A 230,686-nucleotide genomic window follows, 5' to 3' on the forward strand; every position below is an offset into this window, starting at 1 on the left:
ACCTGTTTGGCGGTAGCTACTTCCACAGTAGTGGGCATGCCGGTCAGCTCTTTGGCTTTCTGCAGCCAGGGGAGGCCTTTGGGACCAATCCCTTCGAAGGAGCCCGGACGGGTGCGGGGTTTCCAGATACCGGCGCGCAGCACATCCACTTTACCGGTTTTTGCCAGGGCCAGCGCAGTGGCCAATACCTGTTCTTCGGTTTCTGCAGAGCAGGGTCCGGAGATGATCAGCGGCTTTTTGTCTGAAGCCGGATCGGCGAATTTCGTTTTTGCTAAGATCTGTTCCATTGTAATATGACGTGTTAATAATGTGACTGTTTATTTTAAGATTTTCCTGATTTTATTGCTCTTCTGGATGAGTTTGTAGAACGTTTCGTAATCTTCATCCTGGAGGAGTTTTTTCATCTGCTCGAGCTGGTTGATGTGTTCTTCCAGTACGTCGAGCACGTTGTTGCGGTTGTGCTTGAAAATGGGCACCCAGGTGTCCGGCGAGCTTTTGGCGAGGCGCACGGTGGATTCGAAACCGCCGCTGGCCAGCTCGAAAATGCGGCCCTGCTCCTTTTCCTTTTTCAGCACCGTCAAAGCCAGCGCGAAAGAAGTGATGTGGGAGATGTGCGATACATAGGCGGTGTGCAGGTCGTGCTCCTCCGCGTTCATGTACACGGTGCGCATGCTCAGCTTGTCCACCATCGATTCGATCATTTCCACCGCATCCTCATCGCTGTTCTTCACGTCGCACAGCACCATCGTTTTCTGTGCGAACAGGTTGCGCACGGCCGCATCGGGCCCGGAGTACTCGGTACCGGCCATCGGGTGGGCGGCTACAAAGCGGCCCCGTTTGGAATGACCGGTCACGAGCTGTAATAATTTCTGTTTGGTGGAGCCCACATCCATGATCACATGCTGTGGCCCGACCTTGTCTAAAATGGAGGTAAGGGTCTGGAGGAGCGCATCCACCGGGATGGCCAGGATGATCAGCTGGCTGCGGCTCATGGCATCTTCAAGATTGGAACCTTCGTCGATGATATTCAGTTCCTGCGCTCTTTTCAGGTTCTCTTCGTTGTAATCCACGCCGATGATCCAGTTGGCCACCCCCTTTTCCTTGAGGCTGATGGCCAGCGAACCGCCTATTAATCCTACTCCTACTACTGTTGCAATCATATATTGACCGTTTGGGATACCTGAATGGATTGTTTCACCCGTTCAATCGCTTCTTCAAACACCTGCTCGCTGCGGCAGAGGCTCACACGGATGTACCCTTTGCCGTTTTCGCCGAAAATACCGCCGGGTGTGATGAATACTTTGGCTTTGTACAGCACTTCATCGCTCACGGCAAACCCGTCTGCATATCCTGCGGGGATTTCCGCCCACACAAACATGCCTGTCTGGTTGGTGTCGTATCTGGCGCCGAGCAGGTTGAGCAGCTCGAATACTTTTTTACGGCGGCCGGCGTAAATGCCGTTCAGTTCCGCGTACCATTCCGGCCCCAGTTCCAGTGCGGCCACGGCGGCCATCTGCACGGGCTGGAACATGCCGCTGTCCATATTGCTTTTAAAGCGCAGCACATCGTTGAGGAATTCCGCTTTGCCTACCAGCATCCCTACACGCCAGCCGGCCATGTTGCCGCTTTTGCTCAGGGAGTTCAGTTCGAGGGCCACTTCCATGGCGCCGGGCGTGGCCAGGAGGCTGGCCGGCCGGTCGTTCAGGATGAAGCTGTACGGATTGTCGTGGCACAGCAGGATGTTATGTTTTTTGGCGAAAGCCACCAGTTTTTCGAAAGTATCGGCTTTGGCCTGCGCGCCGGTGGGCATATGCGGGTAGTTGACCCACATGAGCTTCACCTTGCCGAGGTCGCTTTTTTCGAGGGCCTCGAGGTCCGGCTGCCAGCCATTGGCCGCGCTCAGGGCGTACGTCACCGGTGTGGCGCCGCTGAGCTGTACGGCGGAGCGGTAAGTGGGATACCCCGGGTCCGGGATGAGCGCTTCGTCGCCTTCCTGCAGAAAGGTCATGCAGATGTGCATGATACCTTCTTTAGAGCCGATGAGGGGCAGCACTTCTTTCTCAGCATCCAGCGTTACGCCGTAGAAGCGGCCGTACCAACCGGCCATGGCCTGCCGCAGGGCAGGAATGCCTTTGTAGCCCTGGTAAGCATGGGTGCCGGGTTTGGCGGCATGCTCATTCAATGCCGCTACCACGGAAGGGTGCGGAGGAAGGTCGGGACTCCCGATACCGAGGTTGATCACATTCGCACCCCCTTTGTTCATATCGTCGATCTCCCGCAGCTTGCGGGAAAAGTAATACTCTTCGGTGTGTTGTAATCTTTTAGCTACAGTTGGTTGCATGGGTTTATGATTAGTTGTGCGTTTTGCCTTTTTTGTAAATGCCCAGTACCGTCAGATGTTCGGTAAGCGGGGTGATTTTTTTCAGGGCCTGCTGGAAATGAGCCAGGGTGTCAAATTCCATGTCCGCATGAAAATAATAATGCCACTCTTTCGCCGGTATGGGAAAACTCTGGATTTTGCTCAGGTTGATGCCTTCGGCGGCGATTTTGGTGAGCACTTTGGCCAGACTTCCGCTTTCATTGGAAGTCTGGAAATATACGGAAGATTTGTTGGCATCTGCCGGTGCTTCCACACCATTTCTGGAAATGGCCAGAAAACGGGTATAGTTGTTTTTGGCGGTATGGATGTTGGGCGCGATGATATCGAGCTCAAAAATCTCCGCCGCCAGCTGTCCTGCGATGGCCGCGGTGGATTTCAGCTTTTTCTGGCGCACATGTTTGGCGCTGAGGGCGGTATCTTCCGTTTCCACGAGTTTGATGTGGGGGTATTTGGCGAGGAAGTCCATGCACTGCAGCAAAGCCATCGGGTGCGAATGCACTTCGCGGATGTCTTCGATGCTTTGGCCGGGCAGCACCATGAGCTGCTGGTTGATCTGCAGGTACAACTCTCCCGTGATGTGGAGGCCTGAATTTTTGAGCAGGCTGTAATTGGGCAGGATGCTGCCGGCGATGGAGTTTTCGATGGCCATCATGCCGCCGTCCACACCCGCTTCACCGTTTTTGACCTTACGCACGAGCTCCGGGAAAGAAGCGCAGGCTTCAATGGTATTTTGTTTGCCGAAGTACTTCTGTACGGCTATCTGGTGAAAACTTCCTTCAAATCCCTGGATGGCTATGTGCATAAAAATTGAGTTCGTATATGAAAATAAAAAAGGGCCCCGTGAGCCGGGACCCTTCATTTGTTCGTTTTATGATAAACTGTTGTTACAAAGGAGTCCCGTTTTTTTCCCGGTAAAAGAAAAAGTAAAAGAAATACAGGCTAAAGCTCTTTTGTGACATATGATGATTTGTTTATCAGAATTCATTGTAAAAAAGGAAAGGCCCCCTTTTTCAGGAGGCCCGTTATATTTTTAAGCGATTTTAGCAAAAACGAACCTCCTATTCCTGGAACCAGAAAAAGTAACCGTAAAAATAACCGAAGGTGCGTTGTTGCATTGCTTGTTCTGCTTTATTGTTTGATAGAACAAAAGTAAGGCAGGATTCCAATTTTTCAAACAGGGGATGGAAAATATATAATTCTTCCAACAAAACAGCTTTTTACGTAGAATTTATCTAACAACTATCCCCTGATGGCCGGGAATCGATCACCGGAGGGGCCGATTGCCTGCTATAGCAAATATTTTGCGCGGGGCTGGCGGGGAAGCGAGTAAGGGCTTTGGGGTGCAGAGCCGTTTTCAACGAAGCTACAACGAAGCTTCCCTGGGGGATGAACGAAGGATCACCGGAAAGTTGATCCTTCGTTGGAGGTTCGTTGGTCCTTCGTTGAAGGTTCGTTGAACACCCATCAAATGCCCGCCTGGCGTGGGGCGTTTTTCTGATTATTAGGCTGGTGGCAGGTTTGAAGTCGATATTTTGGATTGAACCGGCATTGCGATATAGACAGCCGGGCTGCCTTTAAGGGGAGAGAGCGCCAATAGGGTAACGGCAGTTCGCTGCCGGGGCGGCCGGAAATAAAAAAGGGCCGTTTCATAAGAAACGGCCCCGGATTAATATCCTTGATTGCTTGCCTATAATTAGTGTTTAGCAGAATCAGCAGCAGGAGCGGTAGTTGAGTCTGTAGCCAGAGAATCAACGGGAGCTACAACTGAAGAATCAGCAGGAACTGAAGAATTTACAGAGCTGTCGATTTTAGTGGTGTCGCCGGTGTTAGAGGTAGAAGCGCTGTTACAAGCTGCAACGAAAAGACCGAGTGCGAGAGCCAAGAATGCTACTTTTTTCATTTTAAATGCTTTTAAGGTTTTTGAAATGAGATTTATACTTTATACCCATATCAGCGAAAAGGTAACCCATCGTTTCAGAAAAATTTTTTTTGGTTACTTTGGGTTACAAAAAGGCGTTAATCGTATTAATAAGTGAATAATCTTTTGCAAATAGAACGGGATAAGGAATTGCTGCTGGGCCTGGCGGCAAACGATGACAAATCGTTGGAAACCATCTATTTAGAGAATTTCCCAGCAGTTGCCAGGATGATTTTACAGCATAACGGGTCGGAAGACGACGCGAGGGATGTGTTCCAGGAGGCGATGATCGTGTTGTATGAAAAGGTGCAGGAGGGCAATTTTATCCTTTCCAGCCGGTTAAAAACCTTTTTATATGCCGTTTGCCGGCGGATATGGCTGAAAAAGCTGCAGGCCTCTTCCTTACAGGGCCCCATTTACGAGGAACTGGAGGAAACGGCCGCTGCGGAGGAAGCTCTGGAGGCCGCCGTCGAAAAGGATCAGCAGTTCACCCAGATGGAGGCCGCCATGGCCAGAATGGGCGAGCCCTGCAAAACCATCCTGGAAGATTATTATATACACGGCAGGAACATGCAGGAGATTGCGGAGCGTTTTGGCTATACCAATGCGGAAAATGCCAAAAACCAGAAGTACAAGTGCCTGATGCGGTTGAAAAAGTTATTTTTTGCTTCATAAATAAACAAGTGCCTGAGGAGGCTGTGAAATGAACGATATACATTTAATACAGGAAATAGAGCGCTACCTCGATGGCGAAATGAGTGTCCCGGAAAGGGAGGCTTTCGACGCCCTCCGCCGTAACGACCCGGCTATCGACCGGCAGGTGACCGAGCACCGGTTACTGCTGCAGCAGCTGCGGGCCAACGGCGCGCGGAAAGAGCTGCTCCGCCGCATGGAGGCCATCCATGCCAGAGCGGACGTGCCCGTGGTAGCCAAACCTTCCGCTCCCGTCATCAATATGCGCAGCCGCCGCACCTGGCTCAACCTGGCCGCCGCTGCCTGCATCGCGCTGGTAACTTCGCTGGCCACCATGGCCATCATGCAGAAAGCGGTGAAAAATTCCTCCACCGCCCAGTATGAGGACGTAAGAAGGGTGCTCAGCAATATGCAGCGCTCCCAGAACGCCCTCATCCGCGACATCAAAAGCAACAACAAAGCTCCCCTGAATCCCGGCACCTATGGCGGCACCTGCTTCGCCATTTCCCGGAATGGTTACATGGTCACCAATTACCATGTGATCGCAGGGGCTGACTCCATCTATATCCAGAACAACAAAGGCGAAGCCTTCAAAGCGGTGAGCATTTTTGAAGATGTTTCCAGCGACCTGGCGGTGCTGCGCATTGCAGACTCCACCTTCCGCTCCGCTCCCCTGCCCTACGCCCTCAAACACCAGCCCAGCCGTTCCGGCGAGGAAGTGTTCAGCATGGGCTTCCCCCGCGACGAGATTGTGTACGGCAAAGGATATATCAGCGCACAGACCGGCTTTAACGGCGATACCCTGGCCTACCAGGTATCCATCCCCGTAGACCCCGGCAACAGCGGCGCTCCCCTCCTGGATGCGACCGGCGAAGTAGTCGGCATCATCACCGGTAAACAGGCCTCCTCCGACGGAATTGCCTTCGCGGTAAAAGCGGGCCACCTCAAACGCCTGCTGGATGAACTGCCGAAAGACAAATTCTCCCGGAAAGACATCCGGCAAAAAAGCCAGCTGGTAGGCCTGAACCGCGTAGATCAGCTGAAAAAACTGGAAGATTTCGTGTACATGGTGAAAGTATACAACTGAACGAACGATTAGGAATGAAAAATAAAAGCAGAAGGCCGGAGGTTATACTCCGGCTTTTTCTTTTCCGGGACATCTGAAGGAGGGTATTGGACAGAAGCCCGGCGATACTCCGGGTGTTCCTTTTCAAGGACATCTGAAAGAGAAGACTGGACAGAAACCCGGAGATACTCCGGCTTTTTCTTTTCCGGGATATCTGAAGGAGGGTATTGGACAGAAGCCCGGCGATACTCCGGGGTTTCCTTTCACGACATTTAAAACGGTCATATTAGCCGGGATGCTCCCGGGTTCCGCTTTTCCCCGGACATTTTAAACGGGAATATCGCAGTTGAAGGCTGATCCCTTCCCCTGTTTTTTTAACAGGAATAACATGACAGGAGGCTAACAAGCCGCGGTATCTCCTTCCGGGACAAGGAAAAGGGGAATGCTCCGAGAGCATTCCCCTTTTCCTTTTATTCAGGTAAAACGAAGAATCATTGATCGGGGCGCAGGGTGACGTTCGGATCTTTCCGCCACTGCTTCGCCCTTTCGGAAATCCAGAAAATGAGCGTTTCATTGTTCATGTTCCGCAGCATTTCGTACGGAGGCTGGTATTTCTGCGTGAACCGCAGCAGCGAATCGCCGCTCAGGCCGGTTACCCGGCTGACGAACGATTTGGAATAACGGTAATCGATATAAGCCTGCTTTTCGTGGTCCTCATATAAGCGTTTGAATTTGCGCAGGTCTTTTTCTTTTTTGGAGCCGCGGGTAAAAGGGCTGATCACGATGCCGAACCCGCCGGTGCTTCGTTTGGACGTATCCACCAGCGCGCGGTTGGGCGTTTCGAGGAAAGGCCGGAACTCTTCATACCGCGCGATGGAATCGAGCTGGTAGGGATTCCATTTGCCGGACACTTCCACCTCATGCAGGAAACTTTCCCGCAGCTTCATCCGCACATCGTGCACTTCCGTCCCGGCCATGCTCACCACTTTAAAACTGTCGGGCAGGTAACCGATGAAGGAAATGAGGATCTCGTCGCCCATGCGGGCGTTGATGCGGTAGTAGCCCCCGTTGTCGGAAAACACGCGGGTGCCGGAAGTTTTGTTCCGGATAGTGGCGGGGTATAATACCAGCTTTTTGGAAGTATCGGTGATCTGGCCCCTGACGAGCACCGGGGCATCGAATTGCGCCCGGGCCTTACTGAATGTACCGCCTGCCAGTGCGCAGGCCAATGCTGGAACTAAAAACAATCTGCTGAAATTCATCCCTTCATATTTAGTGTTGATGGTCTGATGAAGGCGTACAGACAGATTTCCTCGTGTAAAAAAGACCAGGTGCCGCACGGCTTCATATAACTAATAACAAATATGCACCAAAATAGTTAAGCGGGCGCGTCCCGCCTATTGCCGCATGTTAAATCTATCCTAAAAAAAAGCCGTTCCCGGCGCGTCCCTCGGGGGAGGCTGCCGGAAACGGCCATGGCTGTACATTTTTCTGCTTTAGAGCGACCGGATAAGGGATATCACTTCGTCCCTGCTTTTGCCCAGCTTGATCTGGATCTGACCAATCAACCTGTCGTCTTTCCCTTGCTCGTACCGGAGATCGGTGTCCGTCAAATCCGCGAACATATTTTTCAGCTTCTCTCTGATTTCATACCACCGGTCCTTAATCATCAGGATGTCCATAACATCTGCGTTTAATTATGAATAAATGAGGGGTTCGGGCTATGAAATTCAAAGTTTGTGCCAAAACGGCTGTTACCCCCTCACACGCAGGGTGGTGGCGAATTGTACGCTTTCCCCGGCGGCCAGCTTCACGAGGCCCAGGCCGTTATTGAAGGCGTTGGGCGCGCCGGTGAGGTTTTCCACGGCGATGCTGTTGCGGTGCGGGGGAATGTATATCTGCAGGATGGGATACGCCGTGGAAGGATAAAATTCGATGCTGACGTGCTTCTTCGGGTCGCGCAGGATGCATAACGGCGAAGGTTGATCAAAATCAACGATGAACGAGTTATCCAGCTCCACCCCGCGAAGACTTTTAGCCTGGTTAAACGATGTATAGGGCAGCAGTTTGCCGGTAGGTATCAGTTTATCGTCGAATTCCACGATTTCTTTCGACCGGAATTCCAGTTCCAGTTCGTCTACCGGCGTACCGGTGCTGAAATAGGGATGCCAGCCGTCCATCAGGGGAATGGATTCGCTGTGATGATTGAGGATGGACGTGGTGATTTCGAGGGTGTTCTGCGCGAGCAAACGGTACCGCACGTTGCAGGTGTACGGGAACGGGTAACCGGGGTCCCAGCCGCTATAGTGGTACTCCAGGTCCACCACCGCATCCTGGCTGCCGGTTTCTTCGAGGATCACGGCAAAAGCCTGGTCGTACAGCAAACCGTGAATGGGCGATTTCTGCACCTGGCGTTTCACGCCGTTCCATTCGTAAGCCGCGTCTTTGATGCGGCAGGCAAAGGGGCTGAGCTTTACGCTTTTGAAACTGCTGACCACGCCGGCGTCGTACTCGGCGCGGCTGGCATAACTGTCTATCACGTTCAGCGTTCCGTTTTTATGCGGAATGGTGAAGGCATGCAACAGTGCGCCCAGCGCAGGTATCACCTGCACGGAAGCGCCCTCGTCGTCTGTCAGTTCAATCACGTCGAACCCGTTTTGCTGTAAATGCTGTATGAAGAAGGCCATGCTTTTTTTTGCAAAATACAAAAATGGGGATTGGGCGGGAAGGAAATAAAAAAGGGCCGCACGGTGATGTGCGGCCCATTCTATAAATGATTGACAAAAGATCAGATGTATTGATTCACCAGGTTCTCCAGCCATTCCTGGCGGCCGCTGATCTGTTTAGGCTCGCCGTTGGCCAGTGCGAAGGCGCGCAGGTCTTCCAGCGTGAGTTTGCCGCTTTCGAATTCCTGTCCTTTCCCGCTGTCGAAAGACGCGTAGCGCTCCGCGCGGAATTTTTTATAGGGCGATTCGCGGAGTATGCGGTCTGCAATGAAAGCAGCGCGGGCGAAGGCGTCCATGCCGCCGATGTGTGCGTGGAAGATATCTTCCAGGTCGGTGGAGTTACGGCGCGCTTTGGCGTCGAAGTTCACCCCGCCGCCGGCGAGGCCGCCGGCTTCCAGGATAACGAGCATCGTTTCGGTCAGCTCGTTGAGGTTCATGGGGAACTGGTCGGTATCCCAGCCGTTCTGGTAATCGCCGCGGTTGGCGTCGATGCTGCCCAGCATGCCAGCATCCGCTGCTGTCTGCAGCTCGTGCTGGAAGGTATGGCCGGCCAGTGTGGCGTGGTTCACTTCTATATTCAGTTTAAAATCCTTGTCGAGGCCGTACTCCCGCAGGAAGCCGATCACCGTGGCGCTATCGTAGTCGTACTGGTGCTTGGTGGGCTCGCAGGGTTTCGGTTCGATGAAGAACGTGCCCTTGAAACCCTGTTTGCGCGCGTAATCGCGGGCCATGCCGAGGAAGCGGCCGAGGTGGTCGAGCTCCCTTTTCATGTTGGTGTTGAGCAGGGTCATATACCCTTCGCGGCCGCCCCAGAACACGTAGTTCTCTCCGCCCAGCGCGATGGTGGCGTCGAGCGCATTTTTCACCTGGGTGCCGGCATAAGCCACCACGGCGAAGTCCGGGTTGGTGGACGCGCCGTTCATGTAACGCGGATTGCTGAATACGTTGGCCGTGCCCCAGAGCAGCTTCACGCCGCTGGCCTTCTGTTTTTCCTTCGCATAGTCAACGATCTGCTGCAGGTGCTGCTCGTATTGGGCGAGGCTGCTGCCTTCGTCTACCAGGTCAATGTCGTGGAAACAATAATACGGCACGCCGAGTTTGGTGATGAATTCAAACGCCGCGTCCATCTTATCTTTCGCCTGCTGCACGGGATCGTTGGCCGTGAGCCAGGGGAACGCCTTCGTGCCGGGGCCGAAAGGATCGCCGCCGGTGCCGCAGAAGGTATGCCAGTAGCTCACCGCGAATTTGAAGAGTTCGCGGAGCGTTTTGCCATTGATGGTTTTGGTTTCGTCGTACCACTTGTAGGCCATCGGGTTGTCTGATTTCGGGCCTTCGTACTGGATTTTCCCTACCGTGGGGAAATAGGTCTTGTCGCCTGTAATGATATTCATGATCACTGTTTTATTGCGTGGATAAAATCTGTTGTAAACGGTCGTTCCATTTCGTGTACGCCTCACCGTACGCCTGTTCCTTTTCTGTCTCGGGCGTAACCGTGGTCAGGCATTCCATACCCGTAAAGGCGGCCTTCATATCGCGGTAATACCCGGAGCCCACTCCCGCCGCACGCGCCGCACCCAGCGCGCCGTCCGTATTGTACAGCTCGATGGTAACGCCGGCCGTGTTGGCGAATGCTTCGCGGAACAGCGGGCTGAGGAACATATTCGCTTTGCCCGCCCGTACACGGTTGATCTGCAGGCCCATGCCGCGCATGATGTTCACACCGTAGGTAAGGGCGTTCACGATGCCTTCCTGCCCCGCCCGCAGCAGGTGCGCCTGCTGATGCACACCGAAGGCCAGCCCTTCGATGGCCGCGCCCGGAAGGCGGTTAGCCAGTATCCTCTCCGCGCCGTTGCCGAACGGGAATACCTGCAAACCTTCCGCCCCGATGGGCGCTCCGGCCGCTATCTCGTTCATGCGGTTGTAGTCCATCCCGCCGGCAATGCCGCGCAGCCAGCTGTTTAAAATGCCGGTGCCGTTGAGGCACATCAGCACGCCGTTGCGGGTATTTTCTTTCGTATGATTGACGTGTATGAAAGTGTTCACCCGGCTTTGCGCATCGTACGCCGGTTTGTCGTGCACGGCATACACCACCCCGGAAGTACCGGCGGTGGTAGCGGCCTCGCCCGGCTCCAGCACGTTGAGTGAAAATGCGTTATTGGGCTGGTCGCCGGCGCGGTAGGTCACGGGGATGCCCGCGCGCAGCTTCAACAGCTCCGCGGCCTTCGCCGTTACGCGCCCCTGTTCGCCGAAAGTAGGCACGATGGGCGATAACAGCCCCGGATCGATGCCGTACAATGCCAGCAAAGGCGCCGATACGCGCTGCTCCGCAAAGTCCCAGAAAATGCCTTCAGACAGGCCCGACAGTGTGGTGGCCGGCTGGCCGGTGAGGCGCAGGGCGATAAAATCACCCGGCAGCATAATATGTTTGATACGGGCGTACACATCCGGTTCGTGCTGCTGCACCCACCGGAGTTTGGATGCCGTGAAGTTCCCGGGGGAATTGAGCAGGTGCGGCAGCGTGTAGGGTTCGCCCAGTTCCACCGCGGCTTTATCGCCGATGGCCACCGCCCGGCTGTCGCACCAGATAATGGAAGGCCGCAATACCTGGTGGTTTTCGTCGACGCACACGAGGCCGTGCATCTGGTAAGCGATGCCGATGGCGTTCACGGCGGTGGGGTCGAAGGGATGCTGCAGCTGCAGGGCATGCGTGGCTTTCACCACTTCCTGCCACCACATCTCCGGATCCTGTTCCGCCCAGCCGGCGCGCGGCACTTTGATGACAAACTCCTCCGTGGAACCGGTGGCCGCAGCGAGGCAGCGGCCGGTAGCGGCATCCAGCAGCGTAGCTTTAATAGACGAAGAACCGATATCGTAGCCGATCAGGTATGCAGACATGGAAGTAATAAGTTTTTATGATGTATGCCGGGCGTAATGGTTACACCCGGCATGACGGGTTACCAGAATACTGTATATAAAGCCGCGAGCACACCGCAGATGATGATCGCGCCTATGGAAAAAGCGGTATTGAGTTTGAACATGGACGCATCCACTTCGAGCCCTTTCGGATTGTCTTTGCTCTTCGGATCGAGGATGCTCATGATGCCCATGATCACCACGATGATGATGAACACCCAGCCCATCCGGTTAATGAAAGGCAGTTCGGGCATGCCGAACTTCAGGGCCACCGATAACGGAATGGCGAGGATAGCGCCTACCAGTGCGGCGTTGGCCGTGGTGCGCTTCCAGAAAAAGCCCATGATGAATATCGCGAACACGCCCGGAGAAATGAAGCCGGTGTATTCCTGGATGTACTGGAAACCCTGGTCGAGGCTTTTCAGCGCCGGGGCTACCAGCGCACCGATGATGATGGCCACCACGATGGTGTAACGGCCTACCTTCACCTGGTCCTGTTCCGTAGCGTCTTTCTTGAAGAAGTGTTTGTAAATATCGAGTGTGAAAATGGTGGCGATACTGTTGGCTTTTCCGGCCAGGGAAGCTACGATGGCAGCGGTCAGCGCGGCGAACGACAAACCTTTCAGGCCGGCCGGCAGCAGGTTGAGCAATACGGGGTAAGCATGGTCGGGTTTCACGGTGCCGGCGGCATCCAGCATCTCCTGCTGGAACATGCCGTTTTTATACAGCACATAAGCGGCAATACCCGGCAGCACTACGATCACCGGCATCAGCAGTTTCAGGAAACCGGCGAACAGGAGGCCGTTGCGCGCGGTTTTGAGATCCGCGCCCAGTGCGCGTTGCGTAATGTACTGGTTGCATCCCCAGTAGTTGAGGTTCACGATCCACATACCGCCGATCAGCACCGCCAGGCCCGGCAGGTCTTTATAGTGCTCGCTTTCCGGGGAGAAGATCATGTGGAAATGCTCCGGCGCTTTCTGGCGCAGCAGTCCTACCCCATCCCACATGCCCGAACCGCCGAAGTGGTCGGATACCAGGTTGAGTGCAAGATAAGTGGTGGCCAAACCGCCGAGTATCAGGAAAAACACCTGGATCACATCCGTATAACCGATCACCTTCATACCGCCCAGCGTGATAAAAATCGCGAACACAGACAGCGCCATCACGCAGGTCCAGAACGGAATGCCCGAAATGGTCTGAATGGCCAGTGCGCCGAGGTACAGGATGGAAGTGAGGTTTACGAACACGTAGAGCAACAGCCAGAACACGGCCATCACGGTGCTCACGCGCCCGTCGTACCGTTGCAGCAGGAACTGCGGCATCGTGTAAATCTTGTTCTTGAGGTAGATGGGCAGGAAAAATATCGCCACTACCAGCAGGGTGGCAGCCGCCATCCATTCATACGTGGAAATGGCCAGCCCCATTTTAAAACCGGAACCGGACATGCCGATGAATTGTTCCGCGGAAATGTTGGACGCAATCAACGAAGCCCCGATGGCCCACCAGGTAAGGGAACCCTCTGCAAGGAAAAAGTCTTTCGTATCAGCGGAGGCCTTCCTCTTTCTTTGATAGATATAATAACCGTAACCGGCTACGATAACAAAGTAAAATGCGAAAACCAGGTAATCGAGTGGCAGCAGCCCTGTGTTGTTCATATTTGATCAGTATAACGTGATAACGTGAGAATCATATATCCCGTCAAGATAGCAAACAATTTTTAATTGTAAAATCAACAGTTAAAAAAAAAGGCATAAAAAAGGGGCCTTTTGAGGGCCCCCTTTAAAGTGTTCAGTATCAACTAAATGGTCTGTGTGATCTTGAATGCGAAAGCGTGGCGGCAGGGTACTTCCTGTACGGACAACTTCGGCACGGTGACCTCGATGCCCTCTTTGACCTTTTTGAACGCCAGCTTGCGGGGCAGGCCCAGCAGCTGCACGGTGGTACCGGCGGAAGGATTCACGTCGCGGATGAGGAACCTGCCTTCGGGCAGCCTGGGAGCAATCGCATATACGGTGCTGCCATTGGCCGTGAAAAAGATTTCCTTCGCCGCGTATCCCGGTTCGGGCTGTACGGTCTGTTTGAGCATGGCCTCGCCGCTCACCATGCCGTGGGGCGGCTTCCAGTCGCGGCGCCCGGCCGACCACTGCACTTTGTTTTTCCAGCTGCGGGTGTTGTAAATGGCCTCGCCGTTCACTTTCAGCCACTCCCCTATTTCGAGAAGGCGCTCCTGCATGATCGGCGGTATTTTGCCGTGGCCGTCGGGCCCGATGTCGAGCAGCAGGTTACCGCCGCTGCTCACGATGTCGGTGAGCAGGTAGATGAGGGACTGCGTGCTGTTGTAATCCTCGATGTCTTCATTACGGTTATACCCGAACGAAAAGCCCATCCCCCGGCATTCCTCCCAGGGCCGGCTAAAGGTGGCGCCTACCTCATATTCGGTGGTGTAGTAGCCGCCGTGGTTTTTGCGGATACCTTTCCCCCAGCGGTCGTTCACCGCTACCTTGTCTTTCACCGGCGATTCATTGAAGAGCCAGGTCAGGAATTCGCGCGACTGCCAGAGGGTATCGCTCTGGTCCCATTCACCGTCCGGCCAGATGATGTCCGGTTCATAACGGTTCACCAGGTCGCGGAGCTGCGGCAGCATGTGCTCATTGACGTACTCCTTGTATTTTTTATCGCGGTAGAGCGGGTTGTACCATTCGTAGAGGGAATAATAGAATCCCATCTTCACGCTTGTTTTTTTAACGGCGGTGGTGAGGTCGCCGAGGAGGTCGCGTTTTGCCGCACCGTCCACTGCATTCCAGGGGCGGCCGAAGGCTTTGGTGGCTTCTTTGCTGGGCCAGAGCGCAAACCCGTCGTGGTGTTTGGAGGTGAGCACGATGTATTTCGCGCCGGATTTTTCGAACAGCTTCGCCCAGGCTTCCGGGTCGTAGTCTTCCGCTTTAAAATAATCCGCGAACTGGTAGTACGAAAAATCCTTGCCGTATACTTTGTTGTGATGATCCACCACGGCGGTGGGCGAAGGGTTGTTGTTGCCGAATACCTTGCCGCTTTGCAGCCAGTACTGGTACCATTCCGAATAGACGCCCTTGGGCGCCCAGGCGGGCACGGAATAAACGCCCCAGTGAATGAAGATGCCGAATTTGGCGTTCTCGAACCATGCCGGCACGGGCCGGCTGTCTAACGATTCCCAGGTGGGCTTATACTGTGCCTTTATCGTAATGGGCAACAGCAGGGCAAGCCAAACAAGATGTCTGAATAACTGCATGTATCAGGTGGTTTATAATAATTGATGTACCGGCACTACTACTTCTTTTCCTTTTTCGATGGAAAGAGGCAGCAGGTGCTGGCGGTATTTCAGTACGATGTTGCGGCCGGTGGTGGAGCGCAGCACGAGGCCGGAGAGCACGCCATCTTTCCAGCTGATGTCTAGCTCAAACCCACCGCGGGCGCAAAGCCCCGTAACGCTCCCGTTCGCCCAGGCTGCGGGCAGTGTGGGCAATACTTCCACATAATCGCCATGGCTTTGCAGCAGCGCTTCCGCGATGCCGGCCGTTCCGCCGAAGTTACCGTCGATCTGGAACGGCGGGTGGTTATCGAACAGGTTGGGCAGCGTGGACTTGGCCAGCAGCGCCTGCAGGTGGTTGCGCACACTGTCTGCCTGTTTGAGGCGGGCGTAAAAATTGATGATCCAGGCCCTGCTCCACCCGGTATGCCCGCCGCCTTTGCTGAGGCGGCCGGTGAGGGTTTTCAGTGCGCCTTCGAACAAGGAGGGCGACTGCTCCGTGATCTGCGTGCCGGGGTGCAGGCCGAAGAGATGGGAGATGTGCCGGTGACCGGGCTCCGCTTCTTCATATTCGTGTATCCATTCCAGTATGCGGCCGTCTTTCCCCGTCCGGGTGGGCGGCAGCTGCGTTATGATCTGTTGCCAGCGCGCCGCGTCCGCCGAATCGGTCCTCAGCAGGTTGGCGGCGGCGATACATTTGGAAAGGAACTCGCGGAGTATCTGGCTGTCCATCGTAGGCCCGTAAGTAAGGCCAGCAGGTTTGCCCGTCACCGGGTGCACGAACCTGTTTTCCGGCGAGCTGCCCGGAGAAGAGACGAGGTAGCCTTCGGGACTTTTCACGAGAAAGTCCTCCACGAACAGGGCATGTTCTTTCATGATGGGATACGCCCTTGTTTTGAGGAAATTATAATCCAGCGTAAACGCATAATGTTCCCAGAAGTGGAGGCACATCCAGCTGGCGGCCATTGGAAAGGTACCCCATGCGGCACTGGCCTGCACGCCTGTTTTCCCGAAAGCGTCGGTGCAGTGATGCACCACCCATCCGCGGGCGTTGTACATTTTTTTGGCGGTGATGCGGCCCTGTGGGCGGATGTAATCCATAAAGTCGAACAGCGGCGCGGTGGTTTGGGAAAGATTGGTGACTTCCGCCGGCCAGTAGTTCATCTGGAGGTTGATGTTGGTATGAAAGTCCGCATTCCACGGTGCGTCGAGGTGCTGGTTCCAGATGCCCTGCAGGTTAGCCGGCAGTACGCCCGGGCGGCGGGAGCTGGAGAGCAGCAGGTAACGGCCGTACTGGAAGTACAGGGCTACGAGGTGCGGATCTTCATGCCCTTTTTTCACCTGCTGCAAGCGTTCATCGGTTGGCGTTGCGTCTTCCGCCACCTCCCCGATCTGCAGTTTCACTTTTTTCATGACCGCCTCAAAATCCTTTACATGCGCGGCCTGTATCTGTGCGTAGCTGCGCAGGGCGGCCTGCTGGAGCAATTGTTTGCATTTGTTGAGGGCGATGCTGGCGCCGGGGTCCACATCCTGTTTGACGGCATTGTAATTGGTAGCGCCCTGGATGTATAAAGTAACGGCGTTGGCGTTCTTCACCTGTAGCCCACCCTCTTTTGCCTGAATGGCGCCGCCGGTGGGGGTGGCCTGCAGCATACCCGCAAAGCGCATATGCAGGCCCGCGGGGCCCCGTTTCTCTTTGCCTTCCAGGTCGTTGATCTGCCCGTTCAGCACCAGCTGGTTATTGCCCGCTGCGGTCACTTTGCAATCGATGCACCGGGAGCTGGTATCCCTGGGCGCCGGCCGGTCGAGCGAAATGAAAGCATCGATGGAAGCAGGCTTTGAAGCCGTGATCCGTACCACGATGACGTTGTTCGGCGCCGATGCGAGCACTTCCTGTTTATATTCCACACCGTTCACGGTGAAGCGGGTGGTACTGATGCCGTTTTCTATATTCAGTTCGCGGTGGTATCCCGTATAATCCGTAAACCCGTACCGGATGTTAACGTTCATGAGGGTCTGGTTGGAACGGAAGTTACGCGCGATCTGGGTGGAGTTCTCTCCGTCCACCGCCACGAAATTCGGTTGCGCGATGGCCAGCGCCTCGTCGTTTTTGTTCGCAAAAAGCAACCGGCGGATGGTGTCGAGCACCTTGTAGGCGTTAGGGTTGGCATCGTTGAACTTGTTGCCCGCCCATACGCTTTCCTCGTTGATCTGTAAGATTTCGTTGCCGGGCCTGCCGTACACCATGGCGCCCAGGCGGCCGTTGCCAACGGGCAGGGCTTCCTCCCATCTGGCGGCAGGTTGCTGATACCAAAGGCGAAGGGGCTGCTGGGCATATACGACATTGCCAAGCAGCAGAAACAGGATAAGGATCTTTTTCATAACTGTACGACGATGATAAAATAAATATAATCATTGCCCGTGGCCGTTACAAGCAACGGGTAATTCACTATCAGCAATTGCGATTATTCTTTATTCATGCATCAGCGCGGCGAGGGAGCGGCCAACTTCCGAACCGATGGCGATGCCCATTCCGCCCATCCGCACAGCGAGCCAGATGCGTTTTGAATAAGCCTTCACAATGGGCTGCTTGTTCTGGCCGAAAGCCATAATGCCCGCCCAGCGGTCTTCTATAACAAACGGATGATGGGGCAGGATGAGGGTACGGAGTTTGTCTTCCAGGTCTTGTTGTATGCGTGCGCTCAAAGCGATATCGGTTGTCGTTTCTCCGCCAAAATCCAGGTTGCGGCCACCGCCGAAAAGCACGCGGCCGTTCAGTTCCCGAAAGTAATAATATCCTTCGTCGAAATGAAATATTCCTTTGAAGGGAAGATCTTTCACGGGTCCGGTGATGAGCACCTGCCCGCGGCCGGGGGTGATGTCGAGCTCGGGCAGGAAGTCGCCGGTAAAGGCGTTGGTGCAGATGGCAAGCTGTTCCGCGCTGAACTGCAGGCTGTTGTTGACGGTTACTTTCACCTGCTGTGCGTCTTCTTCAAAGGAGGTGACTTCGCAGCCCGTTTTGATTTCGATGCCGCGCTCGAAGGCGAGGTCGATGAGGGTGCGCATCATCATGCCGGTATGCAGCTCTCCCTCGAAGTTATTTTTAACGAGATGTCTGACGTGCGACCTGGCAAAACCGAAGGCGTCGATCTTATCGTCGGCCATGGAAAAGGCGGGGCCGGGCAGGATGTCGAACAGCATGGCGTTGACGGCTTCCATTTGTTGCAGCGCCGGTAATTCGGCTTCGCCGATAAGCTCGTAACTGCCGTTTTCACGATACTGCATCCGGTCGTCGCCGATGCGGGAGCGCAGCAGTTGCAGGCCTTTTTTACGCATCTGCACGAGGGCCACTACTTCTTTGGCAGGCATACGGCGCAGGTCGTCGAGGATTTCGGTGAGGCTGCCGATGCAGGCGAAGCCCGCGTTACGCGTAGATGCGCCGGAAGGCAGCAAACCCCGCTCGAGCACAAGGATGCGTTTGCGGGGGAATCGTTCTTTGATGCTGATAGCGGCCGACAGGCCCACGATGCCGCTTCCCAGGAGGATGCAGTCGTAATGAAGGAGACTTTGTTTTTCCCAGTAACTGAGCATAGCAGCAATTTAGGTAAAATTTGGGAGAACGAAGTGTAAAGTGTAACTTTACGCTTTACACGTTGTGACCGGTCATACTCAGGTGATCTTTGACTACCGGGAAAGCTGTTATTTCCTTAGGAAATTCAGCATTATCTCTTGAAAACCCGGTAATATATCAAGCCTTCACCCTTTTCCTTGTAGTTGATCTATTATGGATAAATAACAACAAGGATGATCAAACACTTCAAAAGCAAGGCGCTGAGAGCTTTCTGGGAACACGATAAAAAGTCAGGCCTGCCGGCACAACATACCGGGAAGATAAGACGGATCCTGTATGTACTGGATATTGCCGCGATGCCGGAAGATATGCAGGCTGAAGCGAGCTGGAAAGCCCACCCGTTGAAAGGTCCCATGCAAGGTTACTGGAGCATATGGGTAAGCGGGAATTACAGGATAGTATTTTTATTTAAAGACGGCCATGCTTACGAGGTTGATTATATTGACTACCATTAATAAACCGAACATATGAAGCGAAAAATGAAATTTGAGCACCCGGGTATTTTGCTGAAAGAAGAGCTTTTTGACTACCAGGGCCTTACTATTACGGAAGCTGCAAAATTGTTGAAAGTAACCCGCCCGGCATTATCGAAAGTGGCCAACGGGAGGGCGGTTATTTCCGTGGACATGAGCCTCCGGATCGCCGCAGTATTTGGCGGAACGGCCGAAATCTGGCAGCGGATGCAGACAGCCTACGACCTCCAGGAAGCCAAACCCAGAATTGACAAGCTCAAGCTGAAGCGGTACCAGCCCAAAGCGCAACAAAAAACAGCGGCAACCGGCAAGGCTGAAAGCACCGGCATGACCGGCAGGCAAACGCAGGCACGCATTCCTCTGGCTGCCCGGCAGTTCAACGATTGATGCCCGGCGATAAAAAAAGCCCCATCCGTACGAACGAGGCTTTACACCACTACTATAGGTTGAACCAATACTAAACCAGCAATAGAATTCACCCGCTACACCAGGTAACCGAACAGGTTATCGTCCTTGTTCAGCTCCGTGTAATGCACATTGTATTTGCGCATGTTGGCGATCAGCAGGTCATAATCCTCCCGGTTCTTCAGCTCTATGCCCACCAGGGCGGGGCCTGTTTCCTTGTTATGTTTCTGAATGAATTCGAAACGGGTAATGTCGTCGCCGGGGCCGAGCACATGGTTCACAAAATCCCGCAGGGCGCCGGGGCGCTGTGCGAAACGCACGATAAAATAGTGCTTCAGGCCTTCGTACAGCAGGGACCGTTCCTTGATTTCCTGCATGCGGTCGATGTCGTTATTGCTGCCGCTCACCACACACACCACCTTTTTGCCGCTGATGTCGGCCGCGTAATCGTCCAGCGCGGCGATCGACAGTGCGCCTGCCGGTTCCACCACAATCGCATCCTCGTTGTACAACTTCAGGATGGTGGAGCAGATGCGGCCTTCGGGCACGAGGCTCATTTTGTTCAGGGCGTCTTTACAGATCTGATAGGTCAGCTCTCCTACCCGCTTTACCGCCGCTCCGTCCACAAACCGGTCTATTTCCGGCAAGGTAACGGGGCCGCCGTTTTCGAGAGCGCGCTGCATGGAGGGAGCGCCTTCGGGCTCTACGCCTACGATGGTCGTAGCAGGGCTGTATGTGCGGAAGTAAGCGCCTACGCCTGAGGCCAGGCCACCGCCGCCTACCGGCATGAACAAATAATCCACGTCCTGCAGCTCTTCCAGTATTTCCACGCCTACCGTGCCTTGCCCTTCAATGATACGGGCATCGTCGAACGGCGGTATGAAGGTCATGCTGTGCTCGCGGGTATAGGCCTGGGCTTCGGCCGCACAATCGTCGAACGTGTCGCCTATGAGCCGGATCTCTATACTGTCGCCGCCAAACATCTTCACCTGGTTCACTTTCTGTTTCGGTGTAATGATGGGCATGAATACCACGCCTTTTACGTTCAGCTTTTTGCAGGAATAGGCAAATCCCTGTGCATGGTTCCCTGCGCTGGCGCAGGTGAGACCGTTGGCAAGCAGCTCCGCATCGAGGCTGCTCATCATATTGTATGCGCCTCTCAGTTTATAAGAGCGCACCACCTGCATATCTTCTCTTTTCAGATAAACATCGCAGTTGTACCGGCGCGAGAGGTTGGCGTTGTACATTAAAGGGGTACGGACCACCACGGGCTGCAGCCTTTCGGCAGCTTCCTTTATCCGCCGGGTATCGATCGTATTGAGCACTTCAGACATTGTTGTAACCAGTTAAAAGTAAAAGAAAAAGGGAAATGAAAGTCCGGAAACACTCATCGAATGTAACACACTCCTCCGCATCCAATACCGTTCAATCTGTTGCTGTTGTTCATCCGTTCATGATTGATTTTCCAATTGCCGGACGGAACCTCGCATGAGAGATGCTTCTTTATGGGAAGAGGCTCTCATGCTCGGTTTCATTTCCCTTTTTTTATTACTTGAAAACCGGATTACTTACCGGGGCGCAGTTTCCTTACGGCGGCGCCTGCCTGCCACATTTCGCTGTTGCGCAGCTCTTCGAGCTCTGCGTTCAGTTTTTCGCGGTAATCGGCCTGGCTGTTCAGGTTGATGGAACGGGCGGCTTCTTTACCGGCGGCAACGCTGGCGTACAGTTCGTCGAATACGGGCTGGGTAGCGTCTTTGAATTTCTTCCACCAGTCGAGCGCACCGCGCTGTGCAGTGGTAGAGCAGTTGGCGTACATCCAGTCCATACCGTTTTCAGCTACCAGCGGCATCAGCGACTGCGTCAGTTCTTCAACGGTTTCGTTGAAAGCTTCGGACGGAGAGTGGCCGTTGCTGCGCAGGGTCTGGTACTGGGCTGCGAAGATACCCTGGATGGCGCCCATCAGGGAACCACGTTCGCCGGTGAGGTCGGAGAATACTTCTTTTTTGAAGTCTGTTTCGAACAGGTAGCCGGAACCTACGCCGATACCCAGTGCGATCACTCTTTCTTTCGCGCGGCCGGTTGCATCCTGGAAGATGGCGTAGCTGGAGTTCAGCCCCTGGCCTGCGAGGAACAGCCTGCGCAGGGAAGTGCCGGAACCTTTGGGGGCTACCAGGATCACGTCTACGTCTGCAGGCGGTATGATGTTGGTTTGATCTTTATAAGTGATGCCGAAACCGTGAGAGAAATACAGGGCTTTACCTTTGGTGAGGAAAGGTTTCAGCGTAGGCCACAGGGTGATCTGGCCGGCATCAGACAGCAGGTACTGGATGATGGTGCCTTTCTGGGCGGCTTCTTCGATCTCGAACAGTGTTTCGCCGGGTACCCAGCCGTCTGCCACGGCTTTGTCCCAGGTTTTGGAATTTTTACGCTGACCAATGATCACGTTAAAGCCATTGTCCTTCAGATTCAGCGCCTGGCCGGGACCTTGAACGCCATAACCAATGATAGCAATAGTTTCGTTCTTCAGAACTTCTCTTGCTTTTTCCATGGGGAATTCTTCTCTGGTTACTACTTCTTCCAGTACTCCGCCAAAATTGATGGTTGCCATGTTTTGATAGTGTTTGTTTAAAAAGTTGTTAAAAGTCTAGTTTTCAGTTTGCGCCGTTATCAGTCTTTCAGATTATCCGCTTCGATCAGCGAAAGATCTTTCAGATGTTCGTGGAAGCGGCGGCTCCATTTCACGATCGCTACGCGACCGCTTTTGGAATATTCTATGAGGCCGTATGGTTCCAGTTTCTGGAGCATGGCAATCAGCTCCTGCTGGTGGCCCGTTTTTTCGATCACGAAATAATCCGGCGTAATGGTCAGGATGCGGGCGTTATTGTCCCGGATGATCTTCTCGATATCGCCCGTGTGCAGGCTCTTCGTAGAGATCTTGTACAGGGCCAGTTCCTGGTATACCACTTCATCTTCATCGTGCACGAAGGCGCGGTGGATCTCGATGAGCTTTTCGATCTGGCCCACTACTTTTTCCAGCCGTTCCCTTTCGGACAGCACGGTGATGATGAATTTGTATACACCGGGTATTTCAGTTTCAGCTGTGGTCAAGCTGGTGATATTGATGCCCCGGCGGGTGAAGATCACGGAAATGCGGTTGGTGATCCCTATCCTGTCTTCCGTGTACACCGTTACGGTATATTCTTTTTGCATGACGTTAATTCAATTAATGATAAAGAACTGCTACTCGAGGCGGATGGTTGAAATCGGCGCGCCGGCGGGCACCATGGGGAACACGTTGTCTTCCTGTTCCACCACGCATTCCAGCAGGTATGCGCCTTTTGTTTCCAGCATTTCCTTCACGGCGCCTTCGAGCTCGGAGCGTTCCGTGATTTTGCGGCCCGGTACGAAAAAGCCTTTCGCGATCTGAACGAAGTCCGGATTGATCATCACCGTGGAAGAGTAGCGTTTGTCGAAAAACAGCTGCTGCCACTGTCGTACCATGCCGAGGAAGTTATTGTTGAGGATCACGATTTTTACGCCGATTTCGGACTGGTAGATGGTACCCAGTTCCTGCAGGGTCATCTGGAAACATCCGTCGCCGATGATGGCTACCACTTCCCTTTCGGGAGCGCCTACCTTGGCGCCCATGGCTGCCGGCAGGGAGAAGCCCATCGTACCCATACCACCGCTGGTGATATTGGTGTTGGGATCCTTGAAGCGGTAGTAGCGGGAAGCGATCATCTGGTGCTGGCCCACGTCGGTTACGAGGATGGCTTTCCCCTCCGTCTGTTCTGATATCACGCGGATAACTTCCGCCATTTTCAGCTGCCCTTCGGTAGGGTACAGCTCGCGGTGCCTTACTTTTTCGTCTTCTTTTTTGTCTGCTTCCTTGAACAGCTGGAGCCATTCGGGATGGCTGGCCTTGTTCACCAACGGCAGCAGGGCCTGCAGCGCTTCTTTGGCATCTGCATGTATCGCCACGTCGGCCGTGATGATTTTATTGATCTCCGCTTTATCGATTTCGATGTGGATCACTTTGGCCTGGCGGGCGTAAGTGCTCACATCGCCGGTGATGCGGTCGTCGAAGCGCATGCCCACGGCAATGAGCACATCGCATTCGTTGGTGTTGATGTTGGGGCCGTAGTTACCGTGCATGCCGGTGTAGCCCACATAGTTGGGATGGTCTACCGGTACGGCAGAGAGGCCCAGCAAGGTGGAAGCAACGGCGATATCGGCTTTTTCGGCCAGTGCGATCAGTTCTTTTTCCGCTCCTGAGATCAGTACGCCATGGCCGCACAGGATGTAGGGCCTTTTGGCGCTGTTGATCAGGTCGGCGGCGGCTTTCACGGCATCCTCCTTTAATACGGGATGCGGGTGATAGCTGCGGATGTGCTCGCAGGCTTTATACTGGAAGTCGAGCTTGGCGACCTGCGCATTTTTGGTGATATCCACCAGCACCGGGCCGGGGCGGCCGCTGCGGGCGATATAGAATGCTTTGGCGATGGCGCCCGGGATATCTTCCGGGCGTGTTACCTGTATGTTCCATTTGGTGATGGGCATGGTGATGCCGATCACATCCGTTTCCTGGAAAGCGTCGGTACCCAGCAGGGCTGCCGCTACCTGGCCGGTGATGCAGACCATCGGGGTAGAGTCCATATGCGCATCGGCGAGGCCGGTTACGAGGTTGGTGGCGCCGGGGCCGGAGGTGGCGAATACCACGCCTACCCGCCCGTTTGCACGTGCGTAACCCTGAGCAGCGTGCGTGGCACCCTGCTCGTGACGGACCAGTATATGATGGACTTTATCCTGAAAATCGTACAGGGCATCGTAAATGGGCATAATGGCGCCTCCGGGATAACCGAAAATGGTTTCCACGCCTTCTGCAATCAGTGAACGGATCACTGCTTCGGCACCGGTAATGATCTCGGCGGCGGGAGCCGTGGCCCGCTTGTCAGACTCCTCAGTCTTCATCGGTAACACATCCTTCTGTTGCATTTTTTACATGTTTTGCGTATTTGAATAATATTCCTTTCTCCGCCTTCAAAGCCGGCTGTTTCCACGCCGCCTTGCGGGCTTTCAGTTCATCCTCGCTTACATTCACTCTGATGATGTTGTTCACCGCATCGATCTCGATCTCGTCGTTATCTTTCACCAATGCAATGGTACCGCCCTCGTACGCTTCGGGGGTAATGTGGCCCACCACGAAACCGTGGGTGCCGCCGGAAAAGCGGCCGTCGGTGATCAGGGCCACACTTTTGCCCAGGCCCACGCCCATGATGGCGGAAGTGGGCTTCAGCATTTCAGGCATACCCGGGCCGCCTTTGGGGCCCACGTAGCGGATAACCACCACGTCGCCGGCTTTTACGCGGCCAGACTGGATGCCTGCGATCAGTTCGAATTCGCCGTCGAACACGCGGGCGGGACCGGTGAATTTTTCACCTTCCTTGCCGGTGATCTTGGCTACCGAGCCCTGCTCTGCCAGGTTACCATACAGTATCTGGATGTGGCCGGTGGTTTTGAGCGGTTGTTCCAGGGGAACTATGATGTGTTGTTCGGAAAAATCAATGTCGGGTACGGAAGCCAGGTTTTCCTCGATGGTTTTACCTGTTACCGTGAGGCAGTCGCCGTGCAGCATTCCTTTTTTCAGGAGGTATTTCATCACCAGGGGAACGCCGCCGATGTTGTGGAGGTCTTCCATCAGGTATTTGCCGCTGGGTTTCAGGTCGGCGATCAGCGGGGTTTTATCGCTCAGGCGCTGAAAATCTTCCATGCCGAATTTCACGCCTACGGATTTGGCGATGGCGATGAAGTGGAGTACCGCGTTGGTACTGCCGCCGAGGGCCATGATCACGGTAATCGCATTTTCAAATGCTTTGTAGGTCATGATGTCCTTCGGCTTGATATCTTTTTCCAGCAGCAGGCGGATGGCTTTGCCCGCCGCCAGGCATTCCTCCTTCTTTTCCTTGCTCAGGGCAGGATTGGAGGAGCTGTAAGGAAGGCTCATACCCAGGGCTTCGATACCGGAGCTCATGGTATTGGCCGTGTACATACCGCCGCAGGCGCCGGCGCCGGGGCATGAGTTCTGTACGATGCCTTTGAAGTCGCCCTCGTCGAGGTTGCCCGCCATTTTCTGGCCGAGCGCTTCAAAAGCGGAGATGATATTGAGATCCTGTCCTTTATATTTACCGGGCGCTATCGTGCCGCCGTATACCATGATGGCGGGGCGGTTGAGGCGGCCCATGGCCATCAGGGAGCCGGGCATATTTTTGTCGCAGCCCGGAACGGTGATCAGCGCATCATAATACTGGGCGCCACAAACAGTTTCAATCGAGTCCGCAATCAGGTCGCGGCTGACGAGCGAGAAACGCATGCCGTCGGTACCGTTACTGATACCATCGCTCACACCGATGGTGTGAAACATGAGGCCCACCAGGTCGTTGGCCCATACGCCTTTCTTCACTTCTTTCGCCAGATCGTTCAGGTGCATGTTGCAGGTATTGCCATCGTAGCCCATGCTCACGATGCCCACCTGTGCCTTTTTCAGATCTTCCTCCGTTAACCCTATCCCGTACAGCATGGCTTGTGCGGCAGGCTGTGTGGGATCTTGCGTAATCGTTTTACTGTATTTGTTTAACTCCATATAATTCAATCAGTTAAATTCCGGGTGCTGGTTAGCTTAATTTCTAATTATCGTACAAGTTATTGCCGGGCCATTTCATATTCAAACCTATAATTTGCCTGTTCCCGGTCTTCAAGAGGTGGCCTTTACAGCCGAAACCCTCTGTGAGTGGGGGTTTGGGGAAAAAGCGTTTACGCCATTCAAAACTAAAAAAAGGGTGGCGGACCCGCTCATAGCCTGGCCCGCCACCCTGCTATTCGTATACACTAGGCCGGAATGGCTTCGCGTTTGAATTCTTTTTCCAGCACTTTCGCTTTGTAAGCCTGCTGAATGACTTTGCCGAGGGAAGAAGCCCAGGGCTTGGTAAAGCCCTGTCCGTCGAGGGAGTCCCATCCGACGATTTCCGCCGCGGTACCGCAGTAGAATACGCTTTCCGCCTGCTTCAGCTCTTCCACGGTGATCTGCTTTTCGATCAGGGGAATACCCAGCTCGCCGCAGATCTCGATCACGGTAGCACGGGTGATGCCGGGCAGGATGTTACCGGGGGCCGGGGTGTAGATCTTACCGTCTTTCTCGTAAAAGAGGTTGGAACCGGGGCCTTCCGCTACAAAACCGTTGATGTCGAGCAGCAGGGCTTCGTCGTATCCTTTTTCCTTGGCTTCCTGGGAGGCGAGGATGGAGTTTACGTACAGACCGGCTGTTTTAGACTCGATCTTGAATGCTTTCGGGTTCGGGCGCTGGTAGGACGACACCATTACACGCAGGAGCTTCTCACCGAGGTAAGCACCCCATTCCCAGGCGCAGATCAGCACGTGGGTGTCCGTAGCGGCTTTGAGGGTCATGTTGGGAGGACAGAAGATCAGGGGGCGGATGTACGCCTCTTCCATATTGTTCAGTTCCAACACTTTATAGCAGGCGGCGATCAGTTCGTCGTTGTTATATTTATAAGGTATGTGTATCAATTCGCAGGAGCGCTTGAAACGGTCGAAGTGCTCTTTGGGTTTAAAGATCTTCACCTCCCCGCTGGCTGTTTTATAAGCGCGGATTCCTTCAAATACTGCGTATCCATAGTGGAGCGACTGACCATACAGGTCAATTTTGGCTTCTGTGGCTTTCTGGTAAGCCCCGTCAAAGTAAAGAATCGTGTTTTCGTTGTAATAGCTATACATATATTTGGAATTTGCACATAAAAAAAGCCTTCCTGGTGGAGGAAGGCGTTTTATTTTCAGTTGTAATTATACACGCTTTTTTATCCTCCAATTGGCTGGCGGGTAATAATGACAACGACGATCACGACGAGCGTAATAGCCCAATTGAGCTGCGGCACGATGTGACTGATTTTGTTATTGTCTTTGTTTACCCACATGGAGGTACAGTTGATTTGTTTATCTCTACAAATGTATTAGTGAATAAAGTAAAAAACAACACAGGGGCCAATATTTTGAGAAAAATCAACCCAGCCCTCGTTTTTTAAAAATATCGAAAACAGAAGGCGATTCATTGAATAAAAATCAAGAAAGTGCTATTTCGGGGGTATACTATCAAATATGAAAGAACCAACCGACCGGGAACAAAAAAGGCCGCAACACCTGGTTGCGGCCCCTATCGATAGATTTAACGCTATACTTATTGTTGCAGGCATTCGTTGATCACCTGCTGCAGCTTCTCCTCTTTCTCCACCAGCCGTTCCAGCAGCGTGAGCTGGTTCATGGCCCGGTTGTAGTTATGCTCCGGGTATTTGATCGGGTAATACACGTCGCCATTGAGGTAATCCGTCAGGAAGCGGATGCCCTGCATATAGATCATGAACTTGCCGGCGTAGAACAGGTGGGCCCGCTCGGTGGCAGACAGCGTGCTGCCTACTTCGGACAGATACCCCTTCATCAGCGCCTCGAAATATTCGTCGCGCACCTCGATGCGGCTGAAATCGCGCTCTTCTTCGGACACGGGGCTCACATAGGTGCGCACCATGTCTCCCAGGTCGGAGATGATCTTGCCGGGCATCAGCGTATCCAGGTCGCACACGCAGATGCCTTCGAAAGTGTCTTTCTGCAGCAGTACGTTATTGATCTTGGTATCGTGGTGCATCAGGCGGTCGCTGAAAGCCGGGTCGGTTTTGAGCGATTCGAACGTGATGGCGATGTCGGAATAGCGCAGGAACTGCTCGATCAGCTTTTCCGCGAACTGCTTCCGCTCGGGTTTCGCCTGGCGGATGGCCTCCTGGAAAGCCGCGTAGCGCAGCGTGAGATTGTGAAAGTTGGGAATGCTGGCCCTGAACTCGTGCAGGTCGATACCATGCAGCAGCCGCGCCATCTTCCCGAACTGCCGCGCCGCTTCGTACGCCTGCTTCGGCGTGTCTGCCTGGTCTACCGACATGGAATCGGGGATGAAGGGGATCATCCGCCAGTACTCTCCGTCGTGCACATACAGCTCTTCCCCTGTGGTGGTGGGGATGGGTGTGATGAAAAGATAGTCCGGGTGGTGTTCCGCCAGGTAATCGGCTGCCAGCCGCTGGTTGCGGGCTATTACGTCCGGCTCCCTGAACACATACGTGTTGATTTTCTGCAGGATGTACTGGCCCTGCGTGCCGCTCAGCAGAAAGGTATTGTTAATGTGGCCGCTGCCGAACTTTTTTACTTCAAAGGCTTCAGGATCCAGTCCGAATGCACTGATAATACTGCCGCTCACCATTACTTCCAGAGATTATCAGGGTATTCGCCATTGTTAACGAGGGCGGAAAGGCTGGCCTGTACGCCCGGTGCGTCTTCTTTATAAGTTACGCCGAACCATTGCGAGCTGGTGGGGATCACCTTCACTTCTCCCATGCCGCCTGCGATGAACTGGTCCACCACGATGGGGATGAAGAATTCGGATTTCGGGTTGGCGATGTTATCGGTCAGGAACTGGTCGAACATCTTTTCGCTGATCGGGAATACGGAGGGAGCGAAACCCCAGAAGTTCATAGACACGGGGGTTTTAGCACCCAGTTCCACTTTTTTATCGCCTTCTTCGTACACGATCTTGCCGTTATCGAGATAGATCTTTGTTCTTTCGGTGATGCCGGCCAGGTTGCCTGTCCCGTTCACCTCGCATACGCCGCGGGATACGGAGCCGTGCTCGCTGATGGTTTTACCCAGCTCATACCCTACCACGCTGTATTTATCGGCTTTGCACTCTTCTTTCAGGAACGCGGCCATTTTCTCAAAGGCGTCGCGGCCGTAGAAGTCGTCTGCGTTGATCACCGCAAAAGGCTCGTTAATGGCGTCTTTCGCGCACAATACCGCGTGGGCGGTGCCCCAGGGCTTGGTACGGTCGGCCGGCACGGCGTGACCGTTCACAAATGCGTCCATATTCTGGAACACATAGTCCGTTTCTACTTTCCCCTTCAGTTTGGGCTCGAATATTTCCTTGAACTCTGCCGCGAAATTCTCGCGTATAATGAATACGATCTTGCCAAAACCCGCGCGGATAGCGTCGTAGATAGAATAATCGATAATCGTTTCTCCGCTGGGGCCAAACTGCTGGATCTGTTTCAGACTTCCATAGCGGCTCGCCATACCGGCCGCAAGAATCAATAATGTCGGTTGCATTTGTTGATATTAGTTTATATTTTTCACTCGAATTAATATCGGGGGCTAAATTTAATCATTAAATTTTTCCCGGAGTTTTTATTTTTTCGTTATTGTTGCGGCGGACTACCATAAACAGACAGTGAACAAAAGCAGATGATAAGCGCCTGAAGGGGTAAAGGTGGCGGTTTTCACCGGCACAAAAAATACTTCTTTCAGTACTTTATTTTTTGCTTCCTATTGATAATAAGGCAGACAAGATGATGGAACAGCGGGCAAATGCCTTTGTGAAAGTTTCGTCTGACCATTAAAAAACAAACTTTACAGATGAAAAGAATCGTAGTGGCGGGAGCCATGGCATTGAGCTTTATCATGCCGGTACAAGCGCAGCAAAAAACCAATCCCGAGGAGATCAAACAAAAAATGCAATGGTTTGCAGACGCCAAACTGGGCATTTTTATCCACTGGGGCATTTATGCGGTGAAGGGGATCGACGAGAGCTGGAGCTTTCACAACAAAAAAATTTCTCATGCAGACTACATGGCGCAGATGAAGGGCTTCACCGCCTCCAAATACGACCCGCAGGCCTGGGCCGCCCTGGTAAAGGAATCCGGTGCGAGATACGCCGTGATCACCACCAAACATCACGACGGTGTAGCGCTGTGGGACACCAAATTCAATAAACTCAGCACCGCCCGCGGCACACCGGCCAAAAGGGATGTGCTCACCCCCTTCTTCGACGCCCTGCGCAAAGAAAACATCAAAGCAGGCGCATATTTCTCGCTGCTCGACTGGACCTACCCGGATTATCCCGGTTTCCTGAAAGACAGCACCCGTTACAAAATCAGCGAACAGCCGAAGCGCTGGGCCAAATTCCAGCAGTTCTACCAGGGCCAGATGGCCGAAGTGATGACCCGCTTCAACCCCGACCTCTGGTGGTTCGACGGCGACTGGGAACACAGCGCGGACGAGTGGCAGGCTACCAAAGTGCGCAAAATGCTCACCGACCACAATCCCAACACCATCATCAACGGCCGCCTCACCGGGTATGGCGATTACGATACGCCCGAACAGAACTTTCCCGTGCAACGCCCCCAGTTCCACTGGTGGGAACTGTGCATGACCATCAATAACAACTGGGGCTACCAGCCGCAGGACACCAACTGGAAAACGCCCTACGAAGTGATCACCATCTTCGCAGACGCCATCAGCAACGGCGGCAACATGCTGCTCGACATCGGCCCGAAAGAAGACGGCACCATCCCGGAGCCCCAGGTGCATGTGCTCAAAGAGCTCGGCAAATGGAACAAAAAACACGACAAGGCGATCTTCGGCACCGTGGGCGGTATTCCCCAGGGCCATTTCTACGGGCCCACCACCCTGTCGAAAGATTCCACCACCCTGTACCTCTTCCTGCCCGGCAACGTCAGCGGGAAAGTGATGGTCAAAGGACTCGACAACAAGATAGAGGATATCACCGTAGTAGGGAACGGCGCCAAACTGTCGCACAAAATAGTCGGCAAAATTTCGTGGAGCCCTGTGCCCGGCCTCGTTTACATCACCGTGCCCGCCAACGTGCAGGATGAATATATGACCGTGCTGGAGCTGAAGCTGGACAAGCCGGTGAAGCTCTACCGGGGCAAGGGTGGCCTGAATGGATAAAACACCAAGTATTAACAACTGATATGAAAAAAACACTTCTTTCCGCTTTCGCTGCGCTGGCCTTCTTTACGGGAACGGCGCAGCAAAAGCAACCCTTGCTGTCCCTGATTCCCGAACCGCAATCCGTACAAACATTGCAGGGCCAGGTGTTCATCACGCCCCAGATGAAATACTTCACGAACGGCGCCGGCGCTGAAAAGGCCGCTACCCTGTTCAACCTTTTCCTGAAAGCCAACTACGGCTACTCCCTCGAAAAAGGCACCATGCAAAACAGCACGCTGATTTTTTCCGAAGACGAAGCCCTGCCCGAAGAGGGCTACCAGCTGACGGCGGCAAAGAACAAGATCGTGCTGCAGGGCCGCGCGGCAGGCCTGTTTTACGGCGTGCAAACACTGGAACAAATGCTGCCGGACGCTGTCAAAAACAGGATCGCCGTGCCGTCCGTAACCATCAAAGACGAGCCGCGGTTCGCCTACCGCGGGCTGATGCTCGATGTGGGGCGTTATTTCTACCCGGTAGCGTACGTGAAGCAGTTCATCGACGTGATGGCCCATTACAAACTCAACCGCTTTCACTGGCACCTCACGGAAGACCAGGGTTGGCGCATCGAGATCAAAAAGTATCCCCTGCTGCAGAGCGTAGCGTCCAAACGGAAGGAAACCAGCAAAGGTCACCTGCGCGAAGGCAAGTTCGACGGCAAACCGTACGGCGGGTATTATACGCAGGAAGAAGTGAAAGATATCGTGCAATATGCGGCTGACCGTTTCATTACGGTAGTGCCGGAAATCGAAATGCCCGGTCACGCACAGGCCGCGCTGGCCGCGTATCCCGAGCTGGGCTGCACCGGCGGGCCTTATGAAGTGTCTACCAAATGGGGCGTGCATAAGGAAGTGTTCTGCGCCGGCAACGACAAGGTATTTACTTTCCTGGAAGATGTGCTCACGGAAGTGCTGCCCCTTTTCCCCGGCAAGTATGTGCACATCGGCGGCGACGAATGCCCGAAAGACCGCTGGAAAGCCTGTCCCAAATGCCAGGCGCGCATCAAGGCGCTCGGCCTGAAAGACGAACACGAGCTGCAGAGTTATTTCATCCAGCGCATGGAAAAATTCCTCAACAGCAAAGGCCGCAAGATCATCGGCTGGGATGAAATCCTCGAAGGCGGCCTCGCGCCGGATGCCACCGTGATGAGCTGGCGCGGCGAAGCCGGTGGTATCGCTGCGGCACAGCAGAAGCACGATGTGATCATGACGCCGAACACCTATCTCTACCTCGACTACCTGCAGGGCAGTTCCGCTACCGAGCCCCTGGGCATCGGCGGCTTCCTGCCGCTGGAGCGGGTGTACAGCTATGAGCCCTATCCCGCCTCGCTCAGCGCATCCGAAAAACAATACATCAAAGGCGTACAGGGTAACGTATGGAGCGAGTATATCCCCGACGGTAAAACGGCGGATTATTTCACCTACCCGCGCGCCCTGGCACTGGCGGAAATATCCTGGAGCCCGGCGGACAAGAAGAATTATTCGCGCTTCACCGGCGCACTGCCGCAGCGTCTGGCTGCATTGCAGGCACGCGGCGTCAGCTTCCGCATCCCTGAATCGCCCGGTGAAGACGTGCAGGTACTGGCCGACAACGGCAGCGTAACGGCAGACCTTACGCCCGCAGTAGCCGGCGCCAAAGTGTATTACACCACCGACGGCACTATTCCTTCCACCGGCAGCGCCCTGTTCACCAAAGCCCTTACCATCAGCCAGCCCATGACACTGAAATACGTGGTGGTATTGGCGGATGGGAGAAGCAGCGCCGTATACACCAGAACATATATCCGCAAGCGTTATAAAAACGCGCAGCCGGTGAATGCCGTCAACAAAGGCATCCGCTTCAACGCTTATTACAGGACCTTCAACCAGGCGAAAAACACGGGCGGCAAAGCTGATTCCACCGGCATATTGCCGACGATCGACATCCGCCCCTTTATCGCAAAGGTGACCTTCGGCGTTACGTACGAAGGATATGTAAAGGTGGATACGGACGGCGTGTATGAGTTCAAAACCAATTCAGACGACGGTTCCCTGCTGTACATCGATGATGAGCTGGTGGTGGACAACGACGGGGAACACGCGCCCACCGAAAAAACAGGGCTGATCCCCCTCCGCACGGGCATGCACAAGATACGCGTGCAGTATTTCGATGCCGGCGGCGATCAGCAGCTGCAGGTGAGCTTTGGGCTGAAAGGCAAACAAAGCGTTAATTTGCGGAATGCACTTTTCTACTGAGAACATACTGCAACCTTTTCATACCACATGGCTGCCTGCGGAAACTCAGGCAGCCATGTTGCGTTTGGACCGGTTGCACCCGGTAGTTTCGGGCAATAAGTGGTTCAAGCTGAAATACAACCTGCTGGCGGCCACAGGCAGGCCCGTTGTTACGTTCGGCGGCGCTTACTCCAACCACCTGGTAGCCACCGCTGCGGCCTGTCGTGAACAGGGCATTGCCTGCACCGGCGTGGTACGCGGCGAACAACCCGCTGTGCCCGGCCACACGCTGCAGCAGGCCGGAGAAATGGGGATGCAGCTGGTGTTTGTGAGCCGCGACGATTACCGGCGGCTGACGCAGCAGGGAGATGCATCAGCCGTATACCGTATCACCGGCGCCCGCGATGCATACGTGATACCAGAAGGCGGCCATAACGCGCTCGGCGTGAAAGGCTGTGAAGAAATATTGCCGCTGGCCGGCGGGGCAAGCTTCACACACGTGATCTGCGCCGTAGGCACCGGCACCACGCTGGCGGGCCTCATCAACTCCGCCACCTCGCAACAGGTAACAGGCATCTCTGTGCTGAAAGGCGCATTTTCACTGAACAACAGTACTGCAGAACTGATACATCCCGGAAATCGTACATCCTGGCAGCTACTACACGATTTTCACGAAGGCGGTTATGGTAAAATCAGCGAACGGCTGATCGGTGATATGAATGATTTTTACCGGCAAACAACTATTCAGACAGACCGGGTATATACCGGAAAACTGGTACTGGCCGTGCGGTTGTTGCTCGCCGAAAATTTTTTCCCGCCCGGCAGCCGCTTGCTGCTCATTCATTCCGGTGGCCTGCAGGGCAATGAATCGCTGGCCCCCGGCGTTCTATGTTACTAAATAAAAACGGGTGCCGTATATTTGGGCATCAGAATTGTATTTTTGCCAACTTAAGCATTTTGGATGTACTGTATGAAGCAGACTGTTAGAAGTATCATAGCCATCGTGATTTTTATAGGTACCATTACCACTGCAAGGGCTCAACAAGCACCCACCGTTCCCGTTCTGCCTAATTTCCAGGCGTTGATCAAGCCGGGAAAGATCCAGCTGGACTGGATTTCCGGCTTTCCGAACACCGCGCAGATCGGTATCCAGCGCTCGCTCGACAGTGTGCTGAACTTCACCACCATCGGTTATGCCAGCTATCCTACAGAAAGCCGGAATGCTTACCTCGACAACAAACCTTTACCTGGCAAAAGCTACTACCGTCTGTTCATCCTCTTTAAAGACAACCGTTTCATGTACAGTAAAACGGTGCTGGCCGTACCGGATTCCACCATTTCGGGAACCACCATACTGGGGGCCGGCGACATCACCAATGCCACGCCCGGGGCTACCGGCACACAGTCCGCCGTTCCCTGGAAACCTTCTCCTTACATCTACACCACGGCCGACGGCAATGTGAACATCCGCCTGCCACAGGCGCCGCAAAAAAAATACAGCATTAAATTCTTCGAGCCCACCGGTACCTTCCTGTTCGAAGTGGAACAGGTAACCGAGCCCTTCCTCATCCTGGAAAAGGCCACCTTCATGCATGCCGGCTGGTTTAATTTCGAGATTTACGAAGACGGGAAACTGTTCGAAAAGTGGAGTGTGTTCATTCCGCTGAACTACAGGAATTAATGGCGTTCAAACGCTGTTGCATGCCCATACAGGAGCATATGCAAACAATGAGGCTGACCACTGCATTGCAACCGTTGGTAACCGCCGGGGAACAAGTAAATGCAAATTAGTTTGTATCGAGAGGGGCCTCCATGCCTCAATGCACCACCTCTACTGGCAACAGTTCCGCTTCAAACACTTCCGCGAAATAACGGGTGATTTTTTCTTTTACTGCTTCCATCGGCACGGTGCGGCCGATCTCTTTATGGAGCGAGGTCACCTGCTTGCCTACAATGCCGCAGGCGATGATATTGTTGAAATAATCCAGGTTGGTATTGATGTTGACGGCGAAGCCGTGCATGGTTACCCAGCGGCTGCAGCGCACGCCCATGGCGCAGATCTTGCGTGCCCGCCCGGGAATGTCGGCGTCTATCCAGACGCCCGTTTCGCCTTTGGAGCGGCCCGCGGTGATGCCATAATCAGCCAGCATGCGGATGATCACCTCTTCCAGCAGGCGGAGATATTTGCCGATATCGGTAAAGAACAGTTCCAGGTCGATGATGGGGTAGCCCACTACCTGCCCTTCTCCGTGGAAGGTGATGTCGCCCCCGCGGTTGGTCTGTACGAATTCGATGCCTTTTTCCTGTAACTGGGTATTGCTAATGAGGAGGTGCTCCATGTGCCCGCTTTTACCAATGGTATATACGGGAGGATGTTCGCAAAACAACAAATGGTGTTGCGTTACGGCATTGGTTTCCAGTCCGTTGCGCAAATCTGCCTTCACCTGCACATTTTCCTGCAACAGCCGCTCCTGGTAGTCCCAGGCGGCCTGGTAGGGCATCCGCCCCAGATCTTTCACCCTTATCTGCTGTTTCATCCGCTTATGATTCGCCTGCAAAGATAACTATAAGCTATCTTTGCAAAAATTTTTAGTCAATGAGCGATCAAATGCAGGAGTTGCTGGAAGACGAACTGGAGAACGGCGAAGGCAGCGAGGAAATATACGAGCGGGTGAACCTTGTGGTAGACAAGGGCCAGGAGCCCCTGCGGATCGACAAATTCATCCAGAACCGCATCGAGGGCGCCACCCGCAGCAAAGTGCAGCAGGCCATCGAGGCCGGCATGGTGCTGGTGAACGACAAACCGGTGAAATCCAACTACAAGGTGCGGCCACTCGACCGGCTGATCGTGTATTCCACCAAAAACCCGGAAAGCACGGAAGTAAAACCGGAAAACATCCCGCTGAACATCGTGTTCGAAGACGACGATATCCTCATCATCAATAAACCGCCCGGCATGGTGGTGCACCCCGGCTGCGGCAACTATACCGGCACCCTGGTGAACGCCCTCGCCTATTACCTCGGCGACGATAAAGTGAATGCCACGGAGCCGGTCATCCCCCGCTTCGGGCTGGTGCACCGCATCGACAAAAACACCAGCGGCCTGCTGGTAGTGGCCAAGTCAGAAAAAGCCATGACCGACCTGGCCAAACAGTTTTTCGACCATACGGTGCAGCGCCGGTACCTGGCGCTGGTTTGGGGCGATTTTGAAGAAGATAAAGGCACGGTGGTCGCCCATGTGGGCCGGCACCAGCGTTTCCGGAAGATCATGGACGCCTACCCGGACGGTGAATACGGCAAGGAAGCCATCACCCACTATGAAGTACTGGAGCGCTTCAACTATGTGAGCCTCATTGCCTGCCGGCTCGAAACCGGCCGCACGCACCAGATCCGTGTGCATATGCAGCATATCGGCCATTCCCTGTTCAACGACGATACCTACGGCGGCGACCGTATCGTGAAAGGCACCATTTTCGCCAAATACAAACAGTTCGTGGAAAACTGCTTCGAGATCATGCCCCGCCATGCCCTCCATGCGCAGACGCTGGGCTTCATTCACCCCCGCACCCGGAAACCCGTGTTGTTCGAAAGCGAACTGCCTGCCGATTTTGCCGGCGTACTGGAAAAGTGGAGAAGATACCGGCGGAAGGACGACGAATGATTATTCGTAAATCCTCTGAATCTCAAGGAAAACGCTTCCCGTGGATACTTTTTTATCGCCGTTACCAGTAACAGAATCAGGAAATGTGTTTTCATGTTAAAGATTCCAGGTCATGATTTCGGATGATACCCGCTGTTTTTGATCAACCTCCGGCAAAGTGATACCGGGGTGTACTAAATACTTCTCTTCAGGCGTTCCTGAATTGGAAAAAGTTACACGAGGATCATGAAAAGTTGCTGTTCACCCCTCGCCCCAAGCTTAATTCAGGCTTACCTATTTTATTAAAAACATTCTACATATCAATATTTCTACTAATTTAGAGGCGCAATGGTTCCGACGAAAAACCTCCTGATAATTATCCTGACTATCCTGCTGGCGGCCCCGTTTACCGCTCGCTCAGGCGCCCCGTCCCTGCTGACCAATTTCACCTACAATACTACCTGTACGGGCGAAGAGGTGGAGTTCACCATCACCGACCCGGTCAACGATATCGATTCCGTTAAATGGTATTTCGTGAGCCCGCCGCTGTTGCCGACGGACTCGTCCGATCTGATCACCGGGGCCACCCATATTTACCCGGCCCCCGGCACCTACACCGTTACATTGAAAGTTTACAGGAACGGGGTGGAAGATATCACCACCGTTCCGATCACCATTGTAGATCGCCGCGGCGTAGACCTCGGGCCCGTGAACCTGACGCTTTGCGAAAACGCCACGCACGACCTGGTGGTGCCTTACGACGCCGCCGCCGTGTATACCTGGTATTTTGCGGAAGATACCGTGGTGGGCACCAACGTGTTCACCGTCACCGAGCCGGGCACGTATTACGTGGCGTACAACGGCTGTCGTGAACTGGATTCCATCAACATTTTTCATTCCCTCATCCCGGACATTGACCTGGGCCCCGACCGGGTCCTCTGCAATAACGAACTGCTGACGCTCGACGCTACGGCGCAAAACGCCACGTACCTGTGGAGCACCGGCGAAACCACCCCCACGATCATCGCCAATTCCAGCAACGTCACCACCACCTACAGTGTGTCTGTAGACGTGGCGGGATGCGGCACCTACACCGACCAGGTGACCCTCACTTTCCAGGGAACGCCCTACCCTTTCAGTCTCGGCGCCGATACGCTGCTGTGCGCAGGTGAAACGGTAACCCTGAACGCCACCCGCCCCGAAGCTACTTCCTACCGGTGGAACACCGGTTCGCGCAACCCGCAGATTACGGTGAACCGCGGCGGCGCGTATTCGGTGTTTGTGACCATCAACGGGTTCTGCGACGTGGTGGACACCATGGAAGTGCGATACAGCCGGCTACGGCCCTTCAGCCTGGGTAACGACACCACCATGTGTTATGGCAACTTCCTTGTGCTCACCGCCGACCACGGCACCGGCAATTATCTCTGGCAGGACGGTTCCGACCAGGCGACCTATCACGTGGACAGCTCGGGCTACTATTACGTGACGGTACAGATCGGCCGGTGCGTGGAAAAAGACACCATCCGCGTAGACTTCCAGGACAGCCTGCGGGTAACGCTGGGAGAAGACACTACGCTGTGCATCGGTGAAACCCTGCGCCTGGTACCGAGGGGAGCCGGTGATAATTACAAATGGCAGGACAGTACCTCCGTAGCCAACTTCCTGGTAACGCAGCCCGGCATCTACGCCATCGTGGCGCAGAATGTGTGTAACCGCGCCACTGATTCGGTGACCGTTTATTACCAGGACTGTGACTGCACCGTGTTTTTACCCAACGCCTTCACACCCAATGGCGACGGGCGCAACGATTATTTCAGACCCGTATACCGCTGCCAGATAGGGCAATACAAACTGAGCATTTACAACCGCTGGGGTGAGTTTATCTTCCATACCACAGACCCGAGGGTAGGCTGGAACGGCCTGTACAACGGCTCTCCCGCCGCCATGAACACATACGTGTGGGTGCTGGAATATGTAGACGAGCTGAATTTGAAGAAGTATAACAAAACAGGGACGATCACCCTGATACGATAAGATGGATAGGCGGAGGAGCACAAAACCGGACAATCATCCTGATACGATCATATTGGGTGCCGGCATATGTGGATGAGCTGAATTCAGGAAAATAACAAAACGGGCATTATCACCCCCGATGCGATAAAAGAAAAAATCCCTCCCCGGGCGAGTACCTTGGGAGGGATTTTGCTTTTACGGTTGATATCTGATTCTCCGACGCCCTTCGGCAACGGATGCTACTTCTCAAACGCCGAGAACTTCGCTGTAAACACGGCCGTTTCGCGCTTTTTAAAAGGCACGTTCCAGGTGCCGTTGTAGGTGATGAGCGCGGGCAGCAGCAGGTCGCCCATTTTCGTCATCTGCACGTTCATCTTCACATTAAAATCGAACACAAGGGTTCTGTACGACAGGGAATACCTGCGCCCCACGATTTCCATGGTTTCCTTGTTGAAATAGGTGATCAGCTCGTCATATACTATTTCCGCGCGGTCCATGGCGCTCATATTCTTGCGCATCACGGCGCTGAACACGTAACATTCCGCACCGGCGTAGGTAGCTGCTTTGATGGAAAAATCATAATAGCGCATGAGGGCCGGATCGAACACGGCCACTTTGCTGCCCACTACAGGCACGCCGGAAATGGGTTTACCGGGATTGAAAATCAGTTGTTTAAGCTGTGATTTATGCCGGGCCAGGCTGCCTTTGGCGGAGCCGCCTTCCTCATTGCACACCGTGCCTTTGGTGAAAAACAGGTTGGCGTAGAGCTCGGCGGTGTAGTAGTTGTAATCGCCTTTGCGGTTATAGAAATCTCCGGTGGTCTGTTCGTCGAGCACGTCCATTTTGCGGCAGTTGCCGGTCATGACCTGGCGGGTATGCGATTTGAGGGAGGCGATGGTTTTACCGCCGGCCTTGTCGGTGATGCGGATGTCATTATCGGCCGTAAACCCTACGATGCGGAGATTTTTGAACGCGCGGTAAAAGGTGGTATCGTCTTCCACACGTTTGATGAAACCGTTTACGTCGAAGCCTATACGCTTTGCATTGATCACCACCTCGTCGAGGTTAATCGTCATGCCTTTATAAATAGCTGTGTCCTGGGCTTTTGAATGGATGCACGGCAACAATAATAACAGTAGCAGGAATCTTTGCATCTGGCAAATGTAAGAAATTTTTGCAGCGCGGAATTTGCGCGGAGGGCTGATGCAGGCAATCAGGTGCCTACTTTACCGGCTACGTACATAGCGGTGAGTGTGGGGGTGGGACTGCCGCCTTTCTTTTCGAGGGTAACGGCATATAATTGTGCGCCAGGCACAAATTTCACTTTCTGGAATCCTTTCGCGGCCTCGCCCATTTCGAACACGCCGGCATCCACCGGCACGTTGTTCACGATGCCCCAGAGCTGGTACTGCTGGTCGGCAGGCGGTTCCGGCAGGTTGCTGATGGTCAGGTAAGCGTCTGCGGATTTCGGATTGATGTAAACGGTGGCGAGTAAGTTCGGGCGGGATTTGGAAGCGGTGTACATGCGCACCATTTTCATATCGGCCTGGCGCAGGCGGTCGAGCATTTCTTCGGCCTGCTGCACTTTGGTCTGGTACACGCCTTTATCGGCCACCATTTTTTCCTGGTCGAACAGCAGCGCCTGGTATTTATTTTTCCATTCGGCTACGCTGTTGTAGTAATTGAAGTTGAAATAAACGCTGGCGATCAGGCCGATAATAGCGGCGGCGGCCACGTATTGCCATGCGGCGCTGACGAGGCGTTTTTCCTTCACCGGCTCTTCTTCGGCAGCGGCATAGCTGTAGGTTTCTTCCGAACCACCGCTTACGGGCACGATGGTGTCTGCCCCTTCGCCTGTCAGCCGCTGGAAGATGCGGTCTTTCACCGGTTCGGGCGGCGCGATGGAAAACAGTTGCACGTACTTCTCCATATCAAGCTGGGCGGCATCCACCGCAGCTTTTATGTCCGGGCTCTGGGCCATCGCAGCCTGCAGCTCCCTGACCTCCTGGTCGGTAGCCAAGCCAACTACGTAGCTTTCGATGATACCGGATGATATGTAACGTTGTACGTCCACTTTGCTATACCTGTTTTAGTATATTCCTCAATTGAATAATGGCATTCCTCATTCTGGTCTTTACGGTACCCAAAGGAATGTCCAGCACCCGGGCAATTTCTTCCTGGGTACATCCCTTGTAGTATGCTAGGTCAATAATAGTCCGCTGTTCTTTGTTGAGCTTTTCAATCACCTTGGCGAGCCCGAGGTGGTCCACAGAAGGATGAACTGTTAACTGACTTGTATGTGCATATACGTCATTCCCCAGCTCCTGGATTTTCTGATCCAGCTTGTGCGCTTTTGAGCGAAGCGCATCAATGGCAGTATTGCGGGCGATATTGAGCATCCAGGTAAAAAGACGCCCTTTTTCCGCATCATATTTTTCGATTCCGCGCCAGATCTTCAGGAAAACTTCCTGGAGCACGTCGCTGGCCGCATTTTCATCGTTGAGGACTTTGAGAACAACGCCGTATAAGGCTGGAGAATAATGATCATACAGATAGCCGAATATCGTTTGGTCATGGTTCCGAAGCCCCTGTACCAGTTCAAGTTCAGTATATGTATTAGAAGTTCCCAAATGATATAGATCAGAAATATTGGCACTAAAATAATGAAAAATATTACAATATGAAATTCTTAGGCATAAATATTTTTTATAATTGTTAATGAAAGGTCAAACGTGCCCGGAAACATACCCGCATAAAAAAAGGCCCTTCGCAAGGCCTCTTTTTCGTTACCTGGGGAAAGTCATTTTGTAATCCACTTTGATCTTCCCTTTTGAAATATCATCCAGCTTGCCTTTCAGCAGGCGTTTTTTGAGCGGTTTGAGGTAGTCGATGAAGAGTTTGCCCTCGATGTGATCGTACTCATGAAAAATAACGCGGGCGGTGATGCCATGGAACGTGCGTTCGTGCTGCTTGAAATTTTCATCCATGTACCGGATCTTCACCTTTTCGGGGCGGCTCACGTCTTCCCTGATTTTGGGAATGCTGAGGCAGCCTTCCTGGTACGCCCATTCGTCTCCTTCGGTATCAACGATCTTTGCGTTGATGAATACCTGTTTGATGCCGTGATCGCCGGGATAGGCATTGGTTTCATCTTCTTCGAGATTATTGATGATCTGCTCACTGTCCACTACGAACAGGCGGATGGGCTTGTTGACCTGCGGGGCGGCGAGGCCTACCCCGTTGGAAGCATACATGGTTTCCCACATATTGTCGATGAGCTTCTGCAAATCCGGGTATTCCGGCGTAATGTCCTGGCTGACCTCTCTTAAAACCGGGGCGCCGTAGGCTACTATTGGTAATATCATGTTAAATCGAAATCGTACAAGAAAATGCAAAAATAGGAATTTTCACCTTACCCGGCATGGTATTGCAGGTACTCCTGCAGGATGATGGTGGCGCTGATCTCGTCCACGAGACCTTTCTGCTGCCGGTCCTTTTTCTTCAGGCCGCTGTCGATCATGCTCTGGAAGGCCATTTTGGAAGTGAAGCGCTCATCTACCTGTTTAATGGGCATCTGCGGAAAATGTTTCTGCAGGATGCGCACACATTCCTGCACCAGGGCAGTGGCATCGGTAGCACTGCCGTCGAGGTTGCGGGGCATGCCGATGAGAATGAGCTCTACCGCCTCGGCCGCGAAATATTTTTTCAGGTAAGGCACCAGCTCGTGCGAAGGAATGGTGCCGAGCCCGCTGGCGATGATCTTCAGCGGATCGGTAACGGCCAGGCCCGTGCGTTTTTTCCCGTAATCTATCGCCAGTATTCTGGGCATGCGTCGTCGTTTTTATGGGTTTAGCCAGCCGGTGCCATGCTCCGGGGCGGCGTTTGAATGTAAATAAATTTTCAGGACACGGGGCTCAGCCTAAAATCAGCATGTCGGCAATCGCGAACACGGCATACACCACGCTGGCAACGCCGTTGGTGGTCATAAACGCGAGGTTCACGCGCGAAAGGTCGTTGGGCTTCACCAGCCGGTGCTGCATCAGCAGCATCAGCACGAACACCCCGGCGCCAATCCAGTACAGCCAATGAAACCCGCCCAGTAAACCGATGGTGACCGCCAGCGCCGCGGCTACAAGGTGCAGCGCCTCCGAAAAACGCAGGCCGCCCGCTTTTCCCAGCCAGGCCGGGATGGAATGCAGCTGCTGCGATCTATCGAACTCTTCGTCCTGCAAGGCATAAATGATATCGAAACCCGATACCCAGCAGAGCACCATCACGCTCAGCAGCACCGGCAGCAGGGCAAAGTACCCTGTTACCGCCAGGAAAGCGCCAATGGGCGCCAGCGACAGACCTACGCCCAATACGAGATGGCAGAGGGCGGTGAAACGTTTGGTATAACTATATCCCAGCACCACGAGCAATGCTACGGGTGAAAGCAGGAAACAGATCAGGTTGATGAACCAGGTGGTGGCGATAAACAGCAGCGCATTGCCGATCACAAAATACAGGGCATTGCCGGAAGATATGACGCCGGCGGGAATTTCGCGCTGCGCCGTACGGGGGTTCTTTTTATCGAACTCCGCATCCAGCCAGCGGTTGAAGGCCATCGCCGCACTACGGGCAAATACCATGCACAGCACTACCAGCAGCAGCTTGGTCCAGTCGAACGAATGCCCCGCCCACGATACCGCCATAAAAAAGCCGGTCAGCGCGAAAGGCATGGCAAAAATGGTGTGACTGAATTTCACCAGGGAGAGATAGTGCTTGATGGTGGTGGACATGGTACGAATTTACTTTTTTAATTTACAGAACAGGTCCCATACTACAATGCCGGCGCTCACGGAAATGTTCAGCGAATGTTTCATGCCGAGCTGGGGGATTTCGATGCAGCCGTCCGCCTGTTTGATCACCTCCGCGTCTACCCCGCTCACTTCGTTGCCGAACACCAGGGCCAGCGGCGCGGCCGGTGGCTGGAAACCGTCGAGCATCACGCTACTGGAGGCCTGTTCGATGGCCATGATGGCGTATCCTTCCTGCCGCAGGGCCTGCACGGCTTCGAGGGTGGTGGGATAATACTGCCACTCCACCGTTTCGGTGGCCCCCAGGGCCGTTTTCTGGATGTCGCGGTGCGGCGGCACCGGGGTGTAGCCGCATAAAATAATACCCTGTAAAAGGAACGCGTCTGCCGTTCTGAAAACGGAGCCCACGTTATGCATACTCCGCACATTGTCGAGCACGAGCACCAACGGCGTTTTGTCGGCCGCCTTGAATTCGGCCACCGTTTTCCGCCCCAGTTCCTCCATATTTAACTTGCGCATGCCTGCAAAGATAATTTTAATTACCGAACGGAGCCGCCGGCTTCTTATATTTGCCGCATGGCTAAAAGTAAATCGGAAGAAACACCCTTAATGCAGCAGCACAAGGCCATCAAGGCGAAATACCCTGATGCGGTACTGCTTTTCCGGGTGGGCGACTTTTATGAAACATTCAACGAAGATGCGGTGATCGCCTCCAGGGTACTGGGCATCGTGCTCACCAAAAGGGCGAACGGCAGCGCCGCATTCATCGACCTGGCAGGATTTCCCCATCATTCGCTCGACACATACCTCCACAAACTGGTGAAAGCCGGCCATCGCGTAGCCATTTGCGACCAGCTGGAAGATCCCAAAACCGTCAAAGGCATCGTGAAACGCGGCGTCACCGAAATGGTGACCCCGGGCGTGGCAGTCAACGACAAACTACTCGAAAACAGCAATAACAACTTCCTGGCCGCCGTACATTTCGGTGCGGACGCCACCGGCGCGGCTTTTCTCGACATCAGCACCGGAGAATATTTTGTGGCCCAGGGCAGCCTCGAGTACATCGACAAACTGCTCCAGAGTTTCCGGCCCGCCGAGGTGATCTTCGCCAAGCAGCAGCAGAAACATTTCCGGCAGACCTTCGGCAGCCGGTTCTACACCTACACGCTGGAAGAATGGATTTTCACCAATACCTATGCGCGGGAAATCCTCCACAAACACTTTGAAACACATTCGCTCAAAGGTTTCGGGGTGGAAGACATGACGGAGGCCGTCATAGCCGCCGGCGCCACCATGCATTACCTGAAAGATACCGAGCATCCCAACCTGCAGCATATCTCCAATATGCAGCGGATAGACCAGGACGATTTCCTGTGGATGGACCGGTTCACCATCCGCAACCTGGAGTTGCTGCAAAGCACCGTGGAGCAGGGCAAAACCCTGCTGGGCACGCTCGATCATACGCTTACGCCCATGGGTGCGCGGCTGCTGAAACGCTGGATAGTGTTCCCTTTGCGTGATATTGTACAGATCAATGAGCGGCTGGATGCGGTGGAAGACCTCATCCGCGAAGCAGACCGCAGCATCAGCATACAGCAGCACCTCAAATCCGTGGGCGACCTGGAAAGGGTGGTGTCCAAAATCCCCCTGAAAAAAATCAATCCCCGCGAGGTGATGCAGCTGGCCCGCGCGCTGCAACAGGTGTGCGAGATCCAGCGACTGCTGAACGATACCGCCAATCCCCTGCTGCGTCATTTACAGGAACAGCTCGATCCCTGCGACAGTATCCTGCAGCGCATCCTGGCCGAAGTGTCCGACAACCCGCCGGTACTCGCCAATAAGGGCGGCGTTATCCGCGAAGGCGTGAGCAAGGAGCTCGACGACCTGCGCGCCATCGCCAGCTCCGGCAAAGAATACCTGCTCCGCATCCAGCAGCAGGAATCCGAAGCCACCGGCATCCCCTCGCTGAAAGTAGCCTTCAATAACGTGTTCGGCTATTACCTCGAGGTGACCAACACCCATAAGAATAAAGTGCCCGCCAACTGGATACGCAAACAGACGCTGGCCAACGCGGAAAGATATATCACGCCCGAGCTGAAGGAATACGAAGAAAAGATCACCGGCGCCGAAGAAAAAATACTGGCGCTCGAAATGCAGCTGTACGATGCGCTGCTGGCCACGCTGCAGGATTTCATCCAGCCGGTGCAGCGCAATGCGCAGGCCCTGGCGCGGCTCGACTGCCTGTTGTGTTTCGCGCACAACGCCGTGCAGTTCAAATACCGCCGCCCGCAGGTAACGGAGGCATATCATATCGATATCAAAGACGGCCGCCATCCCGTGATCGAACAGGGGCTGCCGCCAGGCGAAAGTTATGTGGCTAACGACATCCTGCTGCACCAGGACGAGCAGCAGGTGATCATTCTCACCGGGCCGAACATGAGCGGTAAATCGGCGCTGCTGCGCCAGACCGCCCTCATCACCCTGATGGCCCACATGGGCAGTTTCGTGCCCGCTGCGGCGGCGGAAATCGGTCTCACAGACAAGATATTCACCCGCGTAGGCGCGTCAGACAACCTGAGCGGCGGCGAAAGTACGTTCATGGTGGAGATGAATGAAACCGCCAGCATCATCAACAACATCACGCCCCGCAGCCTCATCATCCTCGACGAGATCGGCCGCGGCACCAGCACCTACGACGGTATTTCCATTGCCTGGAGCATCGTGGAATATCTGCACGACATGACGCCGCACCGCCCGAAAACCCTGTTCGCCACGCACTATCATGAGCTGAACGAACTGGAGAACACGCACAACCGCGTAAAGAACTTCCACATCACCAACAAGGAAGTGGGCAATAAAATCATTTTCCTGCGCAAACTGGCGCAGGGCGGCAGCCGCCACAGCTTTGGTATCCATGTGGCCAAAATCGCGGGCATGCCGCCGCAGCTCATCAACCGCGCCAACGAAATCCTCAGCCAGCTCGAAAGCCAGCACATCGAAGCGCCCATGCAACAGATCGCTGCGCCCACGCACAAAGTGCAGCTGAGCATTTTCGATGCCCACAGCGATACGTTTCAGTCGATTCGGGACAAACTCACTTCGGTGGACATCAACCGGTTAACGCCGGTGGAAGCGCTGCTGAAGCTGAGCGAGATCAAAGATCTGCTGCAGTGATGCTGAGGGAAATAGGCGAAGCTGGCAGCGTACATGGGCCATATAGGAAACAGTGTAAGGATGCGCCCGGTGATGAATACAGGATAACCGGAAGAATCAATAAGTCCGAAAAACCGGCAGCTGACAACGGAACATTTTTACTGTAGTATCCAAGTCAATAAACAGAAAGCCCGTGCAAAAACTGCACGGGCTTTCTTATGCGCCCTCCTGCCGGCGATGCGGATGGCCGGGAAGGCGCCCGGTTCTGCGATACCCGTGATGCCGCCGGTGTTGAGAGCCCAGGCCCTGACGGAACCGAAAAAAGAAGGGCGGCCTTTCAGCCACCCTTCACATCAGCACAAATTCAATGTTCTACTGTTTGTCCCACCAAACGCGGCCCGTCAGGTCGTTCGGGCTGCCATATTCTCCTGTTGTCGCCATTTCGGAAAGGGCGTTGTTGTAATTGGTCATGTTGGAAGAGTGCGGGATGGGCAGCATCCAGCGGCGGGGCACCACTGCTTCCGCGCCACCGATCATTACCGGCTCGAGGGAAAGGATACCGCCTTTTTTCGGGTAGCCTGTTCTTCTCCACTGGTTCCACGCTTCGTGGGGTGCTTTGAAGAAGTTCAGGAATGCCTGGATGCCGATTTTTTCCAGTTTCTCTTCGGTGCTGCCGGTGAGGGCAATCTCCGGTTTCTGCAGGTATGCAGTGATTGCAGCTGCGTCTACCGGTGCATAATCCACGATGCCGGCCAGTTTGCCCATCGCGTCGTATGCCTGTACGGAAGCGGTAACGCCTTTGTTGTACCAGGTGGCTGCATCGGCTGTGATGAGGCCGCGCACTGCCAGTTCAGCCAGCAGGAAACACTGTTCTGCGTAGCTGATCAGCGGCTGGGTGTATTGGCCGTTTGCGCCGCCGTCCATAGACAGGTCGAACAGGCGGTTCTGGTAACGGGTGAGCGTATCCACCGTTACATCTTCTTTTTTGCCATCGGGGAATTTCAGCGAGTAGGTTTTGGTACCGTACAGGCTTACGTATTGCGCCTGCTGGCGGGCGTCGGGGCTAACCGGCAGACCGATGTAACGGTCCGGGTTATACACCGCGGTAGCAGGGAAACCGCCACCGGTTTTGATGTAGTTGAAACGCTCCTCGGTCATCCCGTTCTTCTTGTAGAACAGTGCCAGGCGCGGGTCGTTGTATTTTTTCAGGAAGCCGATCATGTTCATGCTCACTGCGCTGGCGTTGTTGCCCTGCGCGCCCCAGTTGCCGCCGCGGGCAAACTGCGTACCGGAGATGAACTTCCACTCTTCCGCGTTGCTCGCGTAGAGGCCTGCAGGGCTGGCCATTACGTCGTCGATGATCTGTTTCGCTTTCGTGGCATCGCGCTTCAGCAGGCGTACGGCGATTTTCAGGCGCAGTACGTTGGCTGTTTTGGCGTAGTTGGCTGCCGCGGTGGAAGCGTTGGTGTAAAACAGGTCCGCATTACCGAAACCGATCTGGCCCGCAGCCGCGCCCTGAAGGGCGGTAACGGCGGCCTTCAGCTGTTCGTCGAACAGGTTGAAGAGATCCTGCTGGCGGTCGTATTTCGGCGTGAAGTTAGCAGTTTCGCGGGCGCTCAGCGCTTCTGTGTAAGGAATGGAACCGTTCACGTCGGATACACGGAAAGCAGCATATACTTTGTGAATGGCGGTAATTGCCCCAATGTTGCGGTAAGCAGCCTGTTTCTCCGCCGGCAGCTCGCTGATGAGTTTTTCGATCGCCACCAGGTTGCGGCCGATGCTGGTATAGAATGCGCCGTAGAAACCATTGGTGTTCTGCCCGCCGAACATACCCGGCTGGTTGCCTTCCGGCGATGCCACGGTGAATTGCATCCAGCGCATCAGGAAGCCATAGTTGTCGTAATACCACTCAAAGTCGCGGTCTACAATACCTTTTTGCGAAGCAGATATCATTACTTCCGGCGGCACTACAGGCGCCACTTCCTGGTCACTGTTTTTCTCGGCAAAATCCTTGGTGCAGGAGCTTGCAAATGTCGCCAGCGCCAGTACACCGATACCTAATTTATGTTTGATGTTCATGTTCGTCCTTTTTAAAAATTAGAAGCCCAGTTGAATCGTGAGTGCCATATTGCGTACAAAGGGTGCGCCGCCGTATTCGGAGAACGCGGAGGTGCTGTTGTTACGCAGGCTTTCCGGGTTGATGTGGTCCGGCAGGTTGTTGAACAGGTAACCGAGGTTACGGCCAACGAGCAATACCCTGGCTTTGTTCAGTTTCCAGCGTTCTACCATTTTGGTGGGGAACGTGTAACCGAGGGATACTTCGCGCAGCGCTACATAAGATGCGTCGAACACGGAAGCCTCGCGGATGCCCACACCCCAGTCGCCGATCATGCTGTAGTATTGATAAGGGCTCAACGGGTTTACATAACCTTTATCATATGCCTCGCGGTAAGTCATGCCGCTGATGTCCTGGCTGAGACCGGTAGCGGTGTTGCCTTTCATGCCGGCGCCGAATACGCCTTCGGGAATCATCCCATCGTTGCGCTGAACGCCGTTGTCTACCCAGGCGAGACCGCCGGTGGCAGCGTCGCGGCCGGGCAGGGTGCTCTCAACCGTACCACGGCCGGTGCCGTACTGGTGAGATGCGGAGAAGATATCGCCGCCTATGCGGGCCTGCAGCAATACGCCGAGCGACCAGTTTTTGTAAGAAAAGTTGTTGTTCAGGCCAAGGTTGAAGTCGGGCGTGATGTTACCCACTACAGCAGGGCCGCGTTTGAACTGTACCGGGAAGCTGCCTGATTTTTCGATGATCGGCAGGCCGTTCTTGGCCGGGTCGGAAGATACATAACGGGTGTAACCATAGTTGGTCACAAGCGTACCATACGCGTCGCCTACTTTCGCGATCACGCGCACGTCCTGGTCGTTACCCATTTCGTAAGTATCAACACCGGGATACAGCGCGAGGATTTTGTTGGTGTTGCGGGTGCCGTTCAGGTTCACATCCCAGGTGAAGTTTTTGCCTTTCACCGGTGTGCCGTTGATGGCGATCTCGATACCCCTATTGCGGAAGTGACCGGCGTTGATGTAGCGCTTTTTCACACCGGATTCCGATGCGACTTCTGGCTGCAACACCTGATTTTTGATATCTGCCTGATAATACGCAACGTCCAGGCCCAGACGGCTGTTGAAGAAACGCAGGTCTGCACCTACCTCGTAAGAGCCTGACATCGACGGTTTCAGGTTGTTATTCGGATAAGTATCCTGGTTGAAATCGCTGTAGAGATATACCGGGTTTACACCGCCGAACCACTGCTCGTTCATTACGTACCCGACATTCAGCTGTGCCGGGTCGATGTCGCCGCCCACGCGTGCGTAAGAAGCCCTTACTTTACCATAAGTCACCCATGAAGGCATGGACTGTTTGTAAGTTTCGGTGAATTCCCAGGCTGCGCTCACGGAAGGATAGAAATAGGAGTTGGTACCGGTTCCGGCCGGGTAAGTGAGCGAAGACGCCCAATCGTTACGGCCGGTCAGATCCAGGAACCATGCATTTTTATAGGAGAAGCTGGCGGCGGCGAACACAGAGTTGATCACCTTCGGCACCATCACTTTGTTATTGCGGGCATTTACGGTACCCACGCTGTTGCTGATGGTGAATTTGCCGGGGATCAGCAGGCCGCCTGAAGTGGCAGCGCCGTATTCGTTGCCGATGCGTGAGCGCCAGGTTTCAGCACCAACGTTTACGCTGAGCGAAAAGTCGTCGTTCAGTTTCGGCGTGAACATCGCCATACCGGTGAAGGTATATTGTGTTCTGTTGTTGCCGCTGATGGAATACAGGCCGCGGGAACCACCGAAGTTCGGGCCCCAGCCCAGCTCACGGCGGTCGTCTTTGTTCTGTTCGTTACTGAAAGTACCGCGCAGCAAAAGTTTCAGCCAATCGGTAGCGGTCGCGGTGAGGGAGAGGTTACCCATGAACAGGTTCTCTTTTCTTTCCCACTTGTCGTGTTTGAGGCTGAACCAGTAGTCGGCGCCGGGATACTGACCCAGATATTCGTCCATATTGCTCAGGCCGGGATTTGGGCCCAGGTAACGGGCGCTCCAGTAAGCCGGGTCGTAGTTACGGGGGAAGATATAAATCCATTTACGGCCGATGTTCTGGTTGGTGTAGTCACCACCCTGGCGCGTAGGATTGAGCGTATTGGAGAATGCGTAGGTAACGCCGCCTTCGGCAGAGAGGAATTTGTTCAGTACCGCTGAAGTTTTCAGGGAGAAGGAGTTCCTGTTGAAGTCGTTGTTCGGCATTACGCTGTTGTTGCTGAGGCGGGAGTAAGAGAAGCGGAAATTCGCTTTTTCGTTACCACCTTCCACGGCTACGTTTGTATTATAGTATTTACCCAGCTGGTAACCGTCAACGGCATTGTCCGGCATCGGGCTGAAGGGAACGATGTCGCCGTTCACAAGTTTAGCCATCTGGCCTTCCATGCGTGGGCCGAAGCTGGTACCGCCGGCCTGCACCACGTTATTGCCCTGAGCGTCTTTGTTGAACCAGGGGTTGAGACCTGCGCCATACACGTTCTGCAGGGCGATGGGGCCACGGTATACTTTTTCGAACTGTACCGTCTGGCTCACTTCCACACCCAGGCCTTTACGGGTAAATCCTTTTTTGGTGGTGATGAGAATGGCGCCGTTGAGTGCGCGGGAGCCGTAGAGGGCGGTAGCGGCAGCGCCCTTCAGCACGGACACGGATTCGAACTCATCCGGGTTGAAGTTTTTCAGTACGTTACCGAAGTTAACCGCGTTGTCGGAGATTTCGTTCTCGAAGATCACACCGTCGATCACGAAAATCGGCTGGTCTTTACCGTCGAGCGATTTGGCGCCGCGGAGCACGATGCGGTTGGCAGCCTGCGGGCCACCGGCCGCGCCGGAAATGTCAACGCCCGCTACTTTACCCTGGAGGGCCGCTACGGGGTTGATGGCGTTGGTTTTGGCGATCTCGGAGCCTTTCAGTTCCGTCATGGCGTAACCCAGTTTGCGGGCTTCGCGTTTGATACCGAGGGCCGTTACCACCACTTCATTCAGATTTTTGGAATCGTCGTTGAGGACGATGTTGAGCGGGCCGTCTCCTGCCGGAACTTCCTGCGTCACATATCCCATAAATGAAAAAACCAGCGTGGCCGATGGTTGCACACTGATTTTAAATGAGCCGTCGGCGGTGGTCATAGACCCGTTGGACGTACCTTTTTCTTTTACCGTAACACCGGGCAACAAGGTACCGTGGGCATCCTTTACGGTACCGGTAACTGCTTTCTTCACCTGCGCCCAGGAGAGGGGGGCAAAGCCGAAAGACAGCAACGTGGCGAGCAGCAGAATTCTTCGCATAGCTTCCTTAGATTTTAATTTTTGAAACAGAACCTGTAAACAATAGTTATCCTTTATTGGTTGATAGCTGACTTAATACATCAACTACAATGCAATACAATTTCATCCGGCTGCTGCGCACAGCTCCGGGCTACATTAGAAACGGCTGATAAAAATGGAGAGATGAATGTTTGGCTACCTCATTGTTGCGTATCTCTTTGTCAGCATTGTTCACTACATACTCCGCTATTTCCTCTCGCGATATGGATAAATCGTTTTAGCAATTCATCCCTAAAAAAACCTGTGAATGCCTCCTCCCTCTCGGTTTCAGGTATTTCCTTTATTACATAAAACGATTTAGCAATATGCAATAAAAAAAACCTGTGATCTACCAGGGCTCCTCAAAATCTCTGCGTCATGCACAAGTTTGGTTCGGAAAAACGAACGCATGCAACTTAGTCAAAGTTGTTAAACGAGCAAAGTAAAATTTAACTTTTTTTTGATGAAGGGTTCATATTGCGTTCATTTTGATGAAAATAATATCACTCCAGGTCAATTTGACACATGTTATAACGCTTATATAGAGCAAAACCTCTCCCATGGTCCTTTTGCGGGGAAATTTGCCTATGTATTTTCACTCACGGACAAAGACTTCGGCGCCGGGTATGCAAAGGCCGGGGCGATATGCGGATAATGAAAAGAACCGTCTACCCACCAATGAGGCGCTCAACAACGCGAGCGGTGAAAATCCACTACACCGGTTTAGTGAGCGGAACAGTAACATGAATTCGATAAAAAAGAGATGCACCGTTACCGGTGCATCTCTTTTTATGTAAAATTTCTTTGAGAATGGTTGTACGAGCCCCCTTTCACCTATACCGCCGCGTTCTTCCGCTTTTTACAGCTTTCGCGTTTGATGAGCGTGGCCGGCAGCACTACCTGGTTAATCTGGTGACTGTTCTGGTTCAGCTCCGCCATCAATACCTGGATGAGGTTGCGGGCAATGTCGTGGATAGGCTGGGCCACACAGGTAATACCGGGTGTGTGGAGGCGGAACAGGTCGTGGTCATCGAAGCTCACCATGGCTATGTCGTCCCCAATCTTGATGCCCAGGTCTTTGAAACACTCGATGCCGTACACGCCCAGGTAGTTGGTGGAAAAAAAGATGGCGTCGAGGTCGGGATTGGTTTCTATAAAAGTTTTGATCTGGCTCACCGCTTCGTCTTTCGTGGCGGCGAACGGGATTTTTTTCAGGAATTTCCGGGGGAAGGTGGCGCGGTGCGCCTTCATGGCGGCCGTGAAGCCGTTGAGGCGCTCCTTCATCTGTATCTGTTCGGAGGTGGTGGTCACCAGCGCTATTTTGCCGTACCCGAGCTTCAGCAGGTATTCCGCTGCGTCGTAGGCGCCCTGGAAGTTGTTCACCATCACATAATTGGTCGGAATCTGCGGGAGATAACGGTCCATCAGCACCATCGGTTTGCGCGCGTGTTTGAGCATCTCGATTTCCTTGTCGAGGTTCGGTGTGGGGGTGATGATATACCCGTCTACCTGCCGGTACTCCAGCACTTCCAGAAGGCCCCTCGCTTTAATGAGATTGTCTTCCGTGCTTCCATACAACACTTTGTAGCCGAACTTGTCCGCCTCCTCTTCCACGATTTTAGCCACGTTGGCGAAGAAATTGTTGGCAATGTCTTCCACGATGAGTCCGATGGTTTTGGTTTTTCCCGTGCGCAGGCCCCTGGCCAGCTGGTTCGGTTTATATTTGAGTTTGGCCGCCAGCTTCATGATTTTTTTGCTGACCTGGTCGCTAATCCGCTTTTCTTTGGCTTTGCCGTTGAGGACAAAAGAGACAGTGGTAGGAGATACGCCCGCTTGTTTTGCGATGTCTTTGATTGATATTCCCTTCATAGTTGGTGGTACGCTATACGGTGCTTAATCGATTTAGCATCGACAAGTTACGGAAAATAAAATGAAACAAAAAAGAAATCCTGCCCTGTAATCCCCCCTTTCAGCGGTATCCCGACCAAAGCCGCTACCGGGTGGCCCCGTTCGGGAACCCCTTCGGGAAGATTCCCGGAACTAGACAAATATTCTGGGAATTTGTGCCCGACTAGTATTTTTTTAACGTAAATTTAATAATTTGGCAAAATAGAATTCAAAATGGCAGATGTTTTATCGCCAGCTTTTTCATAGGACCAAACAACAAGGAAGCAAGTATGAAGCCGGGCATGAAAGCTATTCCACACACAAAAGGGCATGCGGAAGCATGTTTAGCGTCTTTAAAAGGGCGAATTGCGTACGGATAATATTTATGCATGGCTCCATCCGACCATTGACAAATAAAATACTAACGGATGAAACCCATTCTTATAAAAGTGGGAGCCTTTGCCGACAACCAGATCACTATCATAGAACGTTGCGATCCGTATTTTAATACACCTTTTCACTTCCACCCGGAATGCGAGCTGGTGTATGTGACCGAGAGTCAGGGTAAACGTATTGTAGGCGACAGCATTGAAAGTTTTGATGTAGGCGATATGGTTTTTCTGGGGCCGAACATTCCCCATGTGTGGTATAATGACGAAGCGTACCACCGCAACGACGAAGCGTTAAAAGCGCGGTCGGTGGTCATTTATTTCCCGAAGGATATTTTCGGGGACAAGTTTTACGGTCTGCCGGAAACCAAAGCGCTGACCGACCTTTTCCACCGCGCCCAGCGGGGCATGAAAATCATCGGCAACACGCAGGAGCTGCTGAAAAATGAAATCCTGGCCCTTCCTAAAAAAGAAGGCCTGGAACGGATCATTTCCCTGCTGCAGATCCTCAAGACCCTGTCTGAAACGAAAGATTGTTATTACCTGGCCAGCACGGGTTATTCACATGCCTACAACGTAAAAGACAACCACAAGATAGACGAGGTGTTCAAATACGTGATGAACAACTTCTCCAAGGAAATCTCGCTGCAGGATGTGGCCAGCATCACCAACCTCTCCCCGCAGTCGTTTTGCCGGTTCTTTAAAAACAGGACCAAAAAATCATTCGTACAGTTCCTCAACGAAGTGCGCATCGGGCACGCCTGCAAGCGCCTCACGGAAGAAGACTGGTCGATTGCGGAAATCGCCTACTCCTGCGGCTTCAAGAACCTTTCCAACTTCAACCGTTTCTTCAAGGAAATCGTGGGCAAAACACCCAAGGAATACAAAAATGAACTGCGGCTCAAAGAAGCCTGACAAGATATTTTCAAATTAGGAAAGCGGCTGTTACGGCCGCTTTTTTTATGGGTATAGCCGGTTGGCGCAATGTACCTGGGTAGCTTTTCTTATCGCCTACATGCCGGCATAAACCGCTTTTATGCGGCTTCCGGGCTGATGCGATGAGCCGAGCGTATATTTTATTCCCCGTGGCCACGTCCGGGCTAGCTTTCGTATACAAATTCGCTGGCGCCATGAGCCTGATCGCGCTCCTTGCCGGCTGCTGCACAATCAACCCTCCAAAAAAATTGGCCGGCCCAGATGGGCCGGCCGTTCATTTGTATAGATGAGCTATGTCTATGATGATGGATATTATGGTTTGTCCCACCAGAGGCGCGTACCGCCATTGTCGGGACCGCCCAGCAAGGTAACGGCTCTTTCCACACCTTTCGGGTTAGTGGCATACTCCGTTTGCGAGAAATTGATACGGCGGATGAATGTAGCGGTGGGGATTTTACCGCCGCTGTTGTTCACCACCACCGGGAACAATTTCGGGTAACCGGTTCTCCGGAATTCGCTCCAGGCTTCCTGTCCGTCCGGGAACATGGCGATCCATTTCTGGGTGATCACTCTTTCCAGTTTTCTCTCGAAAACATCTCCTTCTTCCCACCGGATGGTAACGGTGCTGAGGAGGGGACTGCCGGCGGGTATGTTGTTCACGGCGTTTTTGAGATCGGTGTACGGTGCGGCCTTGCTGGTATTGTCTACCAGGTAGGTCGTGGCATCGCCCGCACCATGCTGCAGGAATGAAGCTTTCACGCCTTTCTCATAGTTATCCTTTGCGGAACCGGCGCCGGTCCAGCCGCGCAGAGCCGCTTCGGCTTTCAGGAACCATACTTCGGCAGCGGTCATCAGCTGCATTTTACCGGGCATTTCCGCGAGTTTCGAATAATCCGCGTAGATCTTGTCGGGCAGGGCAATACCGGTGCGGACACCTTTGAATATATTGCCCGGCGCCACGGAGGCGGGTACGAAATATTTCGCAAGGCGCGGGTCGTTATAACCGGTGAGGATCGATTCCATGGGCGCACCCATCCGGATATCGTTATAACTGTTGGTGTACGTATTGTACGGGTTGGGCGTGGGCGCAATGTTCACGGCGGCATTTTCCGCCGGGGTTTCGAGCAATCCCGCGGCATGCGCCAGCGCGGCCTCCCCTTCTGTTTTAGCTTTTGCCGGGTCCACTTTGGAGATACGGATGGCCATCCTCAAACGCAGGCTGTTCGCAAATTTCAGCCAGGCTTTGTAAGTGCCGTCGTACACCAGGTCGAAGCGGGCAAAAGGTTTTTTGGTGGAAGAAGCGAGGGGTGTGAGAATGCCAATGGCTTCGTCGATGTCTTTGAAGAAAGCATAATAGGCATCTTTCTGCGAATCATAGTCCACGCTTTTATCGGCATTGGGCTTACCGTATTTCGTGTACACGATGGGCCCGTACACATCACTCACCCGCTGCATCACCAGTACTTTCAGTATCAGCATCCAGGCGCGGAAATCCTTGAATTCCTCGCCGGCCAGCCGGTTGATGGTGCTCGCCACGGGCATCACCGATACGTTGGATGCGGGCGCGTAGGAACCGTACGCACAGCCCCACATCACCTCGTTCCAGCCGTCTATCAGGTTGTAGGTAGAGTTGTTGTTGCCGCCGTTGCCGAATGGCCCCGGAACGCCCATATAGCCGGAATAAAGGTCGCCCTGCAGGTTTTGCTGCACCTGCATCACCCAACCGGGCGAAACGGCGTAAATGCTGGTCTGCATCTGGCGGAAGGGCTCCCCGATCAGCCTGAAGTCCGCCTTCAGGTCTTCTTCGTCAAGCCCGTACGGATCGGTATTGATCCGCTCGAAACCTTTCGTACAGGCCGCCAGCATCAATGCCGCCATTCCTGCTGCCGCCAGGTTCCGCATATGTTTGAATTGAATCGTTCTCATCTTGTAAGTTTTTTAATCATGACTGGTTGAAGCGGTTAAAATCCTACTTTCAGACTGGCCCCCACGCTGCGTGTGGCGGGCTGACCGAACACGTCGATACCCTGCAGGCGGTTGTCGCCACCGGCGCTCACCTCAGGATCAAACGGCGCGTCGTTCTTCAGGAAAAACAGGTTGCGGCCGATCACGCCTACCTGCAGGTTGCGGATCACTTTCGACTTCAGCGGAATTTTATAGCTGAGCGCCAGTTCGCGCAAACGGATGCTGGTAGCGCTGTACATGTAAACCGAGCCTACACCGGCGCGACCGCTCACGGCCTGGTAATACTTCAGCGCGTCGAGTTTGCCGTTCACGGGCTTGCCGTCTTCATACACCGCCCTCACGTCTACCCCGCCATTGTCGCGGGCCCTGGCTGTGGCTTCGCTCACGCCGTACTGATCCAGCACAGCCTGCGTCATGCTCATCACCTTGCCGCCGAAACGGCCGTCGATGAGGAAGCTCAGCGTGAAGTTTTTATAATCGAGGGAGTTGTTCCAGCCGAGGTTGAATTTCGGGTTGGGATTGCCCACGTTGTAAAAACCGCTGGCACTGTCGAGCGGCTTGCCGCCGGCATCCACGATCAGCGCGCCGTCTTTGGTGTAGCGCAAGTAGCGGTTGGTGTAAATGTCCCCCCATGAACCGCCTTCCTGGATGAAAGAACCGTACATGTTGGAGCCGAATTCCGTCAAGGTAAAACGGTTGGTGGCGTCCGCACCGTCAATGTTTTCGTCAGAGAGTTTTACCACCCTGTTCTGATTCGCGGCAAAGTTGATGTTAGACGTCCATGTGAGTGATTTGGACTTTACAGGCACCACCGTCAGCATCCCTTCAATCCCTTTGTTCTGGATGTTGCCGAGGTTCACGAAGTTGATCTTGATATTGTCGTCCGCACCGCCGGATACGGGAATCTCAAAGTACTGGCGGTAGTTGTTGTTTTTGTAGAATGTCAGGTCGAGCGATACGCGGCTGTCGAACAAACGAACGTCCAGGCCGGCTTCAATCGAACGGTTGTCTTCCGGCTTCAGATAGGTGCCGGGGAAAGGGCCGCGGCTTTTCACCAGCAGTTCCGGCGCGCCGCCTACTATCCGCACGGTAAAGTCGGGCTGATTGGAACTGTAGGGCGCAATGTCGTTACCCACCTTGGCATAAGAGAAACGCACTTTCGCGAAGTTGATTACGGCAGGCAGTTTCACCATCTCGCTGATCACACCGGTGATACCGGCGGAGTAATAAAAGAAGCCTTTGCTGGCCACGGGCGTATATGCCATGGTGCTCGACCAGTCGTTACGGCCGGTCAGGTCCAGGAACAGGAAGTCTTTGAAACCCAGCTGTGCATTGGCGAACAGCGCCTGCAGCTGTTTTTTATCGACGCCCTGAATCTGGGTGAGCGAACGCGGGTCGATGTTCGTCAGCTGGAACTTGTTCGGGTAGATGAGACCGGGCTCGGAGTTGAAGTTCACATCGGTCAGGTTCCTGTCGCGGGTCCGCAGGTCGGTAATGCTCGTACCCAGGTTGGCGGTGAGGCTCAGTTGTTCGCTGAGTTTTTTATTGGCCGTAAAAATCAGGTCGCCGTACAGCTGTGTGTTGAACTCACGCTCGAACGTGTAGCGGCCGTTGGAAGGCGCCAGTGACGATTGTGTGCTGGCATGCGCTTTCAGTTCGTATTCGTCGTAGCTTTTATCGAAACTGCCGCGGGCCTGCACGCTCAGCCAGTCGAGCAGCTGGTAACGCAGGGAAAGGGAAGCCATGGCGCGGTCTCTTCTTTCATCGCGGCCGTTGCGGTGTAAAATCCAGTAAGGATTCTGCTGTTCGGGATCGCCCTGCCAGTCTTTATCGGCATTGATGTTCCACCAGTTCTGGAGGTCCATGTTCCGGGTAGCGGAAAAATAGGTGTAATTGTTTTTGTAGGTATTAAAATCAATACCGCGGGGCAACAGGTATAAGCCGGTGAGCGGGTTGAAATAAAAACCGGTGCTAGGCCTGTTATGCGCGTTCTGCGTCACGAAGGTGATGTTCGCGTCGGCCGTCAGTTTGTCGTTGAGCAACTTCAGCGTTTCGCGGAAGTTGAAAGTGTGCCGGTTGAATTTGGCGGTGGGTATGATGCCTTTGCTGCTGGTATTGGAGTAGGAGAAATACGACTGCGCGATTTCGTTGCCGCCGCTCAGCGCGAGGCTGTTGGTATAGGTAGCGCCGGTATTGAAAAAGTCTTTGGTATGATCGGGCACATTCGTTTTGGGCCCCCAGCTCTGGTTGCTGCCGGGCTGCGATGAGCCGGGCGACTGGGCATAGCGGTACTGCATGTCCGGTTTCTTCAGTACGGATTCCCAGGTGGCGTCTGAAGAAAAGTCGATGCGCGTTCTGCCGGCGCGGCCTTTTTTGGTCGTGATGATGATCACGCCGTTGGCGGCCTGGCTGCCGTACAGGGCGGCTGCGGATGCGCCTTTGAGGATGTTGATGGTTTCGATATCGTCCGGGTTGATGTTGGAGATACCGTCGCCGCCGTCGCGGCCGGCACCTGACTGGATGTCTGACGACTGGCCGTACACGTTGGCCGGCTGTGAGGGCGAGAAGTTAGCCATGGGCACGCCGTCTATCACGTACATGGGCTGGTTTTCGCGGGTCGATTTGTTGCCGCGCATGATCACGCGGGCCGTGCCGCCGAGGCCGGAAGCGCTTCTGCTGATGGTCACGCCTGCGGCTTTACCGGCGAGACTGTTGATCACGTTCGCGTCTTTTACCCGGCTGAGGTCGCTATTGTTCAGCTGTTGCGTGGAGTACGTCAGCTCTTTTGATTTCTTTTCAATGCCCAGCGCCGTTACCACGAATTCGCTGAGGGAGCGGGTGCTTTCTTCGAGCACCACGTCATACACATTACCTGTGCCCACCGTTAGCTCCTGGGTGGTAAACCCCAAAAAACGGAATACGAGCACATCACCATCGTTGGCGGTCATCACATACGAACCGTTTGCGGCGGTCTGCGTGCCGCGGTTGGTATTTTTGACCATGACGGTTACGCCGGGGAGGCCTGCGCCTTTACTGTCCCGTACGGTGCCGCGGATTTCCCTGTCGGCCTGCGCAAGGGCAGCGTCCGTGTTCATAGCAGTCAGGGAGCCGCCGGTGTGCGTTTCCTGGTTTACTATGATTTTATTGTTTTTTCTTGTAAATTTCAGTCCGGTTTGGTCTGACAGCTGTTGGAGCACCTCATCTACAGGCAGCTTCACGCAGTTTAAAGACACCTTCTTGCGGAGGTTCAAATCGGATTTGTCGTAATGGAAACTGAAGCCCGTTTTCGAGGAAATTTCAGTAAACACATCCTCCATGTTCTTGTTCTTGACCTGGATGGTGATACTGACATTTTTAGTGTCCTGCGACCCGGCATTGGCACTGGCGGTGTAAGGAGCCGCCAGCGCAATGCCAAATGCAAGCACGGCCAGGGAAATCAGGCGTAAGCATTTTTTCATACATCTAGTTTTTGCTTTTTAGGAAAATTGTGTCGTTTTTGATCGTGTAGCTGATGTTTTTGGTTAAACAAATGGTTTCGATAATATCCTGGAGATTTTCGTCTTTGAAGGAACCTGTATAACGCCACTCGGTTTTACCGCTTTCGTTGATCACCGTTACATTGTACCTGTTTTCTATTTCCGCCATCACCTCGTCGTACGACGCATCTTTAAACACGAGGAAACCCAGTTTCCAGCCTACCACATCGTCTTCTTTATCAAAGGTTGTTTTTGCCATGAACGCGGATTCGCAGTCGATACTCACGCGCTCGCTGGGCAGCAGTATCACCGGTTTCGGTTTCTGCGCGTGATCTACTTTCACTTTACCCGTAATGAGCGCCACGGTGATTTTCTTTTCGCGGGAATACGCGCGGATGTTGAAGGAGGTACCGAGCGCGGTGGTGGCTACATCGCCCGACTGTACGATGAACGGATGCGCCGGGTCGCTGGCCACTTTAAAGAAGGCCTCCCCTTCTTCGAGATAGATCGTGCGGGTGCTGCCGCTGAATTTCTCGGGGTAACGCAGGCGCGATGAGGCATTCAGGCTGACGGTGGAGCCATCAGCAAGTACAATCTTTTCCGTGGCGCCTTTGGTGGTCGAAATTTCCACGTAACCGTCTCTGATTACTTTATTCGTTTTCACCACAGCAGATTGTACCGCCGGATTGGCCGGGTTTTCAGGAAGTGAGGCAGGCCCCTGCCTGTTTATCAGGGAAAATATGATGATGCCGGCCACCATGGCGGCGGCGCCTGTATACAGCCATCGGCGCCAGGGCTTGCGGCGGGCGGATATTTCCACCACGGGCACGGTAATCTGTTCGTGAATACGGGAACGCACATCCTCCAGCTGCTCTTTCAGGAAATCGTCGTCGATCATCGCGGAACGGTGCTGGTTCACACTGGCAAACCACTGCTCTATCACCCGGATCTCTTCGTCCGTGCACTTGCCCTGGGTGTACCGTTCCAGGACTTTTTTTATCTGTTCAATATCCACTGCGGTAAATTTTGGTGTTGCTGATATACAGGAGTCGCGCCAGCTTCAAAAAAGTACCATCGGGCACGAAAGATTTTTGAAAGGAGTTGATAACGAAAGCATTGGCGTCTGAAGAATGGCCATTGAAAATCAGGAATGCCTGCAGCACGAGCGCAGTTCCGGCCGCAAATCCTCATCGCAGGCTGCGTTTTTACGTGGAAATCATGCTTCCCGTCCGGAATACAAAATACCACCGCCAGCCCCGTCCGGGTACAATTGGAGCGTTTGGAAATTACCGATGGATGCCAACACCACCAGCCCTGGCAGGTTTACCTGGGTATATATACAAAAGTGGGGCACTCGAAAACTACAGCATAAAATACCACCACCTCGCCAGCAGGCCAGTCCGGAGATAAATACAAAAAAGTGGAACGTCCGGAAACCACGGGAATGGACAACAACACCGCCAACGCGGAGACATAATTAAAAAAAGTGGTTTATTCGGAAACTACAGGATGGATAACAACACCGCCAGCCCCAGCAAGTCCGTCCGGGTGTAATTACTGCGGAGGATTTTCAGTGCTTTGGAGATCTGGTTCTTCACGGTTTGCTGCGACAGATCCAGCCGGGTGGCGATCTGTTCGATGCTGAGATTTTCGAAACGGCTCAGCATGAATATCTCTTTCATTTTAACTGGCAGGCGGTTAATGGCCTCGAAAATTTCGGTGGCCTTTGCCTTATAATCATATGTTTCTGCAATATTGTGAGGCTGTGCGTCGAAGTGTTCGATCAGTTGCTGGAGGTACTTGCGGTAGGTCACATCCTTGCGGTACAGGTCGATGATCTTGTGGCGCACACTCTGGTATAAATAAGAGCGGAGCGACTGATGAATGTCCAGCTGAAAACGTTTTTCCCAGAGCGTTGTAAAAAGATCCTGCAACAGATCCTTGCTGGTTTCGCCGCGGTCCGTTTTGCTGAGGATGTAAAGGTATAATGGACGGCTGTAACGTTCGTAAATCGTGTTGAACGCCGCTATGTTGCTTTCTTTCAGGAGAGATAGCAGTTGCTCGTCAGAAAAACTGTTGAACATACAAAGATTGTGGTTGATAAGATGCTGATGATCCTGGTTGTTGCTGTAATTCTGTATTCCTCTAACGCGTAAATTATCCGGTTAACCGGCAATGAAAATAGTAATTCCTGCTAAAATTAAATTTTTTTTTTCGCCGCAATCTGCAAATATTAATTAGCGTAGCAAGTACACTAAGCTGTTTGTTTATTTCAAAAAGATAACTAAATTTGATATCAAAATGATATCATTATGGAAAAGATCATTCAGCCTATGAGCGGCTACCTGGCCTTTGTTCTCTGCATTCTCACGGCTCTTGCGGCAGGCTATGCCTTTTTCGCCGGCTGGGAGGTGGCAGGCGTTATCCTTATTGTTCTTTTTATTTTTATCACTAAAGGCATCATGATCGTTAACCCGAACCATGCCCGCGTGCTCACCTTCTTCGGAAAGTATGTGGGCAGCGTGAAACAGAACGGCCTGTTATGGATCAACCCGCTGTACGGCTCGCACAGGATTTCCCTGCGCGCCAACAACCTCAACGGCCAGACCCTCAAAGTAAACGACAAGATGGGCAACCCCATTGAAATCGCCGCCGTGATCGTATGGCAGGTGAGCGATACCTACAAAGCGGTATTCGAAGTGGAAGGTTACCAGCAATATGTACAGATACAAAGTGAAGCGGCTGTGCGCCACCTGGCCACCAGTTGCCCGTACGACCGGATGGAAGATGAAAACGCAGACATCACCCTGCGCGACGGCGGGGAGAAAGTGAACGACATGCTCGAGCAGGAACTGAACGCCCGCCTCGCCGCGGCCGGCATCACCGTAAAAGAAGCGCGCATCAGCCATCTGGCTTATGCCCCGGAAATCGCAGGCGCCATGCTGCAGCGCCAGCAGGCCACCGCCATCGTGGCAGCCCGCTCCAAAATCGTGGAAGGCGCCGTAGGCATGGTGGAAATGGCCCTCGAACAATTGTCGCGTAAACAGATCGTTACGCTCGACGAAGAAAGGAAAGCAGCCATGGTGAGCAACCTCATGGTAGTGCTGTGTGGTGAAAAAGCCGCCACCCCCGTATTGAATACCGGTTCATTATATCAATAGAAGTATGAGTGGAAAGGAGAAAAAATCTTTCGTATTAAGAGTCGACAACGCCATGTACGAAGCGCTGGAACGCTGGGCGGCGGACGAATTCCGCAGCGTCAACGGGCAGATGGAATGGATCATCGCCAAAGCGTTGCGGGAAGCGGGGCGCGACAAAAAAGGGAAAGACAAAAAGACCTGAACCATGTAAGATCTCCACATAAAAAAACCGGTGCTGCGTTTGCTGCACCGGTTTATTGCATTTATAAAGCGCCCGCTATTGCTGCTGCGCCTTCTGCATCGGGTTGCCGCCGGTAGAGGCACCTCTGGCGCGCATTTCCCGCTGGAATAATTCAAATTTGGACGGCACTGCCTCACGGGGCCAGCTGTTATTGGTTTCATCGATATCGGCCGTTTCGCGGTAAGGATCGAGGCGGATGGCCTTTACCGGTTTGTCTTTCGCGAACACTTTGGTGACTTCGTTTTCGTTATGCCGCCAGATGTAGGCGGAAATACGGTCTGTTTCCCTGGTGCCGTCGGTGAATGTCCACTCGATGATCAGCGGCATTACGTTGCCCCCCACGTTCCTGAAATGTAATTCGTAGAAATTCTTTTTGTTTTCGAACAGGCTTTTTTCCTCTGCGCTGAGGCCGGCCTGCATTTTCTGGTAGGCATCCTGCTGGTCGGGCGTAACGGCGTAACGGTCCCATTTGTTATAAAAGTCCTGCAGGCTGGTATCCTGTTCTACGGCAAACTTCACACCCTTCTCGCGGTTGCGGGCCTGGGCGATGTGCTCTGCATCCTTTGCGGCGTCCTGCTGCGAGAGTTTATTTTCTACTGCGGGATTCTTGCTGTCCATCCGGTACCATTTCACGCTGTCCAGCGCAATGTCTACCGGCTCGGTACCAAAGAACCATCCTCTCCAGAACCAGTCCAAATCAACGGCAGATGCATCTTCCATCGTACGGAACAGGTCGGTGGGCGTGGGATGTTTGAATGCCCAGCGGCGGGAATATTCTTTGAACGCATAGTCGAACAGCTCGCGGCCCATCACTGTTTCGCGGAGGATGTTGAGCGCGGTGGCGGGTTTCGCGTATGCATTGGGGCCGAAGTGCGTGATGTTCTCGGAATTGCTCATCACAGGCTCCAGCTGGTCTTTCGGCAGGTTCATGTACTCCACGATTTTGTGGGCGGGCCCGCGGCGGGAGGGATAGTTATTATCCCACTCCTGCTCGGCCAAAAACTGGCAGAAGGTGTTGAGGCCTTCGTCCATCCAGGTCCACTGGCGCTCGTCGGAGTTCACGATCATGGGGAAAAAGTTATGCCCCACCTCATGGATGATCACACTGATGGCCCCGTACTTCGTTGCTTCGGAATAGGTCCCGTCTTTCTCCGCGCGGCCATAGTTAAAGCAGATCATCGGGTATTCCATGCCGTTGGCGGCTTCCACGGAAATCGCCACGGGATATGGATAGGGGATGGTGTGTTTGGAATATACGCGGAGGGTATGGGCGACCGCTTTGGTGGAGTAGCGGCGGTACAGCGGGTAAGCTTCCTGGCCGTAATAACTCATGGCCATCACTTTTTTACCTTCGATGTTGGTGGCCATCGCATCCCAAACGAGGCGGCGGCTGGACGTCCAGGCGAAGTCACGCACGTTTTCCGCTTCATATACCCAGGTCTTTTTAGCGGTGGCTTTGCTTTTCATGGCCTGTTGCGCTTCCGCCAGGGGCACCACTTCCAGCGGGGCGCTGGCGGATTGCGCTTGCTGCCAGCGCTGGAACTGCGCCGCGGTGAGCACTTCCTTATAGTTGCGGCATTCGCCCGTAGCGCCCACAATGTGGTCGGCCGGCACCGTCATGCGCACCTTGAAGTTCCCGAAGGTGAGGGCGAACTCTCCCCTGCCGGTGAACTGTTTATTCTGCCAGCCCTGGAAGTCGGAATACACCGCGAGGCGGGGATACCACTGCGTCATGGTGTAGAGGTAGTTGCCGTCTTCCGGGAAATATTCGTACCCGCCGCGGCCGTGGTACACGTTGCGGTCGGAAATGTTATACCACCAGTCGATATTGAAACGGATTTTTTCACCGGGCGCCATCGCCTTGGGGAGGTCGATCCGCATCATGGTCTGGTTGATGATGTATGGCAGCGTTTTGCCGGCGGCGTCGGTCACTTTGGTGATGTTGACGCCCTTGCCCGCTTCCACGCCGAGGATATCGCGCAAACCGGCGCCGCTCAGCTTCTCCGTCATTTTCGACCCGTCGAAGTTCCGGCTGTCCACCTCCGGGCGGTGCTCGTTTTCGTCGAGCTGCAGCCAGATGTAGGTGAGCGGGTCGGGGGAATTATTGTAGTAGGTGATGGTTTCGGAGCCGGTGAGGCGCTGTTTCGCATCGTCCAGTTCAGCGGTGATATCATAGTCCGCCCGCTGCTGCCAGTATTTCGGGCCCGGCACGCCGGAAGCGGACCGGTACACGTTCGGGTCGGCCAGCAGGTAGCCCAGTTGTTCGAAACGGTTGCCATGGTTGGAACCGGGGTTCTGCGCCCGCAGCAGCATCGGCGCCGCGAGCAAACAGAGCAGGAGTTTGTGCTTCATACTCAATCCATTAATGTTTTCATTCTTTCAATACTCATCATCAGCGCAATACCGAATATGGCTGCGGATATAAACAGGGTCCAGTCGCGGCGCTTCACCGAAGTGAACATCACCAGCAGCTGGGCCAGCAGTAATATGGCGATCACGATCAGGATCTGACCGAATTCGAGCCCCAGGTTAAACGCCAGCAAAGGCTGCACGATATTGGTCTGCGAGCCGAGCATGCTTTTCAGGTAGTTGGAAAATCCCATCCCGTGGATGAGCCCGAAAAACAGGGCGAAAAAATAATTCAGCTGCATGTTGCCGGCCGGCTGCGCCGCGCGGAAAACGTTGGTTAGCGCCGTAATCACAATCGTCACCGGTATCAGGAACTCGATCAGCGCCGTGGGTACTTTGATGATGTTCAGCACGCTGAGCGCAAGCGTAATGGAATGACCCACCGTGAACGCAGTCACCAGTATCAGCACTTTTTTCCAGTCGTTCATCAGGTAAATGGCGCACAATGCCGCCACAAAAAGTATATGATCGTATCCGTTAAAGTCAAGTATATGTTGCCAGCCTTCCTGAAAATACAAGCTGAACTCGCCCATGATTTAGATTTTTGTAACTTCGTAATGATAAACAAGCAAATCTAATAATAAAAATTTTTGGGGTAAATGGGGTTATTATTATGCAAGTGGTTATTGCCGGTATGGATGAGCGCAGTACACCCCTTTTATATGAGCGTCACGGAAATCCGCTACAATACGCCCCGTAAGACGCTGGAAATCAGTTGCCGCATCTTTTCGGACGACCTGGAAAACGCCCTCAAAAAACAATACAACACCACCTTCGACATCATCCGGCCCGCCAACCGCCCCGCCGTGGATTCCATGATCGCGCAATACATCGGCCGGCATCTGCAGGTGAAGGCAGACGGAAAACCCCTTGCCCCGCATTATCTGGGCTACCACATCGAAGAAGACGCCGCCTGGTGTTTCCTGGAGATTACCGGGGTACCAGGACTGAAAAAGCTGGAACTGCGGAACGATATCCTCTACAAAGAACATCCTTCCCAAAGCCATATGATCCACGCCATCGTCAACGAAAAACGGCAGAGCACGAAGATCGACAACCCGAAAACGGACGCCGGGTTTAGTTTTTAGCCGATTTTGCGAATTCCCATTCACTAAAGGGCTATGCAGAAAACGGATAGCAAGCGCACAGTTGCACGTCAACCCATATTTCCAGGTTGTTTAGCCCCACTGTTGTTTTAAAGGAATTTGCGCCGTGAAACGATTTATACATCCTATGGTGAGCATCCATGTACGCCAGGGAAACAGGCTCTTTCGATTTACCATCATGCGGTTCCCTCCAACTTCTATTCCCTGCAATCACTCGCCTACCGGTTATCGAGAAACTTCACCGGCTTGCGGCTTCCCTCGGGGAATTGCATCTTCTGTATTTCGGGCATACTGCAGTATTTCACCTGCGGGATCACCCGCAGCTTCGCCTGGAGGTAGGATTTTATCCGGCGGTCGGCTTCCTCGGATTCCTCTTCGGGATGGAGGTGCAGCAATATCTCGTCGGTACCGATTTCGTTGGAAAACACTTCCACCACAAACTCTTTCACTTCTTCCATTTCACTCAGCAGATCGTATAATGCGGGCGGATAGAGCGTAGTACCTTTGTATTTGATCATCTGTTTGCGGCGGCCGATCACGGGCGAGAGCCGGATGGTCTGACGGCCGCAGCTGCAGGGCTCTTCGATGTACTGGCAGATGTCGCCGGTTTTGTACCGCAGCAGCGGCATGGCTTCCACGCCGAGGGTGGTGATGGTCACCTCTCCCGCCGCACCGGGCGGTACGGGCTGGTCGTTTTCGTCGAGCAGTTCCACGATCAGCAGTTCAGGGTGGTGATGACCGCCCCTGCCCGCTTTACACTCCGTAAATGCCGTTTGCATTTCGGTGGAAGCATACGTGGAAAACAGCTGGATGTTCCATTTGTCGGTGATTTTTTTACCGAGCACGTTATAGGTAAAATCGATGTTGCGGATATTCTCGCCGATGCACACCGCTTTTTTCACGGATGTGGCATTGATGTCGATGCCGTGCTCTTCCGCATAGGCGATCAGTTTCAGCATGAACGACGGTACGGCTACGATGGTGGTGGGCTGTATTCTTTTGATATTTTCCCATTGCAGCGAAGGCACGCCGGGCCCCACCCGCAGCACGCCCGCGCCGAGGCGGCGGATGCCGGAGTAATAAGCCATGCCGGCCATGAACTGCCGGTCGAGCGTAAGCATCAGCTGGTAGATATCTTCATCCGTTCCGCCCGCGCAGCTGAAAGAAATGAACTCATTATAGGTAAGGCGTTCGAGGTCTTTTTCCGTGAGCGGGATGATCACCGGCCGCCCCAGCGTTCCGGAGGTGGTGGTGTATTCCGCGATCTTGCTTTTATCGACGCACAGGAAATCCCAGTTGCGCTGCTGCAGTTCTTCCTTGCCCACGGTGGGAATGCTGCGCAGGTCGTCGACGCTGCGCACTTTGTCGGTATCCACGCCGTGCAGGGCGAACCATTCTTTGTAAAAAGGGGAAAACTGGCGGAGATATCCCAGCAGGTGCTGCAGTTCCTTTGCCTGGAACTGCCGGATGGCCGCGGCCGGTTGCAATTCGATATCTGGTATGTACATAATCGTATTCGTTACAGGAGCACCACGGTGGCCATGGCCACGGCTTTCACGTGCGACAGGGAAACGAATACCTGCCGCCCTTCCAGGCGCCCGGCTGCGTTCCCGATCAGGTGAATTTCCGGTTTGCCGGCTCCGTCGTTCCTGATTTCTATTTCATTAAAATGGATGCCGCTTCCACCCCAGCCCGTTCCCAGCGCCTTGAGAAAGGCTTCTTTGGCGGCGAAGCGGGCGGCGTAGCTTTCATACGGGCTCCCCTGCTTTTCACAATAGGCGATCTCCGCGGGTGTAAACACCAGCTCCCGGAAACCTTCGCCCTTCTGTATCTTGGCGGCTATCCGGTCTACTTCGATGATATCTGTGCCGATGCCTGTCATTTTCTTTTATCACAGTCTGCGATACGTTGCAAAATATGGTCTTTTTCCGCTTTGGTCGCAATCTCTTTCGTCAGCGCCTGTTCGTAATATGTTTTGGCCTGCGCGTACGACCGCTGCCGGTAAAGATAATCCCCCGCCAGCACATACGCATGGTAGTACTGCGGATTGTCGGCCACCATCTGCTGTACGTTCACGGGTTGTTTATCCATGAAAGCGGCCTTCCAGCGCCTGAAATCTACGAATTTCCGGTAATCCGGCGTGTACAGGAAACTGTCGGCGGGCACGATGCCGGCACTGTCGCAAACTTCCACATCCCGCTGCAGCCCTCTCATGGCGAATATTTTATCGAGGTCGTACGCCACGAACTCACCCAGCTGCCACGGCGCCGTAGACACCCATACCTTCCGCTGCTGCGGCTGGAATACCACGGCATGATGGGCGATCAGCTGGTTGAGGGCTTTTTCGTTGCCCATGCCGATGTTCGCATCGTTGAGCCCCTTCTGGTCGCGGAGGATGGCGATGGTTTTGGCCACCGTATTTTTGCCGTTGCGCTGCAACAGCTCCTGCAGGCGCTGATAACGGTAAGGCGAGGCGCTTTCGGCCAGTTGTTCCCTGTTGGAGGTCAATGCGCCCAGGCTGTTGCTCTGGAAGTGATTGGCGCAGGATATTTCGTTGCCCTTCGGGTCGTACAGCGCCAGGGTGTCGGGCGTTTTTTCGATGATGGCGGCGCGGTTGTCGTTGGCGGATCCGATCAGGAAAGATTCGGATACGAACATTTTCCGCCGCCTCGCTATCCCGTACGCTTCTTCGATATTTTTGGCGTATTGCAGTATCTCGCGGGCCACTAAAGACACAGGCGTGGCGGAGCCGGAAGGCAGGTCCGACTTGGCGGCGTTGATGGTCACGGTAAGGCCCTGGGCGTTCATGCCGCTCACCACACCGGTAAACCCGCCCCAGGTGATCATCATGAACGGATAACCTTTGTCGGGCCGGTAAAACGCCACGATCTTTTCTTCGGCGAACTTGTCGCCCACATAAAAATCGAAGTTCCGCCCGATGATGAGGCTGCTGTCTTCGGAGCGGCCGTTCCAGGTACCGAAGGAGGTGCAGCCCACCAGGGCCATGTTCTGCAGGGCATGACCGATATCGTGCGCGGCATGATAGTTCATGATGCGCTGGTAGTTGGAACCGATATAACCGTATTGGTCGGATGCGGCGAACGATACGCCGTAAATCTCTTCTTTGTATTCTTCGGGCACGTTCTCATCCATATGCCGGTTAAACCAGCCGATGAGGTATTTCAGGAAATGCTGGTAACTTTTGGAGGGGATCATCTTACCGATCTGTTCGGTGAAATGGTCTTCCTGCCGCTTCACCAGTTCCGCGGCAAGCTTGCCGTACACCACGCCGCGCTCGAACGGCTTGCCTTCCACGTACATTTCGTACAGCCCGCTGCGGCTCTTCCGGAACCAGCTGTTACCGAGCGTGTAAGCGGTGGAATCAAGCTGCGTGCGCTGCCATTGCAGGCTGCTTTTGTCGGCGATCTCCGGCGGCGCCATCCTGGCCACGATGTAGAGGTAGATGAACAGCCCCACGATCAGCAGCACAAAAAAACCGAGGACGTATAACAGTCCCTTGAGTATCCTTCTTCCTATATTTTTCGCTTTCGCCATGTTAAGCCGTCTTGATCTCGTGCAACAATTTCTCAAAATCCAAAAACTCCGCCGTGGTCACCAGCGCGCTCATGCTCACGCCCAATATGCCGTGCATATTGAGGTTCTGGCCGGTGAGGTATAAATTCGACAGTTTGGTGCGCGGCGAAATGAGCGTGCGCAGCGGGTCATTGCTGTCTTTCATGATACCGTACATCGAGCCGTCGCTTGTGCCGATATAATCGCGGAAAGAAAGCGGCGTGGCCACGTAATAACTCTGGATGCACTGCCGCAGCACGGGGAAACGTTTCTCCACCATGTCGAGCACCTTTTCGGCCTTTTCTTTCTTGAACGCTTCATAATCTTCCCCGCGGCTCACCTCGTTGGATACGGTGTTGAATGTATCTCCCCAGGGCTCCACGTCGCTGATGTGCATGTACGACATGATCGACAGGGCGTTGGCGAACCGGTGGTCTTTCGCTTCGGGTGAAATGAACATGGCGTAACTGCCGGGCCACTCCGCAGGCGAACATTTGACGCTGCCCCACACGCTCTCCAGCTCATGGTAATAGTAGTTGTAGTTCATATGCGGGAACATGCCGGGTTTCAGCACGGCGTTCACCATCAGCGCGGAGGTGGAGTTTTCGAGCGATTTCACGCGGCTGCGGTATGCCTGGCGGATAGTATCGCTTTCCAGCATGTCGAGCGTATTGGCAGGGTGTGCGTTGGAAATAAAGTGGCTGCCGGTAAACCGTTTCCCTTCGGCCGTTTCCACGTATTGCACCTCCTTCCCTTCCGCCACGATCTTTTTCACCTGCTGATGTTTCAGGATGGTGCCGCCGTTTTCGAGGATGCTGCGGGCCAGCCATTTCCCGATCTGCGACCCGCCGTTCACGCACTTCCACGAACTTTCGATGTAACTGTTGAGCACCAGCGCATGCACGTACATGGGCGTTTTGCCTTCCACGCCGGCATACAGCGGGTTGTTGGCGGCCAGCACCTCCGTGAGGCGGCGGTTGGTGCTCAGGCTGTTGATATATTCGGCGGCATCGATACCGAGCACACTTTCCTTTTCTTCAAAACCACCCATCCGCAGGTTGTACAACGGGAACTTGTCGCAGATGTGGCGAAGCATGTTACAGTATTCTCGGAGGGCCTTTTCTTCACCGGGAAAGTCCTTCAGCAGGCCCTGGATGAAATTCTCGTAGCCCTGCGCCATTTTGTACTCTTTGGGGTCGCCATGGAACGCGATGCGGTCGAAACAATCCATGTCGAGCCGCTTCAGGTTGAGCTTGTCCATGATGCCCAGGTAGCGGAATATCTGGTAGAGATTCTGCCCGGGCTCCAGGCCGCCCACGTAGTGAACGCCGGAGTCGAACACGGTTTTATCGCGACTGAAAGTCTGCAAACACCCGCCGATCTGTTTATTCTTTTCCAGCACGCACACTTTGTAGCCGTTCTTGCTCAGAATCGCCCCACAGGTCAAACCGCCCAGGCCACTGCCGATGATCACCACATCGTATCTATGCATATTGCTCGCTGAATGAATGTTTAATAATAAAAATCACGTTCGATGTGTACCGCGTGTTATCGATCTGCTCCACGGTGGCCCCGTTCCGTTCCACAATGGCGCGGAGGGCCCTGGAGGAGAAAAACGACAACGGTTCGCCGTCCGTTTTGTTGAAGCCCAGCAGTTTGGTGCTGAACAGCTCGGTGAGCCGCGTGCCTTTGTGCCGTTCTTTCAGGTCGGCATCGCCGTCGCGCACGATGATCACGCCACCGGGATTCAGTTTGCTGATGCACTGCTGCAGCAGCTTTTCCTGTGCTTCCGGCTGCAGGTAATGCAGCACGTCGAGTATCACGAATGCGTCCTGGTGCTCCAGGGTATACTGCGTGATGTCGGCGGCTTCAAACCGGATATGTTCGTTGCGGAGGTAACAATGCTGCGCCACCGCAATTTTTTCTTCGTCATAGTCTACTCCCAGTATCTGCCGTTCCGCGCTCAGGAAATGCAGCATGTAACTCATAAACCCGTAGCCGCAGCCGATGTCCATGATTTTGCCGGATTTGGGCAGCAGGTTATGGAACAGGCTGTAGTTGTCTTCGAGTTTGGTTTTGATGCGCATGTACCACTCCAGCACGGGGCCTTTGTAAAGATACTGGTAAATCAGCTGCTCGCGGTAATAGGCGGGCGTTTCGATTTCCTTCCGCAGCTGCTCGTATTCCTGTTTGAAATAACGGCTGATCATGCGGGTGCGGGTGCTGTAGTTATCGCCCCACCGTTTGTCGTCGGGCGCGATGCGCGGCAGGTACTTCATCGTAACGATGCCGTCTTTGAGCAGGAAATCGTTTTTAGACATGGTATAGGCCGTGCCGTGGATGACGGCGGGCAGAATGTCGAGCTGCAGCTGTTCGGCGAGGTAAAACGCGCCTTTGTGGAACCGTTTGATGCTCGCATCGGTGGAACGGGTGCCTTCGGGGTAAATCACGATGGAATAGCCGTTGTTCACCCGGTCGCGCAGCTTTTCGATGCTGCCTTCCACCCCTTCGGCCACCGGGTAATAGTCGGCCATCTTCACCACGTAACCGAACAGCGGCGAATTGTACACCCACTGGTTGGTAAGCAGCACCACGTTCGGGTGCATGGCGGTGGACATGAGAATATCGAGGAAACTCTGGTGATTGCTGATCACCACCGCGGGTTTCTTGAAATCCTCACCCGTGGTGTTGATGGTGCGCTTGCGGATATTGCCCATGATGTGCAGCAAACTCCAGGTAAACCACGATAATATCCAGTGATAGATCTTTTTGCCCTTTTCGATGTTGAAGGGGTTGATACGCGTGAGCAACACCCCCAGGATGGTAAGCAGCACCGCTCCCATCGCATAATAGAAAAACGCGAACATGGATTTGCTCCAGCTCCAGAGTTTCCAGGGCGGCCGCATTTTTTTGACGCGGTTGGTGATGAGCCAGTTGAAAAACAGGGGAATGAGCACCTGCGAAGTGAGCACCACGCTCATGATGCCGATCACCGCAATCAGCGCAATGGAGCGCAGGGACGGATGTTTGGCGAAGATGAGCACCCCCAGCCCGAGGATGGTGGTAATGGCGGAAAAGAAGATGGATGATTTGAACGACGGCAGATGTTTGCTGCCGGACTTGTATTCCTGCTGCAGCCCGTCCATCGTAAAAATGCTGTAGTCGTCGCCCAAACCGAATATGAAGGTAGACAGGATGATGTTGACGATGTTGAAAGGAATACCGAACAGCCCCATGATACCGAGTATCCACACCCAGCTGATGAGCATCGGGATGAAGGTGATCAGCGCCAGTTCTATCCGCCCGTAACTCAGCAGCAGCGCGAAAAACACGAGCAGCGAGGTCATCCAGGCGATGGTATTGAATTCTTCGCGGACAACTTCCGCGAGGCGGTTGGCGGTATATTGTTTGTCGAATACCACCGTGCCGGGCTGTTTTTCCAGCGCGGCATACACGGCGTCTTTCTGCGCGGGATCCACTTTCAGCAGGCTCACCACGGAAGCGCCCGTGTTTTTCACCGTCACAAAATCGCTTACGCCATTCACCTGCATCAGCGGCGATTGCTCCGGAGGCACAGGCGTATAGTCTTTCGACAGCATGGCGGCAAACGCGTCGAATGCGGCCGGTTTGAATTTATAACGGTCGCCTTCCGTGCGCAGCGTTTGTAGAAGGCGCGCTTGTTTTTCCGGTGTCCAGTAAGCTTTCCAGCGGGCGATACGTTGCGCCTGTTCCTGCTCCGACAGTACCAGGTTGCCGGTGCCGCTCACCTGTTTGACGATGCCTTTGTCCACCAGCGCCTGCATGGCCGCGCCGGTCGCTTCACGGTGTCGCAGCGCCTCCCCGAGGGTTTTACCTTCGGAGATCATGTAGACCGATTGCGCCGTGAAAGCATTGAGTTTGTTGAGCTGTGCTTCCGCCCGCTGCAAATGTTCCGGCATGAAGTTCATCCGCATCATGTCGCTCTCGAACGTCACGTTGCGGGCGGTAAAGAAAAACACAACGGTCAGGGCGAAGATGCCCATTACCAGGTATTTGTTGCGCTCTGGTCGCCAGTTGGATAATTTGTCGATGAGGTTATGCTTTGCCGCAGCGGGCGCAGCACTGCCGGCGGCGATGAGATGCGGCAGGATGATGAGGGAAAACAGCGAGGCCCCGATGAGGCTGAAGGCGGCAAACAGGCCAATGTCCTGCAGCATGGGCGACTGTACGAATTGCAGGCAGAGGAAACCGCCCACCGTGGTGAAGCTCCCCACCGTCATGGGCGTGGCCAGGTCTTTGATCACCAGCCGGATGTCCGGCAAATGGCGGTGATGATTGAATACATGCAGGGAATAGTTGACGGCGATGCCCAGCACCACACAGCCTGCCCCCAGCGCGATCACGGAAATCTGCCCTTTGATGAGGTATACCACCGCCAGGGAGAACAACGCGCCGAATACCACGGGCAGCATCACCAGCAGCGGCGCGCGTTTTTTCCGGAAAAACAGGGCGATGAGCACGATCAGCAGCAGCACGGTAATGCCTTGCGTGAAATACGTATCCTGCCGCAGCTGGGCCGCATTGCCCGCGGAAACGGCCGTAGCGCCGAAATAACTGATGGCCCGCTGCGGGTGCTGCGTATGCAGCGAATCGATCAGCGCATCGAGGCCGGTCAGCAGCGGTTTGTTTTTACCCGTGGCGCCGGGCGGGAATTGCGGGGTGATGAACAGCAATACGGTGCGGTGGTCTTTCGAGATCACGAACCCGTTGTACAGTTCAAACTGTCCGCCCGCCTGCAGCTGGTCGAGTTTTTTCACGCCCAGCCAGCTGATGCCCACGGGGTCCGCCTGTATCATCTGTTTGAATACGAGGCCGGCGGGCGATAAAAGCGTATTGTAATTGTCCGCCACCTTATGCGCCACGGCTTCCGGCGCAATGAGCGAATCGATGGCGGCGTAGTCTTTTTCTTCGAGGTAAACGGGCAGATGCTCCTGCACCGCGTGCATCAGTTCCAGCACCTGCGATTCATCGGTTTGCGCCTGTACGGATTTGATATAGGGCTGCAGGTCGGCCTGCTGCAGGCGGGCCCCGAAAACTTCCGCCAGCGCGGTGAGGCTGTCGGGCTCGGGGGCAGCGGTACTGTCCTGCTGCGCCAGCATCACCACCAGCTTGTCGGCAAACTTCGAGTTTTGCATGAACTGCTGCAGGTGGGCGATCTTTTTATCCTGGGGCAGGACGCGGGTGATGTCTTCTTCGAGACTGATACGCGAGGCCAGCCATCCGCACAGGGCGAAGCAGCCCAGCGTAAACAGCCAGAGCAGCCATTTGCGGGTATTGAAAAAATTGTAAACCGATATAAATAAAGTGCCCATCGGACAATAACTGATTGTAAAATTAAGGGTTGCGTTTTTTCCGGAATGCCGCCAGCAGGGCGTACGATATGCCCCAGGCCAGCAGTCCCGCCGCCACCGCCAGCGTAATACTGCCGGTCACGTACTGGAAAATGTTCTGCCACATCGATTCCACCGTCAGGCTTTTGCTGAAGATCACCCAGGTGGCGTCTTCCTTCACATACAGCCGGCCCGTCATAAAACTCAGGTACACGATCACCGGTATCATCGGCGGGATGCTGATATTGGCCGCGATGATCACCAGCGCCTTGTTGAGGCGCAGCAGCGCCGCCATCACCAGCCCCACGATCATCTGGAAGCCCCAGATGGGCACAATGCCCATAAACACCCCGAAGCCGATGCTCAGGGCTTTGGTGGCGTTGCTCTCTTCCGGCGTCAGCAGCTGCTCGCGCACGAGTTGCCGCAGGCCGCCTTTCGAAAAAATGAAGCGGATGAAGTTGCGGGGATGGATGTATAAAAAGGCGATGGTCACCAGTACCGTATTCAGCACACTGATGCGGGAAAAATCGCGGAAAGGCCGGAAATGCGATACCCGCTCTTCCGCCGGCGGATAATACACCTGCACGGGCACCCATTCTATTTTAATGCCGCGCCATGAGCTTTTCACCAGCACTTCGATCTCGAATTCGTATTTGGTGCAGATGAACCACATCTTTTTCATGGCATGCAGCGGGTACAGGCGGTAACCGCTTTGCGTGTCGGGGCCCTTCAGCCCGGTTTCCACGTAAAACCAGAAGTTGGAGAACTTGTTGGCGAAGGTGTTCTTACCCGGCATGTTCTCCTGCTGCAGGTTGCGCGCGCCGATGAGGATGGCCCTCGGCTTTTCCCTTACCTTATCGAAAAACGCCGGAAGATCGCTGGCGTAGTGCTGTCCGTCCGCATCGATGGTGATCACGTAATCGTAGCCGTGCGCCATGGCGTATTTGAAACCTCTGCGCAGGGCGATGCCCTTGCCGCGGTTGGGTTGATAGGCCAGCACGTTCACCTGCGGGAACTCCGCCAGCACCTGCGCCGTATGGTCGGTAGCGCCGTCGTTCACCACGATCACATGGCTGGTATAGGCTAACACATTCCGCAACACTTCGCCGAGGGTGCCGGCGTTGTTGTAAGTAGGTACCATCACACAGATTTTCTGCGTGCTGCACTGCGAATCGTATGGAGCGGTCTGCATCATTTATTTAAAAAGCCCCTGGAATTTCAGGAACACCGTAGCGTCGTGTTTGATAACGGCGTTGGCTTTGACACCTTCTTCCGTTGTTTCGTATTTGATCTCAACGGTCACCTGCGGCGTCTGGCGCGGGTCGATCATGTTGAGGAACTTCATATTGGCGGCTTTTTTTACCAGCAGGTTCCGGCCCGTAACGCCGCTCAGCAGCTCCTGGATGGTTTGCATCATACAAACGCCCGGCACCACCGGCTGGTCGGGGAAATGGCCCTTAAAAATGGCATGGTCGCCATTCCAGGCAATGGTGGTGTGCACCACCTGCGCTTCAGGCTGCTGTTGTGCGATGACGGTATAAAATTTTCCTGCTAACATTATTTGTACACGCGTTGTGATGAAATATTGAATTTTACTTTTTTGTGCTGCACGAGGATACTGTCCGGCAAACCGTTCTTATAGTTCGTCATGAACACTTCCACCACCGGTTTGCGCCCGCCGTTCTCCACCCGCACCAGCTCCCGGCAGTCCATTGTGGTGATGTAATAAATATCGCCTTTCTGCAGTGGATAGGCCGTGTAGCGGTATCGCCCGTCGGTGAAAAACGTGGCGGTGGCGGTATCCTGGCGCATCAGTATCATCCCGAGATCTTTCCGCAGGGTTTTCACCACGGCTTTTTTATCCATTTTCGGCAACACGTAGTGTTTGGTGAAACGGCCGTCTTTCCCGAACTCGAAATCGAAAAACTTGATGCCGGTTTCCGTGAGGAACACCACGCGCATGCTGCCGTTATCCATCGGTTTGAACAGCAGCAGGCCGGAAAAGTGATGTTTCAGCACATCCACCTGCGTATTGTAGAGCACCGTGCTGTCGAACCGCGGGCGGAACGGAGCGATGCAATCCGCATTCCCTTCCGTGCGCTGCAGGGAACGGTAGGCGGAGCCGCAGGAGGCCAGCAGGCACAGCAACGCCGGCAAAAGGCTATTTAAGCGCAAACAGTTCATCGGGTATGGCTACGTTCGTTTCCTTCTGCACGAAACTGATCACGGTATCGTCGCCGGACCGCTCATGCATGGTGATTTTCACAACAGACAGGTCTTTTTTATCCACCAGCAGGTCTATCGACGCAAAAAAATCTTTCATGCCTTTGGCCACCGGCGTCATCTGCAGCAGGTACGACTGCGGGCTCTCCAGCACCTTGGCCGAAAAGTCCTTATTCCCCAGCACATTCCCCTGCACGCAGTCGGCGGTGATTTTGCTGATCTGTTCGAACAGTTTATTGCCGCTGGCCGATATATTTTTATCCGTGCGCGCATCCTTGATACGGAAGTTTTTCCCGTTGATCACCATCAGGTAATACGTGGGGGATGCATATTCCATGCGCACCTTATTTTCTTTTTTGAACCAGAACTTCCCTTTGCTCACCACCTTTTCAGACAGCATGCTCAGGTGTTTTTCCTGTACAAAATCGCTTTTGATCGTCTGGGTCTGCTGCGCGGCTTTTGCGAACTGCTGTTTGAACAGCTCCACATTCGCCACAGGCGTAAAACCCTTTTGCGCCGCGGCCTGCAGCGCCCATACCAGACAACATCCTAATAACATCCATCTACGCATAAGCCGGTATTTTTAATAATTCATCGAGCCGCTTCAACACGTACCCTTCCCGCTTCAGCTGTTTGATGAGGGCGGGCAGGATTTTGGCCGTGGCGGCGGCGGTATCGTGAAAGAGGAAAATATCGCCGGGCGATATTTTGCGGGTCACTCTTTCGAATAATTGATCTTCTTCTTTGATAACGGTATCGAGCGAGCGGATGCTCCAGCCTACGGGCGTGAACCCGCCGGCCTTCACCGCACGCGCCAGCATGGGATTGGTAACCCCATAGGGAGGCCGGAACAGCAGGGGTTTAACACCCGCAGCGGCTTCGATGGCATCGTTGGCTTTTTGCAGTTCCTGCTTCATTTTCGAAGTGGGCAACAGGTCGAACAGCGTCTGGTGCGCATAACTGTGGTTACCGATCAGGTGGCCTTCTTCATGCGCGCGCCGCACCAGTCCGGGCGCCTCCGCCACGCGGTTGCCTATGAAAAAGAATGCGGCAGGCACCTGCTGCGCTTTCAGAATGTCGAGTATCTCCGCGGTGCCGCCGTTCACCGGCCCGTCGTCGAAACTGAGCGCTACCGCTTTTTCGCCGCCGGCGCCTTTGCACAGCACGTTCATGTAATAGTTGGAACCGACGTTGATGGCGCCCCAGGCATCGAGGCCGAGTTTGGCCAGCAGCACGGCGGGAAAGGCCAGCCAGAAATTCACACCGAGCAGCACCAGTGCCGCCATTACGGCGATAGCAACATATGTGACCACCCAGTGTTTCAGCATGCCTTCAACAGTATTAAAGCGTGATGGGTAGTATGCTGGTGATTCCAGATGAGTATCGTACGGGGTTGCTCCGGCGCTTCGCCTTTGAACATGGCCGCAGCAGGCACCTGCCCGTTTTGCAGGGCTTTCACGGCCATCCACAGACCGAATGCCGCAGCGGTAGGATATTCGCCGCAGAAGTGTTTGAACGCCGCCACGGGCTGCTGCGGGAACAGCTGCTGTTCGATGACGCCGTAATACGCATCGCCTTTCGCATCGCCGTTCCTCCCTGTTATCAGCAGGTCGATATCGGCCGGCTTCAGGCCGTGGCGTTGCAGGAAACGCTGGATGTGCATGGCAGTTTCATCGGCGGAGGAGGGTTTGTACAACATCTCCACCCCTGCCAGCTCCGCTTTGGACTGTTCGTTTTTTTCCGCGCCCAGCACAAAAAAAGCGGCGCCTTCGCCGGCCATCGTACCGGGCGTGCCGGAATGCAGTAATGCGGCCGTACTTGTATTTTTATACAACCCGAACCGCGATAAAATGCTGTGGGAATAATCGGTGATCTCGTCCACCGCGCCGGCGAGAATTTTACGCGAAGGGTCTTCGTGCAGGAACAGCAGGCTGTCCTGCAAAGCGTTCTCCAGCGAAAAAGCGCCGTGCACGAACGTATTGTTATAGGCATGGCAGCCGAGCATGAGCGCGATCTGCCCGCCAACGGTGTTATGGGTGCTTTGAATGAAGGCGGTGGGGGTAAGCATGTCTTCCCGCTGCGTCACCAGTTTGTTCAGGAACACGCCAGTATCGGCAAGGCAGCCGTAGGCGGTGCCCATGATGATGGCGTCCGGCAGGGTGATGCCGGCATCCTGCAGGCTGATATGCGAAGCGCCTACGCCCATTTTGATCACCCGGCCCATACGGCGGATCTGCTTGATGTCGATCCACTGTTTGTAATCCGGGTCGGCAACGGGCAGGCGGTTCCCTTCGTATTCCCGTATGCCGGTGGGGAATGCGTTGCTATCCTGTGCGGATATACTGCCGGTGCCCTGTATATATGCTTTCATCATTTTATTTCGAAAAAACCAGGCTTGAACAATTACCGCCGAACCCGAACGAATTCGACATCACATGCCGCAGCGCCTGCCCGCGGGAAAAAGTGGTTTCGGGCGTAAACGCCAGTTCCTTCATCGGGGTGGTGAATTGTGCGTTCGGATAAATGAGGCCGGCATGCAGGGCGTACGCGGCAAATACCGCTTCTATGCCGCCGCTGGCGCCCAATGTATGTCCGGTAAAACTCTTTGTGGAGCTCACGGGCGGAAACGCCGGTGCGAACAACCGCGCGATGGCAAGGCCTTCGGAGCTGTCGTTGTTTTGCGTGCCGGTGCCGTGCAGGTTGATATAACCGATATCGCCCGGTTCCAGCCCCGCCATGTCCAGCGCGCCTTTCATGGCCATAAAATTGCCGGTGCCTTCGGGCGAAGAGGCGGTTTGATGGTACGCGTCGTTGGCGTTCGCAAAACCGCTCAGTTTGCACCAGGGTTTGATCTGCGCCGCCAGCCGGTCGGATACCAGTACCACGTAACCCGCGCCCTCGCCCAGGTTGAGGCCGGTGCGGGTATCGTCGAACGGCCGGCACTTCTGCTGGTCGAGTATCATCAGGGTATTGAAACCGTTAAGCGTAAACCGCGTCAGCGAATCGGTGCCGCCGGCGATCACCACATCGAGCATGCCGCTGCGGATCATGCGCGCGCCGTACATCAGCGCGTTGGCGCCGGAAGAACAGGCCGTGCTGATAGTGCTTACGTGATGACGGATGCCCAATGCATCGGCCACCAGTTCCGTGATGCTGCCGCATTCGTGGTGCACCACTTCGCGGAGACGGCCGCCGGCCGCATTTTCGAGGAAAGCCTCCATAAAATGCTCCGTTTTGTCCATCCCCCCTACCGTATTGGCCGATACCAGGCCTGCGCGGTAGCTGCTGATGTCGCCCAGCCCGGAACTGTCCCACGCGGCTTTGGCGGCAATCATGCTCAGCAGCGCCGTACGGCTCCAGTGAGCAGGCATGCCCGCCATGGCGGCGAGCGTTGCATTGTCTGCCTTTACTTCCACCACGGGAAAGGTGTTCGCATGTACGGACTGCAAATGCTGCATCGTGCCCATGCCCGGCTGCATTTTTTCAAATGCCTCCAGGCACGCGGCCAGGTCCATCCCGATGCCGCAGATCAATTCTCCGCCTGCTATCCACACCTGTTCACTCATCCCTGCCTGCTTTTTTCAGCGGTGATATATTCCGCCATGGTGCGAACGGAATAAAAAATATTCGGGCCGTCTTCCGGGTTGGCGATCCGGATGTTGTGATATTGCTGCAACAACACGATCAGCTCCAGCGCATCGATCGAATCGAGACCCAGGCCTTCTTTGAACAAAGGCTGGTCGTTCCCGATATCTTCCGGTTTTACTTCCTGCAAATTCAACTGCTGAATGATCTGGGCTTTCAGATCTGCCATCAACTTTTCCATATATATTATCTGTACAATTTTTCTGTTTCTTCGGCCGTAAACGGCACTGCCGCACCGCGCGGCTGTTTCTCCACCAGGTACAGCGCGGCTTCGTAGCCGTCGTGGTACTGCTCCACCCAACCGCATACCGCCGCCTGTATGATGCCCGCATCGAGCAGCTGCCGCACGTAACCGGCGATGAAAGGGATGTCGAACGTTTCGGTAATGAAAAACGCGTTTTCGCCCTTGAATTTGTGGCGTATGCTGATCTCCCCGATCACGATGTTGGGAAGGGTGTATACGAACAAAGCGGGACTGGCGATCTCCTTCACCGTATCGAAATACTTTTCGTCGGTATCGAGGCTGCCGCTGGTATTGGCGAGTATCACGCCGGTATCTTCCGGTGCGTACGCTTCCATCGGCACGTCCTGCAGCAAAATTTCGGTGGCGGCCCAGCCCAGTTTGCTGAGCAGGTCCATCTTGTGGAACTTGGGGTACTGCCCGCTGAAGCGGTCGTACAGGCTGCGGAGAAACTCCGGGAGGCCTTCCCCTGTTCCTTCGAATATGCGCGCACCGTTTTTCACCACCGTTTGCCGGCGGATGATGCAGGAGGATGTGATATAGGCGTTTGCGTTACTCAAGCCGGTGAATTTAATTTTTCCGTCAGTTCAATCAGCCGCGCCAGGCGCTTCAGCGCGTCCTCATGGTTCTCTACATAAGGATTGCCCTGATCCCACACATACCCTGCCAAAACGGAACAGATCTGCCGCTTGATCACCGGGTCGGGGTTCTTGCTGAAGAAGATGGTATCGAGCGTACCTTCATACCAGGCCAGTACGTACGAACGGAACACGTTCACGCCCTGCATGGTGGGTACCATATAATCTTTTTCCCAGTCTACCTGCCCGCCCTGCAGCTTTTTGATCACCAGGTGCGCAGCGGTTTGTGCAGACACGGTGGCCAATGTTACGCCGGAGGAGAAAATCGGGTCGAGGAACTCGGTCACGTTGCCGGTGAGCACAAAACCATCGCCGTAGAATTTGTCGGTGGTGGCGGACCAGGCTTCGAGCACTCTCGGCTCGAACGCAAAGTCGACGCCCCGGAAACGCTCGCGGGTATGGGGCTCGGCTTCGAGCATGGCGCGGAACTGTTCTTCACGCGTACCGCTATACTGGTCGTGGTAGGTATGGTCGCCCACAAAACCTACGGACGTGATGCCGGTGGAAAAAGGAATGATCCAGATCCACACGCCTTTCTGATGCACCACGGCCGTGATGCGGTTGGGCTCGTCGGCCATGGAACGGCGCACGTCGTGCGTATGGGCGAACAGCGCCTTGCGCGGCTGCAGCACGGAAGGTTTATCGAGGCCGAACAGCTTCGGGATAACCCGGCCATAGCCGCTGCCGTCTACTATAAAACGGGCTTCGATCTGTTTTTTGTTGCCGTGGATATCTTCCACGGTAGTCACAGAATCGGAGCCGAAGAATTTGATATCGGTGACGGTTGTTTCATATTCAACCGGTACGCCCATTTTTTCCACCGTGTCGGCCAGCGTTTTGTCGAAGTCCGCGCGGGGTACCTGCCAGGTCCAGGTCCAGCCGGGCGTATGCTGGTCTTCAAAGGTGAAGTCGCAGATTTTGCCGTCTTTGACGAACTTGGCGCCGAATTTTTTCTGGAATCCTTTTTCGGCAACGGCATCAATGAATCCGGCTTCCGTAAGGGCGTCCATACAACGCGGCAGGAGGCTCTCCCCGATCACGAACCGCGGAAATTTCAGCTTCTCCACGATCTTGACGGAGTAACCGGCTTTGTTGATAATGGATGCGGCCACGGTTCCTGACGGGCCTGCGCCGATAACGAGTACATCCACCTTTTCAGTTTGCATAAGATTTGGGATTTGAATGAACAACTATGCTTTCACGCATCTTAATAAAGTATAACTCAGCCCCACGTCGTTGTTCTCGAGCACTACCTCGAGGCCGGCGGCGCGGATGCAGTTGAAAAAGTCGTCGGTATGGTACATCTGGCTGTTGCCGTTGGCGATGGCGGTGAAGTACAGCGACGTCTGCTGGAGGCAGAAGGCGGCCGACTTGAACTGCTGTTTGTTCCAGAACGGTTCCAGGATGAAGATGCTGCCCCCTTCGTTGAGCGCTTCGCGGCAACGGCGCAGGATGCTGATGATCTCCGCTTCCGAGAAACAGTCGAGGAACTGGCTCATCCAGATCACATCATATCCCTGCGCGAAAGGCTGGCTTTCGTCGAGGATGTTGGTGATATAAAAATCGATACGGTCTTCCAGGCCGGCTTCCGCGATATTTTTCTTTGCCACGTTTACCTGCGCGGGCAGGTCCACGATGGTCACATGTACGTCTTCGTTGTAGCGTGCGCAGGCCATCGACCATTTGCCGGTGTTGCCGCCGATGTCGAGCAGTTTTTTGGGCTTTTGTTCGAACACGATCGGGAGCACCGCCGGGAAGGCGAGGTCGGAATAATAGTGGTCGAAGTTGAACCAGCTGGTGCGCGCCGGCTCGGGCAGCAGGGAAAGGCCGGGATAGATGGTTTCCCATTCGCCGAGCTCCTTCAGGCCGAGGGGCTTGCCTTCGGTCAGACTGTCCTGCAGGTGGTACATGGCCTTGTAACATACGTCCGCTGAAAAGTCCATATTGATACGGGTGAGCGTATCGTTGAGGATGAAGAACCCGGTTTTGGTGAGGGTATATCTTTTATCGTTGATGATCAGCATTTCGAGGCCCAGCCCGGCTTCCAGCAGTACCCTGGCGGAATAGCGGGAGAGTTTCACTTTTTCGAGGATGTCTTCGATGGTGACACCCTGCGTACCGCTGTCCGCCACTACTTTCAGAATGCCCAGGTCGCGCAGGGCTTTGGAAGCCTGGAAGGCGATGGGGGCAAATGCCAGCCAGAGGGCCTGTTCCTTGGCCTGCAGGGCGGTTTTCGTTTCCTTGGTAAAAAAGTTCATGTTGCGGTATGCGTTTTTTTAAATGATTTACAATGTCACTTTGCTGAACACCATGGCCGCATTACACCCGCCGAAACCGGAAGTGGTTTTGAGGTAATGCTCCATGGGGCGGTGCAGGGGCAGGCCGCTCACCTGTAAAGGGAGGCTGGTGCCGGACTGCTGGAAACCGGCTGTGCCGGGTACCACGTTGCCGTACATGCTGTGCATGCCGGCGATGGCTTCAATGAGGCCGGCCGCACCGAGGGTGTGGCCGTAATGACCTTTGAAACTGTTGACCGGCACATTTTCCAGGCCGGCCAGGTGGAAAGCTTTGGCTTCCATTTCATCGTTGTACAGGGTGGCGGTGCCGTGCGCCGAAACGAAGCCGATGTCGGCCGGTTGCAGCCCGCTGTTGCCGACGGCTTTGCGGATGGCGCCCGCCAGTTCCTCCCCGGTGCGGGAAGGGCCTGAAATATGATTGGCATCGTTGCTGGACGCCCCTTCGCCAAGGCGGGTAACGGTTCCTGCAAGCAATGTTTTATCCTTGGTTAAAATGACCGTGCCTGCGGCTTCCCCGAGCGTAACACCCTTGCGGGCGGCATCGAAGGGGCGGCAGGGCTCGTCGCTGACAGCCTGGAACGACTGGAAGCCGGACAGCACGAACGGCGTGAACACGTCAGCGCCCGTCACCACGGCATGATCGTACCGGCCGGAGCGGATAAGGCGCTGGCCGATGAGGATGGCCAGCAGGCCGGAAATACAGGCGTTGCTGATCACCAGGGGTTTGTTTGCGGCGCCGAAAAAGGCGGCGACTTTCGCGGCCGTATCGTACAGGCGAAGGGTTTCCAGGTGCCCCTCTTCCAGTAAAGCGATATTGCCTTTGGTGGTGGAAACGATCAGTGCGGTACGCTCGTTTTGCAGGCTGATGCCGGTTTGCGACAACGCGTCCTGCATGCTCAGTATCAGCAGCTGCTCAAAACGGGTACTGGCCTGCAGTTGTGCCGCCGCTGCAAGCGGCGCCAGCAATTCGTCCGGTATCACCGCCCCGAAGTATCCTCCCGGCTGGCGGCTGATGCCCGTTACGCCGTTGCGCACCTGCCCGAAGTTCGAGCGGGAAGTGGCCCCCAGCGGCGATATGATGTTATCTGCAGCTACAAAAACGTCCATCATTCCACACCCCACTGTTTTTTCCACTCCGCAAAAAATGCGGGAATGGTCAGTTGTAACATTGATGCCTCCTTGTCCAGAAACACCTGCACGGAACTACCGGTGCACACCACTTCGCCCGTTGCCTTGTTGTACAGGGTGTAGTCGAAACAGATCTTGGCGGCCTCGGTATTCATATATTTTGTTTCGATCACCACCGTATCACCGTACCGCAGCGGCCGCTTGTAATTGCAGCTCACATTCACCACCGGCACCGTGTAACCGTAATCGAAAATATCCAGATAACGCAACCTGTATCTAGCGCCGAAGGATTCACGCCCGTCTTCGAAATACCGGACATAGTGGCCGTGCCATACGATGCCCAGGGGATCTGCTTCATTAAACCGGATGACTACTTCCGCACGGTCGCTCAATACAGGTTGCATGTATATTTTTAAATGATTGAAAATTATCCGCCGTAAGTGGATTTCCACTCTTTGTACTTCTTCTTCTTGATCTCGTCGATCATCTTCTTGATGCCGGTGAGGTATACGTTGGTATAACCGAAGCCCATGCCCAGGCCACCTTCCACACGGTCGGTGAACAGCACTTTTTTGGCTTTCATGTCCACCAGGGTCACGAAACCGGATACTTCTTTTTTCGTTTTGTTGAAACCGTCCATTACGATCAGGATGCCGATGCCGGTTTTACCTTCGAAGTCGAAACCTTTTACGAGGGCGGTCACGTCTTCGGGTTTCATGGACTGGTAGTCGTCGGAGTCGTCAGACTTCACCTTGTCCGCATCGATCTTGGCGTTGCGTTTGTTCACGGGGCCGAGCGCCGTGCCTACTTCCTCCCTGTCGAAAGCTTCGGCGATGTCGAATTTTTTCGATTCGTTCACCACTTTCTGATTGATGTTGGGGTAGTGATTATCCACTATTTCGTCCACCTTGGCGGCCGCATCCCCAATAATACGGGCTTTGGTAAAGTCCAGGCCCAGGTAGGTGAGTTTTACCGATTTGTCGAACACATCTTTCGCTGATTGCGCACTGGCAGCCGAAACGCTCATTACCAGAGCCAGCAGGGGCATTACGATTTTCTTCATTTTCATTGTTATTTAGTTTGGGATACAAAAATTTTCATATCGCATTGCGCCAGCAGCCTTCCCTCCTGCTTCACGCTGCCGTGCACCACGGTGGCGTTGAACACTTCGTGTTCGATCACGATTTCCGTTTCGAGGCTGGTACCCGCCTGCGGCAGTTCGATCACCTCCAGGTTCTGGATGGCGCCGATGAACCCCAGGGGCACGGGTACGTTTTGCTGTCTGGCCAGGTAACCGACACGGGCCGCCGCGGTCTGGGCGATGTTTTCCACCAGCCCGGGCGCCTGCAGCAGGCCGCCTTCTACAAACACATTATCCGCAGCGATATCGAAACCGGTGCGGATATTTTTCTCCCCTGCTTCGAGCAGGCGACTGATCATCACAATGGGCGGGCGCTGGGGGATGTATTCCGTAATGTCTTCTTTGTTGATCATATTATGTTATGCGTGTCAGTCCTTGGACCAAAAATCGTAATAATTAAACCATTGCAGCGGGTATTGCTTCACTTTTTCTTCCATCACCTGCACAAAGTCGCCCATCGCCTGTTCCAGCCCGCCCTGCTTGGCGCCGGGGTACGTTTTCGGCGGCGTCCCGTATAAATGATAATGGGTGGCGGTTTCCTTGAATGCGAATACAAACGAAACCGGCACCCTGAATGTTGCGGCCAGCAGGAAAGGCCCCATCGGAAAACGGGCCGCTTCTCCCAGGAAAGGCATCTCCATCGTTTTGTTGCCTTCCAGGAAACGGTCCGCGTGCATGCACACCAGTTCCCGCTTGCTCAGCGCATCGTGGATGGCGTAAATATGCGATAAATCGTCCTTTAAAACAATGACATTTACATGCCTTCCGCCCGTTACCCCGGCCAGGTAACTTTTGATACGCTCATGCTCCCCGTCGAACATCACGATGTTGATACGGGTGTTCAGCCGGGTGAACAGGTGGCCGGCCACCTCCCAGTTGCCCAGGTGAGCGCTCAGCATGATGCCCCCATGCTGGCCGGATACCAGCTGATGGAGGTTTTCCTCGCCGTCGAACTCGAAAGTGAAACGGTTCGGAAGGTTGGCCATCACCACAATCTTGTCTATGAGCGTTTGCCCGAACACGTAATAGTTGCGGTACACGTTGCATAGCGCCTGAAAGCGGCTCTGGCGTATCTTATAACGAAAATACTGATAAATGGACCGGGATGAGCGATAGGAGAAAAGGCAGTAGTAACATGCAACAAATCCCAGGAGAAAATAAGCCGGCCGCACTCCTCCATATCGCAATACACCAATAAAGATCCGATACCCCAGCTTATTTCCTTTGGACTTACCCTGCCAGGAAGGCATTATACCAACTCTTTTTGTTTAACACGGGCAATTACGTAATCATAGAAATCCTGGAAGGTAACAATACCCTGGAAGTCTTCAGGCTTCACTTTGAACCCGAAATTACTTTCAATGGCCACCACCAGGTCTATATAGTCCAGGCTATCCAGCTCCAGGGTAGCCTTGAGGTCTGCCCCGGGGGTTATGCTTTCCGGAGCAACTTCAAATTCCTCCGCCAGAAAAGCGTTCGTTTTTTTGATAATGTCGTTAATTTCCATAAAAAGTGTGTTCCAGATATAGGTTGATTCAACAATTCAGCATTTCCCGTTCTCTGCGTTTATGGGGCGTGCTCCGGCAAAATTATACAAAATCCCTTACAGGACGTTCATATAAGGATTTACTGCCATTTCCGCACCACGAGGGAGGAGTTTGTACCTCCAAAACCAAAAGAATTAGACAAAAATATATTAAAATTTTTATTAATTGTATTGGTAACGATATTTAATTTGGCGGAATCCTCGTCGGGGTTCTCAAAATTAATGTTGGGGGCAATGAAATCGTGCTGCATCATCAGCATGGAATACACGATTTCGCTGGCGCCGGCCATCCAGCATTCGTGCCCGGTCATGCTTTTGGTGGAGCTCACGGGGGTATGCGAACTGCCGAACACCGCATCGATGGCCCTGGCCTCGCTGGCGTCGCCGGCGGGGGTGGAAGTGGCGTGGGCATTGATGTAGCCGATGTCTTTGGCCTGCAGGCCGGATTCTCTCAGCGCCATTTCGAGGGAGCGCATGGGGCCCTCCACGCTGGGGTTGCTGATATGGGCGCCGTTGCTGGAAAACCCGTATCCCAGCACTTCGCCGAGAATGGGCGCGCCGCGGCGCTGGGCGGATTCGAGGCTTTCGAGGATAACGGTGGCCGCCCCGCCGCTGGGCACCAGCCCGTCGCGGTCACGGTCGAACGGGCGCGACGCTTTGGCGGGCTCGTTTTCCCGCACGGAAAAGGCGGCAATGGCGTCGAAATTGCCCATCGCGTATTTATTCACTTCCTGCGCGCCGCCGCAGATCACGGCATCCTGTAAACCATTGCGGATAAACATATAGCCGAGGCCGATGGCATGGCTGCCGCTGGCACAGGCGGCGCTCACGCTGAAATTGACGCCTTTGAGCTTGAAAATCGTGGCCAGGTTCATGTTCACGGTGGAGTTCATGGTCTGGAACACGGAGCCGGAGCCCACCAGCATGGTATCGTGCTTTTCACGGATGATGTCGGTGGCTTCAATGGTGGGTTTGGCGGAACTGTCGTTGCCGAACAGCAGCCCCACCTCGCGGCTGTCGAGATAATCCTGGTCCATCTTCGCGTTGGCGAGGGCTTCGCGGGTCGACATATAGGCATATTCCGCCTGCTCCGGCATCATCAGCCGGGCGCGGCGGTCGAGCAGGCCCTTCAGTTCCGGCCGGGGCAGAGCGCCCGTCAGCCCGGAACGGTACCCGAAATCCTTCCGCTCCGCATCCAGCACAATACCGGAACGGCCGCGGAACAACGACTCGCGTACTTCCTCGAGGTCCTTGCCGATGCAGGAATAAATACCAATGCCTGTTATCACTACTCTGTTCATGTGCTTTAAGTCTTAATTGCCGCTCATATGCATGCGGGCCCAACAATTATTGAAACGAACTTTCCGGCAGCCACCCCTATATCAGGAATACAGCCCGCCGTTGATATTCAGCACTTCTCCCGTAATGTAGGAGGCTCCTTTCGACGCAAAGAAAGAAACGGCTTCGGCCACTTCTTCCGCCGTACCGAAACGCTGCATGGGCACCATGGCCGACAGTTCCTTCTCGGGCAATCCTTCCGTCATATCGGTTTTGATGAAGCCGGGGGCAATGGCGTTCACGGTCACGTTCCGTTTGGCCACTTCCTGGGCCAGCGCCTTGGTAGCCCCGATGAGACCGGCCTTGGCGGCGCTGTAGTTCACCTGCCCGGGCGTCCCTTTCAGGCCGGAGAGCGACACCATGTTGATGATACGGCCGTAACGCTTCAGCAGCATCCCGGTGAGCACCTGCTTGGTGACATAAAAAAAGCCGTCGAGGCTCGATTCCAGCACGCCTTTCCACTTTTCGGAGCTCATCTGGAACATCATCATATCTTCCCGGATGCCGGCGTTGTTCACCAGCACCTCGATCTGTTTGTCTTTATTGGCTTCTATCCACGCGCCCAGCACCTGCTGCACCTCATCTTCCTTGCCTACATTGAACTGCAGCAACGTACCATCCGACCCCTTGGCCTTCACGGCCGCGAGCGTTTCCTCGGCAGCCGCCGTATTGCCTTTGTAATTGATCAGGATATGGTATCCCTGTTCCGCCAGTTTAATACATACCGCCCTGCCTATTCCCCGGGAACCGCCTGTTATCAATGCGCATTTCATCACTTATTTGTCTTTTTATTGGTCGAATGGCACCTTCGGTGTCATCTGTGGTTATTTGTCTTGTTTATCGGCCAGATGGTACCTGGCGGGTTCATCCGTAGTTGTTTGATTTGTCAGGTCCCGGTTGCTGCTTCGTTTATCCCGCTGCGTTACTGTACGGAGCTCTTCTGCCGTTTGCCGGTTTTCGTTTCGGTTACAACGGAAGGTTCGTTCCGCATCAGGTATGCCTTGATCCGCTGTACGTCGGCGTAACGGGGAGCGTCGTCTATAAATTTAGGGAAAATCGCCCGTACGTCCTGGTAGATCCTGCGGGAGAAACCGGCCAGCTTATCCTGACAGTTCAGGTAATCCACGGCCTGCAGCAGGGTCATGATCTGCACGGTAAGCACCTCGAACGTGTTTTCGATCACCTTGTACGTCATCTGCGCGGCGTTGCAGCCCATGCTCACGATGTCCTGGTTGTCGTTGTTGTTCGGAATGCTGTGGATGTACATCGGGAAACTCAGCGTCTGGTTCTCGGCCACGGTAGAGGTGGCGGTGAACTGCACGCCCTGCATGCCGAAGTTGAAGCCCAGTTTGCCCAGGTTCATGAACGGCGGGAACTTGTGGTTCAGCTTGTCGTTCAGCAGGTAGTTCAGCTGGCGCTCGCTGAGCATCGACAGTTTGGTCATGGCGATCTTCACCTTGTCCATTTCCAGGGAAATGTAGTCGCCATGGAAGTTACCGCCGTGGTACACGTTCTGGTGGCGGTGGTCCACTACGGGGTTGTCGCTCACGGAGTTCAGCTCTCCCACCACGATGGTTTCCGCATGCACCAGGGTATCGTAGATGGGCCCCAGGATTTGCGGTACGCAGCGCAGGGAATAGTATTCCTGCACTTTATCTTTAAAAATCTCTTCTTCCAGTTCTTTATACAGATGGTCCGGCCGGTGCCTGATCATCTTGCTGCCGTTCAGCATGGCGCGCATCAGTTCGGCCACCGCGTTCTGGCCGGCGTGTTTTTTCACCACGTTCAGCTCGTAGCTCAGGTGATCGTCGAACGCTTCCACCACTTCGTTGATCATGGCGGAAAGGGCGCAGCTCCACATCAGCAGTTTACGCGCTTCGATGATGTTCACAAGGGCGATGCCCGTCATGGCCGAGGTACCGTTGATCACGGCGAGGCCTTCGCGGATGTGCACCTGCATGGGTTTGAGGCCCAGCTGTTTGTACACTTCGGCGGCGGGACGGATCTCTTCTTCATACAGCACGTTCCCTTCGCCGATCAGCGCATGGGCCAGGTGGGCCAATTGCACCAGGTCGCCGCTGGCGCCTACGCCGCCGTGCTCGTATATGCAGGGGTAAATGTTATGGTTGATGAGGTCGCGCAACAGCTGTACCGCTTCCGGATGCACGCCGGAATGCGCCTGCATGAAACTGCTCAGGCGGGCGATCATGAGGCTTTTGGTGAGCACCGGCGCCAGGCATTTGCCTGCCCCCGAGCTATGGCTGCGGATAAGGTTGTATTGCAGCTGGAAAGTATCCTTCTCCGGGATGCGGTATTGGGCCATGGGGCCGAACCCGGTGTTAATGCCGTAAATGAGCTTTTTGGCGGAAAAAGCTTTCAGAAACTCGAAATTCTCTTTAACCTGCTGAACGGCAGCCTCTTCCAGCACCAGCTCCTCTCCTTCAAACAGCACCCGATGCACTTCTTCAAGGGAAAGCATCTTACTTCCTAGAACGACCATTATATTAAATTAAATTATTTGATGATGTAAAAAAGTGCCCAAAATTAGTATAAAGATGTTTTTTTTCTAATATTCTCCTTAAATATTTTTGGACAGATTACACGGTACCTGCCTGGCATTCATTGATTTACTCCTTTCTGATGAGGTCTCCGGTCTTTTTTTTTAAACAAACGGTTAGTTGTGACATAATACCTTAAAACGCTGCCCATCCATTGGAAGGGCAGCGTTTCACGATGTAAATGTATTACTCTTCTTCAATATTTTCAGGGGGCGTCACCAATATTTTGTCGATGCGGTGGGCATCCATATCCACAATTTCGAAGGTAAAATTGCGCCATTCCAGTTTTTCGCCCGTTTGGGGAATATGTTCGAGATGATGGAGGATGAAGCCGGCCAGGGTGTCGAATTCCTGCTCGAATTCGGCCATCTGGTCTTCCATATCAAATTCGCTGAGAAAATCGTAGAAGGGTATCTGGGCGTCGATGAGGTACGACCCGTCGTCGCGCTTCACCATGTTGTAATCGTCCTGCCCGGTTTCCGGCATATCGCCCACGATGGCTTCGAGGATGTCGTTCAGGGTGATCATGCCGAGGAAAGTACCGTATTCGTCCACGATAAAGGCGGCATGTATCTGCGTTTCCTTGAACTTTTCGAGCACCTGGTAGGCGGTGTTGTTGTCGGGGATGAAGAGGGGTTTCTTCATGATGTCTTTCAGCACGGCGAGGTTACCGGCGGCATAGAGGTCCTTGATGGTCAGGATGCCCTTGATATGGTCGATCTGCCCGTCGCACACGGGATATACGGAGTGCGGGGCGGCTTTGATCTTGCGTTTGTAGCTTTCGCCTTCCTCGCTGACGTCGAGCCAGATGATGTCTGTCCGGTGGGTCATGAGCGAGGTGATGTTCCGGTCGCCGAGGTGGAACACGCGCTCGATGATCTCCTGCTCGGTTTCCTCGATGGCGCCTGACGAGGTGCCTTCGCTGATGATGGCCTTGATCTCCTCTTCCGTGACGTTACTGTCCGAGGTGCGCTTCAAACCGGTAATACGCACCAGTACGTTGGTGGACCGGCTCAACAGCCATACGAACGGAAAGGTGACGCGGGAAATGAAGTACATGGGCTGGGCCAGCACTTTGGCGATCTTTTCGGGGTTGGCCAGGCCGATACGCTTCGGGAACAGCTCCCCCAGCACGAGGGTGAAATAGGTGATGGCGATAACCAGCAGCGCGGTAGCGATGCCGTTGCTGTAAGGCGCAAACAGGGGAATGGTGTCGATGAAACCTTTCACATCCTCCTTCAGCTGCTCGCCGGAGTACAGACCCGTTAAAATACCGATCAGCGTAATGCCGATCTGTACGGTAGAGAGGAACGTATCCGGGTTATTGGACAGTTTCAGTGCTACTTTGGCTTTTTCGTCCCCTTGCCTGGCTGCGTTTTCCAACCGCACTTTGCGGGCAGATACCAAGGCTATCTCCGCCATTGAGAAGATACCGTTGAGCAAAATAAGGACGAGGATAATGACGACTTCCATAATATATGAGCCTAAAAATAAAAAATTATTCAAATATCAGCGTAACAAATGCCAAAGCGATGCCGGCGGCGATGGCCAGTATCTTCCTGCGGCTCAGTTCGTGGTGTTTGGTGCCGCTTTCGTAAAAGATCGTGGTGGAAATATGTAAAAACGCGCCGATCACCAGCGCTACCAGGTAAATGAGCGAATCGGTGACTACGTGGAATTCCCGGCCGAGGGAAGCCGCAAGGATGGCGGACAGCGGCGTGATCACTGAAAAAATGAGCAGGATGCGCCACAACTGCCCCTTGGTTTGATGGGCATGCAGCATCACCGTGATCAATGTGAGCGCTTCGGGCACTTTATGCGCCATCACGCCCAGCATCAGCGAAGGCAGGGCGGATTTGTCTTCATAATGAAAGCCCAGCGGAATACCTTCCATAAAGGCGTGAATCGACAGCCCGATGAGCAGCGGCATCACGGCCACATGGTGATGGTTGCCATCCGGCAGGTGGGTATGCCCGTGCTCCATGCCATGGCTGAGCTGCTGCAGGAACACCTGCAGGAAAAAACCGAGCACGATGTAAATGCCGGCGGAATGCCCCAGTTCGTGGTACACTTCGGGCAGCAGGTGCATGATGGTGATGCCGAACAGGAACGCGCCGGTGAATGCCAGCAGGTAAATGGGCAGGTTGGGGTGAACGCGCTTGACCAGCATGGGAATCATGCCCCCGCCGATGGTAGCGGCCAGTATGAGTATCAGGTATGTAATGTTCATGTTGTTTTTTCCAGCTCCAGTCTGATCCTTCTTTGAAAAAATCCGCCGCTCAGCAGGCCGGCCAGTATTCCCAGCAGGGCGCCCCCCAGTATGTCAGTGGGGTAATGCACCCCTACGTACACCTGGGAATAGCCGATGATGGCCGCCCAGAAGAAAAACAGCCAGGCCCATTTTCCGATCTGTGGCCTTAAAGTTAAAAAAGAAAACATCGCCAGGCCAAAATGGTTGGCGGCATGGGAAGAAGTAAAGCTGCCGCTCATGGGGCAATATGTCACCAGCACGCGCACATAGGGCGCAATCAGCGGGTCGCGGCAGGGCCGCAGCCGGGCCACGGCGTCTTTGAAAAACATGCTCGACTGGTCGGTAAGGGCAAAGGTGACGATGAAAAACACCATCCAGAAAAATCCCCGCCATTTATAGTTGTACACCACAAACACCGCCAGAAACAGGTACAGCGGCGCCCAGAAATAGGGCTCCCGCATCCAGGGCAGCAGAAAATCAAGGAAACCGTTGTTCCACTTGCCGTTGATATAGAAGAAAAGCTTCAGGTCCCAGGTGAGCAGCGTTTCCATTAGCCTTTTATTTTTTGGGCAATCATGACCAGCCTCGGAGAATGCTGCTCATCAAATGCATTAAAATGATAATCCCCGAAAACATCCGTGATCTCCATGCCCTGCATGGCGAACATCTCTTCGAAGTCCGTGCGGGAAAAAGCACTGACGCTTTCGGTGTATTCGTGGCGGAGGAGCTGTTTTTTATCGAGGATGTTGATCTGTTTGAGGAATTTGCCCCGGGCCATTTCGCGGCGGATGTCGAACACCACGTTGTCTTTTTCCTTCACTTCATCTACCACCAGGTGGGCGGCCACATACACGCTGTTGAGATAATCGAGCACCAGCCGGCCCCCGGGCTTCAGTGAATTGGCCAGCGTGCGCAGGGCGTTTTCGTTTTCGTGCCGGCTCTCGAAATAACCGAAGCTGGTGAAGAAGTTAAACACCACGTCGAAGTAGTTGATGCGGAACGGCAGGCGCATGTCGTGCTGGAAAAAACTGAGATGGTCGTTCTCGAGCTTGCGCGCGGCGGCGATGCTCTCTTCAGACAGGTCGATGCCGGTTACGTTGTAGCCTTTGTCGGCCAGGTATTTGGCATGCCGCCCCTTCCCGCAGGCCACATCGAGCATGGTGGCGCCCGGCGAGGGGTGCAGGTAATCCACCAGCTTGTCTATGAACGACGCCGCCTCCTTCTCATCCCGGTTGCTGTACAGCAGGTGATAATAAGGAGAATTAAACCAGTCTTTGAACCATTGTTTCGTGACTTCCATTCGCTGCTACTTCTTGTTATTAAACATCAAATATCGGGCGCTTTCGTAAAATCCGCGCGTTAAGTTATCCATATCACGCGCCAGCCCGGGATTTTGCTGCGCCACATTCTTCAGGGCGTCGGCTTTCAGGTCGTACAGCCCGGTATGGCCGGTCTTCGAATCCACTTCGTACAGGTATTGCCCGTTGATGGCGCCCATATAGGTGCCTCCGCCCCGCACGTACTGGATGAAGGCAAAACGTTGTGCCGCCCCCGTTGTATCGGTGAGGTCGCGCCCCAGGGTGTAATTGGTGTAAGGCATGCCCACCATCCCGGCTACCGTGGGGTACACGTCGAGCAGGCTCCCGGCGCGCTGCACCCGTTGCGGGGCCAGCGTTCTGGGATTGTACACGATGCACGGCACATGCGTCACATACGTGGCCATCTCGAATTCGGGGATGGGCATGAACTGATAGGCGTCGAGCCGGGCGCTGTGGTCGCCGAAAAATACAAAAATGGTATTGTCGAGGTAACCCGATTGTTTGGCCAGTTTCATCAGGTGCCCGATGTTGTAATCGAGGTAACGCAGGGCGTTGAACTGGTCGATGTTCACAAAACCGGAAGCCTTCAGCTGTCTGGCGTCTATTTCCCTGCTGGTGAGTTTTTTGAAGTCGCCCGCCCCGCTGGTGGTGGTGTAGGGCTCGTGGTTGTCGGCCGTTTGCAGGAAGGCCACGAACGGCTTTTTGCTGTCGTGCGCCTTTTTGAAGATCTCGTCCGCTTCGGTGATCAGGTCGTAATCGGCTACGCCCCACACGTCGGCTTTGGGGGCTTTGAAATATCCTTCCTCGAAAATCTGCAGGCCTTCCACGTTGTTGGTGAACACGGCGCGGATATTGGCCCAGTTGGTATTGCCGCCCAGCAGGTAATATTTTTCATACCCTTCGAACTGGTCCATCACCACCCGCTGGTCTACAATGGCGGGGTTGCGCGAGGCGGTTTTGACGCGCACCACGTCGGGCAGGCCGGTGGTTACCCCGAACACCGTGCGGGCGGTGCTCATGGCGGGCACATAAAAGTTTTCGTACAGCACGCCCTGGTCCGCCAGCTGCTGGAGGTTGGGCGTGGCCTGCATGGGGTTGCCGAACATGCTGGTCATGGAAGCGCCCACCGATTCCATCATCACGATGATGATGTTCTGCTTCGGTTTGGACGCGTCGCCCGGCACGCTCCGGGAAAATTTGAGCGTCTTCGCGTCGGGCTGCTCCACACCGAGGTACCCGGCGATGTAAGGATAATATTTGCGGGTGGCCGCTTCGTCGAAAGTGTCGGCCTGGAGGTTGAAATTGGCCGCAAAGTGCAGCACGGGGTTGAGGGCGAGGCTGGTCACCGCGTTATCGCGCGTGAACATGGCCTGGCTCCAGCGCAGCGGGAAGTAGGCGAAGTTGCCGTAGATGCCGGCGCCGAACAGCACCACCATCAGCACCACCCAGCCGGCATACCCCCAGGGGCGCACGGGCGTCCCTTCTTTCCCTGCGTAACGGCGGTAGATGCTGCGGTAGGAAAAACGGATGAAGGTCATGAGTACAACCATCCCCAGCAGCCCCCACACCACGGGGTAACTTTCCCACATCATGCGCGCGTTGGTGGCCCTTTCACCGGATGCCAGAAAACGGGTCACGGAAGGCTCCAGCCGGATGCCGAGGTAACTGTAGTGCCCCAGGTCGATCACGTAAAAGAGGGTAAGCAGCAGGTATATGATGAAAAAATACCAGAAATTAATCCTGCGCAGCGCGCCGGTGCCGAACAGCCGGTCGCGCGCCACAACGGCAATCAGCGCCACGGGAATCATGATAATGAGCGCCAGCCGCATGTCGAACTTCAGCCCGAGGTACCATGCTTTTGCGATGATGCCGGATTCCCGGATGGTGCTGGAAAAGAAGAAAAAAAAGAAGATCAGCCTGAAAACCACCAGAAAGCCAAACAGGTATAGGGTTTGCATGAAGATATACCGAATGTATCTGGGAATGCGAGACCAAATATGACTCATTATATTCTCTTAAAATTTTATACGTAGCTGCAAATATAGTCTAAAAGCCGCAACAAGCGGCCTGAAGCTTGTACATGCTAAATTAACAGGGTGATTAAAGATTGAATCGATTATCTTTGCCTTCCTAAAAAAATCCAACAATTGTGGCACTGATTAAATCAATTTCGGGTATTCGTGGAACGATCGGCGGCAGGCCGGGCGAAGGTTTATCTCCGCTGGACGTGGTGAAGTTCACCGCCGCTTACGGTACATGGCTGTTACGGCAGAACGCTGAAAACAAAAAAGTAGTGATCGGCAGAGACGGGCGCATATCCGGAGAAATGGTCAAAAACCTGGTGGTATCCACACTGAACGGCCTTGGCATCGACGTGGTGGACCTGGACCTGAGCACCACGCCTACGGTGGAAATAGCCGTAAAAATGGAACAGGCCGCAGGCGGTATCATTCTCACCGCCAGCCACAACCCCAGGGAGTGGAATGCGCTCAAGCTCCTGAACGGCGAAGGCGAATTCATTTCCGGCGCAGACGGCGCGGAAGTGCTGGAACTGGCCGCCAACGAAGATTTTGTATTTGCGGACGTATCCAAACTGGGCACTTACCGTAAAGACGATTCTTACCTGCAGAAACACGTGGACCTGGTGGTGAATTACCCCCTGGTAGACGTGAAGGCCATCAAAGCCTGCAACTTTAAAGTAGTGGTAGACGCCGTGAACTCCACCGGCGCCATTTACGTACCGGCCCTCCTCAAGGCGCTGGGCGTGGCGGAAGTGGAAGTGCTCTTCGGCGAAGTGAACGGCAAGTTCTCCCATAACCCGGAGCCCCTCCCCGAAAACCTCACCGCGCTTTCCAACGAAGTCAATAAATCCGAAGCCGATTTCGGCATTGCAGTGGACCCCGATGTGGACCGCCTCTGCTTTGTATGCGAAGACGGCAGCATGTTCGGCGAAGAATATACCCTGGTGGCCGTGGCCGATTACGTGCTGAAGCACCGTAAAGGCAACACCGTGAGCAACATGAGCTCCACCCAGGCCCTTAAAGACATCACCCTCAAGAACGGCGGCGAATACCATCCCTCCGCCGTTGGCGAAGTAAACGTGGTGACCAAGATGAAAGCCGTGAACGCGGTGATCGGCGGCGAAGGCAACGGCGGCATCATTGTGCCGGACCTGCACTACGGCCGCGACGCCCTCATCGGCATCGGCCTCTTCCTCAGCCACCTGGCCCAGAGCAAAAAGAAAATGAAAGCGCTGCGGAACTCCTACCCCGACTATTTCATTTCAAAAAACAAGATCGAACTGGATAAAGGCATCGACGTAAAGAACATCTTCGAGAAAATCAAGGGCAAATACAAGAAGCAGCCCCAGAATACCGAGGATGGCCTGAAGATCGAATTCGACAAAGACTGGGTGCATCTGCGCACGTCCAACACCGAACCGATCATCCGCATCTATGCCGAAAGCCATAATGAAACAACGGCCGATAACATCGCCCGGAAGATCATGCAGGATATCAAGGAGTTCATTTAACGGACGCCTTTCAACGAACGGAAAGCCCCGGCAGCAACGCCGGGGCTTTTTTATGCCCGGCCCCTTTACCCCGTTACTGCGCTGCCCCGAAAACACCGCCCCTTCGATGACAAAATTACCCGCCCGCCCCCGCTGAAAATGTGCATGAGTGCAGAAAAAATGTGCATGAGTGCAGAATATGGGAGGATTTGCCACGGCCGGCATGACAGCCCGCCCGGGCCGGAAATTGTGCACGAATGGACAAAGATTTGATCTGAGTGGAGATTCAGCGGGTAAAAGACGAACCTACAACGAACCTACACTGGGGGAATAACGAACCTACGCCCAAAAGGGAAGATTCGTTGTAGGTTCGTTGAAGGTTCGTTGTAGGTTCGTCTTTTACGGTGCGGCGAGCCTGATTCGTCCTGAAACGGGCCTACACCCTGGCGAGATCATCCGGATGAAGGTTTACATCCCTGGGGGAGCCCGGCCGGCCGCCGGCGGCGGACAATATGACAGCCGGTTCAGGGAAAGAAGGTTGCCGGTCGATGTACGGCCCCTGGAACACCGGCAGAACATATCCCCTCCGCCCGGGCTTTTTTATGTCGCTTTTCCGTAAATTTGTGGCGCTTTTATATCAAAAACCAAACCACCACGATCTTGGAACGTATTTATTTCGACAATGCGGCAACCACCGCGCTCGACAAAGCAGTGCTCGACACCATGCTGCCTTATATGACCGAGAAGTTCGGCAACCCTTCCTCCATTTATTCATATGGTCGCGAATCCCGTTTAGGGATTGAAAGCGCGCGCAAAAGCGTGGCCAGGATCCTGAACGCCCACCCCGGTGAGATCTTCTTCACCTCGGGCGGAACGGAAAGCAGCAACACCGCTATTACCGCCGCCATCCGCGACCTGGGCTGCCGCCACATCATCAGTTCCCCCATCGAGCACCACGCCACCCTGCACACCGTAGAACATGCGCACTGCAAGGAAGACGTGAAACTCTCCTGGGTGAAACTGCTGCCGAACGGGCATGTAGACATGGACGACCTCCGCTCCCTGCTGGCCAACTCCACCGAAAGGTGCCTCGTATCCCTCATGCACGCCAACAACGAAATCGGCAACCTGCTCGATCTCTTCGCCGTGGGCAACCTCTGCAAGGAATACGACGCCATTTTCCATTCGGACACGGTGCAGACCGTAGGCCACTATCCCTTCGACCTGCGCAACACCCCGGTGCACTTCATCAACGGCGCAGGCCACAAGTTTCACGGCCCCAAAGGCGTAGGCATTCTTTACATCAACGAGAACGTAAAAATCACCCCCTATGTGCATGGCGGTTCGCAGGAACGCAACATGCGCGCAGGCACTGAAAATCTTTACGGCATCGTAGGGTTCGCCAAAGCGCTGGAACTGGCCACCGAAAACTTCGAAGAGCACAGCCGGTACATCAACGACCTGCGCATGTACATGGCGGCGCAGCTGCAGGAACACGTGCCCGGCGTCAGCTTCAACGGCGACCTCTTCGGCCGCAGCCTCTACACGGTACTGAACGCTTCTTTCCCCAAATCGGAAAAAAGCGAAATGCTGCTCTTCAACCTCGACATCAACGGTATCTGCGCCAGCGGCGGCAGTGCATGTACATCCGGAGCGGATGCAGGCTCGCACGTTATCCGCTCCATCAACAACGACCCCAACAAAGTGGCCGTTCGTTTCTCCTTCTCGCGGCATAACACGAAAGAAGAAGTGGATAAAGTAGTGATGAAACTGAAAGAATTGATCTGATAAAAGATCTCGCAATTTTTAAAACCGGTGCTTTGGCGTACCGGTTTTTTTTATCTTCATACGCACATTGTTAATCCTTTTTTTAAAAAATTGCTCATGCCGAAACTATTCATTGTTGCAGGCTGCAACGGCGCCGGAAAAACCACTTCATCATTTGTTGTAATGCCTGAAACCCTTCATTGCAAAGAGTTTGTAAATGCAGACGGCATTGCCGCGGGTTTGTCTCCCTTTAACCCCGAAAGCGTGGCCATCGAAGCGGGCCGCCTGATGCTCACACGTATCAGCCAGTTGATGCAGGCAAAAGAAGACTTCGCTTTTGAAACCACCTTGTCCACCCGCAGCTATATACAGCTGATCAAAAAAGCCAAAGAAGCCGGTTACAGCGTTACGCTGTGTTACTTTTGGCTCAGTTCGCCACAACAGGCGCAAAACCGCGTACGGAGCAGGGTCGCGAAAGGCGGGCATCATATTCCGGGAGATGTGATTATAAGGAGGTACGAACGCAGCGTTCACAACCTGACGGAATTGTACATACCGGTTGTCTACAAATGGGTGGTATACGATAATTCAGATAAAAATCCCGAGCTCGTAGCCGAAGGCGAAAAAGGATACATCAGGGAAATACACAGGTTCGAAACCTGGCAACGCATCACCAAGACACATGAAATCATGGAACCTGCTACCCCGCGCATGAGCGAATTTGCCCGTACGCTTACGGAAGCGTTACAAAAAGGTGTCAGGAAACTGGTGGAATACAACGCCAAACTGGATCAGGACATGGTGTACGGCGACCACAACGGCAACGTCTACCACGTACCGGCAAAAGAAGTATTGAGGCAATGGGAACAGGAAGAAAAATAAAAGGCTGCTGCGAAATAGCAGCCTTTTTTTATGAGTACTTCGTGATCACGTCGTAAAACTTGTCGCGGTAGCCTTCGCTGATGGGAATGGACTGGTTGGCGATCATCACCGTGTTCCGTTCCACGGAATTGATTTTATTCATCGCTACCAGGTAAGAGCGGTGCACCCGCATGAACTTGTCTTTCGGCAGGCGGCTCTCGAAAGCCTTCAGGCTTTTCAGCGTGAGCACCGGCTGGCTGAGTGTGTAAATTTTGATATAATCTTTCAGCGCTTCAATGTAAAGAATGTCATCGAGATTGATCTTGATGATCTTGTACTCCGTTTTCACAAAAATGTAATCGTATTCCATGCTCTTCGGCTGCGGCACCTGCATGTACTCATGCGCTTTGGTGACCGCCTTCAGGAAGCGCTCAAACGGGATAGGCTTGAGCAGGTAATCGATCACATCCAGGTTAAACCCGTCCATCGCATACTCTTCGTAGGCCGTGGTGAAAATCACCATCGGCGGATGTTTCAGCGATTTCAGGAATTGGATCCCCGTGATGTCCGGCATTTTGATATCGAGAAACAGCAGGTCCACCGGTTCCTCCTGCAAATAACGGAGGGCCAGCGCCGCGTTCTCGAATGTTTTCACCTGCATGGGAAAAGGTGCCTTTGCAACAAAATCCTCGATGATCTCCAATGCCAGCGGCTCATCATCAAGAGCTAAACATTTCATCATGTTTCAGCGAAATTTTAAGGTCAGCAATAAATTCTTCTCCATGCTCTCTGACAGTTATTGTATGTGCATCTGTGTACAACAGGCTCAGCCGTTTCAGTACATTGTTCAGTCCTACCCCGCCCTTCTCCGCCACCCGCTGCCGGAACACCCGGTTGCGCACCACCAGCTGGAAAACGCCGTCGGCGCCGATGTGCATGCGGATATGGATATAGGCCGGCTCGGTGTAACTGATGCCGTGTTTGAACGCATTTTCAACGAAGGGGATCAGCAGCATCGGCGCAATTTCGAGATCGGCGCCGTCCACTCCCTCCACCAACACTTCAACGGGAATATTACGCGTCATGCGCAACCGCTGTATGTCGATGTAATCCTGTAAATAACGCAACTCCGTTTGCAGGGGCACCTTGTCTTCATTACTCTGGTAAATCATGTAACGCATGATGGTGGACAGTTTCACGAGGGCATGTTCCGTTTCGGGGGAGCGGCGGTGCGCCAGCGAATAAATGGTATTCAGACTGTTGAATAAAAAATGCGGGTTGATCTGCGACTTCAAAAATTTCAGTTCTGCATGGAGGTTCGCCACTTTCAGCGCTTCCCGTTGTTTTTCACTTTTGAACCATTCCATCCCGATTTTGATAAAGCCGCTCATGAACAGCATCAGCAAAGCGAAAGTGCCTGACTTGCGGAGCATCTCCGGGATAAAGAACCGCATCATAAACACTCCGTCCCGGAAAGGCCTTGCAGGCACCGATTCCGCCCACATGGCCACCGGTTTGGCGAAGCTGTCGGATATACTGGGGCCGTGCCGCCGCCAGTCGGCATACAGCCGTTTCCGCCAATGCATCGGATGCCGGCGCATCACACTGTCGCGGAAGGCTACCAGCTGCGCTTCTCCCATGCCGTCATGAAGAGCGTGCACTGTTATCCCCGGCCCGGCCATGCCCGCCATGCCTGCCACTACGGGCATGCTGTCGCCATCGTCGAGCCGGTACATCACATTGGTCACTCCTACCGCCCTGCCGGGAGGCATGGCTTCGAGATGCGCGCTGTCGTCCGCAAACGACACCATATGCATGGCGGGGCCACCCTGTACAACCATCGTGGAGTCGTTCGCGGCCGTCAGGAAAGGCGGCCGGTTCATGATGGCGGCCATGAACCGGTATTCGACCACCGCCTGTTGTATCGCGATAAATATGATCAGCCCCAGCACGCAGGCGATGTATATGCCGATGCGCTTCAGCGTAAAGAATTTCGGGATCAGCACAAACACATTCAGGTAAAACAATCCTACCAGGAATAATGTGTTGATGGCCTCCTTGATAAAGAACGACCGGTCCGCCACCTGTATGCGGTAAGCAAAGAAAGGAAACAGGAAAATGCAGATCCATGCAGCCAGGTGCATGCAAATAACGACGAGCCTGTTACGGAAAATATTTCTGATGCTGACCATAGGTGATAATCGGCGATAAACATACACCACAATACTCTTAAGCAAGTGTTAAAACCCTTATAGCGATTCTTAACTAAGTGTTAAAGTTAATTCGGCCGGATGCCCATGCTATCCAGCTCGCGGGGACTTACGGCAGGGGATTCGCCGTGTTGTAATTTCTTCATTACAAGTCGTCCCACACGCATGGCTTCCTCTTTACTGCTGAATGGATGATGCCCGGCGATAGCCGGAATTTCCGCCTGGTAAATCACGGGGCGGTTGTTGCGGAATATCTGGTAACCCCAGCTGCTGCCGGTATGCACCGGTGCCAGCCGGAGCAGGTCCTTCTTTCCCTTGCAGGAAAAAAATACTGCGCCCGGCAGCACGGTGAGCATAACCCAGCGATGGAATGTCTTAGTCGTTCTCATCATATTCCTGGTCTGGTTCGAATCGGAACATATCGTCGAGCGGCATGCTGGACGTGCGGCCGGCCAGTACATACCCTTTGTTGGCAAACGTGAATGCAACGGCGCCGGTGCGCGCGGTGCCTTCAAAATCGCGGCGCTGGGTCCACTGGTCCGCTACGGGATCATACTCCCAGCAGTGGGTGGACAAACCGCTTTTGCTGCCCGTGGCCACGTAACCTTTGTTGTTCATCACGAATGCTACTGCATTGGTGCGCACGATATCATAATCGTTATCATAGTCGAGGTCGCTGGTGTTGGAGATGTTTTTCAGCTTCTCCCAGTTTTCCCCGTCGAAGGAATAAAAGTCGTTTTTCAGTTCATTGTTGTTGGTGCCTGTCACTACATACGCTTTGCCGCCGATCACGAATGCCACGGCTTCGTGGCGCTTGGAGCCGCCGAAGGATTGTTTTTCGTTCCATTCGTCTTTCACCGGATCATATTCCCAGGTATCTTTCAGCGCGCTGCCGTCGGTGCCCGTTGTCACATACCCTTTGCCGTTGAGCGTAAAACTCACGGCATCGCGGCGGGCGAGGCTGATGGCGGGGTTGGGATGGGTCAGCGGTTTGATGGGCTTCCACGCGCCGGTAGCGGGATGATAGGCCCAGAAGTCGTTCAGCCGGTCGCGGTTATCATAGCCCGTGCCCACATACCCGATGCCGTTGATCACAAAGGCGGTGGCGCTGCTGCGCACGGGTGCGGCGGGCGGCAGGTCGGTGATCTGCGTCCACCCTCTCGCGGGCGTGTACTTCCAGAAATCGCGGAGGTATTTTTCCCCGTCGTACCCGGTACCGATGTAAGCGGTATCTCCTATCACGAAACTCACCGCTTCGGAGCGGGGTTTGGCGCTCATCTCCTGCACCTCCACCCAGTTGCCGGTTTCATCGTCGTCGGAATCGCTTTTGGAACAAGCTGCCAGCAGGCCCACCAGTATCCATCCATAATGTCTTGCAATCTGCATACAATAGTTTTTTTTATCCGTTTCAAAATTATCCGGGGAACTGTTACAGGTATGATAAAATAGACGGACGCGGGGGCTGCGGGCGACGAATGAGGCCTTTTCATCTGCCAATCAGGTATTTTGCTCTTTTGCCCCAAAACGGCCGCCAACGGGCTTAAAATGGCAACCGGCGGCAGTTTGTGCGCACTCATCGATAAATATCGCGGACTGGCATAATAGCCCCGCACCGGACAATGGCTCCTGATTATCATTGCGCCGTTATGCAACTACAAACGATCTTCCTGGGAATAGCCGCGGTATGTTTTTTTCCGGCCTGCGACAAAGCAGGCTTCAGCTATGAAAACGCGGCAGGCGGCGGCAATGTGCAATACACGCTGATCGATACGCTCTCCATCAACATGCGCACCGTGCAGCCCGATTCCGTAGCCTCCTCCGGCACCGGCATGGCGCTCGCAGGCGGATACCGGGATGCGTATTTCGGCAACATCACCACCGGCAGTTATTTCCGCGTGGCGCTGCCCGACAGCCGGGAGATCGACGACAAAGCAGTGTTCGACTCCATCGAACTGGTGATGCGCCCGACCGGTTACAGCTATGGCGACACGCTGCCGCCGCAGACCTTCCGGCTGCACCAGCTCACCCAGCCGCTCGAACTGCCGGAAGAATACACCGTCCTGTTCACCCACATGCGCTGGCCTTATAACAACACACCGCTGGGCGTACAGCAGTTCGACATCCGCCCCACCTCGGGTGAAAGGCTGCACCTGCGGCTGGCCGACAGCAAAGGCATCGAACTGTTCAACATGCTGAAGGACGATGTGACCGACGTATCGACCGACGACCTTTTCCACGAATATTTCAAAGGCCTGTACCTCACCGGCAGCAACAACACCGCGGTGTTCGGCTTCGAGGCGAAAGACAGCAGCCTGTATCTCCGCCTGCACTATCATGTGGTGACGCATGAGAAAGAAGAGAAGTACCTCGACTTCCTGCTGTCCAAACCCGGGCTCCAGTACAACACGGTGCAGGCCGACCGCAGCGGCACACCGCTGGCCGCGCTGAAACCGGGAACGGGCCTGTACACCGCTGAAACAAATAACATGGCCTACCTGCAATCGCTCACCGGCGCTTTGGTGCGGATGGACTTCCCTTCCCTCCCCTCCTTGCAGGAACTGGGGCGGTACGGCCGCATCATGCGGGCGGAACTGGTGCTGCGCCCCGTTACGGGCACCTACGCGCGGGAAGCGCTGCCGCCGCAGCTGAACCTCGGGCTGGCGGACAACTTTCATTACATCGCCCCCGGCGATTCACTCGCCGCCGGCACCGGCACGGTGCAGCACGGGGCATTGTCGGTCGACAAACTCTATCCCGAAAACACCGTGTATACTTACGACGTAACGGAGTATTGCAAGGCAATGATCAATGCCGACAGTTATACCTACCGCGGCCTGGTGCTGTGCCCGCCGCCGGGCGCATACGGCGCGCAGCTGAACCGGCTCGTGCTGGGCGACGGCCGCAATTCCAAATACCGCGCTCAATTAAAAATCTATTATCTCTTATATCAATAGCCATGCGAATTCCCATCACAGGATGCCTTCTGTTGCTGGCCCTGCAAACACAGGCGCAGAAAGGCGTGAACTCCCTTTATTCCTCGTTCGGCATCGGCGACCTGGAAGAAAAAGATTACAGCCGCAGCTTTGGCGTGGGCAGCTCCGGCATCGGCCGCGGCGCCGTGAGTTTCCTCAATGAACTGAACCCGGCCTCCTACGGCCGCCTGCCGATGGAAACATTTTTCTTTGAAGCGTCCGTAGCTGCGAAAACCATCCAGTACAATACGAGCAGTACCTACCAAACCGCCGGCGACATCAGTTTCAAACGGTTCGCGCTGGGTTTCAAGGCGCATAAGATGTGGGGGCTCAGCCTGGGCCTGATGCCTTACAGCCGCGTGGACTACAAGCTGCTCAACACGCGCAGCATCGAAGGCACCACCGGCAGCATCCGCAACGCCGTGGAAGGCGCCGGGGGCATCAACCGCCTGTATTTTTCCAACGCCCTCCAGCTCACCAGGAACTTTTCGCTCGGCGTTTCCACCGCCATGCTTTTCGGGCCGGTGAGCACCATCGACAGCCTGGGCGGCAGCGGCACGGAACAAGATGTATTTTCCGAAGTAAAAAATTCCTACCGCAGTTTCGAGCTCACCACCGGCCTGCAATACAACGGGCGCATCAACGAATGGGAAATCGGCGCGGGCGCCACTTACCGGCTGGGCAATACGCTCGTCAACGAGCAGGATTTTTCGCTGAAGGCCGCCGATCAAACCGTGCTGTATGAGGAAACCCGGCAGTCGCGCGACTTCAAACTACCCGCACAACTCGGCGGGGGCATCCATGTCACCAACGGGCAGCTCACCCTGCTGGCGGATTACCGGCAGCAGAACTGGGCCGGCCTTAACGAGAACAAGGCGGAATACAAATACATGAACGCCAAAAGATATTCCGGGGGGCTGGAATACACCCTCTACCGCGACTATTTCAACAGCCGTATCGAAGGGCTCATCCTGCAGACCGGTTTTAATTATTCAACCGGTTACCTGAAAATAAAAGGCGAGCCCATCTCCGATTTCGGCATTACGGCCGGCGCATCGCTGCCCAGCAGAACGGGGCATCTGCGGTACTATATCGGCCTGGAAGGCGGCCAGCGCGGCCGCGCGGTGAAGGGGCTGGTGAAAGAAAATTATTTCAACGTGGTGCTGCATCTATCGCTGCGCGATAACTGGTTTTTCAAACATAAAGAACATTAACGGTACGGCGGGTAAACGGGGGCCGGGCTCTGCAAAACCTTTATACATTCTCCCCCAAAACGGTTCCCTTTACCCGCCGGCTTTCCTACAACTGTTGCACGCCTTTCCGCACGGGCTGTTTCAGCAGTTCGCGGAACCACTTCCCCGATTGTTTCAGCGTCCGTTGCTGGTTTTCAAAATCCACATGCACAAGGCCGAAGCGGGCTTTGTACCCTTCCGCCCATTCAAAATTATCGGTGAGCGTCCACACGAGATACCCCGTAACGGGAACGCCTGAACGTTTTGCGAGCAACACCGCGTCGAGGTATTCCCGGAAATAGGCGATGCGCCCCGCGTCGTCCACTTCGCCGTTTTGCAGCACGTCGTTGAAAGCCGCGCCGCTTTCGGTGACCATGATCTCTTTCACGCCTTTATACGCGGCGAACTGCTGCAGGATGCTGTACATGCCCTGCCCGCTGATTTCCCAGCCCAGCGCGGTAAGCGGCACCTGGCGGTAACGGGCTTTCACTTCGGACACCTGTACGTAAGGCATGAACGCGTTGTAGCGCACCACCAGCGGGAAGTAGTTCTGCAGGCCGATAAAATCGAAGTTGAAAGGCAGCTTTTCCCAGTCGCGCCACAGGGCGTAACGCCGTTCGATGCGTTTCAGCAGCGGGAAGGCGTCTGTCGGGTACCCCATGCCCAGCGCGGGTTCTATGAAGAGGCGGTTGAACAGGGCGTCTGCCCGGCGGGCCGCCTGCAGGTCGTTCTGGTTGTTGGTATACGGGATGATCTGTGAACAGGAGTAGGTGGTGCCGATGCGCGCATCCGGCGCTTCCGCCCGTACGGCCCTGCCGCCTTCGGCCTGGGCCAGCGCCACGTGATGCACGGCGGGCAGGAAATACGAGAGGCCGAACTTGCCCGGCGCATGCACGCCGAGCATGTATCCCAGCGAGGTGAACCCGAAGGGCTCGTTGAGCACCAGCCAGTTTTTGACTTTATGGCCGTAGGCCCGCGCGCAGACGGCGGCGAAACTTTCGAAGGCGAACACGGTGCCCCGGTGGCACCAGCCGCCCTTGTGCTCCAGCGTTTGCGGCAGGTCCCAGTGATACAGGGTTACGTAAGGTTCCAGCCCCGCGGCGAGGCAGGCGTCTATCACGCGGTGGTAAAAGTCGATGCCCGCCTGGTTCACGGCGCCGGTGCCGTTGGGCATGATGCGGGGCCACGAGAGCGAAAAGCGGAACACATCGAAACCCATCTCTTTCGCCAGGGCGATATCGTCGAGGTACAGTTCGTAAAAGGTGCAGGCGGAACGGGCGTGCGTGCCGTCTTTGATCTTGCCTTTGCGCGCCGTGAAAGCGTCCCAGATAGACACGCCTTTCCCGTGAGCGTCGTGCGCCCCTTCATTCTGGAAGGCGGAGATGGCCACGCCCCATTTGAAATCCGGTCCAAAATCGCTGCGGGTGAACTGGTTCAATACAAGGTTCCGGTTTGATGATTCTGTGTTGTAATATGTAACATGTCCGCGACATGGCCGAACTTTGAGGAGAATTTAACAATTTCACAACCGGCATCGTACCTTTGCGGCGATGAAACAGCTGTCTACTCTTTTTTCCATATCCCTCGTACTGATATTCACCGCCTGTCAGCCGGCAAGCAGGCCGGCCGACGAAAAAAACATCCCTCCCGCAGTGTCCATCCTCAATCCCATGGTACTGATACCCGGCGGCACTTTCGAGATGGGCGCGGACGACAGCAGCGGCATGCCCGACGAATATCCCCGCCACACCGTAAAACTGGATTCTTTCTGGCTCGACGGGCATGAAGTGACCAACGCGGAATTCAGGGCGTTCGTAAAAGCGACGGGGTATGTAACAACAGCAGAAAGACCGATTTCAGCAGCCGAAGTACAGGCAACGCTCCCGCCCGGCGCCACGGTAGACAGCAATATGCTCAAACCCGGCTCACTCGTGTTTGTGCCCACGCCCGGCGCGGTGGACCTCAACGACGTCAGCCAATGGTGGCGGTTTGAACTGGGGGCCGACTGGCAGCATCCGCAGGGCCCCGGCAGCAGCATTAAAGGAAAAGACAACTATCCCGTGATTCATATTTCCTGGGAAGACGCGCAGGCTTTTGCTTCCTGGGCCGGCAAACGCCTGCCCACCGAAGCGGAATGGGAATACGCCGCGCGGGGCGGTCTCAAAGGCCAGCCCTTTCCCTGGGGCAGCGAGGCGCCGCAGACCGGCAAAGCGAAAGCCAACATCTGGAGCGGGCATTTCCCGTATGAGAATACCGAAACGGACGGGTTCGACGGCATTGCGCCCGTCAAATCCTTTGCGCCTAACGGATACGAACTGTACGACATGGCGGGGAATGTGTGGGAATGGACGGCCGACTGGTACAACGGCAATTCCTATAAACAGGAAAAACCCGGCTGCCGCAATCCCCAGGGCGCCGATGTACCGGACGACCCCGCCGATCCGGCGCAACCCAAACGCGTTATCCGCGGCGGCTCTTTCATGTGCAGCGACGAATATTGCCGGGGCTACCGCGTTTCCGCCAGGATGAAAACCACGCCTACTTCCGGGCTTTCCAACCTTGGCTTCCGCTGCGCGCGCAGTGCTTATAAAAACGGCCAAAAATAAAGGGCCGCTCCTGTGCGGAGCAGCCCTGCTGAATCTACGTAAGAACGGGCTGGATGAAATCACCTGGCGGGCGCAAGTTCATCCGCATCCTGGGAATTACTGTTTCACGATCTTCGAGGTCATCCGTACGCGGCCATCCAGTACGAGTTTGAGGATGTAAGTGCCCGCCGGTTTGTTCTTCAGGTCAACAACGCCTTTGTAATTGCCGGAAAATCCATTGAGTGATTTATAGTACACCTGTCCACCTTCCATGTCTATCACCTCGAGGTGACCTTTGCCTGCCTTTGCCACGCTGAATGCGATGTTCACGAGGCCGGTAGTAGGGTTGGGATAAGCGGCGGCCGGAATGGTTTCGGCGGATGCAGGCGCCGCAGCCAACGTTGTACCGCTGCCGGAGGTGCTGCTGAGTGCCTTTACGGAATCCACCACCACCGTAGCCTGCATCGTATAGGTGGTCATGTTCTTCGGTTTGCCATATCCTGTTACCGTCACCTCCTTCCGGGAGGAATCCTTGCCGTTTGTGGCGCTCCGTGGTTTTCCATAGCCTGTCACCACTACTTCCTCCACGCGGCCATTGCCGTTTACCGCGCTTCTTGGTTTGGCATAACCGGTTACCACCACTTCCTCCACGGCTCCACGGCCGTTCGCTGTGCCGGCGGATGCACCTTTTCCTTCCACGGTTTTGGTTGCCAGGCCGGCTTTGGTGGTGATCAGGATCACCCCGTTGTTGCCGGCGCTGCCATAAAGGGCTGTAGCGGGTTTATCTTTCAGCACGGTGATCGCCTCTATTTTCGCGGGGTCGATTTTTTCGATGCCCCATTCAACGATCTCCCCGTCGAGCACATACAACGGCTGTTTGTCGGCCGGCACGGAGTGCAGGCGCAGGTTGCCGCTGGGGGCCGTGGTGTCGGAAGAAGTGCTGCGGATGCGTACGCCCATCACTTTCCCGGCCACTAAAGACCCGGAATTGCCGTGAACGGTAATGGAATCCCCCGTCATCGTAGTGGCGCCCGAGCGCAATCTCACCACCCGCCTGGCATCATCCCCCTCACTCCGCTTCTCCACTACCTTCGCCAGCGTGAGGAAGCTGGCGGAATCTTTTACGATCTTAACCTGGCCGAGGTCTTTTTTCACTTCCGGCGCGGTGTCCCTCTTTTCGCCTGTGATGGCGGTCTTTACGTCGTCTACCACCCCGCTCACTACTTCGTTCACAGCTGCTCCGGAGCCGGTGATGGCCGTTTTAACTTCCGTTACCACGTTGTTCACCACGGTACCGGGTTTGGTAAAGTTCAGGGATAAAAGCACGCCGCATACGAGGCAGGCCAGTACCGCGTAACGGTAAATGTGCACGGCCGATGATTTTCTTTTGTTCATCATACTGATGCGGTTTTTTAAATGTGAGAAATTAAAGTTGTTGGCGAGGGCCGCGGTGTAGGGCGATGCGTTCACCTGTATCAGGCTGTACTGGTACGCCTTCGGATCCATGCCGGAACGGAGGATGGTACGGTCGGTCAGGAATTCGAGGTTCTCCTTCACCGCCGTTTTCATCAGCCACGCGCCGGGGTTGAACCAGTAAAACACGTTGTTCATTTCGCTCAGCATCACGTCGGCCGAATGCCAGTCTCTGACGTGCACGCTTTCATGGTCGAGGATGGCTTTCAGTTCCTTGTCGGTATGCAGGGAAGGATTGACGTAGATGTTCCGGAAAAACGAAAACGGGTTCATCGTTTTGCCCATGACACGCACCTCGCGGTGGAGAACCGTGCCCGGCGCCGTTTTGCGGTGCAGTATCAGCAGCGAGGCCAGCTGCACCAGCAACCGCAGGAACATCACGCCCACGCCCGCCCAGAACACCCACTCCAGCAGCATCCATGCCGTGAAGGTTTCCGGCTGCACAGCCTGTAAAGCATTCAGGTCCGGCACATAAGTGATCACCTGCTGGGCCAGCGCTTCATTACGGTTGAAAAAATCATTCACATCCACCAGCGGGAACAGGGAGGAAAAAATGATACCGGACACCAGGAAAAAACGGTTAAGCGTATAAAACGTAAGCCTGCGCAGCCCCAGCCGGTAGGCCAGGTAGAAGAGACAGAGCGCAATATTGGCTTTGATCAGGTAAATGATTAATTCGGGCATGCTCTTGCATTATGAACGTGAACAGATAGGCGGTTTATTTCTTCTCGATCATGCGGATGATCTCTTTCAACTCATCGGGACTGATCTTTTTATCCCTCGCAAAAAACGTCACCAGCTCCTTGTAGGAATTTTCGAAGTAGTCTTTCACAAACCCGCTCATGAACTTTTTCTTGTACTCCCCTTCCTCGATGGTGGCGGTATATTCATACACGTTACCGATCTTGCGCGCATCCACATACCCCTTTTTCTCAAGGTTCTTGATGGTAGACGCCAGCGTGGTGTACGGCGGTTTGGGATCGGTATGCGCCTCCAGGAAGTCTTTCACAAAACCGTTCCCTGTTTTCCAGATCGCCTGCATCGCCGCTTCCTCTTGTTTGGTCAGCTTTTCCATATGATGTATTTAAAAGAATGTTGTTACGGTTTATAATCGAGCGGCAGCATTTCCGCCATTTTTTCCCAGCCCCAGTATTGCTCCACCACAATATCTACCGGCGAACCGATATTACCGTTAACGTCCAGCGGAACTTCCGGCGCCAGCATGCTCATCACGGACACCTGTTCCTTCGGGCGCGTTTTCTGCCCGGGTTTATGTTTTGCCACGTACAGCCGGTCTTCCTTTTCTTTTGAATACACCACATAGAGATGGTCGCGGAAGATCAGGGAAAACCCGTTGCCGTCGGGCCTGTACAGGCTATCGTAAGGCAGTTGCGCGGTGTACAGGTAGCTGACGCTGCGGGAAAACAGGGCCGGGGGCTGTATCTTCACACCCAAACTATCCTGCCGGGCTGGCGAAGGCGATACATAATCCCGCGTCCTTTCTTTCCTGACCAGCTTCTGCACGCTGAACCCGTCTTTCGCCAATTCCCTTCTGATCAGGCTCCGGTAAAAATGCGCCGTGGAACCATAATACGCCGCTTCCCTGTTCTGCTCCCACTGCCGCTGCTGGCGGCCGTTCCCCGCTTTCATCGGCTCAAACAGCGGGTTGCCGTAATACAGGGTGTAACCGCTGCGCATGTTGTACTGGAAATTGATGAGCAGGAACTTCACCCGGTAGCCCAGCGCCCTGTTCTCCAATATCACAAAATCATCCGCGCTGGCGGTGAGCAACTGCCGGCCCGCATCGTATTCCAGGTCTATCACCTCACTGTTGAGCACCCTGCATTGTTTGGCCAGGGTGCTTTCCCCGATGAAGTGACTGTAAAATACTTTCAGCCACCGTTCCCGCTCCGCATTGCGTTTTACCACGAACTCCTTCAACAGCCCCGGTTTGGGACGGAGGGTCACTTTAAGGCCCGTAACATCCGCGTTTACTTCCACCGGCAACAGCTGCGGCTCATACCCGAGGTAGGAAACGATCAGCTCATATTTCCCCGCCGGTACCTGTCGGATGGTAAACTCCCCGCTTTCCGTGGAGCGGCCGCCCAGGGTGGTTTGATTCAGGAAGGCGCTGGCGAAAGGCAGCGGCTGCCCCTTTTCGTTGAACACCGCCCCGGTGATCCGGTGTTGTGCCGTAACTGCCAGGGTTACCAGCAGCCCAACCACCACCGTTACGAAATATCTCATAATTACGAGTCTGTCGTAAATCTACGAACATTTCGTAGAACTTCAAAATCTTTTTAAGAATTCTTTGAGGAAAGTTTTACCAGCGGCTTCAATGGGTTGATAATCAGATAAAAGAAGGCATGATTACCCGCTTCAACGGATGGGCGCCCGGTTAACGGGAGAATAATGATCTGCTTCTGCTGTTTGATAATGAGGATAATAGTGGCTCCAATGAATTGATAATCAACCTACAGGAAGGAATGGATTATAGACGTCAACGGATTGATAATCGCGTCGGAATATCTGAATCAACCTTTCTTCGAGTGTCAAATCGCTCCAAACCTATACTGGCATTGTGCTTACAGAGGGTTACGTCATATCTCCGTTATATCTCCGTCATAGTTCCGTTATAGTTGCGTCATACTATTAAAGATATGGCGTAACTATAGTTGAGGATAGGCAGAAGTCTGCGGGAATTATAGCGAAACATTCAGGATTTGCAATACCGGCAAAGGGTCAAGGTTATGACCGACAAGGGAAGACCATGCGGAAATCGTTGTAACTCATGAGATCAAAGGCTTCTGATGGATGTTGTCAGTCCTGGGAGGAGGGTACAGGCAGATGCAAATGTCCTGTAGCCGGTTTACAGGTGTCTTTCATATCCTGCCTGCGGTGTACAGGGAGATTCGTATTACGAGGGATGATTTCCGGCATATAAAAAACGGGCCCCGCTGTGAGGCCCGTTTTTCTATCTGCAATGCGAGTGTACTATTTGAACAATTCCGCCAGTTTGCTGTCGAGGTCTTCGCCACGGAGGTTCTTGGCCACGATCTTCCCTTGCGGGTCGAGGAGGAGGTTCTGCGGGATGGCGCGGATGCCGTAGAGTTTCCCTACTTCATTGGCCCAGCCTTTCAGGTCGGATACCTGCGTCCAGGTGAGCTGGTCTTTTTTAACGGCTTCCACCCATTTCTCCTTGTTTTCGTCGAAAGAAACGCCGAGGATGGTGAAACCTTTGTCTTTATACTTGTTGAAAGCGCTCACCACGTTGGGGTTTTCAGCGCGGCAGGGACCGCACCAGCTGGCCCAGAAGTCGATCAGCACGTATTTGCCACGGAAAGAAGCCAGGGTAACGGCTTTCCCCTCAGGATCGTTCTGGCTGAACTCGATGGCGGGCTGGCCGGGCGACAGTTTCTTCGCCAGCTCAAGGCGGTAGGCGAACTGTTTGCCGGTAGGCGTGGCGCGGGCTTCTTTGGACAGGGCGTTGAACAGGGGCTCCACTTCGCCCACATTCAGCTCGTAACCGGCCACCTGGTTCAGTACATACATCCCGATGGGCGAATGGGGATCGTCGGTGAGGTACTTGCGCATGATGGCCTTATGGCTGGCTTCCAGCTCTTCAAAGCGGGCTTCCAGTTTTTTCATGCCGGCCTCGTCTTTGGCGTTGTACAGCGCCCGGTATTCCTTGTTCAGCTCCATGCTCTGTTTCACCACATTCTCGGTGAGGCTGTTGAGCCTGTTAAAGGCTTCCTGGTGTTTGGTACCGCCGGTAACGGGTTTGGCAGCGATATCGGAAATGGAGATCGTATTGGTGCCGCCGCCGATGAACAACACGGCCACTTCCTTTCTGCCCATCGGGTTATCGGGCGTGGAAGGGATGGAGGCGAACAGTTGGGCGGTGGTGGGCTCGGGGATGGTGCCGGCAAAGAGGAAGCGGCCATCGGGCGTGGTCACGCTGTCGGTAAACATCTTCCCGTCTTTTCGAACCCTGAAATACAATTTGGTCGGTTTTTCCTGCTGCGCGATGCTCCCACGAACTTCGTAGGGAACCTCTTTCTCTTTTCCCTGCGCAAACAGCGCAACGGGGCTGAAAAGCACCGCTGCCATCAACAATTTCTTCATGCTTGATTACTGTTTTCTAGTCTCTGGCAAAATTGGCCATTCCGGCCTGTAAAAGCAAGCCTAAAATGATAGGCGGTCGGCTACCGCAATATTTCTGCCAGCTTTTGCTCCAGGGCGCTGCCACGGAGGTTGGAGGCCACAATGTTCCCCTGCGGGTCCACGAGGAAATTCTGGGGGATGCCCCTTACGCGGTAGAGCGCCGCGGCTTCGTTGTTCCAGCCCTTCAGGTCGGATACCTGCGTCCAGGTGAGCTGGTCTTCCTTGATGGCATCCAGCCAGTCCTGCCGGCTCTGATCGAGCGAAACGCCCAGTATGGTGAAGTTCTTATCCTTGAATTTGTTGTACGCCTTTACCACGTTGGGGTTCTCGGCGCGGCAGGGGCCGCACCAGCTGGCCCAGAAGTCGATCAGCACATATTTACCCCGGAAAGAGGAGAGTTTCACCATTTTGCCGGAAGGGTCTTTCTGCTCGAAATCCTTCGCTATGCCGGTTTCCGCTTTCTCTTTTTTGCGGGCGGCAATGTCGGCCCCGATATTCTTGCCGAAACGGCTGTTCCGCAACCCGGCGTCCAGGCCGCCGTAAAGGCGCTCGAACTCCCCGAGGGAAACGCGGTCGCGGAGGTCGCCGTACATTAAGAACAGGCTGGCCTGCGCGGAGGGGTGTTTCTTTACGAAATCCGTTCCGGTAGCTACCACCATTTCGTCGAACTTGCCGGCTTTTTCACGGAAGGCGGCTTTGGCCTCTTCATTGTCCGGGTCGATGGATTTGGCTTCGGTATTGAGCTCCCGCAAGCGGCTGAGCACGGGTTTGAACGCTTTATGATATTCCTGCATCCAGAGGGTCTGCTGGCCCCCCTTCACCGAAGTGGCCACAGGCCAGTCGGCGGCGGTCGCCTGCACGGTGATCTCGGGTTTGTCGGCCACCAGCACCAGCGGGTATTGCTGTTCCTTCAGGATGAGGGCAAACAGATCGTCTGCCTTCGGTTTTGACTGGGTGGTAAAAGAAAACTGCCCGTTGCCCAGCACGGCGGAGTCCCTGGTGCTGCCGTCTTCACTGAAAAAATAAAGCGTCTGGCCTTCGGCCGCCGCAATTTTTCCATTCACCGTCAGTTGCGCCTGTGCAGCGAAATTAGCTGCCATACAAAGCATCAGGGATGCAATCATCTTCATGTTTCTTGATTATTTATGCCTGTTTTTCAATATGCTGATCACGTCCTCCAGCGTAAAGCCCTTGGCCTGCAATAATATCAAATAATGGAACAACAGGTCGGCCGACTCATTGAGGAACAGCTCGTCGTTGTTGTCTTTCGCTTCAATTACCACTTCCACCGCTTCCTCGCCCACTTTCTGCGCGATTTTGTTGATGCCTTTGGCAAACAGGGAGGCGGTGTACGACTTCTCCGTGGGGTTGGCCCTGCGGTCGCGGATCACCTGTTCGAGGCTGTGCAGGAACGATGTGCTGTCGATGTTTTCCTCGTTCCAGCAGGTATCTGCGCCGGTGTGGCAAACAGGGCCCACGGGATGCACTTTCAGCAGCAGCGTGTCCTGGTCGCAATCGATCGCCGCACTCACCAGGTGGAGGAAATTGCCGCTCTCCTCTCCCTTCGTCCACAGCCTGTTTTTGGAACGGCTGAAAAACGTCACCTTCTTTTCCGCCAACGTTTTGTCGAGCGCTTCCTGGTTCATATAGCCCAGCATCAGCACTTTGGACGTTATCGCGTCCTGTATGACGGCGGGCACCAGCCCGTCGGGCGACTTAGCAAAATTTACCTGCATCGGTAAAACACTTTAAATATAAAGAATATATGTGAAATCAGAAACGGATTTGTATCCCCCGCTGGTAAAGATAATTTTTCAGGTCGGGGATTTCCATCTCCTTGTAGTGAAAAATGCTGGCGGCGAGGGCGGCGTCGGCCTGGGCTTTTTCGAACACGTCCGCAAAATGCTCCATGGTGCCGGCACCGCCGGAGGCGATGATGGGCACGTTGAGGCTTTGCGACAAACGGCCGGTGATATCGAGGGCGAAGCCCTGTTTGGTGCCGTCGTTGTTCATGGAGGTGAGCAGGATCTCGCCTGCGCCGCGCTCCACGGCTTCGGTAGCCCAGTCGGTGGTACGGATATCCGTTTTCACGCGGCCGCCGTTGAGATACACGAACCAGTCGCCGTCCTCAAAGCGGGTATCGATGGCCAGTACGATGCACTGGCTGCCGAATTCGCGGGAGAGGTCGTTGAGCAGCTGCGGGTTGCGGAAGGCGGCGGTGTTGACAGACACTTTATCGGCGCCTGCGTTCAGCAGCACGCTCACGTCTTCCACGGAAGAAATGCCGCCGCCTACCGTGAAGGGGATGTTGATGTGCCGGGCGATGCGGGTCACCAGTTCGGACAATGTTTTCCTTCTTTCGTTGGTGGCGGTGATGTCGAGAAACACCAGTTCGTCGGCCCCCTGTGCGGCATACAAAGCGCCCAGTTCGATGGGGTCGCCTGCGTCGCGGATATTTTCAAAGTTCACACCTTTTACGGTGCGGCCGTCTTTAATGTCGAGGCAGGGTATGATGCGTTTTGTGAGCATACGTTACAGCATTTTTTTCAGTTCATCCAATGAGATCTTTCCTTCGTAAATCGCCTTCCCGATAATCACCCCGGCCAGGCCCGCCGCTTCCAGTTCGTGCACGTCGGCGATGTTGCTGACGCCGCCGCTGGCGGTTAAGCGGATGCCGGGCACGGCTTCGATTATTTTTTTGTACAGTCCGGTGGAAGGGCCCTGCAGCAAACCGTCTTTCGCGATGTCTGTACAGAACACTTCCTTCACGCCTTTGTCGAGATTGGCGCGGAGGAAATCGTAAATACTGGTATCGGTGGTTTCGAGCCAGCCGCCTACGGCCAGCTGTTCTCCTTTCACGTCGGCGCCGAGGAAGATTTTGTCTGCCCCATACGTGGCCAGCCAGCTGAAGAACAGCTGGGGATCCTTCACGGCGATGCTGCCGATGGTGGCGAGGGCCGCGCCGGATTCGAATACGATCTTCAGGTCGGCCTCTTTTTTGATGCCGCCGCCAAAATCAACGACCAGCGAAGTTTTACCGGCAATCTCTTCCAGCACTTTCCAGTTCACCACGGCGCCGGCTTTGGCGCCGTCGAGGTCTACCAGGTGCAGGCGGGTTACGCCGGCGTCTTCAAATTCTTTGGCTACTTCGAGCGGATGCTCGTTGTAAACGGTCTTTTGGGCATAGTCGCCCTGCGTGAGGCGCACACATTTCCCGCCGATGACATCGATGGCGGGAATGATGGTAAAACGCTGTTTGGCGGCCGGTTCCAGGCTGATGTCCATTTTATAGAAAGCTATATTGTCTTTGTAAAATAATTCACTGATGCGCCTGAAGCCCAGCCGCAGGTAGAAGTTTTCGGCGCTGGCACGGGCGTTGCACCACAGGGTGGTAACGCCGTGCTCCCGCGATACTTTGGCCAGGTGGGCCATCATTACTTTGCCGTAGCCTTTGCCCTGGTGATGCACGGCCGTGGCGAGCTTGCGGAACTGTGCGGTGCGGCCGCTGATAAACAGCGACACCACGGAAACCATTTCACCGTTGGCGAACAGCCCGTAGTGCAGGCCTTCCGCGTCGTGGTCCATCTTCACCTGGTCGAGGCTCCAGTGCGGGTACATCACGTCCCTGCGCAGCTGCAGGGTTTCGTCTGTGGTGATTCTTTTTATTTCCACGCCTGATCAGAGTTTCAGAAAGCTGTCCAGGAGCTGCTGGCCGGCGTCGGCCGACTTCTCCGGGTGAAACTGCACGGCATAGAAGTTATCCTTATGCAGGGCAGCGCTATAATTGATGATATAATTGGCGATGGCCGTCGTGTCCGGCCCGAGGGCCACGTAGTAGCTGTGCACGAAATACATGTACGAGTTTTCCGGCACATGCTCGAAAAGCGTGCTGTGCAGGCCCGCAATGTTGTTCCAGCCGATCTGCGGTATTTTCAGCAGGTTCTTTACGGGCGACTGGAACTTCTTCACCGGCAGGTCGAAGATGCCCATACATTCGGTATCGTTTTCTTCCGAATGTTTGCACAGCAGCTGCATACCGAGGCAGATGCCCAGCACGGGCTGCTTCAGGTCTTTGATCAGCTCGTCGAGCCGGCGTTCCTTCAGGTAGTTCATGGCGGTGCTGGCTTCTCCCACACCGGGGAATATCACCTTGTCCGCACTGCGCAGTTCCTCCGGGTCGTCTGTCACCGTTGCTTCCACGCCCAGCCTGTCGAGCGCGAAAAGCACGGAACGGATGTTGCCGGCGTTGTATTTCAGGATGGCTGTCTTCATGTCAATATTAGTCTTTTCAACAGTTATATCAGGCAATAACGCCTTTGATAAATGCCGGAATATCTGTCTGCAAGTTAGTACTGTTTTCGATGGCTTTTACAAAAGCGGTGCCGATAATTGCCCCGTTGCAGCTGGCGCAGGCCGTTTCGAAAGTCTTTTTGTCGCGGATGCCGAACCCTACCATTACGGGGTTTTGCAGGTTCATGCTTTTCAGCCGCGCAAAATAGGCTTCGGCGCTGCTCATGTCTTTGTTCTTGCCGGTGGTGGAAGAGGAGGACACGGCGTACACGAACCCTTTGCTCACGCTGTCGATTTTCCGGATGCGGGCCTCGGTGGTTTCCGGGGTTACCAGGAAGATGAGGTGCAGGCCGTATTTTTCGAACAACGGGCGGTAGTCGCTTTCGTATTCGTCCATCGGCAGATCGGGCAGGATGAGCCCGTCGATGCCGGCGGCGGCGCATTCGCGGCAGAAGTTCTCCACCCCGAACTGCAATACGGGGTTGATGTACCCCATCAGGATAACCGGGATGGTGATACGGTCGCGGAAACCCTTCAGCTGTTCGAACAGCACGCTGATGCGCATGCCGTTGGCGATGGCGCGGGTGCTGCTGTCCTGAATCACCGGGCCGTCGGCCAGGGGATCGGAAAAAGGCATGCCCAGTTCCACCATATCCACCCCGCTCTGTTGCAGGGCCTCGAGGATGGCGAGGGTATCGTTGAGCCCGGGAAACCCGGCCGTGTAGTATATGGAGAGGATTTGCTGACCCTTGGTACTGAATAACTGATCAATGCGGTTCATCGTTCCTTACTTTAAGTGTTTGATATAGGTTTCAAGATCTTTATCGCCGCGGCCGCTGAGGCACACCACCACCACTTCGTCTTTTTTAAGCGGAAGGTCGGTGAGTTTGGCCAGGGCGTGCGCGGACTCCAGCGCCGGGATGATGCCTTCGAGCAGGCTCAGCTCGTAGCCGGCGGCGAGCGCCTCATTGTCGGTGGAGTTGAGGAACACGGCGCGGCCGCTTTCGTAGAGATGGGCATGGAAGGGGCCCACACCGGGATAGTCGAGGCCGGCGGAAATGGAATGCGGCTCCACGATCTGCCCGTCGTCCGTTTGCATCAGCAGCGTTTTGCTGGCATGTATCACACCGGGGCGGCCCAGCTGCGAAGTGGCGGCGGAAAAACCGCTGTGCACCCCTTTACCGGCTGCTTCCACGGCAATCAGCTCCACGTCTATATCGTCCGTAAAATGGAAGAAAGCCCCGGCCGCATTGCTGCCGCCGCCTACACAGGCAATCACATAGGTGGGCGTTTCCTTGCCGGTTTTTTCGAGCAGCTGTTTGCGGATTTCTTCACTGATCACCGACTGGAACCGTGCCACCATGTCGGGGTAAGGATGCGGCCCCACCACGGAACCGATGATGTAATGGGTATCCACTGGGTTGTTGATCCAGTCGCGGATGGCTTCGTTGGTAGCGTCTTTCAATGTTTTGCTGCCGCTGGTGGCGGGCACCACGGTGGCGCCGAGCATCTGCATGCGGGCCACGTTGGGGGCCTGGCGCTGGATGTCCACACTGCCCATGTACACGATACATTCCAGCCCCATCAATGCGCACACGGTAGCGGTGGCCACACCGTGCTGGCCGGCGCCGGTTTCCGCGATGATGCGTTTTTTGCCGAGGCGTTTGGCCAGCAGTATCTGCCCGATGGTATTGTTGATCTTATGCGCGCCGGTATGGTTCAGGTCTTCCCGTTTGAGATAGATCTGCGCGCCATATTTCTGGGAGAGGCGGCTGGCGAAATACAAAGGCGAAGGCCGGCCCACGTAGTCGCGCAGCAGCTGGTCGAACTCCGCCTGGAACGAAGGATCCGCCAGGATCTGCATGTATTGCTGCCTGAGTTCTTCCACGTTCGGGTACAGCATTTCGGGGATGTAGGCGCCGCCGAAATTGCCGAAGTATCCTTTTTCGTTTACATGATATTTGGACTGCGAAGTATTCACCGCTATATTCATGATGAGCTTATTTTTTGATGTTTTTCAGAAAGCCGGCGACCTTTTCCATGTCTTTCACGCCGGGAGAAATTTCGAAACGGCTGTTCACGTCGAGCGCGAACAAAGCCGGGTGCTGCCATTGCCGCACCGCTTCCGCATCATCGGGCCCGATGCCGCCGCTGAGAAAAAAGGGCTGCTGCAGTTGATAGCCCCTGAGCAGATCCCAGTTGAATCGTTTGCCGGTGCCGCCGTACGCGGGGCCGGCCGTATCGAACAGGAAATAATCGCTCACCGGCATAAACGGCGCCGCGTGCGCATGCGCGGCTTCATCGCCCACATGGAACACCTTGATCACGGGAACGGTCAAACGGAGCTGCTGGCACACGGCGATGGATTCTTCGCCATGGAGCTGCACCAGGTCGAGGCCGTAATCTTTCACCGTCTGTTCTATCAACGACGGTGCGGCGTTCACGAATACGCCCACCTTGGCGATGCCTCTGCCGGTTTCGCGCACGGTGCGCCCGTCGAGCTTGTCGCCTGCGAAGCGCGGTGATTTGTTATAAAAGATAAAACCCGCATAATCCACGCCCAGCTGCACCAGTGCATCAAGGTCGCTTTTCCGGGTGATGCCGCATACTTTCAACTTCATGACTGGCCCAGTTTTTCTTTTAAGGAACGGGTGAACAATTCGAAGGCGTTGCCGGGGTCGGCCGCTTTCATGAAATGCTCGCCGATCAGGAACCCGTCGAAACCCGCCTGCTTCAGCGTAACGATGGTAGCCGGGTCGTCCATGCCGCTTTCGGCCACCTTGCTGTATTCCGCGGGTATCTGTTTGAGCAGCTCCATGGAACGGTGGATGTCTACCTGAAACGTTTTCAGGTCGCGGTTGTTAATACCGATGAGATGGGTGTGCGGGGTGATTTTATCCAGCTGGTCGCCGCTATGCACTTCCAGCAGCACTTCCAGGCCGAGGTTATGCGCGAAGGCGGCGAGGTGTTTGATCTCTTCTTTGGTGAGGCATTCGGCGATGAGCAAAATCACATCCGCGCCGATGGCTTTGGCTTCCACGATCTGGTATTCGCCGATCACAAAATCTTTCCGGAGAATGGGAATGTTGTTCACGGCGCGGGCCTGCTGCAGGTCGTCCATCGAGCCCCCGAAAAACTGCTGGTCGGTGAGCACGCTCAGGCCGGATGCGCCGTTGCGGGCGTAAGCGGCCGTTACGTCCTGTACGTTGGCCGTATCATTGATGATGCCTTTGGAAGGCGACTTCCGCTTGAACTCGGCGATGATGCCGGTACGGTGCGGTTGTTTGAGGAAGCTGCGCAGCGATAAAGCGTCGCGGCTGAACATGGGCGAGCGTTCCAGCTCATCCACGCCGCGGCGCGCCATCCTGTCGGCCACTTCCTTTTCTTTATGTGCAACTATTTCAGCTAAAATATTCTTCATGCTATGTTATTGGAGTGCGATCAATTGCTGGTATGTTTTGTAAGCGGCGCCGGACTCGAGGGATTCCACGGCGGCCTGGAAACACTCGTCGTACGTCGGGTACTTTTCGAGGCAGAAGAGGCCCATGGCGGCGTTGGCCATCACCACGGAATGCTGCGCCCAGCTGCCCTCGCCCTTCAGCACCTTCATGAATATCTTCGCGGCGTCTTCGGGCGTGTTGCCGCCGTAGATGTCTTCCGCATGTACTTTCCTTTTGCCGAGTGCTTCGGGCGTCCAGTCCTGCTCGCCTTCGTTGGTAATGATGCGGGTATCGCCCGTGAGGGAAATCTCGTCATACCCGTCCAGCGCATGCACGATGGCGAAACGTTTGTCGGTTTGCTGGAACAGGTAATTGTAGATGCGCGCCATTTCGAGGCTGTAAACGCCGATGAGCTGGTGCTGCGCGAAAGCCGGGTTCACGAGCGGCCCGAGCATGTTGAAGAAAGTTCGTACTCCCAACTGGCGACGCACCCCGGCCACGTTTTTCAGCGCGGGGTGGAACAGCGGCGCATGCAGGAAACAGATGCCGGCCGTTTCGATCTCCTCTTTCAGCTTGCCGGAATCGTTCTTGAATTTATAGCCCAGCAGTTCCATCACATTGGAGGCCCCGCTCACGGAAGACACGCCATAGTTGCCGTGTTTGGCTACTTTGCCGCCTGCGCCCGCCACGATAAAGCAGGAAAGCGTGGAAATATTGAAGGTGTTTTTCCCGTCGCCGCCGGTGCCTACGATGTCGAGCACATTGTGGCCGTTGAGGTCAACGGGCACGCACAGCTCCAGCAAGGCGTCGCGGAAACCCAGCAGCTCCTCGATGGTGATGCTGCGCATCAGGAACACGGTCATAAAGGCGGCCAGCTCGCTTTCGTTGTAGATGCCCCTGGAGATGTTGGTGAGTATCTCCCGGGCACCTTCGCGGCTGAAGGATTTATGTTCGAATAAGTAGTTTAATATCTTTTTCATTTGTTATTATTTATTATACGGGCAAAATGGAACTCCGTTTCATTTGTTCATGTTTATTATGCGGGTCAAATGGAACTCCGTTTCATTTGTTCATATTTATTATTCAGGCAAAATGGAACTCCGTTTCATTTGTGCTGATTTAAGAACGTGGATAATCAGGCGCCTAACCAGTTGCGCAGGATCTGTTCCCCCTGCGGCGTGAGCACGCTTTCCGGGTGAAACTGCACGCCGCTTACATCATACGTTTTATGCTGCAGCGCCATGATATAACCGTGCTCGTCGCGGGCGGTCACTTCCAGTTCGGCCGGCAGCGTTTTTTCATCCACCACCCACGAATGATACCGCCCCACTTCCAGTTCGTCCGGCAGGTTGGTGAACAGGCGGCCGCTGCGGGAAACGATCTTCACCGGCGTAGCCACGCCATGGTACACTTCGCTCAGGTTGGTGAGTTTGGCGCCCAGCGCCTCACCGATGGCCTGCTGGCCCAGGCATACGCCGAAAATGGATTTGGTGGCGGCGTACTTTTTGATCAAAGGCAGCAGCAAACCGGCTTCTTCAGGGATGCCGGGGCCGGGAGACAGGATGATCTTGTCGTAGGCGTCCACATCCTCCAGCTTTATTTCATCATTCCGCACCACCGTCACTTTACCGCCGATGATCTTTTCCACGAGGTGCACGAGGTTATAGGTAAACGAATCGTAATTGTCAAACACCAGAATGTTCATATCAGATATTTTGAGCCAGTTGGATGGCCTGTTTTAATGCGTTGAGTTTATTGTTCACTTCCTGTAATTCGGAGCTGGCTACGGATTGTGCCACCACACCGGCGCCGGCCTGGTAGTACAGCGTGTTGTTCCTGCTCAGGATGGAGCGGATCATGATGGCGTGGTTGAAGTTGCCGTTGAACCCCACGAATCCCACACAGCCCCCGTAGAAACCACGGGCGGTCGGTTCGTAACTGTCGATCAGTTCCATGGCTTTGTATTTCGGCGCGCCGGACAGGGTGCCGGCCGGGAAAGTGGCGGCGAGGATGTCGAAAGGGCTGCTGCCTTCGGGCAGTTGCCCCGTTACTTCGCTCACGAGGTGTATCACGTGTGAATAATATTTGATCTGGCGATAGGTGTCCACTTCCACGTTGGTGGCGTGGCGGCTGAGGTCGTTGCGGGCCAGGTCCACCAGCATCACGTGCTCTGCGTTTTCCTTCGGGTCTTCCAGCAGGCGGGCAGCCAGTTCCTTGTCCTGCTCGTCGTTACCAGTACGCCTGAAAGTGCCTGCAATGGGGTGGATCACCGCCTTGCGGTCTTTGATGATCAGTTGTGCTTCCGGGGAAGAGCCCATCAGTTTATAGTCGCCGTAGTCGAAGTAAAAAAGGTAAGGTGAGGGATTGATGGAGCGGAGGGCGCGGTATACGTTGAACTCGTCGCCGGAGAATTCGCGCTGGAAGGCGCGGGACAGCACGATCTGGAACACGTCGCCCCGGAAGCAGTGCTGGCGGCCTTTTTCCACCATCTCCATATATTGTTCGTCGGTCAGGTTGCTTTGTTCTTCGCCTTTGCCCAGGAAGGGGTAACTGGGGAAATCCTTGTTACGGATGAGCGATTCCACGTAGTCGAACTCACTTTCCTGCCCGTCTACCTGGTTTTCGATCAGGTACATTTCATCCTTGAAGTGGTTGATGGCGATCACGTACTGGTAGAAACGGTAACGCATCAGCGGGATGGTGTTGCCGGCGGCGGGGCGTTTCTGAAAAGCGATCTTTTCGAAGAACTGCACCGAGTCGTACGTGCTGTACCCGAAGAGGCCTTCGGCGAAGGGGACGGGCGACTTTTCGCTGAACGTGAAACTTTTCAGGAAGGCATCCATCGCTTCCAGCACTTCCTTCCGGCTTTTGAGCTGTTTATGCTCCACGGGCTGGCCGGGGTACTTGAACTCGAACACGTCCGTAGAGGTCACTTCGATACCGGCGATGGGCTTGATACCGATGAAGGAGAAGCTGTTTTCACTGGCGTGGGAGTCGGTGCTCTCCAGCAGGATGGAACCGGGGAACTTGTCGCGGATGCGGAGGTAGATGCTCACCGGGGTGAATACATCCGCCAGCATTTGTTTCGACCTCGTTTTTACCTGAATACGTTTCATATTAGTTAATCAATATCTTGATGAAAAGGGCATAAAAAAGAAGAAGGCCCGCTGTGTACAGCGAGCCTTCTTCGAGTATTGTCAATACAAACATGGCACTGTTACACAGCGGAAAGATTTTCTGCGTGCCACCAAAGTTTGTATGTGTTGTTCATTTGCATTGTGAGGGCAAATATGGGGTGAATTCTCCGAAAATGCAAATTTTATTTTGTTCATATCCTTTTATGGTTTAAAGCACGCCCTTGGTGCTGGGCAGCTGCATATTGTCCGGGTTGCGCTTCACCGCCATTTTAACGGCTTTGGCGAAGGCCTTGAAGATGGCCTCGATCTTGTGATGCTCGTTCTGCCCTTCCGCCCTGATGTTCAGGTTGCTCTTCGACGCGTCGGAGAAGGACTTGAAGAAGTGAAAGAACATTTCCGTGGGCATCTCCCCTATCTTTTCCCGTTTGAACTCCGCATCCCATACTATCCAGTTGCGCCCCCCGAAGTCGATGGCCACCTGCGCCAGGCAATCGTCCATGGGCAGGCAGAAACCGTAGCGTTCGGTGCCTTTTTTGTCGGCCAGGGCCATGGCAAAGGCTTCGCCCAGGGCAATGCCGGTGTCTTCGATGGTATGGTGCTCGTCGATGTGCAGGTCGCCTTTGGCCTGGATGTCGAGGTCGATGCTGCCGTGGCGGGCAATCTGGTCGAGCATGTGGTCAAAAAAGGCAAGTCCCGTCTGGATGCTGGCTTTGCCGGAACCGTCGAGGTTCAGGTTGATCCGGATGTCGGTTTCTTTGGTGGCGCGGGTATGGCTGACGGTGCGCAGGCCTATTTTGAGGAACTCATAGATCCTGGCCCAGTCGGTGGTTTCCAGGGCGATGACGGCTTTCAGGCCCTCATCTTCCCCTACTTCGGCCGCCCCCAGGGAGGTGCCTTCATTCATCCAGATGGCTTTCGCGCCGAGGTTCTGGGCCAGCTTCACATCCGTGATGCGGTCGCCGATCACAAAGGAGTTGGCCAGGTCGTAGTCTTCCGAAAAATACTGCGTCAGCATACCCGTGCCCGGCTTGCGGGTGGGTTTGTTTTCGTCGGGAAAACTCTTATCGATGTGCACGGCGGCAAACCGCACACCTTCGTTGGCGAAGGAGGTCATGATGTGCCGGTGCGGGGCCACGAAGGTTTCTTCGGGAAAAGAGGCCGTGCCCAGCCCGTCCTGGTTGGTAACCATCACCAGCTCATAATCCAGCTCCGCGGCGATCTTGCCCAGGTAGGTGAATACTTTCGGGTAAAACTCCACCTTTTCGAGGCTGTCGATCTGGTAGGTGGGCGGTTGTTCCCTGATCATGGTACCGTCCCTGTCTATGAATAATACTCTTTTCATGTACGGATGATTTTACGGTTATGCCGCAATGGATTTTAAAGCGTTGAGCAATTCCACGTTTTCAGCGGGCGTGCCTACGGTGATACGCAGGCAGCCGGCGCACAGCTCCACTTTGGAGCGGTTGCGCACGATGATCCCCTGTTCCACCAGCCGGTTGTAAATCCCGTTGGCGTCGGTGGTTTTGACGAGGAGGAAATTGGCGTCGCTGGGATATACCTTTTCCACGATGGGCAAAGTTTGCAGCGCAGCCTCCAGTTTATCGCGTTCCTGCACGGTTTCTTTGATCCAGGCGTTCACCTGGTCGATGTTCCCCAGCGCTTCGAGCGCCAGTTCCTGCGAGGCCTGGTTGATGTTGTAAGGCGGTTTCACCTTGTTGAACACGTTGATGATATCTTCCCCGGCAAAGGCCATCCCGATGCGCAATGCAGCCAGCCCCCAGGCTTTGGACAAGGTCTGGAGGATCACCAGGTTGGGATACTCCGTCAGTTCCTGTATGAGGGTTTTCTGTTTGGAGAAGTTGATATACGCCTCATCCACCACCACGATGCCGTCGAAATTATTCAGGACCATCTCGATGTCTTCCTTACGGATGGCGTTGGCGGTGGGGTTATTGGGCGAGCAGATAAAAATGAGTTTGGTATTCCCGTCGATCGCGGCTTCGATCGCTTCGAGATCGAGCTGAAAGTCGGCCGTGAGCGTCGCTTTCCGGATGGTCACATCATTGATGTTCGCGCTCACCTCGTACATGCCGTACGTAGGCGGGCACAGCACCACGTTGTCGATGCCCGGGCGGCAGAAAGCCCTGAACAGTACGTCGATCGCCTCATCGCTGCCGTTGCCGAGGAAAATGTTCTGGGGCGGTACGCCTTTGATTTCAGCGAGGCGGTATTTCACCTTCCACTGCAAAGGGTCCGGGTAACGATGATACGCCACCGGCAAAGGGGAACCGAAACTGTTCTCGTTGGCGTCGAGGAATACGGAAGCTTCGCCTTTGAATTCGTCGCGGGCGGAGGAGTAAGGAACCAGGCGTTTGATATTATCCCTGAGTAGATTATTCAGATCGAACATACAATCAATAATTTATTCTGATGGTTACTGCGTTTTTGTGGGCTTCCAGTCCTTCTGCGGCCGCCATGGCTTCGATAGCCGGGGCCAGTGCCTGCAGGCCTTCGCGGGTGAGGCGCTGGAAGGTGATTTTTTTGACAAAGCTGTCCACGCTCACGCCGCTGTACGCCGTGGCATAGCCGTTGGTGGGCAGGGTGTGGTTGGTGCCGGAAGCGTAATCGCCTGCGCTTTCGGGGGAATAGTTCCCGAGGAACACGGAGCCGGCGTTGATCACGCGGGTGGCCAGCGCCTCGTCGTTTTCGCAGGCCATGATGAGGTGTTCGGGCGCATAGTCGTTGAGCAGGTCCATGGCTTCGTCCCGGTCATTGACCAACACCAGGCGGCTGTTGTTCAGGGCCTGCTGCGCCATGTCTTTACGGGGGAGCCGCTCCAGCTGTGCTTCCACTTCCGCTTTCACGGCCGCGATCACGGCTTCGGAGGTGGTCACCAGCAGCACCTGGCTGTCCGGTCCGTGCTCCGCCTGCGAAAGCAGGTCGGCCGCCACGAAAGCGGGCACACAGCTATCGTCTGCAAATACGGCCACTTCCGAGGGACCGGCGGGCATGTCGATGGCGGTGCCGGCGCTGTTGACCAGCTGTTTGGCGCAGGTCACGTACTGGTTGCCGGGCCCGAATATTTTATATACGCGCGGCACGCTTTCCGTACCGAAGGCCATGGCCCCGATAGCCTGCACGCCGCCCGTTTTGAACACCTGTGTGATGCCCGTGTACTGGGCAGCCCAGAGCACCGCGGGGTGCACGCGGCCGTTGCGGCCCGGGGGGGTGCACAGTACGATTTCGCTGCAGCCGGCCAGCCTGGCGGGAATGGCCAGCATCAGGATGGTGGAGAACAAGGGGGCGGTGCCGCCGGGGATGTACAATCCCACTTTTTCGATGCCTACCGGTTTGCGCCAGCATTGCACGCCGGGCATGGTTTCTATCATCGTCACCTCCTCTACCTGCGCCCTGTGGAAGGCTTCGATATTGGCGGCAGCCTGGCGGATGGCGTTTTTGAGGGGCTCGTCCAGCGCTTCGTCGGCCGCGGCCATTTCCTCCGCATCCACGCGCAGGCCGGGCAATTCCACCTTGTCGAACTGGGCGGTGTATTTCAGTACGGCGGCGTCGCCGTTGGTTTTAACGTCGTTCAGTATGGCGGACACCGTGGCTTCGAGCTGGCGGGTATCCAGCGCCGGGCGTTTCAGCAGGGTGCTCCAGGTATTTTTTTCCGGGTATCGGATTATCTGCATAACATCCAGTTTAAAGGTTATACCACCATTTTTTCGATCGGTACCACGAGGATGCCCTGTGCACCGGCCGCTTTGAGGCTTTCAATGATGTCCCAGAAGTCGTTTTCGTTCAGCACGGAGTGCACGGAGCTCCAGCCCGCTTCCGCCAGGGGCAGTACGGTGGGGCTTTTCATACCCGGCAGCAGGCCGATGATCTCGGGGAGTTTATCATTGGGTGCGTTGAGCAGCACATACTTGTTGTTCTTGGCTTTTTTCACGGCCTGTATGCGGAACAGGAGCTTGTCGAGCACCTGCTGCTGCTCTGGCGTGAGGCGGTTGTTGCTCACCAGTACGGCTTCGGAGCGGAGGATGGTTTCCACTTCCTTGAGGCCGTTCATAAACAGGGTGGAGCCGCTGCTCACGAGATCGCAGATGGCGTCTGCCAGCCCGATGCCCGGGGCGATCTCCACGGAGCCGCTGATTTCATGAATCTCCGCTTCAATCTCCATCCGTTTGAGGAAATCCTGGAGGATAACCGGGTAGCTGGTAGCGATGCGCTGACCGTTGAGGTCGCGGATGGAATTATACTCCATGCCTTTGGGTACGGCCATGGCGAGGCGGCATTTGCCGAAGCCCAGCTTTTCCACGGTGCGGAGGGGACGGTTCTTTTCCAGTACCACGTTTTCCCCTACGATGCCGATGTCGGCCACGCCGTCTTCCACGTACTGCGGGATATCATCGTCGCGGAGGAAGAATACTTCCAGCGGGAAGTTAGCGGCTTCGGTTTTGAGTTTGTTCACGCCGTTGTTGATGTCTATCCCGCATTCTTTCAGCAGTTTGATAGAGTCTTCGTGCAGGCGGCCGGACTTTTGAATGGCAATACGGAGTTTCATCTGTTTGTGTGTTTATTTTTCAGCGGTCACCGGCATTTCCGGTCCCTGATTTGAAACAAAAAAGGCTTACCGGGATGCGGTAAGCCTTCTATGGTGAATATCTGTTGTAATACATTACAGCATTCCCTGCTTACCGTTCTGGCAAGTATGGTGATGATGTGTATGTACGTGAATGTTCATAATTTTCGAATGCAAAAATAGGAAGTAATCCGGATAATCAAATTAATTTTTAGTAAAACCCGTTTTTATTGCAAAAAACCCGCAAAGGGGCCGCCTTTTTTGAAAATATCTAATGGGGGCCGGTTTATGGATGGCCAATCCATGGAAAATCATAACAAGGAAGTGAAATTTGAGTTGCGGGACCGGGACACTAATGGCATCTGTCGAGGTAAAACCCGATGCACCAGCGCTGAAGGAACCACACGTGCCGCCTGAGACATACCGGAAAAATGTAATAAATTCAAATAAAGTTAAAGGTAAAAATGACCGGAAAAAAAGCAGTTAAAACATCCGCATTTAAATACGACCCGGTAACCAGTGAAGTAAGCTTAATTACAGATTTGAAATTCGTTTACCGTTCAGGTTCATTTCAACTGGATGCCAATCAGCACGGAGAAGAAGATCTGATCGCAATTACGGGTGTCAGGAAAGGAGAGAACAAACTGGAATTTTCCGCTGAGGCCAACGGTAAGCCGGTCAATTTCGAACTGACAGGCAACCATTCAATCGACAACCTGTTTTTTGATATCATTGCCGGCTTCAACGGGCCCATCCCTGCATCGCCGGATGATCTGGATAAAATCGAAGTGGTTTTTCAAGACGGGGATTTGTCGGCTTTTTACATTTACAAGAAGATGCTGAAAAGTGGTGAATACCAGCTGCTGGATGCTTTACGCATCATTCGTGAAACGGATGGTCTTTTCCTGGTCAGGCAAAAACCATTTAGAAAAATCAAACTTTCAAAAGTGTATCCTGAAAGTAACGTGATCGCCTGTGAAAGTATCGATGGTGAACGGTACGGTTTTACGTTGGATGTCAATGAAGCGGTTCTTGGTTTGATCAACCGGCTCTTTCTTCAATTGAAAATTGACGGCATGCAAAAAACACCGTAGTCAAAAAAAACTACACCTTCTTTTGCCGTCTGATAGTTCCGTTGCGGCCAGCACAGGATTTTGCAACCATATCCCTGATGAATGCGGGATATCATAAAAATGGGCCCTTTTCGGGTCAATCGTATTAAATTGCCTGGCGTATGACGCTGAAGAACATATTCAATAACAGCTGGGTGGTCAATGTGCTCCTGCTGATCGTGCTGTTGACGGTGAACGTATTAATCAATCTGCAATATGAGCCTATCAGCAACACGAACCTGTATGTCTGCCAGGCCGTTTCGCTGACGTTCATCTTTATCATGGCTGCCCTGCATAACAAATACATGCTGAAGATCGTGCTGAACCAGCAGTACTGGCGGTATTTCCTGTTGCTGGCGGGCTGGCTGGCGCTCACCACCATTGTGACCTATAACCTGCGGCTGAACGTTTTCAAGTCTGATCGCGACGTGATCTGGGTGGGCGACCTGGTGTTTGCCGCCGCTTCCCTGCTGATCGGCATCGGCCTCTGGTTCATGTACCGCGGCGCCACCTTCCAGACGCTGGAGCTCCGCAACTCGCTGCTGATGCGGGAAAAGGAACTGCAATACCTGCAAAGCCAGCTCAACCCGCATTTCTTTTTCAACACCCTCAACAACCTCTACGGCGTAAGCCTCCGCTACCCGAATAAAACGCCCGAGCTGATACTCAGCATTTCCGAACTGATGCGCTACCAGCTCGAAAGCTCCCGGAAGCAGCTGGTGCCGCTGGAAGACGAGCTGCAGTTCATCCGCAACTACGTACACCTCGAAAGGGCCCGCGTGCGGCAGCGATGCCAGGTGAACTTCAAAAAGAAAGGCCACGAAAAAGACCTGCTGATCACGCCGCTCATCCTGATCGCCTTCGTGGAGAACGCCTTTAAATATGCCCCTTCCAGCATGTCGGCCTCTTATATCAAGGTGGAGCTCGAAATCAAAGGGGAAGTCCTCCATATGAAAATCCGCAACACCGTGCCGGACAATAAACAATCCGTATCTTCGACGGGCGTTGGCCTCAACAACGTAAAACAAAGGCTGGCCCTGGCCTATGCCAAACGGCATACCCTGATCACCAGCGAAGAGAACAATATTTATTCAATCGAACTGATCTTAACTTTAGACCGTCATGCAAGTACTCCGCTGCCTGATCGTAGATGACGAGCCCGGTGCCCATTATGTGCTGGAAGCGCATATCGAAAAAGTGCAGGCCCTCCAGATCGTGGGGCATTGCTACAATGCCATGGAAACCGCCAACTTCCTGCACCGCGAGAAGGTGGACGTGGTATTCCTCGACATCAATATGCCCGAACTGAGCGGCCTCGACCTGCTGAAGACCCTCAACAACAACCATCCCCGCATCATCCTTTGCAGCGCTTACAGCGAGTTTGCGCTGGAAAGTTATGAGTATGACGTGGTGGACTATATCCTCAAACCCATCAGCTTTCCCCGCTTCCTCAAAGCCGTGAATAAAATCCTGCAACAGGAAGCCCCCGTGGCCGTTCCGCCCGAAGAGCCGCTGCTGCTCAAAACCGGCAGCACACAAACTTCCGTGGACCCGAACGACATCTACTACGTGCAAAGCATGGGCAACTACGTAAAGGTGTACCTCGAGAACAAATGCCTCATCGTGAACGCCACCACCGCGGAAATGGAAAAACTCCTGCCCGCCAGCTGTTTCGTGCGCATCCATAAATCCTACATCATCGCGGCCGACAAAGTGGAGGAATGGGGCCCGCGGCATGTGGTGATCCTCGACGAAAGCCTGCCCGTTGGCCAGACCTTCAAAATCAATCTCAACAAACTGAAAGAACGTTAACAAGGTTTGATCCCACCGGAATAGATATTATTTTTAAGCAAAACATTATTCTGTGAGAGGGATTTTCATTACACTCGCCTGCCTGGTGCAGGTTTTCCACGTTTTTGCACAGGACCACCGGGACCTCCTGACCGCCCGCTATACCGAACAGCAGGTCAGCGAATCGCTTATCCGGAACCAGGACTGGGTTGGCCTCCCCGCCTATACCGACCGCGGCTTCTGGGAGAACCTGCCTGCCCGTGTGCGCACCGCCATTATCAAAAAAGGGGAAGAAGCCCTGAGCTTCAACTGGGGCGTGGTGAAAGCCACCGATTTTATGGCCTTTACCCGCACGGGGAACCGCGACATCATGCAGAACCCGAATTCCGCCCGCAAAAGCGCACTGCAAAACCTCGCCCTGGCCGAACTGGCCGAAGGCAAGGGCCGCTTCACCGATCAGCTCATCAACGGCGTATGGGCCATCAGCGAGCAAAGCAGCTGGGCCCTGTCTGCCCACCTGCCCGTCACCAAGGGCGCCGACCTGCTGCCGGATATTTCCAAACCCGTGATCGACCTAGGTTCCGCCGATGCAGGCGCGTTGCTGGCCTGGGTGCACTATTATTTCCGGCCGCTGTTCGACAAGGTGAACCCGCTGATATCGTCGCGCCTCCGGTACGAAGTGCGGAAAAACGTGCTGGAGCCTTATTATACCCGGAACGACTTCTGGTGGATGGGCTTCAGCAACCGGCCCATGAACAACTGGAATCCCTGGGTGAACTATAACGTGATGCAATGCATCCTGCTGCTGGAAGACGACGCCCAACTGCGCAGCAAATACATCTACAAAGCCATCACCTCCATCGACAAGTTCACCAATTCATATTATGCAGACGGCGCCTGCGACGAAGGCCCCTCCTACTGGAGCCACGCCGGGGGTAAATATTTCGAATGCCTCGAACTGCTCCACCGCGCTACCCGCGGGAAGGTGGACGTGTTCAGCCATCCCCTGGTCAAAAACATGGGCAACTACATCTGCAATGTGTACATCAACGCCCCTTATTACGTGAACTTCGCCGACGCCAGCGCCAAAGGCGGCATCAACCAGGGCATGGTGTACCGGTACGGTAAAGCGATCAAGGACGAAACGATGATGGGTTTCGGCGCGTTCTATGCGCATAAAGACAGCATGGATACGCGTCTCCCGTCGGGCACCATCGAAGCCGTGATTGCCGACCTGGTGAACATGAAAGAAATCATGGCGCATACGCCACGTGAACCGCTGATCAATTCGCACTGGTACCCGCAAACGGAAGTAGCCGTTGCCCGCGAATATCCAGGTAGCCAACGCGGCTTTTATTTTGCAGCCAAAGGTGGGCACAATGCAGAGTCGCACAACCATAACGATGTGGGCTCTTTCATTCTCTATTACGACGGCAAACCCTGCCTCGTAGACGCCGGCGTGGGCACTTACACCCGCCAGACCTTCAGCCCGGATCGTTACAAAATCTGGACGATGCAATCGTCGTATCACAACCTACCCGAGATCAACGGCGTGGCGCAGGAAGCCGGCCGCAGCTTCAAAGCCACGACCGCGGCGTTTTCCAGCACCGCCAGGGCCGTCAGCTTCAGCGCCGACATTGCCACCGCCTATCCCGCTGCCGCGAAAGTGGCTTCATGGAAACGGAGCTATCGCCTGAACCGCGGAGGCAGTTTTGTGATTGCCGATGATTATACCCTCAACGCGTTTGTGGCACCGCAATTGGTGCATTTCCTGACCGCCTGCAAAGCCACCGTTACCCGGCCCGGTCAGATCAGGCTGGAAGGGGACGGCTTCGTGCTGGTGATGCATTACGACGCCAAAAAACTCACCGCCAGTGTGGAGCATATCGACAACAACGACCCGAGGCTGGAACGCAGCTGGCCGGGTGGCCTGAACAGGATTTCGTTGAAGGGGAACGGGGAGGAATTGAAAGGAGCGTGGCAGGTGGAGGTTAGGAAAGGTTGATTCCTATTTTTATTATACGTAAGCGATTGATTACACACAACTAAAGTTAGTTGTTGAATACTGAGCACTCAGAGTACCTAAATTTCAACCACGATATTTGGGGCAACTTTCCTGCTTCAAATAATTTAGAATGATGGAAGCAGGAAAAATACTTATTTACAAACGCAAGATGGCAAGTACTCTCTAAATGTAACATTAGATCTTGATACTGTATGGCTTGGGCAGGAAGAAATTTCGCAATTATTTGATCGAGACAGGTCTGTAGTGTCAAGGCACATTGCGAATATTTTCAAAGAGCACGAACTCGACTCTACAACTAATACACAGGACTATCTGGTTGAATACTCCGACCGGCCAGTCACTTTATACAGCCTTGATGTAATCTTGTCAGTCGGATACCGGATAAGATCGACGAGAGGCACTCAATTCAGAATATGGGCCAACAATGTACTCAAGGAGTACCTCATAAAAGGTTATTCCCTCAACGAAACCCGATTGAAAGAAACAGGCAGAACAATTATCTTTACTGAAAGAAACAATCCGGCTCATGAGCAACATTGTGGCAAACAATCAACTTTCAGATAGTGAAGCAGGCGACCTGTTAAAGGTATTGACCGACTACACCTATGCCCTCGACATTCTCGACAAATACGACCACCAACAGTTGACGATCCAGTCCACTACCACTGACTCATTGTTCCAGATCAATTATGAGGAAGCCACGAAGGCTATTCAGGGTTTAAAGCAAAAATTCGGCGGCAGTGAACTGTTTGGCAATGAAAAAGACGAGTCCTTCAAAAGCTCCCTGTCCGTCATCTACCAGACTTTCGATGCAAAGGAGCTCTATCCCAGTGTAGAAGAAAAAGCTGCCCACCTGCTTTACTTCGTGATAAAAAACCATTCCTTTTCAGATGGCAACAAACGAATAGCTGCGTTCCTGTTTGTCTGGTTCCTTGAAAAGAACCAGCTGCTTTATAGAGCCGATGGCTCAAAACGCATTGCAGATAATGCGCTCGTGGCACTCACGTTGATGATCGCCGAAAGCAAACCGGATGAGAAGGAAATTATGACAAAGGTGGTCGTGAACCTGATCAATGCATTTAACTAATGAAAACAAAAACGCCCTGCAACTGCATTGCAAGGCGGCTCTGTTTGAGGTTTTCAATCCTAAAGACTTTCCGGACTATCTGCGGTGATACTCACTTCATCCCCACTCCCACAACTTCCTTCGCCCCTATCTTCTTCCCCGTCACCACATTCCGCATGAATGTATCCATCTTATCAAACTCCCTGAACATATAGTTACTCACTTCATGCCCGTTGCCGTTGTAGGTGTACAGCACTACCGGTTTGTTCCATTCCTTCCCTTTTTCATAAATCGTTTTCGAGCCGAAGAGCATCATCCAACCCTGTGAGGTAGCCGGGCAAAAGTGATGTGAGGCCGTGCCGAATGGTACCAGCTGGTCTTTGGTGCCGTGCATCAGCAGCATGGGCACCCAGTTGGCGGGCTGCATCGTATTGATGTCTACCAGCGCGCCGGCGAAGATCAGCGCACCACAGAAACGGGGTGTTTTGAAATAGTCGAACCGAGCAGGGTCTGCGGCAGCGAACGGGTTGTAAAGCAGCTGCAACGCGGTTTCCGCACCGGCGCTGCTTCCTGCCAGGAAAAACTGCCCGGGGTTCACCCGGAAGGAATCTGCGCGGCTGAGAATGAATTTCGCTGCGTCTGCCGCGTCCTCTACCGCCAGGCGGATGGCCTTCAGTTTTTCCGGTGTCACCGTGTTGCAACCGAAGCTGCTGCCTTTCAGGTACAGGCGGTATGAAATCACGAACACATTATACCCCCGTTTGCTCATGCCTTCGGCGAAGGGTTTCTGGTTGGCGGTTTCACCGCCGGTGAAACCGCCGCCGTGAATGAACATCACCGACATACCGTTGGGCTTGCCCTGTGGCCGGTAGTGATCGAGGTACAACGAATCGCGGTAGCTGACACGCGTTTGTGCCTGCGCGAGACTGCAGCAAAGCAGGCAGCAGAAAAACAAAAATCTCATATACATCTTTTTAAACAACACTGGGCTGCTCACTGAACGCAGGCGCCTTTTCCAGCGTTTGCCACACCTGGTATAAAGCGCGCGGCACATGGAAACAACCTTTCCATTTGCCCCCTTTCAGCTGCAGCAGCGGCTCGCCCTGGCGGTTAAGATAACCAAACCATTCGGGATGTTCCGCATCTTTGAAATGTTTCCAGGTATATGCATGCACTTTCTCAAACCATGTTTTGCAGGCCTCGTTACCTGTCAGCTGCCAGCCTTTGGCCAGGAACACCAGCGTTTCGAGGTGCACCCACCAGAGTTTCTGGTCCCATTCCAGCTGCTGCGGCGGGCGGTTATAGATGTCCATGAAATAAAAGATTCCGCCGTGTTTTTTATCCCATCCATGCTCCAGCATGCGCAGGCCGATGGCGGTGGCCTTTTCGGCCAGCGCTTTGTCGTTCAGGCGCACCGCCAGGTCCATAATGAACCACATGGCTTCGATGGCGTGGCCGGGGTTGAGCAGGCGGCCTTCGAAGGAGTCGGAGAAGCTCCCGTCTTCCAGTACGTTTTCGAGTATCAGGCCCGTTTCTTCGTGGTAAAACACCTCCATCACTTCTTCCAGTACCTGGGGAATAAACTCGTTCACCTTGTCGCGGCCCAGGATATGCTCCAGTTCCAGCGACAGGTTACAGAGTATCATCGGCAGCGCAAAATTTTTCAGGTTGCGCGTACCGGCGACGTTTTTGGTGTATTGGCCTTTTGGATTGCTGCGGCGGCGCAGGATATTTTCAAATGTGTTTTTGGCGATGTCGTGGTATTCCTGTTTGGGCTCGATTTTATACAATGCGCCGAAACCCATGGCGGCAAAACAATCTGAAAAGATGTTATACGGCTGGATAAGCGGGCGCCCGTCCTGCGTGAGCGAAAAATACCAGTTACCCTGCGCGTCGCGGCCGTGCTTTTGCATGAAACCGGCGCCGTGGAGGGCCATGGCTTTCCATTCTTCGTTGGGTGCTACTTTATCGTACAGCATGGAAAACATCCACACCTCACGGCCCTGCAGCCACATAAATTTATCTGTGTCAAATACTTTTCCTTCGCGGTCGAGGCAGGTGAAAAAACCGCCGTTTTTCTCGTCTTTAGAATTTTTGATCCAGAAGGGCAACACGTTTTCCAGTAATTCTTGCTTGTATAAAGCAGCTAAATGTTTCATCAGGTTATTCTTTAAAAATTGGCAGGAGGTTATTTCAGCGCTCCGATGTACTCTTTATAACGGTTATATAAATGTCCGGCCTGCAGGTAGGCAGATTGCGGGCTCATAAAATGTGAAAATTCGAATGTAATGGCTTTGTCGTATCCGGCAAGCCTTGCCGCTTCCAGCTTCAGGCGCAGCTTTTCGAATTTGATGGGCAGGAACTTGATGGGCATGTCGCGGTCGAACGACTCCGCATTCGTCCAGCATTGCATCCCGAACCTGTCGGCCATTCTTTTGTTCACCGCGAAAAACTCCGGCAGTTCGTGGTAATCGATGTGCCCATCCTGGAAGGCAACGGCATCCACCGCGCCGCGTACCCCATCGAATATTTCGCTCCATTCTCTTTCATGTTCCTGGATGGAAACGGCGTCTTCTTTGGTAAGACCGGCGGAAGCGGCCATCACGGCCTTTTTCCCGTCTATCCAGGGAGAGATGAAGGTGTGCAGGCCGTTGCTCACCCCCTTGCACTGGTTGCCCAGCGTGGAGAAAGCTTCCACCGCGCCTTTGGTACGACGGCTGATTTCCATGCTGAGGTACCAGCCTTTGAAACTTTTATAATGACCGTATTCTTTCCATACTTCGTCGATCACATAACGGTTGGCGTCTATTTCAGACTGCATGTTCCCTGTATCCCAATAATGCCCGCTGTCGTACAGCCCGAAGTAAAACTGCATGCCGTGTTTGTCCGCCAGTTCGAGGTACATCTTCACCAGGTCAACCGGTGGGGCGTAACAACCGAACTCTTTTTGCAGGTATGCGGAAGGATAAGTGATGAACCGGCGGTAACCGCTGCGGATCAGGATCACCGTATCGATGCCGACGGCTTTCATATAAGCGAAGTCCCTATCCCACTCTTCGCGGCCCCAGTTCTGGTGGGGAATGTCGTGACTGATCTCGTCGAGGAAAGTGCCTGTGATTTTCATACTACAATTGTTTTTGCTTTTTCAGCCAGTTCACCCAATCCACGTAGGCGACCGGTTCCAGGTGAATACCGTCTTTAGTGTATTCCGCTTTCAGTTCTCCTTTCTCGTCTGCAAACAGGGGGTGCAGGTTGAGATAGGTGAGGTTGAATTCCGTTGCAAGCGGCACAATGCCTTCATTGAGCGCCCTGATCTGGTCAGCCTTATTTTTCAGGTAGGCGTACGGCAATTTGACCTCGTTCATGGGCAGCACGCTTTGCACGATTATTTTCGTTTTGGGGAGGCCCTGCGTCAGTTTGGTGAGAATGCGGCGGTAGTTCTGCAGGATCACTTCCGTCGGCAGCCCCCGCCCGATGTCGTTGATGCCGATGAGCAGGAAAATCTTTTTCGGCTGTTGCTGTATCACTCCATCGAGGCGGGCCAGCAGGCCGAAGGTATTGTCCCCGCCGATGCCACGGTTGGCGATCTTTTTGCCGGGCAGCAGCTCATGCCACTCCCCTCTTTCGGTAATGCTGTTGCCCAGGAACAGGATGTCGGCGGGCTGGTGATTGAGCTGGTTGTACAGTTCCATCCTGCCTTCATAATACCAGTTGGCGTAACTGCTGTCTATTTTCGGGGCCGTTTGTGCCGAGGCGAAAGCCGGTATGGCGCAGGCGGCCAGTAATATCATCCGTTTCATCATAAACATTTTTTACTGCGCAGGAGTTGAACCCATTGCGGATAGGAACTTACCTTCAGGTGCAAACCATCCGGCGTTTCTTTTCTCAGCAACTGTCCCTTGCTGTCGGCAAAGGCTTCGTGCAGATTGATGTACCCATACCTGTTGTCTTTGGCGATCTGTTCCAGTGCGTTATTGAGCAGCGCCACATTCGCGTTGGTCACTTTTTTGAACGCCTCGATAAGGATGGTGTCGTTCACGGGCAGCACGCTTTGCAGGTACACCTTCGTTTTGGGGGAACCCTGTTTGATGATGCCAGCGATGCGTTTGTAATTATTGATGATCACGGGCACGGGCACCTCGCGTTTGAGGTCGTTCACGCCGATCAGCAGGAAGATCTTCGCCGGCTTTTGGGCCACGATCTCCGGCAGGCGGGCGATCACACCGAAGGAATTATCGCCGCTGATGCCACGGTTCTGCACGGGCAGGCCGGGCAGGATGTCGTTCCACTTGCCGGCTTCGGTGATACTGTTACCGAGGAATACGATGGCGCTTTTCTGCTTCGGCATTTTGGCGAACAGCGCCACCCTTTCTTTGTAATGATTGTTATCGTAAGTGCTGTCTATCGCCTGCGCACCGGCGCCGAAACCGGTAGCGAGGAATAGTACGGCCATGGAAACCTGTTTTATCATGCTTGTTCCTGTTTATAGTTTTCGTCTGCTTTACCGAGGTGGTTCCACCAGTTTTTCTTCAACAGCCAGGTAGCGGCGATGAAGATGATCACCCAGCCGAGCATCTGGTAATTCTCCCGTATCATGAAGTAGATGGGTATCACTACCTGGGCCATTTGCCAGATGATACCGATCACGATGTTGAACATATCGCGTTTAAAATCCTTGTTCGGTTTGAAGCCCGGGTCTTCGGCCAGCACCTCTTTACGGATGGGCCCCCAGAAACCCCAGGGGTTCGTCTGTTTATAAAACGCTTTCACGGCCTCCCTGTTCACCAGCGGCGACATATACGTACCGATGATACAGCCCGCGAAGGAGAACAGGAGAATGAGCGGGAACACGTAGATGTCCACGATCTCGGGAAAGAGGAACAGCTTGATGGTGGACCCGATGAGCCCGAACAGCATGCCGTAGAAATAACCGTAGCCGGTGAAGCGCCACCAGATCCATTTCAGGAAGTTGGCCGCGGCATACCCGCCATACAGGGCGGACGTGATCCAGAGGGTGAGCTTGTTAAGCGAAGCGCCCATGAACCCGAACATGATCCCGATGAAGACGAGCACCACAGACGAGATAATGCTCATGCGGATGTATTTCTCGTCGGTGCCATTGGGGTTCACGTATTTTTTGTAGATGTCGTTCACAATGTAGGCAGGGGCCGCATTCACGAATGCGGAGAAGGTGCCCATGAAGGAAGCCAGCAGACCGGCCAGCAGCAGTCCCTTGAAACCGGCAGGCACAAATTTGGCGATGGCCAGCGGGGCGATCTTTTCAAAGTCGATCTGACCACCCTGCGCGCCCAGTTCCGTTTGCATGTACACCAGTGCCAGCACGGCAAAAGCGGCCACCATCAGGTACCGGGGGATGTACATCACCCAGATGGTGGTGAAGCTCATTTTAGCGGCATCGCCGGGGGTACGGGTTGAAAGCACTCTTTGCATGTCGTAGCTCGGCACCGGCCCGGCGATGGAAGCGAAGATGCCTTTGAAGAGCATCATCATCAGCAGGATGCCGAAAAGGCCGAAACCATCCGACGCGATCTTTTCATTCACAGCCGGGAATGGGGTGTTGGTCCAGTCGAGGCCCAGGTTCCAGCCGAACGACAGATCGCTCCAGCCCTGCGGGATAGCCGCGTGCACCTGGTCTGCCGTAACGGAGGTATAAGCGATGTACCCGATCACGAAGCAGGAGATGGTCATGATGATGAACTGCATCACTTCCGTGGCCACCACGCTGTACATACCGCCTTTGATGGTGTACAGGGTGGTCATGGTGCAAAGCAGCAGCGCGTAGCTTCTTTCGGAGGAAAGATGGAAGCTGCCGATGTTCACGGCCAGATCCCACGGCAAAATGGAGGTACAGAATTTACCGATGCCTTCGAAAAAATAAGCGATGAACCCGATCACGCTCACGATCGCGAAAATAACGATGATGATGTGCGACAGGCGGGCGCCTTTCCCGTCGCCGAAGCGGAAGGTGATCCACTGCGCGCCGGTCATTACGTTCGAGCGCCGCATCCAGATGGCGAGGTACACGAATACGAACACCTGGTTCCACACCGGCCACAGCCAGGGAATGAAAGCGCTTTTCAGGCCGTAGATAAAAAGAATGCTCACCGTCCACATGGTGCCGGAAATGTCGAACATCCCGGACGCATTGCTCAGCCCCAGCATGTACCATTTCATTTTGTTGCCGCCGAGGAAATAACTCTGCAGATCCTTCGAGGCTTTCCGGGCGATGTAGAAGCCCAGGAATAAAATGGCGATAATATACCCGATAATTATCCCGATGTCGAGAACGCTTAATGACATTTATATTTTTTTATGTTTTCCAAAACCATTTCCTGCTCACGAAAAATATAGTGATGAGGGACACTATGCCCGTAAATAACAACCCTCTTAATACGCCGAGCCACACATTGTTTTCCATCGCACTGAACAGCCGGATGGCGCCGGTCAGGTGCAATACCGGCAGCAGCAGGAGGTTACCCGCCACATATGCTACCATGGGGTTCCGGCCGTTTTTCGCGAGCCAGCCGATGAGGCGCGAGGCGTAGCCATAAAATTCCAGCACACAAAAACCGAGGATGACCAGGAAGGCGAGCCCCGCCGTTACAAAGTAATAACTATAGGTGGAAGGGTCTTTTTTAATCCCGCCTTCCGTACAATCGAGAAAAAGTCCAAGCCAAAGCAGGTAAATGCCGGCCTGCAGGTAATTTTTCCAGGGTAGTACGGCCACCTTCATGTTACGGCACAACACCAGCATCACAGTGCCCGTTGCCACGGAAAGGCCCAGGTTCAGCACCAGCTGCCGGTTGAATAAAAATATCACGTTCACCAAAACCAGCGTTAAGGTGCCTGCCGCTATCAGCAACCAGTTACGCCTGTCGGCGCCGGCCGGTTGCGCAACCGGCTGCTGCAGCCACTCTCCGGCAAAGGTACCGGGAATGATGATAAACAGGTATTTGAGATAATAGAACTTATACGCCCATGGGAGCGGCGACCAGTTGAACACTGCCTCGGCCCACGAGCCGGGTGTTTGCCCTGCGATCAGTACGGCCGCAACAAAAGGCAGCACGCCTAAACGCCAAAGCGGCTTCTGGCGGGTGAGGTACCAGATCACGGTGCCGAAAAGGGCCATGTTGGCCAGTACTACGATGATGATATCGCTTTTATACACATCGGCATGCCGGTATACCAGAAAGCCGATAGCGGCGGTATACGCCAGCAGTTTCGGCCAGATCTGCTTCATCCGCACGAACATGAAACAAAGCACCCCGAAGCAGGCGATGGAAATCAGGTGCTCTTTGGCCGTAGCCGGTTTGGCCTGTACCCATGCCCTTGCATGCAGGGTAAAAACGGCAAACAGCATCAGCAGGCCGAAGCGCTGCATCACCTGCCAGAGCAGGCGCGGGGGCGGTACGTGTTCCCGGATTTTCCGTTGCAGCGCCAGGGGAATAGCAGCCCCCATGCTGAAAAGGAAAAACGGAAATACCAGGTCTACCCACGTAATGCCGGGCAAAGCCGGGTTAAAACCGTGAGACGGCGGTGGTGTTTGCGCATGATACATCCAGCCGGGCAAAATGCCGAAAGCAATGCTGCTAGACAGCACCATCGCCAGAATGGCAAAGCCGCGGAGCGCATCCAGACTGTTACTGCGGTTCATGTTTGTTTTTTCAAATGAGGGGCCGGCTTCCGCCGGCCCCGGATAATACCACTCTGCTGTTTCGTTCACTCAATCTGATGGGCTGTGCATTTGCGTGCACAGCCGTTTATGGCTCCGTTATTGGTTGCTTAACCCGTTCTTTACGGCGTCCCACAGCGGTTGTTTCAGCCGGTTGTACTGCGGCGCGTAAATATGCACCACGTCAAACAGCATCACCCCGCCGCTGGCCTTGCCCAGGATGTATTTGATGGCTTTGGTGATTTCGCCCTGGTCTTTCCAGTCCACGTTCCCCATATCGATGCTGCCGTATAAAGGCATCTTGTTTTTCGTGATGTACATCCCGCCGTTCAGTGACCCTTCCACACTCCACCAATGGTATTTCAGGTGGGCGGTAGCCGGGTTGTCGGCGAGGCGGATCTGCGTGAAGTAGTTCCCCGTCATCAGCAGGTCGAGCTGCTCCGCGTAGCCGGTTTCGCCGTACTTGGGATAAGCCCAGTCGAAGCGTACTTCCTGGTCGTTGAAAGGATCATATTCCTTGCTGGCCCAGTTTACGCCTACCTGGTAATAAGTGGTATACCAGGCGCCCACGTAGGTACCGAATTTCATATCGGGGCGGGCGGCTTTCACCGTTTCGCGCGCTTTGATGAAGAACTGCTGGATAACGCTGCAGCGGTACATGAGCCATTTGTTGTAGTACTTACCCGTGGTGGCCGGCAGCGTCTGGCCGGAGCTGGTACGCCAGGTGGCCACAATGTCGGTTGGGAACTTCATGTTCTTCGCCGTATTGTCCTGGAACTTGTCTTCCAGGTATTTGATGAACTCCGTTTTGGAGAAATCCGAGAAGTCGGCGTCGATATCGGTGTAGCGGCAATAGTCAAGAATAAGCCCGTCGAATGCATATTTGGTGGCGATCTCCTTGATGATATTCAGCGCGCGCGTTTGTACGGCCGGCTGTGCCGGGTTCACAAAAGCATTGCGGCCGGTGGAGCTCACTTTCACGCGTTCGCCGTTCACGTTGCATACGATGGACTCGTACTGCGCCATGGCCGGGTCGTCGAACACGGTGCCCATCCTGCGATTACCGTCGCCTTCCACCATGGTCACGATGGAGGCATACACCTTAAAGCCGCGCTTGCGGGCTTCCTGGAGCATAAAACCAACGTAATCCACACCGGCTGGGATGGTTTTTCCGTCGAGTGAGGTGATCTGTTTGGCGATGGCGCTGGGATACATCGTGTACCCGCTGCTGCCCTTCACATCCACCACCAGGCCGTTTACACCTACGATCTTCAGGGTGTCGAGCACCTTTTTCAGTTCGGCGGTATCGGCGAGGCGGCCGTAGGTGCCGAACACATTGGAGCGAGCGTCTACCCAGGCAATCACGTCGCGCTTAGGCGTTGGCGTGGTATCGTTGCCGCCGGTATTCCCCGGCGGCTTTGATGGTGTATCTTTTTTACAGGCCGTGGCGGCTGTGAGCATTACAGCCAGCAGGGCGCATATGGGGGAAAAACTGTGTTTCATGTTAAAGGGTTTTATCAGGGTGCGTAAACTGTGAATTCGTGAGCCCTTACACCACCGTTGGTGAGCAGGTAATAAATCTGCATCCGCTGGTTGTTGTCCGAAAACCCAACGGCTACATCGCCGGTACCGTTGCCGTTATCCGGCGCGGTGAGCTGTTCGGAGTTGAACACGTTGAAGTTTTTGAACGACGGGTCGGCGAACGGCGTACCGATCTTGGAAGGATTGGTGACGTCGAAAACAGACAGGTGTACTTTGTTCAGGCTGTACGTTTCCACATATTTCAGGATGGCGAGATAATTGGCATTGTTGAAATTCACCACCGCCGTAGGCATGTGGAAAATACCGCTGATGGCCGGGTCGTTGGCAAAGGCGGCGATGCGCTGGTGCGATGTGCCGTTGATCAGCGCAATGTCGAACTGGTAGTTGATCCAGTAGTTGGCATTGGGCTCGGCAGACACCGGCTGCGCCTCGGCATAGAAACCAAAGTTGGCGGCGCCGTTGGCCAATGAAGGGAAGTTGATCACCTCGGGCACCTGGCTTACCACGGCGCCATTGCTCACCCTCCATTTGTAAATGATGTTGGACACGCCGGCGGGCGCCATGATCACGGCATTCCCGTCGAGGTTGCCGTAGATGTTCACCCTTCTGCCCACACCACCGTCGCCGGGGATGGCGGCCGGGTTGTTGTTGGTCCACTCGATGAGTTTCACCGGAGCGGCATCCATCGGGTTTTTGTATTTGTGCAGGATGAACTTCGCATTCTTAGGCGCCCAGGATGCGCCGAGCAGGTTGCCGGCATCGTCGCCGATCATCTGGAACGACAGCTGGGAACCCAGCGGGTTCACCATCTCCCGCACATACGCACCGGTGAAACGGTTGTACACGCTGTATTTGGATGGATTGGTTCTGCGGGTGATCACCAGGTAATCGCCGCTCACCGCGAGGCAGATTTCATTGTTCGCACTGAAGTTCAGTTCCGTAGCCGATTTACTCCAGAGCTTGCGGTTGATGCCGAAGCCGTAGGCCAGCTTCACCGGCTCCGCGGTTTTCAGCGTATAGGTTTTCGCCACACCGTCTTTGCCCGTCAGCACAAAAGGCGCCGGCTGGGCCATATTCACGGGGCCATCCTGCGGGATGGAGGCAGCGGTATGTTTGTTGATCACATAGCTGATTTTCGCGTCGTTCATCACCGTGCCGGGCATCACATAAAACAGCACTTCACCCGTTTCCTGCACCACCCCGTCTATTTCCTGCGTGGCGCCATCGGCGTCCCTGAAGGTCACTTTAATGCTTTCGATGGTGGTGTTGCCCACTTTTTTTCCCATCACCACATAGTCTTTCTTCTCGCCCGTACCGGCCAGCACGGTAAACCGGAAAGGCTGCCTGAGATCGGTAAATCCGCCGAGGGCCGGTGTGATTTTGGCGTCCGAAGGAATGGAACCGCGGAGGATAATCCGGCTCAGGTCCGTTTCGTCGTCGGAGTCTTCCGGGAAATAATACGGGATATCGAAATAGACGGTATCGTTGCTGATGCGGGGATTGAACAGCCTTTTCCCGCCGTTGCCTTCGTTGGTGGCGAAGATGTCTGCCAGCAGGTTCTGCGGGTTCCGTTTGATCTCGTCGGCTTTGCGGCAGGATGCCAGCATGGCGCCTGCAGCCAGGGATACTATGATAAAGGAATTACGTTTCATCCGAAAAAAATTTTGATTTTATCCGCCGGATGGAGCCGTGCATCTGCAGCGGCTTCATGAAGCTGATTTTTATGAATACAGATTACCAACCCTGGATTTGTGTGATAGCGGTGTTACGCTGAATCTCATCCTGCGGGATGGGTATGTAATACAGAGCCGGTGTGAACTGGCGGTTGGCGTTATCGGCCGGCACCACCTCATATTTGAAACCGGCGCCCTGCGGTGTGATCTTGTGGCCGGTGAAACGTACGCCGTTCAATACGGTGTGCGCCTTGCGCCAGCGGCGGAGGTCCCAGTAACGGTGCCCTTCAAACGCCAGCTCCACCATCCTTTCGTGTTCGATCGCTTTCATGAGCCCCGCCACATCGCCCGGTGCATTTTCGGGGAGGTAGCGCGCCTTGCGCAACGTGTTGAGCGCTTCCTGCGCGCCGCCGATGTTGTTGGATTTGGCGCGTGCTTCCGCGGCAATCAGCAGTATTTCCGCATACCGTAATTCCAGCCAGCTCTGGATGCTTTTGTTCTGCACAAAGTTGATATTGGTGGAATCGAGCATCTTTTTGATGTAATAACCGGTCACCGTTCTTTTGGGCTCGGAAGAAATACCGTATTCAGTGAAGTTTTCGATACCGGTACCTGCTTTCGAGTCGATGGTACGGCCTTTCCAGGAAGCACCGTTGTACAGTACGGACGCGTAAAAGCGCGGCTCACGGTTTTTATACGGCTCGGCAGCCTGTGCGGCATTGCTCCAGCTGAACTTCGAACCGTCGGCCATTTCAAATTCGTTCACCAGTTCGGCAGTAGGCACGCCATATACCATGCCCTGGCCAGGGATATCGCCCGGCGGGGTGAAACCGAAATCGTACTGGTGCGTAAACTGCGGCGCCACGAAATCGAGTTTGAAGATGGCTTCTTTGGTGTCTCTTTTCAGGAAAATGTCTGCAAACTTCGCTTCGAGGCCATAAATGCCCTCTCCGGCCAGTTTGATCACTTCTCCCGCAGCAGCAGCGGCATTCTGATAGTAGGTTGCGGCGCTGGCTGCGGCTACACCGGTAAGGGGATCCTGGTTGTAAGCTTTTTTATCGTACTCCGCAATGGAAGCTGCGTACAGCCAGGTACGCGCCAGCATGCCGTATGCGGCACCTTTGGTGGCGCGGCCGGTGCGGGTGGCGGGCTGCGTTACGGGCAGTTTCTCTGCAGCATAAGCAAAGTCTGCCGCGATGTATTTCCAGCAATCTTCTTCGCTGGAACGCTGGCGGTTTTTCTCTTTATAGTCTTCCAGGCCGGGCATCAATACCACGCTGCCATGCAGTTTCACCAGCCAGAAATACGTGTAGCCGCGCACAAAACGTGCTTCCGCTTCATACATCGCTTTGGCGTCGTCGGAGAGTTTGGCGTATTTGTAGAGGCCGGATAAAAACTCGTTGATACGGCGAATGCGGGCATACCCCGAGCTCCAGTAGTTCAGCTGCGGGCCGGCAGCATTCACACGGCTGGCGTCCATCGCGAGAATGTTCACCGTACCGTTGCCGGACGTGCTGGACGTGTATTTTTCGATGTCGGTCAACGCATCGGTGGCATTACTGTAACCGATGGGAAACTGCCCGAACTTGAACGTCTGGAATTCCGCGTACAATCCCGCCACATACAACTCCATGTTCTCCGGGTTCTTGAATATCGTTTCTTCCGTGTACTTGTCGGTAGGCGTCACATCCAGTGTACAGCCATGTGCAGCCAATACGATACCGGCCAGTACGAATGATCTTTTTATAATTGACATTGTTTTACTCATCGTGGTACTTTTTAGAATGAAAGGTTTACACCTGCTGCCATAATGCGCTGTTGCGGATAGAAGCCGTTGTTCACGTTGGGCATTTCCGGATCGAGGTACTTCAGTTTGTCGAATGTGAACAGGTTGAAGCCGGACACATACACCCTCAGTTGCTGGATCTTGGCGCGCTCAAGCAGTTTTTTCGGCACGTTGTAGCCCAGCTGTACGGTTTTCACACGGAGGTAATCGCCCTTGCGCACCCAACCGGAGTTGATGTGGGCATTGTGTGCGGTAAGCTGTGCCTTGTAAGCCGACAAACGGGGGAATTCCGCATTCGGGTTATCGGGCGTCCAGGCGTTTTCCACGAGGAAATAAGGAGAGTTACCGTAACCATAGAATGCGCGGGTGAACGGTGTATTGTCGTCCACACCGGAAGTGCCGCTGGAGCCTTCATACGTACCGGCGAGGTTCACGCTGCTCAGTGCGGCGCCCTGCAGCAAGGCGGAAAAGTCGAAGCCGCCGTATTTCAGGTAGATGTTGAGGCCGTACATGATCTCGGGCAGGTTGCTGCGGCCGATCACGGTGAAGTCTTCGGTACGGGTGATGCGGCCGTCGCCGTTGATGTCCACATACCGGAAGAAGCCGGGAGCGATGGTGCCTGCGCTGGGAGACGTGCCGTTGTTGGCTTCCTGCCAGTTCTGGTAGAAACCATCCGTCTGGAACCCGAACTTGGTGCCGATGGGCCTGCCTACGCGGCGCATCCATTCGGGTGTGGAAGAAGCCTCATCCAAACGGATGATCTTATTTCTTGCCCAGTTAAAGTTACCGGTGACGCTGTACTCCAGTTTACCAATGGTGTTGCTGTGACGGATCTGCAAATCAAAGCCGCGGTTGTCTACGATGCCGCTGTTCACGTTGGCAGGATAATAACCGCCGATAGTGCCGGGGTACAGGCCGCCCTGGCCCTGCAGGATGTCTTCCGTCACTTTATAGAACCAGTCGAAATCAATGCCCAGTTTATTGTTCAGCAACTGCGCCTCAAAACCGACGTTGGTCATCGTGGAGGTTTCCCAGGTGATGGTCGGGAAAGGCGGTGCGCTGGTGTAGATGGCAGACACCGGTTTGCCGCCGATCACCATCACGGGATCTTCATTCAGTTTATAAGTCTGGTAGTACTGGTAATAACCGCCGTTGATCTTGTCGTTACCCATTCTACCCATTGAACCTTTCAGTTTGAGGAAGTCCACCACGCCGCTGGCGCCTTCAAAAAACGATTCCTTGCTCACTATCCAGCCCAGGCCCACAGCGGGGAACAGGTCCCAGCGGTAATCGGGATGGAACATGATGGAAGCATCGTAACGGGTGGAGATTTCCGCGAGGTATTTTCCTTTATAGGCGTAATTGATACGGCCCACATAACCACCACGGGAATCGGTATTGCTGCTGCCGGTAGGTGTGATCACATCCAGCGGGTCTTTACCACCGAAGTCGATTTCGTGGATGTCGGTGAGCGGGAAGTTGCTCGCGCCGGTAGAGAATACGTTGTTGTTGCCCTGGCTGAATTCATACAGCGCCAGCACGGTCACGTCGTGATCGCCAAAGGTGCGGGCGTAGGTGATGCTGGGCTGAAAGGTTTTACGCCAGGCCTGGCTGTACGACTGGCGCAGCGTGGTTCTCGTGATACCGGGCACGGTGGTCAGTTCCACAAAGTCGCCGGTGATCTGATCGCGGCCGCGGCCCATCAGCCTGTACGGCGTGAGCCAGCTTTTGTTTTCAGTGCCGGTTTTATCGTATGCGGCCAGCAACTTCACCTCCAGACCCTGCACCCAGGGAATTTTTGCTTTCATGGTGAAAGTACCCTGGAAGATGTTGGATTGGGAATTCTGGTAACCCGATTGTTGTACGGATGCCAGCGGATTCACCCAGCCGGCGTTACTGTTATAAGCGGTGGGCAGCCCGTTCGGCGCGTATTCCGGCATGTTGGGCAGCATCCTCACCGCCTGGTAAAACGGGTTGAGGTACGCGGTGTTGTCCGGGGAAATACCGGGTGTGCGGGTGTTCGTCTGGCGTAAAGACAGGTCCACCGCCACGGAGAACACATCATTCAACTGCGCATCGAGGTTGGTCCGCACGTTGTAGCGTTTGAAGCCGGTGTTTTCGATGACGCCGTCCTGATCGAGCATGCCCGCGCTGGTAAAGTATTTCACGCGCTCGGTGCCGCCCCTGATGGAAATATTATGATTCTGCGAGAAGGCTGTGTTGCCCGCCAGCTTCCCTACCCAGTCGGTATTACCGAGCAGCGGGTTGGTATTGGTGCCGTTGCGCACCGCTTCGATCTGTTCTTTGGAATATACATGCGGCACGAGGTTCACGCCGGTATTTTCATTGTAATCGTTGTCCATATCCGTTCCCCTGTTGTACCATTCCATGTAATCCGGACCATTGAGGAATTTAGGGAAACGGGTGTTCTGCGTCAGCTGTACGCCGCCATCGTAAGTGATGGTGGGTTTCTGGTTCTTACCACGTTTGGTGGTGATCAGCACGATGCCGTTGGCCGCTTGTAAACCGTATACCGCGGTGCTAACCGCGTCTTTCAGGAGGGTGATGGTTTCGATTTCGCTGTAGTCGATGCTCGACATGTTACTGCGGGGCACTCCATCTACCACGATCAGCGGGCCCTGGTTAGGGCCGGTGGTACCCACACCGCGGATGCGCAATGCGGCATCGTCTGCGCCCGGGCGGCCGGATTGCTGCAGGGTAGTCAACCCCGGCAAGCGGCCCGCCAGCGCGTTGGTGAGGTTCATTGCCGGCGCCTGCTTCAGCTGTTCCGCGTTGATCTGCACAGCAGAGCCTACTACGTTCTGGCGTTTCTGCTGGCCATAACCCACGATGATCACTTCGTTGAGGCCCTTGGTGGCTTCCGCCAGGCGAACCGATACATTCGCTGCGGGGCCGGTGGTAATTTCTTTTGTTTCAAAGCCGACAAAGCTGAAGACCAGTACGGCCGAAGGGGTTTTCAAAGGGAGAGAGAATTTGCCGGCAACGTCCGACTGGGTACCGACAGCAGTGCCTTTCACCTGCACGGTTACCCCGGGCAGCGGGCCTCCCTTGTCGTCCGTAACGGTACCGCTCACGGTACCGGATTGTGCATACGTCAATACGGTGGGCGCGATCAACATCGCGAAGCATAGGATCCACCTCAACGTACTTTTTTTGGCTGATAACACTTCCATAAAGTCTTGGATTAGTTTTATTGATTAATCGTTTTGAATTGTCCAACAAAGTCCACTTTGCGTTGGAATGGCTGTAAGTATTTATCGATCAGCACCGCGGCGGCGCCTCTGTTCAATTCGGTATTGAGTTCCGGCGTACCCTGCAGCTGCAGCGCTTTCCAGCCGGCCGTGATTTCTTCCATCGTCACTTTCTTTCCTGCTTTTTCGAACAGCTCCAGTAAAAATGCGATGGTCAGCGGGTCGCCGGATGCATTCCAGTAAGTGCGCAATGGCTCATAGTACAGGCGCAGACCGTCGGTAATTTCATAGCACGATACCGGCCGCTGGGGATAAAACCAGGTCTGGTTCGCCCATTTATAAGGAATGCCCGTTCCTTTCAGAATACCGGTAGCGCCAATACGCTGCAGCGCCGCAAAATGCGGATGCTCCGCCGGCACGTCGATAAAGGGCATGATGTAGGCTTTCGCGTCGAGGAGGGCCTGCTGCACCGAACGGATATCCGCCTCACGGGGCTGCACGTTCTGCCGCAGGGCCACCGCCGCCAGTGCACCCGCCGCCTGACCGATGCCCAATACTACGGGCTGCAGGCGGGTAGCGCCGTTCACCATATTGGTGACGCCGATGCTTTTTTCCGCAACGATCAGTCCGTCAACGCCCTTCGGCACAAGGCTGCCCATGGGCACGTTGTAGGAAGGCACCCTGATTTTTACGAAATCGATTTTGGGAGCCGCCTGATTTTTTTCGTGGTGATGGTCGATCGTATAATCGCCTACCGCAATGCCGGTGCGGTACAGTGCCTGCGGCTGGTCGTACGGCCGGGATACATGGTTCACCGTCAGCAATGCCTCCGCTTTTACACGGCGCGATTCGCGGTGGTAGGGGATCATCGGCAGCCTGTCCGCCGTCGGGAACTCATCGTCCGCGATGCCCAGGTGTTTGTAACCCAGCGCCGTTTGCAGGTAGTACACGAAACGAAGGCTGTGCAGTTTCGCCGCTTTTAGCGCTGCTTCCCGTTCTGCCGGCGTTTTTTCAATGATGTTGAGGTAATAATCGTTGCCGGATTTCGGCCAGTTGATCATGTATTTGTTGTTGGGCAGGCGGCCATAATGCATCATATGATGGCAGTTATTGTCCGGCGAGTCGAAAGAAGCCGGGTCGGACACATCACAGCTGTGCGCAAACTCAGCCGGGTTGTAACCTTCCGGTTTTTTGATGGTTTTATTTTTGCCTTTGCCGTAGTCTTTCAGCACCACCACATAGGTCAGGTCCTGGATGATGTCGTTCGCTTTTTCAGGGGCCAGCTCCTCTCCCGTTTCGTGGCGGCTATCCATCCCGATATCATATTTTGCGCCTGCCGCGGCCATTACATCGCCCAGTTCGGTAGCGTCAATCACCACTTTCGCTTCAAACACCACGGTCTTTTTTCCCTGCTGCGCCGTTACTTCCCAACCGCCGGCCACTTTACGGATAGCGGTCCACCGCGTGTGAAAAACGACCTGCAGCTGTTTTTCCGCACCGGTCATTTTCTGCAAAATATTATTGGCGACGTGCGGTTCGAAGAGGCAGTTGCTGACCCAGCCAGTAAATACCGAATCCGGCCCACCGTAATATTGATAAAGATGTTGCCTGAATTCACCCCAGAGGCCGGAGGGCAGGCGGTGATTGCCGTCGATAGCCGAAACGCCCGCAGATGTGAGCATTCCTCCCAGCCAGCCGGTTTCTTCAATGATGGTGGTGCGCACGCCCATGCGCGCAGCCTGGATACCTGCCATGGTGCCGCTGGCCCCGCCGCCGATTACCAGCAGGTCCGTTTGCTGCCGGGCACTGGCGGTTGCCGAAATAAAAATGAATAACACAAAAATTAATCCCCTGCAATTGCGCATGCTTACTGTTCTTAACGTGTCCCAAAAAAAAGTCTCATTCTATAATGTACGATGGGCCTGCATTGCATGGTCCCGGAATCGTTTAAGCGTGTACGTTAGCCAATTGGTTGAATGGGTTTGCACCCATTGGCAGGTATAGACCTGAATAATTAATATGACAACTCTAAATAAGAATAATTTTAATTAAACACCAAGTACTTTTTAATAATTTTTTCTAACTATAGGGTTATTAACCGCTTTTTAAACATAAGTCGGAATTTGGCTTAAAATAGTACAGCTGTTTACCTGGAGTAGGTTTTCAGGGAAAAGGGAGGCTATTAAGATAAAATGTTTTTAATTTTTTTTATAAAGATTACCTTTACACCGCTGATACAATCAAGAGATGGTGCCGACGGAGTAAAACTTTTTAAAGGAATTAACTTCCCCCAACAAATTTTATGGATCATCCAACTTTTTTCGAAGAACTGAATAATGAGAACCTGGGCGGTGTGGCGTACAAAAATCTGAATCTGAAGAAGAAGATCATCGCCTACTTTGCCAACATTAACAACGCCACTATTGCTGACCTTGCCAAAGAACTGAATGCCAGCACGCCGAAGGTAACCCACCTGCTCAACGAACTGCTGCAGGAAGGGCTGGTGCACGATTACGGGAAAGTGGACAGTACGGGCGGCAGGCGTCCCAATGTATATGGCATGGCGCCCGATGCCGGTTTTTTTGTGGGCGTGGAAGTGAAGCGCCATCATATCAACCTGGGCATGCTCGATTTTAAAAAGAACCTGGTAAAATTCACCGAAAAGATTCCCTACGACCTGCAAAACACGGCCGCTTCGCTGAACGACCTCTGCAAGATCATCCAGCGGTTCATCGACGAACTGCCGGTGGGACGTGAAAAAGTGCTGGGTGTGGGGGTGAACCTGACGGGGCGTATCAATTACGCCACCGGATACAGCTACAGCTTCTTTCACTTCGGTGAGGAGCCACTCAGCAAGGTCATCGAGTCTCGCATCGGCATCCGCACATTTCTGGAGAACGACTCCCGTGCGATGGCTTACGGTGAATTCAGCAGCGGTACCGTCAATAATGAAAAGAATGTGTTGTTTGTGAACCTCGACCATGGCATCGGCTTGGGTATTCTTATCAACGGCCAGCTGTACTACGGTAAATCGGGGTTCGCCGGGGAGTTCGGGCACATTCCTTTCTTTAATAATGAAATCATCTGCCACTGCGGTAAAAAAGGCTGCCTCGAAACGGAAGCTTCCGGCCAGGCCCTCGTGCGGCAATTCCAGGAAAAACTCAAAGCCGGCTTTTCCACCGTGGTAACGCGCAAGCATAAACAACCGGAACAGGTGACTTTGTCGGACATCATTCACGCAGCCAATAACGACGACGTGCTGGCCATTGAACTGGTAGCCGAGATCGGGGAAAAACTGGGCAAAGGCATCGCTGTGCTCATCAATCTTTATAATCCGGAACTGGTGATACTGGGCGGCAGTTTGTCCACCACCGGCGACTACATCCGGCTCCCCATCAAAAGCGCCATCAACAAGTATTCGTTGAGCCTCGTAAACAATGATACACAGCTGATCCTTTCCCGGCTGGGGGAAAAAGCCGGTATCATCGGGGCCTGTCTGCTGGTGCGGAACAAATTGCTTTCTTTGGCGTGACGGGGTTCTGGGTGTTTCTTTAGTGCCGCTCCGAAAGCCAGAGCAGCCCTTCCCCGGAAAGCGAGTATAGCCTACCGCACGTTGCAGCATTCACGCACCCGCAAAACACAAAATTTCATTTGGACAGAATGCCCCTGACCTGTATTTTTATTGCCCAATTGAGACAGTCCGCTATCTATGAAAACCATGCAATATTATGTGCTGGATGTGTTTACCAGCGAGCGATTCAAAGGCAATCCGCTTCCTGTGGTAATAACCGGCAAAGAACTTGAGACAACCCTCTACCAGCAGATTGCCCGTGAATTCGGGTATGCCGGTACTTCTTTCATACATTATTCCAAAAGCGAAAAGGCGCTCAGAGTGCGCTCCTTCGCCCCTTCCGGCACAGAAACGGGCGGAGCAGGCCATAACCTGCTGGGAGCCGTATGCCTGGCGGTGCTGAAGGATATGAATGTTTTCCGCATCCAGGAAAACGGGCCTTTCGTGATCATGAAAGACAAACGCATCCGGTTATCCGTAGAAAATTCCGGAAACGACTCGCCTTCCATCGGCATGCTGCAGAAGCCCGCCACGGCAGGCAATACGGTGCCGGCCGCGGATATGGCGGCAGCGCTTAACCTGCAGGCGGACGACCTGCTGTTGCACGAATGGCAGCCCACGGTGATACAAACGGAAGTAGCCCACCTGATGGTACCGCTTAAAAACATGGAAGCCCTCAACCGCGCGATACCCGTTCAGTCCGCGCTGCAAAACCTCGCCACGGGATACGGCTTTAAAGGCTGTTATTGTTTTACGCTGACGGATAAAGACACGCCGCAACTCGCCCAGGCGCGCTTTTTCAATCCCGCCGGCCCGGCCGAAGAGGCCGCCACCGGCAGCGCTGCCGGTCCGCTGGGCGGATTTCTTTTTCAGAAGGGATACATTCATCAGAACAGGGACTACTCCCTGTTGCAGGGCGTAAAAATGGGCCAGCCTTCGATTCTGCGCTTCCGCACAGCACAGGAAGGCATCTGGGTCAGCGGCTCTTCCGTGATCGTCATGGAAGGAATTTTGCACCTTTAAATGTTTTTGCTCCGTATATTGTAAGTAATCCTACAATATCTATGAGCAGTCATGAGCAATTATCCCGCAAACTGGAGGCAATCAGGCGGATCGGGGATGATCTTCCGGCCGTGGTGATCATCCACAATATGCATACGCAATCCGTCGAGTACATGTCTCCCGCCGGCATCGCCCGGTTAAACACCACCCTGGAAGAATTGCAGGCCATGGGGCCTGAGTATTTCTCCCGCTTCTTCAATCCGCAGGAATCCGCCGAATATGTTCCGAAAATCATGGCGCTGCTGCAAAACAACCGTGAAAACGATTTTGTGTCTTTTTTCCAGCAGGTGCGCGCCTCGCCCGACCACGACTGGAACTGGTACCTGAGCGCCACCACCATTTACCTGCGCGACGAACAGGGTGCGCCCACGCATGTGATCACGTTCGCCCTGCCCATTGATCCGCATCATCACATCACCACCAAAGTAAACCGGTTGCTGGAAGAGAATAATTTCCTGCATCGCCATAAACACGTGTTTGCCGGCCTTACCGGCCGCGAAAAGGAAATCCTGCGGCTGATCGCACTCGGGCACAACTCCTCCGAAATGGCGGCCATCCTCAACATTTCCGGCAAAACGGTATCGACGCACCGCAGGAATATCAAACACAAGCTGAACGTACAATCCAACTACGACATCACCCGGTTTGCGATGGCATTCGACCTGATCTGAAATCATTTGTTATCTTGTGCATACATCAAATGCACGTTATGACGACTGCCTTTCTCCAGGTTTTACTCTCCCTGACAGCCGGCATCGGCCTGATTGTATTGCTGACCGTACGGTTCAGGGTACACGCGTTTTTTGCGCTTTTCCTCGCCTGCTTTGTCGTGGGCCTCGGCGTACAGCTGCCGGTGGCCGGCATTATAACCGCCATGAAAGAGGGTTTCGGGCATATCCTGAAAAACCTTGGCTTCGTGATCATGCTGGGCACCATGCTGGGCGTGGTACTGGAACATACCGGCAGCACCCGCGTCATGGCCGCCGCGATCCTGAAACTGACCGGCGAAAAAAACGCCGCTGCCGCCATGGGCATTACGGGTTTTATCGTAGGGCTGCCGATATTCTGTGATTCGGGATACATTGTGCTGAGCGGGCTCAATCAATCGGTGGCGAGGAGAAGCGGGATATCCATTCTTGTGATGTCAGTTTCCCTTGCTTCGGGTCTCTATGCGGTGCATTGCCTCGTACCGCCGCATCCCGGCGCCACAGCGGCCGCGGGCATCATCGGGGCGGATATCGGCAAATTGATCCTGATCGGCTCACTGGTGGCTATTCCCGCTGCCGTAGCGGGTTGCTGGTGGGCGGGATGGATGGGTAAAAAGATCCCGCAAACGCAACAAACGGAAGAAACAACCGTGGAAACGCTGCCCGACCTCGCCCCCTGGAAAGCTTTTCTTCCCATCATCGTGCCCATACTGCTGATTGCCGGCGGAGCGTTCAGCGACCTCAAAAATGGCGCGGGCGTGCTGCACATCCTCGGCGACCCGGTGGTGGCGCTGTTCATCGGCGTAGTGCTCGCTTTCTTCACCGGCCGCAACTGGAAGCGCGATGCGGTGAGCCACCTCATGCAGGAGGCCGCGGAAAAAGCCGGCAGCATCCTTGTGATCATCGGCGCAGGCGGCGCATTCGGGGCCGTGCTGGCCACTACCAAAATCGGCGATCACCTCAACAGTTCCTTCCAGCTGGGAAACCTGGGGATCGTTTTCCCCTTTCTGCTGGCCTTTCTCCTGAAAACGGCACAGGGCTCCAGCACCGTGGCTGTCATCACCGCCGCCTCCATCATCCAACCGCTGCTGCCGGTGCTGGGGCTCGACGGCGACATGGGGCGGTTGCTTTGCATGCTGGCGCTGGGCGGTGGCTCCATGATGATATCACATGCGAACGACGCCTATTTCTGGGTAATCAGCAAATTCTCCGGGCTTGAGATGCAGCCCATGCTTAAAGTATATTCAGGCGCTACCATCCTGATGGGACTGGTAACGATGGCCGTGGTGTACGTGCTGCGGATCATACTGCTGTAACACTGGCGCAGATATTGATTGAGCGCCTGTATGCCTGAAGGACCATCCATCGTCATACTCAAAGAAGCACTGGCGCCCTTTCGCGGTAAAAAGGTAACGGAAGTATCCGGCAATTCGTCGCTCGATATTGCACGCATCAAAGGGAAAAAAGTAATCGACTTCAAAAGCTGGGGAAAACATTTCCTCATCTGTTTCGAAGGTTTCACGGTGCGCATCCACTTCCTCCTGTTCGGTACCTACCGCATCAACGAAAGGAAAGCCATGACGCCCCGCCTGCAATTGCAGTTCAAAAACGGCGAAGTGAATTTTTACACGAGCTCCATCCGGTTCATCGAAACGCCACTCGATGAAGTGTACGACTGGTCGGCCGATGTGATGAGCCCCGATTACGATCCCCGGAAAGCGCTCGCCAAACTGCGCCGCAAACCGGATACGCTCGTATGCGACGCGCTGCTCGATCAGGACATCTTCGCCGGCGTGGGCAACATCATCAAAAACGAAGTGCTGTTCCGCATCCGGGTGCATCCGCGAAGCCTCGTCGGCAAGCTCCCGCTGAAGCAGCGGAAGTTGCTGGTGCAGGAAGCGGTGCGGTACAGCTTCGATTTCCTGGAATGGAAAAAAGCGTTCGTGCTGAAAAAACACTGGCTCATTCACACCAAAAAAACCTGCCCACGCTGTCAGATACCTGCCGTGAAGGAATACATGGGCGTCACGAAGCGGCGCACATTTTTTTGCGGGAATTGCCAGGTGGAGTACCAGTGAGGCATTCACGTCAGATGCGACGGAATGCCTGCGCTATGTTTTTTGAGAACTGCAATAGGTACCCGTGAGAATGCGCCGAATATGTGGCATCCCAAACCGGCAAACATCGTTTGCGGGATGGCCATCAAAACTTAAACTCATACACCTCACCGGTTCCCGTCCAGCCGAATACTACGTTGTTGATCACGCCAACATACCTGATGGAAGGCGCATCGGCCGTGGCAATAACAGCTCTCCAGCTGCCAGCGCCGGGCGTGTATTCCCATACCCGTTTATCGACCACAAAATATCCTTTGTTACCCACCGCGAAAGCCGGTGTCGACTGCATGGCCACATCGTCCGGCATATCCGCTACCTGCACCAATTGGCCGGGTGAAGTAAATTTAAACATCGCCTTGCGGGGACCGCCCGCCGTCATGATGGCCCGGCCGAAATAGGCATCGCCACCCAGCACCACGGCATTGCCGCTGCTCAGCTCCCGAAAATTGCCTGTGGCGGCTACTTCCCAGTTGCCGGCTTTAAAGCGGTAGAGCGTTTGATGGGTACCCCCAAATCCAACATAGATGGAATTATTCAGCACGAACGACAATGCACCGGAGGTGTTTTCCGGGTAATCCGTTAAACCGGTAGCCGCATTGGTTTCCGGATCGTAGCGCCACCACCGTTTGGATGCGGTGGGCGTCAGGCCGGTGCCGATATACAATTGATTATCGAGCACCACTGCGGTAGCGTTTTGCATGATGGCCGGCGCCATATCGGCCGGGGGTGACGGCGCCAGTTTCCATTCCTTTCGGGGATCTGCCGGGTCGAATACAAAATATTCCGCCGCCGTTTGCAGGAACGACATACGGGTAAAGCCCCAGTACAATTTACCTTTGAACGAAAAACCGAGCCCCATCTGGAAGATGCCTCCCGGCGCAGGGTTGGCGATCTGCCGGCTTTCCCATTTCGCAAACGGTCCGGCTTCTTTTACCGTAAAAGCGCTGGCGGTTTCCAGCACCCCGCCGCCGGATTCCACGCGGATTTTATGCGCGCTCAGGCCGGTGTTGACAGGAATGGTGATGACGATCTGCGCGGCACTGCTTTGTTTCACCTCCGCCTCAATGCCATTCAATGTTACTTTGGGAGCATCCCCAAAGCCGTGCCCCACCAGGGTCACCTGTGTGCCAAATGGTCCTTCCCTGGGCGTAAAATCAATGATCGCAGGCCCGGGTGCATCAACAACGAAGTCGGTGGCCGATGTAGCCGTATGCACTTTTATTTTTCCCGTTACTGCGGCCGCAGGTACGGGCACCGTCAATTCCGTCGCAGTTGCAGCGGTAACGGCCGCATCGATGCCACCGAACGTAACGGTGTAGCCGGTTTTGAAATTCTTGCCGGTGATTTTGACTACTGTTCCGGGCGTTCCATGTTCGGGCGCGAAGGAAGTAATTTCAGGGGTTAGCGGAGGATTGTCAACATCCGCGGGTTTCTTTTTACAAGCCAACACTGTGAGCAGGCACAGCATCCACCAAAGCTGCATTCTTTTCATATCAGGGGTTTTAACGCATGCTCCGGGAAGGGTGCCATAAAAAAAGCAGCTCCCCTTACCCAGGAACTGCTTGCTTTAATAATACGGCAAAGATGCGCTGCTAAATTACATCCGACAAATTTTTGAGACAGGAATGATATAAATGCGTGTTGAAAGGTGCTGCTGTTTGATAAATGGTTTTCGGCATAACACGGACAGTATGCGTAAGGTACTGCATGTATTCCGTCTACATGTCAGCTTGACAACTTCGTTGAATACCGGGCGCATGCTACCGGCAAAAAATTCATTTCATTGATGACGTTATATGCAGCATTCTATGGTTACCTGAACAAATCATCGTAGTGCTTCACTTCCTCCAGGATGCCCCCGCTCCGCGCATAAAAATCGGGGCCGAGGTCGAACACACCCTGCTGCACCTCCATCCAGGGCGCACCGGCGGCCGGATGATAACTTTTCATCGCTGCCCAGTTTTTATAGTTCATGTCGCCGTTCGTTTCCATCAGTCCCATACCGATGCCGGGAAACGGCGCCAGGCGCGCCGCCAGGTTTTTGTGCCAGTCGATCAGCACCGGGTTCACCGTCAGGTCTGCGCACAGGCAGGGAATTTTCCGCTCCTCCGCCAGCTTCGCGATGCGCATACTGAGACTAAGCGTTTTAGCGATACCTTTTAACACGAGTACGCTATACCCCTGACTGATGCGCTGCAATGCATCTTTTTCCGAATGCACGCTTTCATCGGCACCCAGCCGCACACCCAGGTCGTTGACCGGTTCGGTGAGGTCTTCGCGGAAAGGTTCTTCGTACAACAGGATACGGTCGAACGCGCCGATTGTCTTCGCGTGGCTGAGATATTTGCGCAGCGTATCTTTTTCGGCATACCGGCCGTTAGCGTCCATGGTGTACCAGATGCGACCATGAGCGGTGTTGGAAGCAGGCAGGTCTTTCAGCGCATGATGAATCTCCGTCAGCCGCTGCATGTCGAATGCGAGCATTTCTTCCTGGCTGCCGGGGTAACCCGTTTTTATTTTGATGATAAAGTAGCCCTGTTCCACGGCCTTTACAACATCCGCTACCGGCATGCTGTAAGGCACCTGGAACAGCACGGCAATCTGTTTATTGCGATAACCCAAAGCCGCGCGGTATGGCGCGGGTATCATTTCGTTGAAGGTCTTGTACCCGTTCTCAGCCGCATAAAGTAACCAGGCTGCATTGTCGATGCTGACAAGGGCGTTGAGGATAAAATTGTAATGCAGCTGCGCCCGGCCGGTAATCTCCTTACCGGCTGCGATGACGCGCGGAAGTATCTTTTCCTGCAGATCCACCGGTGTGGTGAACGCCGTGGCTTTCACGATGTCGAGCGTCTTTTGCACGAGCGCGAACATCATCGCATTCCCTTTCATTTCCGTGTGGGCGGCAAACAACTCCGCATCGCCATACAGCACGCTCTGCGTGGCCAGGCCAGTGGCGGTGTTACCGGAAGCGGACGTGAGGCGGGTGGCGATCTGCCAGAGCTCGGTTAGGTAATTGCCCTTGAAGCCAAACGGCCTCACCAGTGGTTCCCGTTCAAACTGCGCAGCAGCCTTCGATACGCGTATTAGATGCGGTTTGGCGGCCGCCGTGGAGATTTTAGGGGCACCGATGGCCATGATGCCGGCGGCGCGGATGAAGTCCCGTCTGTACATACCCAAAAAGTACGGAACAATATTCATTGCTGCAACCATTTGGGCATAAAATTCTGCGTTCAGCCTGCTTTCCGCTGCCCTGCCGGCGCCTGTACCGTATTGCGGTATTCTGCCGGGGAAACGCCCGCCTGCCGTTTGAAAAAACGGGTGAAATAAGCGGGGTCTTCAAACCCCAGCCCATACCCGATTTCCTTGATGCTCTTTGAATTGTAGTATAACTCCCTTTGTGCTTCAAGTAAAATCCGCCCGGCCAGCACTTCGCCGGCGGTTTTGCCAAGGTGTTTTTTAGAGAGGGTGTTAAGGGTACGCACTTCCGTAAAGAGCATCGCCGCGTAGGCCTGTACGCCGTGCTCCTGCCGGAAATGTTTCTCAATGGCGGCTTTGTAATCCTGGAACAGCTGCAGGCTGAGATCTCGGGCTACGGCTTCGCGGGAACAGTTTTTCTTCTTCAGCCGGTCGATGTGGGTGATGAGGATTTTGAGGTAGGCCAGCAGGATGCGCTCCTTGTCCGTTTCATCGGCATTGAACTCCGTTTCCATCTTATTGAGCACGTCTTCGAATACCGCGTGTGCGGCAGCCGTAACTGGCACTACGGGCTTAGCCTGGATATTGTCGAACAGGCAGTCGCCATGCAGGTAGTCATCGAGGTCTTTCCCGTCGCTGAACAGGGAAGGCAGGAATTTCACCACGTAACCTTCCGCCTTTTCCTGCGGGCGGATCTGGTGCATTTGCCCGGGCGAGAGCAAAAAGATCACCGAACCCGAATACGGGTAATTCACCATATCGATCGTATGCACCCCCTTCCCTTTCTTCAGCCAGATGATTTCATAGTATTCGTGACGGTGATTTTCTTCAAACTCGGCAATGGTACACGCTTCCTCGCTGAAACCCGTCACTTTGATGCTGCGGATGTCCCTGTCACTGCAATGTTCGCCGATATGGAACACCGGGCGCTGCTGTTTTTGCATAACTCGCTTTTAGAACGATACCAAAGTTACGCAAACCGGGCATTGCAGGCGCCGGATTGCATTAAAGTGCAAGAAATATGCTGTTTCGTCCATTTACCGGTAGCCATTGCCGGCATGCTGCGTTAAAGTGCAAGCCATCTGCTTTTTTATCCATTTACCGCCCTGCTGTTTCATGCCAACTTTGCATCATTATCCAATCATCACACAAACAGATTCATATGCCTTTCGTACAAATTGCCGTCACGAAAGACGGCGTCACCAGGGAACAGAAACAACGGCTCATCCTCGGCGTCACACAGTTGCTGAAAGATGTGCTCGACAAAGATTTCCACCTCACCCATGTGATCATCAGCGAAGTGGAACCCGACAATTGGGGCCTGGGCGGGGAGCAGGTCACCGACATCCGTCAACGTCAAAACAAATCATAAACATGCAACAGAAAACAGTGATTGTAACCGGGGCATCTACCGGTATCGGCAAAGCGATAGCGCATTATTTCATCGGGAAAGGGGATAACGTGGTGATGAACTCCGTCAACGAAAACAACCTCCGGCAAGCCTACCAGGAGTTGGGAAGCCCGGCCTCCGCGCGGCTGCTGGCGGGAGACGTCAGCGACAAGTCGGTCGGCGAAGCGCTCGTCCGCACCGCTATCGGGCAGTTCGGCCGCGTAGACGTGCTGGTGAACAATGCCGGCGTATTCGCCCCGAAGCCTTTCCTGGAAGTGGAGGCGGCCGACCTCGATCGTTTTTACAGCATCAACCTGAAAGGCACTTTTTTCACCACACAGGCGGCCATAAAAGCGATGCTCGGCAACGAAAACGGCGGCTCGGTGATCAACATCGGCACCGTGCTGGTCGACCATGCCATTACCGGCTTTACCGCCACCGCGCCCGTGATCAGCAAAGCCGGCATCCATACCCTGACACGGCAGCTGGCCGCCGAATTCGGTAAACAGAACATCCGTGTGAACGCCGTGGCGCCCGGTATCATCCGCAGCCCGCTGCAGGGTAAAATCGGCGTTACGGATGCAGATGCGTTGTCGGGCCTCGCCCTGCTGCAGCGCATCGGAGAGCCGTCCGATATTGCCGAAGTGGTGTACACGCTAGCGCACAGCAATTTCATCACGGGCGAAATCATTAACGTAGACGGCGGTCACGTGGCCGGCCATACATTCGGTTAACCTGAAAACGAACCATATGTACGCAAAACAATCCATCGCCGTGCAATCAGTGATCAATGGGTATTTCGATGGCATCTACCGCGGCGATACCGCGCTGCTGGGCGAGGTTTTTCACCCGCAGGCACTGCTTTGCGGCGACATCAACGGACAACCGTACTTCAAAACCGTAAACGAATACCTCGAAGTGGTCCGCAACCGCAAAAGCCCGCAGGAGCTGGGAGAAAATTTCCGGATGGAAGTGCTCGGCATAGAAATGCTCGGCAACAACGCCATCGCCAAACTGCGTGTGCCGATGCTCGGTTATGATTATTACGATTACTTGTCGCTGACTGTGATAGAAGGGAAATGGCGCATCATGAACAAGCTGTTCACGCACAGGGAACCGGCGGCGCAGTGAAGTATTTCACCTGGCAACAATAAAAAAGGACAAACCGAAGCATGCTTCAATTTGTCCTTTTTTTGTTGCCTGACCTGGATTCGAACCAAGACAAACAGAGTCAGAGTCTGTCGTACTACCGTTATACTATCAGGCAATATTCACTGATTATGAATCAGTTACCTTTCCTCTCTGCACAAAAATCCAGCGTTTTTCTGAATTTTCCAAATCTTTTGGAGAGCGCAAAGGTACGTTTAAATTAGGTGAAAAACCAAGTCCGTGATTATATTTTTTTCTTCAACAGCTTTGGCGAACCATCGGGTGAAGCCAGCCGCAAGGATTCTGCTGCCGCTCAGTGGCCCCTGCATCGGCACCCCTCTAGTGGAAAGATTGCCGGTACGTCCGGCCGGGCAGTAAAAAAGATAAATATTGCCACGGCGGCATCACCTCCGCCACTACCCTGAATTTTATCTGCAACGCGGTTCCCCTTGTAAAGTCAGTCATCTGCCGGCTCATGTAAAAAGCGCTGCCGGCAGTAACCGGACAGCGCCTTTGTATTGAACCAAACCTTACCGTTTATGACTGAGCCTTTGTTCCGTTGTTTCTTTATTGCAGTACTGATGGATGTTATCTTCCCGAAATGTCGTTCTACGGAGTCATGGCCATCTATTCCCGTAGAAACGGCCACTACTGCATGTTTTTCTCTTCAATGATTGCCATTAAAACATTTCGTCTCCCGGCATCTTTACCGGTTCTTCTCAACATCAGCCGCCAATGGTTGCCGACCCTGGTTTTGACCACACCATTCAATGCCCTCGTCTTAGTACCTATTGTACCGTTACCGTCACTTCCTTCACCACCTCGCTGCTCTTATCGATGTTGGTATTGGAGGCCACGAAGTATGCTTTGTAGGTGCCGGGCTTCGAATAGGTATGCGAATAACTTTCGAGACGCGCGGCCGTACCGCCTTTGATGCCGGTTGGCCGGTCGGGGCCGAGGTTGACGGTTTCCCAGGTGATGGGGGCGCTGATGGCCCAGTTTTCCGTGGCGGGATCGTTGTCCGCCGTAAAAGCATTGGCCAGCAGCGTGATGCGGCTGGTGCTGGCCGTAGAGCGGGCGGGCGCCGTAGCCGGGTTGGAATTCACCAGGCGGAAAGCGTTGGTGAACATATCTGTAGCAGCCAGATTACCCAGCGGCGTGATGCTTTGGAAGCTGAAACTCTGCACCATCCAGGTGCGGGCGGCGCCGTTTAGCTGCTGCGGTTTGGTGAGGTAACGGAAAGCGATGTACAGCGGTTTTCCCTTCACCAGCAGGTCGCTGATATCTTTCAGGCCCGATGCGAGAAACGTGGCGGAGGTGCCTAGCGTAAAGCGGGCGGTGATATCCGTCCACGTGGCTGCCTGCACGGCGGCGAGGTCCGTATATTGCCCGTTGAAGTTGGACGACGCCAGCACCACGAACTGTCCCGTCTGCGCTCCGCCGGTAACGGCCGAGGTAAACGACAACAGGCCCCCGGAGCAGTTTTCCGTTCTGCCCGTGCGGAAAGCATAATCTTTGAGCGGCTCCCCGGAATAAAAGGAGATGATGTTCGCATTGCCGGTAAACCGGAACAGCACCGGCTCTCCCGCTTTAAAGTTACCGGTGGCGGCAGCCACATTAAAATCCGGCGTACCGCCGTTGAGGTCGAGGCTCTTTTTGCAGGCTGCGTGCAGCAGCAAACTGCAGCATATCATGACATGACTGAATTTCATAGCTGGTATTTTTTGAATTATTCCCATCCCGGATTTTGTGTCATCAGCCGGTTGAGTGTCATTTCCTTGGCTGGAATGGGCCAGATGTTGTGTCTCTCGGTAACGCTGCGGAAGCGCAGCAGGTACGACGGTGCGCCCACATCCTGTTGTATCATGTCCGCCACTTCCTGCATCGCGGCTACAAAAACGCCCCACCGGATCAGGTCGTGTTTGCGCAGGCCTTCGCAGTTCAGCTCCCGGAATCTTTCCTGCTGTAAAAACGCCAGAAAACTTTCTTTCGACGCCGTTGCAGATGCCGGCACGTCCGCATCGGCGGCGGTGTAGATGGTAGCAGTGGCTGTGGCCCCGCTACCGCCCCCACCCGTAAAAGTGATCGCCGGCGGCGTGGTATAAGTGCCTGTTAAAGCACCGGTGACTGCATCGGGCGTAAAGGTGATACCCGTCACTTTACCACCGCTGATCGTAGCTGTGGCCACAGCGCCGCCTCCCCCACTGAATGCGACCGCCGGGGCAGTGGTGTAACCCGCGCCGCCATTGGTGATGAGCACTTCTTTAATCCCTTTCGACCAGGCCCTGCGCCGTACCCGGTTTACGGCATCCACGGCTTCCGCCGCAGGCCCGCTGATGGCGTTCACCGCTTCCGCGTACATCAGCAGCACATCGGAAAAACGGAGGATAGGCCAGTTCTGTGGACTGGTGTTGATATTCTGCGGCAGCAGCAATTCATATTCCCGGCGGTACTTTCCGGCGTTGACGAGATACACACTCGTAGGCGTAGGCGGTTGCACGAATGTTTTATTACCCCGCGGCCCGCTCGCGGCGTATGCAAACGTAGGAATACACCAGGGTTTGCGCAGGTCGCCGGGCGTAAAGGCGTTGTAGAATTTGCCGGTGATGTTCACATAAGCCGGGCACATGCCGGTATTCGCGTTGGCGGAAGCCGGCCCGTTGATGCGCGCGTTATTGCCCGCCATCGAGTAGGCATCCATCCCGTTGCCCCAGAATTCGGCCTCCCAGATGCATTCTTTGATATCGTATTCGTCGCGGGCGATCTTGATGAAGACGTCTGCATACGAAGGGTTGAGTGCGTGTGCGGCATCGTCGATCACCATTTTGGCCCACTTGCGCGCGGCTTCATATTTGCTCTGGTCGTTGAGCGGCTTGCCGGCCATATTCAGGCAGACCCTCGCAAGAATGCCCCTGACGGCCGATTTATTCACCCGGCTGCTTTTCGCCGTACCGATGTCGTCTACCAGTGTTTCCGCTTTTTCCATATCGGCCAGCACCTGGTCGTAGGTTTCTTTCAGGCTGGCGCGTTTGGCATCCGTCGCTTCCACCGAAGTGCTGGGCGTCAGCAAAACGGGCACTCCGCCGAAATTCTGAGCGAGCAGGTACAGGTAATACCCTCTTAAAAAAAGCGCCTGTCCGCGCACCTTGTCGCGCAACGTAGCATCCAGCGCCATGTTGTTATCCACGTTCTTCAGCAGCGCGTTGGCGCGGTTGATGCCCGTATAACACGCGAACCAGAAACTTTCGATCGTGGGATTGGTAGCGGTATAATCGAACGTGAAGGGATAGTTGATGAGGGTGGAACGGTTGATGTAAGACTCGTCGCCCTCGAACCCGTTCAGGTATACGATGCCGCCGCGGTAAAGGGAAGAGTGCGACAGGATGTTGTACACCCCTGCCAGTGCCGTTTCCAGTTCGGCAGCCGTAGTATAATAATTGGCGGGGGAAAGAAAGTCCGACGGTTTGCTGTCGAGAAACTTTTTACAAGAGCTGGCAGTGATCAGCGCCAAGGCCGCCAGCAAACAAAATATCTTTTTCATGCCGGTGCAGTTTTTAGATTTAGAAATTTGCCTGTAACCCGAACATCAGCGTACGCGCACGGGGATACGCGGAAAAATCGAAGCCGGGCGTCAGCACGCTGTTGCGGGCTGACACCTCCGGGTCCATGCCGGAGTAATTCGTCCAGGTGAGTAAATTCTGCGCCGTAACGCTCACGCTGAGGCTCGTCATTTTCAATTTGCGGATATATCGTACAGGCAGGCTGTAAGCCAATGATACCGTTTTCAACCGCAGGTAGGAACCATCTTCCAGCACCCGCGAAGAATGGTACCCGATAGGGCCATGACCATTGGTACGGTAGTTTTCGTTAGTGGGATTTTCGGGCGACCAGCGGTTCACGTAACTCGCAAACTGGTTCATCTCGTGCCTGCCATTACTGTTACCTTCGAAGGTGAGGCGGTTGGCGTTGTATATCTGGTTGCCGTACGACCATTGCAGGAATGCACTGAGCGTAATCCCCCTGTAGGAGAAGTTGTTCATAAAACCGCCGGTGTGTATCGGCTGCCCGCGGCCCATCACCACCATATCAAGGCTATTCACGGCGCCATCACCGTTGATGTCTTTATACTTCACATCGCCCGGCTGAATGGCCGTTCTGCCCGTACCGTTCGACGGTAAATGCTGCTTCAGTACATACACGCCGGGAGCGGGATTGTTGAAATCCACATACTGGTATACCCCGTCGAACAAATACCCGAAAAACATGCCGGCCGGCTGCCCGATGGCGGAGAGGTACAATGGTGAAGAGAACTGCGATTCGAACGAAACGGCGTTCTGTAAGAACTGCTGTCCTGCCGTCAACTCGAGAATGGTGTTTTTGTTGAAGCTGATATTAAAATTGCTCTGCCAGTTAAAATCACCTTTCGTGATGTTCACCGTATTGAGGCTCAGCTCCAGTCCTTCGTTCTTCAACCGCCCGATGTTTTTGAACGCCGTACCGAAACCCGTAGTGGGCGGCAGATCGGCGCGCAGCAGCAGGTCGTTGGTGATCTTGCGGTACAGGTCTACGGTAAACTCGATCCTGTTTTTGAAAAGCCCGATGTCATAGCCGAGGTTCAGCTGTGCGGTGCGCTCCCAGCGCAAATCCTGGTTGGCAATGTTACCCGGGTTAATCGCGGAAGTAGGTGTACCGTTGTTGTAGGAATACCCCTGTATCGTCTGGTTCAGCCGGTCGAACCAGTCGTAGTTGCCCACGCGGTTATTCCCGGTAATACCGTAGCTGAGGCGGAGCTTGGAGTTGGATATCTTTTTGAACGGTTGCATAAAACCTTCTTCCTGCATATTCCAGGCAATGGCGGCGGAAGGGAAATACCCCCAACGTTGCTGCGGCGCGAATTTGGAAGAACCGTCGCCGCGGAAGGTAGCCGTGAGCAGGTAGCGCGAACCGAAATTGTAGTTGACGCGGCCAAAGAAGGAAGCGAGTTTATTGCCTTCCGAATAAGCAGTGCCGCTGTAAGGCACCCCTTCGTCGAGGCCGCTCACGCCCAGGTTTTCGTTCGGCAGGTTTTGCGCCGCATATCCGTTGCCGCTCACTTTCGTTTCCTGCATCGAAAAGCCCGCCACCACGTTGAGGAGGTGGTTTTTGTTGATGGTTTTGTTGTAGGTCAGCGTGTTCTCGCTGCTCCAGATGCTCGTTTCAGAATTGCCCACGCTGCCGTTGATACCCCGGAGGTTATTGGGGTTCAGCGGGCTTCCCTGCGGCGTTTTGCTGTTGTAGAACCGCTCCGATTTATTGATGGCGCCATTAGCGATGCCCATTACCCGCAGCACCAAATCGTCGGTGATATTGTAGCTGAGATATGCGTTGCCGGACAGGACGGTGGACACATCCCGTGTAAAATCGTTCTGCACCGTAATGAGGGGATTCAGTCTCACGTCGGACGCGTTGATGTTGTCCGGGTCGCCGATTTCATCCACCAGGTTGAGCCCGTCGCCCGACAGTGGGCGGTAGGCCCACACGCGGAACCAGAGGTAGGTGGAAATGGAGCTGGAACCCGGATTGGAGGCCACCGGCTGCCCGAAGGTTTTGATTCGGCTGTAGTTCGCCGTAACACCCATCTTCAGTTTTTTACTGATGTTCTGATCGAGCGTAAAACGCGCCTGGTACCGTTTATAGTTCGTGTTGATCACCACGCCGTTCTGGTCGTACACGGAGCCGCTCACGGCGTATTTGGTGGCGTCGTTCCCCCCGCGCACCGCAATATTAGTGATGCTCATCGGCCCTTTCCGCAGCACTTCCTCCTGCCAGTTGATGCCCTCCAAATTGCGGTATGATTCGAGCGTTTTGCCGTCGGTGAAATATTTATCCCTGGTGATGTCCGGCCTCCGTTCGTATTGGTATTTGATGAACTCGTACGGGCTCATCATTTCCATCAGTTTCGGCACTTCCTGGTAGCCGTATGAGGTGTTGAGGGAAATAGCGGGTTTGCCGGCCTTGCCTCTTTTTGTTTCGATCACGATCACGCCGTTGGCCGCGCGGGAGCCGTATATGGCGGTAGCGGAGGCATCCTTGAGGATGTTCAGCGATTCAATTTCTTCAGGGTTAATGGCTGCATTTTCGGGATCCTCCACCGGGAAACCGTCGATCACATACAGGGGGGAATTGCTTTGCGTAAGGGAATTGGCGCCTCGGATAACGATCGTGGGCGTACCGCCGGGCTGGCCGTCGTTGGATGATACCTGCACCCCGGCCACGCGGCCGGCCAGCGCATCGGAGAAAGACGCTACGGGCGCCTTGGTGAGCTCCTTCATTTTCACCTGGCTCACCGAACCGGTGAGGTCCTGTTTCTTCACGGAGCCGTAACCGATCACCACCACGTTGTTGAGCGTCACGTCTTCCTGTTCGAGATTTACGTTCAGGATGGTTTTGCCGGCTACCGGCACTTCTTCTTTCCTGAACCCGATAAAAGAAAATACCAGCACGCCCTGGTCCGGCACGACAATCGAGAATTTGCCGGCATCGTTGGTGGAGGCGCCTTGGGACGTGCCTTTGATCATCACTCTCACCCCCGGCAACGGCGTGCCTTCCGGCTGCCTGCGCACGGTTCCGGTAACGGTTTTTTCCTGTTGCGCCTGCAGCGATACAGGCGCTGCGGAAAGAAACAGCATGAGTATGACACCTCCCATCCAGAGTGGGATGCACCTCGTAGGTTTTTGCGTAATCATATGTGATGCTTTTGAGTTGTGTGGTTGGGTACGTACCCGTTTAAAGCGAATAGTTTATCGGTGATCGTATGTCTAATGAAACTAACTCCCTCTGTTGGTCTGCGTTATTTGGCTGCGGCAAATTCCTGCCGGATAATCTGATATTTTGGTTGTTGTGCAACGGGGTCCTGGTGGCAGTAAATAAACACGCCATCGGCATTTTTTATCCCGGCTTTGATCACGGCTTCCACATATGCCGGGGTGGATGCGCCCAGGCTGCTGTGTGCGGTTGCGTACACATCGAGTATCACGGGAAAAGCGCGCCCGAAATGTTGTTTGATCGTATCTATTTCTGCTTTCACCTGCGCGCTGTTGGAAAGGTCGGCTTTCACCGACTCGGCACGGTAAGGAAAAAGGATGCCGTCGAAAAAGGGTGCATAGCGCGATGCCAGGGTGGCATTGATCTGGCGGTAATAACAACAGGGGATGAAGGCCAGCTGAGGATTTATCTTTTTGGAGGCGGCGATGAACTTACCAACATACTCCGGTGTAAATGCTTTCAGGTTATGGGCAAAATCGTCGATGCTCCACGCAACGAGCGCCGGCTCTTTCAGGCTCAGTTCCGCCAGTGCGGTTGCCCAGCGTTCAAAGTCGAGGCGGTAGGGTTCCGAGAAAAATTTCGCGCGCGGCGGTGATTCGGAATGCGGCACCAGTGTTACCCATACTTTGATGCCCGCCTTGCGCGCCAGCGGCAGGAACAGCTGCAGATCGTCCCAGTCGGTTGCTCTTGTCCAGATCAGCCAGTTATAAGTATTGGCATGAACGTCTTTCAACTCTGTCAGCAGCCGTTGCACGTCCACCCGGTCGTTGGCCAGGCGGGGCGCGGCGGCGTAGGTGCCACGGATGGGCTGCGCTTTTTTCTTTCCGCCGCCATCGGCAGCAAAAAGGGGGTACTGGCACAGAAGTGCCAGTACGAACATAATTGACAAGTGTTTCAACATGACTATGTGATTAAATGGTAACTGTCAGGTTTGCGGCGCCCAGTACGTGCAGGAGCCTTCTGCTTCCACCGGTCCTTTGAACAACAGGCAGCCCCCGCATTTCGCGCCTTCTTTGGCGGGTTTGTAGAGGTTGCACAGCTTGCAGAACTTCTCCGGGTCGGGCGAGGTATCGGTATACCCCAGTTTTTTGCGCGCGGCGATATCTTCGCTGCCCAGCTTGCTGTAATCCTGGCAGGAGGCCACATCTTCCTCTTTCGTTTCTTTTTTGCCTCCCCCGCAGCCCGCCGCCAGCAAGCCTCCGGCAAACAGCAGCATGCCCGACGAAAAGGTCCCTTTCAGGAAAGCGCGGCGTGAGTGATGCTCTTTTTCCATCATCCGGTATTTTATTTTTCTTTTAACGATGCCGCGAGTTTGGCCGCAGCATCTTTTACCTTTTTAGCACTGCTCTGTTCCAGCACCGCCAGCGCGGGCGCAAACGCAGCGTCTGCAGCAGTTTTGTTTTTCGTTGCTTTTAACCCGGTGGCGGCACCGTTGAGGATGGCTACCTGGTACTTTTCATCGAGCTGAGGCGCCAGGCCCAGCAGGCGGCTCACCTCTCCGGCCGCATTGCGTGCCGCTACGGCATGCGCGAATGTGGTCAGGTAACCGCCCTTATCCGAACGCCCCTCTTTCTGCAGCGCGCCGCTCGTTTGCAGGTGTTGCAGAAACTCCATGGAAATACCGCCCGGAGAACTGAGGATGGCAGACTGGAACCATTTGTCTTTCGCATGTTTTTCGAGCACAGCAGCGAGGGCAGGCATCGTTTTGCCGATGGGGAATTCTCCGAGGCTCAATGTAGCCTGGAAAGCCACCAGCGGCACGCTGTCTGCGCTCAGTTCCACCAGCGCGGGCAGGCATTCGGGATAGCGTTCAGCCAGGATGGCGGCGTGCTCGCGGATACCGGCGGCGGCGTCTTTCATCGCTTTCAGAACGAGACTGCCGTTCAGTGCGTCCAGCCCCTCCAGCGTGTACATGGCATGCAGACGCGCTTTCTCATCGGTGGCCGTATTGAACATTTCTGTTAACAACGGAATGGCGGCCGCGTCTTTCCGCTCCACCAGCAAACGCTGCGCGTTGGTGCGCCACCAGCGGCTGCCATGGCCCAGCAACGCCACCAGCTCTGCGGTGGTTTTACTACGCAGGCCGGGCTGGAGATTATGTTTGGCCGTGGCATTGGCCGGTACGATGCGGTAAATGCGCCCGTACTGGTTGCCGAGCATAAAGTCCATGTCTTTTTTCAGGTCTTCCGGGATAGATACCGGCGTTTCGATATGCTGGCGGTACATGTCTATCAGGTAGAGCCAGCCGTCAGGAGCATTGGCGAGATTCACGGGGCGGAACCATGAATCGGACGAAGAGATGAATTCCCTTTTCAACTCCGACGCAGGCCTTCGGGCCGCAAAAAAGGGCCCGTTGTGCAGGGTATCGATCCGGTCGCGGTGCACCAGGTTGCAGGCCACCTCGGCGGTGAAAATCGTTCCGTAATATTCTTCGGGAAAACCGGTTCCGTTGTAGTCGGTACCACCGGATGCGCCGGTGAAATGGCCGCGCTCATATTCTTTCCTTCCCAACCCTTGCTCGTCGTACGCCTTCTGGCGGCGCGAAGTGCGCTCTTCACGCCAGTAAGGCGTTTTGCTCAGCTGGTATACCACCGGGGTGTCTTTATAAATATTCGCTACGGCTTTGTACGCAGGCAAAAACTCATGGCGATGGAGATAACGCCAGGGAATGGGCGCGGTTTGAATATGCAGGGTATTCTGGGTAAAGAAACGATGCCCGTAGTCGTTCATCGCCAGCCCGAACTGCCCTACGCCGGCTTCCACTTCAAACAGCCCTTTGTCGAGGCGGAAACGGAAATCGCCGCCGCCCACTTTGATGGCGGGCGCATCGGGTTTACGTTTGAATGTCACCACCCCCTTCTGCCCGTTGTTGTTGGCGTAAATCCAGTTGTCCACGCCGTAACGGAGGCTGGTGATCTGGGCCTCGGAGTTGTCTTCGAAAAACCCGGTGAATATCACTTCGGTACTGTCTGCCTTGCCGTCGCCATCGGTGTCTTTCATAAAAAGAATGTCAGGCGCCGCCGTTACCAGCAGCCCCTGCTGCCAGGGCAACATGCTCGTGCCACTGGGAAGCCCTTCGGCAAATACGATGGCGGTATCGATACGCCCGTCGCCATTGAGGTCTTTCAGCTGGCGGATCTTGCCGTTACCTTTGCCTTTCTCGGGTTTGTAGGGATAGTCGCCCATTTCCATCACAAAACAATTGCCGTCTTCGTCGAACACCATTTCCACCGGGTCTTTTACATGCGGCTCGGCCGCAAAAACCTCCACTTTAAAACCTTCCGCCACATCCATTGCCCTGATGGATTCTTCCGGCGTCAGCGGCCCGTCGTAGCGGGGCCCGCCGCACCCGGCCAACAATACAATGCCTGCAGCGGCCAATAAAATAGAACTGTGTTGCATGTTTTTATCTGGTATTAAATTGTATTCACTTTTGATAATGCCTCCTTCCCCATCATCGCCGCTTCAATTCAACAGCAGGGGAAAATACGCTCACGACACATTCAACCGGAATGGATTGGGGATCTTCACGAGATCCTGTATTTCATTCCCCCGGTAATTAAACCTCGCCAGCGTGTAAATATTTCCATCCGCACCGATGGTGATGGAATTGACGTAAGTGGGCCTTCCGCCGTCCGGATAAAATACCGCGCCATGGTCGGTGTAAGTGCCGGTAGGCAGATGATAGGTCACCACGTGCAGGTTTTCGATTCCCTTGGCGGCGCCTTTCGCGATCTGTCGCGCACCCGCTACCCTTTTGCCGTCTTCGTACACCGGCCCGCCGGTGAGATAATAAATCGTTTCCCCGTCGGGCCCGAGCACAAAACCCAGGTAACCGTAACTGAACTGGTCGTACATGCCACTCCGCTGCGACAGCGACGAAGCGATGCGGTCTACGATCTCAATTTTCTTTTCGGCAGGGTCGAAACGGAACAGGTAACCGGAGTTGCCATGCACGCCATACGCCACCTTCTCCGGCGCGTACCAGAATATCTTCCGCCAGTTATATCCCATGCTGCCGGGGCGCGTAGCATCATAGGTGCCGAAATAATCGATCTTCAGATCTACGCCTTCCACCTGCCGAATGGCGCTTGCCGACGGATGATACGTGAAAATGGAGCCCTCGGCGGTAGAGAAATACACATCGCCCGTATCCTGGTTCACGAACATGGAACGGCAGATGGTGCGATAGTCGTCGCCTACGGTGCCGGCTTCACTGCGGGCGCAGGTCAGGCCGAGATTCTTCAGCTCGCCCGTCTGCACGTTGTAGTGAATAAAATATCCCAGCGGCCAGGTGAGCGCATACAACTGCTGCCGTTCTTTGTCCATCGTCATGGTAATGATGCCCTCTCCGTCAGGCGCCGTCGCCAGGTTCTCGAAGCGGCCTGTTTTTAAGTCGTACGACAGAAAGTGCCCGCCGGGATACAGCTTGTACCCTTGCGGCGGATGTACATGCAGCCGCTCCATCCCGTCGATCATTTCATACACGCCGACGTGTGAAGCGAAATACAATTTGCCGTTGCTTTCATAAAACCGCACATGGCTTTTGCCCTGCGGAATGGTAGACAGCCCTTTTTCCCCGCAGATCTCGGTAAGGTCTGCCAGGAATTCGGAGCGGCCTTTTAAAGGATCGTATGCATAAATCTGCCCTCCTTTGTCGTACGACTCGGATGACAGTACGTAATAAATTCTTCCATCGCTGGCTGCCGTAATAGCGTTGTAGGTATCGTGGGCTAACTCAAAACCTGAAAAATGTGGTTCCGCTGTCAATGTTTTGTCGTTAATTGTTGCTACTGGTATCATTTCCACTGATTTGTTTTTGTATGATTTTCTATAACCGGAATACTTGTTGTGCGTTTTTATAGAGTATTTTATGCAGTGCCGTTTTATCGGTCACCAGTTTTCTTACTTCAGCCAGTGTGCCGGCGCCGGAGCAGTCTTTCACCTGGCCGGTGGTATCGAGGCAGTCGCTGCCGTACATCAATTTGTTCTGGTGTTTATTGAGGAAAGCCTGTGCATGTTCTTCATCGCGGGTAATGGAATTCAGTCCCGAGCCGGCGGACAGGTCGGCGTACACATTCGGGTAATCGCTCAGCAGGCGGTCGGTGATGCCGCCGGGCGTGATTTTTCCTTTGGGATACAATCCCTGTTGGTCGGTATATTTTTTATCCACGTTGGCCCACCATGTTTGGGCGTGACCGACGAAGATCACTTTGGGATACTTCTCCAGCATTTTATAAAAACGGTCAAAGCCGTAGTTGTACATGTTGAACTGCCAGTGCATGAGCACAGGCACGTTGTACGCCTGCGCGAGCTCATAGATGGCCTGCATTTCTTTCGAATCGCAGTCGACCCCGAACTTCAGCTCCCCGATCACCACCGCGCCCAGCTTGAGGTACTTTTCAATTTCCGCTTTGGCGCCCGGCAGGTCCGGCACCTCGTTGGCCCCGAACAGCAACTCTTTGGGGTATTGCTGCGCCAGCTGGTAACAGGCTTCGTTGCCACCCGCTTTGGCCTGGAGCCCGTTGGATTTGCCGTCGTGCGTAGAGGGTCTTTTCACCGGCGTGCCGGAAGGCAGCATGATGGTGCGCGTTACACCGAGCGCCCGCTGGTGGAACATCAGGTCGGCGTCGGAGCGGCCCATATAGCTGATGTGCTGATGGATGTCGATGATCTGTTCCGCCGCCGGCACGGCCGCACCGCGCAGCCGCAGCGCCGAGCCGGCCAGCAGTATGCCGGCCCCGGCTATGAATTCCCTGCGTGAAAAATTTTTACTCATATCGGGATGCTTGTTTTTTATAAGACAATGGGACGAAGCGGTATCTGCGCCTGCTTGGCCAGTTTGATCACTTCCTGCAGGATGAGGGACTCCGTTTCGGGCGACCATGCGGTGGGCAATCCGTATACCATACAGGCCGTCATGCCTTCATATCCCCCTTCCCGCAAAATCCTCGACGACGGGATGTACGACATCACATCGTTGCAATAGCCGAGCACGAAAGCATGCAGCCCGAAAATTTCTTTCAGTCTGATGCTGTATTCCACCACCAGTTCGCCACCCAGCCCGATGATGGGCTGATCACCGAGCTGCCATACTTCCACCGGGTAAGGATAATCCTTATCGCGCGCCTCCCCGTTCTGCAGTTTCTTCAACATCCGCGCGGCCCATCGTTTAGGATATCCATCCTCCCCTTTGGTGGCCAGCTGCGTCAGTTTCGCTTCGTCGGGCAGGGTGGTGTAAGGCAGGCGCACTTCGGCATAGGCGGTGGTGATAACGGGCGACAGTTTACGCATGTCTTCATCCAGCACTCTTTCCACGGCGGCTGCCAGTTCTTTGCCGTATTGACGCGCCAGCGGCACGGAGCCCCGTGGCAGCGGGTTCTGGTCGGCGCCTGCTCCCTGGAAAAACAGCGCCGTGGCGCCGGGATAGGTTTTCTCCAGTTCCATCATCGCAAAAGCAGGATAGTCGCCGGAGAACTGGTATTCGCTGAGCACGGTGGGATGGCAGGCGTAACCGAACGCCACCGCTTTCAGTTTGCCTTTCTTATCCTGCACTTTGATCACGGGTACCGCGTAGTCGTTCGGCCCGGAGAGATCGGAGATCCAGGGCAGCAAACCCGCATTGTTGTTGCGGCGGTTCACCTGGAAGCGCGTTACGCCGTTTTGCACCGAGATGTCGGCCGGCGCCAGGTCTGCCAGTGCATTCCCGGCGAGGGTGATGATTTTGGCTTCCAGCGAGGCGGTGTATTGTTCGATGCGTGTTGCTTCGTCTTTGTTAATGAGGTAGATGTCCGACAGTGCCTCGCCGATCACCGGCCCGGAATGGGTGTGCGAACTGTTGAGCATGACCTGGTCGCGCTGCAGCCCGAACTTCGTGCGGATGGCGTCGCGGATGCGGTCGGACGTCGCTTTGGGAAAACCCAGCAGATCAGACGTAATGAGCAGTACTTTTTTCCCTGCCGCATCTTCGATGGCCAGCGCTTTTGCCCAGAGCGCATGCATTTTACCGGTAGAGGCATGCGTGCGTACGGCGAAACCCGCCATCCACATGTTTCCGGCCGGGGTGATGTCAATGCGGGCGGCCCCTGCCTTCCAGCCTTTTTCTGGGCTTGTCTGCGACCATACCGCGAACGGGCTGAAGCAGACGAGCAGGCACAGGATACCCGTTTTCAATTTGTGCAATTGAAGTCCGTACAACGTACTCATAATCGGCGATGTTTATTTTTTGGCGGCCAGTTTGATTTTCTCCGCGTTTTTGTGAATCCTTGCAATGGCGGCGGCAATATCATCCATGTCTGTTTTCGGCCCCAGCAGCATGTTCTGCGTAAACCACACTGCCTCTTTACAGAGTTTTTCGTTCTCCGGACATTTATTATCCGCCACGTATCTGTCGAAATCGAGTTGTTCTTTTTTGTAGGAGTTCTGGTACGCTTTCGACTCAAAGGCATCTTTGAGGAAAAGCTGGTTATTGAGCACCGTGTACCCGCTGCTGCAGGGCACGCCTTCCGCCCGCAGGGCTTTCAGGAATTCTTCGCGGGGCAGGCCCTTGAACGCCTGCTGATCGTACCGGAAGGGGAAAAGATGGAATGCGGCGCGCGTTACTTTCGGGTACAGTTTATATGGCCGTACGCCGGGGATGCCGCTCAGCTGCGATTTCAGGTAAGCCGCATTGTTGTTGCGGGTGGTGGTTTCCCCGTCTAGGCGTTTGAGCAATGAAAGGCCGATGGCGGCCTGGTATTCCGTCAAACGCACCTTGGTGCCCTGCATGCTGCTGCCGGCACCTACCACGCCCACGGAAGTACCGTAAGGATAGCCGTAATTCTGGTATGAAAAGCAGCGGTCCATCAACGCATCATCGTCACTCACTATGGCGCCGCCTTCGCCAATGGGAAGGTTTTTCGAATTCTGGAAGCTGAAGCACCCTGCGTTGCCGATGGTGCCCGCTTTTTTGCCGCCATATTCGGCGAGGTGCGCCTGGCAGGCGTCTTCTATCACAACGAGGTTATGTTTTCTGGCAATGGCCATGATACGATCCATGTCGCAGGGCAGGCCGAGAATATGCACCGGCATGATGGCTTTGGTACGCGGGGTGATTTTCGCCTCGATCTTCGCCGGGTCCATCTGGTACGTTTCCGGATCGATATCCACAAAAACGGGCATGGCGCCGTTGGACAATACCGCGGTGATGGAGGCAATGAAAGTATACGGAGGAACCAGTATTTCATCACCGGTGCGGATGTGCAGCTGGTTAAGGGCTACTACCAGGGCGTTGGTGCCGTTCACTACGGCGAGGCTTCTTTTTACGCCCAGCGCGGCGGCCCATTCTTTTTCAAATTCGGTGACCATAGCGGCCCTCGACCAGATGCCGCTCCTGATTACGTCCACTACCCGCTGTTCGTCCGTTTCCGGTTTCCAGATGGGCCATTTGGTCCAGGCGGCGCGACGAACCGGCTCACCGCCCAGAATTGCCGGTACGGCTGCGTTAGTGGTATTGATCTGAAGGGAATCTGCTGCTTTTAATGAACCGCCCAGGAAAAGGCCGGCGGTCAGTACGCCCGAGGATTTTAAGAAAGACCTGCGTGGATGGGAGGCGCCTTCTGATGAAATATACTTGTCCATGTAAGCCGGATTTAATTCGTTAAGGAATAAATTAATTGCGTTTCACTGGCCGAACACCCCGTATATATTAACTGTTTGACGTTTCGTATTTCATTGACCCCGCTGCGGCGCGCAGGCACATACCGCTATCACTACCGCTGTTTACGCACGGTATAATTCTGGTTGATCATCTTTCCGGAATCTAATGTACATAAATTTACGGGTACGTGCCCGTAAATTTTAAAGAATTTTCAATTTTCTTGCTTTTTAACAGTTTTCAGACATAGCAAAAGCCCGTTTTATTAGAATGAAATACAATACCATGGCGGTTTTGCCTCTCAAAAGAAGGAATTTTATCACATTTCGTATGAAGCGTAATTTTCTTTTGTGATGATGTCGATCGGCATGTAATTGATCTTATCGAGGGGGGTATTGAAGGCGATGTGCTGGTAGAGGGCCATCACGCCTTTATAGGCCTGCTGTAAGGGTTTCTGACAGATGAGGAAATCGATGGTGCGGCTGTGGAGGTAATCGATGTTCTCTTTCAGGAAATCGTACCCGATGAGGATCACCTTGTGCGGCAGGCGCTGCACGTAAGCAGCCACGGCCGATACGCGGGAGTTGGTCACGAAGATGACCCGGATGTCTGTATGCCGCTCGAGTGCTTTGGCGATGCCGGCCTCTATGGAGGCATGATCGAGCCGGTGGATGTCTCTTTTGATGATGATGTGCTCCTGCCCGTGCTCCTTGTAATACGCCCGGAAGCCTTCTTCCTTGCGCAACAGGTGGTGATCGGTGTCGATCTCCTTTGATATATTGACAATAAGCACCTTGTCGTGCTCGCGCAGCAGGTAACTGACCAGGTGCGCGGCCAGGAAACCGCTCTGGTACAGGTCCGGCCCGATGTAACTGAGGTTGTTGCGGCCGGGAATGTCCGAATCCATAAACACATACGGGATACCGGCGGCATCGCAGGCCGTGATAAAATCCACGGACTCCTCCATAAACGACGGCGCCAGCAAAATGCCGTCGGGCTTCATTTTAAGGATAGCCTTCGCCTGTTTGACGAAAGACTTCCGGTTGTCCTGGTTGTAAAAAAACTTGTGCAGTTTTACGCTGTACTGCATCACCTCCGCTTCCGCATCTTCGATGCCCTTGAGCGGCCCTTCCCAGAAACTGGTTTCGTCGGAGCTTTCAGGAATGAACGTTGCGATATGAACCACCTTGCGTGAGGCTAGGCGCTGGGCGTGCAGGTTGGGCTGGTAGTTCAGCTCTGCTATAATGGCGTTGATCCTGTCGCGCGTTTTATCAGAAACCCCTTTCCGCTTGTGGATCACACGGTCTACCGTAGCGGCGGACACTCCCGCCCTTCTGGCGATTTCCTTTACGCCCGACAATTCACCGGCATCTTTTTTATTCATAGCAGCATTTGTGCTACAATAATAATAAAAAAAAGAGCGCACCTTGACCATACAGGCGTACGTCCCCCGCGGGAAGGAGATTTTTCGCCGACCGGCTTTTTTTATCGACTTTTCCAGTCTATCTTACCTGAAATTTAGCTAAACGGAAACTATGTCCCTACTCACCTACTTCAAGAAATCCTATGCGCGCAAAAAAGCCCGGCGCGTGTTTCAGCAATACGGCACCCGTGTGGATACTTTCCGCTTTGCGGACAACCGCACCGTTGAATTCGCCAATTGGCTGAATCCGCTGCTCAAGCCGAAAACCATCACGCAGACCGAGCTCGATTTTTTCGCGCAATACATCCCGAAAGGTTCCATGGCGATCGATATCGGCGCCAATATCGGCGACCTCACCGTTTCGATGGCCATCGCCGCCGGCCGGGAAGGCATCGTACTGGGCATCGACCCTAACCCGATCGTATTCGCCGTACTGAGAGAAAACGCAAAGGTGAACGCGGGCAAAAGCAATATCGTTCCGCTACAGCTGGCCGCCGCAGAGAAAGAAACCGTGTTCTACTACGCTTCTTCCGAAGCGTCGATGAGCAACGGGGGCCTGATAGAAGACATCAACGACAACCGCCACGGCAAATACAAACTGAAGGAAGGCATCCAGGGCGTCCACTTCGGCAAATACCTGGAACAACATTACGGAGAGTGGCTGCCCAAACTGTCGCTCATCAAAACCGATACTGAAGGCTGGGATTATTTTGTGCTGAAAACCCTTGAACCGGTGATCGCCCGATACCGCCCCGTCATCATTGCGGAAATATTCCACGATATTTCCACGGAAACGCGGCATAACATCTTTGACCTGCTCCACCAGTACGGTTATACCATCCTCAACGCCGGGCAGTTCCATACGGAAGAGCCGATCGTTACCCGGGAAATCAAAACAAAAGAAGAAATGCCCAAAGCCGGGCTCACCGAAAATATCATCGCCACACCCGATAAGGCGTAACATTTTGTGTTTTACATCGTCTCAAAACCTTCCGCAGCGCTTTGCGGAAGGTTTTTTTGCGCCCCGGGCCGCCCGGTGGCAAGATTGTCTTTTAAATCCTGCCTAAACTGCTAATTTTGTGCTCCGGTTGGCCCGGCATGACGCCCGGCCGCATAAAATACAGGACTTGAGTAAAAAATACTATATCATCGATTTCGACAGCACCTTCACCCAGGTGGAAGCATTGGACGAACTGGCGCGCATTTCGCTACGCGAGCACCCGGAAAGGGAACAGATCTACCAGAAAATTGAAGACCTGACCAACCTGGCGATGGAAGGCAAATTGTCCTTCCGGGAAAGCCTCGCCGGCAGGGTGCAGCTGCTGGAAGCCAACAGAGACCATCTGCAGCAGCTGGTGAAACACCTCAAAAAACAGGTGTCCACCTCCTTCTCGCGCAATAAAAAGTTTTTCAAACACCATGCAGACGATGTACTGATCGTTTCCGGCGGGTTTAAGGAATTTATCACCCCGGTGGTGCTGCCTTTTCATATCAAAAAGGAAAACATCTACGCGAACACCTTTGTGTTCAACGAAGCCGGCAAAATCGTCGGGTACGATGAAGCCAATCCGCTTTCCAACGAAGGCGGTAAAGTGAAACTGCTGCACGAACTGCAACTGCAGGGCGAAATACACGGCATCGGCGACGGTTACTCGGACTTTCAGCTGAAAGAATCGGGTATGATCAAGAAGTTTTACGCCTTTACCGAAAACATCGAACGCAAGTCGGTGATCGAAAAAGCGGATCACGTCACCCCCAGCCTCGACGAATTCCTGTACGTCAACAAACTGCCTTCGGCCATTTCGTACCCGAAAAACCGCATCCGCTGCGTCGTAGTAGGTCATGTGCCGGATACCGTAACGAAGTACATGAAGAAAGAAGGATATGCCGTAAAACACACCGATTCCCTGGAAGAAAAACACATCGCAGACGCCGCGATCATCATCATGGGCAACAAGGAATCCATCAGCGCAAAAAAACTGGTCCTGGCCACCAAACTGAAGGTGATCGGCTACCTCGGCAAAAGCAAACATCACATCCCCCACGAACAGTGCACCGCCATGGGCGTGCTGATCTTCGACCATGCCGGCAAACCGGAAGCCATCGCCAAAAGGATCGCCCGGTTCATCGACAACGGCGATTCCTTCAAAAGCAGCAACTTCCCGAACATGCAGCTGCCTGAACTGAAAAGCGGGCACCGCTTCATCCACATCTACCGCAACGCGCCGGGCACCATGAGCCTCGTGAACCAGGTATTCGCCACACACGGCATCAACATCACGGCGCAGTTCCTTATGACCAACAAACTGATCGGGTACGTGGTAACGGACATCGACGGCGCATATGATAAACAGCTGGTGAAAGATCTCAAGGGGATCGACGGGGCGGTGAGTTTCCGGGTGTTGTACTAACAGAAAAATGAAAAAACGAGGCCTTTTTGTTTGGGAAACACGGCCGTATGAATAAAAAAAGCAGGCCGTAATATCGACCTGCTTTTTTGTTATATGCGTTATACAACTAAAACTTGAAAGCCGCGCTGGCTACAAAGTTCGCCGGTTTCTGCGGGGAACCGTTGGTATTCCAGTACTGCTGATCGAGCAGGTTATTCCCTTTCAGGGCAAGGCGGAACTTCGGCTGATCATAGAAAACCGTTGCACCCAGGAGGGTATAGCCGGGCAGTGTAAAGCTGTTGGTCGATTCGAACCAGGAGTCGCTTACATAGTTGCCGCCGGCGCCGAAACCGAGCCCGTTCGGCAGGCTGTAGCTGATCCAGAGGTTGGCGATGTGTTCGGGGCTTGCCGTCACCATTTTACCCTGCAAAGCGGGCGATGCTTTCGTGTATTTATTTTCGTTATTGGCGTAGCCGGCCACGATATTGAGGCCGCGAACAGGATGGGCAATCACCTCCGCCTCAAATCCTTTGCTGCGCTGTGTACCGTCCTGGAACATGAAGGTTTTGCCATCCACAATTTCGGTGCGGGTGGCGTTGGTCACGTCGATCACATAATAACTTACGGAACCGGTGAGGCGGTTCTGCAGCACATCGAACTTCACGCCGCCCTCCCACTGGTTGCCCTGCTGGGGCTTCAGGTTAAGCACGGTATTGTCCGGCTGTACCGCAGGGGCGAGATTCACAAAACCGTTCATATAATTGGCGAATACCGACAGCCTGTCGCGCAGCACCTGGTATACCAGCCCGAGTTTGGGAGAAAGGGAGTTCTGATCGTATTTGCCGGTAGACTTACCGGTAGCCTGACTGTAGGTACCACCGGTAGTGAAGCGGTCTGCACGAAGGCTCAGCATAGCCATCAGGGATGGGGTGATGTTCAGCACGTCAGACACATATACCCCGTAACTGGAAGACGATGTGTTGGAGGCCGCAAAACCTTTTTCGTAAGACAGCTGGTCGATCTTCATCGCATTCAGATCAGGTATCTGGCGGCGGATATTGATCACGTCGTAGTTGATGGTCACGCGGTTGAGCGTGTTGTAGTTGTAATTGTAGTCGATGCCCACCACCATGCGGTTACGCAGTTTGCCGATATGAAAATCGCCTACGAAGTTCTGCTGCAGCTGGATGTTGCCGAAGGTTTCCGGCACCTGGTTGCGCACGCTCCGCGAAATGGTGGAGTCCGTCAGCAGGTTGAGAGTAGTCCAGTAAAAGTTTTTATAGAACCCCTCAGAGTAGAGGTAGTTGGTTTGTGACACCCATTTATCGGACAGTTTGTATTCCATCTGCGCCTGAATGTTGTAGATGCCGTTATTGATGTCTACGCCGTTGTTGAAGTACGACTTCTTATAGTCCATCTCCAGGTCTTTGAAGTTCCTGGCTTTTACATCTTTCAGGGAAGCCACTGCAAAGGTGCCAACGGCGAACTGGCTGCGGGTCAGTTCGAGGTCGAGGGAAAATTTGAGGCGGTCGTTCACCTGGTAGCTGAGAGAAGGAGCGATGGTGTAATTTTTCATAAAACCCTGATCCTGGAAGGCGCCTTCCGACTGGAAAGCGGTATTCAGGCGGAAAAGCAGGGATTTGTCGGCCATCAGCGGGGTGTTGATATCCGCCGCGATGCGCCCCAGCCTGTAGCTGCCGCCGGTGAAGGATATTTCTCCGCCCGTCTGGTCGTACGGTTTTTTGGTCACGTAGTTGTACAGGCCGCCGAAGGTGATGTTCCTGTTGCTGCCAAACAAGGTGCCGGAGGGCCCTTTGATCACTTCCACCCTTTCAAGGATAACGGGGTTCATAGGCACGATGGCGCTCGTCACCATGCCGTTGCGCATGCCGGTAGCATTGGCGAAGCCGCGGATCGTCATGCCCTGCGAGCCGCCTACGGCGAAATTAGGCACGGCGCCGGGGATGTTGCGGTAAGCATCCATTCTTTCTATGATGATCTGTTCCTGCATCAGGGCCTTCCCGACGGTTTGGTATACCTGCGGATTTTCCAAGTCTTTCAGCGGCAGGCGCGAAACCTGCTGCGTTTCCTTGGCGGCGAACCGGTTCCGGTTGCCGGTTACCACGATCTCCTGCAGCTGTGTGTCGGATACCTCAAGCGTCAACGCCACCTGCGCAACGGCGTTCTTTTCCACCGTCACCGCTTGCAGGAGGGTCGCATATCCCAGCAGGCTCACCTGCAGCTCATACTGGCCGGCTTTCACCCGGTGAATGGTAAAGCTGCCGTCGTTCGCCGTTACGGCGTGTTTAACCGTCCCTTTCAGCACCACCGTCACCTGCGGGGCGGGGCGCCCGTCGCTGGTGGTGATACGGCCCCGGATGGAGCCAAATTCGTTGTCGGCGTCTCCGGCAAAAGCCAGGAACGGACATATCAGCAGAATTATGAGTAAGCATTGTTTCATAGTGCCCGGAAAATTTGCGCGAAGTTACGGGAAGGCCGGCGGGGAAGTTTTTTGATTCGGGAAAAATAACCGGGAAAATACGCACAAAATTTTCCGGATTGGAGTGCCGGTAATGGGATGGATGACCTCTAACTGTCCATAAAGCGGTTAGCATGAACAGGCGGATGTGAGATCAATGGGGTATTTCCATAAAGAAAAAGGCCCGGAACCGTCGAAGTTCCGGGCCTTTTTACCTGGGGTTCATTTCCCCGCCAATATCCTGGCTTTCTGCTGATCGAATTCTTCCTGCGACAAAATCCCCACGTCCAGCAAGTCTTTCAGGTCCATCAGCGCCTTTTTCATATCACCGATGCCCGCTGGTTTAGGACCGTCTTCCACAGGAGCGGCTTTCGGTGCGGCGGTAGCCGATGGTGAGTGACCGGACAGCAGCAGGGCGGCAATTTCATTGAATCCCTTGATCGACGCATAATCGATAGCCCGCTGTTCTTTCGTATTGACGATCGTTGGGTCGGCCTGCTGGTCGATGAGGTATTTGACCACGTCTTTTTTGCCGTTCGATGCGGCGTAATGCAGCGCCGTATTGCCCGATTCGTCCTGGATGTTGATGTTCGCGCCTTTTTCCAGCAGCAGTTTGAGCATGCTCAGGTGGCCGTTTTTAGCCGCCACATGCAGCAGGCTTTCGCCGCCGTAGCTGTAAGAATGATTGAACGTAAAAGAACTGTTGATGGAAAGATTATTGGCACTCTCCACCCAGTCGAGGTAACTGTTCATGCTCACGGTATCGCCGGATATGGGTTGACTGAAATTCACGTCCACCCCGTTTTCCAGGAACATGGCCACGATCTCTTTCTGATTGTAGGCGCAGGCGTACCAGATGGGAGAAAGACCGTTTTTGGACGTTACCAGCACATTGGCGCCATGCTGCACCAGCAGGTGAACAAGCGCGCGGTTGGACTCATAGCAGGCGATGAGCAGCGGCGATTCACCGGCATCGTTCACATGATTGACATTCGCGCCGTTTTCGAGCAGGCAGGTAACCACGGGTGTATTTTTGCTCCGCACGGCCGCGATCAACGGGTTGTCGCCCAGTTTGTTCTTCGTTTCCACGTTGGCGCCGTGGTCGATCAGCAGCTGCACGATATCTTTATTACGGTTACCTGCCGCGATGAACAGCGGCGTTTCGGCGTTGTTGTTTTCCAGGTTCACATCGAGGCCGGCGGAGAGGAGTTTTTCCGCGATTTCCTTCTGCCCCAGGGCCACGCTCAGATGCAGCAAGCTGTTGCCTTTCAGGTCGTTGATCGTCGTCTTCACCCCTTTTTCGAGCAGGAAAAGCGCCACCTGTTTCTGCTTCTGCAGGCAGGCAAAATAGAAGGGCGTTTCCCCGCTATGGTCTTCGTAGTCAATGTCCGCGCCGGCATCGAGCAACAGCTTCACCAAATCGAGGTAACCGTGATGCGCCGCGTAATGCAGTGCCGTGCGGCCCTTTTCGTCGGTATATTTTACGTCGACTTCATTATTAGCCAGGAGAATTTCGGCGATTTTCCGCTTGCCGCTTTCACAGGCAACTATAAATGACATGGACATATTTGCAGGTTTATTGTTTCACTAATAATTCAACCGTTTTGGCCTTCAGGTTGTCCTGTGCGGCCAGCATCATGGGCGTCTGATCGGCGTCGTTGGTACTGTTGACATCCGCACCGGCATCGAGCAGCAGCTTCGCTTTGCGGTAGAGCTGGCGGGCGGCCTCCTGGTCGTAGTTGACATTGTACGCGCAGACCTTATGCAGCAGCGTATTGCCCTCGTCGTCTTTCCTGTTCACATCCACGGCTCCCGTATCCAGCACGGCGCGCAGGGCCTCTGCGGGCTGCTCCACTATCCAGTCGAGCGCGGATTTCCCCTGGCCGTAATACGGGGCGGTCTGATACGGATCCGCACCGTCGGCGATGAGGGTTTTGAGGATGTCAATGTCGTGATCCGAAGGGCGTCTGCGCATGCGCACAGTCCCCACAAACAGGCTCTCCCCGTCTTTGTTGACGCTGTTGAAATCGGGAGGAGCATATGCCTTGAGCATCTGGTACAATTCCGGGCCGCAGACCTGGTGTACCAATGCATAGTAATAAGGGCTTTCGCCGGATTTATTCTGCAGGTTCGGATCGGCGCCGTGGCGCAGCAGCAGGTCGATGTACTGCTTTTTATGTTTGCTCACGGCCAGGTGCAGCGCGGTTTCATTTACCACATTCCCCTCGTTCGGGTCAACGCCTTCGCCGATGAGCAGTTCGAGGTAAGCCGTTCCCAGCTCTTCCCTGATGCCGAATTCCTGCACCACCTTGTACAGGTAGCCGATTTCGTAATTGTTTTTATAATGCACACTGCATCCGGCCGCGATAAGCACTTTGATCACCTCCAGCGGGGCCGATGCCAGCAAAGCGGTTTCGAGCAGGGTTTTGTCCTGCAGCGCATCGTTGATGTTGTCCAGCTTCGAAACGAATGATTGCAGGAAGGCGAGCTCTTCCGGCGTATCGCGCAGATTCCTGAACAGCGATTCGAATATCGTACCATCGAACCTTTCGTATTCGTAGAGGTCGGTTTCGATGAAACCCGTTTTCACCAGTTCATCGATCAGGTCGAATGCCTTTCCGCGCACGAGTGCGTCGAATACCTGTTTTTTGTCGAAATCGGGAAGCCCGGCGGGTAACTTTTCTCCTTGCCGGATACGTTGCCTGGCATCTTCCAGGCTGTTCCGTTTAATGGCGTCTGCCAATGGGTGTTGGGTCATTTTTCAAAACAATTTATGGTCTCCGTGAGTATCTGTGGTAACAAATATAATCGAATATGCCTTTCGTTGATCCGCCCGGCAATACTGAAAGCATCGGCTTTTTCGATGAAGCCGGGCGGCTTCGGCATTTTTCCTGATCCGGTCAGTTAAAGGCGAATACTAGCAGTACATCGTATCTGCTGCCGAAAAGCGCCCATTCCGGGCACACGGTTTCCTCGATGAGGTCTTCAATGGCATGCATCGACATAACAGAAAATTTGAGCGGGTAACAATTCCACAATATAAGAAATTGATGCCGGAGGAAAGGCAGGTCAACGGGCGCTGTCTGCCTGCATGCGTTTCTCCTGCACCTGCAGTATCTGCTGAAGATGAGGTTTCACCTGCTCTTCCAGCTGTGATGCCGAAATATCCAGCGCTTTGGGGTCGTCCTTTAATGCCAGCCAGGGTTTTTCGCCACCGAACGGATATTCGCCGAATACGATCACCGGCGTGCCTTTCAGCAGCACCACGTCTTTTCCCTTCAGCTTCCATTCGTCGGCCCATTTGTAGAGAAATTTCGCATCTTCCTCCAGCAGGCGGAGGCAGGAGTGCGAAGCGGGGTAACCGGGCAGCGCGTACTGGTGCCAGCCGACGCCTTTTTTATTCTCGATGTTGAAGTTCCATTTCAGCTCCCACTCGTCATCAAACGTACTGATGGTTTTTTCGGCCTTCCAGTTCGTAAAGTACAGCCCCGGCGGCGTGGGATCATTCTTCCGGCCCATATTGGTGGGACCGGTATAGACAAGGTGGCCGTATTCGTAAGCCCCGAAGCTTTGCGCGGGGTAAGAGAAGAAAATGATTTTGGCGACATCTTCGAGGTACGGCACTTTCAGCGGGAACGGCATGTAATAAACGAGATCGCCTGAATGGATGTCGGGCACCAGGATGGTATCCAGCGAAGCGATGTTATCGATGTCTACCCGGTTCACAGCCAGTATGATGCGGCGGGCGGCGGCGTCCACACTGTCTTTCTGTTTGAACCAGGTTTTGCCCTGCTCCACATGGTAACTGACCCGTCCGTCGGGCTTCCGCCACTGGGGAGGCGCCGGCCGGTTTGCCTTTCCGTCGTCCGTACCGGAGGGCGGCTGGCATTGTACCATGATCATCGACAGGGCGGCGATACAGAGGGCCGCCACGAATTTGGGGGTGTTGGTGCTGCTCATACCTTTATCGCCCTAATTTCGTGCCAGAGGCACCAAAAACGGGCCGTTAAACGGGACTGTCCTCCGGCAGCCGGGGAGACAGCTTCATTATTGCCCCCTGCAAGGGGCTATTTATTGAGCGGGTAATAAAAGTGCACCACGTTTTCCGCAATACCGCCCGTGGCGTGGTAAAATTCAACGGCATACTCATCTACAACATCCGCCTGTATAAACACCTCTTCCATGCCGGCCGCTTTACAATATTCATTTATGGCCGCAATCAGCTTCCGCCCGATCCCCCGGCGCTGCAGGCTGGTGTTTACCGCCAGGTCAAACACGTACACCAGCGGTTTCACCGAATAGTACTGCACCAGTACGTAAGCAGTCAGCCCCCCGGTCACTTTGCCCTGTTCGTCGAACGCGGCAAACGCCATGAATTTTTCATCATCGAGCAATTGCTGCAGATGCGCATTGCCCGGTATATGAAAGTCCTTCATCTCAAACACATCTTCAAACAACCTGATCAGTTCGGTGAAATATGCCAGGTCAGCGGGCAACAGTTTTCTGATGTTTGTTTCCATGCTTACAAATGTAGGAAGAAGCATAAAAAAAGCGAATAGCGTTCCTTGCTGAACGCTATTCGCTTTACCGGTTTGATATCAGCCGGTTTATTTCTGCCACCATACTTTGACATCCAGTTTGTCTCCGCCCATTTGTTCAGCGGCGGCCTGGTAGTTCTCGGTGTTGTAGATCTTCACGGTGGTAGGATAATACAGGCGTGCGGGCATGTTACCGTTGTTGTACATGAAAGTAGTTTTCGGTAACACGGGCAGGCCGGTACGGCGGTGCTCGAACCACTGCTGGTAGTCGGTGAAGAACAGTGCGTAGTACTTCTGCAGCATGATCCTGTCGAGCGTACCGTCGTATTTCGCGGCGGCGGCATCGAAATAATTGGCGGGCATTACACCACCCCACATTTCAATGGCAGCCTGCACGCCTTTTTTATAGTGGCCTTCGGCCGGGGTGGCAATGTGGCCTTTCAGGGCCAGTTCGGCTTTGATGAACTCCACTTCGGCATAGCTCAGGATGGGCAGCACCATCGGCGCAATCACGAGGCGTTGCAGCAGGCCGGACGGGGTGAAGTTGACGCTGCTGGGTGATTCCATATAGTTGATGGGAAGGCCTTTGTAACCGAGACTGGCGTTGGTCGAAGAACGGGCCACACCGGCAAAGAGCGGCAGGCGCGGGTCTTTCACGTCGTTCAGGTTCTTGATGAAAAAGTCGAAGTACACGCGGCCGGTACTGAAGTCCTGCGGACGGCTCCAGGGAGAGATGTTCGGCGTGGTGCCGGTAATGGGGAGCACAGCCGCTTCCGCATTGCTTTCGAATACGGGGAACTTCACGGGGTCTTTGATGATGGCCGCCATGGTGGCGAAGTTTTCCGGCATACGGCTGGCAGAGCGCAGCAGCAGGCGCAGGCGCAGGGAGTTGGTAAATTTCCGCCAGCGGGTCATGTTATTGGCAAACAGGATGTCTGCGGCGTACATCGCTGTGGAGCCTTTGCCATACAGTGTATCGGCCCTTTCGAGATCGCTCAGCATCGTTTTGTATACCAGTTCCTGCTTGTCGAAGGTGGGGAAGAAAGTGCCTTCTTCACCGGCCAGCGCGGTGCTCATGGGAATATCACCGAAGCAGTCCGTGAGGGTGGAATACAACCACGCCTTGAGCGTGAGCGCAATGGCCAGGTAGTTGCTGTTGCCGAGTTTGGTGGCGGACAATTCCATTTCACGGGCGTTGGCCAGCCATTTGTAACCGGTCGTCCAGATGCCGTTGCCGACGTCCTCACGGAAATCGTACAGGTAGATCTGGTCTTCCACGGATTCGTTCGGATAACCGCCGGCCACCTGCATCAGCTCGAACGTAAAGGAGCGGCTGCGGCTCATGCCGTACGTGGCGGCGCCATAGATGGTCGGGTTCAGGAGCGTGCCCGGCGTGATGCTTTCGAGGCGGTTCGGGTCCGAGTTCGTTTTCAGAAAGTCTTTCGTACAGCTGCTGAAGGCGAGCGCGGCGGCTGCGGCAGTGAGCAGACTGATAACACGTATATTTTTTCCTATGCTGGAGAATGTCATGATTCGCTGGTTTTCGTTGTAATTACAGTTTTACTTTCAGGTTGAAGCCATAGGTGGCAGGCACAGGCATCTGGCCTACCTCCACGCCGGTGAGAATACCGGTACCGCCGGCCTGTGTGGCCACTTCCGGATCGTAGATCGGGAAATCGGACCATACGGCCAGGTTACGGCCATATACGGCAAGGCTTACGTTCTGGAGGAACGTGCGCGAAATCCATTTGGAAGGCAGCGTGTACTCCAGCGATACTTCCCTGAATTTCAGGAAAGATGCGTCGAACGAGTTGGCTTCGGTATTGTTCAGGCGGTAATACTGCGCGTAGTAGTCGGCCGGCCTTACTTTCACCGTGTTCGGGCTGAAGGTGCCGTCTGCATTCTGCACCACGCCGTCGCCGGTAATCCAGCCTTCTTCCCTGCCCTTCAGGGTATGTTTCAGTTTACCCTGCTCGGTCATCTTGTGGTGGGAATGGGAATAGAGGATGCCGCCGTACTGCCCGTCGATAGTGGCGCTCAGCCTGAAACCCTTGTAAGTGAAATTATTCACGAGGCCGGCTCTCCAGTCGGGGTTGGTGTCGCCGATGTATTCCGCTACCTGCGTCACCACGGGGATACCGTTGTTGTAGATGATCTTGCCTTCCGGAGAACGTTCGAATTTCAACCCGTACAACGCAGAGGCGATCTCTCCTTCCACGGCAGTCAGCGTGGCGCTGGAAGAGCTCATGATAGACAGTTTGCCGCCAAGGCGCGGATCGAGGCTCATCACCCTGCTGCGGGTGGTCGCCCAGGTGAGGATGGTGTTCCAGGTAAATGCCTTGTTCTTGATGGGTGTGGCATTCAGTACCAGCTCGAGGCCGCGGTTGCGGATCTCGCCGGAGTTGAGGATGGCGGAGCTGAAGCCGGAAGAGTGTTCCAGGGGAACAGACAAAATCTGGTTCCTGGTATTGGTCTGGTAAACAGACGCATCGAGGCGCAGCCTGTTTTTAAGAAACGCCACGTCAATACCGGTTTCCACACTGGTTGCGATTTCAGGTTTGAAGTGGAGGTTGTACAGCTGCGTAGGCGCTTCCGCAGAACTGGGGAAATCGCTGCGGTTATAATATTTGTTGGTCCTGTAAGGATCGGTATCGTTACCCACCTGCGCGAAAGACAGGCGGTATTTGGCGAAACTGATGGCTTTCGGCATCCGGATCATCTCGCTCAGGATAACGCTGAGGTTGGCGGAGGGATAGAAGAACGACCAGTTTTCCTGCGGCAGTGTGCTCGACCAGTCGTTACGGCCGGTCAGATCAAGAAATACCCTGTCGCGGTACGCGAGGTTGATGAGGCCGTAGATGCTGTTCACTTTTTTATCGGCATCATACGTCGCTACCAGCGGGTTGCTCACGCCGTTGGTCATTTTGTACACGCCGGGCACCACCAGGCCGATCAGGGTATTGTCGGTGCGCTTGTACTGGCTGCTCATGGCGTTACCACCTACCGATGCGCCGAGGGTGAATTTGCCTTTGTCGAATGCATCGCGGTAAGACAGCAGGAAGTCGCTGTTGATCTCCTGGCTGTACACCTGCTGGGTTTGATAGAAGCCTTGCCCGTAACGGTTGGTATCCCAGGGGCGGCGCTGATCTCTCGCCTGCTGGTTGGCGTTGAGGCCGGTGCGCACCATCAGGCTCAGTTTCGGCGTCAGCTGCGCGTCTACTTTCAGGTTACCGGTGATCTGGTTGCTGCGCAGGCCGTTGGTGATCTCTTCGGAAATCGCGAACGGGTTGTCGATGAACGAACTGTAAGGACGCACCATGTCGATGCCCTCGAAGCCGGGCCGCCATGTGGGCCGGTACCAGTTCAGGTTGACGTTGGGGTTCTGGAAAATCATGAAGTAAGCGATGGAGTGGTTGTTATAACCCAGCCCCGGCAGGTTGTCGCTCGACTTGTTCGTATAGTTCACTACGGAGCTCACCCTGATTTTGCTGGATACTTTGTAGCCCGCGTTCACGGAAGCGGTGGTACGTTTGAAGCCCATGGTGGGCATGATCCATTTGTTGTCCGTATGTGTGAGGGAAGCGCGTACGCTACCTGCATCCCCGGAATTATCGAGGGTGATGCTGTTGGTGGTGGTGCGGCCGGTTTGCCAGAAAGATTTGCGGTTGTCCCTATACGGTACCCAAGGCGTTCTTTCCGCGCCGGTACCGAGTTTAGCGGGGTCGTACTGGAAATACGACTGGCCGTTGAATTTCGGGCCGAATGCGCTGCTGCTGCCGCCGGTGCTACGGCCGTCGGCCGTGTTACCGTAGGAATAATACATTTCACCGGCTGAGTTGTAGTTCGTTTTACCATCGCCCTGGCCGTATTCATACTGATAGTCGGGCCAGCGGGTGATCACGTCGAAGCTGGTATTGGAGTTCAGCGATATGCCGAGCCCTTTTTTGGTTCTGCCGGATTTGGTGGTGATCAGCACGGCGCCGTTGGCGGCGCGGCTGCCGTACAATGCGGTAGCACCGGGGCCTTTGAGGATGGAAATACTTTCAATATCGTCGGGGTTGATGTCGGCAATACCGTTCCCGAAATCCACCGGTACGTCGATGGACGCGTCGCCGCCCATGTACCCGTTGGAGGCGCCGGAAGTGGTGAGACCGCCATTCACGGGAATACCGTCTACTACCACGAGTGCCGCGTTGCCGTTGGTGGTCAGCGAGCTTTCGCCGCGCAGCCTGATCTCCTGCGAGTTCAGCGGGCCGCCGAGCGATGCGATGTTCAGGCCGGCCACTTTACCTCTCAGCGCGTCCGACCAGTTGTTGGGCCGCGCATCGGTGAGCGATTCGGCATTCACCGTTTGCTGTGCGTAGCCCAGCGCCTTTTCCGATCTCTTGATACCGAGCGCGGTGGTCACCACCTCGTTCAGCGTGGTAGAAGAAGTTTTCAGGCGCAGGTTCAGCGCGGGGGATATTTCATTAACAGTGTAGGACAGTTTTTCGTACCCGATCATCGTGAACGTCAGCACGGCACCTTTCTTTTCCACTTTCACGGAGAAAGTGCCGTTTTCGTCGGTGATACCCACCACTTTGCCGTCTGCGAGAATCGTAACACCGGGAATCAAAGTACCGTTATCACCGGAACGTACGGTGCCTTTTACCGGCAATTGCGTCTGGGCATAGAGAAGGCCCGGGATAAATAGTACCGTGCAGCATATCATGCATGCCAGTAGCCTCATTAGTCTTTTGTTCATGGCTTTTGATTGATTAGAACTCCTTAATCGAAGCCGCAAAGGAAGAACAAAACTGTTATGAAAACGCTAACGGCATTTTATCATAATGTTAACAATCCGAAATAATGTGAAAGACGGAAAGAGAAAGAAATTTAAGGCGTGCTGTGCTTTTTTATTTAAAAATGTTTAAACATTCCCCTTTGCGGGGAACTACTCTTTTTTGCAATGAAACGAAGGCGTTCCTGTTTTTGCCACCAATAATGGCCACATCCGGGGGCGTGCCGTTTTACCTGCAGCAGGCCGATTTTATTGCAGCCACACCATTTGCGTAAAGGCGCCGTTGACCGCCGCATCCCACACTTCCACCCGCACCCAGGTACGGTTGGGCAGGGATACCGGGAAGCGGAACTGCTTTTTGCCAAAGGCTTCCGTGGTATCGAGCCGGATATGCTCGCGGTACACCTGTCGGCCGTCGCCGGATACGATGTCGACGTATTGGAGGGGAAAGGTCCAATCGATGGTCAACCGGATGTCTGCCTTTCCGCCGGGCAACCTCACCGTTTCGCCGGCGCCTTTGCCGTTGACGGTAAAGGATGGCAGGAGGATTTCGCCCGTTGATACAAAGAAACGCCCGTTTTCAATAGCATCCAGCACAGGCTGCCACCCGTTTTTCCAGGTAGGCAGTTGATCGAGCTGCAGATAGTTGACATTGTTGTGGGCATATACTTCAAAATGCGGTTCTATCCTGAAGAGATCCGCCTCCGCGATCACATGTTTGCGATGCCCCCAGTTGGCCATATCGTCCATCAGGTCCAATATACGCCGGTTGCCGAGGTAGGGCTGCGACAGGTCGGCCGGCATGGCTTTCCAGGCCGCTCCCATAAAACGATCCGATTTAAAGAACGCTTCTTCTTTGTATTTATCCGGATAACCGGTAGAGCCTTTCGTGCGGGCATGGGCGGTCCAGGCCAGGCCTTTCTCCGTGCGCAGCAGCTGCAGCATCTCTTCTTTGTTGCCGATGCGGTAGACGGTACCATAATGCGGATCCTGTTCTACATAGGGCTCCTCCGGTTTCCGCGACATGATCCAGTATACCGGTTTGGGAAAAAAGTTCATCCAATGGCCGCCGAAGAAATTATTGGGCTCTTCTCCCGGCAGCAGCAGAAAGCTGGTATCGGAAAGGCGCTCGCATTCCTCAAACAGGGTCCTGAGCTCCTTCAACCGCTCGGGAGCAGGCCCTTTCGGATGGCCGGGCCCGTGAAACTCTCCCAGGTGCACAATGTTCACGCCGGTACGTTTAAACACCTTTACGAAATCCGGTGTTTCGGGAATTGGTTGATGGCCCAGCACATCCTGTACATGCTCGATGTGAAAGTGGCTGGACATTGTTTTGTAACCTGGCAACGCCGGATAACGGTCATCATGGGTAAAGCGCTTTACACCTGCCAGGGCCTGTTCCGCCGCGCCTGTGCTCAGGAGGCAGAAGAAATTGAGCCGCTGGCGGGTGCCGGGCGGGGCATTGAACCAGGGCACAAAGCGGCGGTCGCCCTGGAGATCCTGCCGGACGCCGATACCATACCCCTTCACCATATCGCGGTAGTTGCTGCCGTGCCAGATGAATTTCAGGTTGAAGGCTTCATCCAGCGGATAGAAATACTGGTGCGGCGCGGGAAAAAGCGCGAGGCTGCCGCCCGGGTTCTCTCCTATGATCGTACGGTACTTTACTTCCTGGTTTTTAGCGGGACTGGCAGCCACCGGCGTGATGGTTTGCATCACATTGTCCACGTCCGACCAGCTCAGGTTTTTCCAAAGCGCTTTCCGGCTCACGAGCCCCGCATCGTACAGCAAAGCCGTCGAATCAACCGGGGTAGCCATCACCGCCGCCACGTTAAACAAAGGGCTTCCCTTATACAGCGTGATCTCGATATCCCCCTCGAAACCGGGGGCGGATATACGGGAAATGACAATCTGTATGCGCGCGCCGCTGCTGCTGATGCGGGCGCTGCGTTTGTCCAGCTCCGCCGGATAGGCCTGGAAAGGTTTCAGCGGCACACGGTCGAAAAAGATATTCCAGCCATTCTGGGATACGAGGTCGCGCTTGCCGAGGGTGAGCACGAAAACCGGGTCGAGGCCGGCCGCTACTTCACGGAAAGCGCCCGCGCGGGTGAGCTGAATGCTCTGGAACAGGGGTTGCTGCGGGTCGAGGTTCAGCAACAACCGGGCCTTTTCGGATGTGCCGGCCGGCCAGCTGATATCGATGACGTTGTTACCGGCGGTCGCTTTAGCCCCGCTGACGGGTTGCAGGCCGGTCAGGTCCACCGGCGCCTGCGCCTGGGTACGCACAATGCCCTGGAGAAGCAATAAAAAGCATATGGTCGCCTTCTTCATAACGGTTATTTGCATGGTTGTCATGAAGATAATACATCCGGGCCGCCTTCCTATGGGTGCCCCACTATTGGCCGGATGGTGTAAACTTTCATCCGGATTTTCTCACACAGTTGTAAACCTGGCAAAGGTGGGTGCCCCATAATCGGCCGGATGGGTGTAAACTTTCATCCGGATTTTCTCACATTGTTGTAAACCTGACGAAGACCGGTACATTTTTCCGGATTGGCGTCAGTAATCCCGCCACCAGCCTGATAGTCAGAAAAACACCCCACGCCAGGCGGGCATTTGATGGGTGTTCAACGAACCTTCAACGAAGGACCAACGAACCTCCAACGAAGGATCAACTTTCCGGTGATCCTTCGTTCATCCCCCAGGGAAGGTTCGTTGATCCTTCGTTGAAAACGGTGTTACGGCTGTCAACCCTGCGTTGCCAGATACACTTTCAGCTGGTTGAGCACATTCAACGTGTTGCGAATGTTGTAGTTAATGGAAATTCCCTCCATGGGGAGCTGGTTCAGGCTGTTGCGCTGTTTGTCTATCCTGTCCGTGTAGTGGCGCCTGACGAAGTTGAAAACCGGCGAAAGGTCATTCTGGTCGGCGGTGAACGTCGGTTTGAATGCCGCCCATTTCACGGCGTGCGTAGACTCGTTTAAAAAATCCTCTCCCAGGATGCCGGAGAATATTTTCACCAGGTCTTCAAAAAAAGCATATTCAGGCGGATACACCAGGTAGTTGGCGTTCATTTTTGTTCGTATCCCCGTTTCACGATAATCATCGTATGGCGTTACGAGGGAATTATACTGGCTCAGCGTCAGTATGTTCACCACCAGGTATCCCAGGATATTCAGTTCATTCGATTTATCAATGTTGCCGCGGTACAGGAAATCCACATCCAGCTTCGCATCGTTAAGCACAGATTCCCTGATACGGTCGCCTTTATGCAATATTTCGTTGATAACAAACTCGGTAAAGCTGAAATCAAGTATATCCGCGTCGTCGCCGAGTTTCCTGAGTTTGAAATAACTCCTGTCCAGCGCCCTGTTTTTGATAATGGTTTTGGCCTGTTGCCGCCACGACTGGGGATTCAGGGTCCTGAAATTGGGCCCTTCAAAATCGAGGACGGTGATCATTTTCCCATCGTACGGGGATTTCCCTTCCTGGTAGGGGAACGACCGCCGGTAGCTTCGCTGTTCGTATAAAAACCGGATGTTGAGCCCGGAAAAATTGCCTTCTTTGAATTCGCATTCGTAAAGGGTTACCGGGAAATGATAAGACCCTGAAACCCTGTGTACCGTGGAGGTCGTGAATCTGATAACTCCCAGGTCGCGGGCCGTGTTGAAAATATCCAGCACATCCGTATCCACCGCATATACGCGGTGCTCCGGGAAACGGTCGTCATTGTCTATTTCGTTTTCCAGCACGGCCAGTTGTTTATTGGCAAATGCCGACTCCATCGCCGCATAGTATTTCTGCCGCTTGGCCGCCCGCTGTTTGGACGTTCCCTGATAGTGGCTTTTTTTGCCGGGCTCAACGGGCGTGAAAGCCGTTCTGTCAAGCAGCGTATACTTCGTCGTAAGGTATCTTCTATACGGCTTGAAAATCAAATGATAGTTCTTCGCCAGCAGTCGTTGCCGGGTATACTCCGCGAGGATGTCGAACACGGCCAGCGCATGTTTGTGATGCAGCTCCGCTATTTCTTCCACCACTTCTTTCCTGACGAGCGCAGTGCAGAATTCCTTCAGTTGCTCACCTGTTTCCATGAACCGGGCAAAATGGTTCTTCACGAACTTCGAATCGGACTTCGTGATCAGGTGCGCCTGCAGGTATAAATCAACGCCCCTGTTCCATTCTATCGGGTTGGCCAGTTTCCCGGGGAATGTATTGACAAAATTCTTCAGTTTGTTCGTCAGCCCGGAAATGGCCACCGGCACCAGTCCTACCTGGTATTCAAACAGCACGTTATTCATGACCAGCGTCCTTACTCCCGCGCCCGTGGCGGACATGGCATAGCCGCTCAATGCGTTGGAAGTACAGGCGGTTTCGGTAGCATGCACCAGGTAATGGGTGATGTATTTATTGTATTCCACCCTGTATTCGTCCTTGTTGAGATCAAATTTCCGGTCGTTGAAAAGTGTGTTCAGCTGGGCATTGGCGTTGATCACAACACCCATGGCCTGGTTATAGTCGATCAGGTCGATCTTGCCGTTCAACTGATTGAACTGGTCGTTCAGCCGTTGTAACAGCGTCTGCTCTATTTTTCCGTTGCGGATAACCGTTTCCGTTAAAAAGTTCAGCTGCTGCATGATGTTCTTCTGGTTTTCCAGCACCGCGTTAAACCCGTTGATGATCAGTTCAGCCAGCTGTTGCAGTTGTTTGAAAAGATTGTTCCACAGCTTCGCTTCCCCGCCGCTGGAAAACAGACTCAACACCGTCATACCGACGGCCACCCAGGATGCCGTCAGCGCCATGGTTCCTATGGCCGGCTCCGGCATCGTGTACTTCACATAATTGATATAGGCGTCTTTGACGGCCATGGAAACCCGGTAGAAGCCGTCGGCCAGGGTGGGATCTTTGAATAACAGCTGGATGACAGCCCTGCCTATATACAGCGCGCCGGAAATTTCCGCGTCCGTCGCTGCCAGGTTGTTCAGGAACTCCTGGCGCTCCCGCTGGGTACGGGCCTGCTCCGAGGCCGTTTTCCATTCGGTGAAGTACGTGTTCAGGTCACTCAGCACCGCCGTCAGCAATTCATCTTTTTTAGTTCCGTCGTCCACTCTTTGAGCAACGACTTTAACCGGGTGTTTGTCCGGCAGTTTGCTTTCGAGCTCCTTTTTCGGGGCATTAAAGGGGATCCTGCTCCTGGTAATCACCTCCGTTGATTGTAACACTTCTTTTTTCGCACCGGATTCCTTGTAATAGGTTTCAACGGTTCTTCTGCATAAGGCGATGTTATCGTTCTTTACTTTTTCGAATATCCCTTCAATAAATTCCGTAGTGAGTATACCCGTGCCCATCAGTGTCAGTTCCGCCAGTATAACCGGCAGTGTAGCGGTTCCCGCCGCCGCCAGCCCGGCCACCCCTACCCCGATGATCACCGATTGGAACATGGTGTTCAGTTTCGGGAAAGCATCTTCCATGAAGGGGTTTTCCTTATAGTTGCATGCCCTGTACAGTTCGTCGACGGTAACGGGTTTGGATTCCCTGATCTGCTGTATTGTTTCGGGCGTATAATTCCCGCTCCCATCCGTTGCCCCGAAATTCGCGTGAAAATTTGTACGGTAAGCCGCCATTGACTGCTCGAAGCTCAGATCTTTATAATCATTCGCAGCAACCGCCTGCAATAATATTTTCCGGATGGCTTCCTCTTCTTCCGGCTTCAGGTTATCGCTCAGCATACGTTCCACTCCCGGCAGGGCTTTGAGTTGCTCGAATAAAAGCAGTGAGGTGATGGTGGACGCGGATTTCAGCAAAAAAGTCCTTCTGGTAGTCATGGGACAGGTATAGGTTTTGGTTGTTTTGAATGGGAATGTATGAAGGGTAAAATAATTTATTTTGAGCGATTTCCAAATATTCGGGATATCGGGGGTGTGGATGCGGGGTATATTGCCGGTAATTCATGTTTCTCATACGGTTGTCTGCTTCCGTATGCTTTACCGGTCGAAAGTTCAACAGAGAAAGGGCGTCTGCCGGTATTGATTTTTTATTATGATATTCGGTTTCGTTGCCATCATCAATGTGCTAATGATTTGCATTTACACAAGCGAAAAATAGCCGGTTACGCGCGGACGTATGTTGGCCGGAACATAACGATCAGTGTTGTGCTGTCATTTTCCGCTTCGTGGAATTCCGGATGAAAGGAGCGACGTCAACCGTCAATAATCGGCCGATATTCAGCGAGGTCTCGCGGAGGAAATCGAGATGGCCTAAAATGCAAAAACCCGCCGGGCTTGTGCCTGCGGGTTTGAATGTTTTTGGTTACCATTCGTTCGTGTAACCTTTGTTGCCTCACCTGGATTCGAACCAAGACAAACAGAACCAAAATCTGTCGTACTACCATTATACTATGAGGCAATCGTTCGTTGGGATTGCAAAAGTATACTTTTTTTCATTTCTGCAAAAAAAACGGGCGCTTTTTTTATCCGTAGCACCTCAAACCCTCACCCCTTCAGTATTTCACGCACTCTCTCCACTATGCGTTCCGGCGCTAATTGCTCCATACAGGCATGGTCTCCGCGGAAGCAGGGTTTATTGCCGAAAACGGAGCAGGGCCTGCAATACAGGTCTATCTGCACGGCATTTTCTTCCGGCTGGCCAAATCCCATGAAACCGGCGTAAGGATGCGTTGCTCCCCATACCGATACCACTGGCACCCCGAAAAGGGACGCCAGGTGCATATTTGCGGAATCCATGCTCACCATCACGTGCAGCCGGCGGATGATGGCCAGTTCTTCCTGCAGGCTATGGCGACCGGCCACCACCGTCAGGGAAGGGTGCCGGGCGGCCAGTTCCTTCAACTGTGCCACCTCGTGTGCGCCGCCGCCAAACAGCAGGATGTCCGCATCCTCCCGGGCCAGCAGCTGCCGGATGACCTCCTCCATTTTAGCCAACGGATATGTTTTCTCTTTATATGTTGCAAAGGGCGCGATCCCGATCTGCTTCCGGCCGGGCAACAAACGCGTTTCCAGGGCGGTTTCAGCCGCTTTCAGGCCCAAACCGGCAAATACCCGGCGATACCTCGAAATGGTGGTTTCCAGCGGCTGCAGCACCTTGTTTTCCTTGCGCGTCAGCTGTTTTTTCCCCTCGCGGCCCTTGTCGATCACCGCCACGGGAATGCCCAGGAAACGGTAAAAAGAACGGACGATCCGCGAGCGCAGCACATGGTGCAGGTCGGCCACGGCGCTGATTTCGGGATGGTCTTTCCGCAGGGACGAAAACAGCCGGTACAGACCGGCTACGCCCTTGTGGGCGCCCTTCAGGTCGGCGGGATAAAAAACCAGCCCTGGAATCCCCTCACAGAGGGCACCCCAGTTTTTATTGGTCACAAAAACGATGGTCAGCCCGGGATTGGCGGCCAATACCTGTTTCATCACGGGTATCGTCATCGCCGCATCGCCCATGGCGGAAAAGCGGATGGCGAGGATGGTGGGTGAATTACGGCTTCTGGCCATACAGCACCGGGTTGAGGGAAGGGTCGTTGTACATCTTCATCTGCTTGTACACTTTCATGTACTTGCGGCCGGCGGCAATGTCTGCCAGCAGCTCTTCGATGGCGGCCGACAAATCGCGCTGCTGTTCCAGCAATATGTCCAGCTTGGCCTGGCAGGCGCGGCGGTGCTCCTCGGACGCGTCGGGGCGGGTGGCCTCCTCGCGCATGTGATAGATTTTCAGGCCGAGGATAGACAGGCGGTCGATGGCCCAGGCGGGACTTTCCGTATTGATGGAAGCGCCGGCCTGCGGCTGCACGTCTTTGTACTGCGCCAGGAAATAACTGTCGATATACTCTACCATATCGGTACGCTCCTGGTTGGAGCGGTCTATCCAGCGTTTCAGTTCCAGCGCCTTTACCGGGTCGATCCGCGGGTCGCGCACCACGTCCTCAAGATGCCACTGCACCGTGTCTATCCAGTTTTTGGCGTACAACAGGTGCTCGATGGCACTTTTTTCATATGGATTGCTGATAACCCGGTGAATATCATTGTAAACATGGTAATCACGGATACTCTGGTCGAAAATGCGGATGCAAAGTGCGGTAAACATGCAGCAAAAGTAAAAAAAAAGCACACTGTAGATACAGAGTGCCGGGCATAAATCATGTGAATGTTCGAGAATGCAATTGTGTAGGCTCTTAATGGTTCTCTAAAAAGAGGGCTTAATAATCATAAGCGACTTTAAATTTTGTTCGTGAACATGCCTGTTATCAGCATGTTGGTGACGACAGCAACAGGCCGATAACATAGCATGATCAACATATCTTTATATCAATGGGAAAACCGTTCAGTGCGGATTTTCCGTGTCTTTTGTCTGGTTATTTTCTGCGCTTCAGGTATTGTCTTTTCGGGTTACACTTCGCTGTTATGCATCGCTAGGATTAATTGGCATTACTCCACTGTATTCCCTGGAGTCTTGTATAAAGTTAGGACGCAGTGCTGCCATAATGTTGCAGTACCGCAATTTTTCAAAAAATTCAAACCCGTTTTCATAAAGGGCTGGAAGCCCGGTATTTAATGGTTCGCGGGGGCTAACGCACCCGCGTACACGAATCAAAAAAGGCCCCGTTCCCGGAGCCTTTTTGTTTATTTTTTTCTCAATGCGATGTAATACAGCGGGATGCCCAGCAGGATAATCCCGAGGCCCGGGAGGGCATATTCGGGCTCGTAACGCAGCAGCAAAATCGCCAGGGCGGACGCCACCAGGATGTACAGCGCGGGCAGCACAGGGTAGCCAAAGGCCTTGTAGCTGCGGGGGATTTCAGGGCGGGTTCTGCGCAGCACGAAAATTCCCAGGATGGTGATCACATAAAATACCAGCACCCCGAAAATCACCATGGCCAGCAGGTCGTTATACTTGCCGCTCAGGCACAGCAGGCTGGCCCATAGGCACTGTACCCACAGGCCGTAACCGGGTACGTTGAATTTGTTGAGGTGACCGGCTTTTTTGAAGAACAGGCCGTCTTCGGCCATGGTATAATAAATGCGGGCGCCGGATAAAATGAGGCCGTTATTGCAACCGAAAGTGGAGATGATGATCATCACCGCGATGGTCACCGCGCCGATACCGGCGCCGAATATACGTTCTGCGGCGGCCACCCCTACCCTGTCCTGCTCCGCGAACGCGATCTCGTTGAAGGGCAGTACGGCGAGGTACATGAGGTTGGCGGCTACGTAAATAATGGTCACGATCAGCGTTCCGAGCAGCAGGGCGCGGCCGATGTTCTTCTGTGGATTCTTGATCTCACCGGCAATGAACGTCACGTTGTTCCAGGCATCGCTTGAAAACAGCGTGCCTTTCATGGAAACGGCGACGGCGCCGAAAAAGGCCATGGTGCTCAGGGCGGTGGTAATCACCTGCCCGTCGGCCACTTTGAGGCTGCCGCTCACCCAGGCGTTGGCCCAGTTGGCGTTCCAGATCTCGGCTTTGGCGCCGATGATCAGCCCGAAAATAATGAGCCCGAACAGCGAGAATAATTTGGTGAAGGTAAACACGGTCTGGATGATCTTCCCATTCTTCACGCCTTTGGTGTTGATGTACGTGAGCACGATGATCGAGGCAATGGCCACCAGTTGCGCCACCGATAGTTTGAATGCTCCTATCGTCAGCAGTACGTTGTTCTCTCCCAGCTCCGGCGCCAGGTAACCGACGTACTTGGCGAAAGCCATGGCCACCGCGGCGATGGTGCCCGTCTGTATAACACCGAACTGCGTCCACCCGAAAAGGAACGCCACGAACGGATTATAGGCTTCGCGCAGGTATACGTACTGGCCGCCGGCTTTGGGGAACATGCCGGACAGCTCACCGTAACTGAGCGCCGCGATCAGCGTTACCACGCCGGCCAGCACCCACATGGCCATCATCCACCCGGACGATCCCATGCTGCGGGCAACCTCCGCGGAAACAATAAAAATACCGGACCCAATCATGGACCCGGCAACAATCATAGTGGCGTCGACCAAACTTAAACTCGGTTTAAAGGCGTTTTCCTGAGTAGTTGACATGGTAGCGGTTGATATTGTTGTAAAATATTGGTTGATAAAAAAATCCCGGCACAGGATGCCGGGACTAAATTTAAATATATTTCAGGATTCGTCTGTTATTTTTTAGCAGGAGAAGCCTCGTTCAGCGCTTTGATCACTTCAGTGGTGATGTTGAACGCGTCATCTTTATAGAGAATGTTACTGGCGCCGGCGCGGTAAGAGAAGATAAAGGAATAACGTTTGTCTGCGTTGAATTTCTTGATGGTCTCGTCGAGGCGTTTCTGCAGGTCTTCGTTGAACTGCGCTTCCTGCGTCTGCAGCTGCGCGTATTTGTTCTGACGGTCCAGTTCGTGCTGCTGCGCTTTTTTCTGCAGGCTGGCTTCTGCGGCCTGGCCTTCCGCCTGCGTCATGGTCGGCGCTTTCTGCTGCAGGGTGTACAGTTCGTTCTGCAACTGGCGCTCACGCCCGCTGATCTCGTTCTGTGCGCGCTCCTTTTCTTTGTCGAGCTGCGCTTTCTTTTCTTTAAAATATTCGTAGTGTGCTTCCAGTGAGTCAATATCTACGTATGCCAACCGTTGTTCAGTAGCGCCTTTGCCTGAGGCCCCGGTAGAATCGGAGCTGTTGGCTGCGGCAGTTTTATTACCCTGTTGGCAGGCAGCGAATACTCCGGCAACCGCCGCCAGGATGAGCCCGTTTTTCACAAAAAATTGACGAGTGTACATGTTGATCGTAAGATTTTAACTCCAGATGTTTTTTAATGAAATAGTTGTGGCGGCTAAAATAAGGTTTTTGGGATATAAAAAAACGTTAAAATGGAAATGGGGGAAAATTGTTGACAGCAGGGGAAAACAAGGAGGAGAGCGGATGTCAACAGGAAAGACACCCGCTCTCCGGGAATTATTTTACTTTTTCAAGCGCCATTTCAGGCTCGTCGGTGGTCAGGAAGTCGGCGCCGGCTTTCAGGTAAGTGTCCATCTGCCCGGGCTGGTTCACCGTCCAGATATTCACGGTCACCTTGTGTTTGCGGGCTTCCTTGAAAATATTCATGTCTTTGTCGATGACCTTCCAGTTGTAGTCGAAACCCCAGATTTTGTCGGCAGCCAGCTCTGCGGGCGACTTCTCGCCGTTCAGGTACGCCACTTTCGCATGGGGGTCGATGGCGACTACCTTTTTGCAGATATCATAGTCGAAGCTGATGTACAGCATCCAGCCTTCGCATTTGTATTGACGGATGAGGTCCATGCAGGCCTGTGCGAGCTGCTGGCCGCGTTCTTTGCTGACGCGGGAAGGTTTCAGTTCCAGCACCATTTTGGTGGTGTTCTGTTTCATGCCCTCGCGGATGAATTCTTCAAAGGTCGGCACCACCTCGCCGTTTTTCAGCTCCACTTTTTTCAGTTCGGCCACCGGTGTTTCTTCCACCTTTTTACCGCCGATCTCAGGATCGTGAGAGAGTACGGGCACGCCGTCTGACGACAGCCATACATCGAATTCGGAGCCTTCGCAGCCCAGTTTCACGGCATCGCGGAACGAGGTGAGCGAGTTCTGGCTGCCTTCGTGGTGTTTCCAGGCGCCGCGGTGGGCCACCACCTTGTTACGGTTGAAATTGTCCTTCACGAGGATGAACCCCTCTTTGCCCGCCGCCGTGGATACGGTGATGGCGTACTGGTAGGCGGCGTCTTCCTTCACAAGGCTGGCGCGCTTTTTCAGTCTGATTTCGCCGTTTTTGGCGATCGTGAACAAGCCGGAGGTATCTTCTACCAGTTTGGCGGCTTTGGCGGGCGCAGCCCCGTTGAAAAGCTGCCCTATGAGCGCCCCGGGCTTACCCACAGGCACAGTATGGTTATTCAGTTGTACTTTCTGGGCATGTGCTGCGATGGCAATCATCATGACCGGCATCATAAAGAGACTTTTTGTAAGTCGATAACGTAGAGGCATGGTAATATGTTTTCTAATAATTTTCCGGAAAAGGAGATGTTACGGTTTACTTCCATAAACTTTCATATCAGTTACACAAGGTTACAAAATACATCCTTCCTGCAGAAAATCAAAATCATTGGCAAGGTAAAAATAAAGATGGGGCGGCGAGGTTAAATTCATATTATTTCCTGCCGCCAATCATGTAAGCCGCCGCGGTCAAATACATTTCCCTGAAGATATCTTTCCAGGAAAGCAAGCAATGAGGACGTCAGCACAACTTCCTGTTGCCCGTTTTGAACGATTTCAAAGCCGCCTGTCCCGGCTTTCCTCAATTCCCACAAATCCGTGTCAATCATGTAATCGGCGAAGAAGAATCGACCGTTGCCGTAGTTGCCCTCAGATTCGGTGATGTCCTGAAGGCTCTTCATGTTGAATATATCTTCATGGCAGGTAAAGCCGTTACAGATAGCATAAAATTCCGCAAAATCGTCCGGCAGCTTAAATCCTGTTGTTCCCTCGAATGCCGCTATCTCACCGGGTAAAGCCGGTGGATGAAGATCAATCCCGGATATCTTATGCTTAGCCGCAATTAAAGCGACGACCGCTGTCAAATTCATCGGTAAAACTATTATGGCTCATATCAAAGTAGCCCGATTCCGGCAATTATCACCGGAGCCGGCGCCCATGGCATAAAAAAAGGAGAGCGGGTTTCGCTCTCCTTATATACTTCTTTAAAATAAATCCTATTCTTCTTCGTCGAACTGGAACACCTCTTTGGAAGATGCGAGGATGTCGTACTCTTCTTTGGAGCCTACGATCATGTTCTCGAACTCCCGCAGACCGGTACCGGCCGGGATGAGGTGACCGGTGATCACGTTCTCTTTCAGACCGAGCATGTCGTCCGACTTGCCGTTGATGGCTGCGGAAGACAGTACCTTGGTGGTTTCCTGGAAGGACGCTGCGGAAATCCAGCTGTGCGTACCCAGCGATGCTTTGGTGATACCGAGCAGCAGCGGGCTGGACGTGGCAGACTCTGCATCGCGGAATTCCACGAGTTTTTTGTCTGCACGGCGCAGGATGGAGTTTTCTTCGCGTACCTGGCGCAGGGTCACGATCTGACCGGCTTTCATCGTTGCGGATTCACCGGCTTCGGTTACCACCTTCTTATCGAAGATCTGGTCGTTCTCTTCAAAGAATTCGAACTTGTCGGTGGTATCGCCTTCCAGGAAGCGGGTATCTCCCGGATCCTCGATGGTTACTTTCCGCATCATCTGGCGTACGATCACCTCGATGTGTTTGTCGTTGATTTTTACACCCTGCAGGCGGTATACCTCCTGGATCTCGTTCACCAGGTATTCCTGTACGGCAAACGGGCCTTTGATGGAGAGGATGTCTGCGGGGGTGATGGAACCGTCGGACAGTGCAGTACCGGCTTTCACGAAGTCGCCGTCCTGAACCAGGATGTGGCGGGTCAGCGGAACGAGGTACTTCTTGATCTGGCTTTCGCGGCTTTCGATGATGATCTCGCGGTTACCACGTTTGATGTTACCAAACGCTACCACACCGTCGATTTCAGAAACGATCGCGGGGTTGCTCGGGTTACGGGCTTCAAACAGCTCCGTTACACGCGGCAGACCACCGGTGATGTCGCGCAGCTTGCCGATCACGCGCGGAATCTTCACGATTACCTGACCTGCTCTCACGCTGTCGCCTTCTTCAATCACAATGTGTGAACCAACCGGAAGGTTGTATGATTTGGATTCTTTGTTACCATCTACGATGATAGAAGGAATCTTGTTCTTGTCTTTGGTTTCGATCACCACTTTTTCGCGGTGGCCTGTTTGTTCATCGGCCTCTTCGCGGAAGGTAATGCCTTCAATGATGCTGTCGAAACGGAGCGTACCTGCAATCTCAGACACGATAACGGCGTTGAACGGATCCCATGTACAGATCGCATCGCCTTTCACCACTTTCTGTCCGTCTTTTACGTTCAGGGTAGAACCGTAAGGTACGTTGTTGGTGATCAGCAGACGGTCGTTTTTCACGTCCATGATACGGAGCTCACCGGTACGGCCGATAACCACCTGTACTTTCTCGCCTTCGTTGTTTTCGAAGGTAGTGGTACGGAGACCATCGAACTGAACGGTACCGTCGAACTTGGCAGTGAGCGTGGATTCTACGGATGCTGAACCGGCCACACCACCTACGTGGAAGGTACGCAGTGTCAGCTGGGTACCAGGCTCACCGATGGACTGCGCAGCGATGATACCCACGGCATCACCTCTCTGTGCAGTATAACCGGTAGCGAGGTTTTTACCGTAACATCTTACGCACACGCCCCTGCGGCTTTCGCAGGTCAGTACGGAACGGATTTCAACGGTTTCTATCGTGCTGTCTTCGATACGTTTCGCGATTTCTTCCGTGATCTGCTCACCGGCGGCCACCACCAGTTCTTCAGAAAGCGGGTCGAACACGTCGTGCAGGGAAGTACGGCCGAGGATACGGTCGTACAGCGGCTCTACCACCTCTTCGTTGTCTTTCAGCGCGGAGGTAGCAATACCACGGAGGGTACCGCAATCTTCTTCGGTGATCACCACGTCCTGTGCAACGTCTACCAGACGGCGGGTCAGGTAACCGGCATCGGCCGTTTTCAGCGCCGTATCCGCCAGACCTTTACGCGCACCGTGCGTGGAGATGAAGTACTCCAATACGTTCAGACCGTCCTTGAAGTTGGAAAGGATGGGGTTCTCGATGATCTCGGAACCGGTGGAACCGCTCTTACGCGGTTTCGCCATCAAACCTCTCAAACCGGCCAGCTGCTTGATCTGCTGTTTGGAACCACGCGCACCGGAATCCAGCATCATGTAAACAGAGTTGAACCCTTGTTTGTCTGTTGCCAGCTCGCGGATCAGCGTTTCGGTCACTTTCGTGTCCACACGGCTCCAGATGTCGATGATCTGGTTGTAACGCTCGTTGTTGGTGATCAGACCCATGTTGTAGTTATCCCACACCTCGTCCACCTCGCCGGCTGCGCCGTCGATCATGAGCTGTTTGGCGTCGGGGATAATCAGGTCGTTGATATTGAACGACAGACCACCGCGGAACGCCGTACGGAAACCAAGTTGTTTGATATCGTCGAGGAACTTCGCGGTTTTCGGAATGTCGGTGGCTTTAATGATGTCGCCGATGATTTCACGCAGTGACTTCTTCGTGAGCAGGGCGTTTACGAAACCTGCTTCTTTCGGAACAAACTGGTTGAAGATCACACGGCCTACCGTGGTTTCGATCAGCCTGCGCTCCAGGGTACCGTTGGGCAGACGTACATCGGCTTTTACGCGGATGTTCGCATGCAGGTCCACACGGCCTTCGTTGTGCGCAATGATCACTTCTTCCGCAGAGTAGAAAGCTTTGCCTTCTCCTTTTACGATTTCAGTATCGGTAGATTTTTTACCCTTGGAAATGTAGTACAGGCCGAGTACCATGTCCTGAGAAGGCAGGGTGATCGGCGTACCGTTCTGCGGGTTGAGGATGTTGTGTGAAGACAGCATCAGCAGCTGTGCTTCCAGGATAGCGGCGTTGCTCAACGGCACGTGTACCGCCATCTGGTCACCGTCGAAGTCGGCGTTGAACGCGGAACACACGAGCGGGTGCAGCTGGATCGCTTTACCTTCCACCAGTTTCGGCTGGAAAGCCTGGATGGACAGACGGTGCAGCGTCGGAGCACGGTTCAGCATCACCGGGTGACCTTTCAGTACGTTCTCCAGGATGTCCCAAACCACTGCTTCTTTTCTATCTACGAGCTTTTTAGCTGACTTAACGGTTTTAACGATACCTCTTTCGATCAGTTTCCGGATAATGAACGGTTTGAACAGCTCAGCCGCCATGTCTTTCGGCAGGCCGCACTCGTGCAGTTTCAGCTCGGGGCCTACCACGATTACGGAACGGCCGGAGTAGTCCACACGTTTACCGAGCAGGTTCTGACGGAAACGGCCTTGTTTACCTTTCAGAACGTCCGAGAGGGATTTCAGGGCACGGCCGCCTTCTGCTTTCACGGCGTTGGATTTCCTGGAGTTGTCGAACAGGGAATCCACCGCTTCCTGCAGCATACGTTTTTCGTTCCGCAAAATCACCTCGGGCGCCTTGATCTCGATCAGGCGTTTGAGACGGTTGTTACGGATGATCACGCGGCGATACAGGTCGTTCAGGTCGGAAGATGCGAAACGGCCACCGTCCAGGGGAACGAGGGGGCGCAGTTCCGGCGGTACCACGGGGATGTATTGCATCACCATCCACTCGGGGCGGTTGTCAACACGGCCGTTGGCGTCACGGAAGGCCTCCACCACGCTCAGGCGTTTCAGCGCCTCAGCTTTACGCTGCTGGGAGGTTTCGGTAGCGGCCTGGTTGCGGAGCTGGTAAGAAAGGCCGTCCAGGTCGATCCGGGCCAGCATCATTTCTACCGCTTCAGCACCCATTTTGGCGATGAATTTGTTGGGATCTTCATCGGGCAACAGCTGGTTGTCTTTCGGAAGCGTGTCCAGGATGTCCAGGTACTCTTCTTCTGTCAGCAGGTCGCCGTAGTTCAGTCCTTTTTCCTGTTTGATGCCGCTCTGGATCACCACGTACCTTTCATAGTACACGATGGTTTCCAGTTTTTTGGACGACATGCCCAGGAGGTAACCGATTTTATTGGGTAATGATTTGAAATACCAGATATGTACAACGGGCACTACCAGACGGATGTGGCCCATTCTTTCACGACGCACCTTCTTCTCTGTAACCTCTACACCACAGCGGTCGCACACAATGCCTTTATAACGGATACGCTTATATTTTCCGCAATAGCATTCGTAATCCTTTACAGGACCGAATATCCTTTCGCAGAACAAACCATCACGTTCCGGCTTGTAAGTACGGTAGTTGATGGTTTCGGGTTTCAGCACTTCGCCATAAGAACGCTCCAGGATGGTGTCCGGTGAAGCGAGACTGATGGTAATGCTGCTAAAATTTGATTTAGGACGATTTTCTTTTTTGATGGCCATTGTATGTTATTTAAAGAAAACTCATTGGAATGTTGCATGGTCGTGCCATGGCCTGTGTCTTCACATGATACGAAAAACGGCATCCCGGTAAAGGTTACCGGGAGCCGTATTCAATTATCTTAATCGAACTTCAGGTCCAGACCGAGCCCGCGCAGCTCGTGAATCAATACGTTGAAGGATTCGGGCACACCGGCTTTCGGTATGTTGTCGCCCTTCACGATCGATTCGTATGCTTTTGCACGGCCTACAATATCGTCGGACTTAATAGTCAGCAGTTCCTGCAGAATGTTGGCGGCGCCGTATGCTTCCAGTGCCCAAACCTCCATCTCACCAAAACGCTGGCCACCGAACTGGGCTTTACCACCCAGCGGCTGTTGCGTGATGAGAGAGTACGGTCCGATGGAACGGGCGTGCATCTTATCGTCTACCATGTGGCTCAGTTTGAGCATGTAGATGATACCTACGGTCGCCTTCTGGTGGAAGCGTTCACCGGTTTCGCCATCGCTCAGGTAAGTGTGGCCGAAGCTCGGCAGTTTAGCCTCGTCGATGTATGAAGCGATCTCTTCGGTGCTGGCACCATCGAAGATCGGAGTGGCAAACCTTACACCCAGTTTCTGCCCGGCCCAGCCGAGTACGGTTTCGTAAATCTGACCGAGGTTCATACGGGAAGGTACGCCCAGCGGGTTCAGTACGATATCTACCGGTGTACCGTCTTCCAGGAACGGCATGTCTTCGTCACGCACGATCTTGGCTACGATACCTTTGTTACCGTGGCGGCCTGCCATCTTATCCCCTACTTTCAGCTTACGTTTGCTGGCCAGGTATACCTTCGCCAGTTTCAGTACGCCCGCGGGCAGCTCGTCACCGATGGAGATGTTGAACTTCTCACGTTTGTAGCGGCCCAGCTCCTCGTTGTACTTGATGTTGTAGTTGTGGAGCAGGGTGTTGATCTGGTCGTTGGTTTCCTGGTCTGTGGTCCAGCCGAGCGGGTTCACATTCTGGAAATCTACGTTCGCCAGATTTTTATTGGAGAATTTGGAACCTTTGGAGATCAGCACTTCACCGTAAGTGTTGGTGATGCCGGCAGACGTTTTGTCTTTCAGCAGCGTCAACAGTTTACTCATCAGCACTTCCATCAGGTCTTCCTCATTCTTCTGGTGGATTTTTTCGAGTTTCTCCAGTGCCGCTTTTTCGCGGGTTTTGGAGTTCTTGTCTTTCTTCGCGCGGGAGAACAGCTTTTTGTCGATCACCACACCTTCGGTAGACGGGGGTGCCTTCAGGGAAGCGTCTTTCGCGTCGGAAGCTTTGTCGCCGAAGATCGCTCTCAGCAGTTTTTCTTCCGGAGAAGGATCTGATTCACCACGCGGCGTGATTTTACCGATCAGGATATCGCCTTCCTTGATGTGTGCGCCCACACGGATGATACCGTTCTGGTCGAGGTCTTTGGTGGCCTCTTCGCTCACGTTCGGGATATCCGGGGTCAGTTCTTCCTCGCCCAGCTTGGTGTCGCGCACTTCGAGTTCGTATTCGTCGATGTGAATGGAGGTGAACCAGTCTTCTTTGGCTACACGCTCTGAAATCACGATCGCATCCTCGAAGTTGTAGCCTTTCCAGGGCATGAACGCCACTTTCAGGTTGCGGCCCAGCGCCAGTTCACCGGCGCGGGTAGCGTAACCTTCCGTGAGGAAGTCGCCTTCTACCACACGCTGACCTTTTTTCACCGCGGGGCGAAGGTTGATACAGGTGCTCTGGTTGGTTTTAACGAATTTGGTCAGCTGATAGATCACGAGATCGTCTTCGAAGCTCACCAGTTTCTGCATTTCGTCGCGCTCGTAACGTACATGGATCTCGTTGGCGTCCACGAATTCCACCACACCTTTACCGTTAGCGGTAATCTGCAGGCGGGAGTCGCGTGCTGCCTTGCCTTCCAGGCCGGTACCCACGATGGGCACCTGCGGGTTGATCAGCGGTACAGCCTGACGTTGCATGTTCGAGCCCATCAACGCACGGTTGGCGTCATCATGCTCGAGGAAGGGAATCAGGGAAGCGCTCAAACCAACGATCTGGTTCGGAGCCACGTCCATGTATTCAACCTCACCCGGTTCAAGAATCGGGAAATCGCCGGTTTCGCGGGATTTCACCTTATCGTTCACAAACTGTCCCTTTTCATCCAAAGGAGCGTTTGCCTGTGCGATTTTTACGGAATCTTCCTCTTCGGCGCTCAGGTATTCCACCTTGTGCATGTCCACTTTACCGTCTTTTACTTTGCGGTAAGGTGTTTCGATGAAGCCCATTTCATTCACCATGGCGTGTACGCACAGGGTGGAGATCAGACCGATGTTCGGTCCTTCAGGGGTTTCGATGGTACAGAGGCGGCCGTAGTGGGAATAGTGTACGTCACGCACCTCGAAGCCTGCGCGCTCGCGGCTCAGACCACCGGGGCCCAGCGCGGAGATACGGCGTTTGTGCGTAATCTCGGAGAGCGGGTTGGTCTGGTCGAGGAACTGGGACAGCTGGGAGGTACCGAAGAAGGAGTTGATCACGGAAGAAAGGGTTCTTGCATTGATCAGGTCCACCGGCGTAAACACCTCGTTGTCCCTAACGTTCATACGCTCGCGGATGGTACGGGCCATACGGGCCAGACCCACGCCGAACTGCGCGTACAGTTGTTCTCCTACGGTACGTACACGACGGTTGCTCAGGTGATCGATATCGTCGATCTCTGCTTTACCGTTGGTGAGCTGTACCAGGTACTTGATGATGGAGATGATGTCCGCTTTGGTCAGCACCTTCATATCCAGCGGCGTAGACAGCCCCAGTTTACGGTTGATCTTGTAACGGCCTACGTCGCCGAGATCGTACCGTTTGTCGGAGAAGAATAATTTATCGATGATGCCCCTTGCTGTTTCGTCATCCGGCGCATCGGCACCGCGCAGCTGGCGGTAGATGTGCTGAACGGCTTCCAGCTCGGAGTTGGAAGTATCTTTGTTGAGGGTGTTGTAGATGATGGCGAAGTCGCCGCTCACCTCTTCTTTCTGCACGAATACGGATTTCACGCCCATATCGGTGATCATTTCGATGTTGGCTTCGTCCAGGATGCTGTCGCGCTCCAGCACGATCTCATTCCTTTCGATGCTCACCACCTCACCGGTATCTTCGTCTACGAAATCTTCTACCCAGCTGCGTAAAACGCGGGCAGCCAGCTTTTTGCCGGCGTATTTTTCCAGGTTCTTGCGGTCTGCTTTCACTTCGTCAGCCATGCCAAACAGTTCCAGGATATCCTTGTCCGTTTCGTAGCCGATGGCACGCAACAGGGTGGTAACCGGAAACTTCTTCTTACGGTCGATGTATGCGTACATCACGTTGTTGATGTCTGTAGCAAACTCCATCCAGGCTCCTTTGAAGGGGATCACCCTTGCAGAGTAGATCTTGGTGCCGTTGGGATGGACGGATTGACCAAAGAAAACACCCGGAGAACGGTGCAGCTGGGATACAACTACACGCTCAGCGCCGTTGATAACGAAAGTGCCGCGGGGGGTCATATAAGGAATGTTCCCCAGGAATACGTCCTGCACAATGGTCTGGAAATCTACGTGCTCCTCGTCGTTACAGCTCAGACGAAGCTTTGCTTTGAGCGGCACGGAGTACGTAAGCCCCCGCTCAATACATTCTTCGATGGTATAACGCGGAGGGTCTACGAAGTAATCCAGGAACTCCAGATTAAAGATGTTACGGGTGTCCGTAATCGGGAAGTTTTCCTTGAATACTTTAAAAAGGCCTTCGTTGTTTCGCTTGTCTGGTGTGGTTTCTAATTGGAAGAAATCCTTGAAAGATTGGATTTGGATAGCCAACAGATCCGGTGTCTCAGCAACTTGTTTGATCTTTCCAAAATTTACTCTTTCGTTAGTTTGGGCTTTTTTTAGAGACATATTCGAAGTTAGCAGTTAATATGACTTGTACTAAATAAGGGAAATTAAGGATTCTTTGCCAATACACCCAAATAATTGTGTTTCAACCCGGTCGGCCCGCTCACTTCACAGTGATTTCCCCGTTGCAGCCCATCCTCGAAACACACGTTCCCAAAGGGAATAAGGCCAAAAAGTGCCGGAGCACTTTTTGACCTCAAAAAGATGTATAGTAATGCAAAGAATTAGGCGATCTCAACTTCAGCGCCAGCTTCAGTCAGCTTCGCTTTCAGATCTTCTGCTTCAGCTTTGTTAACGCCTTCTTTCACTGCTTTAGGTGCGCCGTCAACCAGTTCTTTGGCTTCTTTCAGGCCCAGACCGGTCAGGTCTTTTACGATTTTCACCACGTTCAGTTTGCTGGCGCCAGCTGATTTCAGGATTACGTTGAATGAAGTTTTCTCTTCAGCAGCAGCGGCTCCGCCACCACCGTCAGCAGCTACAACAACTGCAGCAGCAGCAGGTTCGATACCATACTCGTTCTTCAGAACGTCTGCCAGTTCTTGTACTTCCTTCACAGTAAGACCTACTAATTGTTCAGCTAATGCTTTTACGTCTGCCATTGTATAATAGTTTTGAAATTTTTTAAAATGTTGTTAAACAGATGTTTGTTTATATTTTGACTTGGAAGCCAGATTCATGGGCCAGGGGATGAACCCCGGCGTCTCAACGATTACTCGGCTGCAGGAGCTTCTGCTTCTGCCACTACGCCGCCTTCGTTTTTGCCTTTCTCGAGCAGGGCAGCGATAACGCGTTTTGCAGGAGATTGCAGCAGACCGATAACTTCGCCGATGAGCTCGTTCTTGGTCTTGATTTTCACCAGGTTAGCCAGCTGGTTGTCGCCCAGGTATATCTCGTCTGCCACGAAAGCAGCTTTCAGTACGGGCTTTTCCAGTTTAGCGTTTTCCTTGCGGAAGGTAGAGATGATCAGCGCGGGCTCTTTCGGGCTGTCGGAGAACAGCAGGGCGGTTACACCGTTCAGCGCTTCGTAGATGCCGGCATATTTCTCACTGTCCAGGCTTTCGAGCGCCTTTTTGATCAGCGTGTTTTTTGCCACCTTCATTTCCACGTTCTTGTCGAAACAAACCCTCCTCAGGTGGTTCACCTGCGCTACCGTCAGAGACTCCGTGTTGGTGATATAAAAGTTGTTGTATTGAGAGAACTTACCTTTCAGCAGCTCAATTACCTCGTTTTTTTGATCTTTGTTCATTGCTTTGTGTTTGTCATTGATAAGCGGTACTTTTTACCTGCCATCAATTAGTTTTGAACAGATTTAGTGTCAATTACAATACCCGGGCTCATAGTGGCAGCCATAGATAAACCTTTCAGGTAAGTACCTTTAGCAGTAGCCGGTTTCAGCTTGATGATCGCGTTGATCAGCTCCAGTGAGTTCTGTTCGATCTTCTCAGATGCGAAAGACACACGGCCGATGGAAGCGTGGATGATACCAGCCTTGTCTACTTTAAAGGTGATCTTACCGCCTTTTACCTCGTTCACGGCAGCTGCTACGTCGTTGGTAACAGTACCGGTCTTCGGGTTCGGCATCAGGTTACGGGGACCGAGGATTTTACCCAGTTTACCGATTTTAGGCATCACAGCCGGGGTAGCGATGATCACATCGATCTCCGTCCAGCCACCTTCAATCTTGGTGATAAACTCGTCCAGTCCTACGAAATCCGCACCGGCTTCTTTGGCAGCAGCCTCTTTGTCCGGAGTGCACAGTACAAGAACTTTTTTGGTCTTACCAGTTCCGTGGGGAAGCGTTACAGAACCACGGATAGCCTGGTCGGCCTTCTTAGGATCAACGCCTAAGCGGATATGTAAATCGACAGAAGAGTCGAATTTAGTACAGTTAATGTCTTTAACGAGGGTGGAGGCCTCTTTCAGGCTGTATGATTTGTTTTTGTCCACCTTAGCGTCAGCCACTTTTCTTTTCTTAGTTGCCATTTCTTAAAATGATTTAAAAGTTAACCTGCTTGCACAGGGTGAACGATTTAGTTTTCCCAGGGCGCTTTACCATCTACGGTAATACCCATGCTGCGCGCTGTACCAGCCACCATTTTCATGGCGCTTTCCAGGGTGAAGCAGTTCAGGTCGGGCATTTTGTCTTTTGCAATTGCCTCAACCTGCGTCCAGGATACTTTACCCACCTTGTTACGGTTAGGCTCTTTAGAACCACCTTGAATTTTGGCTGCTTCCAGCAGTTGTACCGGGGCCGGAGGCGTTTTGATTACAAAGTCGAAAGATTTGTCGGTGTAAACAGTCAGCAGAACAGGCAGCACTTTACCCATTTTGTCCTGGGTACGGGCGTTGAACTGTTTGCAGAACTCCATGATGTTCACACCCTTGGAACCCAAAGCGGGACCAATCGGAGGTGCAGGGTTGGCTTGGCCGCCTTTCACCTGCAATTTCACGTACGTTGCGATTTCTTTAGCCATTATGTTGTTTTTAATTTGGTTAAACGTCCCCCGCAGTAAACCGCGGAAAACTCCCAAAGCTCAAAAGGTCCGTGAAAGACATTTTAAGGGGGATGCAAAGGTAGGTATTAATTAAATTATTAGCAAAATTTGTTTGGAGTTCGGCATTTTTTTTGCTATTATCCGGAAATTGGGATTAAATATAATGACTAATGGGCTAAATATCAATAGGATAACTATCGGTTATCATTCGTCAAAGATACGTCAATTTTAGGAAACGGCATGTGGATTTCTACCCTGTGGAAAACTACCGCCCCAGACAACACCCGGAAAATTTCGTATTATTATTCCCGGATCCTCATTCCACCATTATGAAACTCTTATCCATCTTCTTTCTGATACCCTTTTTCGCAAACCTCCACCGTCCCATGCAACAACCAGCATCGCAGTTCCTCTTTGTAGGCACCTACACCTCCGGCGAAAGTGAAGGCATCTACGTGTACAAATTCGACCCGGCCACCGGCCTGTTCACCCACGTCAGCACCGCCAAAGGTCTCAGCAACCCCTCCTTCCTGACCATCGCGCCGGACAAAAAACATGTGTACGCCGTGAGCGAGTTCGGGAAAGACCGTACCGGCAGCGTGTACGCCTTTTCGTTCGACGCCGCATCAGGACAGTTACAGCTGCTCGATCAGCAGGACGGCGTGGGCAGCGGCCCCTGTCATATCAATATGGATAAGGCCGGCAAATTCGCCATTACCGGCAATTATGCCGGCGGCAGCGTATCGGTGATGCCCATCCAGGCAGACGGCACGGTAGGCGCTACCGCGCAAACCATCATCCATACCGGCTCCAGCATCGTGGCTTCCCGCCAGCAGGCGCCTCATGTGCATTCGATCAACTTTTCGCCCGACGGTAAACAGGTATTCGTGCCCGACCTGGGGATAGACAAGATCATGGTGTACGACTTCCTGGCCTCCCACCCCATCGCCCCCCTGCGCCCGGCGGCTGTTCCCTCGGTGAGCATCGAGCCCGGCGGCGGGCCCCGGCACTTTACCTTCCACCCCAACGGCCGGCACGCTTACGTAGTACATGAAATATCAGGCAAAGTAACCGCCTTCCGATATGGAAACGGCGCCCTCGAGCCCGTACAGACCATTTCCGGCGCGCCGGCCGACTATAAAGGCACCGTTTTCAGCAGTGCGGACATCCATGTGTCGCCCGACGGGAAACACCTCTATATGTCCAACCGCGGCGAACTGAACAACATTTCCATCTTCACCATCGATGCTGCCACGGGCAAGCTCGCGCTCACGGGCCATCAACCCTCCGGCGGCAAACACCCGCGCAACTTTCTCATCCACCCTTCCGGCAAATATCTGCTGGCAGCCAACCAGAACGGCCATAACATCGTGGTGTTCAGCCGCGATGCGGCTACCGGCCTGCTCACCCCTACCGGCCAGGAAATCAAGGTGCCCAGCCCGGTTTGCCTGAAAATGCTGATTACCGAGTAAGGCCCGGTTTGGCCAAGCAACTGTGCCGTTCACCGGCGCTCCGTCCCGCAGGCCCCTGTAAGGCTAACGCGTACTGCCAATCACAACTGCCCCTCACCAGCGCTAAAATTTCCATGTGGCACCGCATAAAACGTTGCTATAACAACTATTGCGTAACTTCATTGGCCTAAAACACCCCGATTATGAAACGCATTTGTTTAGCGCTCGCACTCGCCGGCGTATTACAGCTATCTGCTGCAGCCCAGGACGACGCAGCCATGCAAAAAGCCTGGATGGAATACGCCACCCCCGGTCCCATGCATAAAATGATCGCGATGGCCGACGGTACATGGAATACCGACGTAACGTTCTGGATGGCGCCCGGCGCCCCGCCCAGCAAAATGACCGGTTCCTGCACCAACAAAATGATCCTCGGCGGCCGTTACCAGGAAACGCGGCACACGTCCGACATGGGCGGCCAACCCTTCGAAGGCATCGGCATACTGGGTTACGACAACATCAAAAAAACATTTATTTCTACCTGGATCGACAACATGAGCACTGGCGTGATGACGCTGGAAGGGAAATGGGACGATGCCACCCGCACGGTTACTTTCACCGGCAAGTCGACCGATCCCTCCACCGGCACAGACTGCAACGTGCGCGAAGTAGTGAAATGGGTGGACGATAACCACCAGATCATGGAGATGTACGTCATGAAAGACGGTACCGAATTCAAAAACATGGAGATCCATCTGACGCGGAAGAAATAAACTCATTGCATCCGTGAAACCCTGTTGAATGCATAAAAAAAGGTTGCCGTAACGGCAACCTTTTTTATTATCCTCTGCATCAGCGTTTAGCTGATCTTTTCTACCTGCATGAAGTTCAGCTCTACCGGTGTGGCGCGGCCGAAGATCTTTACGGTTACTTTCAGTTTCTTTTTGTCTTCCAGCACTTCTTCAATCACACCGTTAAAGTCGTTGAACGGACCGTCGATGATTTTGATGGTTTCCCCAACGATGTAAGGCTCGCTCATGGTGAGGCCCTGGTCGGAGATTTCATCTACTTTACCCAGCATTTTGTTCACTTCCGCTTTACGGAGTGCGATGGGTTTATCTTTTCCGAGAAAATGGATAACGCCTGATACGTTACGGATAGACTGGATCACTTCGTCCGTCATTTTACCGTCGATGGCTTCGATCATCACATAACCGGGATAGAAGTTCTTTTCGCGCATTACTTTTTTACCGGCCTGCACTTTATAAACTTTTTCCACGGGAAGAAACACCTGGGTGATAACGTTGCCCCAGTCGCTGCGGCGTACTTCGATGTCCAGGTATTCTTTTACTTTCTTCTCTTTGCCACTCACCACGCGCAGCACGTACCATTTGGTTTCCTGAGTGGGGATTTGGGCTTCATCCATTATTGAAACAGTTTATAGTATTGCGATAAAACCAGGTGAGATGCGGAGTCCATACCCCAAACCATCAGGGTGATGATGATGGTGGCGATCAGAACGATCATGGTGGAAGACTGCAGTTCCCGCCAGGTGGGCCAGGATACTTTATGAACCAGTTCGTGATATGATTCTCTGAAGTAGTTGGTGATTTTGTTCATGGTAATAAGTTATCCTGATATGAACGATAAAAATTGCCGTGGAGTAAAATTGAATCATTTTACTGTCCGGCAATTTAATTCTTGGCACGGGTACTAGGATTCGAACCCAGATCAAAGGTTTTGGAGACCCGTATGCTACCGTTGCACCATACCCGTGTATGTAAAAGCCATTAGCTGTTGCGATCTGACCCTTGCAAATATAATCTACTATATGATTAAACCGCTAAGGCTAATGGCTTTTTATTTCCAGTATTGCTACTGAAGGATTATTTCAGGATTTCAGTCACCTGACCGGCACCTACGGTACGGCCACCTTCGCGGATAGCGAATTTCAGACCTTTTTCCATAGCGATCGGCTGGATCAGTTTAACAGTCAGACCGATGTTATCACCAGGCATAACCATTTCAACACCTGCAGGCAGTTCAACCTCACCGGTTACGTCAGTAGTACGGAAGTAGAACTGAGGACGGTATTTCTGGAAGAACGGCGTGTGACGGCCACCTTCTTCTTTGCTCAGTACGTATACTTCGCATTTGAAGTCGGTGTGCGGAGTGATGGAACCGGGCTGGCAGATAACCATACCACGACGGATTTGAGTTTTCTCAATACCGCGGAGGAGCAGACCGGCGTTGTCACCAGCTTCACCTTCGTCCAGCAGTTTTTTGAACATCTCAACACCAGTACAGGTTGATTTCAGCGACTCGGACATCAGACCTACGATCTCAACGTTCTCACCCACTTTGATGCGACCGCGCTCGATACGACCGGTAGCAACAGTACCACGACCGGTGATGGAGAATACGTCTTCTACAGACATCAGGAACGGTTGGTCAACCGGGCGGGGAGGCAGGGGAATGTAAGTATCCACAGCTTCCATCAGTTCCTCGATTTTAGCAACCCACTGGGGATCGCCTGCGAGAGCGCCGGTAGCAGAACCCTGGATGATGGGCACATTGTCGCCATCGAAGCCATAGGAGCTCAGCAGTTCGCGGAGTTCGATCTCAACGAGTTCCAGCAGTTCCGGATCGTCTACCAGGTCAACTTTGTTCATGAATACAACGATACGGGGAACACCTACCTGGCGGGCCAGCAGTACGTGCTCTTTCGTTTGCGGCATCGGACCATCTGTAGCGGCAACCACCAGGATAGCACCGTCCATCTGAGCAGCACCAGTGATCATGTTCTTCACATAGTCGGCGTGGCCCGGACAGTCTACGTGAGCATAGTGACGATTCTGTGTCTGATACTCAACGTGTGCTGTATTGATGGTAATACCTCTTTCTTTTTCTTCAGGCGCTGCGTCAATCTCGTCATATCCTTTCTTCTCAGCCAAGCCCTTGTTTGCCAGAATTGTAGTAATGGCAGCAGTCAAGGTAGTTTTACCGTGGTCCACGTGACCGATGGTACCAATGTTAACGTGGGGTTTATCCCGCTTAAAGGTTTCTTTTGCCATTGTATTTTTTTTTAAGATGGTTTGTAAAGATTGTATGCTTTAGTTGTTGTTAAAAACGTTTTACAAACTTGCGCCAATCCAGGAATTGAACCTGCTCCTCCCCGATTACAGTCGGGATGCTCATCCATTGAGCTTACCGGCTTAGTTAAACTTCAAATTTCGGACACCGTCAACCGTCTGCCAGTTTCCTGTATCCGAAACGTTTTGAGCTGTTGATGAGAATTGAACTCACGACCTTCCCGATATCCATCGGGATGCGCTGTCGCAAATCCCAGTTCCTGTCAAAACCCTTTGAGCTGTTGATGAGAATTGAACTCACGACCTCTTCCTTACCAAGGAAGTGCTCTACCCCTGAGCTACAACAGCAGTTGTGTTTGAAGAGCGGGAGACGAGGTTCGAACCCGCGACCTACAGCTTGGAAGGCTGTCGCTCTACCAACTGAGCTACTCCCGCATTTGACGAACTATCCAATTGGGTGATTGCTGTATACACAGTTACGAATTACGAAAGTGAATGTTCATTCCGTAATCCGTAATGATAATTCGTATAAATTCCGTGGGCAGGACAGGATTCGAACCTGTGAAGTCGAAAGACAGCGGATTTACAGTCCGCCCCATTTGGCCGCTCTGGAACCTGCCCAACTTATTTTTTCTGCCCGGAGCTTTACAGCCCGTAACTCTTCCGAGCCAGCAGAGGGATTCGAACCCCCGACCCACTGATTACAAATCAGTAGCTCTGGCCAACTGAGCTATGCTGGCAATTTTGTCAAGAAAAAACTTAACATCGTGTTGAAAGGAAGCGCAAAATAAATGTGAATCTTTTTAAGAACCAAATCTTTTTTTTCACTTCCGGATGCAAATTCAAACCTGACATAAGTCGGCTTAAATGCCCTACAGTAAAGAACTTTACTACCTTCACCGACCCCTTTTTGAATCGGGATGGCAAAGGTAGTAAAGAGAAAATTAATTCCAAAATATTTTTAGAAAATTAATGTAAATTCTTCTCCTTCTGGCGCTTGATCTGGGTTACAAGCGAATCAAAGGCAAGGTCGAAGGATTCCTCGAAAGATTTGGACTCATGCTTTACAAAGAAGTCGTGGCGGGGTATGTGAACTTTTATCTCAGCTATCTTATCCTTGATCTGATGGGCTAACTGATCTAATTTCAAAAAAACTTCAACAGTGACAATCCGGTCGTAAAAGGTGGGCAGTTTCTGAATCCGTTTATTCACATGATCTATCAATTTTGCGTCAGCGTCAAAACGCACAGTTTGAATTTGAACATTCATAGCACTAAAATTTTACATTTAACAATCTGATTTCAAGCACGTAATCATCTTTTCATAGGCGATTTGTTTATGGTAAAGAACTCATTACTAATTTACTGAACTTTCCATCTTATTCCATTTTCTCGCCGAAAAATTTTGTTAAAATCTGTTTTATGCAATGTTAACGCGGGTTACCTGTATAACAACTGACAGGCGTCAATCGTTATGCTGTTTCTCATGCGTAAAGACCGTTATCAATCATTTTATTGACAGCTCAGGCTTTGGGATGCGCCTGCTGGTATACTTTCTTCAGTTTTTCGATCGTATTGTGGGTGTAAACCTGGGTACTGGCCAGCGAGGCATGGCCCAGCAACTCCTTCACGGCATTGATGTCGGCCCCGTTGTTGACCAGGTGCGTGGCAAAAGTATGCCTCAACACGTGGGGACTCTTCTTGGAAAGAGTCGTTACCTGTGCGAGAGCGGCCTGCACGGTACGGTATACATACCCTGCATTCACGGGCCTGCCGTCTTTTTTCACCAGCAGGTACGTCAGATCGGGGTTTTCCAGCTCTTTCCGCTTGCGTTCGATGTATGCCCTGATGGAAGCCGACAAATGGTTGCCGATGGGAATGATGCGCTCCTTATTGCCCTTGCCGAGCACTTTGATATGGCTGTTGTACAGACTGATCCCCTCCTGCTTCAGCCCGACCAGCTCCGCGCGGCGGATACCGGTCTGGTACAGGATATCGAGTATCAGCTGTTTGGTGGCGCCTTCGAAATCGTCGGTAAAGAGGGGTTTCCCGCCGGCCTCGTTCTGCTCCACCTGCTGCATGCCCTTCTCCTCCACGAACACCGGCAGGCGCTTGCGCAGCTTGGGGCTCACCACCTTGAACATGGGGCTTTGGGCCAGGGCGCCCTCGCGCACGGCAAACTTGAAAAACGACTTTAATGCGGATATTTTCCGGCGGATGGTGACCGCGGCGGCTGTGCCGGATTCGTCGCGGCTATGCAGCCCGGTGGCCAGCCACGACTGTACCTGGAAGGCATCTATTTCGGGCAGGGGCGTTTCGCCGTAGGTACCGCGGAGGTACTGGAAAAACTGGAAGAGGTCGAGCCGGTAACTGGTGACAGTATGCTGCGAATATCGCTTTTGCAGCAAGAGGTAAGATAAAAACTGTTCGGCCAGCGGGGGAAGCTCCATCATGGTGAATACAAAAAAATTGATGACTGTAAAGTTAGAGAAAACCTTACAATCATCAATCTATGTATTAAAATTAGATAGCTTCGTGATTATGCGTCAAACTTTCCGGTAGAGAGCTGTTGTTTGTAAACAGCTTTCAGCACCTGCGTACGGCGGCGGATGGAAGGTTTCGTAAATGACTGGCGCTCTCTGAGTTGCAGCAGGATTTTCGCTTTCTCAAATTTCTTTTTATACTTTTTCAGCGCTTTGTCAATGTTTTCGCAATCTTTAGAATCGATAATTAACATAATTCTCCTTTATAAATTTTTACGGACGGCAAAGATACGGAGTATTTTTCAACTTTCAAAGTTATTCACACGCAATTTTAATTGCCTAATTTCGGGGTCCAAAATTACGATTTTATGTTTACCGGAATAATAGAAACAATGGGCACTGTGGCCGCCGCAGTGCAGGATGGAGGAAACCTTGCAATTACCATACAATCGTCGCTGGCCCCGGAGCTGAAGGTAGACC

Annotated in this window: 188 protein-coding genes and 7 tRNA genes (2 of these 195 running past the window's edge); 41 read left to right on the plus strand and 154 right to left on the minus strand. The window is 53.9% G+C overall.

Annotation, left to right across the window (positions count from 1 at the left end):
• The 5 genes from EGT74_RS27080 to EGT74_RS20410 all read right to left on the minus strand — a co-directional run.
• A protein-coding gene (locus EGT74_RS27080) for a chorismate mutase (protein WP_123848406.1) crosses the window boundary here: on the minus strand, nt 1–287 show its 5' portion. The gene continues 799 nt to the left of window position 1, outside the view; the window shows 287 of its 1,086 coding nt (coding positions 1–287); its start codon is at nt 285–287; its stop codon lies off the left edge, out of view.
• A gap of 30 nt (nt 288–317) precedes the next feature.
• The gene (locus EGT74_RS27085) at nt 318–1,160 is read right to left on the minus strand and encodes a prephenate dehydrogenase (RefSeq protein ID WP_123848407.1); all 843 of its coding nucleotides are present in this window, start codon (nt 1,158–1,160) and stop codon (nt 318–320) included.
• Complete coding sequence (locus tag EGT74_RS20400; protein ID WP_123848408.1) at nt 1,157–2,341, minus strand: pyridoxal phosphate-dependent aminotransferase; 1,185 nt, start codon at nt 2,339–2,341, stop codon at nt 1,157–1,159. Before EGT74_RS20400 ends, EGT74_RS27085 begins: the two co-directional genes overlap by 4 nt.
• 10 nt (nt 2,342–2,351) lie before the next feature.
• Entirely contained in the window at nt 2,352–3,182 is an 831-nt protein-coding gene (locus EGT74_RS20405) for a prephenate dehydratase (RefSeq protein WP_123848409.1), read from the minus strand.
• A gap of 891 nt (nt 3,183–4,073) precedes the next feature.
• The gene (locus tag EGT74_RS20410) at nt 4,074–4,280 is read right to left on the minus strand and encodes a hypothetical protein (RefSeq protein WP_123848410.1); all 207 of its coding nucleotides are present in this window, start codon (nt 4,278–4,280) and stop codon (nt 4,074–4,076) included.
• Between the two features lie 144 nt (nt 4,281–4,424).
• Here EGT74_RS20410 and EGT74_RS20415 point away from each other — a divergent pair, with 144 nt between their 5' ends.
• Nucleotides 4,425–4,973 carry an RNA polymerase sigma factor gene (locus EGT74_RS20415; protein WP_123848411.1) on the plus strand — a complete coding sequence of 183 codons (549 nt, stop codon included), beginning with the start codon at nt 4,425–4,427 and terminating at the stop codon, nt 4,971–4,973.
• A 28-nt stretch (nt 4,974–5,001) separates the two neighbouring features.
• Complete coding sequence (locus EGT74_RS20420; RefSeq protein ID WP_123848412.1) at nt 5,002–6,078, plus strand: trypsin-like peptidase domain-containing protein; 1,077 nt, start codon at nt 5,002–5,004, stop codon at nt 6,076–6,078.
• 470 nt (nt 6,079–6,548) lie between these two features.
• On the opposite strand, the gene EGT74_RS20425 is transcribed toward EGT74_RS20420, so the two are convergent.
• The 9 genes from EGT74_RS20425 to EGT74_RS20465 form a co-directional block, all read right to left on the minus strand.
• Nucleotides 6,549–7,319: a carboxypeptidase-like regulatory domain-containing protein gene (locus tag EGT74_RS20425; protein ID WP_123848413.1), complete on the minus strand. Its 771-nt coding sequence runs from the start codon at nt 7,317–7,319 to the stop codon at nt 6,549–6,551.
• Between the two features lie 234 nt (nt 7,320–7,553).
• A complete protein-coding gene (locus EGT74_RS20430) occupies nt 7,554–7,739 on the minus strand; it encodes a CsbD family protein (RefSeq protein WP_123848414.1) in 186 nt (61 codons plus the stop codon).
• A gap of 72 nt (nt 7,740–7,811) precedes the next feature.
• The gene (locus EGT74_RS20435) at nt 7,812–8,744 is read right to left on the minus strand and encodes an aldose 1-epimerase (RefSeq protein ID WP_158618241.1); all 933 of its coding nucleotides are present in this window, start codon (nt 8,742–8,744) and stop codon (nt 7,812–7,814) included.
• Nucleotides 8,745–8,845: 101 nt separating this feature from the next.
• Nucleotides 8,846–10,174 (minus strand): xylose isomerase, encoded by a 1,329-nt coding sequence (gene xylA, locus EGT74_RS20440; RefSeq protein WP_123848416.1) that lies wholly within the window; start codon nt 10,172–10,174, stop codon nt 8,846–8,848.
• 10 nt (nt 10,175–10,184) lie between these two features.
• Nucleotides 10,185–11,678 carry a xylulokinase gene (locus EGT74_RS20445; protein ID WP_123848417.1) on the minus strand — a complete coding sequence of 498 codons (1,494 nt, stop codon included), beginning with the start codon at nt 11,676–11,678 and terminating at the stop codon, nt 10,185–10,187.
• Between the two features lie 59 nt (nt 11,679–11,737).
• Nucleotides 11,738–13,351 (minus strand): sodium/sugar symporter, encoded by a 1,614-nt coding sequence (locus EGT74_RS20450; RefSeq protein WP_123848418.1) that lies wholly within the window; start codon nt 13,349–13,351, stop codon nt 11,738–11,740.
• 143 nt (nt 13,352–13,494) lie between these two features.
• Nucleotides 13,495–14,964: an alpha-L-fucosidase gene (locus EGT74_RS20455; RefSeq protein WP_123848419.1), complete on the minus strand. Its 1,470-nt coding sequence runs from the start codon at nt 14,962–14,964 to the stop codon at nt 13,495–13,497.
• A gap of 12 nt (nt 14,965–14,976) precedes the next feature.
• Nucleotides 14,977–17,364 (minus strand): glycoside hydrolase family 95 protein, encoded by a 2,388-nt coding sequence (locus EGT74_RS20460; protein ID WP_123848420.1) that lies wholly within the window; start codon nt 17,362–17,364, stop codon nt 14,977–14,979.
• Between the two features lie 90 nt (nt 17,365–17,454).
• Complete coding sequence (locus EGT74_RS20465; RefSeq protein ID WP_123848421.1) at nt 17,455–18,573, minus strand: NAD(P)/FAD-dependent oxidoreductase; 1,119 nt, start codon at nt 18,571–18,573, stop codon at nt 17,455–17,457.
• A 213-nt stretch (nt 18,574–18,786) separates the two neighbouring features.
• Between EGT74_RS20465 and EGT74_RS20470 the strand changes: the two genes are divergently transcribed.
• Together EGT74_RS20470 and EGT74_RS20475 are read left to right on the plus strand one after the other, a co-directional pair.
• The gene (locus EGT74_RS20470) at nt 18,787–19,068 is read left to right on the plus strand and encodes a type II toxin-antitoxin system RelE/ParE family toxin (RefSeq protein ID WP_123848422.1); all 282 of its coding nucleotides are present in this window, start codon (nt 18,787–18,789) and stop codon (nt 19,066–19,068) included.
• Nucleotides 19,069–19,080: 12 nt separating this feature from the next.
• Nucleotides 19,081–19,473, plus strand: a complete 393-nt coding sequence (locus EGT74_RS20475) for a HigA family addiction module antitoxin (RefSeq protein WP_123848423.1) — start codon at nt 19,081–19,083, stop codon at nt 19,471–19,473.
• A gap of 95 nt (nt 19,474–19,568) precedes the next feature.
• On the opposite strand, the gene ilvA is transcribed toward EGT74_RS20475, so the two are convergent.
• The 6 genes from ilvA to EGT74_RS20505 all read right to left on the minus strand — a co-directional run bounded on the left by ilvA (nt 19,569) and on the right by EGT74_RS20505 (nt 27,279).
• Entirely contained in the window at nt 19,569–20,825 is a 1,257-nt protein-coding gene (gene ilvA / locus EGT74_RS20480; protein ID WP_123848424.1) for a threonine ammonia-lyase IlvA, read from the minus strand.
• Between the two features lie 230 nt (nt 20,826–21,055).
• Entirely contained in the window at nt 21,056–22,099 is a 1,044-nt protein-coding gene (ilvC, locus tag EGT74_RS20485; RefSeq protein ID WP_123848425.1) for a ketol-acid reductoisomerase, read from the minus strand.
• Between the two features lie 59 nt (nt 22,100–22,158).
• Nucleotides 22,159–22,701 carry an acetolactate synthase small subunit gene (ilvN, locus tag EGT74_RS20490; protein ID WP_123848426.1) on the minus strand — a complete coding sequence of 181 codons (543 nt, stop codon included), beginning with the start codon at nt 22,699–22,701 and terminating at the stop codon, nt 22,159–22,161.
• A gap of 30 nt (nt 22,702–22,731) precedes the next feature.
• On the minus strand, nt 22,732–24,486 hold the full coding sequence (gene ilvB / locus EGT74_RS20495) for a biosynthetic-type acetolactate synthase large subunit (RefSeq protein WP_317126725.1): 1,755 nt from the start codon (nt 24,484–24,486) through the stop codon (nt 22,732–22,734).
• Nucleotides 24,452–26,131 (minus strand): dihydroxy-acid dehydratase, encoded by a 1,680-nt coding sequence (ilvD, locus tag EGT74_RS20500; RefSeq protein WP_123848427.1) that lies wholly within the window; start codon nt 26,129–26,131, stop codon nt 24,452–24,454. The genes ilvB and ilvD overlap by 35 nt, the downstream gene beginning before the upstream one ends.
• 245 nt (nt 26,132–26,376) lie before the next feature.
• Nucleotides 26,377–27,279, minus strand: a complete 903-nt coding sequence (locus tag EGT74_RS20505) for a branched-chain amino acid transaminase (protein ID WP_123848428.1) — start codon at nt 27,277–27,279, stop codon at nt 26,377–26,379.
• Between the two features lie 11 nt (nt 27,280–27,290).
• On the opposite strand from EGT74_RS20505, the gene EGT74_RS20510 reads away from it, so the two are divergent.
• Nucleotides 27,291–27,584, plus strand: coding sequence for a hypothetical protein (locus EGT74_RS20510; protein ID WP_148089631.1), 294 nt, complete (start codon nt 27,291–27,293; stop codon nt 27,582–27,584).
• A gap of 152 nt (nt 27,585–27,736) precedes the next feature.
• Here the strand turns inward: EGT74_RS20510 and EGT74_RS20515 are convergent, their stop codons facing one another.
• Complete coding sequence (locus EGT74_RS20515; protein WP_123848430.1) at nt 27,737–28,801, minus strand: phosphotransferase enzyme family protein; 1,065 nt, start codon at nt 28,799–28,801, stop codon at nt 27,737–27,739.
• Nucleotides 28,801–29,700 carry a nucleotidyltransferase family protein gene (locus EGT74_RS20520; protein WP_123848431.1) on the minus strand — a complete coding sequence of 300 codons (900 nt, stop codon included), beginning with the start codon at nt 29,698–29,700 and terminating at the stop codon, nt 28,801–28,803. Before EGT74_RS20520 ends, EGT74_RS20515 begins: the two co-directional genes overlap by 1 nt.
• A 306-nt stretch (nt 29,701–30,006) precedes the next feature.
• On the opposite strand from EGT74_RS20520, the gene EGT74_RS20525 reads away from it, so the two are divergent.
• The 4 genes from EGT74_RS20525 (at nt 30,007) to EGT74_RS20540 (ending at nt 35,274) form a co-directional block, all read left to right on the plus strand.
• Nucleotides 30,007–31,341 (plus strand): alpha-L-fucosidase, encoded by a 1,335-nt coding sequence (locus EGT74_RS20525; RefSeq protein WP_123848432.1) that lies wholly within the window; start codon nt 30,007–30,009, stop codon nt 31,339–31,341.
• 23 nt (nt 31,342–31,364) lie between these two features.
• Complete coding sequence (locus EGT74_RS20530) at nt 31,365–33,614, plus strand: family 20 glycosylhydrolase (RefSeq protein WP_123848433.1); 2,250 nt, start codon at nt 31,365–31,367, stop codon at nt 33,612–33,614.
• 55 nt (nt 33,615–33,669) lie between these two features.
• Nucleotides 33,670–34,491 (plus strand): 1-aminocyclopropane-1-carboxylate deaminase/D-cysteine desulfhydrase, encoded by an 822-nt coding sequence (locus tag EGT74_RS20535; protein ID WP_158618242.1) that lies wholly within the window; start codon nt 33,670–33,672, stop codon nt 34,489–34,491.
• A 72-nt stretch (nt 34,492–34,563) separates the two neighbouring features.
• A complete protein-coding gene (locus EGT74_RS20540; RefSeq protein WP_123848435.1) occupies nt 34,564–35,274 on the plus strand; it encodes a hypothetical protein in 711 nt (236 codons plus the stop codon).
• Nucleotides 35,275–35,410: 136 nt separating this feature from the next.
• Here EGT74_RS20540 and lipB read toward each other — a convergent pair whose 3' ends face one another.
• On the minus strand, nt 35,411–36,130 hold the full coding sequence (gene lipB, locus EGT74_RS20545; RefSeq protein ID WP_123848436.1) for a lipoyl(octanoyl) transferase LipB: 720 nt from the start codon (nt 36,128–36,130) through the stop codon (nt 35,411–35,413).
• Nucleotides 36,131–36,189: 59 nt separating this feature from the next.
• Between lipB and EGT74_RS20550 the strand changes: the two genes are divergently transcribed.
• Together EGT74_RS20550 and EGT74_RS20555 are read left to right on the plus strand one after the other, a co-directional pair.
• Nucleotides 36,190–37,254, plus strand: coding sequence for an RluA family pseudouridine synthase (locus EGT74_RS20550; protein ID WP_220392915.1), 1,065 nt, complete (start codon nt 36,190–36,192; stop codon nt 37,252–37,254).
• Nucleotides 37,255–37,581: 327 nt separating this feature from the next.
• On the plus strand, nt 37,582–39,270 hold the full coding sequence (locus EGT74_RS20555; RefSeq protein ID WP_123848437.1) for a T9SS type B sorting domain-containing protein: 1,689 nt from the start codon (nt 37,582–37,584) through the stop codon (nt 39,268–39,270).
• Nucleotides 39,271–39,488: 218 nt separating this feature from the next.
• Here EGT74_RS20555 and EGT74_RS20560 read toward each other — a convergent pair whose 3' ends face one another.
• The 7 genes from EGT74_RS20560 to EGT74_RS20590 all read right to left on the minus strand — a co-directional run bounded on the left by EGT74_RS20560 (nt 39,489) and on the right by EGT74_RS20590 (nt 44,567).
• Nucleotides 39,489–40,325: a hypothetical protein gene (locus EGT74_RS20560; protein ID WP_123848438.1), complete on the minus strand. Its 837-nt coding sequence runs from the start codon at nt 40,323–40,325 to the stop codon at nt 39,489–39,491.
• 137 nt (nt 40,326–40,462) lie between these two features.
• A complete protein-coding gene (locus EGT74_RS20565; RefSeq protein WP_123848439.1) occupies nt 40,463–41,323 on the minus strand; it encodes an anti-sigma factor in 861 nt (286 codons plus the stop codon).
• A gap of 4 nt (nt 41,324–41,327) precedes the next feature.
• The gene (locus EGT74_RS20570) at nt 41,328–41,879 is read right to left on the minus strand and encodes an RNA polymerase sigma factor (RefSeq protein WP_123848440.1); all 552 of its coding nucleotides are present in this window, start codon (nt 41,877–41,879) and stop codon (nt 41,328–41,330) included.
• A gap of 156 nt (nt 41,880–42,035) precedes the next feature.
• The gene (gene def, locus EGT74_RS20575) at nt 42,036–42,614 is read right to left on the minus strand and encodes a peptide deformylase (RefSeq protein ID WP_123848441.1); all 579 of its coding nucleotides are present in this window, start codon (nt 42,612–42,614) and stop codon (nt 42,036–42,038) included.
• Between the two features lie 47 nt (nt 42,615–42,661).
• Nucleotides 42,662–43,078, minus strand: coding sequence for a Holliday junction resolvase RuvX (ruvX, locus tag EGT74_RS20580; RefSeq protein ID WP_123848442.1), 417 nt, complete (start codon nt 43,076–43,078; stop codon nt 42,662–42,664).
• An 85-nt stretch (nt 43,079–43,163) separates the two neighbouring features.
• Entirely contained in the window at nt 43,164–44,030 is an 867-nt protein-coding gene (locus EGT74_RS20585; protein WP_123848443.1) for a UbiA-like polyprenyltransferase, read from the minus strand.
• Nucleotides 44,031–44,039: 9 nt separating this feature from the next.
• Entirely contained in the window at nt 44,040–44,567 is a 528-nt protein-coding gene (locus EGT74_RS20590; protein WP_181954764.1) for an RNA methyltransferase, read from the minus strand.
• A gap of 57 nt (nt 44,568–44,624) precedes the next feature.
• Here EGT74_RS20590 and mutS point away from each other — a divergent pair, with 57 nt between their 5' ends.
• Nucleotides 44,625–47,222 (plus strand): DNA mismatch repair protein MutS, encoded by a 2,598-nt coding sequence (gene mutS, locus EGT74_RS20595; protein ID WP_123848444.1) that lies wholly within the window; start codon nt 44,625–44,627, stop codon nt 47,220–47,222.
• A 351-nt stretch (nt 47,223–47,573) separates the two neighbouring features.
• On the opposite strand, the gene EGT74_RS20600 is transcribed toward mutS, so the two are convergent.
• The 3 genes from EGT74_RS20600 to EGT74_RS20610 form a co-directional block, all read right to left on the minus strand.
• Nucleotides 47,574–49,280, minus strand: a complete 1,707-nt coding sequence (locus EGT74_RS20600) for a SusD/RagB family nutrient-binding outer membrane lipoprotein (RefSeq protein WP_123848445.1) — start codon at nt 49,278–49,280, stop codon at nt 47,574–47,576.
• Nucleotides 49,281–49,298: 18 nt separating this feature from the next.
• Nucleotides 49,299–52,580 carry a SusC/RagA family TonB-linked outer membrane protein gene (locus EGT74_RS20605; RefSeq protein WP_123848446.1) on the minus strand — a complete coding sequence of 1,094 codons (3,282 nt, stop codon included), beginning with the start codon at nt 52,578–52,580 and terminating at the stop codon, nt 49,299–49,301.
• Between the two features lie 852 nt (nt 52,581–53,432).
• Nucleotides 53,433–54,467, minus strand: a complete 1,035-nt coding sequence (locus EGT74_RS20610; protein WP_123848447.1) for a LacI family DNA-binding transcriptional regulator — start codon at nt 54,465–54,467, stop codon at nt 53,433–53,435.
• 446 nt (nt 54,468–54,913) lie between these two features.
• On the opposite strand from EGT74_RS20610, the gene EGT74_RS20615 reads away from it, so the two are divergent.
• Complete coding sequence (locus tag EGT74_RS20615) at nt 54,914–55,789, plus strand: AraC family transcriptional regulator (RefSeq protein ID WP_123848448.1); 876 nt, start codon at nt 54,914–54,916, stop codon at nt 55,787–55,789.
• 333 nt (nt 55,790–56,122) lie between these two features.
• On the opposite strand, the gene EGT74_RS20620 is transcribed toward EGT74_RS20615, so the two are convergent.
• The 4 genes from EGT74_RS20620 to EGT74_RS20635 all read right to left on the minus strand — a co-directional run bounded on the left by EGT74_RS20620 (nt 56,123) and on the right by EGT74_RS20635 (nt 63,335).
• Nucleotides 56,123–57,736 carry a RagB/SusD family nutrient uptake outer membrane protein gene (locus EGT74_RS20620; protein ID WP_246008264.1) on the minus strand — a complete coding sequence of 538 codons (1,614 nt, stop codon included), beginning with the start codon at nt 57,734–57,736 and terminating at the stop codon, nt 56,123–56,125.
• Nucleotides 57,737–57,771: 35 nt separating this feature from the next.
• Nucleotides 57,772–61,233, minus strand: a complete 3,462-nt coding sequence (locus EGT74_RS20625) for a SusC/RagA family TonB-linked outer membrane protein (RefSeq protein WP_123848449.1) — start codon at nt 61,231–61,233, stop codon at nt 57,772–57,774.
• Between the two features lie 4 nt (nt 61,234–61,237).
• On the minus strand, nt 61,238–62,266 hold the full coding sequence (locus EGT74_RS20630) for a FecR family protein (protein WP_123848450.1): 1,029 nt from the start codon (nt 62,264–62,266) through the stop codon (nt 61,238–61,240).
• Nucleotides 62,267–62,753: 487 nt separating this feature from the next.
• Nucleotides 62,754–63,335: an RNA polymerase sigma factor gene (locus EGT74_RS20635; protein WP_123848451.1), complete on the minus strand. Its 582-nt coding sequence runs from the start codon at nt 63,333–63,335 to the stop codon at nt 62,754–62,756.
• Nucleotides 63,336–63,563: 228 nt separating this feature from the next.
• Here EGT74_RS20635 and EGT74_RS20640 point away from each other — a divergent pair, with 228 nt between their 5' ends.
• Both EGT74_RS20640 and EGT74_RS20645 read left to right on the plus strand, forming a co-directional pair.
• On the plus strand, nt 63,564–64,412 hold the full coding sequence (locus tag EGT74_RS20640) for an SPFH domain-containing protein (RefSeq protein WP_123848452.1): 849 nt from the start codon (nt 63,564–63,566) through the stop codon (nt 64,410–64,412).
• A 4-nt stretch (nt 64,413–64,416) separates the two neighbouring features.
• Nucleotides 64,417–64,593: a ribbon-helix-helix domain-containing protein gene (locus EGT74_RS20645; protein ID WP_123848453.1), complete on the plus strand. Its 177-nt coding sequence runs from the start codon at nt 64,417–64,419 to the stop codon at nt 64,591–64,593.
• Between the two features lie 75 nt (nt 64,594–64,668).
• On the opposite strand, the gene EGT74_RS20650 is transcribed toward EGT74_RS20645, so the two are convergent.
• Both EGT74_RS20650 and EGT74_RS20655 read right to left on the minus strand, forming a co-directional pair.
• Nucleotides 64,669–66,984, minus strand: a complete 2,316-nt coding sequence (locus tag EGT74_RS20650) for a M1 family metallopeptidase (RefSeq protein ID WP_220392916.1) — start codon at nt 66,982–66,984, stop codon at nt 64,669–64,671.
• Between the two features lie 2 nt (nt 66,985–66,986).
• Entirely contained in the window at nt 66,987–67,574 is a 588-nt protein-coding gene (locus tag EGT74_RS20655) for a HupE/UreJ family protein (protein ID WP_123848454.1), read from the minus strand.
• A gap of 105 nt (nt 67,575–67,679) precedes the next feature.
• Between EGT74_RS20655 and EGT74_RS20660 the strand changes: the two genes are divergently transcribed.
• The gene (locus EGT74_RS20660; protein WP_317126728.1) at nt 67,680–68,129 is read left to right on the plus strand and encodes a DUF6702 family protein; all 450 of its coding nucleotides are present in this window, start codon (nt 67,680–67,682) and stop codon (nt 68,127–68,129) included.
• A gap of 236 nt (nt 68,130–68,365) precedes the next feature.
• On the opposite strand, the gene EGT74_RS20665 is transcribed toward EGT74_RS20660, so the two are convergent.
• From EGT74_RS20665 to EGT74_RS20810, 30 genes are all read right to left on the minus strand, one after another.
• Nucleotides 68,366–69,655, minus strand: a complete 1,290-nt coding sequence (locus EGT74_RS20665) for a phenylacetate--CoA ligase family protein (RefSeq protein ID WP_123848456.1) — start codon at nt 69,653–69,655, stop codon at nt 68,366–68,368.
• 11 nt (nt 69,656–69,666) lie between these two features.
• Complete coding sequence (acpS, locus tag EGT74_RS20670) at nt 69,667–70,029, minus strand: holo-ACP synthase (RefSeq protein ID WP_123848457.1); 363 nt, start codon at nt 70,027–70,029, stop codon at nt 69,667–69,669.
• Nucleotides 70,026–71,702, minus strand: a complete 1,677-nt coding sequence (locus EGT74_RS20675) for a C45 family autoproteolytic acyltransferase/hydolase (RefSeq protein WP_123848458.1) — start codon at nt 71,700–71,702, stop codon at nt 70,026–70,028. Before EGT74_RS20675 ends, acpS begins: the two co-directional genes overlap by 4 nt.
• Nucleotide 71,703: 1 nt before the next feature.
• Nucleotides 71,704–73,212 carry a phytoene desaturase family protein gene (locus EGT74_RS20680; protein WP_123848459.1) on the minus strand — a complete coding sequence of 503 codons (1,509 nt, stop codon included), beginning with the start codon at nt 73,210–73,212 and terminating at the stop codon, nt 71,704–71,706.
• A complete protein-coding gene (locus tag EGT74_RS20685; protein WP_123848460.1) occupies nt 73,205–77,071 on the minus strand; it encodes a trifunctional MMPL family transporter/lysophospholipid acyltransferase/class I SAM-dependent methyltransferase in 3,867 nt (1,288 codons plus the stop codon). The genes EGT74_RS20680 and EGT74_RS20685 overlap by 8 nt, the downstream gene beginning before the upstream one ends.
• A 22-nt stretch (nt 77,072–77,093) precedes the next feature.
• Nucleotides 77,094–78,284 (minus strand): DUF2062 domain-containing protein, encoded by a 1,191-nt coding sequence (locus tag EGT74_RS20690; protein ID WP_246008266.1) that lies wholly within the window; start codon nt 78,282–78,284, stop codon nt 77,094–77,096.
• On the minus strand, nt 78,285–78,647 hold the full coding sequence (locus EGT74_RS20695) for a hotdog family protein (RefSeq protein ID WP_123848461.1): 363 nt from the start codon (nt 78,645–78,647) through the stop codon (nt 78,285–78,287).
• Nucleotides 78,647–79,246: a hypothetical protein gene (locus EGT74_RS20700; RefSeq protein WP_123848462.1), complete on the minus strand. Its 600-nt coding sequence runs from the start codon at nt 79,244–79,246 to the stop codon at nt 78,647–78,649. The genes EGT74_RS20695 and EGT74_RS20700 overlap by 1 nt, the downstream gene beginning before the upstream one ends.
• A 4-nt stretch (nt 79,247–79,250) precedes the next feature.
• A complete protein-coding gene (locus EGT74_RS20705) occupies nt 79,251–79,883 on the minus strand; it encodes a LolA family protein (RefSeq protein ID WP_123848463.1) in 633 nt (210 codons plus the stop codon).
• On the minus strand, nt 79,876–80,640 hold the full coding sequence (locus tag EGT74_RS20710) for a polysaccharide deacetylase family protein (protein ID WP_123848464.1): 765 nt from the start codon (nt 80,638–80,640) through the stop codon (nt 79,876–79,878). Before EGT74_RS20710 ends, EGT74_RS20705 begins: the two co-directional genes overlap by 8 nt.
• A complete protein-coding gene (locus EGT74_RS20715; RefSeq protein ID WP_246008267.1) occupies nt 80,634–81,686 on the minus strand; it encodes a beta-ketoacyl synthase chain length factor in 1,053 nt (350 codons plus the stop codon). The genes EGT74_RS20710 and EGT74_RS20715 overlap by 7 nt, the downstream gene beginning before the upstream one ends.
• A 1-nt stretch (nt 81,687) precedes the next feature.
• Nucleotides 81,688–82,878, minus strand: a complete 1,191-nt coding sequence (locus EGT74_RS20720) for a beta-ketoacyl-[acyl-carrier-protein] synthase family protein (protein WP_123848465.1) — start codon at nt 82,876–82,878, stop codon at nt 81,688–81,690.
• On the minus strand, nt 82,875–83,138 hold the full coding sequence (locus EGT74_RS20725; protein WP_123848466.1) for a phosphopantetheine-binding protein: 264 nt from the start codon (nt 83,136–83,138) through the stop codon (nt 82,875–82,877). Before EGT74_RS20725 ends, EGT74_RS20720 begins: the two co-directional genes overlap by 4 nt.
• Before the next feature lie 5 nt (nt 83,139–83,143).
• Nucleotides 83,144–83,758 carry a beta-ketoacyl-[acyl-carrier-protein] synthase family protein gene (locus EGT74_RS20730; RefSeq protein WP_123848467.1) on the minus strand — a complete coding sequence of 205 codons (615 nt, stop codon included), beginning with the start codon at nt 83,756–83,758 and terminating at the stop codon, nt 83,144–83,146.
• Entirely contained in the window at nt 83,755–85,002 is a 1,248-nt protein-coding gene (locus EGT74_RS20735; RefSeq protein WP_123848468.1) for an NAD(P)/FAD-dependent oxidoreductase, read from the minus strand. Before EGT74_RS20735 ends, EGT74_RS20730 begins: the two co-directional genes overlap by 4 nt.
• A gap of 24 nt (nt 85,003–85,026) precedes the next feature.
• The gene (locus EGT74_RS20740; RefSeq protein WP_123848469.1) at nt 85,027–86,094 is read right to left on the minus strand and encodes an SAM-dependent methyltransferase; all 1,068 of its coding nucleotides are present in this window, start codon (nt 86,092–86,094) and stop codon (nt 85,027–85,029) included.
• 27 nt (nt 86,095–86,121) lie between these two features.
• Nucleotides 86,122–87,243, minus strand: a complete 1,122-nt coding sequence (locus EGT74_RS20745) for a beta-ketoacyl-[acyl-carrier-protein] synthase family protein (protein WP_123848470.1) — start codon at nt 87,241–87,243, stop codon at nt 86,122–86,124.
• A complete protein-coding gene (locus EGT74_RS20750; RefSeq protein WP_123848471.1) occupies nt 87,240–87,665 on the minus strand; it encodes an acyl-CoA thioesterase in 426 nt (141 codons plus the stop codon). The genes EGT74_RS20745 and EGT74_RS20750 overlap by 4 nt, the downstream gene beginning before the upstream one ends.
• 23 nt (nt 87,666–87,688) lie before the next feature.
• On the minus strand, nt 87,689–88,324 hold the full coding sequence (locus tag EGT74_RS20755) for a hypothetical protein (RefSeq protein WP_148089633.1): 636 nt from the start codon (nt 88,322–88,324) through the stop codon (nt 87,689–87,691).
• Between the two features lie 8 nt (nt 88,325–88,332).
• Nucleotides 88,333–88,755: a 3-hydroxyacyl-ACP dehydratase gene (locus EGT74_RS20760; RefSeq protein ID WP_123848473.1), complete on the minus strand. Its 423-nt coding sequence runs from the start codon at nt 88,753–88,755 to the stop codon at nt 88,333–88,335.
• 15 nt (nt 88,756–88,770) lie between these two features.
• Complete coding sequence (locus tag EGT74_RS20765; protein WP_246008268.1) at nt 88,771–89,442, minus strand: LpxL/LpxP family acyltransferase; 672 nt, start codon at nt 89,440–89,442, stop codon at nt 88,771–88,773.
• 209 nt (nt 89,443–89,651) lie between these two features.
• Nucleotides 89,652–89,909 carry a phosphopantetheine-binding protein gene (locus EGT74_RS20770; RefSeq protein ID WP_123848475.1) on the minus strand — a complete coding sequence of 86 codons (258 nt, stop codon included), beginning with the start codon at nt 89,907–89,909 and terminating at the stop codon, nt 89,652–89,654.
• A gap of 119 nt (nt 89,910–90,028) precedes the next feature.
• Entirely contained in the window at nt 90,029–91,249 is a 1,221-nt protein-coding gene (locus tag EGT74_RS20775) for a beta-ketoacyl-[acyl-carrier-protein] synthase family protein (protein ID WP_123848476.1), read from the minus strand.
• Between the two features lie 81 nt (nt 91,250–91,330).
• A complete protein-coding gene (gene fabG / locus EGT74_RS20780) occupies nt 91,331–92,059 on the minus strand; it encodes a 3-oxoacyl-ACP reductase FabG (RefSeq protein ID WP_123848477.1) in 729 nt (242 codons plus the stop codon).
• A gap of 149 nt (nt 92,060–92,208) precedes the next feature.
• Nucleotides 92,209–93,786, minus strand: coding sequence for an HAL/PAL/TAL family ammonia-lyase (locus EGT74_RS20785; protein ID WP_123848478.1), 1,578 nt, complete (start codon nt 93,784–93,786; stop codon nt 92,209–92,211).
• Nucleotides 93,787–94,030: 244 nt separating this feature from the next.
• On the minus strand, nt 94,031–95,317 hold the full coding sequence (locus EGT74_RS20790) for a hemolysin family protein (RefSeq protein WP_123848479.1): 1,287 nt from the start codon (nt 95,315–95,317) through the stop codon (nt 94,031–94,033).
• A gap of 25 nt (nt 95,318–95,342) precedes the next feature.
• Nucleotides 95,343–96,074 carry a ZIP family metal transporter gene (locus tag EGT74_RS20795; protein ID WP_123848480.1) on the minus strand — a complete coding sequence of 244 codons (732 nt, stop codon included), beginning with the start codon at nt 96,072–96,074 and terminating at the stop codon, nt 95,343–95,345.
• Nucleotides 96,071–96,646 (minus strand): phosphatase PAP2 family protein, encoded by a 576-nt coding sequence (locus EGT74_RS20800; RefSeq protein WP_123848481.1) that lies wholly within the window; start codon nt 96,644–96,646, stop codon nt 96,071–96,073. The genes EGT74_RS20795 and EGT74_RS20800 overlap by 4 nt, the downstream gene beginning before the upstream one ends.
• Nucleotides 96,646–97,395 carry a class I SAM-dependent methyltransferase gene (locus EGT74_RS20805; protein ID WP_123848482.1) on the minus strand — a complete coding sequence of 250 codons (750 nt, stop codon included), beginning with the start codon at nt 97,393–97,395 and terminating at the stop codon, nt 96,646–96,648. The genes EGT74_RS20800 and EGT74_RS20805 overlap by 1 nt, the downstream gene beginning before the upstream one ends.
• A 6-nt stretch (nt 97,396–97,401) precedes the next feature.
• The gene (locus tag EGT74_RS20810; protein ID WP_158618243.1) at nt 97,402–99,372 is read right to left on the minus strand and encodes an LTA synthase family protein; all 1,971 of its coding nucleotides are present in this window, start codon (nt 99,370–99,372) and stop codon (nt 97,402–97,404) included.
• A gap of 191 nt (nt 99,373–99,563) precedes the next feature.
• On the opposite strand from EGT74_RS20810, the gene glmM reads away from it, so the two are divergent.
• From glmM to EGT74_RS20825, 3 genes are all read left to right on the plus strand, one after another.
• Nucleotides 99,564–100,946 (plus strand): phosphoglucosamine mutase, encoded by a 1,383-nt coding sequence (gene glmM, locus EGT74_RS20815; RefSeq protein ID WP_123848484.1) that lies wholly within the window; start codon nt 99,564–99,566, stop codon nt 100,944–100,946.
• A 639-nt stretch (nt 100,947–101,585) separates the two neighbouring features.
• Entirely contained in the window at nt 101,586–102,713 is a 1,128-nt protein-coding gene (locus EGT74_RS20820) for a cysteine desulfurase family protein (RefSeq protein WP_123848485.1), read from the plus strand.
• A gap of 96 nt (nt 102,714–102,809) precedes the next feature.
• A complete protein-coding gene (locus EGT74_RS20825) occupies nt 102,810–103,574 on the plus strand; it encodes a zeta toxin family protein (RefSeq protein ID WP_123848486.1) in 765 nt (254 codons plus the stop codon).
• 28 nt (nt 103,575–103,602) lie between these two features.
• Here EGT74_RS20825 and EGT74_RS20830 read toward each other — a convergent pair whose 3' ends face one another.
• From EGT74_RS20830 to EGT74_RS20845, 4 genes are all read right to left on the minus strand, one after another.
• Entirely contained in the window at nt 103,603–104,295 is a 693-nt protein-coding gene (locus tag EGT74_RS20830) for a LytR/AlgR family response regulator transcription factor (protein WP_123848487.1), read from the minus strand.
• Nucleotides 104,273–105,745 (minus strand): sensor histidine kinase, encoded by a 1,473-nt coding sequence (locus tag EGT74_RS20835; protein ID WP_123848488.1) that lies wholly within the window; start codon nt 105,743–105,745, stop codon nt 104,273–104,275. Before EGT74_RS20835 ends, EGT74_RS20830 begins: the two co-directional genes overlap by 23 nt.
• An 86-nt stretch (nt 105,746–105,831) precedes the next feature.
• Entirely contained in the window at nt 105,832–106,155 is a 324-nt protein-coding gene (locus EGT74_RS20840; protein WP_158618244.1) for a DUF4907 domain-containing protein, read from the minus strand.
• Nucleotides 106,139–107,149 (minus strand): Kelch repeat-containing protein, encoded by a 1,011-nt coding sequence (locus tag EGT74_RS20845; RefSeq protein WP_123848490.1) that lies wholly within the window; start codon nt 107,147–107,149, stop codon nt 106,139–106,141. The genes EGT74_RS20840 and EGT74_RS20845 overlap by 17 nt, the downstream gene beginning before the upstream one ends.
• 260 nt (nt 107,150–107,409) lie before the next feature.
• Between EGT74_RS20845 and EGT74_RS20850 the strand changes: the two genes are divergently transcribed.
• The gene (locus tag EGT74_RS20850; protein ID WP_158618245.1) at nt 107,410–108,717 is read left to right on the plus strand and encodes a DUF4270 family protein; all 1,308 of its coding nucleotides are present in this window, start codon (nt 107,410–107,412) and stop codon (nt 108,715–108,717) included.
• Between the two features lie 2 nt (nt 108,718–108,719).
• Nucleotides 108,720–109,949: a hypothetical protein gene (locus tag EGT74_RS20855; protein ID WP_123848492.1), complete on the plus strand. Its 1,230-nt coding sequence runs from the start codon at nt 108,720–108,722 to the stop codon at nt 109,947–109,949.
• An 85-nt stretch (nt 109,950–110,034) separates the two neighbouring features.
• Here EGT74_RS20855 and EGT74_RS20860 read toward each other — a convergent pair whose 3' ends face one another.
• Nucleotides 110,035–111,405: a GH1 family beta-glucosidase gene (locus EGT74_RS20860; RefSeq protein ID WP_123848493.1), complete on the minus strand. Its 1,371-nt coding sequence runs from the start codon at nt 111,403–111,405 to the stop codon at nt 110,035–110,037.
• A 112-nt stretch (nt 111,406–111,517) separates the two neighbouring features.
• Between EGT74_RS20860 and EGT74_RS20865 the strand changes: the two genes are divergently transcribed.
• A complete protein-coding gene (locus EGT74_RS20865; RefSeq protein ID WP_123848494.1) occupies nt 111,518–112,573 on the plus strand; it encodes a formylglycine-generating enzyme family protein in 1,056 nt (351 codons plus the stop codon).
• A gap of 96 nt (nt 112,574–112,669) precedes the next feature.
• Here EGT74_RS20865 and EGT74_RS20870 read toward each other — a convergent pair whose 3' ends face one another.
• The 20 genes from EGT74_RS20870 to hisG form a co-directional block, all read right to left on the minus strand.
• Nucleotides 112,670–114,709 carry a M56 family metallopeptidase gene (locus EGT74_RS20870; RefSeq protein ID WP_123848495.1) on the minus strand — a complete coding sequence of 680 codons (2,040 nt, stop codon included), beginning with the start codon at nt 114,707–114,709 and terminating at the stop codon, nt 112,670–112,672.
• A 34-nt stretch (nt 114,710–114,743) separates the two neighbouring features.
• A complete protein-coding gene (locus tag EGT74_RS20875; protein WP_123848496.1) occupies nt 114,744–115,100 on the minus strand; it encodes a BlaI/MecI/CopY family transcriptional regulator in 357 nt (118 codons plus the stop codon).
• Nucleotides 115,101–115,123: 23 nt separating this feature from the next.
• A complete protein-coding gene (locus tag EGT74_RS20880; protein WP_123848497.1) occupies nt 115,124–116,272 on the minus strand; it encodes a carboxypeptidase-like regulatory domain-containing protein in 1,149 nt (382 codons plus the stop codon).
• A 747-nt stretch (nt 116,273–117,019) separates the two neighbouring features.
• Nucleotides 117,020–118,150, minus strand: coding sequence for a TlpA disulfide reductase family protein (locus EGT74_RS20885; protein ID WP_123848498.1), 1,131 nt, complete (start codon nt 118,148–118,150; stop codon nt 117,020–117,022).
• Between the two features lie 80 nt (nt 118,151–118,230).
• On the minus strand, nt 118,231–119,319 hold the full coding sequence (locus tag EGT74_RS20890; protein WP_123848499.1) for a TlpA disulfide reductase family protein: 1,089 nt from the start codon (nt 119,317–119,319) through the stop codon (nt 118,231–118,233).
• 9 nt (nt 119,320–119,328) lie between these two features.
• Nucleotides 119,329–119,925: a bifunctional phosphoribosyl-AMP cyclohydrolase/phosphoribosyl-ATP diphosphatase HisIE gene (hisIE, locus tag EGT74_RS20895; protein WP_123848500.1), complete on the minus strand. Its 597-nt coding sequence runs from the start codon at nt 119,923–119,925 to the stop codon at nt 119,329–119,331.
• Nucleotides 119,926–119,962: 37 nt separating this feature from the next.
• A complete protein-coding gene (hisF, locus tag EGT74_RS20900; RefSeq protein ID WP_123848501.1) occupies nt 119,963–120,718 on the minus strand; it encodes an imidazole glycerol phosphate synthase subunit HisF in 756 nt (251 codons plus the stop codon).
• Nucleotides 120,719–120,721: 3 nt separating this feature from the next.
• Nucleotides 120,722–121,861, minus strand: a complete 1,140-nt coding sequence (gene hisA / locus EGT74_RS20905; protein WP_246008269.1) for a 1-(5-phosphoribosyl)-5-[(5-phosphoribosylamino)methylideneamino]imidazole-4-carboxamide isomerase — start codon at nt 121,859–121,861, stop codon at nt 120,722–120,724.
• Between the two features lie 6 nt (nt 121,862–121,867).
• A complete protein-coding gene (gene hisH, locus EGT74_RS20910; RefSeq protein WP_123848502.1) occupies nt 121,868–122,461 on the minus strand; it encodes an imidazole glycerol phosphate synthase subunit HisH in 594 nt (197 codons plus the stop codon).
• A gap of 28 nt (nt 122,462–122,489) precedes the next feature.
• Nucleotides 122,490–123,260: a tryptophan synthase subunit alpha gene (gene trpA / locus EGT74_RS20915; RefSeq protein ID WP_123848503.1), complete on the minus strand. Its 771-nt coding sequence runs from the start codon at nt 123,258–123,260 to the stop codon at nt 122,490–122,492.
• Between the two features lie 6 nt (nt 123,261–123,266).
• Nucleotides 123,267–124,472 carry a tryptophan synthase subunit beta gene (gene trpB, locus EGT74_RS20920; RefSeq protein WP_123848504.1) on the minus strand — a complete coding sequence of 402 codons (1,206 nt, stop codon included), beginning with the start codon at nt 124,470–124,472 and terminating at the stop codon, nt 123,267–123,269.
• Nucleotides 124,473–124,479: 7 nt separating this feature from the next.
• The gene (locus EGT74_RS20925; RefSeq protein ID WP_123848505.1) at nt 124,480–125,100 is read right to left on the minus strand and encodes a phosphoribosylanthranilate isomerase; all 621 of its coding nucleotides are present in this window, start codon (nt 125,098–125,100) and stop codon (nt 124,480–124,482) included.
• A complete protein-coding gene (gene trpC / locus EGT74_RS20930) occupies nt 125,097–125,900 on the minus strand; it encodes an indole-3-glycerol phosphate synthase TrpC (protein WP_123848506.1) in 804 nt (267 codons plus the stop codon). Before trpC ends, EGT74_RS20925 begins: the two co-directional genes overlap by 4 nt.
• A 6-nt stretch (nt 125,901–125,906) precedes the next feature.
• Nucleotides 125,907–126,899 carry an anthranilate phosphoribosyltransferase gene (gene trpD, locus EGT74_RS20935; protein WP_123848507.1) on the minus strand — a complete coding sequence of 331 codons (993 nt, stop codon included), beginning with the start codon at nt 126,897–126,899 and terminating at the stop codon, nt 125,907–125,909.
• A gap of 155 nt (nt 126,900–127,054) precedes the next feature.
• Complete coding sequence (locus EGT74_RS20940; RefSeq protein WP_123848508.1) at nt 127,055–127,624, minus strand: anthranilate synthase component II; 570 nt, start codon at nt 127,622–127,624, stop codon at nt 127,055–127,057.
• Nucleotide 127,625: 1 nt separating this feature from the next.
• Entirely contained in the window at nt 127,626–129,035 is a 1,410-nt protein-coding gene (locus EGT74_RS20945; RefSeq protein WP_123848509.1) for an anthranilate synthase component I family protein, read from the minus strand.
• A 229-nt stretch (nt 129,036–129,264) separates the two neighbouring features.
• Complete coding sequence (gene hisB, locus EGT74_RS20950) at nt 129,265–130,398, minus strand: bifunctional histidinol-phosphatase/imidazoleglycerol-phosphate dehydratase HisB (protein ID WP_123848510.1); 1,134 nt, start codon at nt 130,396–130,398, stop codon at nt 129,265–129,267.
• Nucleotides 130,399–130,416: 18 nt separating this feature from the next.
• The gene (gene hisC, locus EGT74_RS20955; RefSeq protein ID WP_181954765.1) at nt 130,417–131,466 is read right to left on the minus strand and encodes a histidinol-phosphate transaminase; all 1,050 of its coding nucleotides are present in this window, start codon (nt 131,464–131,466) and stop codon (nt 130,417–130,419) included.
• A 4-nt stretch (nt 131,467–131,470) separates the two neighbouring features.
• Nucleotides 131,471–132,748, minus strand: a complete 1,278-nt coding sequence (gene hisD, locus EGT74_RS20960; protein ID WP_123848512.1) for a histidinol dehydrogenase — start codon at nt 132,746–132,748, stop codon at nt 131,471–131,473.
• 17 nt (nt 132,749–132,765) lie between these two features.
• Entirely contained in the window at nt 132,766–133,620 is an 855-nt protein-coding gene (gene hisG / locus EGT74_RS20965; protein ID WP_123848513.1) for an ATP phosphoribosyltransferase, read from the minus strand.
• Nucleotides 133,621–134,102: 482 nt separating this feature from the next.
• Here hisG and EGT74_RS20970 point away from each other — a divergent pair, with 482 nt between their 5' ends.
• From EGT74_RS20970 to EGT74_RS27095, 6 genes are all read left to right on the plus strand, one after another.
• Complete coding sequence (locus EGT74_RS20970; RefSeq protein WP_123848514.1) at nt 134,103–134,732, plus strand: hypothetical protein; 630 nt, start codon at nt 134,103–134,105, stop codon at nt 134,730–134,732.
• Nucleotides 134,733–134,872: 140 nt separating this feature from the next.
• Entirely contained in the window at nt 134,873–135,904 is a 1,032-nt protein-coding gene (locus EGT74_RS20975; RefSeq protein WP_123848515.1) for a sensor histidine kinase, read from the plus strand.
• Nucleotides 135,873–136,562, plus strand: coding sequence for a LytR/AlgR family response regulator transcription factor (locus tag EGT74_RS20980; RefSeq protein ID WP_123848516.1), 690 nt, complete (start codon nt 135,873–135,875; stop codon nt 136,560–136,562). Before EGT74_RS20975 ends, EGT74_RS20980 begins: the two co-directional genes overlap by 32 nt.
• Nucleotides 136,563–136,614: 52 nt before the next feature.
• Complete coding sequence (locus EGT74_RS20985; RefSeq protein ID WP_123848517.1) at nt 136,615–138,546, plus strand: heparinase II/III domain-containing protein; 1,932 nt, start codon at nt 136,615–136,617, stop codon at nt 138,544–138,546.
• 264 nt (nt 138,547–138,810) lie between these two features.
• Nucleotides 138,811–139,131 (plus strand): RhuM family protein, encoded by a 321-nt coding sequence (rhuM, locus tag EGT74_RS27395; RefSeq protein WP_394338036.1) that lies wholly within the window; start codon nt 138,811–138,813, stop codon nt 139,129–139,131.
• Complete coding sequence (locus EGT74_RS27095; protein WP_220392918.1) at nt 139,094–139,654, plus strand: type II toxin-antitoxin system death-on-curing family toxin; 561 nt, start codon at nt 139,094–139,096, stop codon at nt 139,652–139,654. Before rhuM ends, EGT74_RS27095 begins: the two co-directional genes overlap by 38 nt.
• Before the next feature lie 91 nt (nt 139,655–139,745).
• Here the strand turns inward: EGT74_RS27095 and EGT74_RS20995 are convergent, their stop codons facing one another.
• The 12 genes from EGT74_RS20995 to EGT74_RS21050 form a co-directional block, all read right to left on the minus strand.
• The gene (locus EGT74_RS20995) at nt 139,746–140,597 is read right to left on the minus strand and encodes an alpha/beta hydrolase (RefSeq protein ID WP_158618246.1); all 852 of its coding nucleotides are present in this window, start codon (nt 140,595–140,597) and stop codon (nt 139,746–139,748) included.
• Between the two features lie 10 nt (nt 140,598–140,607).
• Nucleotides 140,608–141,792, minus strand: a complete 1,185-nt coding sequence (locus EGT74_RS21000) for an AGE family epimerase/isomerase (protein WP_123848519.1) — start codon at nt 141,790–141,792, stop codon at nt 140,608–140,610.
• Nucleotides 141,793–141,821: 29 nt separating this feature from the next.
• On the minus strand, nt 141,822–142,757 hold the full coding sequence (locus EGT74_RS21005; protein WP_123848520.1) for a DUF4434 domain-containing protein: 936 nt from the start codon (nt 142,755–142,757) through the stop codon (nt 141,822–141,824).
• A 1-nt stretch (nt 142,758) separates the two neighbouring features.
• A complete protein-coding gene (locus EGT74_RS21010; protein WP_246008270.1) occupies nt 142,759–143,436 on the minus strand; it encodes a GDSL-type esterase/lipase family protein in 678 nt (225 codons plus the stop codon).
• Entirely contained in the window at nt 143,433–144,086 is a 654-nt protein-coding gene (locus tag EGT74_RS21015) for a GDSL-type esterase/lipase family protein (protein WP_158618247.1), read from the minus strand. The genes EGT74_RS21010 and EGT74_RS21015 overlap by 4 nt, the downstream gene beginning before the upstream one ends.
• 14 nt (nt 144,087–144,100) lie before the next feature.
• Nucleotides 144,101–145,954 (minus strand): sodium:solute symporter family protein, encoded by a 1,854-nt coding sequence (locus tag EGT74_RS21020; RefSeq protein ID WP_123848522.1) that lies wholly within the window; start codon nt 145,952–145,954, stop codon nt 144,101–144,103.
• A 10-nt stretch (nt 145,955–145,964) separates the two neighbouring features.
• Nucleotides 145,965–147,308: a DUF5009 domain-containing protein gene (locus EGT74_RS21025; RefSeq protein ID WP_123848523.1), complete on the minus strand. Its 1,344-nt coding sequence runs from the start codon at nt 147,306–147,308 to the stop codon at nt 145,965–145,967.
• 117 nt (nt 147,309–147,425) lie between these two features.
• On the minus strand, nt 147,426–148,829 hold the full coding sequence (locus tag EGT74_RS21030) for an alpha amylase family protein (RefSeq protein WP_123848524.1): 1,404 nt from the start codon (nt 148,827–148,829) through the stop codon (nt 147,426–147,428).
• Nucleotides 148,830–148,843: 14 nt separating this feature from the next.
• Nucleotides 148,844–150,520 carry a DUF5018 domain-containing protein gene (locus tag EGT74_RS21035; RefSeq protein ID WP_123848525.1) on the minus strand — a complete coding sequence of 559 codons (1,677 nt, stop codon included), beginning with the start codon at nt 150,518–150,520 and terminating at the stop codon, nt 148,844–148,846.
• An 82-nt stretch (nt 150,521–150,602) separates the two neighbouring features.
• Nucleotides 150,603–152,297, minus strand: a complete 1,695-nt coding sequence (locus EGT74_RS21040) for a RagB/SusD family nutrient uptake outer membrane protein (protein ID WP_158618248.1) — start codon at nt 152,295–152,297, stop codon at nt 150,603–150,605.
• Between the two features lie 23 nt (nt 152,298–152,320).
• Nucleotides 152,321–155,521: a SusC/RagA family TonB-linked outer membrane protein gene (locus tag EGT74_RS21045; protein ID WP_123848527.1), complete on the minus strand. Its 3,201-nt coding sequence runs from the start codon at nt 155,519–155,521 to the stop codon at nt 152,321–152,323.
• Between the two features lie 17 nt (nt 155,522–155,538).
• The gene (locus EGT74_RS21050) at nt 155,539–157,377 is read right to left on the minus strand and encodes an FAD-dependent oxidoreductase (RefSeq protein ID WP_246008271.1); all 1,839 of its coding nucleotides are present in this window, start codon (nt 157,375–157,377) and stop codon (nt 155,539–155,541) included.
• 464 nt (nt 157,378–157,841) lie between these two features.
• On the opposite strand from EGT74_RS21050, the gene EGT74_RS21055 reads away from it, so the two are divergent.
• From EGT74_RS21055 to EGT74_RS21075, 5 genes are all read left to right on the plus strand, one after another.
• Nucleotides 157,842–159,071 (plus strand): ROK family transcriptional regulator, encoded by a 1,230-nt coding sequence (locus tag EGT74_RS21055; RefSeq protein ID WP_123848529.1) that lies wholly within the window; start codon nt 157,842–157,844, stop codon nt 159,069–159,071.
• Nucleotides 159,072–159,248: 177 nt separating this feature from the next.
• Nucleotides 159,249–160,133 (plus strand): PhzF family phenazine biosynthesis protein, encoded by an 885-nt coding sequence (locus EGT74_RS21060; RefSeq protein ID WP_123848530.1) that lies wholly within the window; start codon nt 159,249–159,251, stop codon nt 160,131–160,133.
• A 41-nt stretch (nt 160,134–160,174) separates the two neighbouring features.
• A complete protein-coding gene (locus EGT74_RS21065) occupies nt 160,175–160,843 on the plus strand; it encodes a helix-turn-helix domain-containing protein (protein WP_123848531.1) in 669 nt (222 codons plus the stop codon).
• 38 nt (nt 160,844–160,881) lie between these two features.
• Complete coding sequence (locus EGT74_RS21070; protein ID WP_123848532.1) at nt 160,882–162,195, plus strand: GntP family permease; 1,314 nt, start codon at nt 160,882–160,884, stop codon at nt 162,193–162,195.
• A gap of 30 nt (nt 162,196–162,225) precedes the next feature.
• Entirely contained in the window at nt 162,226–162,957 is a 732-nt protein-coding gene (locus tag EGT74_RS21075; RefSeq protein WP_123848533.1) for a DNA-formamidopyrimidine glycosylase family protein, read from the plus strand.
• Between the two features lie 124 nt (nt 162,958–163,081).
• Here EGT74_RS21075 and EGT74_RS21080 read toward each other — a convergent pair whose 3' ends face one another.
• The 3 genes from EGT74_RS21080 to EGT74_RS21090 all read right to left on the minus strand — a co-directional run bounded on the left by EGT74_RS21080 (nt 163,082) and on the right by EGT74_RS21090 (nt 167,138).
• The gene (locus EGT74_RS21080; protein WP_123848534.1) at nt 163,082–164,488 is read right to left on the minus strand and encodes an IPT/TIG domain-containing protein; all 1,407 of its coding nucleotides are present in this window, start codon (nt 164,486–164,488) and stop codon (nt 163,082–163,084) included.
• Nucleotides 164,489–164,808: 320 nt separating this feature from the next.
• On the minus strand, nt 164,809–166,170 hold the full coding sequence (locus tag EGT74_RS21085; RefSeq protein WP_220392920.1) for an L-alanine-DL-glutamate epimerase: 1,362 nt from the start codon (nt 166,168–166,170) through the stop codon (nt 164,809–164,811).
• Between the two features lie 59 nt (nt 166,171–166,229).
• Nucleotides 166,230–167,138 (minus strand): helix-turn-helix domain-containing protein, encoded by a 909-nt coding sequence (locus tag EGT74_RS21090; protein ID WP_123848535.1) that lies wholly within the window; start codon nt 167,136–167,138, stop codon nt 166,230–166,232.
• Nucleotides 167,139–167,356: 218 nt separating this feature from the next.
• Between EGT74_RS21090 and EGT74_RS21095 the strand changes: the two genes are divergently transcribed.
• From EGT74_RS21095 to EGT74_RS21105, 3 genes are read left to right on the plus strand one after another with little or no spacing between them, the layout of a single operon-like run.
• Nucleotides 167,357–167,566 (plus strand): 2-hydroxymuconate tautomerase family protein, encoded by a 210-nt coding sequence (locus tag EGT74_RS21095; protein ID WP_123848536.1) that lies wholly within the window; start codon nt 167,357–167,359, stop codon nt 167,564–167,566.
• 2 nt (nt 167,567–167,568) lie between these two features.
• Nucleotides 167,569–168,318 carry an SDR family NAD(P)-dependent oxidoreductase gene (locus EGT74_RS21100; RefSeq protein ID WP_123848537.1) on the plus strand — a complete coding sequence of 250 codons (750 nt, stop codon included), beginning with the start codon at nt 167,569–167,571 and terminating at the stop codon, nt 168,316–168,318.
• Between the two features lie 16 nt (nt 168,319–168,334).
• Nucleotides 168,335–168,715 (plus strand): nuclear transport factor 2 family protein, encoded by a 381-nt coding sequence (locus EGT74_RS21105; RefSeq protein WP_123848538.1) that lies wholly within the window; start codon nt 168,335–168,337, stop codon nt 168,713–168,715.
• Nucleotides 168,716–168,780: 65 nt separating this feature from the next.
• Here the strand turns inward: EGT74_RS21105 and EGT74_RS21110 are convergent.
• The 12 genes from EGT74_RS21110 to EGT74_RS21165 form a co-directional block, all read right to left on the minus strand.
• Nucleotides 168,781–168,851, minus strand: a tRNA-Gln gene (locus tag EGT74_RS21110).
• Nucleotides 168,852–169,521: 670 nt separating this feature from the next.
• The gene (locus EGT74_RS21115; protein ID WP_158618249.1) at nt 169,522–170,445 is read right to left on the minus strand and encodes a DUF5017 domain-containing protein; all 924 of its coding nucleotides are present in this window, start codon (nt 170,443–170,445) and stop codon (nt 169,522–169,524) included.
• Nucleotides 170,446–170,462: 17 nt separating this feature from the next.
• A complete protein-coding gene (locus tag EGT74_RS21120; protein WP_123848540.1) occupies nt 170,463–172,274 on the minus strand; it encodes a RagB/SusD family nutrient uptake outer membrane protein in 1,812 nt (603 codons plus the stop codon).
• Nucleotides 172,275–172,293: 19 nt separating this feature from the next.
• Nucleotides 172,294–175,458, minus strand: a complete 3,165-nt coding sequence (locus EGT74_RS21125; protein WP_246008272.1) for a SusC/RagA family TonB-linked outer membrane protein — start codon at nt 175,456–175,458, stop codon at nt 172,294–172,296.
• A gap of 104 nt (nt 175,459–175,562) precedes the next feature.
• On the minus strand, nt 175,563–176,438 hold the full coding sequence (locus EGT74_RS21130) for a hypothetical protein (protein WP_123848541.1): 876 nt from the start codon (nt 176,436–176,438) through the stop codon (nt 175,563–175,565).
• Nucleotides 176,439–176,462: 24 nt separating this feature from the next.
• The gene (locus EGT74_RS21135) at nt 176,463–176,813 is read right to left on the minus strand and encodes a high-potential iron-sulfur protein (RefSeq protein ID WP_123848542.1); all 351 of its coding nucleotides are present in this window, start codon (nt 176,811–176,813) and stop codon (nt 176,463–176,465) included.
• An 8-nt stretch (nt 176,814–176,821) separates the two neighbouring features.
• The gene (locus EGT74_RS21140; RefSeq protein WP_123848543.1) at nt 176,822–178,939 is read right to left on the minus strand and encodes a PVC-type heme-binding CxxCH protein; all 2,118 of its coding nucleotides are present in this window, start codon (nt 178,937–178,939) and stop codon (nt 176,822–176,824) included.
• Between the two features lie 90 nt (nt 178,940–179,029).
• The gene (locus EGT74_RS21145) at nt 179,030–180,340 is read right to left on the minus strand and encodes a hypothetical protein (protein WP_123848544.1); all 1,311 of its coding nucleotides are present in this window, start codon (nt 180,338–180,340) and stop codon (nt 179,030–179,032) included.
• A gap of 28 nt (nt 180,341–180,368) precedes the next feature.
• On the minus strand, nt 180,369–181,316 hold the full coding sequence (locus EGT74_RS21150) for an amidohydrolase family protein (RefSeq protein ID WP_123848545.1): 948 nt from the start codon (nt 181,314–181,316) through the stop codon (nt 180,369–180,371).
• Between the two features lie 17 nt (nt 181,317–181,333).
• Nucleotides 181,334–182,743 (minus strand): neutral/alkaline non-lysosomal ceramidase N-terminal domain-containing protein, encoded by a 1,410-nt coding sequence (locus tag EGT74_RS21155; protein WP_123848546.1) that lies wholly within the window; start codon nt 182,741–182,743, stop codon nt 181,334–181,336.
• A 12-nt stretch (nt 182,744–182,755) separates the two neighbouring features.
• Nucleotides 182,756–184,156, minus strand: coding sequence for a DegT/DnrJ/EryC1/StrS family aminotransferase (locus EGT74_RS21160; RefSeq protein ID WP_123848547.1), 1,401 nt, complete (start codon nt 184,154–184,156; stop codon nt 182,756–182,758).
• Nucleotides 184,157–184,491: 335 nt separating this feature from the next.
• A complete protein-coding gene (locus EGT74_RS21165) occupies nt 184,492–185,556 on the minus strand; it encodes a LacI family DNA-binding transcriptional regulator (RefSeq protein WP_123848548.1) in 1,065 nt (354 codons plus the stop codon).
• 151 nt (nt 185,557–185,707) lie between these two features.
• Between EGT74_RS21165 and EGT74_RS21170 the strand changes: the two genes are divergently transcribed.
• Entirely contained in the window at nt 185,708–186,556 is an 849-nt protein-coding gene (locus tag EGT74_RS21170) for an FkbM family methyltransferase (protein WP_123848549.1), read from the plus strand.
• Nucleotides 186,557–186,722: 166 nt separating this feature from the next.
• On the plus strand, nt 186,723–188,006 hold the full coding sequence (locus EGT74_RS21175; RefSeq protein WP_123848550.1) for an HAD-IB family phosphatase: 1,284 nt from the start codon (nt 186,723–186,725) through the stop codon (nt 188,004–188,006).
• A gap of 106 nt (nt 188,007–188,112) precedes the next feature.
• On the opposite strand, the gene EGT74_RS21180 is transcribed toward EGT74_RS21175, so the two are convergent.
• The 22 genes from EGT74_RS21180 to rplK all read right to left on the minus strand — a co-directional run bounded on the left by EGT74_RS21180 (nt 188,113) and on the right by rplK (nt 223,160).
• Nucleotides 188,113–190,446 (minus strand): TonB-dependent receptor, encoded by a 2,334-nt coding sequence (locus EGT74_RS21180; protein ID WP_123848551.1) that lies wholly within the window; start codon nt 190,444–190,446, stop codon nt 188,113–188,115.
• 240 nt (nt 190,447–190,686) lie between these two features.
• Nucleotides 190,687–192,024 (minus strand): ankyrin repeat domain-containing protein, encoded by a 1,338-nt coding sequence (locus EGT74_RS21185; RefSeq protein WP_220392921.1) that lies wholly within the window; start codon nt 192,022–192,024, stop codon nt 190,687–190,689.
• Between the two features lie 16 nt (nt 192,025–192,040).
• On the minus strand, nt 192,041–193,222 hold the full coding sequence (locus EGT74_RS21190) for an ankyrin repeat domain-containing protein (protein ID WP_123848553.1): 1,182 nt from the start codon (nt 193,220–193,222) through the stop codon (nt 192,041–192,043).
• 311 nt (nt 193,223–193,533) lie between these two features.
• Entirely contained in the window at nt 193,534–194,424 is an 891-nt protein-coding gene (locus EGT74_RS21195; RefSeq protein WP_220392922.1) for a L,D-transpeptidase, read from the minus strand.
• Between the two features lie 107 nt (nt 194,425–194,531).
• The gene (locus tag EGT74_RS21200) at nt 194,532–194,984 is read right to left on the minus strand and encodes a GNAT family N-acetyltransferase (protein WP_123848554.1); all 453 of its coding nucleotides are present in this window, start codon (nt 194,982–194,984) and stop codon (nt 194,532–194,534) included.
• An 87-nt stretch (nt 194,985–195,071) separates the two neighbouring features.
• A complete protein-coding gene (locus EGT74_RS21205; protein WP_123848555.1) occupies nt 195,072–196,532 on the minus strand; it encodes a SusD/RagB family nutrient-binding outer membrane lipoprotein in 1,461 nt (486 codons plus the stop codon).
• Nucleotides 196,533–196,554: 22 nt separating this feature from the next.
• Nucleotides 196,555–199,746 (minus strand): SusC/RagA family TonB-linked outer membrane protein, encoded by a 3,192-nt coding sequence (locus tag EGT74_RS21210; RefSeq protein ID WP_123848556.1) that lies wholly within the window; start codon nt 199,744–199,746, stop codon nt 196,555–196,557.
• 285 nt (nt 199,747–200,031) lie between these two features.
• Nucleotides 200,032–202,113: a CehA/McbA family metallohydrolase domain-containing protein gene (locus EGT74_RS21215; protein ID WP_123848557.1), complete on the minus strand. Its 2,082-nt coding sequence runs from the start codon at nt 202,111–202,113 to the stop codon at nt 200,032–200,034.
• 416 nt (nt 202,114–202,529) lie between these two features.
• A complete protein-coding gene (locus EGT74_RS21220; protein WP_123848558.1) occupies nt 202,530–205,604 on the minus strand; it encodes a hypothetical protein in 3,075 nt (1,024 codons plus the stop codon).
• 509 nt (nt 205,605–206,113) lie between these two features.
• Nucleotides 206,114–206,184 (minus strand) — tRNA-Gln (locus tag EGT74_RS21225).
• An 86-nt stretch (nt 206,185–206,270) separates the two neighbouring features.
• Nucleotides 206,271–207,281, minus strand: a complete 1,011-nt coding sequence (locus tag EGT74_RS21230) for a glycosyltransferase family 9 protein (RefSeq protein WP_123848559.1) — start codon at nt 207,279–207,281, stop codon at nt 206,271–206,273.
• A complete protein-coding gene (locus EGT74_RS21235) occupies nt 207,265–207,870 on the minus strand; it encodes a DUF4254 domain-containing protein (protein WP_123848560.1) in 606 nt (201 codons plus the stop codon). Before EGT74_RS21235 ends, EGT74_RS21230 begins: the two co-directional genes overlap by 17 nt.
• 536 nt (nt 207,871–208,406) lie before the next feature.
• Nucleotides 208,407–209,783, minus strand: a complete 1,377-nt coding sequence (locus tag EGT74_RS21240; protein WP_317126726.1) for an APC family permease — start codon at nt 209,781–209,783, stop codon at nt 208,407–208,409.
• A 137-nt stretch (nt 209,784–209,920) separates the two neighbouring features.
• Nucleotides 209,921–210,526, minus strand: coding sequence for an OmpH family outer membrane protein (locus EGT74_RS21245; protein ID WP_123848562.1), 606 nt, complete (start codon nt 210,524–210,526; stop codon nt 209,921–209,923).
• Nucleotides 210,527–210,701: 175 nt separating this feature from the next.
• Entirely contained in the window at nt 210,702–211,703 is a 1,002-nt protein-coding gene (locus EGT74_RS21250; protein WP_158618250.1) for a glycerophosphodiester phosphodiesterase, read from the minus strand.
• A 194-nt stretch (nt 211,704–211,897) separates the two neighbouring features.
• Nucleotides 211,898–212,338, minus strand: coding sequence for an SMI1/KNR4 family protein (locus tag EGT74_RS21255; protein WP_123848564.1), 441 nt, complete (start codon nt 212,336–212,338; stop codon nt 211,898–211,900).
• Nucleotides 212,339–212,464: 126 nt separating this feature from the next.
• The gene (gene rpoC / locus EGT74_RS21260) at nt 212,465–216,760 is read right to left on the minus strand and encodes a DNA-directed RNA polymerase subunit beta' (protein WP_123848565.1); all 4,296 of its coding nucleotides are present in this window, start codon (nt 216,758–216,760) and stop codon (nt 212,465–212,467) included.
• A 119-nt stretch (nt 216,761–216,879) separates the two neighbouring features.
• Complete coding sequence (gene rpoB, locus EGT74_RS21265; RefSeq protein WP_123848566.1) at nt 216,880–220,689, minus strand: DNA-directed RNA polymerase subunit beta; 3,810 nt, start codon at nt 220,687–220,689, stop codon at nt 216,880–216,882.
• 221 nt (nt 220,690–220,910) lie between these two features.
• Nucleotides 220,911–221,285 carry a 50S ribosomal protein L7/L12 gene (rplL, locus tag EGT74_RS21270; protein ID WP_123848567.1) on the minus strand — a complete coding sequence of 125 codons (375 nt, stop codon included), beginning with the start codon at nt 221,283–221,285 and terminating at the stop codon, nt 220,911–220,913.
• A gap of 110 nt (nt 221,286–221,395) precedes the next feature.
• Complete coding sequence (gene rplJ, locus EGT74_RS21275; protein WP_123848568.1) at nt 221,396–221,932, minus strand: 50S ribosomal protein L10; 537 nt, start codon at nt 221,930–221,932, stop codon at nt 221,396–221,398.
• Between the two features lie 47 nt (nt 221,933–221,979).
• Nucleotides 221,980–222,669 carry a 50S ribosomal protein L1 gene (gene rplA / locus EGT74_RS21280; protein ID WP_123848569.1) on the minus strand — a complete coding sequence of 230 codons (690 nt, stop codon included), beginning with the start codon at nt 222,667–222,669 and terminating at the stop codon, nt 221,980–221,982.
• A gap of 47 nt (nt 222,670–222,716) precedes the next feature.
• Nucleotides 222,717–223,160: a 50S ribosomal protein L11 gene (gene rplK / locus EGT74_RS21285; RefSeq protein WP_123848570.1), complete on the minus strand. Its 444-nt coding sequence runs from the start codon at nt 223,158–223,160 to the stop codon at nt 222,717–222,719.
• 407 nt (nt 223,161–223,567) lie between these two features.
• Between rplK and EGT74_RS21290 the strand changes: the two genes are divergently transcribed.
• Nucleotides 223,568–224,653 carry a lactonase family protein gene (locus tag EGT74_RS21290; RefSeq protein WP_158618251.1) on the plus strand — a complete coding sequence of 362 codons (1,086 nt, stop codon included), beginning with the start codon at nt 223,568–223,570 and terminating at the stop codon, nt 224,651–224,653.
• 182 nt (nt 224,654–224,835) lie between these two features.
• Entirely contained in the window at nt 224,836–225,405 is a 570-nt protein-coding gene (locus EGT74_RS21295; protein WP_123848572.1) for a DUF1579 domain-containing protein, read from the plus strand.
• A gap of 86 nt (nt 225,406–225,491) precedes the next feature.
• Here the strand turns inward: EGT74_RS21295 and nusG are convergent, their stop codons facing one another.
• The 11 genes from nusG to rpsU form a co-directional block, all read right to left on the minus strand.
• Complete coding sequence (gene nusG / locus EGT74_RS21300; protein ID WP_123848573.1) at nt 225,492–226,058, minus strand: transcription termination/antitermination protein NusG; 567 nt, start codon at nt 226,056–226,058, stop codon at nt 225,492–225,494.
• Nucleotides 226,058–226,252 (minus strand): preprotein translocase subunit SecE, encoded by a 195-nt coding sequence (gene secE, locus EGT74_RS21305; RefSeq protein ID WP_074239955.1) that lies wholly within the window; start codon nt 226,250–226,252, stop codon nt 226,058–226,060. The genes nusG and secE overlap by 1 nt, the downstream gene beginning before the upstream one ends.
• 82 nt (nt 226,253–226,334) lie before the next feature.
• Nucleotides 226,335–226,408, minus strand: a tRNA-Trp gene (locus EGT74_RS21310).
• Between the two features lie 110 nt (nt 226,409–226,518).
• Nucleotides 226,519–227,706, minus strand: a complete 1,188-nt coding sequence (gene tuf / locus EGT74_RS21315) for an elongation factor Tu (protein WP_123848574.1) — start codon at nt 227,704–227,706, stop codon at nt 226,519–226,521.
• Nucleotides 227,707–228,000: 294 nt separating this feature from the next.
• Nucleotides 228,001–228,072: transfer RNA gene (locus tag EGT74_RS21320), tRNA-Thr, on the minus strand.
• 14 nt (nt 228,073–228,086) lie between these two features.
• A tRNA-Gly gene (locus tag EGT74_RS21325) sits at nt 228,087–228,159 on the minus strand.
• Nucleotides 228,160–228,262: 103 nt separating this feature from the next.
• Nucleotides 228,263–228,345: transfer RNA gene (locus EGT74_RS21330), tRNA-Tyr, on the minus strand.
• A 45-nt stretch (nt 228,346–228,390) separates the two neighbouring features.
• Nucleotides 228,391–228,464 (minus strand) — tRNA-Thr (locus EGT74_RS21335).
• A gap of 229 nt (nt 228,465–228,693) precedes the next feature.
• Nucleotides 228,694–228,993, minus strand: coding sequence for an HPF/RaiA family ribosome-associated protein (locus EGT74_RS21340; RefSeq protein ID WP_123848575.1), 300 nt, complete (start codon nt 228,991–228,993; stop codon nt 228,694–228,696).
• A 253-nt stretch (nt 228,994–229,246) separates the two neighbouring features.
• Complete coding sequence (locus tag EGT74_RS21345; protein ID WP_123848576.1) at nt 229,247–230,176, minus strand: tyrosine-type recombinase/integrase; 930 nt, start codon at nt 230,174–230,176, stop codon at nt 229,247–229,249.
• A gap of 86 nt (nt 230,177–230,262) precedes the next feature.
• A complete protein-coding gene (rpsU, locus tag EGT74_RS21350) occupies nt 230,263–230,460 on the minus strand; it encodes a 30S ribosomal protein S21 (protein WP_119078825.1) in 198 nt (65 codons plus the stop codon).
• A 114-nt stretch (nt 230,461–230,574) separates the two neighbouring features.
• Here rpsU and EGT74_RS21355 point away from each other — a divergent pair, with 114 nt between their 5' ends.
• A protein-coding gene (locus EGT74_RS21355) for a riboflavin synthase (protein ID WP_123848577.1) crosses the window boundary here: on the plus strand, nt 230,575–230,686 show its 5' portion. Its footprint extends 473 nt past the window's final position; the window shows 112 of its 585 coding nt (coding positions 1–112); its start codon is at nt 230,575–230,577; its stop codon lies beyond the right edge, outside the window.

Source organism: Chitinophaga lutea, assembly GCF_003813775.1.
Classification (GTDB): Bacteria; Bacteroidota; Bacteroidia; order Chitinophagales; family Chitinophagaceae; genus Chitinophaga; species Chitinophaga lutea.

Excerpts from the sequence above, each read along its gene's own strand:
- EGT74_RS21250 (WP_158618250.1), bottom strand. The coding sequence starts at position 211,703 with ATGATGCCGGTCATGATGATTGCCATCGCAGCACATGCCCAGAAAGTA.
- EGT74_RS20445 (WP_123848417.1), bottom strand. The coding sequence starts at position 11,678 with ATGTCTGCATACCTGATCGGCTACGATATCGGTTCTTCGTCTATTAAA.
- EGT74_RS20755 (WP_148089633.1), bottom strand. The coding sequence starts at position 88,324 with ATGAAGAAAATCGTAATGCCCCTGCTGGCTCTGGTAATGAGCGTTTCG.
- EGT74_RS20705 (WP_123848463.1), bottom strand. The coding sequence starts at position 79,883 with ATGCGTAGATGGATGTTATTAGGATGTTGTCTGGTATGGGCGCTGCAG.
- EGT74_RS21165 (WP_123848548.1), bottom strand. The coding sequence starts at position 185,556 with ATGAATAAAAAAGATGCCGGTGAATTGTCGGGCGTAAAGGAAATCGCC.
- EGT74_RS20740 (WP_123848469.1), bottom strand. The coding sequence starts at position 86,094 with ATGAACTTTTTTACCAAGGAAACGAAAACCGCCCTGCAGGCCAAGGAA.
- EGT74_RS21090 (WP_123848535.1), bottom strand. The coding sequence starts at position 167,138 with ATGCAAAAACAGCAGCGCCCGGTGTTCCATATCGGCGAACATTGCAGT.
- EGT74_RS20750 (WP_123848471.1), bottom strand. The coding sequence starts at position 87,665 with ATGCAACCTGTATTGAGCGACCGTGCGGAAGTAGTCATCCGGTTTAAT.
- EGT74_RS20885 (WP_123848498.1), bottom strand. The coding sequence starts at position 118,150 with ATGAAGAAATTGTTGATGGCAGCGGTGCTTTTCAGCCCCGTTGCGCTG.
- EGT74_RS20925 (WP_123848505.1), bottom strand. The coding sequence starts at position 125,100 with ATGAAGTTGAAAGTATGCGGCATCACCCGGAAAAGCGACCTTGATGCA.
- EGT74_RS21130 (WP_123848541.1), bottom strand. The coding sequence starts at position 176,438 with ATGTTGAAACACTTGTCAATTATGTTCGTACTGGCACTTCTGTGCCAG.
- EGT74_RS20435 (WP_158618241.1), bottom strand. The coding sequence starts at position 8,744 with ATGGCCTTCTTCATACAGCATTTACAGCAAAACGGGTTCGACGTGATT.
- EGT74_RS20695 (WP_123848461.1), bottom strand. The coding sequence starts at position 78,647 with ATGTTAGCAGGAAAATTTTATACCGTCATCGCACAACAGCAGCCTGAA.
- EGT74_RS21180 (WP_123848551.1), bottom strand. The coding sequence starts at position 190,446 with ATGAAACAATGCTTACTCATAATTCTGCTGATATGTCCGTTCCTGGCT.
- EGT74_RS21295 (WP_123848572.1), top strand. The coding sequence starts at position 224,836 with ATGAAACGCATTTGTTTAGCGCTCGCACTCGCCGGCGTATTACAGCTA.
- ilvA (WP_123848424.1), bottom strand. The coding sequence starts at position 20,825 with ATGTCTGAAGTGCTCAATACGATCGATACCCGGCGGATAAAGGAAGCT.
- EGT74_RS20585 (WP_123848443.1), bottom strand. The coding sequence starts at position 44,030 with ATGTCCACCACCATCAAGCACTATCTCTCCCTGGTGAAATTCAGTCAC.
- EGT74_RS20655 (WP_123848454.1), bottom strand. The coding sequence starts at position 67,574 with ATGGGCGAGTTCAGCTTGTATTTTCAGGAAGGCTGGCAACATATACTT.
- EGT74_RS21020 (WP_123848522.1), bottom strand. The coding sequence starts at position 145,954 with ATGTCATTAAGCGTTCTCGACATCGGGATAATTATCGGGTATATTATC.
- EGT74_RS21230 (WP_123848559.1), bottom strand. The coding sequence starts at position 207,281 with ATGGCCAGAAGCCGTAATTCACCCACCATCCTCGCCATCCGCTTTTCC.
- trpA (WP_123848503.1), bottom strand. The coding sequence starts at position 123,260 with ATGAACCGCATTGATCAGTTATTCAGTACCAAGGGTCAGCAAATCCTC.
- EGT74_RS21065 (WP_123848531.1), top strand. The coding sequence starts at position 160,175 with ATGAGCAGTCATGAGCAATTATCCCGCAAACTGGAGGCAATCAGGCGG.
- EGT74_RS20675 (WP_123848458.1), bottom strand. The coding sequence starts at position 71,702 with ATGGCGAAAGCGAAAAATATAGGAAGAAGGATACTCAAGGGACTGTTA.
- rplJ (WP_123848568.1), bottom strand. The coding sequence starts at position 221,932 with ATGAACAAAGATCAAAAAAACGAGGTAATTGAGCTGCTGAAAGGTAAG.
- EGT74_RS20615 (WP_123848448.1), top strand. The coding sequence starts at position 54,914 with ATGAAACCCATTCTTATAAAAGTGGGAGCCTTTGCCGACAACCAGATC.
- EGT74_RS20410 (WP_123848410.1), bottom strand. The coding sequence starts at position 4,280 with ATGAAAAAAGTAGCATTCTTGGCTCTCGCACTCGGTCTTTTCGTTGCA.
- EGT74_RS21210 (WP_123848556.1), bottom strand. The coding sequence starts at position 199,746 with ATGAACAAAAGACTAATGAGGCTACTGGCATGCATGATATGCTGCACG.
- EGT74_RS21245 (WP_123848562.1), bottom strand. The coding sequence starts at position 210,526 with ATGTACACTCGTCAATTTTTTGTGAAAAACGGGCTCATCCTGGCGGCG.
- EGT74_RS21005 (WP_123848520.1), bottom strand. The coding sequence starts at position 142,757 with ATGAAAATCACAGGCACTTTCCTCGACGAGATCAGTCACGACATTCCC.
- EGT74_RS21290 (WP_158618251.1), top strand. The coding sequence starts at position 223,568 with ATGCAACAACCAGCATCGCAGTTCCTCTTTGTAGGCACCTACACCTCC.
- EGT74_RS21035 (WP_123848525.1), bottom strand. The coding sequence starts at position 150,520 with ATGAAACGTAATTCCTTTATCATAGTATCCCTGGCTGCAGGCGCCATG.
- EGT74_RS20785 (WP_123848478.1), bottom strand. The coding sequence starts at position 93,786 with ATGGTCGTTCTAGGAAGTAAGATGCTTTCCCTTGAAGAAGTGCATCGG.
- hisC (WP_181954765.1), bottom strand. The coding sequence starts at position 131,466 with ATGTTCGATCTGAATAATCTACTCAGGGATAATATCAAACGCCTGGTT.
- EGT74_RS20975 (WP_123848515.1), top strand. The coding sequence starts at position 134,873 with ATGACGCTGAAGAACATATTCAATAACAGCTGGGTGGTCAATGTGCTC.
- EGT74_RS21095 (WP_123848536.1), top strand. The coding sequence starts at position 167,357 with ATGCCTTTCGTACAAATTGCCGTCACGAAAGACGGCGTCACCAGGGAA.
- EGT74_RS21340 (WP_123848575.1), bottom strand. The coding sequence starts at position 228,993 with ATGAATGTTCAAATTCAAACTGTGCGTTTTGACGCTGACGCAAAATTG.
- EGT74_RS21120 (WP_123848540.1), bottom strand. The coding sequence starts at position 172,274 with ATGAAAAAGATATTTTGTTTGCTGGCGGCCTTGGCGCTGATCACTGCC.
- EGT74_RS27095 (WP_220392918.1), top strand. The coding sequence starts at position 139,094 with ATGAGCAACATTGTGGCAAACAATCAACTTTCAGATAGTGAAGCAGGC.
- EGT74_RS21105 (WP_123848538.1), top strand. The coding sequence starts at position 168,335 with ATGTACGCAAAACAATCCATCGCCGTGCAATCAGTGATCAATGGGTAT.
- EGT74_RS20555 (WP_123848437.1), top strand. The coding sequence starts at position 37,582 with ATGGTTCCGACGAAAAACCTCCTGATAATTATCCTGACTATCCTGCTG.
- EGT74_RS20890 (WP_123848499.1), bottom strand. The coding sequence starts at position 119,319 with ATGAAGATGATTGCATCCCTGATGCTTTGTATGGCAGCTAATTTCGCT.
- EGT74_RS20535 (WP_158618242.1), top strand. The coding sequence starts at position 33,670 with ATGTTGCGTTTGGACCGGTTGCACCCGGTAGTTTCGGGCAATAAGTGG.
- xylA (WP_123848416.1), bottom strand. The coding sequence starts at position 10,174 with ATGAATATCATTACAGGCGACAAGACCTATTTCCCCACGGTAGGGAAA.
- EGT74_RS21080 (WP_123848534.1), bottom strand. The coding sequence starts at position 164,488 with ATGAAAAGAATGCAGCTTTGGTGGATGCTGTGCCTGCTCACAGTGTTG.
- EGT74_RS20610 (WP_123848447.1), bottom strand. The coding sequence starts at position 54,467 with ATGAAGGGAATATCAATCAAAGACATCGCAAAACAAGCGGGCGTATCT.
- EGT74_RS20795 (WP_123848480.1), bottom strand. The coding sequence starts at position 96,074 with ATGAACATTACATACCTGATACTCATACTGGCCGCTACCATCGGCGGG.
- EGT74_RS20530 (WP_123848433.1), top strand. The coding sequence starts at position 31,365 with ATGAAAAAAACACTTCTTTCCGCTTTCGCTGCGCTGGCCTTCTTTACG.
- rplK (WP_123848570.1), bottom strand. The coding sequence starts at position 223,160 with ATGGCTAAAGAAATCGCAACGTACGTGAAATTGCAGGTGAAAGGCGGC.
- EGT74_RS21345 (WP_123848576.1), bottom strand. The coding sequence starts at position 230,176 with ATGATGGAGCTTCCCCCGCTGGCCGAACAGTTTTTATCTTACCTCTTG.
- EGT74_RS20710 (WP_123848464.1), bottom strand. The coding sequence starts at position 80,640 with ATGCTGAAACACTGGGTGGTCACATATGTTGCTATCGCCGTAATGGCG.
- trpD (WP_123848507.1), bottom strand. The coding sequence starts at position 126,899 with ATGAAAAAGATATTAAACTACTTATTCGAACATAAATCCTTCAGCCGC.
- EGT74_RS20520 (WP_123848431.1), bottom strand. The coding sequence starts at position 29,700 with ATGCAACCGACATTATTGATTCTTGCGGCCGGTATGGCGAGCCGCTAT.
- hisF (WP_123848501.1), bottom strand. The coding sequence starts at position 120,718 with ATGCTCACAAAACGCATCATACCCTGCCTCGACATTAAAGACGGCCGC.
- EGT74_RS20850 (WP_158618245.1), top strand. The coding sequence starts at position 107,410 with ATGCAACTACAAACGATCTTCCTGGGAATAGCCGCGGTATGTTTTTTT.
- EGT74_RS20980 (WP_123848516.1), top strand. The coding sequence starts at position 135,873 with ATGCAAGTACTCCGCTGCCTGATCGTAGATGACGAGCCCGGTGCCCAT.
- EGT74_RS20715 (WP_246008267.1), bottom strand. The coding sequence starts at position 81,686 with ATGATGAAAGCATATATACAGGGCACCGGCAGTATATCCGCACAGGAT.
- EGT74_RS20505 (WP_123848428.1), bottom strand. The coding sequence starts at position 27,279 with ATGTATAGCTATTACAACGAAAACACGATTCTTTACTTTGACGGGGCT.
- rpsU (WP_119078825.1), bottom strand. The coding sequence starts at position 230,460 with ATGTTAATTATCGATTCTAAAGATTGCGAAAACATTGACAAAGCGCTG.
- EGT74_RS21100 (WP_123848537.1), top strand. The coding sequence starts at position 167,569 with ATGCAACAGAAAACAGTGATTGTAACCGGGGCATCTACCGGTATCGGC.
- EGT74_RS20420 (WP_123848412.1), top strand. The coding sequence starts at position 5,002 with ATGAACGATATACATTTAATACAGGAAATAGAGCGCTACCTCGATGGC.
- EGT74_RS20800 (WP_123848481.1), bottom strand. The coding sequence starts at position 96,646 with ATGGAAACGCTGCTCACCTGGGACCTGAAGCTTTTCTTCTATATCAAC.
- EGT74_RS21070 (WP_123848532.1), top strand. The coding sequence starts at position 160,882 with ATGACGACTGCCTTTCTCCAGGTTTTACTCTCCCTGACAGCCGGCATC.
- EGT74_RS21255 (WP_123848564.1), bottom strand. The coding sequence starts at position 212,338 with ATGAATTTGACAGCGGTCGTCGCTTTAATTGCGGCTAAGCATAAGATA.
- EGT74_RS20995 (WP_158618246.1), bottom strand. The coding sequence starts at position 140,597 with ATGAGATTTTTGTTTTTCTGCTGCCTGCTTTGCTGCAGTCTCGCGCAG.
- acpS (WP_123848457.1), bottom strand. The coding sequence starts at position 70,029 with ATGACAGGCATCGGCACAGATATCATCGAAGTAGACCGGATAGCCGCC.
- EGT74_RS21040 (WP_158618248.1), bottom strand. The coding sequence starts at position 152,297 with ATGTCAATTATAAAAAGATCATTCGTACTGGCCGGTATCGTATTGGCT.
- EGT74_RS21010 (WP_246008270.1), bottom strand. The coding sequence starts at position 143,436 with ATGATGAAACGGATGATATTACTGGCCGCCTGCGCCATACCGGCTTTC.
- EGT74_RS20620 (WP_246008264.1), bottom strand. The coding sequence starts at position 57,736 with ATGAGAACGATTCAATTCAAACATATGCGGAACCTGGCGGCAGCAGGA.
- hisG (WP_123848513.1), bottom strand. The coding sequence starts at position 133,620 with ATGAAACTCCGTATTGCCATTCAAAAGTCCGGCCGCCTGCACGAAGAC.
- EGT74_RS20685 (WP_123848460.1), bottom strand. The coding sequence starts at position 77,071 with ATGGGCACTTTATTTATATCGGTTTACAATTTTTTCAATACCCGCAAA.
- EGT74_RS21155 (WP_123848546.1), bottom strand. The coding sequence starts at position 182,743 with ATGAGTACGTTGTACGGACTTCAATTGCACAAATTGAAAACGGGTATC.
- EGT74_RS21115 (WP_158618249.1), bottom strand. The coding sequence starts at position 170,445 with ATGAAATTCAGTCATGTCATGATATGCTGCAGTTTGCTGCTGCACGCA.
- rplL (WP_123848567.1), bottom strand. The coding sequence starts at position 221,285 with ATGGCAGACGTAAAAGCATTAGCTGAACAATTAGTAGGTCTTACTGTG.
- def (WP_123848441.1), bottom strand. The coding sequence starts at position 42,614 with ATGATATTACCAATAGTAGCCTACGGCGCCCCGGTTTTAAGAGAGGTC.
- fabG (WP_123848477.1), bottom strand. The coding sequence starts at position 92,059 with ATGAAATGCGCATTGATAACAGGCGGTTCCCGGGGAATAGGCAGGGCG.
- EGT74_RS20430 (WP_123848414.1), bottom strand. The coding sequence starts at position 7,739 with ATGGACATCCTGATGATTAAGGACCGGTGGTATGAAATCAGAGAGAAG.
- EGT74_RS20720 (WP_123848465.1), bottom strand. The coding sequence starts at position 82,878 with ATGAGTGAACAGGTGTGGATAGCAGGCGGAGAATTGATCTGCGGCATC.
- EGT74_RS21150 (WP_123848545.1), bottom strand. The coding sequence starts at position 181,316 with ATGAGTAAAAATTTTTCACGCAGGGAATTCATAGCCGGGGCCGGCATA.
- EGT74_RS20600 (WP_123848445.1), bottom strand. The coding sequence starts at position 49,280 with ATGAACATCAAACATAAATTAGGTATCGGTGTACTGGCGCTGGCGACA.
- rpoC (WP_123848565.1), bottom strand. The coding sequence starts at position 216,760 with ATGGCCATCAAAAAAGAAAATCGTCCTAAATCAAATTTTAGCAGCATT.
- EGT74_RS21220 (WP_123848558.1), bottom strand. The coding sequence starts at position 205,604 with ATGACTACCAGAAGGACTTTTTTGCTGAAATCCGCGTCCACCATCACC.
- EGT74_RS21160 (WP_123848547.1), bottom strand. The coding sequence starts at position 184,156 with ATGGACAAGTATATTTCATCAGAAGGCGCCTCCCATCCACGCAGGTCT.
- EGT74_RS20680 (WP_123848459.1), bottom strand. The coding sequence starts at position 73,212 with ATGCATAGATACGATGTGGTGATCATCGGCAGTGGCCTGGGCGGTTTG.
- ilvC (WP_123848425.1), bottom strand. The coding sequence starts at position 22,099 with ATGGCAACCATCAATTTTGGCGGAGTACTGGAAGAAGTAGTAACCAGA.
- EGT74_RS20540 (WP_123848435.1), top strand. The coding sequence starts at position 34,564 with ATGAAGCAGACTGTTAGAAGTATCATAGCCATCGTGATTTTTATAGGT.
- ilvB (WP_317126725.1), bottom strand. The coding sequence starts at position 24,486 with ATGCAACAGAAGGATGTGTTACCGATGAAGACTGAGGAGTCTGACAAG.
- EGT74_RS21060 (WP_123848530.1), top strand. The coding sequence starts at position 159,249 with ATGAAAACCATGCAATATTATGTGCTGGATGTGTTTACCAGCGAGCGA.
- EGT74_RS20660 (WP_317126728.1), top strand. The coding sequence starts at position 67,680 with ATGAGCGCAGTACACCCCTTTTATATGAGCGTCACGGAAATCCGCTAC.
- EGT74_RS20805 (WP_123848482.1), bottom strand. The coding sequence starts at position 97,395 with ATGGAAGTCACGAAACAATGGTTCAAAGACTGGTTTAATTCTCCTTAT.
- EGT74_RS20690 (WP_246008266.1), bottom strand. The coding sequence starts at position 78,284 with ATGATGCAGACCGCTCCATACGATTCGCAGTGCAGCACGCAGAAAATC.
- EGT74_RS21030 (WP_123848524.1), bottom strand. The coding sequence starts at position 148,829 with ATGAAACACAGTTTTTCCCCCATATGCGCCCTGCTGGCTGTAATGCTC.
- EGT74_RS20810 (WP_158618243.1), bottom strand. The coding sequence starts at position 99,372 with ATGCAAACCCTATACCTGTTTGGCTTTCTGGTGGTTTTCAGGCTGATC.
- EGT74_RS21205 (WP_123848555.1), bottom strand. The coding sequence starts at position 196,532 with ATGACATTCTCCAGCATAGGAAAAAATATACGTGTTATCAGTCTGCTC.
- EGT74_RS20825 (WP_123848486.1), top strand. The coding sequence starts at position 102,810 with ATGCCGAAACTATTCATTGTTGCAGGCTGCAACGGCGCCGGAAAAACC.
- EGT74_RS21055 (WP_123848529.1), top strand. The coding sequence starts at position 157,842 with ATGGATCATCCAACTTTTTTCGAAGAACTGAATAATGAGAACCTGGGC.
- trpC (WP_123848506.1), bottom strand. The coding sequence starts at position 125,900 with ATGAAGAATATTTTAGCTGAAATAGTTGCACATAAAGAAAAGGAAGTG.
- EGT74_RS20875 (WP_123848496.1), bottom strand. The coding sequence starts at position 115,100 with ATGGAAAAGCTGACCAAACAAGAGGAAGCGGCGATGCAGGCGATCTGG.
- EGT74_RS21185 (WP_220392921.1), bottom strand. The coding sequence starts at position 192,024 with ATGTCATTTATAGTTGCCTGTGAAAGCGGCAAGCGGAAAATCGCCGAA.
- EGT74_RS20835 (WP_123848488.1), bottom strand. The coding sequence starts at position 105,745 with ATGGTCAGCATCAGAAATATTTTCCGTAACAGGCTCGTCGTTATTTGC.
- EGT74_RS20400 (WP_123848408.1), bottom strand. The coding sequence starts at position 2,341 with ATGCAACCAACTGTAGCTAAAAGATTACAACACACCGAAGAGTATTAC.
- EGT74_RS20745 (WP_123848470.1), bottom strand. The coding sequence starts at position 87,243 with ATGATGGACGTTTTTGTAGCTGCAGATAACATCATATCGCCGCTGGGG.
- EGT74_RS20455 (WP_123848419.1), bottom strand. The coding sequence starts at position 14,964 with ATGCAGTTATTCAGACATCTTGTTTGGCTTGCCCTGCTGTTGCCCATT.
- EGT74_RS20830 (WP_123848487.1), bottom strand. The coding sequence starts at position 104,295 with ATGATGAAATGTTTAGCTCTTGATGATGAGCCGCTGGCATTGGAGATC.
- EGT74_RS20475 (WP_123848423.1), top strand. The coding sequence starts at position 19,081 with ATGAAGCGAAAAATGAAATTTGAGCACCCGGGTATTTTGCTGAAAGAA.
- EGT74_RS21195 (WP_220392922.1), bottom strand. The coding sequence starts at position 194,424 with ATGAGCAGCACCAACACCCCCAAATTCGTGGCGGCCCTCTGTATCGCC.
- EGT74_RS27085 (WP_123848407.1), bottom strand. The coding sequence starts at position 1,160 with ATGATTGCAACAGTAGTAGGAGTAGGATTAATAGGCGGTTCGCTGGCC.
- EGT74_RS20515 (WP_123848430.1), bottom strand. The coding sequence starts at position 28,801 with ATGGTGAGCGGCAGTATTATCAGTGCATTCGGACTGGATCCTGAAGCC.
- tuf (WP_123848574.1), bottom strand. The coding sequence starts at position 227,706 with ATGGCAAAAGAAACCTTTAAGCGGGATAAACCCCACGTTAACATTGGT.
- EGT74_RS20735 (WP_123848468.1), bottom strand. The coding sequence starts at position 85,002 with ATGCAAACTGAAAAGGTGGATGTACTCGTTATCGGCGCAGGCCCGTCA.
- EGT74_RS21170 (WP_123848549.1), top strand. The coding sequence starts at position 185,708 with ATGTCCCTACTCACCTACTTCAAGAAATCCTATGCGCGCAAAAAAGCC.
- EGT74_RS20665 (WP_123848456.1), bottom strand. The coding sequence starts at position 69,655 with ATGTACATACCAGATATCGAATTGCAACCGGCCGCGGCCATCCGGCAG.
- trpB (WP_123848504.1), bottom strand. The coding sequence starts at position 124,472 with ATGAATATAGCGGTGAATACTTCGCAGTCCAAATATCATGTAAACGAA.
- ilvD (WP_123848427.1), bottom strand. The coding sequence starts at position 26,131 with ATGGAGTTAAACAAATACAGTAAAACGATTACGCAAGATCCCACACAG.
- EGT74_RS20650 (WP_220392916.1), bottom strand. The coding sequence starts at position 66,984 with ATGAAGCACAAACTCCTGCTCTGTTTGCTCGCGGCGCCGATGCTGCTG.
- EGT74_RS20460 (WP_123848420.1), bottom strand. The coding sequence starts at position 17,364 with ATGAAAAAGATCCTTATCCTGTTTCTGCTGCTTGGCAATGTCGTATAT.
- EGT74_RS20635 (WP_123848451.1), bottom strand. The coding sequence starts at position 63,335 with ATGTTCAACAGTTTTTCTGACGAGCAACTGCTATCTCTCCTGAAAGAA.
- EGT74_RS21235 (WP_123848560.1), bottom strand. The coding sequence starts at position 207,870 with ATGTTTACCGCACTTTGCATCCGCATTTTCGACCAGAGTATCCGTGAT.
- hisD (WP_123848512.1), bottom strand. The coding sequence starts at position 132,748 with ATGCAGATAATCCGATACCCGGAAAAAAATACCTGGAGCACCCTGCTG.
- EGT74_RS20405 (WP_123848409.1), bottom strand. The coding sequence starts at position 3,182 with ATGCACATAGCCATCCAGGGATTTGAAGGAAGTTTTCACCAGATAGCC.
- EGT74_RS21135 (WP_123848542.1), bottom strand. The coding sequence starts at position 176,813 with ATGATGGAAAAAGAGCATCACTCACGCCGCGCTTTCCTGAAAGGGACC.
- rplA (WP_123848569.1), bottom strand. The coding sequence starts at position 222,669 with ATGGCAACTAAGAAAAGAAAAGTGGCTGACGCTAAGGTGGACAAAAAC.
- EGT74_RS21200 (WP_123848554.1), bottom strand. The coding sequence starts at position 194,984 with ATGGAAACAAACATCAGAAAACTGTTGCCCGCTGACCTGGCATATTTC.
- rpoB (WP_123848566.1), bottom strand. The coding sequence starts at position 220,689 with ATGTCTCTAAAAAAAGCCCAAACTAACGAAAGAGTAAATTTTGGAAAG.
- EGT74_RS21145 (WP_123848544.1), bottom strand. The coding sequence starts at position 180,340 with ATGATACCAGTAGCAACAATTAACGACAAAACATTGACAGCGGAACCA.
- ruvX (WP_123848442.1), bottom strand. The coding sequence starts at position 43,078 with ATGCCCAGAATACTGGCGATAGATTACGGGAAAAAACGCACGGGCCTG.
- EGT74_RS20970 (WP_123848514.1), top strand. The coding sequence starts at position 134,103 with ATGACCGGAAAAAAAGCAGTTAAAACATCCGCATTTAAATACGACCCG.
- EGT74_RS20560 (WP_123848438.1), bottom strand. The coding sequence starts at position 40,325 with ATGACGATTAACCTCGACGAGGTGGTGATCAATGCAAAGCGTATAGGC.
- EGT74_RS20855 (WP_123848492.1), top strand. The coding sequence starts at position 108,720 with ATGCGAATTCCCATCACAGGATGCCTTCTGTTGCTGGCCCTGCAAACA.
- EGT74_RS20880 (WP_123848497.1), bottom strand. The coding sequence starts at position 116,272 with ATGAGATATTTCGTAACGGTGGTGGTTGGGCTGCTGGTAACCCTGGCA.
- EGT74_RS20470 (WP_123848422.1), top strand. The coding sequence starts at position 18,787 with ATGATCAAACACTTCAAAAGCAAGGCGCTGAGAGCTTTCTGGGAACAC.
- EGT74_RS20640 (WP_123848452.1), top strand. The coding sequence starts at position 63,564 with ATGGAAAAGATCATTCAGCCTATGAGCGGCTACCTGGCCTTTGTTCTC.
- EGT74_RS21140 (WP_123848543.1), bottom strand. The coding sequence starts at position 178,939 with ATGCAACACAGTTCTATTTTATTGGCCGCTGCAGGCATTGTATTGTTG.
- mutS (WP_123848444.1), top strand. The coding sequence starts at position 44,625 with ATGGCTAAAAGTAAATCGGAAGAAACACCCTTAATGCAGCAGCACAAG.
- EGT74_RS20770 (WP_123848475.1), bottom strand. The coding sequence starts at position 89,909 with ATGGAAATTAACGACATTATCAAAAAAACGAACGCTTTTCTGGCGGAG.
- secE (WP_074239955.1), bottom strand. The coding sequence starts at position 226,252 with ATGAACAAAATCACCAACTACTTCAGAGAATCATATCACGAACTGGTT.
- EGT74_RS20725 (WP_123848466.1), bottom strand. The coding sequence starts at position 83,138 with ATGGAAAAGTTGATGGCAGATCTGAAAGCCCAGATCATTCAGCAGTTG.
- EGT74_RS20450 (WP_123848418.1), bottom strand. The coding sequence starts at position 13,351 with ATGAACAACACAGGGCTGCTGCCACTCGATTACCTGGTTTTCGCATTT.
- EGT74_RS20845 (WP_123848490.1), bottom strand. The coding sequence starts at position 107,149 with ATGCAGATTGCAAGACATTATGGATGGATACTGGTGGGCCTGCTGGCA.
- lipB (WP_123848436.1), bottom strand. The coding sequence starts at position 36,130 with ATGAAACAGCAGATAAGGGTGAAAGATCTGGGGCGGATGCCCTACCAG.
- EGT74_RS20865 (WP_123848494.1), top strand. The coding sequence starts at position 111,518 with ATGAAACAGCTGTCTACTCTTTTTTCCATATCCCTCGTACTGATATTC.
- hisB (WP_123848510.1), bottom strand. The coding sequence starts at position 130,398 with ATGAAAAGAGTATTATTCATAGACAGGGACGGTACCATGATCAGGGAA.
- EGT74_RS21015 (WP_158618247.1), bottom strand. The coding sequence starts at position 144,086 with ATGGCCGTACTATTCCTCGCTACCGGTTTCGGCGCCGGTGCGCAGGCG.
- EGT74_RS21000 (WP_123848519.1), bottom strand. The coding sequence starts at position 141,792 with ATGAAACATTTAGCTGCTTTATACAAGCAAGAATTACTGGAAAACGTG.
- ilvN (WP_123848426.1), bottom strand. The coding sequence starts at position 22,701 with ATGCAAAAAGAATATACCGTAACGGTGTACACGGAAGACAGGATAGGG.
- EGT74_RS21215 (WP_123848557.1), bottom strand. The coding sequence starts at position 202,113 with ATGAAGAAGGCGACCATATGCTTTTTATTGCTTCTCCAGGGCATTGTG.
- nusG (WP_123848573.1), bottom strand. The coding sequence starts at position 226,058 with ATGGATGAAGCCCAAATCCCCACTCAGGAAACCAAATGGTACGTGCTG.
- EGT74_RS21085 (WP_220392920.1), bottom strand. The coding sequence starts at position 166,170 with ATGTACAGACGGGACTTCATCCGCGCCGCCGGCATCATGGCCATCGGT.
- EGT74_RS20645 (WP_123848453.1), top strand. The coding sequence starts at position 64,417 with ATGAGTGGAAAGGAGAAAAAATCTTTCGTATTAAGAGTCGACAACGCC.
- EGT74_RS21190 (WP_123848553.1), bottom strand. The coding sequence starts at position 193,222 with ATGACCCAACACCCATTGGCAGACGCCATTAAACGGAACAGCCTGGAA.
- EGT74_RS20465 (WP_123848421.1), bottom strand. The coding sequence starts at position 18,573 with ATGCTCAGTTACTGGGAAAAACAAAGTCTCCTTCATTACGACTGCATC.
- EGT74_RS20605 (WP_123848446.1), bottom strand. The coding sequence starts at position 52,580 with ATGCGAAGAATTCTGCTGCTCGCCACGTTGCTGTCTTTCGGCTTTGCC.
- EGT74_RS20870 (WP_123848495.1), bottom strand. The coding sequence starts at position 114,709 with ATGCCCGAATTAATCATTTACCTGATCAAAGCCAATATTGCGCTCTGT.
- EGT74_RS20760 (WP_123848473.1), bottom strand. The coding sequence starts at position 88,755 with ATGATCAACAAAGAAGACATTACGGAATACATCCCCCAGCGCCCGCCC.
- EGT74_RS20945 (WP_123848509.1), bottom strand. The coding sequence starts at position 129,035 with ATGAAACGTATTCAGGTAAAAACGAGGTCGAAACAAATGCTGGCGGAT.
- EGT74_RS20425 (WP_123848413.1), bottom strand. The coding sequence starts at position 7,319 with ATGAATTTCAGCAGATTGTTTTTAGTTCCAGCATTGGCCTGCGCACTG.
- EGT74_RS21025 (WP_123848523.1), bottom strand. The coding sequence starts at position 147,308 with ATGAACCGCAGTAACAGTCTGGATGCGCTCCGCGGCTTTGCCATTCTG.
- EGT74_RS21075 (WP_123848533.1), top strand. The coding sequence starts at position 162,226 with ATGCCTGAAGGACCATCCATCGTCATACTCAAAGAAGCACTGGCGCCC.
- EGT74_RS20590 (WP_181954764.1), bottom strand. The coding sequence starts at position 44,567 with ATGCGCAAGTTAAATATGGAGGAACTGGGGCGGAAAACGGTGGCCGAA.
- EGT74_RS20840 (WP_158618244.1), bottom strand. The coding sequence starts at position 106,155 with ATGATGAGAACGACTAAGACATTCCATCGCTGGGTTATGCTCACCGTG.
- EGT74_RS20775 (WP_123848476.1), bottom strand. The coding sequence starts at position 91,249 with ATGAACAGAGTAGTGATAACAGGCATTGGTATTTATTCCTGCATCGGC.
- hisH (WP_123848502.1), bottom strand. The coding sequence starts at position 122,461 with ATGAAGACAGCCATCCTGAAATACAACGCCGGCAACATCCGTTCCGTG.
- EGT74_RS20940 (WP_123848508.1), bottom strand. The coding sequence starts at position 127,624 with ATGAACATTCTGGTGTTTGACAATTACGATTCGTTTACCTATAACCTC.
- EGT74_RS20625 (WP_123848449.1), bottom strand. The coding sequence starts at position 61,233 with ATGAAAAAATGCTTACGCCTGATTTCCCTGGCCGTGCTTGCATTTGGC.
- EGT74_RS20525 (WP_123848432.1), top strand. The coding sequence starts at position 30,007 with ATGAAAAGAATCGTAGTGGCGGGAGCCATGGCATTGAGCTTTATCATG.
- EGT74_RS21125 (WP_246008272.1), bottom strand. The coding sequence starts at position 175,458 with ATGATTACGCAAAAACCTACGAGGTGCATCCCACTCTGGATGGGAGGT.
- EGT74_RS20550 (WP_220392915.1), top strand. The coding sequence starts at position 36,190 with ATGAGCGATCAAATGCAGGAGTTGCTGGAAGACGAACTGGAGAACGGC.
- hisIE (WP_123848500.1), bottom strand. The coding sequence starts at position 119,925 with ATGCAGGTAAATTTTGCTAAGTCGCCCGACGGGCTGGTGCCCGCCGTC.
- EGT74_RS20790 (WP_123848479.1), bottom strand. The coding sequence starts at position 95,317 with ATGGAAGTCGTCATTATCCTCGTCCTTATTTTGCTCAACGGTATCTTC.
- EGT74_RS21045 (WP_123848527.1), bottom strand. The coding sequence starts at position 155,521 with ATGGAAGTGTTATCAGCCAAAAAAAGTACGTTGAGGTGGATCCTATGC.